This window comes from Leptospira sanjuanensis, from assembly GCF_022267375.1.
GTDB lineage: Bacteria > Spirochaetota > Leptospiria > Leptospirales > Leptospiraceae > Leptospira > Leptospira sanjuanensis.
Window position 1 is genome coordinate 1,505,262 of record NZ_JAIZBH010000001.1, and the last position, 230,686, is coordinate 1,735,947.

General features: G+C 43.6%; 198 protein-coding genes and 12 pseudogenes (2 of these 210 only partly in view). 153 read left to right on the plus strand and 57 right to left on the minus strand.

Going from position 1 to position 230,686, the window contains the following annotated elements:
• Positions 1–724, minus strand: the 5' portion of a protein-coding gene (locus LFX17_RS06715) for a Kelch repeat-containing protein (RefSeq protein WP_238745789.1). It extends 641 nt beyond the left edge of the window; the window shows 724 of its 1,365 coding nt (coding positions 1–724); its start codon is at positions 722–724; its stop codon lies off the left edge, out of view.
• A complete protein-coding gene (locus LFX17_RS06720; protein ID WP_406600663.1) occupies positions 721–1,602 on the minus strand; it encodes an LA_3334 family protein in 882 nt (293 codons plus the stop codon). The genes LFX17_RS06715 and LFX17_RS06720 overlap by 4 nt, the downstream gene beginning before the upstream one ends.
• Before the next feature lie 321 nt (positions 1,603–1,923).
• Between LFX17_RS06720 and LFX17_RS06725 the strand changes: the two genes are divergently transcribed.
• Both LFX17_RS06725 and LFX17_RS06730 read left to right on the plus strand, forming a co-directional pair.
• Positions 1,924–9,003, plus strand: coding sequence for an RHS repeat-associated core domain-containing protein (locus LFX17_RS06725; protein ID WP_238745793.1), 7,080 nt, complete (start codon positions 1,924–1,926; stop codon positions 9,001–9,003).
• Positions 9,004–10,035: 1,032 nt separating this feature from the next.
• Positions 10,036–11,790: pseudogene (locus tag LFX17_RS06730) on the plus strand (RHS repeat-associated core domain-containing protein); the annotation flags it as partial.
• Between the two features lie 3 nt (positions 11,791–11,793).
• On the opposite strand, the gene tnpC (LFX17_RS06735) reads toward LFX17_RS06730, so the two are convergent.
• From tnpC (LFX17_RS06735) to tnpA (LFX17_RS06745), 3 genes are read right to left on the minus strand one after another with little or no spacing between them, the layout of a single operon-like run.
• Positions 11,794–13,371, minus strand: a complete 1,578-nt coding sequence (gene tnpC, locus LFX17_RS06735) for an IS66 family transposase (protein ID WP_118966396.1) — start codon at positions 13,369–13,371, stop codon at positions 11,794–11,796.
• Positions 13,372–13,414: 43 nt separating this feature from the next.
• The gene (tnpB, locus tag LFX17_RS06740; protein ID WP_118966397.1) at positions 13,415–13,762 is read right to left on the minus strand and encodes an IS66 family insertion sequence element accessory protein TnpB; all 348 of its coding nucleotides are present in this window, start codon (positions 13,760–13,762) and stop codon (positions 13,415–13,417) included.
• Positions 13,753–14,040: an IS66 family insertion sequence element accessory protein TnpA gene (gene tnpA, locus LFX17_RS06745; RefSeq protein WP_118966454.1), complete on the minus strand. Its 288-nt coding sequence runs from the start codon at positions 14,038–14,040 to the stop codon at positions 13,753–13,755. The genes tnpB (LFX17_RS06740) and tnpA (LFX17_RS06745) overlap by 10 nt, the downstream gene beginning before the upstream one ends.
• A gap of 60 nt (positions 14,041–14,100) precedes the next feature.
• Between tnpA (LFX17_RS06745) and LFX17_RS20810 the strand changes: the two are divergent.
• From LFX17_RS20810 to omp85 (LFX17_RS06815), 14 genes and pseudogenes are all read left to right on the plus strand, one after another.
• Positions 14,101–15,660, plus strand: a pseudogene (locus LFX17_RS20810) (RHS repeat-associated core domain-containing protein); the annotation flags it as partial.
• 739 nt (positions 15,661–16,399) lie between these two features.
• The gene (locus LFX17_RS20855) at positions 16,400–18,742 is read left to right on the plus strand and encodes an RHS repeat-associated core domain-containing protein (protein WP_319941235.1); all 2,343 of its coding nucleotides are present in this window, start codon (positions 16,400–16,402) and stop codon (positions 18,740–18,742) included.
• A gap of 25 nt (positions 18,743–18,767) precedes the next feature.
• Positions 18,768–19,988: a Kelch repeat-containing protein gene (locus tag LFX17_RS06760; protein ID WP_238745795.1), complete on the plus strand. Its 1,221-nt coding sequence runs from the start codon at positions 18,768–18,770 to the stop codon at positions 19,986–19,988.
• A gap of 146 nt (positions 19,989–20,134) precedes the next feature.
• Positions 20,135–22,399 (plus strand): annotated as a pseudogene (locus tag LFX17_RS20980) (RHS repeat-associated core domain-containing protein); the annotation flags it as partial.
• A 73-nt stretch (positions 22,400–22,472) separates the two neighbouring features.
• Positions 22,473–23,672 carry a Kelch repeat-containing protein gene (locus LFX17_RS06770; RefSeq protein WP_238745797.1) on the plus strand — a complete coding sequence of 400 codons (1,200 nt, stop codon included), beginning with the start codon at positions 22,473–22,475 and terminating at the stop codon, positions 23,670–23,672.
• Positions 23,673–24,088: 416 nt separating this feature from the next.
• Entirely contained in the window at positions 24,089–24,424 is a 336-nt protein-coding gene (locus tag LFX17_RS06775; RefSeq protein ID WP_238745799.1) for a hypothetical protein, read from the plus strand.
• 669 nt (positions 24,425–25,093) lie between these two features.
• Positions 25,094–26,053: pseudogene (locus LFX17_RS06780) on the plus strand (RHS repeat-associated core domain-containing protein); the annotation flags it as partial.
• 59 nt (positions 26,054–26,112) lie between these two features.
• On the plus strand, positions 26,113–26,400 hold the full coding sequence (gene tnpA, locus LFX17_RS06785) for an IS66 family insertion sequence element accessory protein TnpA (RefSeq protein ID WP_118966454.1): 288 nt from the start codon (positions 26,113–26,115) through the stop codon (positions 26,398–26,400).
• Positions 26,391–26,738 (plus strand): IS66 family insertion sequence element accessory protein TnpB, encoded by a 348-nt coding sequence (gene tnpB / locus LFX17_RS06790; RefSeq protein ID WP_118966397.1) that lies wholly within the window; start codon positions 26,391–26,393, stop codon positions 26,736–26,738. The genes tnpA (LFX17_RS06785) and tnpB (LFX17_RS06790) overlap by 10 nt, the downstream gene beginning before the upstream one ends.
• A gap of 43 nt (positions 26,739–26,781) precedes the next feature.
• A complete protein-coding gene (gene tnpC, locus LFX17_RS06795; RefSeq protein ID WP_118966396.1) occupies positions 26,782–28,359 on the plus strand; it encodes an IS66 family transposase in 1,578 nt (525 codons plus the stop codon).
• Between the two features lie 382 nt (positions 28,360–28,741).
• Positions 28,742–29,083 (plus strand): annotated as a pseudogene (locus LFX17_RS06800) (hypothetical protein); the annotation flags it as partial.
• A 203-nt stretch (positions 29,084–29,286) separates the two neighbouring features.
• Complete coding sequence (omp85, locus tag LFX17_RS06805) at positions 29,287–30,834, plus strand: Omp85 family outer membrane protein (protein ID WP_238729563.1); 1,548 nt, start codon at positions 29,287–29,289, stop codon at positions 30,832–30,834.
• A 7-nt stretch (positions 30,835–30,841) separates the two neighbouring features.
• Positions 30,842–31,525: a surface adhesin Lsa25 gene (lsa25, locus tag LFX17_RS06810; protein ID WP_238745801.1), complete on the plus strand. Its 684-nt coding sequence runs from the start codon at positions 30,842–30,844 to the stop codon at positions 31,523–31,525.
• 165 nt (positions 31,526–31,690) lie between these two features.
• Positions 31,691–33,295 (plus strand): Omp85 family outer membrane protein, encoded by a 1,605-nt coding sequence (gene omp85, locus LFX17_RS06815; RefSeq protein WP_406600665.1) that lies wholly within the window; start codon positions 31,691–31,693, stop codon positions 33,293–33,295.
• 237 nt (positions 33,296–33,532) lie between these two features.
• Here the strand turns inward: omp85 (LFX17_RS06815) and nadB are convergent, their stop codons facing one another.
• On the minus strand, positions 33,533–35,131 hold the full coding sequence (gene nadB / locus LFX17_RS06820) for an L-aspartate oxidase (protein WP_238745803.1): 1,599 nt from the start codon (positions 35,129–35,131) through the stop codon (positions 33,533–33,535).
• 1 nt (position 35,132) lies between these two features.
• Positions 35,133–36,950 (minus strand): S41 family peptidase, encoded by a 1,818-nt coding sequence (locus LFX17_RS06825; protein ID WP_455032234.1) that lies wholly within the window; start codon positions 36,948–36,950, stop codon positions 35,133–35,135.
• Here LFX17_RS06825 and LFX17_RS06830 point away from each other — a divergent pair.
• The gene (locus LFX17_RS06830; RefSeq protein WP_238729566.1) at positions 36,898–37,929 is read left to right on the plus strand and encodes a hypothetical protein; all 1,032 of its coding nucleotides are present in this window, start codon (positions 36,898–36,900) and stop codon (positions 37,927–37,929) included. The two genes, LFX17_RS06825 and LFX17_RS06830, sit on opposite strands and share 53 nt — an antisense overlap.
• On the opposite strand, the gene LFX17_RS06835 is transcribed toward LFX17_RS06830, so the two are convergent.
• A complete protein-coding gene (locus LFX17_RS06835; protein WP_238745805.1) occupies positions 37,901–38,653 on the minus strand; it encodes a pyridoxine 5'-phosphate synthase in 753 nt (250 codons plus the stop codon). The two genes, LFX17_RS06830 and LFX17_RS06835, sit on opposite strands and share 29 nt — an antisense overlap.
• A gap of 201 nt (positions 38,654–38,854) precedes the next feature.
• Between LFX17_RS06835 and LFX17_RS06840 the strand changes: the two genes are divergently transcribed.
• The 8 genes from LFX17_RS06840 (at position 38,855) to LFX17_RS06875 (ending at position 45,776) form a co-directional block, all read left to right on the plus strand.
• Positions 38,855–39,322 carry a TIGR02300 family protein gene (locus tag LFX17_RS06840; protein WP_238745811.1) on the plus strand — a complete coding sequence of 156 codons (468 nt, stop codon included), beginning with the start codon at positions 38,855–38,857 and terminating at the stop codon, positions 39,320–39,322.
• A gap of 8 nt (positions 39,323–39,330) precedes the next feature.
• Positions 39,331–40,224 carry a tRNA (adenosine(37)-N6)-dimethylallyltransferase MiaA gene (gene miaA, locus LFX17_RS06845; protein WP_238745813.1) on the plus strand — a complete coding sequence of 298 codons (894 nt, stop codon included), beginning with the start codon at positions 39,331–39,333 and terminating at the stop codon, positions 40,222–40,224.
• Between the two features lie 15 nt (positions 40,225–40,239).
• Entirely contained in the window at positions 40,240–40,488 is a 249-nt protein-coding gene (gene hfq / locus LFX17_RS06850) for an RNA chaperone Hfq (protein WP_118957412.1), read from the plus strand.
• The gene (locus LFX17_RS06855; protein WP_238729570.1) at positions 40,488–41,369 is read left to right on the plus strand and encodes a hypothetical protein; all 882 of its coding nucleotides are present in this window, start codon (positions 40,488–40,490) and stop codon (positions 41,367–41,369) included. The genes hfq and LFX17_RS06855 overlap by 1 nt, the downstream gene beginning before the upstream one ends.
• A complete protein-coding gene (locus LFX17_RS06860; RefSeq protein WP_238729571.1) occupies positions 41,366–42,427 on the plus strand; it encodes a mannose-1-phosphate guanylyltransferase in 1,062 nt (353 codons plus the stop codon). The genes LFX17_RS06855 and LFX17_RS06860 overlap by 4 nt, the downstream gene beginning before the upstream one ends.
• Positions 42,428–42,656: 229 nt before the next feature.
• Entirely contained in the window at positions 42,657–43,394 is a 738-nt protein-coding gene (locus tag LFX17_RS06865) for a hypothetical protein (RefSeq protein WP_238745815.1), read from the plus strand.
• Between the two features lie 8 nt (positions 43,395–43,402).
• Positions 43,403–43,867, plus strand: coding sequence for a chemotaxis protein CheW (locus LFX17_RS06870; RefSeq protein WP_238745817.1), 465 nt, complete (start codon positions 43,403–43,405; stop codon positions 43,865–43,867).
• Entirely contained in the window at positions 43,857–45,776 is a 1,920-nt protein-coding gene (locus tag LFX17_RS06875) for a hypothetical protein (protein WP_238745819.1), read from the plus strand. The genes LFX17_RS06870 and LFX17_RS06875 overlap by 11 nt, the downstream gene beginning before the upstream one ends.
• Positions 45,777–45,915: 139 nt before the next feature.
• On the opposite strand, the gene LFX17_RS06880 is transcribed toward LFX17_RS06875, so the two are convergent.
• The 3 genes from LFX17_RS06880 to LFX17_RS06890 form a co-directional block, all read right to left on the minus strand.
• On the minus strand, positions 45,916–46,524 hold the full coding sequence (locus LFX17_RS06880) for an LIC_12238 family plasminogen-binding lipoprotein (RefSeq protein WP_238745821.1): 609 nt from the start codon (positions 46,522–46,524) through the stop codon (positions 45,916–45,918).
• On the minus strand, positions 46,521–46,733 hold the full coding sequence (locus LFX17_RS06885) for a hypothetical protein (RefSeq protein ID WP_238729576.1): 213 nt from the start codon (positions 46,731–46,733) through the stop codon (positions 46,521–46,523). The genes LFX17_RS06880 and LFX17_RS06885 overlap by 4 nt, the downstream gene beginning before the upstream one ends.
• 149 nt (positions 46,734–46,882) lie before the next feature.
• Complete coding sequence (locus tag LFX17_RS06890) at positions 46,883–47,323, minus strand: CBS domain-containing protein (protein WP_238729577.1); 441 nt, start codon at positions 47,321–47,323, stop codon at positions 46,883–46,885.
• Between the two features lie 282 nt (positions 47,324–47,605).
• Here LFX17_RS06890 and LFX17_RS06895 point away from each other — a divergent pair, with 282 nt between their 5' ends.
• The 3 genes from LFX17_RS06895 to LFX17_RS06905 all read left to right on the plus strand — a co-directional run bounded on the left by LFX17_RS06895 (position 47,606) and on the right by LFX17_RS06905 (position 51,520).
• The gene (locus LFX17_RS06895) at positions 47,606–49,090 is read left to right on the plus strand and encodes an ATP-binding response regulator (RefSeq protein WP_238729578.1); all 1,485 of its coding nucleotides are present in this window, start codon (positions 47,606–47,608) and stop codon (positions 49,088–49,090) included.
• Positions 49,091–49,245: 155 nt separating this feature from the next.
• Positions 49,246–50,301 (plus strand): class I fructose-bisphosphate aldolase, encoded by a 1,056-nt coding sequence (locus LFX17_RS06900; protein WP_135590632.1) that lies wholly within the window; start codon positions 49,246–49,248, stop codon positions 50,299–50,301.
• A gap of 226 nt (positions 50,302–50,527) precedes the next feature.
• Positions 50,528–51,520 carry a cysteine synthase A gene (locus tag LFX17_RS06905; RefSeq protein WP_238729579.1) on the plus strand — a complete coding sequence of 331 codons (993 nt, stop codon included), beginning with the start codon at positions 50,528–50,530 and terminating at the stop codon, positions 51,518–51,520.
• Between the two features lie 90 nt (positions 51,521–51,610).
• Here LFX17_RS06905 and LFX17_RS06910 read toward each other — a convergent pair whose 3' ends face one another.
• Complete coding sequence (locus tag LFX17_RS06910) at positions 51,611–52,618, minus strand: LA_0442/LA_0875 N-terminal domain-containing protein (RefSeq protein ID WP_238745823.1); 1,008 nt, start codon at positions 52,616–52,618, stop codon at positions 51,611–51,613.
• A 216-nt stretch (positions 52,619–52,834) separates the two neighbouring features.
• Between LFX17_RS06910 and LFX17_RS06915 the strand changes: the two genes are divergently transcribed.
• Entirely contained in the window at positions 52,835–53,113 is a 279-nt protein-coding gene (locus LFX17_RS06915) for an LIC_11321 family protein (protein WP_118957400.1), read from the plus strand.
• Between the two features lie 122 nt (positions 53,114–53,235).
• On the opposite strand, the gene LFX17_RS06920 is transcribed toward LFX17_RS06915, so the two are convergent.
• Positions 53,236–54,501, minus strand: coding sequence for a sensor histidine kinase (locus LFX17_RS06920; RefSeq protein ID WP_238747705.1), 1,266 nt, complete (start codon positions 54,499–54,501; stop codon positions 53,236–53,238).
• 313 nt (positions 54,502–54,814) lie between these two features.
• On the opposite strand from LFX17_RS06920, the gene LFX17_RS06925 reads away from it, so the two are divergent.
• From LFX17_RS06925 to LFX17_RS06940, 4 genes are all read left to right on the plus strand, one after another.
• On the plus strand, positions 54,815–56,836 hold the full coding sequence (locus LFX17_RS06925) for a plastocyanin/azurin family copper-binding protein (RefSeq protein WP_238745829.1): 2,022 nt from the start codon (positions 54,815–54,817) through the stop codon (positions 56,834–56,836).
• A 40-nt stretch (positions 56,837–56,876) separates the two neighbouring features.
• The gene (locus tag LFX17_RS06930; protein WP_238729582.1) at positions 56,877–57,191 is read left to right on the plus strand and encodes a PLDc N-terminal domain-containing protein; all 315 of its coding nucleotides are present in this window, start codon (positions 56,877–56,879) and stop codon (positions 57,189–57,191) included.
• A 31-nt stretch (positions 57,192–57,222) separates the two neighbouring features.
• Entirely contained in the window at positions 57,223–58,212 is a 990-nt protein-coding gene (locus LFX17_RS06935) for a multicopper oxidase domain-containing protein (protein ID WP_238731534.1), read from the plus strand.
• A gap of 104 nt (positions 58,213–58,316) precedes the next feature.
• A complete protein-coding gene (locus LFX17_RS06940; RefSeq protein ID WP_238729583.1) occupies positions 58,317–58,913 on the plus strand; it encodes an SCO family protein in 597 nt (198 codons plus the stop codon).
• 365 nt (positions 58,914–59,278) lie between these two features.
• Here LFX17_RS06940 and LFX17_RS06945 read toward each other — a convergent pair whose 3' ends face one another.
• From LFX17_RS06945 to LFX17_RS06955, 3 genes are all read right to left on the minus strand, one after another.
• Positions 59,279–59,641, minus strand: a complete 363-nt coding sequence (locus tag LFX17_RS06945; RefSeq protein ID WP_238729584.1) for a DMT family protein — start codon at positions 59,639–59,641, stop codon at positions 59,279–59,281.
• Positions 59,642–59,980: 339 nt separating this feature from the next.
• Positions 59,981–60,385, minus strand: a complete 405-nt coding sequence (locus tag LFX17_RS06950; RefSeq protein WP_238729585.1) for an Hsp20/alpha crystallin family protein — start codon at positions 60,383–60,385, stop codon at positions 59,981–59,983.
• Positions 60,386–60,406: 21 nt separating this feature from the next.
• The gene (locus LFX17_RS06955) at positions 60,407–60,820 is read right to left on the minus strand and encodes an Hsp20/alpha crystallin family protein (RefSeq protein WP_238731535.1); all 414 of its coding nucleotides are present in this window, start codon (positions 60,818–60,820) and stop codon (positions 60,407–60,409) included.
• Between the two features lie 477 nt (positions 60,821–61,297).
• Here LFX17_RS06955 and LFX17_RS06960 point away from each other — a divergent pair, with 477 nt between their 5' ends.
• A complete protein-coding gene (locus LFX17_RS06960) occupies positions 61,298–62,080 on the plus strand; it encodes a hypothetical protein (RefSeq protein WP_238745831.1) in 783 nt (260 codons plus the stop codon).
• A gap of 63 nt (positions 62,081–62,143) precedes the next feature.
• On the opposite strand, the gene LFX17_RS06965 is transcribed toward LFX17_RS06960, so the two are convergent.
• On the minus strand, positions 62,144–62,779 hold the full coding sequence (locus tag LFX17_RS06965; protein WP_238729587.1) for a hypothetical protein: 636 nt from the start codon (positions 62,777–62,779) through the stop codon (positions 62,144–62,146).
• 228 nt (positions 62,780–63,007) lie between these two features.
• Here LFX17_RS06965 and LFX17_RS06970 point away from each other — a divergent pair, with 228 nt between their 5' ends.
• From LFX17_RS06970 to LFX17_RS07195, 46 genes and pseudogenes are all read left to right on the plus strand, one after another.
• Positions 63,008–63,169 carry a hypothetical protein gene (locus tag LFX17_RS06970; protein ID WP_238745833.1) on the plus strand — a complete coding sequence of 54 codons (162 nt, stop codon included), beginning with the start codon at positions 63,008–63,010 and terminating at the stop codon, positions 63,167–63,169.
• 377 nt (positions 63,170–63,546) lie between these two features.
• Complete coding sequence (locus tag LFX17_RS06975) at positions 63,547–63,870, plus strand: MarR family EPS-associated transcriptional regulator (RefSeq protein ID WP_238729589.1); 324 nt, start codon at positions 63,547–63,549, stop codon at positions 63,868–63,870.
• Between the two features lie 111 nt (positions 63,871–63,981).
• A complete protein-coding gene (locus tag LFX17_RS06980) occupies positions 63,982–64,917 on the plus strand; it encodes a GDP-L-fucose synthase family protein (protein WP_238729590.1) in 936 nt (311 codons plus the stop codon).
• 5 nt (positions 64,918–64,922) lie between these two features.
• On the plus strand, positions 64,923–65,741 hold the full coding sequence (locus LFX17_RS06985; RefSeq protein WP_238729591.1) for an ABC transporter permease: 819 nt from the start codon (positions 64,923–64,925) through the stop codon (positions 65,739–65,741).
• A gap of 50 nt (positions 65,742–65,791) precedes the next feature.
• Positions 65,792–66,802, plus strand: coding sequence for an NAD-dependent 4,6-dehydratase LegB (locus LFX17_RS06990; protein ID WP_238729592.1), 1,011 nt, complete (start codon positions 65,792–65,794; stop codon positions 66,800–66,802).
• Positions 66,803–67,849, plus strand: coding sequence for a nucleotidyltransferase family protein (locus tag LFX17_RS06995; RefSeq protein WP_238729593.1), 1,047 nt, complete (start codon positions 66,803–66,805; stop codon positions 67,847–67,849).
• 23 nt (positions 67,850–67,872) lie between these two features.
• Complete coding sequence (locus tag LFX17_RS07000) at positions 67,873–69,006, plus strand: radical SAM/SPASM domain-containing protein (RefSeq protein WP_238729594.1); 1,134 nt, start codon at positions 67,873–67,875, stop codon at positions 69,004–69,006.
• Positions 69,007–69,071: 65 nt separating this feature from the next.
• Positions 69,072–69,929 carry an NAD-dependent epimerase/dehydratase family protein gene (locus LFX17_RS07005; RefSeq protein ID WP_238729595.1) on the plus strand — a complete coding sequence of 286 codons (858 nt, stop codon included), beginning with the start codon at positions 69,072–69,074 and terminating at the stop codon, positions 69,927–69,929.
• On the plus strand, positions 69,919–70,626 hold the full coding sequence (locus LFX17_RS07010; protein ID WP_238729596.1) for a WbqC family protein: 708 nt from the start codon (positions 69,919–69,921) through the stop codon (positions 70,624–70,626). The genes LFX17_RS07005 and LFX17_RS07010 overlap by 11 nt, the downstream gene beginning before the upstream one ends.
• Before the next feature lie 7 nt (positions 70,627–70,633).
• Entirely contained in the window at positions 70,634–71,659 is a 1,026-nt protein-coding gene (locus tag LFX17_RS07015) for an N-acetylneuraminate synthase family protein (RefSeq protein ID WP_238729597.1), read from the plus strand.
• A gap of 56 nt (positions 71,660–71,715) precedes the next feature.
• Positions 71,716–72,666 (plus strand): glycosyltransferase, encoded by a 951-nt coding sequence (locus LFX17_RS07020; RefSeq protein WP_238729598.1) that lies wholly within the window; start codon positions 71,716–71,718, stop codon positions 72,664–72,666.
• A 15-nt stretch (positions 72,667–72,681) separates the two neighbouring features.
• Entirely contained in the window at positions 72,682–73,350 is a 669-nt protein-coding gene (locus LFX17_RS07025) for a cytidylyltransferase domain-containing protein (protein ID WP_238729599.1), read from the plus strand.
• A 17-nt stretch (positions 73,351–73,367) separates the two neighbouring features.
• Positions 73,368–74,927, plus strand: a complete 1,560-nt coding sequence (locus tag LFX17_RS07030) for a hypothetical protein (protein ID WP_238729600.1) — start codon at positions 73,368–73,370, stop codon at positions 74,925–74,927.
• Positions 74,928–75,047: 120 nt separating this feature from the next.
• Positions 75,048–76,349, plus strand: a complete 1,302-nt coding sequence (locus LFX17_RS07035; RefSeq protein WP_238729601.1) for a nucleotide sugar dehydrogenase — start codon at positions 75,048–75,050, stop codon at positions 76,347–76,349.
• Between the two features lie 7 nt (positions 76,350–76,356).
• Complete coding sequence (locus LFX17_RS07040) at positions 76,357–77,328, plus strand: glycosyltransferase family 2 protein (RefSeq protein WP_238729602.1); 972 nt, start codon at positions 76,357–76,359, stop codon at positions 77,326–77,328.
• On the plus strand, positions 77,325–77,861 hold the full coding sequence (locus LFX17_RS07045; RefSeq protein ID WP_238729603.1) for an acyltransferase: 537 nt from the start codon (positions 77,325–77,327) through the stop codon (positions 77,859–77,861). The genes LFX17_RS07040 and LFX17_RS07045 overlap by 4 nt, the downstream gene beginning before the upstream one ends.
• 4 nt (positions 77,862–77,865) lie before the next feature.
• Positions 77,866–79,899 (plus strand): hypothetical protein, encoded by a 2,034-nt coding sequence (locus tag LFX17_RS07050; RefSeq protein ID WP_238729605.1) that lies wholly within the window; start codon positions 77,866–77,868, stop codon positions 79,897–79,899.
• 17 nt (positions 79,900–79,916) lie between these two features.
• The gene (locus LFX17_RS07055; RefSeq protein WP_238729607.1) at positions 79,917–81,410 is read left to right on the plus strand and encodes a hypothetical protein; all 1,494 of its coding nucleotides are present in this window, start codon (positions 79,917–79,919) and stop codon (positions 81,408–81,410) included.
• A 24-nt stretch (positions 81,411–81,434) separates the two neighbouring features.
• Positions 81,435–82,499, plus strand: coding sequence for an N-acetylneuraminate synthase (gene neuB / locus LFX17_RS07060; RefSeq protein ID WP_238729608.1), 1,065 nt, complete (start codon positions 81,435–81,437; stop codon positions 82,497–82,499).
• On the plus strand, positions 82,492–83,166 hold the full coding sequence (locus LFX17_RS07065) for a NeuD/PglB/VioB family sugar acetyltransferase (protein ID WP_238729609.1): 675 nt from the start codon (positions 82,492–82,494) through the stop codon (positions 83,164–83,166). Before neuB ends, LFX17_RS07065 begins: the two co-directional genes overlap by 8 nt.
• A complete protein-coding gene (locus LFX17_RS07070) occupies positions 83,163–84,011 on the plus strand; it encodes a sugar phosphate isomerase/epimerase family protein (RefSeq protein ID WP_238729610.1) in 849 nt (282 codons plus the stop codon). The genes LFX17_RS07065 and LFX17_RS07070 overlap by 4 nt, the downstream gene beginning before the upstream one ends.
• Complete coding sequence (locus LFX17_RS07075; RefSeq protein WP_238729613.1) at positions 84,012–85,457, plus strand: aminotransferase class I/II-fold pyridoxal phosphate-dependent enzyme; 1,446 nt, start codon at positions 84,012–84,014, stop codon at positions 85,455–85,457.
• 2 nt (positions 85,458–85,459) lie between these two features.
• On the plus strand, positions 85,460–86,161 hold the full coding sequence (locus LFX17_RS07080) for an acylneuraminate cytidylyltransferase family protein (protein ID WP_238729615.1): 702 nt from the start codon (positions 85,460–85,462) through the stop codon (positions 86,159–86,161).
• Complete coding sequence (gene hisF, locus LFX17_RS07085; RefSeq protein WP_238729616.1) at positions 86,158–87,003, plus strand: imidazole glycerol phosphate synthase subunit HisF; 846 nt, start codon at positions 86,158–86,160, stop codon at positions 87,001–87,003. The genes LFX17_RS07080 and hisF overlap by 4 nt, the downstream gene beginning before the upstream one ends.
• A gap of 7 nt (positions 87,004–87,010) precedes the next feature.
• Complete coding sequence (hisH, locus tag LFX17_RS07090) at positions 87,011–87,697, plus strand: imidazole glycerol phosphate synthase subunit HisH (protein ID WP_238729617.1); 687 nt, start codon at positions 87,011–87,013, stop codon at positions 87,695–87,697.
• Complete coding sequence (locus LFX17_RS07095) at positions 87,698–88,864, plus strand: N-acetyl sugar amidotransferase (RefSeq protein ID WP_238729618.1); 1,167 nt, start codon at positions 87,698–87,700, stop codon at positions 88,862–88,864. It abuts the gene before it with no gap.
• Complete coding sequence (locus LFX17_RS07100; RefSeq protein WP_238729619.1) at positions 88,864–89,823, plus strand: Gfo/Idh/MocA family oxidoreductase; 960 nt, start codon at positions 88,864–88,866, stop codon at positions 89,821–89,823. The genes LFX17_RS07095 and LFX17_RS07100 overlap by 1 nt, the downstream gene beginning before the upstream one ends.
• A 20-nt stretch (positions 89,824–89,843) precedes the next feature.
• On the plus strand, positions 89,844–90,794 hold the full coding sequence (locus LFX17_RS07105; RefSeq protein ID WP_238729621.1) for a Gfo/Idh/MocA family oxidoreductase: 951 nt from the start codon (positions 89,844–89,846) through the stop codon (positions 90,792–90,794).
• Positions 90,795–90,798: 4 nt separating this feature from the next.
• A complete protein-coding gene (locus tag LFX17_RS07110; protein WP_238729622.1) occupies positions 90,799–91,848 on the plus strand; it encodes a hypothetical protein in 1,050 nt (349 codons plus the stop codon).
• A gap of 273 nt (positions 91,849–92,121) precedes the next feature.
• A complete protein-coding gene (locus LFX17_RS07115) occupies positions 92,122–94,029 on the plus strand; it encodes a carbamoyltransferase family protein (RefSeq protein WP_255717766.1) in 1,908 nt (635 codons plus the stop codon).
• Between the two features lie 63 nt (positions 94,030–94,092).
• Positions 94,093–95,565: an oligosaccharide flippase family protein gene (locus tag LFX17_RS07120; protein ID WP_238729626.1), complete on the plus strand. Its 1,473-nt coding sequence runs from the start codon at positions 94,093–94,095 to the stop codon at positions 95,563–95,565.
• A gap of 198 nt (positions 95,566–95,763) precedes the next feature.
• Positions 95,764–96,051 carry an IS66 family insertion sequence element accessory protein TnpA gene (gene tnpA, locus LFX17_RS07125; protein WP_118966454.1) on the plus strand — a complete coding sequence of 96 codons (288 nt, stop codon included), beginning with the start codon at positions 95,764–95,766 and terminating at the stop codon, positions 96,049–96,051.
• On the plus strand, positions 96,042–96,389 hold the full coding sequence (gene tnpB, locus LFX17_RS07130) for an IS66 family insertion sequence element accessory protein TnpB (protein ID WP_118966397.1): 348 nt from the start codon (positions 96,042–96,044) through the stop codon (positions 96,387–96,389). Before tnpA (LFX17_RS07125) ends, tnpB (LFX17_RS07130) begins: the two co-directional genes overlap by 10 nt.
• A 43-nt stretch (positions 96,390–96,432) precedes the next feature.
• Positions 96,433–98,010 (plus strand): IS66 family transposase, encoded by a 1,578-nt coding sequence (gene tnpC, locus LFX17_RS07135; protein WP_118966396.1) that lies wholly within the window; start codon positions 96,433–96,435, stop codon positions 98,008–98,010.
• Positions 98,011–98,020: 10 nt separating this feature from the next.
• Positions 98,021–98,829 (plus strand): IS5 family transposase gene (locus LFX17_RS07140; protein WP_238729627.1). Its coding sequence is split into 2 segments (ribosomal slippage): positions 98,021–98,372 and positions 98,372–98,829, totalling 810 coding nucleotides; the frame shifts between segments, so codons are not numbered across the junction.
• A 64-nt stretch (positions 98,830–98,893) separates the two neighbouring features.
• Positions 98,894–99,520 carry a PIG-L deacetylase family protein gene (locus tag LFX17_RS07145; protein ID WP_238729629.1) on the plus strand — a complete coding sequence of 209 codons (627 nt, stop codon included), beginning with the start codon at positions 98,894–98,896 and terminating at the stop codon, positions 99,518–99,520.
• A 3-nt stretch (positions 99,521–99,523) separates the two neighbouring features.
• Positions 99,524–100,894, plus strand: coding sequence for an ABC transporter ATP-binding protein (locus LFX17_RS07150; protein ID WP_238729631.1), 1,371 nt, complete (start codon positions 99,524–99,526; stop codon positions 100,892–100,894).
• Entirely contained in the window at positions 100,894–101,850 is a 957-nt protein-coding gene (locus tag LFX17_RS07155) for a hypothetical protein (protein ID WP_238729633.1), read from the plus strand. Before LFX17_RS07150 ends, LFX17_RS07155 begins: the two co-directional genes overlap by 1 nt.
• A 22-nt stretch (positions 101,851–101,872) precedes the next feature.
• Positions 101,873–102,754 carry a glycosyltransferase family 2 protein gene (locus LFX17_RS07160; protein ID WP_319937010.1) on the plus strand — a complete coding sequence of 294 codons (882 nt, stop codon included), beginning with the start codon at positions 101,873–101,875 and terminating at the stop codon, positions 102,752–102,754.
• Between the two features lie 175 nt (positions 102,755–102,929).
• A pseudogene (locus LFX17_RS07165) lies at positions 102,930–103,820 on the plus strand (glycosyltransferase); the annotation flags it as partial.
• An 830-nt stretch (positions 103,821–104,650) separates the two neighbouring features.
• The gene (locus LFX17_RS07170) at positions 104,651–105,523 is read left to right on the plus strand and encodes a methyltransferase, TIGR04325 family (RefSeq protein WP_238731536.1); all 873 of its coding nucleotides are present in this window, start codon (positions 104,651–104,653) and stop codon (positions 105,521–105,523) included.
• 11 nt (positions 105,524–105,534) lie between these two features.
• Complete coding sequence (locus LFX17_RS07175) at positions 105,535–106,563, plus strand: glycosyl transferase (protein ID WP_238729636.1); 1,029 nt, start codon at positions 105,535–105,537, stop codon at positions 106,561–106,563.
• A gap of 9 nt (positions 106,564–106,572) precedes the next feature.
• A complete protein-coding gene (locus LFX17_RS07180) occupies positions 106,573–107,523 on the plus strand; it encodes a class I SAM-dependent methyltransferase (RefSeq protein ID WP_238729638.1) in 951 nt (316 codons plus the stop codon).
• A 36-nt stretch (positions 107,524–107,559) separates the two neighbouring features.
• Positions 107,560–107,991, plus strand: coding sequence for a sugar 3,4-ketoisomerase (locus LFX17_RS07185; RefSeq protein WP_238729639.1), 432 nt, complete (start codon positions 107,560–107,562; stop codon positions 107,989–107,991).
• Positions 107,988–109,079 carry a DegT/DnrJ/EryC1/StrS family aminotransferase gene (locus tag LFX17_RS07190; protein WP_238729640.1) on the plus strand — a complete coding sequence of 364 codons (1,092 nt, stop codon included), beginning with the start codon at positions 107,988–107,990 and terminating at the stop codon, positions 109,077–109,079. The genes LFX17_RS07185 and LFX17_RS07190 overlap by 4 nt, the downstream gene beginning before the upstream one ends.
• 72 nt (positions 109,080–109,151) lie before the next feature.
• The gene (locus LFX17_RS07195) at positions 109,152–109,952 is read left to right on the plus strand and encodes a glycosyltransferase family 2 protein (protein ID WP_319941267.1); all 801 of its coding nucleotides are present in this window, start codon (positions 109,152–109,154) and stop codon (positions 109,950–109,952) included.
• Between the two features lie 55 nt (positions 109,953–110,007).
• Here the strand turns inward: LFX17_RS07195 and LFX17_RS07200 are convergent.
• A pseudogene (locus LFX17_RS07200) lies at positions 110,008–110,600 on the minus strand (IS5 family transposase); the annotation flags it as partial.
• A gap of 60 nt (positions 110,601–110,660) precedes the next feature.
• Here LFX17_RS07200 and tnpA (LFX17_RS07205) point away from each other — a divergent pair.
• The 3 genes from tnpA (LFX17_RS07205) to tnpC (LFX17_RS07215) are packed head-to-tail and all read left to right on the plus strand — an operon-like array spanning position 110,661 to position 112,907.
• On the plus strand, positions 110,661–110,948 hold the full coding sequence (gene tnpA / locus LFX17_RS07205; RefSeq protein WP_118966454.1) for an IS66 family insertion sequence element accessory protein TnpA: 288 nt from the start codon (positions 110,661–110,663) through the stop codon (positions 110,946–110,948).
• Positions 110,939–111,286 (plus strand): IS66 family insertion sequence element accessory protein TnpB, encoded by a 348-nt coding sequence (gene tnpB, locus LFX17_RS07210; protein WP_118966397.1) that lies wholly within the window; start codon positions 110,939–110,941, stop codon positions 111,284–111,286. The genes tnpA (LFX17_RS07205) and tnpB (LFX17_RS07210) overlap by 10 nt, the downstream gene beginning before the upstream one ends.
• Before the next feature lie 43 nt (positions 111,287–111,329).
• On the plus strand, positions 111,330–112,907 hold the full coding sequence (gene tnpC, locus LFX17_RS07215) for an IS66 family transposase (protein WP_118966396.1): 1,578 nt from the start codon (positions 111,330–111,332) through the stop codon (positions 112,905–112,907).
• Between the two features lie 9 nt (positions 112,908–112,916).
• Here tnpC (LFX17_RS07215) and LFX17_RS07220 read toward each other — a convergent pair.
• Positions 112,917–113,138: pseudogene (locus LFX17_RS07220) on the minus strand (transposase); the annotation flags it as partial.
• A gap of 191 nt (positions 113,139–113,329) precedes the next feature.
• Between LFX17_RS07220 and LFX17_RS07225 the strand changes: the two are divergent.
• The 10 genes from LFX17_RS07225 to LFX17_RS07270 all read left to right on the plus strand — a co-directional run bounded on the left by LFX17_RS07225 (position 113,330) and on the right by LFX17_RS07270 (position 123,213).
• Entirely contained in the window at positions 113,330–114,196 is an 867-nt protein-coding gene (locus tag LFX17_RS07225; RefSeq protein WP_238729643.1) for a glycosyltransferase, read from the plus strand.
• Between the two features lie 38 nt (positions 114,197–114,234).
• Positions 114,235–115,143 carry a rhamnan synthesis F family protein gene (locus LFX17_RS07230; RefSeq protein ID WP_238729645.1) on the plus strand — a complete coding sequence of 303 codons (909 nt, stop codon included), beginning with the start codon at positions 114,235–114,237 and terminating at the stop codon, positions 115,141–115,143.
• A gap of 137 nt (positions 115,144–115,280) precedes the next feature.
• Positions 115,281–115,841: a dTDP-4-dehydrorhamnose 3,5-epimerase gene (gene rfbC / locus LFX17_RS07235; protein ID WP_238745837.1), complete on the plus strand. Its 561-nt coding sequence runs from the start codon at positions 115,281–115,283 to the stop codon at positions 115,839–115,841.
• Positions 115,842–115,844: 3 nt separating this feature from the next.
• Positions 115,845–116,765, plus strand: a complete 921-nt coding sequence (gene rfbD / locus LFX17_RS07240) for a dTDP-4-dehydrorhamnose reductase (protein ID WP_238745838.1) — start codon at positions 115,845–115,847, stop codon at positions 116,763–116,765.
• The gene (gene rfbB / locus LFX17_RS07245; RefSeq protein ID WP_238729649.1) at positions 116,762–117,811 is read left to right on the plus strand and encodes a dTDP-glucose 4,6-dehydratase; all 1,050 of its coding nucleotides are present in this window, start codon (positions 116,762–116,764) and stop codon (positions 117,809–117,811) included. Before rfbD ends, rfbB begins: the two co-directional genes overlap by 4 nt.
• Positions 117,812–118,696, plus strand: coding sequence for a glucose-1-phosphate thymidylyltransferase RfbA (gene rfbA, locus LFX17_RS07250; RefSeq protein ID WP_238729651.1), 885 nt, complete (start codon positions 117,812–117,814; stop codon positions 118,694–118,696). It abuts the gene before it with no gap.
• A 39-nt stretch (positions 118,697–118,735) separates the two neighbouring features.
• Positions 118,736–119,704, plus strand: coding sequence for a glycosyltransferase family 2 protein (locus LFX17_RS07255; protein ID WP_238745840.1), 969 nt, complete (start codon positions 118,736–118,738; stop codon positions 119,702–119,704).
• A gap of 5 nt (positions 119,705–119,709) precedes the next feature.
• Positions 119,710–120,630, plus strand: coding sequence for a glycosyltransferase family 2 protein (locus tag LFX17_RS07260; RefSeq protein ID WP_238745842.1), 921 nt, complete (start codon positions 119,710–119,712; stop codon positions 120,628–120,630).
• A gap of 111 nt (positions 120,631–120,741) precedes the next feature.
• The gene (locus LFX17_RS07265) at positions 120,742–121,590 is read left to right on the plus strand and encodes a glycosyltransferase (protein ID WP_238745844.1); all 849 of its coding nucleotides are present in this window, start codon (positions 120,742–120,744) and stop codon (positions 121,588–121,590) included.
• Positions 121,591–121,821: 231 nt separating this feature from the next.
• The gene (locus tag LFX17_RS07270; protein ID WP_238745851.1) at positions 121,822–123,213 is read left to right on the plus strand and encodes a DASS family sodium-coupled anion symporter; all 1,392 of its coding nucleotides are present in this window, start codon (positions 121,822–121,824) and stop codon (positions 123,211–123,213) included.
• A 42-nt stretch (positions 123,214–123,255) separates the two neighbouring features.
• Here LFX17_RS07270 and LFX17_RS07275 read toward each other — a convergent pair whose 3' ends face one another.
• Positions 123,256–123,441: a hypothetical protein gene (locus tag LFX17_RS07275; RefSeq protein WP_238745853.1), complete on the minus strand. Its 186-nt coding sequence runs from the start codon at positions 123,439–123,441 to the stop codon at positions 123,256–123,258.
• Positions 123,442–123,608: 167 nt separating this feature from the next.
• Here LFX17_RS07275 and LFX17_RS07280 point away from each other — a divergent pair, with 167 nt between their 5' ends.
• The 18 genes from LFX17_RS07280 to LFX17_RS07365 all read left to right on the plus strand — a co-directional run bounded on the left by LFX17_RS07280 (position 123,609) and on the right by LFX17_RS07365 (position 140,527).
• Complete coding sequence (locus tag LFX17_RS07280; protein WP_238747708.1) at positions 123,609–123,845, plus strand: antitoxin; 237 nt, start codon at positions 123,609–123,611, stop codon at positions 123,843–123,845.
• Between the two features lies 1 nt (position 123,846).
• Complete coding sequence (locus tag LFX17_RS07285; RefSeq protein WP_238745855.1) at positions 123,847–124,281, plus strand: TA system VapC family ribonuclease toxin; 435 nt, start codon at positions 123,847–123,849, stop codon at positions 124,279–124,281.
• A 45-nt stretch (positions 124,282–124,326) separates the two neighbouring features.
• Positions 124,327–124,908, plus strand: a complete 582-nt coding sequence (locus LFX17_RS07290; RefSeq protein WP_238729662.1) for a YdeI/OmpD-associated family protein — start codon at positions 124,327–124,329, stop codon at positions 124,906–124,908.
• Between the two features lie 102 nt (positions 124,909–125,010).
• Complete coding sequence (locus LFX17_RS07295; protein WP_406600666.1) at positions 125,011–126,270, plus strand: CapA family protein; 1,260 nt, start codon at positions 125,011–125,013, stop codon at positions 126,268–126,270.
• A gap of 64 nt (positions 126,271–126,334) precedes the next feature.
• Positions 126,335–126,610: a 30S ribosomal protein S6 gene (rpsF, locus tag LFX17_RS07300; RefSeq protein WP_238729666.1), complete on the plus strand. Its 276-nt coding sequence runs from the start codon at positions 126,335–126,337 to the stop codon at positions 126,608–126,610.
• Positions 126,603–127,046: a single-stranded DNA-binding protein gene (locus tag LFX17_RS07305; protein WP_118957317.1), complete on the plus strand. Its 444-nt coding sequence runs from the start codon at positions 126,603–126,605 to the stop codon at positions 127,044–127,046. The genes rpsF and LFX17_RS07305 overlap by 8 nt, the downstream gene beginning before the upstream one ends.
• Positions 127,047–127,058: 12 nt before the next feature.
• Positions 127,059–127,370, plus strand: a complete 312-nt coding sequence (rpsR, locus tag LFX17_RS07310) for a 30S ribosomal protein S18 (protein ID WP_238729667.1) — start codon at positions 127,059–127,061, stop codon at positions 127,368–127,370.
• A gap of 9 nt (positions 127,371–127,379) precedes the next feature.
• Positions 127,380–127,829 carry a 50S ribosomal protein L9 gene (gene rplI, locus LFX17_RS07315; protein ID WP_238729668.1) on the plus strand — a complete coding sequence of 150 codons (450 nt, stop codon included), beginning with the start codon at positions 127,380–127,382 and terminating at the stop codon, positions 127,827–127,829.
• A 17-nt stretch (positions 127,830–127,846) separates the two neighbouring features.
• Complete coding sequence (gene dnaB, locus LFX17_RS07320; RefSeq protein ID WP_238729670.1) at positions 127,847–129,175, plus strand: replicative DNA helicase; 1,329 nt, start codon at positions 127,847–127,849, stop codon at positions 129,173–129,175.
• A 42-nt stretch (positions 129,176–129,217) separates the two neighbouring features.
• Positions 129,218–131,023 (plus strand): aspartate--tRNA ligase, encoded by a 1,806-nt coding sequence (aspS, locus tag LFX17_RS07325; protein WP_238745859.1) that lies wholly within the window; start codon positions 129,218–129,220, stop codon positions 131,021–131,023.
• 109 nt (positions 131,024–131,132) lie between these two features.
• Positions 131,133–132,014, plus strand: coding sequence for a PhoH family protein (locus LFX17_RS07330; RefSeq protein ID WP_238729674.1), 882 nt, complete (start codon positions 131,133–131,135; stop codon positions 132,012–132,014).
• Positions 132,015–132,018: 4 nt separating this feature from the next.
• Entirely contained in the window at positions 132,019–134,439 is a 2,421-nt protein-coding gene (locus tag LFX17_RS07335) for an HD family phosphohydrolase (RefSeq protein ID WP_238729675.1), read from the plus strand.
• 38 nt (positions 134,440–134,477) lie between these two features.
• Positions 134,478–134,933, plus strand: coding sequence for an rRNA maturation RNase YbeY (gene ybeY / locus LFX17_RS07340; RefSeq protein ID WP_319937437.1), 456 nt, complete (start codon positions 134,478–134,480; stop codon positions 134,931–134,933).
• Positions 134,906–135,688: a DNA repair protein RecO gene (gene recO / locus LFX17_RS07345; RefSeq protein WP_238729677.1), complete on the plus strand. Its 783-nt coding sequence runs from the start codon at positions 134,906–134,908 to the stop codon at positions 135,686–135,688. Before ybeY ends, recO begins: the two co-directional genes overlap by 28 nt.
• Positions 135,672–135,923, plus strand: a complete 252-nt coding sequence (locus LFX17_RS07350) for a hypothetical protein (protein WP_238729679.1) — start codon at positions 135,672–135,674, stop codon at positions 135,921–135,923. The genes recO and LFX17_RS07350 overlap by 17 nt, the downstream gene beginning before the upstream one ends.
• Positions 135,924–136,434: 511 nt before the next feature.
• A complete protein-coding gene (gene argS, locus LFX17_RS07355; protein WP_238729680.1) occupies positions 136,435–138,195 on the plus strand; it encodes an arginine--tRNA ligase in 1,761 nt (586 codons plus the stop codon).
• The gene (locus tag LFX17_RS07360; RefSeq protein WP_238745861.1) at positions 138,195–139,451 is read left to right on the plus strand and encodes a nicotinamide-nucleotide amidohydrolase family protein; all 1,257 of its coding nucleotides are present in this window, start codon (positions 138,195–138,197) and stop codon (positions 139,449–139,451) included. The genes argS and LFX17_RS07360 overlap by 1 nt, the downstream gene beginning before the upstream one ends.
• Positions 139,448–140,527, plus strand: coding sequence for a WD40 repeat domain-containing protein (locus LFX17_RS07365; protein ID WP_238745863.1), 1,080 nt, complete (start codon positions 139,448–139,450; stop codon positions 140,525–140,527). The genes LFX17_RS07360 and LFX17_RS07365 overlap by 4 nt, the downstream gene beginning before the upstream one ends.
• Positions 140,528–140,695: 168 nt before the next feature.
• Here LFX17_RS07365 and LFX17_RS07370 read toward each other — a convergent pair whose 3' ends face one another.
• The 10 genes from LFX17_RS07370 to lepB form a co-directional block, all read right to left on the minus strand.
• The gene (locus LFX17_RS07370; protein ID WP_118957303.1) at positions 140,696–141,688 is read right to left on the minus strand and encodes a response regulator transcription factor; all 993 of its coding nucleotides are present in this window, start codon (positions 141,686–141,688) and stop codon (positions 140,696–140,698) included.
• A complete protein-coding gene (locus LFX17_RS07375; protein WP_238729687.1) occupies positions 141,688–142,821 on the minus strand; it encodes an LIC_12097 family sensor histidine kinase in 1,134 nt (377 codons plus the stop codon). The genes LFX17_RS07370 and LFX17_RS07375 overlap by 1 nt, the downstream gene beginning before the upstream one ends.
• 6 nt (positions 142,822–142,827) lie before the next feature.
• Positions 142,828–143,481, minus strand: a complete 654-nt coding sequence (lenA, locus tag LFX17_RS07380; RefSeq protein WP_238731539.1) for an endostatin-like outer membrane lipoprotein LenA — start codon at positions 143,479–143,481, stop codon at positions 142,828–142,830.
• A gap of 100 nt (positions 143,482–143,581) precedes the next feature.
• The gene (gene secG / locus LFX17_RS07385; protein WP_238729688.1) at positions 143,582–143,929 is read right to left on the minus strand and encodes a preprotein translocase subunit SecG; all 348 of its coding nucleotides are present in this window, start codon (positions 143,927–143,929) and stop codon (positions 143,582–143,584) included.
• A gap of 106 nt (positions 143,930–144,035) precedes the next feature.
• Positions 144,036–144,788, minus strand: coding sequence for a triose-phosphate isomerase (tpiA, locus tag LFX17_RS07390; RefSeq protein ID WP_238745865.1), 753 nt, complete (start codon positions 144,786–144,788; stop codon positions 144,036–144,038).
• A gap of 337 nt (positions 144,789–145,125) precedes the next feature.
• Complete coding sequence (locus tag LFX17_RS07395; RefSeq protein ID WP_238745867.1) at positions 145,126–146,316, minus strand: phosphoglycerate kinase; 1,191 nt, start codon at positions 146,314–146,316, stop codon at positions 145,126–145,128.
• 3 nt (positions 146,317–146,319) lie between these two features.
• On the minus strand, positions 146,320–147,327 hold the full coding sequence (gene gap, locus LFX17_RS07400) for a type I glyceraldehyde-3-phosphate dehydrogenase (RefSeq protein ID WP_238745869.1): 1,008 nt from the start codon (positions 147,325–147,327) through the stop codon (positions 146,320–146,322).
• Between the two features lie 454 nt (positions 147,328–147,781).
• Entirely contained in the window at positions 147,782–148,186 is a 405-nt protein-coding gene (locus LFX17_RS07405; protein WP_238729691.1) for a response regulator, read from the minus strand.
• Positions 148,183–149,637: a PAS domain-containing sensor histidine kinase gene (locus LFX17_RS07410; protein WP_255717864.1), complete on the minus strand. Its 1,455-nt coding sequence runs from the start codon at positions 149,635–149,637 to the stop codon at positions 148,183–148,185. Before LFX17_RS07410 ends, LFX17_RS07405 begins: the two co-directional genes overlap by 4 nt.
• A gap of 128 nt (positions 149,638–149,765) precedes the next feature.
• Positions 149,766–150,326, minus strand: a complete 561-nt coding sequence (lepB, locus tag LFX17_RS07415) for a signal peptidase I (protein ID WP_238745871.1) — start codon at positions 150,324–150,326, stop codon at positions 149,766–149,768.
• A gap of 110 nt (positions 150,327–150,436) precedes the next feature.
• Here lepB and LFX17_RS07420 point away from each other — a divergent pair, with 110 nt between their 5' ends.
• The 3 genes from LFX17_RS07420 to cysK all read left to right on the plus strand — a co-directional run bounded on the left by LFX17_RS07420 (position 150,437) and on the right by cysK (position 153,188).
• Entirely contained in the window at positions 150,437–150,979 is a 543-nt protein-coding gene (locus LFX17_RS07420; RefSeq protein WP_238729693.1) for a gamma carbonic anhydrase family protein, read from the plus strand.
• A gap of 63 nt (positions 150,980–151,042) precedes the next feature.
• The gene (locus tag LFX17_RS07425) at positions 151,043–152,113 is read left to right on the plus strand and encodes a hypothetical protein (protein WP_238745873.1); all 1,071 of its coding nucleotides are present in this window, start codon (positions 151,043–151,045) and stop codon (positions 152,111–152,113) included.
• 145 nt (positions 152,114–152,258) lie between these two features.
• Positions 152,259–153,188, plus strand: a complete 930-nt coding sequence (gene cysK, locus LFX17_RS07430) for a cysteine synthase A (RefSeq protein WP_238729695.1) — start codon at positions 152,259–152,261, stop codon at positions 153,186–153,188.
• A gap of 168 nt (positions 153,189–153,356) precedes the next feature.
• Here cysK and LFX17_RS07435 read toward each other — a convergent pair whose 3' ends face one another.
• Positions 153,357–153,896: a DUF1564 domain-containing protein gene (locus tag LFX17_RS07435; RefSeq protein ID WP_238729696.1), complete on the minus strand. Its 540-nt coding sequence runs from the start codon at positions 153,894–153,896 to the stop codon at positions 153,357–153,359.
• Positions 153,897–154,158: 262 nt separating this feature from the next.
• Between LFX17_RS07435 and LFX17_RS07440 the strand changes: the two genes are divergently transcribed.
• The 3 genes from LFX17_RS07440 to LFX17_RS07450 all read left to right on the plus strand — a co-directional run bounded on the left by LFX17_RS07440 (position 154,159) and on the right by LFX17_RS07450 (position 157,886).
• Complete coding sequence (locus tag LFX17_RS07440) at positions 154,159–155,007, plus strand: oxygenase MpaB family protein (RefSeq protein WP_238729697.1); 849 nt, start codon at positions 154,159–154,161, stop codon at positions 155,005–155,007.
• 13 nt (positions 155,008–155,020) lie between these two features.
• The gene (gene topA / locus LFX17_RS07445) at positions 155,021–156,883 is read left to right on the plus strand and encodes a type I DNA topoisomerase (protein ID WP_238745875.1); all 1,863 of its coding nucleotides are present in this window, start codon (positions 155,021–155,023) and stop codon (positions 156,881–156,883) included.
• A gap of 667 nt (positions 156,884–157,550) precedes the next feature.
• On the plus strand, positions 157,551–157,886 hold the full coding sequence (locus tag LFX17_RS07450; protein ID WP_238729699.1) for an LIC10421/LIC12816 family protein: 336 nt from the start codon (positions 157,551–157,553) through the stop codon (positions 157,884–157,886).
• A gap of 219 nt (positions 157,887–158,105) precedes the next feature.
• Here LFX17_RS07450 and LFX17_RS07455 read toward each other — a convergent pair whose 3' ends face one another.
• From LFX17_RS07455 to LFX17_RS07465, 3 genes are all read right to left on the minus strand, one after another.
• Positions 158,106–158,516, minus strand: coding sequence for an SRPBCC family protein (locus LFX17_RS07455; protein WP_238729700.1), 411 nt, complete (start codon positions 158,514–158,516; stop codon positions 158,106–158,108).
• 184 nt (positions 158,517–158,700) lie between these two features.
• Positions 158,701–159,492 (minus strand): ABC transporter ATP-binding protein, encoded by a 792-nt coding sequence (locus tag LFX17_RS07460; protein WP_238745877.1) that lies wholly within the window; start codon positions 159,490–159,492, stop codon positions 158,701–158,703.
• A 6-nt stretch (positions 159,493–159,498) separates the two neighbouring features.
• Positions 159,499–160,980 (minus strand): HDOD domain-containing protein, encoded by a 1,482-nt coding sequence (locus LFX17_RS07465; protein WP_238729702.1) that lies wholly within the window; start codon positions 160,978–160,980, stop codon positions 159,499–159,501.
• Between the two features lie 123 nt (positions 160,981–161,103).
• Between LFX17_RS07465 and LFX17_RS07470 the strand changes: the two genes are divergently transcribed.
• Entirely contained in the window at positions 161,104–161,313 is a 210-nt protein-coding gene (locus tag LFX17_RS07470) for an LIC12077 family protein (RefSeq protein WP_319937012.1), read from the plus strand.
• Positions 161,314–161,358: 45 nt separating this feature from the next.
• Positions 161,359–161,640: a hypothetical protein gene (locus LFX17_RS07475; protein WP_174714601.1), complete on the plus strand. Its 282-nt coding sequence runs from the start codon at positions 161,359–161,361 to the stop codon at positions 161,638–161,640.
• A gap of 220 nt (positions 161,641–161,860) precedes the next feature.
• Here the strand turns inward: LFX17_RS07475 and LFX17_RS07480 are convergent, their stop codons facing one another.
• From LFX17_RS07480 to LFX17_RS07490, 3 genes are all read right to left on the minus strand, one after another.
• Positions 161,861–162,709 (minus strand): hypothetical protein, encoded by an 849-nt coding sequence (locus LFX17_RS07480; protein WP_238729703.1) that lies wholly within the window; start codon positions 162,707–162,709, stop codon positions 161,861–161,863.
• 88 nt (positions 162,710–162,797) lie between these two features.
• Positions 162,798–163,133, minus strand: coding sequence for an aspartate 1-decarboxylase (panD, locus tag LFX17_RS07485; protein WP_319937438.1), 336 nt, complete (start codon positions 163,131–163,133; stop codon positions 162,798–162,800).
• 27 nt (positions 163,134–163,160) lie between these two features.
• Positions 163,161–163,694 carry a type II toxin-antitoxin system antitoxin SocA domain-containing protein gene (locus tag LFX17_RS07490; protein WP_218740089.1) on the minus strand — a complete coding sequence of 178 codons (534 nt, stop codon included), beginning with the start codon at positions 163,692–163,694 and terminating at the stop codon, positions 163,161–163,163.
• Between the two features lie 18 nt (positions 163,695–163,712).
• Here LFX17_RS07490 and lipB point away from each other — a divergent pair, with 18 nt between their 5' ends.
• From lipB to LFX17_RS07520, 6 genes are read left to right on the plus strand one after another with little or no spacing between them, the layout of a single operon-like run.
• Entirely contained in the window at positions 163,713–164,366 is a 654-nt protein-coding gene (gene lipB, locus LFX17_RS07495; RefSeq protein ID WP_135780988.1) for a lipoyl(octanoyl) transferase LipB, read from the plus strand.
• 50 nt (positions 164,367–164,416) lie between these two features.
• Positions 164,417–165,586, plus strand: coding sequence for an LIC_12071 family protein (locus LFX17_RS07500; RefSeq protein ID WP_238745879.1), 1,170 nt, complete (start codon positions 164,417–164,419; stop codon positions 165,584–165,586).
• Positions 165,587–165,595: 9 nt separating this feature from the next.
• Complete coding sequence (locus tag LFX17_RS07505; RefSeq protein WP_238745880.1) at positions 165,596–166,468, plus strand: STAS domain-containing protein; 873 nt, start codon at positions 165,596–165,598, stop codon at positions 166,466–166,468.
• Positions 166,469–166,471: 3 nt separating this feature from the next.
• Positions 166,472–168,067 carry a murein biosynthesis integral membrane protein MurJ gene (gene murJ / locus LFX17_RS07510; RefSeq protein ID WP_238745882.1) on the plus strand — a complete coding sequence of 532 codons (1,596 nt, stop codon included), beginning with the start codon at positions 166,472–166,474 and terminating at the stop codon, positions 168,065–168,067.
• 5 nt (positions 168,068–168,072) lie between these two features.
• Positions 168,073–168,294 (plus strand): DUF167 domain-containing protein, encoded by a 222-nt coding sequence (locus LFX17_RS07515; RefSeq protein ID WP_238729710.1) that lies wholly within the window; start codon positions 168,073–168,075, stop codon positions 168,292–168,294.
• Between the two features lie 19 nt (positions 168,295–168,313).
• A complete protein-coding gene (locus tag LFX17_RS07520) occupies positions 168,314–173,956 on the plus strand; it encodes an LA_1737 family protein (protein WP_238745884.1) in 5,643 nt (1,880 codons plus the stop codon).
• A gap of 80 nt (positions 173,957–174,036) precedes the next feature.
• On the opposite strand, the gene amt is transcribed toward LFX17_RS07520, so the two are convergent.
• The 4 genes from amt to LFX17_RS07540 all read right to left on the minus strand — a co-directional run bounded on the left by amt (position 174,037) and on the right by LFX17_RS07540 (position 180,814).
• Positions 174,037–176,169: an ammonium transporter gene (gene amt / locus LFX17_RS07525; RefSeq protein ID WP_238745886.1), complete on the minus strand. Its 2,133-nt coding sequence runs from the start codon at positions 176,167–176,169 to the stop codon at positions 174,037–174,039.
• 184 nt (positions 176,170–176,353) lie between these two features.
• The gene (locus LFX17_RS07530; protein WP_238729713.1) at positions 176,354–177,019 is read right to left on the minus strand and encodes a LuxR C-terminal-related transcriptional regulator; all 666 of its coding nucleotides are present in this window, start codon (positions 177,017–177,019) and stop codon (positions 176,354–176,356) included.
• Between the two features lie 16 nt (positions 177,020–177,035).
• On the minus strand, positions 177,036–180,200 hold the full coding sequence (locus LFX17_RS07535) for an ATP-binding protein (RefSeq protein ID WP_238745888.1): 3,165 nt from the start codon (positions 180,198–180,200) through the stop codon (positions 177,036–177,038).
• Positions 180,201–180,367: 167 nt separating this feature from the next.
• Positions 180,368–180,814 (minus strand): MarR family winged helix-turn-helix transcriptional regulator, encoded by a 447-nt coding sequence (locus LFX17_RS07540; RefSeq protein WP_238745890.1) that lies wholly within the window; start codon positions 180,812–180,814, stop codon positions 180,368–180,370.
• Between the two features lie 124 nt (positions 180,815–180,938).
• Between LFX17_RS07540 and LFX17_RS07545 the strand changes: the two genes are divergently transcribed.
• The 3 genes from LFX17_RS07545 (at position 180,939) to LFX17_RS07555 (ending at position 182,849) form a co-directional block, all read left to right on the plus strand.
• Positions 180,939–181,310 (plus strand): SnoaL-like domain-containing protein, encoded by a 372-nt coding sequence (locus tag LFX17_RS07545; RefSeq protein ID WP_238729716.1) that lies wholly within the window; start codon positions 180,939–180,941, stop codon positions 181,308–181,310.
• 148 nt (positions 181,311–181,458) lie between these two features.
• Entirely contained in the window at positions 181,459–182,340 is an 882-nt protein-coding gene (locus LFX17_RS07550; RefSeq protein ID WP_238729717.1) for a helix-turn-helix domain-containing protein, read from the plus strand.
• Between the two features lie 65 nt (positions 182,341–182,405).
• Positions 182,406–182,849, plus strand: coding sequence for a DoxX family protein (locus LFX17_RS07555; protein WP_238729718.1), 444 nt, complete (start codon positions 182,406–182,408; stop codon positions 182,847–182,849).
• A 44-nt stretch (positions 182,850–182,893) separates the two neighbouring features.
• Here the strand turns inward: LFX17_RS07555 and LFX17_RS07560 are convergent.
• Positions 182,894–183,070: pseudogene (locus LFX17_RS07560) on the minus strand (helix-turn-helix domain-containing protein); the annotation flags it as partial.
• 13 nt (positions 183,071–183,083) lie between these two features.
• On the opposite strand from LFX17_RS07560, the pseudogene LFX17_RS07565 reads away from it, so the two are divergent.
• Positions 183,084–183,407 (plus strand): annotated as a pseudogene (locus LFX17_RS07565) (hypothetical protein); the annotation flags it as partial.
• A 130-nt stretch (positions 183,408–183,537) separates the two neighbouring features.
• On the opposite strand, the gene LFX17_RS07570 reads toward LFX17_RS07565, so the two are convergent.
• Both LFX17_RS07570 and LFX17_RS07575 read right to left on the minus strand, forming a co-directional pair.
• The gene (locus tag LFX17_RS07570; protein WP_238729721.1) at positions 183,538–184,590 is read right to left on the minus strand and encodes a patatin-like phospholipase family protein; all 1,053 of its coding nucleotides are present in this window, start codon (positions 184,588–184,590) and stop codon (positions 183,538–183,540) included.
• Positions 184,587–185,357: a lysophospholipid acyltransferase family protein gene (locus LFX17_RS07575; protein WP_238745892.1), complete on the minus strand. Its 771-nt coding sequence runs from the start codon at positions 185,355–185,357 to the stop codon at positions 184,587–184,589. Before LFX17_RS07575 ends, LFX17_RS07570 begins: the two co-directional genes overlap by 4 nt.
• Positions 185,358–185,969: 612 nt before the next feature.
• Between LFX17_RS07575 and LFX17_RS07580 the strand changes: the two genes are divergently transcribed.
• Together LFX17_RS07580 and LFX17_RS07585 are read left to right on the plus strand one after the other, a co-directional pair.
• Entirely contained in the window at positions 185,970–190,973 is a 5,004-nt protein-coding gene (locus LFX17_RS07580; protein ID WP_238745894.1) for a hybrid sensor histidine kinase/response regulator, read from the plus strand.
• Positions 190,974–190,976: 3 nt separating this feature from the next.
• The gene (locus tag LFX17_RS07585) at positions 190,977–192,143 is read left to right on the plus strand and encodes a histidine kinase dimerization/phosphoacceptor domain -containing protein (RefSeq protein ID WP_238745896.1); all 1,167 of its coding nucleotides are present in this window, start codon (positions 190,977–190,979) and stop codon (positions 192,141–192,143) included.
• Between the two features lie 187 nt (positions 192,144–192,330).
• Here LFX17_RS07585 and LFX17_RS07590 read toward each other — a convergent pair whose 3' ends face one another.
• Positions 192,331–193,605, minus strand: a complete 1,275-nt coding sequence (locus LFX17_RS07590) for an MFS transporter (protein WP_238745898.1) — start codon at positions 193,603–193,605, stop codon at positions 192,331–192,333.
• A gap of 383 nt (positions 193,606–193,988) precedes the next feature.
• On the opposite strand from LFX17_RS07590, the gene soxR reads away from it, so the two are divergent.
• A complete protein-coding gene (soxR, locus tag LFX17_RS07595; RefSeq protein ID WP_238729726.1) occupies positions 193,989–194,441 on the plus strand; it encodes a redox-sensitive transcriptional activator SoxR in 453 nt (150 codons plus the stop codon).
• Positions 194,442–194,479: 38 nt separating this feature from the next.
• Here soxR and LFX17_RS07600 read toward each other — a convergent pair whose 3' ends face one another.
• Positions 194,480–194,683, minus strand: a complete 204-nt coding sequence (locus LFX17_RS07600) for a hypothetical protein (RefSeq protein ID WP_238745900.1) — start codon at positions 194,681–194,683, stop codon at positions 194,480–194,482.
• Between the two features lie 304 nt (positions 194,684–194,987).
• Here LFX17_RS07600 and LFX17_RS07605 point away from each other — a divergent pair, with 304 nt between their 5' ends.
• A complete protein-coding gene (locus LFX17_RS07605) occupies positions 194,988–195,998 on the plus strand; it encodes a hypothetical protein (RefSeq protein WP_238745906.1) in 1,011 nt (336 codons plus the stop codon).
• A 40-nt stretch (positions 195,999–196,038) separates the two neighbouring features.
• Here the strand turns inward: LFX17_RS07605 and LFX17_RS07610 are convergent, their stop codons facing one another.
• The gene (locus LFX17_RS07610; protein WP_238729729.1) at positions 196,039–196,950 is read right to left on the minus strand and encodes an SDR family oxidoreductase; all 912 of its coding nucleotides are present in this window, start codon (positions 196,948–196,950) and stop codon (positions 196,039–196,041) included.
• 185 nt (positions 196,951–197,135) lie between these two features.
• On the opposite strand from LFX17_RS07610, the gene LFX17_RS07615 reads away from it, so the two are divergent.
• Entirely contained in the window at positions 197,136–198,176 is a 1,041-nt protein-coding gene (locus LFX17_RS07615; protein WP_238745908.1) for an SH3 domain-containing protein, read from the plus strand.
• Between the two features lie 46 nt (positions 198,177–198,222).
• Here the strand turns inward: LFX17_RS07615 and LFX17_RS07620 are convergent, their stop codons facing one another.
• Entirely contained in the window at positions 198,223–199,950 is a 1,728-nt protein-coding gene (locus LFX17_RS07620) for an FG-GAP-like repeat-containing protein (protein WP_238745910.1), read from the minus strand.
• Positions 199,951–200,529: 579 nt separating this feature from the next.
• Here LFX17_RS07620 and LFX17_RS07625 point away from each other — a divergent pair.
• Both LFX17_RS07625 and LFX17_RS07630 read left to right on the plus strand, forming a co-directional pair.
• Complete coding sequence (locus tag LFX17_RS07625; protein WP_238745912.1) at positions 200,530–202,152, plus strand: FG-GAP repeat protein; 1,623 nt, start codon at positions 200,530–200,532, stop codon at positions 202,150–202,152.
• Positions 202,136–203,920 (plus strand): FG-GAP repeat protein, encoded by a 1,785-nt coding sequence (locus LFX17_RS07630; protein ID WP_238745914.1) that lies wholly within the window; start codon positions 202,136–202,138, stop codon positions 203,918–203,920. The genes LFX17_RS07625 and LFX17_RS07630 overlap by 17 nt, the downstream gene beginning before the upstream one ends.
• Before the next feature lie 42 nt (positions 203,921–203,962).
• On the opposite strand, the gene LFX17_RS07635 is transcribed toward LFX17_RS07630, so the two are convergent.
• Positions 203,963–204,721 (minus strand): DUF1554 domain-containing protein, encoded by a 759-nt coding sequence (locus LFX17_RS07635; protein ID WP_238745916.1) that lies wholly within the window; start codon positions 204,719–204,721, stop codon positions 203,963–203,965.
• A gap of 412 nt (positions 204,722–205,133) precedes the next feature.
• On the opposite strand from LFX17_RS07635, the gene LFX17_RS07640 reads away from it, so the two are divergent.
• Genes LFX17_RS07640 through LFX17_RS07655 form a run of 4 tightly spaced genes read left to right on the plus strand, consistent with a single transcriptional unit; the run spans position 205,134 to position 209,809 of the window.
• Complete coding sequence (locus tag LFX17_RS07640; RefSeq protein WP_238745918.1) at positions 205,134–205,820, plus strand: c-type cytochrome; 687 nt, start codon at positions 205,134–205,136, stop codon at positions 205,818–205,820.
• 30 nt (positions 205,821–205,850) lie between these two features.
• Positions 205,851–207,218, plus strand: coding sequence for a cbb3-type cytochrome c oxidase subunit I (locus LFX17_RS07645; protein WP_238729736.1), 1,368 nt, complete (start codon positions 205,851–205,853; stop codon positions 207,216–207,218).
• Entirely contained in the window at positions 207,215–208,036 is an 822-nt protein-coding gene (locus tag LFX17_RS07650; protein ID WP_238745920.1) for a CbbQ/NirQ/NorQ/GpvN family protein, read from the plus strand. Before LFX17_RS07645 ends, LFX17_RS07650 begins: the two co-directional genes overlap by 4 nt.
• Positions 208,037–208,042: 6 nt before the next feature.
• The gene (locus LFX17_RS07655; protein WP_238745922.1) at positions 208,043–209,809 is read left to right on the plus strand and encodes a nitric oxide reductase activation protein NorD; all 1,767 of its coding nucleotides are present in this window, start codon (positions 208,043–208,045) and stop codon (positions 209,807–209,809) included.
• Between the two features lie 157 nt (positions 209,810–209,966).
• Here LFX17_RS07655 and LFX17_RS07660 read toward each other — a convergent pair whose 3' ends face one another.
• Genes LFX17_RS07660 through LFX17_RS07675 form a run of 4 tightly spaced genes read right to left on the minus strand, consistent with a single transcriptional unit; the run spans position 209,967 to position 212,687 of the window.
• Positions 209,967–210,773, minus strand: a complete 807-nt coding sequence (locus LFX17_RS07660; protein WP_238745924.1) for a sulfite exporter TauE/SafE family protein — start codon at positions 210,771–210,773, stop codon at positions 209,967–209,969.
• 8 nt (positions 210,774–210,781) lie between these two features.
• Positions 210,782–211,219 carry a DUF6691 family protein gene (locus LFX17_RS07665; RefSeq protein WP_238729740.1) on the minus strand — a complete coding sequence of 146 codons (438 nt, stop codon included), beginning with the start codon at positions 211,217–211,219 and terminating at the stop codon, positions 210,782–210,784.
• Entirely contained in the window at positions 211,216–211,641 is a 426-nt protein-coding gene (locus LFX17_RS07670; RefSeq protein WP_238729741.1) for a YeeE/YedE family protein, read from the minus strand. The genes LFX17_RS07665 and LFX17_RS07670 overlap by 4 nt, the downstream gene beginning before the upstream one ends.
• A gap of 5 nt (positions 211,642–211,646) precedes the next feature.
• The gene (locus LFX17_RS07675) at positions 211,647–212,687 is read right to left on the minus strand and encodes an MBL fold metallo-hydrolase (protein ID WP_238729742.1); all 1,041 of its coding nucleotides are present in this window, start codon (positions 212,685–212,687) and stop codon (positions 211,647–211,649) included.
• Positions 212,688–212,924: 237 nt separating this feature from the next.
• On the opposite strand from LFX17_RS07675, the gene LFX17_RS07680 reads away from it, so the two are divergent.
• Positions 212,925–214,142, plus strand: coding sequence for an adenylate/guanylate cyclase domain-containing protein (locus tag LFX17_RS07680; protein WP_238745926.1), 1,218 nt, complete (start codon positions 212,925–212,927; stop codon positions 214,140–214,142).
• Between the two features lie 39 nt (positions 214,143–214,181).
• Here the strand turns inward: LFX17_RS07680 and LFX17_RS07685 are convergent, their stop codons facing one another.
• Positions 214,182–214,997, minus strand: coding sequence for a helix-turn-helix domain-containing protein (locus LFX17_RS07685; protein WP_238729744.1), 816 nt, complete (start codon positions 214,995–214,997; stop codon positions 214,182–214,184).
• A gap of 96 nt (positions 214,998–215,093) precedes the next feature.
• Between LFX17_RS07685 and LFX17_RS07690 the strand changes: the two genes are divergently transcribed.
• From LFX17_RS07690 to LFX17_RS07710, 5 genes and pseudogenes are all read left to right on the plus strand, one after another.
• Positions 215,094–215,468: a hypothetical protein gene (locus LFX17_RS07690; RefSeq protein ID WP_238729745.1), complete on the plus strand. Its 375-nt coding sequence runs from the start codon at positions 215,094–215,096 to the stop codon at positions 215,466–215,468.
• Between the two features lie 129 nt (positions 215,469–215,597).
• The gene (locus LFX17_RS07695; protein WP_238729746.1) at positions 215,598–216,356 is read left to right on the plus strand and encodes a class I SAM-dependent methyltransferase; all 759 of its coding nucleotides are present in this window, start codon (positions 215,598–215,600) and stop codon (positions 216,354–216,356) included.
• A 118-nt stretch (positions 216,357–216,474) separates the two neighbouring features.
• Complete coding sequence (locus tag LFX17_RS07700) at positions 216,475–218,241, plus strand: PP2C family protein-serine/threonine phosphatase (protein WP_238745928.1); 1,767 nt, start codon at positions 216,475–216,477, stop codon at positions 218,239–218,241.
• Between the two features lie 147 nt (positions 218,242–218,388).
• Positions 218,389–218,910 carry an Imm26 family immunity protein gene (locus LFX17_RS07705; RefSeq protein ID WP_238745930.1) on the plus strand — a complete coding sequence of 174 codons (522 nt, stop codon included), beginning with the start codon at positions 218,389–218,391 and terminating at the stop codon, positions 218,908–218,910.
• 61 nt (positions 218,911–218,971) lie between these two features.
• Positions 218,972–219,235, plus strand: a pseudogene (locus LFX17_RS07710) (MarR family transcriptional regulator); the annotation flags it as partial.
• Here the strand turns inward: LFX17_RS07710 and LFX17_RS07715 are convergent.
• Together LFX17_RS07715 and perRA are read right to left on the minus strand one after the other, a co-directional pair.
• Positions 219,227–220,090 (minus strand): flagellar hook-basal body protein, encoded by an 864-nt coding sequence (locus tag LFX17_RS07715; protein ID WP_238745935.1) that lies wholly within the window; start codon positions 220,088–220,090, stop codon positions 219,227–219,229. The pseudogene LFX17_RS07710 and the gene LFX17_RS07715 overlap by 9 nt on opposite strands.
• A 401-nt stretch (positions 220,091–220,491) precedes the next feature.
• Positions 220,492–220,926 (minus strand): peroxide-responsive transcriptional repressor PerRA, encoded by a 435-nt coding sequence (gene perRA, locus LFX17_RS07720; protein ID WP_238729750.1) that lies wholly within the window; start codon positions 220,924–220,926, stop codon positions 220,492–220,494.
• A 160-nt stretch (positions 220,927–221,086) separates the two neighbouring features.
• Between perRA and LFX17_RS07725 the strand changes: the two are divergent.
• From LFX17_RS07725 to LFX17_RS07750, 6 genes and pseudogenes are all read left to right on the plus strand, one after another.
• Positions 221,087–221,652 (plus strand): annotated as a pseudogene (locus LFX17_RS07725) (ankyrin repeat domain-containing protein).
• Positions 221,649–223,097, plus strand: a complete 1,449-nt coding sequence (locus LFX17_RS07730) for a catalase (RefSeq protein WP_238745937.1) — start codon at positions 221,649–221,651, stop codon at positions 223,095–223,097. Before LFX17_RS07725 ends, LFX17_RS07730 begins: the two are co-directional and overlap by 4 nt.
• Positions 223,098–223,322: 225 nt before the next feature.
• Complete coding sequence (locus LFX17_RS07735; protein WP_238745939.1) at positions 223,323–224,087, plus strand: SDR family NAD(P)-dependent oxidoreductase; 765 nt, start codon at positions 223,323–223,325, stop codon at positions 224,085–224,087.
• A gap of 50 nt (positions 224,088–224,137) precedes the next feature.
• Positions 224,138–224,650: a winged helix-turn-helix transcriptional regulator gene (locus LFX17_RS07740; RefSeq protein WP_238745946.1), complete on the plus strand. Its 513-nt coding sequence runs from the start codon at positions 224,138–224,140 to the stop codon at positions 224,648–224,650.
• A 436-nt stretch (positions 224,651–225,086) separates the two neighbouring features.
• The gene (locus LFX17_RS07745) at positions 225,087–227,303 is read left to right on the plus strand and encodes a PAS domain-containing sensor histidine kinase (protein ID WP_238745948.1); all 2,217 of its coding nucleotides are present in this window, start codon (positions 225,087–225,089) and stop codon (positions 227,301–227,303) included.
• Between the two features lie 69 nt (positions 227,304–227,372).
• On the plus strand, positions 227,373–227,933 hold the full coding sequence (locus LFX17_RS07750; protein WP_238729756.1) for an NADPH-dependent FMN reductase: 561 nt from the start codon (positions 227,373–227,375) through the stop codon (positions 227,931–227,933).
• A 16-nt stretch (positions 227,934–227,949) separates the two neighbouring features.
• Here LFX17_RS07750 and LFX17_RS07755 read toward each other — a convergent pair whose 3' ends face one another.
• Positions 227,950–228,888, minus strand: a complete 939-nt coding sequence (locus LFX17_RS07755) for an alpha/beta hydrolase (protein ID WP_238745950.1) — start codon at positions 228,886–228,888, stop codon at positions 227,950–227,952.
• Between the two features lie 615 nt (positions 228,889–229,503).
• Here LFX17_RS07755 and LFX17_RS07760 point away from each other — a divergent pair.
• On the plus strand, positions 229,504–230,686 hold the 5' portion of the coding sequence (locus LFX17_RS07760) for an adenylate/guanylate cyclase domain-containing protein (RefSeq protein WP_238729758.1). 296 nt of this gene lie beyond the right edge of the window; only the first 1,183 of its 1,479 coding nucleotides appear in the window; its start codon is at positions 229,504–229,506; the stop codon falls past the right edge of the window.

A 230,686-nucleotide genomic window follows, 5' to 3' on the forward strand; every position in this document is an offset into this window, starting at 1 on the left:
TTCCGGTCGTCATGTCAGTCGTAGTTGTTCCAGCGATGATAAAAATTTCTTCTCCGACGCTTGCAATGACTCCGCCTTGGTTGGCGGTGGGAAGATCGGAAAGTGTAGTCCACTTGTCCGAATACGGGTCGTAAGCTTCTACTTTTTTAGAGGCAACGTAAACACCGGCTTGTCTTTCAAGCCCGCCGATGACATAAATTTTTTCATTGTGAGAGACAACGTTTGCGAACGCTCTCGGAGTAGGGACCGAAGTTGCCGTCGGAAACCAAGTTGAAGTTACGGGATCATAAAAATCGATTTGAGAGACCGGAGCTGCATCGGCACCGATTCCGCCCACGATCCAAAGTCCGCGAGTTCGATTCGGAAAATCGCTGACCCAGGTTTTGAACGCAAGTGGAACTCCTTGCAAATTCTCTACGTCCGAAGAACAAAATACATAGGCCAAATAATCCGTGTTTGATTCTAAGTTGGAAAGAGTCATAGAATGAATTTTGGAGTTTTCTAAACTTGTGGCCGCCGATTCAATTCCGGCTTTTCCGTAAATGATCGAACCCGGTAAAGACGCGGAACATTCCCAAGAAATCGTAGCGGATCGAGGTCCGAGTTGAGTGACGCCGACTAATGTTACTTTTGCGTTTTCTTGATCGTGAATCTTGGAAAGAGGGGAGTTTTGGCAATACAGAGTAAACACTAGAACAACTGAAATAGAAAGAATTCGGATCATAACAACAACCCCCAAGAAATACGAAGACCGGATCGACAAAGTGAATCAGTAGATTCAAACGTGCATTGAGACCGAACACCGACCCGCAGCCTGGAACCGTTCCCGAATTCCCAGGCCCAACCGAATTCTCCTAAAAATTCGGGATCGATTCCGCTTTGAGATTTGGAATTGTGCGCCCATTGAACACCGGTAACACCGCCACCTGCTAAGAAGTAGGGCGAAGAGGATCCCCATTGTTTGCCGATATAGCCCGATTGATTCCAAAGTGTAATGGAGCCTTGGGCGGAAGGCGCGTACGAATATTCGGAAAGAAATCCGAAAAACCAAAGCGGATGGTTCAAGTAACCTTTTTCGATAAAAAGTCCGAATCCGCCGGTGCCTGGATTTGTACTGCTCCATTGCCCGTGATTTGCTTGAAAGAGAACGCTTCCTCCTACAAAAAGTCGGTTTTCGCCCGATCGACCCGACAGATACTTTTCCGGTAAATCGGGAGTTTCGGTTTCATTTTCCAATGAACCGGAGCTTAAGTTTTGAATTTTGGATTTTTCCACTTCTACAAAACCGAGATCGGTTCGAAAGATCAAACGATCCTTTTTGCGTTCTACTATGATTCCGCGTATCGAACTTCCATCCGTTAATCGGAATTCGGAATAACTGTAAGAAATTTCCGGGCCTTTCTTTTGGTAGTCGATTCTTTGGATCTCGGACTTTGGAATTCGGTATTGTCGCCCCTTCCAGCGGAGTGTCACGACATCCGCGCTTTCGTTAATTTCTTCGATTAAGTAGGCTTCTCCGTTTTTTAGGAGTAGTTCCGAGGCGAACCGAGGGGCGGTTAAAGACAAAACACATGCAAAAAAGAGAATATAGATTTTCTTCACTGAAATTTTCCAGAAATAACTCATTCCAGGAATGGAAAGTGTGTCTTTTTTGTAAATTGAATAAAGAAATTGTTTTAATCGAATGGTCGTTCGTTGAATATCAAGTTATAACTTTAAGATTTAGTTGCGGGTTTTACCTAAATACTGTTTTAAGATTTATTATAATTCAAAAATTGTTTAAGATTTTTAAAATCGAAAAAATAATACCAAATCCGTGAGAGTTTTGTAGTAGTGACAAAATAGTCGCAAAACTATGCAGCTTTAGGGACATATACTCTTTAGAAACAGGTGCGATTGTGAAATAGATGATCGGGGCTATTGATGAAATTTCGTATTGTTAGAACTCTTATTTTCGGTATTTCAATTTTGTTTATTTTGAACTTTTCGTTTGTCGGGGGAGTTCGAAATTTTTTCAGCGCGGTCGCTTCAGCCTTTACCACAGGAATTCCGCAAAAGCTACCAGTCATTCAGGCGAACGAAGACGGCTCCGCTTCTACGTCAGTCTCCATCGAGCTTCCGCCCGGTACCAAAGGCGTGATTCCGGATCTTTCCCTCTCTTACAACTCGAACGGCGGCAACGGTATCGTCGGAATGGGTTGGAGTCTGAACGGAATTCATACGATTTCCAGAAATCCTTCCTACGGAATCCAATACAACGGAACCGATCAATTTGTTTCCTCGCTTGCCGGTGAACTCGTGGACGTTAGCGGAAACCGATCCGAATTTCATTCCAGAAAAGAATCCTGGATTCGTTTTGTTCCGCAAGGATCGTGCGGGGATGGGCCATGTTCTTGGGTTGCGACGGATAAAGACGGCAAACGATATAGTTTCGGCGGCACAGCGGATTCGAGAATTTCGGCGATCGGAAGAGGGGCGGGCTCTTTACGAGAATGGGCGTTGAATAGAGAAGAAGATTCTTTCGGAAACGGATACAACGTCACTTACACCCCGGCTGATTCCACAAGCGGAGATTATTATCCGCAAAGAATTTCCTACAATAACAGAACGATCGATTTTACTTTTGAAAATAGAAACGATAAATATCCGAATTATTCGCAAGGTTCGATCGTTAGAACGCAAAAGAGGCTCGATTCGATCGAGGTTTCGATTGCGGGAAGTTCGTTTCGGAAGTATGATTTTGATTACGGATACGGTCCCGTTACGCATCGCTCCCTTCTGCAAACCATTAAAAGATCCGGTAGCAACGCCTTTGGTTCGGAAAGCTACGACGATCTTAGTTTTACATATTCAGATCATGCGGGCCAGTTTTCGGTTTCCGGAGTGGATTCGGTCAACCGATCCAATCTTTTTCCCATGTCGGTTTATATTCCGGATGCAATCATGGACATTGCAAACGTTTATTTCAATCAAGAACTTCCGTATCACCCGACTGCAAAGGACATCAACGTGGACTTGGATATGCAGTATGTCGTTCGTATGCCGGTTCCCGATCGCAACGCTTGTAATCTTGGGTTAGCGGCTTGTCTTTGCGCCGCGTATCTTCCTTGTACGGGAGGAAATCCGGACGTATTTGCTTATGTTGCAGGAGCGTGCGTTTCTTTCGGTGGATGGGGAGGGATCAATGGTTGTTTAAATGGGAATGATGCCGCGTTAGTCGCCTGGATTCCCATGGACATCAATGGAGACGGGATCGGTGATTTCGTTTCTTTAAACGGAGTTGAGAGTTCCGGTTCGGTTCATTTGTCCGCCAACATTCTTCGAGCGGGTTCGCCTTCTTCCGGAAACATTAACAGTGCAAATCTTCCGATTTATTATAACACGTATTTTCAGACGGCGGATTTAAACGGAGACGGTCGTACGGATTTCGGGTATGAATCGGGCGGTAAACTTTGGGCTGTGTATTCAACCGGAAGCGGTTTTTCTTCTCCCGTTGTATTCGGAAATGTGAATATAGACGGTGCTGTTCGAAATATGACTCAATTCAGTCCGTACGAATACAAGTTCGAATACTCGGCGAAGAATCCGACTCCGATCGCAAACGACAAATCTCTGAGAGATTTTTTTGCGGACGTCAACGGCGACGAACTCGTCGACTTTGTTCACTACAACGGAGGAGCCTTTTCGATTTATATCAATCGTAAAACCTACTTCGATAACGCGATCAACATCGCAGGGGACGCCGATTTCTTTTTGAATTTTATGCTGGATTTCAACGGGGACGGAAAAGCCGATCACGTTCAATTGGTGCAAAATTACGATAACTCCGCTCTTATCGGACTGAAAGCTCAAAGAGACGCGCTTTCAAGTCAAATGGATACCATTCAACAGGAATATTATCGAGCGCAGGCTGTTGTTGATTTGATCGCGACCGGTAACAACGGGGCAATCAATCCTATTGAGTTTCAATTTTTAATCGATTTTTACAATAACAACTGCGGTTTAGGTTGTCTTTTTACAATTTGGGCTCTTCAAGGTTCGAATAATGGCGCAAGTCTTACACCTTCCGATGCGGCAGTGTATTCCAACGATTTGCAAACGATTACAAGCAGTCGTATCAATCCTTTAGCTCAGCAAAGTCAGGTGATCGCTTCTCAAATCGGTGCGATTGCGGCGTCGGGTCAAGGCGGCGCGTTTTATACTTTAAAGGTAAGATCGTTCCATCTTTCAAACGGAACTTCTTCGGTTCGGGTTTATTCTCTCGGCGGTTCGATCGATCCGAATAAGAGCACCGTGGCCGACGTAAACGGAGACGGGAATTTAGATTTCGTTACGTTTACCGGGACGCAGATTGCGGTTTCTCTTTTTCGGGGAGGTGATTTTGCAAGTCCCGTTTATAGCGGACTCAACTCGGGTGATTCTTCAAAGCTCGTTCAGTTTAATTTCGGCGACGTAAACGGCGACGGTTTGCCGGATTTGGTTTTGATGAATAAGGAGAATTCGCGGTATGAAACGTATCTTTCGCTTGGAGACGGATCGTTTGCAAGAAACAACTCGTATTCGTTTGGAGGATTCTCCCTAAACGAATATACGGAAGCAAACGGCACGGAGCGGTCCGACACGTATCAGATCTGGCTGAACGATTTGAACAACGACGGTATTTCCGATCTTACGGTCGGTTTTGTAAACGTGGATAAGACGTATGGAGCGGTTTCGTTTCGTTACAATGCGGCCAGAAGTTCGGGCGAAGATATGATTCTTTCCACTTCGAACAACTCAGGCGGTCAGAGATCCTTGGTTCAATATCAACTCAAGGATGCTCATGCGGGCGCGGTGAGCGTGGGTTCGGGGGATTATCCGAATATCCCGAGTGTCGGACCGGGCTTTCTTGCGGTCTCGACTACGCAAGAATTGGGAGCGGGGATCGTAAAGAATTCGAGTTATCAATATACAAACCAAAGATACTTTTTAGGTTCGAGATCTGTTTCCAGAGGTTTGGGTTTTGCCTCCGTAAAAGAAACGGATCTTGGAACAAACTTTTATTCGATCACCGATTATTTTCAAAACGATTACCGTTTAGCGGGATTTCCTCAATCGGAAAGAAGTTACAATGCGTTAGGAAATCTCATGAGTTCGACCACGAATTCTTCCTTTAGTTTTCCGAATCCGTTCGGAACGGAGATTGCCGTTCCGGGTAACGTCGTGTCGAACGATTATAACAACGGTGTTTTGACGACTTCGGTTTTAAAAACGTTTGCATATGACTCGTTCGGGTTTAATACGAGCACTACCGAAGATTTCGGTTCGAACACGATTACGAATACGACTCAAGTTTTGCACGATACGGCGGCCTGGAGAATCGGAAGGGTTGTTAGGACGAAGAAGATCGTAGACGGAACGCTTGTCAGCGATACTTTGCGAACCTATTCCGGAGACAACGTCGTTACGCAGACTCAATTTGCGTCCAGCGGATTTTCGTTGGCTTCTAACTTTGCGTATGACTCTTTCGGTAATGTGATTTCGATTACGGAATCGTCCGGTGCAGTGAGCACGATTACGTATGATTCTACCTTAAATTTTTATCCCGTCACGAAAACGAATGCGCTTGGACATGTTTCGACGAATGTTTTCGATACGGAACTTGGGGTTGAGATTTCGTCCACCGATCCGAACGGTGCGACTCATTCTAAAACGTATGATGCGTATGGTCGAATTTTGAGCGTAACGTATCCCGGCGAATCGAGTGCGAACGAAACGTATGTGTATAACAATACCGGACTCTATGACCTAACAACACTGAGCAACAACGAATCTGTGACTAAGAATACGATCGATACAACGAGCGGCAATACGAGCACGACTACGAAATATATGGACCCGCTTGGGAATACGATTCGGACCGAAAGTAACACTGCGGTGAGCGGAATTCTTTCGATTGAAGAAAGTTTTTACGATTACAACAAAGGGCAACTGATTAAAAAGTCGAACGAGTATTATTCAAACATTGCTCCTCAATATACGTTGTATCAATACAACGATCCGGACGGAGAATTGTCGACGATTACGGAGCCTCATTCTTTGGGAACGATTCAGACAAACATTACTCGCTCGGGACTTACCGAAACGAAGAACACGATTTATCCCGACGGGCAGACGAAGTCAGAATCGATTACGAAGAATGCACTGGGTCAGGTGACAAACAGAACGGTTCAGGGTAGGTCGATCCAATACACCTATTCACCATTTGGCGGGTATGCAAGTATAACGGATCCGAGCGGACTTGTTACAAGTTTCGGTTACAACTCGGTTGGACAAAGAACTTCGACTCAAGATCCGAATTCGGGAACTATTTCCTATTCATACGATGCGAATGGGAGACTTTCGAGACAAACGGATGCGAGAGGGAAGTCGGTCAACTTTTCGTATGACCTGATGGGCCGAAACACTGCACAAACTACAAACGGCCCGGAGGTTCCCATTCAATTCGTATATGACGATTCTTCGGTTCCGTTTTCTTTGGGCAGGCTTACAAAGGTTACGGATGAGTCAGGTCAGACTGAATTCCGATACAATCAAAAAGGAAATCAAATTCAAAAGACAAAACGTGTGGATGACATCGTAGCGATCTTTAAAACGGATTACGATTCCTTAAACCGCCCGATCACGGAAACGTTACCTGATGGAACGAAACTTCACAACAACTACTCGACGAACGGAACGTTGTCGAATATCACGATGGATTCTGCAGATGGGACGAGCGTGGGACATACGGTCGTGAGCTATCAAGGGCCGTATTTAAACGCGAACGGAGTTCCATCCGTGCGGCGTGTAAGCGGGAACGGCGTAACGATGGAAATCGGATTCGAACCGTTGGAAAAATTACCGGTAAGTATTCTTTCAACAAAACCGGATGGAAGCGTGATCGCAAATTCTGAACTTACGTATGACGCAAAGAACAACCTGACAAAAATCGACGACAGACTTAACCCAAGTAGAACACAAAACTTTACATTGGACAATTTGAATCGAGTGACGCAAGCGACTGGGAAATACGGAACACAGAATTACAACTTTGCAACAAACGGAAACTTAACGCAAAAAGGCGCATATACCTTGAGCTACGGGGATGGAACGCACGCAAATGCGGTGACGACTGCCAACAGCCCGAGCACGGGAACTCTGAATTACGGATACGATGCAAGCGGGAACATGATTTCGAGGAACGGGGATACACTCCGTTACAACAGCTATGGCAAGTTGATTGAAATTACACCGTATGGAACGAGTAGTTCGATCTTGAATACATACGACTATACCGGAAGTAGAATCAAGTCAGAATCTCAGATTTCCCTTGTGACGACATATACGTTGGGATCGAACTACGAGATCGTAAGAAATCCCGGCCAACCGGAAAGGCATACATTGTATGTGAGGGGATTGCAAGGAGACTTGGTCGCTCAGTGGACGAGGGATGATGCAACGTTGCAGTTGGCTCAAATGGAAGGAACTCCGGAGCCAAGCAGTTCTTCGATTGGACAGTTTGTCGGGAGAATTGTAGGAACTGCTACGGAACCGTTTTGCAAGGGCGTAGCGATTGACTGTGCAGACTATTACAAAAACCGAATTAAGGACCGAGTAAGTTCCGTATTCGGCTACTCGGAGTTATTCCAAGAAGGAGTTCCCACAAAAGTTTACAACGCCTTCTACTTTTTGCTTCTTTTAACCGTTCTTTATCTTTCCTACCCTTATTTCTTGAAGGGGAACGAACTACTCCAAAGACTTTCCTGGCAAGGTGTTGGAACTCCAGCGGCGCTCGTAGCACTGTTTGTCGTAACATCGATTCCGGGTTGTGGAGTTTTACCTGGTTCCGGAGGCAAAGAAGGCGATCCTCCTTGGGTGTTGGCAATGGGAGCGAATGTAAATCCGGGAACACCGAGCATTCAAAACCCAAATGCAGGAACGACAGGGGGAGGCAATATCGGCGGAACACCTGTGAACGGAATGTATTTCTATCACCCGGATCATCTTGGTTCGATCAACATGATTACGGACGGATACGGAAACCCTGCGAGCGGACCTGAACCTGGAGTGAGTTACGTATCTTACGAGCCTTACGGTTCTATCAACCGAAACGATTCTTACGGACCTGATATATTCCGTTACAAATACACCGGTCAGATCGAAGACAAAGAAACCGGGCTTTACTATTACAAGTCGAGATACTACGAACCTATATTAGGAAGGTTTTTGCAAGCCGACTCGATTGTAGCTCCTGAATCAACGAGTGGAATGAATCGTTATATGTATGTTGACGGGAATCCTGTGAACTACCGAGATCCGAGTGGGCATCTCAGCGGTTCGGGTTTGATGCACATGGTGAATCGAATTATCGGTCATGCGATGGGGAAGGATTTTAATTCTAAGGGGATGGACAAGCGTTTGAGTGCGAGAGGAATCTCGACTGGTGGGAATCGGTTTTTTCACAATGCGACTTTTGTTAAAAAAGGCAGGTATTATTGGGATGTTGGAAATACCATTTTTAGCCAGCGCAAGATTGGTTCATGGTGGCGGAACTTTATGGGTAACGATGTACAAAATACGGCCAACTATCAAAGTGGTCAACTAATCGCTTCCTGGTCTAAGTCAAAGGCTTGCGCTGATTCTTTGGGTGCCGATGCTTGCGCTGTATTATTTGTTGCTAATTTAATGGTAATGAAATCCTATTCAGCAAAGCATGATAGATTGTCCGAACCCTTGCGAGGTATGATCGATTCGAATTTTAATCCCGGACAGAGAATTTCTTCCTTTTTCACAAAGGGTGGAAACGTTAATTGTAAATCCTCTAAAACATTAAGCGAGGGATATTATACTGGAGAATACTATTATAATCACGGCGGCATCGCTGGAACGGATGGTTCGATTAGAAGATCTAGTAAAGAAGTTGATATTATTTCTTCGATATTTCTAGTATATTCTTTTTGCCAGGCGACTTCAGGAGAATAATTTATATGTTAAAAATAAAAATTCTTACATTGATTGATTATCTTGTAAGAATAATTTTGTTCTTTGTTCTTTGTTCTTGCGGAAGAGTCGGTATAGATTCTTCTTGTAAAGAGCAGAAGGATCTTTTGTTTGAAGGTGTATGCCTTCCAGTTCTATTTGCAGCGCCCGAAGCTGGCTCCGATTACAATAAAAGTCATTTAGATGCTTGCCTCCTATTACAATTATCGAAATCGACATGTAAAGATTAGAGCAATATACCTGATCTTGATGGCAGGTTTTGTATCGTTCGTTTTAAATTGTGAGACTACAGACGAATTATCAAAATCGGAGCGGTATTCTGATACAGTTAATAAAAAAAGCCCTTCAAGAAGAGAAATAGAAAAAATTAAAGAATGTAATATAAAATTAGATAAATGTCTGAAGTCTTGTGATTCTGAGTATCCTGATTTAAGCACCGTTCGTCCTAATAGAGGAAAATGTCGAGACTCATGTGTTGCAAGTGTTGAACACTTGGACGGATGTATTATTCATTATCAAACTTTTCGATCAGACCGATATCGCGGCTGGATTCGTCCTTAGTGCAAAGTTATCTATATCTACTTAGTAAAAAAACTTGTGTTAAATGAAATATTCACTAAGTGACCTCCGAATGTGAGTAGATGTGATGAATTTCCCGAAGAACTTTTCGTTTGATTTTGCAGACAAACAGAGAATCTTTTTAAAAATTCTTGAAAAGCGTTTGCAATGTATTCAAAATATTGAATACTTAGACAAAAGGACCGAATTCTCCGAGAATATTCGAGGAATGATTTCGACTGCACCGGCGGTGCGGAGCGAAGTTTGTTAGATCTTTTACAACGATTTTCGAAGGAAGGGGACCGTCCTTCGAAAAGAAAAAAGTCTGTTTTCAGCGTTAGGGATCGAGCGTGGTCAAGTTATTGAAGTTTCGTAAATATGATGAGAAAGAAAAAACACAATAACTTGACCGAAGCGGAGAGCCCGGGTTGCGAAGCAACAACGCCCGGTTTTGGCTACGATGCGTATGGTCGAATTTTGAGCGTAACGTATCCCGGCGAATCGAGTGCGAACGAAACGTATGTGTATAACAATACCGGACTCTATGACCTAACAACACTGAGCAACAACGAATCTGTGACTAAGAATACGATCGATACAACGAGCGGCAATACGAGCACGACTACGAAATATATGGACCCGCTTGGGAATACGATTCGGACCGAAAGTAACACTGCGGTGAGCGGAATTCTTTCGATTGAAGAAAGTTTTTACGATTACAACAAAGGGCAACTGATTAAAAAGTCGAACGAGTATTATTCAAACATTGCTCCTCAATATACGTTGTATCAATACAACGATCCGGACGGAGAATTGTCGACGATTACGGAGCCTCATTCTTTGGGAACGATTCAGACAAACATTACTCGCTCGGGACTTACCGAAACGAAGAACACGATTTATCCCGACGGGCAGACGAAGTCAGAATCGATTACGAAGAATGCACTGGGTCAGGTGACAAACAGAACGGTTCAGGGTAGGTCGATCCAATACACCTATTCACCATTTGGCGGGTATGCAAGTATAACGGATCCGAGCGGACTTGTTACAAGTTTCGGTTACAACTCGGTTGGACAAAGAACTTCGACTCAAGATCCGAATTCGGGAACTATTTCCTATTCATACGATGCGAATGGGAGACTTTCGAGACAAACGGATGCGAGAGGGAAGTCGGTCAACTTTTCGTATGACCTGATGGGCCGAAACACTGCACAAACTACAAACGGCCCGGAGGTTCCCGTTCAATTCGTATATGACGATTCTTCGGTTCCGTTTTCTTTGGGCAGGCTTACAAAGGTTACGGATGAGTCAGGTCAGACTGAATTCCGATACAATCAAAAAGGAAATCAAATTCAAAAGACAAAACGTGTGGATGACATCGTAGCGATCTTTAAAACGGATTACGATTCCTTAAACCGCCCGATCACGGAAACGTTACCTGATGGAACGAAACTTCACAACAACTACTCGACGAACGGAACGTTGTCGAATATCACGATGGATTCTGCAGATGGGACGAGCGTGGGACATACGGTCGTGAGCTATCAAGGGCCTTATCTAAACGCAAGCGGGGTTCCATCTGTGCGGCGCGTATCCGGCAACGGAGTGACGATGGAAATCGGATTCGAACCGGTGGAAAAATTACCGGTAAGTATTCTTTCAACGAAACCGGACGGAAGCGTGATTGCGAATACGGAACTGACGTATGATGCAAAAAACAACCTAACGAAAATCGATGACAGACTTAATCCAAGCAGAACTCAGAACTTTACATTAGACAATTTGAATCGAGTGACGCAAGCGACGGGGAAATACGGAACACAGAACTACAACTTTGCCACGAACGGGAACTTAATTCAAAAAGGTGCATACGCTCTAAGCTACGGCGACAGTTCACACGCGAACGCGGTGACAACCGCAAACAGCCCAAGCACCGGACCTATGAACTACGGATACGATGCGAGTGGAAACATGACCTCTCGTAATGGGGACACGTTACGTTACAACAGCTTTGGCAAGTTGATCGAAATTACACCGTATGGAACGAGTAGTTCGATCTTGAATACATACGACTATGCCGGAAGTAGAATCAAGTCAGAATCTCAGATTTCCCTTGTGACGACATATACGTTGTCACCCGGTTACGAGATCGTAAGAAATCCCGGCCAACCGGAAAGGCATACATTGTATGTGAGGGGATTGCAGGGTAACCGCCTAACGAACCACAAGCCCACCGTTTTTTGGCAGATCCTCGCAAGAAAGACTTCTCGGTATCGTTTCCCAAGACTTAAAAAGATCTCGTAAATAAGCGTAAGGATCGATACCTGAGATCTTTGCATTTTGAATTAACGAATAGAATCCCGCGCTCGCAGTTGCCCCTTGTGGACAACCGGAGAAGAGCCAGTTTTTTCTACCGATCACAAAAGGACGAATGTCGTTCTCAACGAGATTCGTATCTAATTGCAATTCCGGATGATCCAAAAAGAGAAGCAGTTTTTCCCACTGGCCAGAAAGATAAGAGAGCGCTTTTCCCATAGAAGATTTGGGAGCAACTTCGACGATCCGTTTGTTCATCCAAGAACGAATCTCATCAACGATAGGCTTAGATTCGGATTGCCTGAGTTTCAGATGTTCTTCAGAACTTAAACTTTCTACCTTAGCTTTTGACTCGATTGTATAAAGCTTACCGATTTTCTTTACGATCCATTCTGCTTGCACATTCTTAGAATCGATTTTTAGAATTTCGAAAAATCTCCTCCTCGCATGATTCCAACATCCCGCGTGAAGAATCTTAGATTTAACTTTCAACAAAGAATCGTAAGATTCAAAACCGTCCGTTTGGATGATTCCTTCAAATCCCTGGATCCATTCTTCTAAAAACTTAGCGCTCCGACTCGGCTCATAATGATAGAGAACAACGGGCTTTTCTCTGATGAACCCTCGGATCACCCACATATACGATTTGGATGTATTCAACTTTCCTTCTTCGTTTAACACTTGAAGAATCGTCTCATCGATCTGCAAATACTTCGATTTGAAAAGTTCCCTTCTCACATCCTCGATCATCGGAGAAAGTTTTTCAAAAACTTGAATTGCGGTATTGGAAAGGGTGCTCCTTGAAATATCCACTCCCGATCTCTGGAGAATCCCGGCTTGTCTGTAAAACGGAAGAGCATCCGCAAACTTTTGAGTAAGCGTGTGAGCTAAGAATCCGGAAGAAAGCATACTCTTCTCAGCGATCTGATGGGGAACCGGCGCGATTCTTACGACAGGTAGAGTTTCATCAGAAGTTCCTTCACAATGCTTACACGCATACTTAGGGCGAATATGAACTTCGACTTGTATTTTAGCCGGGATAATATCTAACTTCTCGGACTTGTCTTCTCCGATACGAGTAAGCTCGTGACCACAAGAACAGGTTTTATCAATTTCAGGAATATCATGTAGGATTTCGATTCTTGGAAAGTAGTCCGGGAAAGGTTTTCTTCCCGTCTTCTTTCTTGTATGGCTTTTAACAGGACTAAAAAGACTTTCTTCTTCGGGTTCAGGAGAATCTTCTTGCAAGGAGCTTTCTATTTCGTTAAAAAGAAATCCTTGATCTTTTTCGATCTGACTCCATTTCTCAGTCTTTCTCCCGAAAAGCTGGATCTTCAATCTCTCGATCTGATCCAAATGTTCGGATTCTTTCTGTTTTTGGAGTCGTAATTCTTCCTGATATTTATTATTCTCTAATATAATGATTCTTTTTAGTTCTTCTACATCATCAGGAAGAGAGTTTAGATCCAAAGACATTCGGATTCAGTCTTAATACTTTCTTTTCTTGAGTCAAACATTTTCAACTGACATTCTTGTATTTTAGTTTCTTGTGCTCTTTGAAAAAATCGATCCCATTCAATAGCCAATGAAACCTTTCAACGGGTATTTTATGCACTTCCTCCTCTGAGTTCGGCCACGGGAATTTACTCTCTTCCAGTCTCTTCTGCCAAAGGCAAAACCCGCTCTTATCCCAGTAGAGCATCTTCAGTTTATCTTTCTTGCGATTGCAGAAGAGAAAGACGCTCGCCGAATACGGATCTTTTTTCATCTTTCCTTCTACGATTACAGAGAGCGTATTGATCGATTTCCTTAAATCCGTCGCCCCAGGTCGAAGATACACTTTTCTGTTTCCGGGATTTAACTCCATCGTCCTAAACTAAACTGAACGTTTACTTGGAGCGATGCCTTCCCCGACGTATCTATCTTTAGGGTCAAAAATTCGGCTTCTACCAATGACTGAGAATTTGTCGAGGAAGGAGGAATTTCTACAAAGTCGTTCTTCTCTGAATGCTTAGAACGTCTCTCCCAATGATATCGAAACGTCGTGTATTTGAGGTGTCTTTCTTTACAATACTGAGGCTGGGAAAGTCCACTCTTTGAAAAGTCATCAAACTCTTTGGGCCAATCTATTTTCGTTTTTTTCATCAAAGACAGTTTACAACATTTATACGATTAGAAAAAGGTGCGGTTGTTTAGGCGCTTACATTGCAGGGAGACTTAGTCGCACAGTGGACGCGAGAAGATGCAACGTTGCAGTTGGCTCAAACGGAAGGAACTCCGGAGTCAAGTAAAAACTCAATTGCATTGTTTGTCGGAAGAATTGTAGGAACTGCTACGGAACCGTTTTGTAAGGACGTAGCGATTGACTGTGCAGACTATTACAAAAACCGAATTAAGGACCGAGTAAGTTCCGTATTCGGCTACTCGGAGTTATTCCAAGAAGGAGTTCCCACAAAAGTTTACAACGCCTTCTACTTTTTGCTTCTTTTAACCGTTCTTTATCTTTCCTACCCTTATTTCTTGAAGGGGAACGAACTACTCCAAAGACTTTCCTGGCAAGGTGTTGGAACTCCAGCGGCGCTCGTAGCAGTGTTTGTCGTAACATCGATTCCGGGTTGTGGAGTTTTACCTGGTTCCGGAGGCAAAGAAGGCGATCCTCCTTGGGTGTTGGCAATGGGAGCGAATGTAAATCCGGGAACACCGAGCATTCAAAACCCAAATGCAGGAACGACAGGGGGAGGCAATGTCGGCGGAACACCAGTGAACGGAATGTATTTCTATCACCCGGATCATCTTGGTTCAATCAACATGATAACGGACGGATACGGAAACCCTGCGAGCGGACCTGAACCCGGAGTGAGTTACGTATCTTACGAGCCTTACGGTTCTATCAACCGAACCGACTCTTACGGACCCGATATATTCCGTTACAAATACACCGGTCAGATTGAAGACAAAGAAACCGGGCTTTACTATTACAAGTCGAGATACTACGAACCTATATTAGGAAGATTTTTACAAGCGGACTCGATTGTTGTTCCTGAATCAACGAGTGGAATGAATCGTTATATGTATGTTGACGGAAACCCTGTGAACTACCGTGATCCGAGTGGGCATCTCAGCGGTTCGGGTTTGATGCACATGGTGAATCGAATTATCGGTCATGCGATGGGGAAGGATTTTAATTCTAAGGGGATGGACAAGCGTTTGAGTGCGAGAGGAATCTCGACTGGCGGGAATCGGTTTTTTCACAATGCGACTTTTGTTAAAAAAGGCAGGTATTATTGGGATGTTGGAAATACCATTTTTAGCCAGCGAAGAATAGGTAGATGGTGGAATGAATATTCTGGCAAATCGCATGTTCAAAACACTGCAAACCATGCGGTGCATTTTTCCATATCCATATATACGAGTTCGAAACAATGTAAAGATCAGCTTGGTGCTGAGGCTTGTCGTAATCTAGAAATATTGAATCAAATGGTATATCAAAAGTTTGAAAGACATTTTACAGATTGGGAAAATCCTTTTAAGAATGGGATTACACTAAGCTTAGGTGATATTTCTAAGCCATTTGAAAATAATGGAGTTAGTTGTAAGTCTTCTAAATCCTTGGGAGAAGGATTCTTTCTGGGAGCGGCTTCTGCTGGAGAAGAAGGGCGTCCTAACGGTGATGGCACTTTAAACCGAGGAGAAAAAGAAGCCGAATTTTTCAAAACAATACTCATTGTGCTTGGCTCCTGTGTTGCTTCACAAAACTCAGATTAGGATAAAGAAGAAAATGAAAAAATATTTTATTATCATTATGTTGCTACTTTTCTGCAAGGGGGAGGATGTTGGTTTTAAAAAAGATTGCAAACCAGTAATTGACTCGACATTAACGTCCCTTTGCCTTCCGATTATCAATAACAATCAATCCAATTCTGTGGACCCAGAGTTTTATCTGAACGTTTGCTTATTAAGATTATATGAGGCAAGTAACTGCGAATAATAAAAATGAAATGGGATTAAGGTATCTTAATGTACCAAGTACGTTATGGACAATGATTTTATTTTGTCTGATTGGATGCGGTTCGCCACAGGATTTAAAACAAGAGTTGAAAATCCATAATGAAATACGAAATACCTTGCCTAAGGAGCAGATCGAAAATTACAAAAAATGCAATTTGGAATTTGAAAAATGCCTAAAAAAGTGTGATAAGGAGTATTCTGAATTGTTTGATGCCAGGGATTCAAGGAATGCCGCTTGTAAGAATTCATGTGTTGGTAAATATGAATTCAAAGAAGGATGTCTAATTATATTTCAGTCAAGAACTCGTAGGATTTACCGATCTAATGCTTCGCCAGTTGGCTACTGAAAAATTATAAATTTGAATTATCTGTTGATATGGAGTGTTCGTCAATTTGAATCAAGGATCTCCATTGATATTTATAAGGTTGTTTATAGTGACGCCGATCGCCGCGTTAGGGATCGAGCGTGGTCAAGTTATTGGATTTCTAAGAAGTGATGAAAAAGAATAAACACAATAACTTGACCGAAGCGGAGAGCCCGGGCCGCGTAGCGGCAACGCCCGTAATCACGGAAACGTTACCTGATGGAACGAAACTTCACAACAACTACTCGACGAACGGAACGTTGTCGAATATCACGATGGACTCGGCTGATGGGACGAGCGTGGGACATACGGTCGTGAGCTATCAAGGGCCGTATTTAAACGCGAACGGAGTTCCGTCCGTGCGGCGTGTATCCGGCAATGGTGTGACGATGGAAATCGGATTCGAACCGGTGGAAAAATTACCGGTAAGTATTCTTTCAACGAAACCGGACGGAAGCGTGATTGCGAATACGGAACTGACGTATGATGCAAAAAACAACCTAACGAAAATCGATGACAAACTGAATCCAAGCAGAACTCAGAACTTTACATTGGACAATTTGAATCGAGTCACACAGGCGACTGGAAAATACGGAACACAGAATTACAACTTTGCAGCAAACGGAAACTTAATACAAAAAGGCGCATATACCTTGAGCTACGGGGATGGAACGCACGCAAATGCGGTAACGACTGCAAACAGCCCGAGCACGGGAACGATGAGCTACGGATACGATGCAAGCGGGAACATGACTTCGAGGAACGGGGATACACTCCGTTACAACAGCTATGGCAAGTTGATTGAAATTACACCGTATGGAACGAGTAGTTCGATCTTGAATACATACGACTATGCCGGAAGTAGAATCAAGTCAGAATCTCAGATTTCCCTTGTGACGACATATACGTTGTCACCCGGTTACGAGATCGTAAGAAATCCCGGCCAACCGGAAAGGCATACATTGTATGTGAGGGGATTGCAAGGAGACTTGGTCGCTCAGTGGACGAGGGATGATGCAACGCTGCAGTTGGCCCGAACGGAAGGAACTCCGGAGTCAAGCAGTTCTTCGATTGGACAGTTTGTCGGGAGAATTGTAGGAACTGCTACGGAACCGTTTTGTAAGGACGTAGCGATTGACTGTGCAGACTATTACAAAAACCGAATCAAGGACCGCTTGTCTTCCGTATTCGGCTACTCGGAGTTATTCCAAGAAGGAGTTCCCACAAAAGTTTACAACGCGTTTTACTTTTTGCTTCTCTTAACCGTTCTTTATCTTTCCTACCCTTATTTCTTGAAGGGGAACGAACTACTCCAAAGACTTTCCTGGCAAGGTGTTGGAACTCCAGCGGCGCTCGTAGCACTGTTTGTCGTAACATCGATTCCGGGTTGTGGAGTTTTACCGGGTTCCGGAGGCAAAGAAGGTGATCCTCCTTGGGTGTTGGCAATGGGAGCGAATGTAAATCCGGGAACACCGAGCATTCAAAACCCAAATGCAGGAACGACAGGGGGAGGCAATATCGGTGGAACACCGGTGAACGGAATGTATTTCTATCACCCGGATCATCTTGGTTCAATCAACATGATAACGGACGGATACGGAAACCCTGCGAGCGGACCTGAACCTGGAGTGAGTTACGTATCTTACGAGCCTTACGGTTCTATCAACCGAACCGACTCTTACGGACCTGATATATTCCGTTACAAATACACCGGTCAGATCGAAGACAAAGAAACCGGGCTTTACTATTACAAGTCGAGATACTACGAACCTATATTAGGAAGATTTTTACAAGCGGACTCGATTGTTGTTCCTGAATCAACGAGTGGAATGAATCGTTATATGTATGTTGACGGAAATCCTGTGAACTACCGTGATCCGAGTGGGCATCTCACTGGGCCCGGTATAATGCACATGGTGAATCGAATTATCGGTCATGCGATTGGGAAGGATTTTAATTCTAAGGGGATGGACAAGCGATTGAGTGCGAGAGGAATCTCGACTGGCGGGAATCGGTTTTTTCACAATGCGACTTTTGTTAAAAAAGGCAGGTATTATTGGGATGTTGGAAATACAATTTTTAGTCAGCGAAAAATAGGTACGTGGTGGAACACTGCTATGGGGAATAAAGATTATGTAAATTCTGCCAATCATCAATTCAACTTTGTATTTGGACTTTACGCAAATAGCGCAGAATGCAAAAAGTCTTTTGGAGAAACTACTTGTTTGTTCATGTATGCCTTTTCAGTTGGATTGGATGAATATAATAAAAGAAAGCATGATGCAAGAGGTAATATGTTTAATAAGAATCGCCCTACTAAAATTAAGCAAAGGTCAGAAGGCGCAGTGATTTATTTATGGTACACAAATAGATATTCTGGTGGTTATTGTGGAGCGACTGAAAGTGGCGATATTCAAGATGCTGAAGACGTGACGACTGCTGAGCAGTGTAATACAACAGGCACAAGTAAATAATAATAAATTATTTTAGGAGATCAGAATGAGATATAATTATTTTATAAAAACTTACATAGCTATTTATTTGATAATTTTTACATTTATACAAATTCAATGTAAGCCATCAAATGAGCCGTTTCTATCAAATGAGCAAATTGCAATAATTGGACTTCTTAGAAGTGCAGGTTTTCAAGGTAGGTTTAATCATGCATCAGTGAAACTTGCCGATGGCAAACGCGTTCTTTTTTGCGGTGGTACGAATGGTATGGGTTTTATTTACAAATCTTGTTATATTTTCAGTGAAGATACAGGTAAAATTCTCAAAATATCTGATTTGAATATAGAAAGGACCACTTTTACTATGCATTTGCTTAATTCTGGAAAGGTGCTTGTTGCAGGCGGAGTTGGGAGCAATGATAGTTTTATTGTAACTTCTGAAATTTTTGACCCAATGACTGAAAGTTTTTCAGTTGGACCTAAGCTGAATTCAGGGCGAATTTATTTTGCCTCAACAAAGTTGAATAATGGAAAAATATTATTTAGCGGTGGCGTTGGTTTAAATGGTCAAATTTTGAAAACTTTAGAGATCTATGATCCAGCTTTGAATTTATTTTCAAATAGTGCTAATCAAATGACAACTGAGAGATTTTATCATACTGCAACAACATTAGTATCAGGCAATGTTTTAATTGCTGGCGGAAGTAATAAGACTTCAAGGCTATCGTCGGCTGAAATATATGATCCTGTTGGCGATTCGTTAACCGTAACGGGGAACTTGAATCATCCTAGGTCACGACATTCTGCAGCATTGCTTGGAAATGGTAATGTCTTAATAACAGCAGGTAGGGGTGGACAGGATTCAGATTCGAATGTTTACTATGAAGAGTTTGGAGAAGTTTACGCTGGAGCCACGTTTTCTTTAACAGCAGGCAAAATGAATTTTCCACGTCGTTCTCAGGCGATCAGAACTTTATTGAATGGGGATATATTAATTTGCGGTGGCTATGTGTTGCGCGCTGATTCTTCGATATCTGATACGACTAATTCATGCGAGAAATATAATGTAGTTAGCAATACTTATTCAAGTTTGTTGAATCTATCTGTGCCGAGAGCTAATCCAGTTATAGAGGTTTTAAATAACGGTAAAATTTTTATATTTGGCGGTATTCTAATGGATGGTTTTTTTGCGAACGATGTTACGACCGATAATACGGGTGAAATTATTGATTTGCAATCCAATACTACAGCTCGAATAACATTATGAAACAATGAAATATTTTAGTGTAAGTTTCCCGCGTTAGGGATCGATGCGTGGTCAAGTTATTGGATTTCTGAGAAGTGATGAAAAAGAATAAACACAATAACTTGACCGAAGCGGAGAGCCCGGGCCGCGTAGCGGCAACGCCCGTAATCACGGAAACGCTACCTGATGGAACGAAACTTCACAACAACTACTCGACAAACGGAACGTTGTCGAATGTCACGATGGATTCTGCAGATGGGACGAGCGTGGGACATACTGTCGTGAGCTATCAAGGGCCGTATTTAAACGCGAACGGAGTTCCATCCGTGCGGCGTGTAAGCGGGAACGGTGTGACGATGGAAATAGGATTTGAACCTTTGGAAAAATTACCGGTAAGCATATTGTCCACAAAACCGGATGGAAGCGTGATCGCAAATTCTGAACTTACGTATGATGCAAAAAACAACCTAACGAAAATCGATGACAAACTGAATCCAAGCAGAACACAAAACTTTACATTAGACAATTTGAATCGAGTGACACAAGCGACGGGGAAATACGGAACACAGAACTACAATTTTTCTGCAAGTGGAAACTTAACGCAAAAAGGCGCATATACTTTAGGATATGGGGATGGAACGCACGCGAATGCGGTGACGACTGCAAACAGCCCGAGCACGGGAACGATGAATTACGGATACGATGCAAGCGGGAACATGACTTCGAGGAACGGGGATACGTTACGTTACAACAGCTATGGCAAGTTGATTGAAATTACACCGTATGGAACGAGTAGTTCGATCTTGAATACATACGACTATGCCGGAAGTAGAATCAAGTCAGAATCTCAGATTTCCCTTGTGACGACATATACGTTGGGACCAAACTACGAGATCGTAAGAAATCCCGGCCAACCGGAAAGGCATACATTGTATGTGAGAGGTTTGCAGGGGGACTTAGTCGCTCAGTGGACGCGAGAAGATGCAACGTTGCAGTTGGCCCAATCTGAAGGAACTCCGGAGTCAAGTAAAAACTCAATTGCATTGTTTGTCGGAAGAATTACAGGGAGTGACGATGGCTCGAAAGGATCGAAAGTTTCCATTTTTGTGGGAACTCTTACAAATTCGTTTTGCAAGGACGTAGCGATTGACTGTGTAGACTATTACGAAAACCGAATCAAGGACCGAGTAAGTTCCGTCTTCGGTTACTCGGAACTTTTCCAAGAGGGAGTTCCCACAAAAGTTTACAACGCCTTCTACTTTTTGCTTCTCTTAACCGTTCTTTATCTTTCTTACCCTTATTTCTTGAAGGGCAACGAACTACTCCAAAGACTTTCCTGGCAGGGTGTTGGAACTCCAGCGGCGCTCGTAGCACTGTTTGTCGTAACATCGATTCCGGGTTGTGGAGTTTTACCTGGTTCCGGAGGCAAAGAAGGCGATCCTCCTTGGGTGTTGGCAATGGGAGCGAATGTAAATCCGGGAACACCGAGCATTCAAAACCCAAATGCAGGAACGACAGGGGGAGGCAATATCGGCGGAACACCTGTGAACGGAATGTATTTCTATCACCCGGATCATCTTGGTTCGATCAACATGATTACGGACGGATACGGAAACCCTGCGAGCGGACCTGAACCTGGAGTGAGTTACGTATCTTACGAGCCATACGGTTCTATCAACCGAACCGATTCTTACGGACCTGATATATTCCGTTACAAATACACCGGTCAGATCGAAGACAAAGAAACCGGGCTTTACTATTACAAGTCGAGATACTACGAACCAATATTAGGAAGGTTTTTACAAGCGGACTCGCTTGTTGTTCCTGAATCAATGAGTGGAATGAATCGTTATATGTATGTTGACGGAAATCCTGTGAACTACCGTGATCCGAGTGGGCATCTCAGCGGTTCGGGTTTGATGCACATGGTGAATCGAATTATCGGTCATGCGATGGGGAAGGATTTTCATAATGGCAATAGCCCGAGTATGAAAAGCATTGGAAAAGATTTACATCGTAGTAATTTAGGAAAAAAAATAAATACGAAAGATATAACGAAAGGATTAAAAAAATCCTTTAAGGGCTTTATTAAATGGACGCAAAGAGCTACCCGCGATAGGAATAACGGACAAGCTCTTAAAAGTAGAGAAAAACAAAGAAGTAGAAAAAGCCATGTCGCAGAATGGATTTATTTTTGGAATTTGGGTTTTGCAAAAGGCGGAGGAAATGCGAATACTGGTGGAAATAATGGTCCAAAGAATGATAACCCAACTTGCCAAATGGTTCAAGGGGTTCTCCAGTGCGGAGAATGTATAATTTATCCTTATCCAGCTTGTCCATTGCCAGCCCCAGATGAACCAGCGCCTCCATCTCCTCCTGAAGGAGGAGGTTCGGGTTTGATTAAAGATGATGAAAGTAAGAACGAGCCATAAGCATAAATGGCTTTATTTCTTAAATGAAATTCAATATTGAAGAAAATTAGTTTAATTAAAAATGTGGTAATCTATGAAATACTTATTTGTTAAATTTCTTATTGTCGTTTTTCTTTTTTCGCAATGCAATCCATCCGACAACGATAATACTAAAGAATTAGGTATAATTGCTCTTTTATTGATTATTACACAAAAATATGGAAGATACGGTCATGAATCTATTCCGATCGGAAATAACATTCTGATAATGGGCGGCCAAAATGGATTCAAAACGTATAATGATATTCATCAATTTGATCCAACCCAAAAAATAATCTTTCAAGTAAATAGCTTGAAGTTTGCGCGCTCTAATTTTAAGGCGATTCGTCTGTTGGATGGAAGAGTCTTTATTGCAGGAGGGAATACTAACCCTTTAAGTTCAGCTTCAAACGCATTACCCCCGCTTAATCAAACAGAAATTTATGATCCCTCATCGAACTCAGTAATTAGCGGGCCAAACTTAAATCAAGGCCGTTCAGATTTTAGTATGGATTTATTGAACGACGGAAGAGTTCTTATTGCCGGTGGAAGGGCGGACTCGATTTTAAAAAGTGCAGAATTATTTGACCCAAATAGTTTTACTATTACGCCAATTGGTAATTTAACTTTCAATCGTTGCCTTCATACTTCTACAAAGTTAAACAATGGTAAAATTTTAATCATTGGTGGACTGGATAATGGTCAGGCAACTATTGCTACTTCCGAATTGTTTGATCCGAACACATTAACGTTTGCGGCATCGGGGAACCTTAGCGTTTCACGAACCCAACATACGACAAATCTTTTGGCAAACGGGAACGTACTGGTAACAGGAGGCTATAAAGTAACAGCACCACCTTTTGCATCGAATACTAAAGTGGTAGAATTGTATGATTCAGGATTAAATACATTTGCTTCTATAGGCAATTTAAGTGATTTTAAAGTAGGACATACTGCAACAGTTACAGCTTCCAATAGAATTTTATTATGTGGGGGACATCAAATACTTAACGGCACACCTATTCTTTCATCATGTGAATTATATGATACGGGAACGATGGCAGTAATTGGATCTGGACAAATGCAATCTAAAAGATCTATACATACTGCCAATTTGGTTTCGGGATCGAAAGTTTTTATAGCATCTGGCTTTGATCGTGTAGACTTTTCTTCGGGAATCCCAACGGCAAATAAGACATCCGAAGTATTTGATGTGAATCAATTTTCTTCAACATCAGTTTTTGGCGAGCTTTAAGGCAATGCCCTTCTTAATTATTTTTTACTTACATATGAGTTGTCTAATATATCTGCAAAACCAAACACGATCCCATTTGATATAATTGTAACCAGTTGCTTACCTTATGTAACAAAAGAATTGAGTTGTCCTGATGAAGATAATACATTACCATTGAGTTCTAATAAATGATGCTCTTGGAAATATGAATAAATTTACAATTGTTCTGATTGCAGTGATTACTGTCGGGTGCGGTAGGGACCAAAGGCAGAAGCAAGATGTTCTCGTTCGAAGTGATTTGTCGGATAATAAAACCTCAAGTGAGCATGCGATCTTTCTAAAACAATGTGGAATAAAATTGGACGCTTGTTTTAAGAAATGCAATCAGGAGAATCCGTATAGTTATTTCGAAAAAGCGACAAGAGAGAAATGCAAAGATGAATGTGCGAATCGGCTTGAAAATAAAGAAGGTTGTTACTTATATTTTCGATCTTCAAGAGACCATGAGTTCAGGGCTTATTCAACAAGGTAATTATAGTTTTAATTACGAAATGATATTTAAAATCTTATCAATTATACTACTTATTTTTTATACCAAGTGCAATGTTACAAATGACATTTATGAGAAATCTGATGGTAGAGGTGATGATTATGCCAAACGAAAATGTTTTATTGAATGTGTTGAACGTAGGGTGGCGGTTAATCCGTTGCCAAAGCCCACGGACTATTATGATGCTTGCTGGCCTGTTTATGTTTTGGGATGCTCAAATTGATAATGAGATATAGTATATTCATAATAATCTACTTATATACCGTACAAACGTTTGCGTTTGAAGTAAATTTAAGTAGACAATTATTGATTGTCCAAGCTTCTGAAATTGAAAACAGGGAGAAAATAAAAAAATGTAATAAGGAGTTAGATAAATGCCAAGCGGAATGCTTGCGTATTTATCCTCTTAGAAGAGATTTTAGGCAGGGGAAGTGTCGTGATTATTGTATTCTTGATTATAAAGATAAATGTGATGTACCTGTTTATATAAAATCAACGCGAATTTAATGTGAGTAGATGTGATGAATTTCCCCAAGAACTTTTCGTTTGATTTCGCAGGCAAATAAAGGATTTTTAAAAATTCTTGAAAAGCGTTTGCAATGTATTCAAAATATTGAATACTAAGACAAAAGGACCGAATTCTCCGAGAATATTCGAGGAATGATTTCGACTGCACCAGCGGTGCGGTGCGGTGCGAAGTTTGTTAGATCTTTTACAACGATTTTCGAAGGAAGGGGACCGTCCTTCGAAAAGAAAAAAGTCTGTTTTCAGCGTTAGGGATCGAGCGTGGTCAAGTTATTGAAGTTTCGTAAATATGATGAGAAAGAAAAAACACAATAACTTGACCGAAGCGGAGAGCCCGGGTTGCGAAGCAACAACGCCCGGTTTTGGCTACGATGCGTATGGTCGAATTTTGAGCGTAACGTATCCCGGCGAATCGAGTGCGAACGAAACGTATGTGTATAACAATACCGGACTCTATGACCTAACAACACTGAGCAACAACGAATCTGTGACTAAGAATACGATCGATACAACGAGCGGAAACACAAGCACGACTACGAAATATATCGATCCGCTCGGAAATACGATCCGAACCGAAAGTAACACCGCAGTGAGCGGGATTCTTTCGATTGAAGAAAGTTTTTACGATTACAACAAAGGGCAACTGATTAAAAAGTCGAACGAGTATTATTCAAACATTGCTCCTCAATATACGTTGTATCAATACAACGATCCGGACGGAGAATTGTCGACCATTACGGAGCCGCATCCGTTAGGAACGATTCAGACAAACGTTACGCGTTCGGGATTGACCGAAACGAAGAATACGATCTATCCCGACGGGCAGACGAAGTCAGAATCGATTACGAAGAATGCACTGGGTCAGGTGACGAGCAAGACGGTGCAGGGAAGAACGATCCAATACGCCTATTCCCCGTTTGGCGGATATGCGAGTATTACCGACCCGAGCGGACTTGTTACAAGTTTCGGTTACAACTCGGTTGGACAAAGAACTTCGACTCAAGATCCGAATTCGGGAACTATTTCCTATTCATACGATGCGAATGGGAGACTTTCGAGACAAACGGATGCGAGAGGGAAGTCGGTCAACTTTTCGTATGACCTGATGGGCCGAAACACTGCACAAACTACAAACGGCCCGGAGGTTCCCGTTCAATTCGTATATGACGATTCTTCGGTTCCGTTTTCTTTGGGCAGGCTTACAAAGGTTACGGATGAGTCAGGTCAGACTGAATTCCGATACAATCAAAAAGGAAATCAAATTCAAAAGACAAAACGTGTGGATGACATCGTTGCGATCTTTAAAACGGATTACGATTCCTTAAACGTAAGCGCCTAAACAACCGCACCTTTTTCTAATCGTATAAATGTTGTAAACTGTCTTTGATGAAAAAAACGAAAATAGATTGGCCCAAAGAGTTTGATGACTTTTCAAAGAGTGGACTTTCCCAGCCTCAGTATTGTAAAGAAAGACACCTCAAATACACGACGTTTCGATATCATTGGGAGAGACGTTCTAAGCATTCAGAGAAGAACGACTTTGTAGAAATTCCTCCTTCCTCGACAAATTCTCAGTCATTGGTAGAAGCCGAATTTTTGACCCTAAAGATAGATACGTCGGGGAAGGCATCGCTCCAAGTAAACGTTCAGTTTAGTTTAGGACGATGGAGTTAAATCCCGGAAACAGAAAAGTGTATCTTCGACCTGGGGCGACGGATTTAAGGAAATCGATCAATACGCTCTCTGTAATCGTAGAAGGAAAGATGAAAAAAGATCCGTATTCGGCGAGCGTCTTTCTCTTCTGCAATCGCAAGAAAGATAAACTGAAGATGCTCTACTGGGATAAGAGCGGGTTTTGCCTTTGGCAGAAGAGACTGGAAGAGAGTAAATTCCCGTGGCCGAACTCAGAGGAGGAAGTGCATAAAATACCCGTTGAAAGGTTTCATTGGCTATTGAATGGGATCGATTTTTTCAAAGAGCACAAGAAACTAAAATACAAGAATGTCAGTTGAAAATGTTTGACTCAAGAAAAGAAAGTATTAAGACTGAATCCGAATGTCTTTGGATCTAAACTCTCTTCCTGATGATGTAGAAGAACTAAAAAGAATCATTATATTAGAGAATAATAAATATCAGGAAGAATTACGACTCCAAAAACAGAAAGAATCCGAACATTTGGATCAGATCGAGAGATTGAAGATCCAGCTTTTCGGGAGAAAGACTGAGAAATGGAGTCAGATCGAAAAAGATCAAGGATTTCTTTTTAACGAAATAGAAAGCTCCTTGCAAGAAGATTCTCCTGAACCCGAAGAAGAAAGTCTTTTTAGTCCTGTTAAAAGCCATACAAGAAAGAAGACGGGAAGAAAACCTTTCCCGGACTACTTTCCAAGAATCGAAATCCTACATGATATTCCTGAAATTGATAAAACCTGTTCTTGTGGTCACGAGCTTACTCGTATCGGAGAAGACAAGTCCGAGAAGTTAGATATTATCCCGGCTAAAATACAAGTCGAAGTTCATATTCGCCCTAAGTATGCGTGTAAGCATTGTGAAGGAACTTCTGATGAAACTCTACCTGTCGTAAGAATCGCGCCGGTTCCCCATCAGATCGCTGAGAAGAGTATGCTTTCTTCCGGATTCTTAGCTCACACGCTTACTCAAAAGTTTGCGGATGCTCTTCCGTTTTACAGACAAGCCGGGATTCTCCAGAGATCGGGAGTGGATATTTCAAGGAGCACCCTTTCCAATACCGCAATTCAAGTTTTTGAAAAACTTTCTCCGATGATCGAGGATGTGAGAAGGGAACTTTTCAAATCGAAGTATTTGCAGATCGATGAGACGATTCTTCAAGTGTTAAACGAAGAAGGAAAGTTGAATACATCCAAATCGTATATGTGGGTGATCCGAGGGTTCATCAGAGAAAAGCCCGTTGTTCTCTATCATTATGAGCCGAGTCGGAGCGCTAAGTTTTTAGAAGAATGGATCCAGGGATTTGAAGGAATCATCCAAACGGACGGTTTTGAATCTTACGATTCTTTGTTGAAAGTTAAATCTAAGATTCTTCACGCGGGATGTTGGAATCATGCGAGGAGGAGATTTTTCGAAATTCTAAAAATCGATTCTAAGAATGTGCAAGCAGAATGGATCGTAAAGAAAATCGGTAAGCTTTATACAATCGAGTCAAAAGCTAAGGTAGAAAGTTTAAGTTCTGAAGAACATCTGAAACTCAGGCAATCCGAATCTAAGCCTATCGTTGATGAGATTCGTTCTTGGATGAACAAACGGATCGTCGAAGTTGCTCCCAAATCTTCTATGGGAAAAGCGCTCTCTTATCTTTCTGGCCAGTGGGAAAAACTGCTTCTCTTTTTGGATCATCCGGAATTGCAATTAGATACGAATCTCGTTGAGAACGACATTCGTCCTTTTGTGATCGGTAGAAAAAACTGGCTCTTCTCCGGTTGTCCACAAGGGGCAACTGCGAGCGCGGGATTCTATTCGTTAATTCAAAATGCAAAGATCTCAGGTATCGATCCTTACGCTTATTTACGAGATCTTTTTAAGTCTTGGGAAACGATACCGAGAAGTCTTTCTTGCGAGGATCTGCCAAAAAACGGTGGGCTTGTGGTTCGTTAGGCGGTTACAAATGAATTATACTGATAATGCAAATAAAGAAAAAATTAAAAATTGCAACATTCGTTTGGGTCGCTGTTTGGCAAAATGCGATAGTCGATATCCAGAATATTCAAAAGCAATAGACCCCCTCCATGCGGAATGTCGAGATGATTGTGTAATTCGATTAAAAAATGAAGAGGGTTGCATGATCTTTTATCAGTCAAGCCGTCGAGTAATCCATAAGCCTGGGTGGTAAGCTTAGTTAAGAAGAACAGGGTCAGTTTCCCGCGTTAGGGATCGATGCGTGGTCAAGTTATTGGATTTCTGAGAAGCGATGAGAACTAATAAACACAATAACTTGACCGAAGCGGAGAGCCCGGGCCGCGTAGCGGCAACGCCCGTAATCACGGAAACGTTACCTGATGGAACGAAACTTCACAACAACTACTCGACGAACGGAACGTTGTCGAATATCACGATGGATTCTGCAGATGGGACGAGCGTTGGACATACGGTCGTGAGCTATCAAGGACCGTATTTAAACGCGAACGGAGTTCCATCCGTGCGGCGTGTAAGCGGGAACGGCGTAACGATGGAAATTGGATTTGAACCGGTGGAAAAATTACCGGTAAGCATATTGTCCACAAAGCCGGATGGAAGCGTGATCGCAAATGCGGAACTGACGTATGACGCAAAGAACAACGTAACAAAAATCGACTGTCAGTCGAATACCATCACTACGCAGCAAATTCATTCAAGCCAATTCGATTTCATCCGCCCGTCATAATCGATGTTTCCTCTTTTCCAAGGTATTATATCAATTGTTATGAATAACCGGAATTCGACCCTAGTTTTCCTAACGTATTTCCCAATTCTTGGAAAAATCCTATTGACAGTATGCCGCCGAACCGTTTCCGTTTTGTTCTGAAATATAGAAATAGGAAATCCATGAAGAAATTTCTGAAACTCGTAAGTATTGCAACCTGTCTGTTCGCTCTGACCTTAACGGCTGGGTCGGTGTATGCGCAAGACAAAGAGGATTGTTCCAAGCTCGCGTTTGTCGATTATAGCAATCGAAAGCCAAGAACGGATCTGCCATTTGAAATCTCGGAAATGAGACGTTTGAGACCCGAAGACATCTGTAAAAAGAAGGAAGGTTGGTTCCCGACGGGGCTTCCTCTTTTGAACTCCGACCCGAACGTGGGTGTGGGTTACGGGGTCCGTGTCTTCTTGATCAACAACGGAAAAAAGTCCGATCCGTTTTTTGAATATACTCCTTATCGCTTTCGGATGTTCGCGCAGTATTTTAACACCACAAAAAACAGACAGTATCAAGATATCAGCTTCGACGCTCCATATATCTTCGATTCGAAGTGGAGATTGCGCGGGGATTTGATCTATGATACGAATCCGAACACGTTGTATTACGGGATCGGCGAAAAGTCTCTCGAAACACTTTCATATCAGGAAAGAAACCAACCCGGCGGAGAAGTCGTACGGAACGCTACCTATCACGATCGGGAAAAGAATATTTATTTCACAAGACCGGGCGGTCCGGGAGATCCTGTCGAGTTTCAGGGAGCCAATTATTCGGGACTTCCTACCAATGACGCGTTTCGCGTAACGGATCGGATGTACAATCGATACGACATTCGTTCTCCGCAGGCAAACATCAGCGGAGAGCATATCTTCTTCGGAGGCCTCGTTCGTATGGTTGCGGGACTTCGCGTTTCGCAAAACATTGTTAAGACGTTTGACGGTCAGTTCGTAAAAAGTACGGATCCTTTGACGGAAGGATCTCCTTTCAGTAATTCCGGTATGGCACCGGCGGGAAAAACCAAAGTGACCGAAGACGCGGAAGCGGGAAGAATCATCGGCGCCAACGGTGGAAATGTAAACTCGGTCCGTTTCGGTATGGTATTGGATACGCGGGATTTGGAACCGGATCCGAACCGTGGGGTTTTCTTGGAAGCGACGTACGAGAAGGTCGCAAAGTCCTTGGGTTCCGATTTTCAATATTCGAAATATTTCACTCAGATGAAGGTATTCTACAGCCCGTTTCCGAAAACGTTTGATAAACTCGTACTTGCGGGTCGCGGAGCTTTCGGGATGACGGACGGGGATGCGCCCTTTTTCGAATACAGAAACCTTTGGTCGACCGAGGGTGGGATCACCGGTCTCGGAGGCCTCCGAACCTTGCGCGGTTACAAACAGGATCGTTTTGCCGGTAGAGCGATGGGATGGGGAAACATCGAACTTCGTTGGAAGTTCTTCGATTTCACCGTTGCGGGACAACACTTTGCGTTGAACCTGGTTCCGTTTATGGATTTCGGTCGGGTTTGGGACGACGAACACAACGTGGGACTCAAAGATTATAAATATTCCCGTGGTATGGGATTTCGAATCGCTTGGAATCAAAGTACGATCCTGATGTTGGATTACGCGGTTTCCAAGGAAGACAAACAGATATTTATGAACTTTAACCACATTTTCTGAGGAAATCATGAAAAAATATAAGAATATTCTAATGCTCAGTATTGCGCTTTCTTTCTTTGCGAATTGCGAGGAAAAACCGGACGATACGACTCTGGGCTTTATCAACGAGGACGCGAAAGTTCTTCTTGCGGGAATGGTTTTTTTCAGTCCATATACCGCCGACCCCGCGTCCGGAACGATCACGAACAATACGACCGGACTTATGTGGAAGATCTGTACGCAAGGACAAGTTCTCCGCGTAGGGCAGAACGGATCGTATGACTGCGAAGGAATCAACAACACTTCGACCGTGATCGGAAGATACGGCGCGGCTTTGTTTCAGTATTGTTCCTTGAATCTGAACGATTGCAATACGATCACGTTGCCTCCTGTTCTCGTCGGACAAACCCCCGGATTTACCGGAACCAGCGAAGCTTACACTTCCTGCAATGCGGATCGTACGGCGGGCCGTTCGGATTGGAGACTTCCCACCTATCCGGAGTTAAAGGCTCTCACCGCATCGGGAAGTTTGAACGCGCTTCTCTTGAAGTTTCCGAACACCGTGGAAGATTATTACTGGAGTTCGTGGGCAAAGGAAGGAGCCGTAGATACTGCGCGTGCGGTCAACTTCGGAGCTACTCATTTCGGAGACGATACCGCGTTTGCGAAAACGAGCAGATACTTCGTTCGTTGTGTGAGAAATCTTCCTTAAGGAAAGAATTTCCTCATGTCGTTTAACAACGACGACCGACTCGCCTTTTGACAGAGCGCAAAGGGCGAGTTTTTTGTTTCTATTGAAATGTGAGCATTTTATCATATTCAGTTTGACAGCGTCGACGGGTCGGTTAGAAATTCACAATCTTTCCGTGCAAAACTTATGAAACATTCGAAGAAGAACACAAAGACGAATTCTTATCTTTCTAAGATTCTTTCCAAAGAGGAGGGTTTCTTTCGCAACCGATTTCTTTCCAAGACCTTCCCGTTCTTGCTTTGTCTGGGATGCGCTTTGATTTCCTTCTTTGAAGTTTCCGCTCAGGAGAATTTTTCGGGCTGCGATAAGCCGGAAGAAAGAAAGGATCTTCCGTTTAAAATCGACCGAGTTAAACAGATGTGTAAAAAAGATCTGGATAACAAAAAGGAAGGCTGGTATCCGACGGGACTTCCTTTGATCAATTCCGATCCGAATGAAGGGATCGGTTACGGGGTTCGGGCTTACGCGTACAACAACGGAAAAAAGTCCGATCCATTTTTCGAATATACTCCGTATCGTCTTCGTTTTTTCGCGCAATATTTTAATACGACTAAGAACGCACAGTATCATCAGCTCAGTTTGGACATGCCGTATGTCGCGAACACGCAGTGGAGATTGCGCGCGGACGCGCTTCTCACGATCACTCCGACCACCTTGTATTTCGGAGTGGGGGAATCCACGTTAAAGCCGCTTACCTATCAGGAACGGAATCAACCTGGCGCTCCGCAGGTCACGAACGCGCAATACGGTTCTCAGGAATCCACGTTTATGTATCAAAGACCGGGAGGTCCCGGCGATCCAGTCGAACTCGGCGGAAGGACGTATTCCGGTATTCCTGCGGGTCCCGCGTTCAACGTGACCGATCGTATGTACAACCGGTATACGATCCAGACTCCCCAGTTGAATTTCAGCACGGAGCGCTCCTTCTTTCACGGAACGGTTCGCCTCGTGGCAGGATTTCGTCTTTCGAATAACATCGTGCAGGCGAACGACGGTAAGTTCGTAAAATCCATCGATCCGATTTTTGACGGGACTCCTCTCAGTAATTCGGGTGAAGTTCCCAACGCAAAGACGAGATTGACCGAAGACGCGGAATCCGGAAAGATCCTCGGTTATCACGGCGGCTTTGTGAATACCGCTAAGGTAGGTTTGGTTTACGATACGCGCGATTTTGAACCCGATCCGAACTCGGGTGTTTTCCTGGAAGCGACGTATGAAAAGGCGACGAAAACGATCGGCTCCAATTTTGATTTTCAGAAATATTTCGGACACGCGAAATTCTTTTATAGCCCGTTTCCGAAAACCTTCGAGAAACTCGTCCTCGCATCTCGTTTCGGTTTCGGCATTTCGGACGGAGATGTTCCGTTTTTTGAATATAGAAATCTTTGGGGAACCGAAAGCACCGTGTCCGGTCTCGGCGGTTTAAGAACTCTCCGCGGTTACAAACAGGATCGTTTCGTAGGACGCGCCATGGGCTTCGGAACCGTGGAAGTGCGCTGGAAGTTCTACGATTTTTCCGTCGGCGGGGAATACTTCGCGTTGAACCTTGTTCCTTTTTGGGATTTCGGCCGCGTTTGGAACGACGAACACAAGGCCGGTTTACTGGACTACAAATACTCCCATGGATTGGGTTTGAGGATCGCCTGGAACCAAGCGACGATCATCATGATCGACTACGCGGTTTCAAGGGAAGATAAACAGCTTTTCGTAAACTTCAGTCACGTATTCTAAGATTCGAATATTTGATCGTTTTAGACTGTTGCGCGGTTTGATTCGCATTTGATTTGTCGGTCCAAACTTCGTCGTTGATTTGAAAGCTGGAGTTCCCACACCGAGTAACTACGATCTCCTTTTGATTTCGGAATCATGTATGAGTTCCCACAAGTTCTTCGGATTTTAAAATTCTTCTCTAAACCTCGATCCGCGCTGGAGTTCCCACAAATTGCGCTTTCACGAAAGAATTCTCCCTCAGAGCGAAATCTTGTCGTTTCTCATTTCCGTATCGATTCTGGAAGGATTTCTGTTTTCGGGATAATCCGTGGAAAAGTGAAGTCCTCTACTTTCCTTTCTGGATAACGCCGAACGGATGATGAGTTCGGCCACGATCACGAGGTTTCTAAGTTCGATCAACGGATTCGTGATGATCGTTCGGTTGTAGTAATCCTTGACTTCGTCGTAGATCAGATCCATTCTCCGTTTCGCTCTTTCCAATCGAAGATTGGAACGGACGATTCCGACATAGTTGCTCATCGTGCTTTTGATCTCGCTTAAATCATGAGAGATCAAAACCCATTCTTCGGTATTGACCATTCCTTCCTTGTTCCAAGAAGGAATTTCATCGTGAGCCTTTGTGAACTCCGGTTTTTCCTTTGAGATCCGTTTCGCGATCCGATTGGAAAACACCAAACATTCCAAAAGGCTGTTGGACGCGAGACGGTTTCCTCCGTGAACTCCGGTGCAAGCCGTTTCTCCGGCCGTGGAAAGATTGGGGATCGTCGTTCTTCCGTCCAAATCCGAGGCGACTCCTCCGCAAAGAAAGTGCGCGACTGGAACGACGGGGATTCGATCGGTCGTGATGTCGATTCCGAGTTCCTTGCATTTCTCATAGATGGACGGAAAGGAATCTTTGATTTGATCGGAAGGAAGATGTGTGATGTCGAGATAGACGTGCGTTTCTCCTCGTTTTTTCATCTCCGAGTCGATGGCCCTTGCCACCACGTCGCGCGGCGCCAGATCGGCCATCGCATGATATCGTTTCATAAACGGTTCCCCGTCTTTGTTCATGAGGATCGCACCCTTGCCTCGGACCGCTTCGGAGATCAAAAAGGAATCTCCGTCCTCGTGATAGAGGGCGGTCGGGTGGAACTGATAGAATTCCATATTTTTGATGAGGGCTCCGGCTCTGTATGCGGAGGCTACTCCGTCTCCCGTCGCGATCTTAGGATTGGTCGTATGGGAATAAACCTGACCGGCTCCGCCGGTCGCAAGGATCGTTTCTTTCGCGAGAATCGGGAACACTTCTCCGGAATGATTGGAAAGAACATAAGCCCCGTAGCACACGAGTCCTTTCTGTTTCAGATGGTGGGGAGTGATCAGGTCCACCAAAGTATGATATTCTAATATTTGAATATTCGGATTTTGTTTGACGACTCCAAGAAGGGTCTTTTCGATTTCCCTTCCGGTTCTGTCGTGCGCGTGGACGATCCGGTTTTTTCCGTGTCCTCCTTCCCGGGACAAATCGAACTTTCCCGAAGGTTCCAGGTTGAACGGAACGCCGTAGTTCAGGAGCTCTTTGACTAAAGGAGGGCCTTCTTCCACGAGGATTTGAACGGCCGCCGGATCGCAGAGCCAAGCTCCGGCTTCGAGAGTGTCTTTTATGTGGTCTGAAAGTTTATCGCCTTCCGCAAAGACGGAAGCGATTCCGCCCTGCGCGTAGTTCGTGTTGGATTCGTAGTCCGATTTTTTTGTGACGATGAGAACGGAGCCGTAGGGAGCGAGTTTCAAGGCCGCAAAGAGGCCCGTGATTCCGCTCCCTAAGACTAAAAAGTCCGTTTTGATGCGGGGCATGTTATTTCTTTTTTTGCGTGTTGATCAGTGCTTCGATATAATCCAAGGAACGAATCAGTTGATAGTCCGGTTTGATCGGATCGTTCTTATGCGCCGCGATGAACTCGGCGGATTTTCCGTTCTTTTGAACCCAAGCCTCGAGTTTTTTCACGTCAAAGGAACTTTTTTCCTCCGCTTCCGCGGGAAGTTCGGAAAGGTGATTCCACATGTTTTCCTCGCGGAATCGGAACGGAAAACTTCCGTCTTCTTCGGAGGAAATATCGATGTCCGGTTTTACGCCCACTACCTGAATCGTGTTTCCGGACGGAGAATAATAACGCGCCTGTGTGAGTTTGATCAGGTAGTCGTTTCCGAGAGGCATCAGTTTTTGAACCGTCGCTTTTCCGAAGGTTCTTTCGCCGAGAATCAAACCTCTGCCGTGGTGTTTGATCGCGCTCGCTACGATCTCGGAAGCGGAAGCGGACTTCGCGTTGATCAGAACGGCTAACGGTAAATTGGTGATGTCCTTATTCTTCGCATAAGCGTCTTCGGGACTACGGTTCGGGCTTTTTGTGGAAACGATCAAACCCTTTTCGATGAACATATCCGCGATGTCGATCGCAAGATCCAGATAACCGCCCGCGTTGCTTCGAAGATCCAAGATCACCGCCTTGAGTTTGGTTCCCTTGGCCTGCGCTTCTTTTTCGAGTTCTTTGTACTTATCCACGAGTTCCCGGTCTACGGAAGGACCGTCTTCCGATTTTACGAAACCGGTGAGTTTGATGTAACCGATATGTTCGTGACCTTCGATGAGTTTACTGCTCAGGTTTTTGATTTCGATCGTATCTCGTACGACTTCGATGTGCAGAGTTCCCGGAACTCCCTTTCTTTGAATCGTAAGCGCGACCTTGGAACCTTTTTTTCCTTTGATCTTTTCTACGACCTTATCCAAAAGAATTCCTTTGATCGATTTTCCGTCGACCGCGAGGATCACGTCGCCCGAACGGATTCCTGCGTTGACCGCGGGTCTTCCTTCGAGAGGATTTTCCACGACGACTTCTCTGTTTCCTCCGCCGGATAGGATCGCTCCGATTCCTTCGAAACTTCCGTCTTGAATTTTCGCCATCGATTCTTCCCATGCGGATCGTAGGAATACGTTGCTATGAGGATCGAGAGAGGAAAGATAACCGTTTGCCGCAGCGAGCATCACGTCGTTCATCGTAAACGGTTCTTTCGTTTTTTCTTCCGATTCACCGAACGGGTCCTTCAACGGAGAATCCTTGTATTTGTCGAGATTGGTTTCGATGAACGCGAGAATTCTATCAAAATCTTTTTTACTAAAACCGGTTTGTTCCCACTTGGAGGAAAGAACGTTTTTGCGGATCTTTTCGCGCTCTACGATTTTTTTGACTTCGTCGTCGCTGACTTTCGCCTTGTTCGCATCCTCTTTCAGTTTGCGGTCGCGGATCTTTTCGACTTCTGCGTAGTCCGGATCGAAAAGAACGAAGGAATCATCCGTGGAAATTTTGAATGTTTTGCCCGGAAAAATTTCGTCTTTCTCTTCGTATTTCTCTCTTTCCTTGAAATAACTTTCGGGATAGAGATAGATGGAATGAGGAAGGGCCAAGAGAGCGTAGATGGCGGCTTCCCGATACGCGCGGTTTTTATCGATGTTTTTGTCGATGTAATACCGGGAAACGGTACTCACCACGTTATCGAAATCCTTGAGGGTAAAGTCCGCCTTGACCGGGGACTTGCCGGATGTAGGCTCGCAGTACAGGATAAAAATGGTCAAAAGAGTGGAAAGTAACAACGAAAGAGCGGCAGATCCTTTTTTCAAACTCGTGTCCCTCGGATTTCAGGAAATTTTCGGTTCATTCTCTATTCAAATCTCAAAGTGTCAATCCCTTTGGGGCGGAAGTTTCGTCTTCGTCCTGTTGATTTTCGGATTCTCGTGTTCAACGGTTTCCATGCCCGGCTCGGGAAGATTCGCGCTCGAAATGATTCAAGAGCAGGCGATCTTGGAATTTTACGGAACTCCGGAAGAAAAAGAATCCGCGATCAAGCTTCTTCGCTCCAGTTGTCGTTCTCTTCATCCCGAACGAGCCTTGTCTTGTTACAATCTTTCCGTTCTCTTGAGTTCGTCCAAAAATTATCCCGAAGCGTTGGACTATGCGCTTCGAGCAAGAAAGGCCGATCCGACCGACACGCTCTATCGGGATCAGGTTTTCCAAGTCGCTTATTATTTGGAGTTGGAACAGGGAGAAGTCCTAGCGGCCGACGAAGTGGAAAAAAGATATTTTCGAGCGATCAAGAATTGCAAGGAGGGAAAAAAGAACGAAACCCTCGCGGATCTGATCGTTCTCGCGGCGTTGAAGGAAATCGGAAGAGAATCCTTAAAAAAAGGAATATTCTCCGAATGCGTGGGAGAAGCGGAGGCTCTCGTGGGAGTCAAACCGAACGAAGTCAATTATACGAAAGAATATTATAAATTTCTGGAGAATTCTCATCCGTATAAGGAAGTCTGGGACGTGAGCGGTGCGGTGCGCAAACAAACCTTGGAAAAGATGCAGGTTCCGAATCAAGATGCAACCAAATATTGGAAGGAATTCCGTCAATCGGTCCGATCCAAAAACAAAACTCTTGCCGCAGAACAACTAAAGAAGTTCAAAGAAAGTCTGGAGGTCGTCTCCGGAAAAAACCAACGGGCAAAGAATCTCGCGATTCATCTGAAAAAAGCGGCTTATTATCTGATCCAAGGAGATCCGAACTTCGAAGGATTTCGTCATCTCACGAAAGAGCTTGAAGATAATCCTTAACGCTCCGATCGATTCCGATTTCAAGCGCTCTTGAAATCAATCGATGACCGATCGAAACCTCCAAAAGACCCGGAAGTTTCGAAAAGAGAACGAGATTCCGATGATCCAAATCGTGACCGGCGTTGATTTCCATCCTTTGACGGAGAATTTCTTCGGCGGCGGGGACGTACCGGCTTTCGAAGGATTTTTTTCCGTCCGCAGGGGAACGATCGAATTCTTCGGCAAACGGTCCCGTATAAAATTCCACTCGATCGGCTCCGGAAAGGTGAGCGAGTTTCAGGTTTTCCAAATCGGTTTCTACGAAAAGCGACGTCCGGATTCCTTCTTTCTTTAGAATTTTAGAATATTCTTGAACTATTTCCAGATCCTTTCCGAAATCGAATCCGTGATCGGATGTGATTTCCCCGGGAGTCACCGGAACCAAGGTCGCTTGATCGGGTCTTGTCTGTAACACTAAATCCAAATAACGGGAGGAGGGTTCTCCTTCGATATTGTATTCGATTTTCGTTTTGTTTTTTAGGTTATAGGAATCGATGAATTCTTTCAAAGCGAATACGTCGTCCTTGCGGATATGACGTTCGTCTTCTCTCGGATGAACCGTGATTCCTTGAGCGCCCGCGTTTAAGACGAGCTCCGCGAAATACAAGAGATTCGGAATGTTTCCTCCTCTTGAATTTCTGAGGGTAGCGATTTTATTGATGTTTACGCTCAATTTAGTTTTCAAAGAGTTTCTCCCGAACGGTTCTTAATCTAAAAAGAAGAACGGGAGTTTTTCCGGGAATCGAAAAAAAATAGGAAAATCAAGGATTCTTTCCTTGCAATTTTTCCGAATATCGGTTAGGGTTTGCGCCCGAGTTTCAAGACGAACATTAAATATTATTTCTGCTTGAAGGCGGATAACTCTCGCAGAGCATGGTCAATTCCGATGGCAACTGGTAAAAAAACTGCATCCAAAAAAACTGCCTCGGCCGCGGCTAAGAAAAAGGCGACGGCTAAAAAAGTTGCGCCTAAGAAGGCGAACGCCTCGGCAAAAAAGAAAGTAGAAATCATCAAAAAGGCTCTTTCGAGTCCGGCTTCCAAAGCCGCAGGAACGAAAAAGACTTCTTCTTCCAAAGGAGTGGCCCTCAATCCACTCGGAAAAAAATGGACCTGTCATACTTGCTCCACGAAATTTTACGATCTCAATAAAGAAGAAAAGATTTGTCCGAAATGCGGAGCAGATCAGAACAAACGTCCCGTTACCCGCACTCGCACGGTTCGTCCGAGAGTCGTCGAGGAAGAGGAAGTAATCGAAGAAGACAATCTGATCGACGACGAAGAAATGGAATTCACCGAAGAACCTCTGGAAGAGGCTTTGGATGAAGACGACGATGCGGAAGAAACGGAAGAGTAATCTCTTCCTTGGCCAAGCCGATTCTCATTCTTACCGCTCCGACCGGAGCGGGTAAAACCTCGCTCATCACCGAACTCGATCCGACACGGTTCGAAATTCTTTCCTTCGATTCCAGACAAATCTACAAAGAAATGCCGATCGGAACCGCGGCCCCGACGGCCCAACAACAAGCCAAGATCCGCCATCATCTCGTGGAAGTTCTTTCCCCGGCGGAAACCGTGGACGCCGGTCTTTACAATCGTTTGGCGGAAGAAGCGCTTCGCGCCGTTTTGGATGTGGGGAAGATTCCGGTCTTTACCGCGGGCACGGGATTTTATCTCAAAGCGTTTTTGTTCGGAATGTTTCCTGTCCCCGATATCGATGAAGATGTTCGGGAAAAAGTTCTTTCCATGAGCATGGAGGAAAAGCGGATTCTTTTGGAAAAATTGGATCCTGATTCTCTGATTAAAATCTTTCCGGGAGACGATTATCGATTGGGCCGAGCCTTGGAAGTCAATCTGATGGGTGAGCGTTGGTCATCTTTACAAATCGACCTTTCGACTTCCGCGATTCATAAGTTCGATCTGGAGGTCGCCTTGGGTGTGTTTCTGGATTTGGATCGGAAAGAACTTTACGAACGGATCAATCAAAGAGCCAAACAGATGATCGAAGCGGGGATGGCCGAAGAGGCTTGGACAATCCGAGAAAGATACGGCGAAACCTGTCCCGGTCTCAAGTCCTTAGGCTATAATTTTGCACTTGAAAATAAAAAAGGAAACTCCAATCTAGAGACATTCCTCGCGGATTTAAGTCAATCTCACAGGAATTACGCCAAAAGACAGGTCACTTGGTTTCGTAAGGAAACCTACGTTCAACCGATGGGCAGGTCCGAAGCGCTGGAACGTATCAAACACATAAAGTAACGGAAACAAAAAAAGATGTCTGCTAAAAACAATATACAGGACCAACTCTTAAACACTGCCCGTAAGGATAAATTGGATCTTACGATTTATCTTTTGAACGGGGTTCCCTTGAAAGGCAAGGTGGTAAGTTTCGATAATTTTACGATCGTACTCGAGCAGGAAAACAAACAGAGTCTCGTGTACAAACACGCGATCTCTACGATCATTCCTTCTAAGATCATCAAACTTTACACCGAGGAAACCAAAGACGCAGCGCAAGGATAATGCGATTTTGGTCTAAGTTATTCTGGATCCTCATATTCGGATCCGCAGCGACTCTTCTTATCTTTTGTATTTTTCCGCTCAAAGAGGGAGAGTCTCTTCTCGTCGTGGACGGCTCTGAAGAAATTCTGGAATATACTTCCGGACCGGGCTACGTATTCGAATGGAAGAAACTTCTTCCCTGGCAATATCAAGTTCTCCGTTTTCCGGTACATGCCCGAACTGCGAGCGTGACCAGCGACGTGGATTTGTCCTCCGGGATGTTTCCGGAAAGTTCCTCGGAAGGAAAGGTCCGATTCAAACTCGAGATCCGTTATTCCCTGGATCCGGGCAAAACTCCCCAGTTTCTGGAAGCCGCCGGAATCCAAGAGGAAAAGATACGTTCGTACATTCAAAAAATCGTATATTCGATTCTTCGCAAAAAAACCGAGGAATTTCTGGTCAATCCGAACACGCTCAAAACCAATCTGGACAATTATCTGAGAACCTCGTTTGCCGCGGATCTGCTTGCGGACGAAGCCGCGCTCAAAACGGCCAGTCCGAGAATTTTGGATTTGCAGGTGCCGGAGCCGGCTCTCATTACGGGAGTTTACAGAAATCAGAATTTGATTCTTCAGAAAAAACTGGAACTCGTAAGCGCGCTCGGAAAAGCGGAGGCGCTCAAGATCGAAGACGACGCGAAAACGTCCGCGCTTCTGAAACGTTTGGAAAGAACCAAAGACTTCGTGCACAAAAATCCGGACATGAAAGAATTCATCTTGTATGAAAGTTTATCCGACCACGTGGAAGTGATTCTTCTTCCGTCGGAAATGATCTTGGGAGAGATCCCATCGTCGAAAAAGAAAAAGAACGGAAACGTAAAAAGACCCAAAGAGGTAGAATGAAACAGGACAAACCGGTAGTATTGATTATGGCGGGCGGAAAGGGCGAACGTTTCTGGCCTCGTTCCCGCGTATCCACACCGAAACAACTTCAGAAAGTATATTCCAATAAAACGCTTCTGAGAGAAACCTTGGAACGCGCTCTTACGATCACTTCGATCGACCGCATTTATATCGGAACCAACGCGAGTCTGAAAAAATCGATTCTCGCTCAGGAAAAAAATTTCCCCGAAAAGAACTTTATCATCGAACCGGAAGGAAAAAACACCGCGCCTATCATCGCGCTTGCGTCCCTGTATTTCCGCGAAAAGTACGGAGATCCGATTCAAGTCGTGTTGTCCGCGGACGCTTGGATCAATCCAGTAAAGGAATTCACAAAGACGATTTCCAAAGCGCTCGAACAAGCGGAGAATCATCTTGTGCTTTTGGGAATCAAACCGAATCGTCCCGAGGTAGGTTACGGTTACATCGAAACGGGAAAATCGACTGACGGATGTTTTGCGGTTAAATCGTTTTATGAAAAGCCGGATGCGAAAACCGCTCTCAAATACATCAAAAAGAAGAACTTCTACTGGAATCCAGGAATTTTTCTTTGGAAAACTTCCACAATATTAGAAGAATTTAAAGCGTATTCTCCCAAAATTCTCGGACCACTCGAAGAGCGATTCCCGTTTAAAAAAGCGGGTGAACTTCCCGCGGCTTTCAAAATCATTCCTTCCGATCCGGTCGATATCGCGATCATGGAAAAAAGTTCCCGTATTAGAATGGTGGAAGCGAGTTTCGGTTGGGACGACGTGGGTTCTTGGACTTCTCTGGAAAGGGTGATGGCGGGCGATGGAAACGGAAACAGGCACATGGGAAAGACGATTCTCTTTCACAAGTCGTCCGGAAACATCACGCAGACTCGGAAAGAATTCACTGCGATCCTCGGTGTGAACGATTTGATCGTAGTGGAAGAGGAAGACGTTCTGTTTATCAGCACGAAAACGGGAGTAGGCGACATCAAAAATCTGGTCGCGGAACTCCGTAAAAATAAAACTTTACAAAAGTACACGGAATAGTTTTCTGACAGGAAGGAAATCTAAGGAGTTCTGAATGCCTTCAGGTAAGAAAAGAAAGCGCAGAAAGATCGCTACTCATAAAAGAAAGAAAAAGAGAAGAGCGAACAGACATAAGAAGAAAAAGTAATCCGTAGATCCTCCTTCCTTTCTCCGGGCGTTCGTCCCGGATTCAAGCTAGAGACATCATTGGACTGTTAAGCCCATTTCCGATTCGACCGATACAATCGGTATGGGCTCATTTCAGGATTATTCCGTTTTTCGCAGGTGGTGGAAAAAAGAAACGCCTCCTGCGAGAGGTTACACGAAATCATATTCCGCCACTACGCCGACCGGCGATATCCTTCAGGCGGATCTCAACTTCCATGAAAAAAAAGTCCGTTTGACTCTCGAAGTTGCGGGAGAGAACGGAAAGATTTATATCGCTACCGTGAAAGACGGTGAAGTCATTCAGGAAAAAGATCTTTCTTCCGGAAGAATGGTTCCTATCTACGCGAAGCTCGCTCCGTTTCAGGAAGTATTCTCCTGTTTGCCGGACGCCGATCTATTAAACACACTCGGCGGATTGTACGGAATTTCCAAACAACCGCTCGGTCACGTAGAGGAAAGAGCTCCTAGACCTTGGGAAACTTCCAACCGTTACGATCATATTTTCGGAATCAACCGGGAACGTTCTTGGTGGCAAAGAATCTTTTCCAGAAATCGGGAATACAAAGAACCTTGGATCGTTCGGGTCAAACGAAGATTTTGGAGCGAATTGCAAGACCTCGCTTTAGGCGCTTGTTCCGCGATCGGAATTTATTACGCGTATGTCGATTTCTATCTGCTGGGATTTTCACTTGCCGTTTTCGGTTTGCTTTTTGGCGGTTTAGACTGGATGCTGAGAAAAAGAAATCCGCTCTTCGTAAAAGTACTGCTCTTTATGAGTCTGGGATCTTACTTTTACTACGTCGGATATACCCGTTATTGAGGTAAATCATGTCATCCGAAATCGACCACCAATACATTCTGTTCAGTTTGGGAGACGAGGAATACGCGATCCCCATTTCCCTCGTAGACGAGATTATCAAGATCAATAATTTAATCCGAATTCCCAAAGCGAAGACATACTTTGCGGGAATCATGGACATTCGCGGAAAGGTCGTGAAGATGGTGGATCTCGCCGTGAAACTCACCGTTCCGAGAGAAGGAGAGGTCGTATACGACCGAGCAATCGTCGTCAAGGTCGGTGGTCAATCGGTGGGAATCATCGTGGATAAGGTGGCTAACGTGGTATTGTTTCCTCCCGAATCCATCAATCCTCCTCCGCCTTCCGTAAAAGGAATTTCAGGAAGATACATCACGGGAATCGGAAAGAAGGACGATCGTTTTATCATCATCATCGACGTGGAAAAGATTTTGGGAGCGGAAGACTTGGCCGAATTGGGAAGCAATGTCGGATGAAAAAAAAATCATTCCTATTCTAAAATCAACGCTTCTTCTTTTGATATGCCTCGCGTTTGTCGGGGCATTTTCTGTTTCTGCGGACGAGCAGGATCGAAGATACGATTCCTCTAATTTATACGATCCTCCTTCGGTCAAAATAACGGAACAGGATTTAACCGCTCTCAAACAGAATCTTCAGGATCCTTCCAAGGACGCGGTTTCCGAAATTCAAAAGCTGCTCGATCGGTATTATTCCCAATTCATCGATTCTCGAAGAATCGAAGAGGAGAAACGTCTCGGAAAAATTTTCGACGAAAAGACGAACCGAAATACGATCCGTCTTTTGATCTTAGGGATGTTCGCAAAACTCACTCCTTCCGGAATGATGCGGGATTCTCCGATTTTGTTCGAACTGCATCTTCTTCTTTCCAAAGAATACGATAAGAGGAAACAAAACGCAAAGGCGATCGAATCCGCGTTGGCGGCGATCCGATACCGAGACTTCTCTCATACCGAAGAGGAATTTTTGGATGAAAGAAGACTCGTTGAAATTTACGATCCTGCGGAAAAACAAGCCGCGCTTTCTCATCGCAAATCCAAGGAGAATTGGGAGAAGTCCAAAAAGGATCTTAAAGACTCGAAGGATTTTTATCATCTGTTCGAAGCGAATCTGATTCGGGGGAGAGAAACGAAAATCACCGAACGGTCGCAAAACGGACAGACGAACGAACGGACTTTGACGCCGAACGAACTTCCCGCATTTAAGGAAAGAATCTCACAAAACGAAAACGATCTCAAAGCTAAGGAAAAGGAATACAACGATTCCAAATCGGGTTCGTACGAGAACTTCCGAAAGAAGAAATCCAAAGAAGATGCCGATGTCGTTTATTATTTGGCGAACTTAGTCAAACAAGCGGAGAATGAGAACAAGGAACGGTTGAAAGTCGTGAACAATCTTTCGGTGGCGGGAACCGGAATCTTCGTTCTCTTCGATTACAAACGAAACACGGACTTTTACGCGACGGCGGCTCTTTGGGAGCTCGCGACCAAACTCGATCCGACGATGAAGGAACCTGTTCTCGATCTTGCGAAGGAATTAAAATCCTCCGGTAAAAAAGCGAAGGCAATCGACTTCTTCAAAAAGTATCTCGACCTTGCGCGTGCCGAACGAATGGAAGAATCCAAACTAGCGGAAACGTATTTTTCGATCGCTTCCCTTTATACGGAACTCAAACAGAACGTTTTGGCTTCTTCGTTTTATGAACTTTATTATAAAGCCGAGACCGATCCCAAAAAGAAAGTTCCGTTCACATACGAACTCGGTTCCTTTTTCGAGAATCGAACAGGCGATCTCGAACGCGCCGCGTTGTATTACGGAATTTGGCTCGGAAATCATCCGAATCCTGAAAACCCGGATCTTCCTTTCATCGACGTTTGCGAACTTCGTCGTCAGGAATTTTTGGCTCAATTCGGTTCCTCCAAACTGCAAGCGTATCGCCGCAAACCCAAGGAAGAAAAATTTTTGTTAAACGAAGCGATCCGTTCGTATGAGAAACTCCGCGAGATTCATCAAAAAGAGGAGAATCAAAATTCTATCCTGAAAAGGGAAACGCTCGCGATCAAACGGAATCTTTTGGAAAGAACGGACGATTCTACGATGGCGGAATATCGGATCAAGAACATGGACTTTCAGGCTTCGACCGCCCGTCTCGGAGTCGTTCGAACCAAATTGAATTCTACGCCAGTGACTTTGGCTATGAAAAGGCTTTCGATTCTTTTGGAAGAGGAAAAGGATTTTCTCTCGGCGAGAAAACTCTACGAGGACATCGTGAGGATCGGAAATCCGATCGAGGTCAACCTTTCCCTAAAAAACATCGATCGAATCAATAAGATTCTGGAGGACGGGATCAAACGCGAACCGTTGTAATCTAAGAATATTCTAATTTACTAAAGGTCGCTCGTGACACTATAGAGCGTTCGCAAGTAAAAAAGTCGATTGTTCCGGCAAACGATTCGGCTTAAAAGCGTTGATCGACGATTCGGTTCATATTGAGAACGCTCCGTTTTCACTTCATCGCCTTTTCGATATCGTCGTCGGTGGGCGAGGTCGGCTCTTCGGAATAAGGAGCGGCCTGCGAGGATCGCACCAAAAATTCCACCTCGTCGATCACATCCCCTTCATACGCAACCTTGAGCAAATACTTACCGGGTGTGAGTCCTTGAAACGAACCCTCTATCGTTCTGGAAATCGGATTGGGTCGTTTGCGTAGAACGTCCATCTCGTTGTATCCGAGTTGGAAGCGGCTCAAACTCACGTAGGTTTCCGCGGTTTCGGGTACGGATCTGGAAAATCGGTAAATGTAACGGATCGTTTTGTCGTCCGGAAAAATCAGATTCTCCCTTGTGATCGTATATTCTCCGACGGTCATGATCTTCTTTTCGAGTACGTTGAACTTATCCTCGTCGAGCAAGGCCCAACCGAAATCTCCCGTCGGTTTAAAACAGGCGGTCGCAGTAACGAATAACAGCGAAAAGGTGAGAATGCGGAACGACGCCGGGGAGGCTTTTCGCTTTAATAGAACGCGTTGTGTTGGCACGGATGCGGCGTCTAACCGATTCGTGAAAAGGAATGCGAGCCAAAAAGCGGCGTTTTGGGAAGAGGAAAGAAATTTCATTTTTCTCCCAAGGAGTTGGAATCGATTACGCGGCCTTGTCCGGAGACGTCTTTTTCCTTCGGCGGTTGCTGCCCGTAATTCGGTGGAACGTTCGTATAAAACGTTTTCCACTGAGGACCGGTGGATCTGCGCTCTGCCGGGTTCGTGAAAAAACGGGAGAGAAATCGATACACCAAATAGGTCATCAGAATAAAAAGAATCAATTTCATAAAGCTACTTATTCTAATCTGACCCTGGTTTTGTTTCCGGCAATCGGAAAAAAACGAAAAATTTCAGGTTGTGGGAACTCCATCAATCGCACAGTAACACTGCTCGATTTTGTGGGAACTCCATCGTCCCGCAGTAAAACGGTTTTTTTTTAGATAAATCCGTTCTCGTTATACATGTATTGTTTGAGGTTTTTATTCTCTTCTTCCGTTTTTTCGATCTTTGCTTTTACGGCGTCTCCGATGGAGATGATTCCGATCAAAAGTCCGTCTTCCAAAATGGGCATGTGACGGATTCTTTTTTTGAGCATGATGGAAAGGAGTTCATCCACGTCGTCTTCGGGGCTCATCGTGGTGAGGGAAGTGGACATGACTTCCGAAACCGATTTCTTAAAAAAGTCCAGACCCAATTCCGCGGAAAGATGCAAAACGTCCCTTTCGGTGAAAATTCCTTTCAGCTTTCCATCGGTTAAGATCATCACCGATCCTATATCGTATTTGGTCATAAACTTGACCGCGTCCATCACCGAAGTTTCCGGTTCCACCGAAAGAAGTTTTCGGCCTTTTTTTGCCAGGATCTGTTTTACGTACATTACCTTCTCCGTATCGGTCGATACAATCGTTTTGCATTCCTCAATGGGTGTGATTTGCAATCTATCTCAAGTTCTTACAACGTCCAGAAAATTTGTTACCTTTGTATCTCTAGAAAAGTTACGGGTTTTCGGCCTCGGGTTCAAGAATTTTTCCGTCGAAACGCTTAATATCTTTTGAATAAAAGCTTCGTTCCGGGTAGAATTCTTTCGTTGAAATTGAAAAAAGGTTTTCAATTCACGTATACTCCTACATTTTTTTCGCCATAGGTCGCGCAGCGCAGAATGAATCTCAACGATAAGAATTCCGGTCCTTCGATCCTCATCGTGGACGACGAATGGCTGATTGCGTTCAACCTTCAAGTTTCTCTTCAAAAGCTGGGCTATCTGATCGCGGGCACCGCAAGAACCGCGGACGAGGCTTTGGAACTCGCGGAACGAACGAAACCCGATTTGATTCTGATGGATATCCGGATCGAAGGCGAACTGGACGGGATTCAAGCCGCGGAACGAATCCAGAAACGAATGGACGTTCCGGTCATTTTTATGACCGCGTTTGCGGACGAAGAAACGTTCAACCGAGCGGTCGACAAGGCCTCCCTATTCGGGTATATCTCCAAACCCTTCCAGCCCCAGGCTCTCAAAAACTCCATCGAAATCGCGCTCAAACAACAGCAAAGGTTCGGAAAGGCAAGGGAAGAAGGAAAAGAATTCCGGGACGTAATCCAAAACATCGGAGAAGGGGCGATCTCTCTCGACCGGGAAGGAAAAATCTTATTTATGAATCGGACCGCGGAGGCTCTGACCGGCTGGTCTCTTGCGGATGTGCAGGGCGAAAGCGGCGATAAGGTCTTGAGTCTTTCGACCGACGACGGAGAAAATCTCCGCACAAAAATCGGAGGAATCAAACCCGATCACGTAAAATACATTCCTTCTCTTTTAACGCGGAAGAACGGAAGTCGGATTCAAGTCGCGTTTCGAGTTTCACCGGTTCGGGACGAGGAAGGAGACATTGCGGGTTCCATCATTACTCTTTCGGAACTTTCCTCTCTTTCCGTTTCCGAGAAAGAGATTTCCGAAATGGAAAAAGTCATTCAATCCGAACGGAGACTCGATTCGATCCAGAAACTCGCGGCGGGCCTCGCGCACGAAATCAACAATCCTCTGATGGGAATCATCAACTACGGACATATCATCCGAAATCACAAAGGCGGGGACGCGGACACGAAGAATTACGCGAGGCTCGTCATCGAACAAGGGGAAAGAATCGCGGCGATCATCCGCAATCTCTTGTTATTCTCCCGAAAAGACCCGGAACAACCGGTGCAAACGAACGTAAAACAACTCGTGGGTTCCGTGGAAGGAATGATCTCCGAGATGCTCAAGTCTCAAGAGATCCAATTGGAAAAACAAATACCGGAGGACTTGGAAGTTTTGCTCCGACCGAATCAGATCCGAGAAGTCCTTTACAACATTCTGTATTACTATTCCGAAAATCAAAAAAAGGCTCTGATCCATCTCAAAGCCGCCGTGGACAACGGAGACGGCGAACCTTCCACGTTAAAGGTTTTGGTTTCGGGAAAACTCGGCGTGGATCTCAACTTCAGCGAAGAAAGCCGCTTTGAACCGTTCGAAAACTTTCGTTCCAACGACGCTCGGATCGGAATGGGACTTTCGGTTTGTTACGGGATTCTTCAGGCGAACCGAGGACAACTTCTTCTCAAAAAATCCGATGCCGGTTGGGATTTTATCATTCAAGTTCCGGTTTAAGGAAGAATTTCGATTCTCCCCCGAAACGAAATCGCACGGAGCGGGGACTCAATTTAACCGTTGGCGTTCGCATTTTGCGACTGAAAATCGATGGAAAAACCAAGTGCAGTGAAAAAACCTGTATTCAACATTCAAATCGAGCAAGGAACTTAGGAATGATTGATAAAATCAAAGCCGCACTGGGTGCAGAAGCGGACTCACTTTTAAACCATACTTGTAAAACGATTCCCAAGGAATCATTGAGCCTCCCCGGCGCCAACTATGTTGACGATATTCTTTCCAAAAGCGATCGAAACAACTCCGTTCTCAGAAACTATCAGGCGATCCTGAACACGGGAAGACTTGCCGGTACCGGTTATACTTCCATTCTTCCCGTGGATCAAGGAATCGAACACAGTGCGGGAGCTTCCTTCGCGAAAAACCCTGCGTATTTCGATCCTGCGAACATCGTAAAACTCGCGATCGAAGGCGGTTGCAACGCGGTCGCTTCCACACTCGGGGTTTTGGGACTCGTTTCCAGACAATACGCGCACAAGATTCCTTTTATCGTAAAGATCAACCACAACGAACTTCTTTCTTATCCGAACAAGTTCGACCAGATCCTTTTTGCAAACGTGGAACAAGCGTTCGATATGGGAGCGGTTGCGGTCGGAGCGACCATCTATTTCGGTTCGGAAGAATCCTCCCGTCAGATTCAGGAAATTTCGGAAGCGTTCCACAGAGCGCACGAACTCGGACTTGTAACGATCCTTTGGGCTTACTTAAGAAACGACGGATTCAAACCCGACAAAATCGACTATCACCTTGCGACAGACCTTACCGGACAAGCGAACCACTTAGGCGCTACGATCCAAGCGGACATCGTAAAACAAAAACTTCCCGAAGTTTTTGCGGGCGGGTTTAAGGATTTGAAATTCGGTAAAAAAGACGATAGAATGTACACCACTCTTTCCGCCGATAACCCGATCGACATGGCTCGTTATCAAGTGGCGAACTGCTACATGGGCAAAGTGGGTCTGATCAACTCCGGAGGAGCTTCCGGTGAGAACGACCTCGGCGACGCGGTAAAAGCTGCGGTCGTAAACAAAAGAGCGGGCGGTATGGGACTGATTTCCGGAAGAAAGGCGTTCCAAAAACCGATGAAGGACGGAGTCGCTCTTTTGAACGCGATTCAGGACGTTTATCTCTCCAAGGACGTGACGATCGCCTAATCGCCTCGTCAAAAACGTGTTCGATTTTACGTTAAAGCGAAATTAGAACATTCAAATAGAAGAATATTCTTTCGGACCGGCTCCGATCGTTTCGAAAGAAAAGAACGAATACTCCGCGCCTGCCGCGGAGTATTTTGTTTCATACGAATCACGTGAAACGTTTTTTGTGAAAGCGTTTTTGGATCGATCGAAAGATTAGGGCATTCTACGAAAAAAAGAAGGCGCTATGAACGTTAAGCAAGATTTTTCGAGCGCAGTGGGAAATACACCGCTCATTCTACTCAAAAGTTTCAGCGAAGAAACCGGTTGTAAGATCTACGGAAAAGCTGAGTTCTTAAATCCCGGCGGTTCCGTCAAGGATCGGGCCGCTCTGTATATCGTCGAAGACGCGGAACGAAAGGGGATTTTAAAACCCGGTGGAACCGTCGTGGAAGGAACCGCGGGAAACACCGGAATCGGACTCGCGCATATCTGCAATTCCAAGGGATATAAAACCCTCATCATCATCCCCGATACGCAGTCCCAGGAAAAGATCGATCTGCTGCGAACTCTCGGTGCGGAAGTAAGAACCGTTCCGGCCGTTCCATACAAGGATCCGAACAACTACGTCAAGGTTTCGGGTAGACTTGCGGAAGAAATGGAAAACGCGATCTGGGCCAATCAGTTCGACAACCTCGCCAACCGCGAAGCGCATTACAAAACCACCGGTCCCGAAATCTGGGAACAGACCGAAGGAAAGATCGATGCGTGGATCACCTCGCTCGGAACCGGAGGAACCTACGCCGGAGTTTCCCTCTTTTTAAAAGAAAAGAATTCCAAAATCAAAACGATCGTAGCCGATCCGTACGGTTCGGGAATTTATAATTTCGTAAAGAAGGGAGAGGTTCTTGCGGAAGGCAGTTCGTTTACCGAGGGAATCGGAAACGGAAGAATCACCGAGAACATGAAAGGCGCTCCGATGGACGACGCGATCCGCGTGACAGACGAAGAATGTCTCGGGGTCGTTTATCAATTACTGCACAAGGACGGATTGTTTCTCGGCGGTTCCACGGGAATCAACGTGGGCGCCGCCGTGAAACTCGCCAAAGAACTCGGACCGGGAAAAACGATCGTAACGGTGTTATGCGATTCCGGTGCGAGATACCAGTCCAGAATCTTCAACGAAGAATGGCTGGCCTCGAAAGGATTTTCCGTTCCCGAATCGGCAAAACGATTCTAAATTCGGAAGTCGATTTCAAAAATGAAAACCGATCCGGTCCGATTGTGCGAACGACCGGTTTTGAGTTTAAATAGATTCAGTTTTTCTAAATTAGAAAAACACGGAATACAACAGTTGGCCGCCGACATCGAGGCTTTTGGAACCTCCGGCGATTTCCTTGTAAACCATAGGATTGCCGCGGACCCCGAAACCTTCGGTGACGGGGTCTCCCGTAGGGCTTTGAATCACGTTGTTTTGCGCCCAAGTTTTTCCCGTAAAATACGCGTGCGTCAATTGAATCAGATACACTCCGACCGCGACCCCGATCGCCGCATGTTTCGCGTTTTTGTATTGCGATTCGTCCGATCGAATTCCGTTCAGGGAATTTACGTTTTTGAAGAGAGTGATCTGATTGTATTGATCCATAAAACCGGTCGGTAAACCGGAAGTAGGGATCAAGTTGGTCGTAAGCTGAGTTTCGAGAATCTTTTCGATCTTTTTGTTATACGCACTGGCTCTGTCTTTTTCCGCCGCGTCGAGACCGATGTAAGAAATCAAAGAAACGAAGAATAACGTGGAGTATGTGGAACTCCAGCCTTCCTGTCTCATAAAACTGTGACCCCAACCCGGAAGGATCGCGGATTTCCAAACGGGTTCCCAGGGATTTCGTTTCGCGGAAATATAACGTTCCCAGTCGCCGTCCCGTTCTTCCAGATATTTTTCCATCATAGCGAGACGTTTTTGAACGATCTTATAGCTGTTCTCCTTGATCATCTGTTCCAAGTAGAAAGTGTCGAGTTGTTCTTCCTTATCGCTTTTCTTTCCTTCCTTATTCAGTTTCTTTTTTTCCGTTTCGATGATCTTTGCGATTTCCTGTTCGTCCTTGATCTCTTTGAAAATGATCTTGAGAATTTTAGTTTTTGCTAATTTTTCCCGTTTCCCATCCTTGATGATCGTGACGGTTTCGGGATCCTGATCGATCACGGTCGCGTACGTCCGTTCGCCCGTTTTCAAAAGAATCGTTTCCGCAAACAACAAGCTCGGAAGAAAGAATAGAACGAATCCGATCCGAAACGGAACGAAAAGAGGTCTGAAAAAAAACTGATGTAAAAACTTCATAAGAATACGATTTCCTGTGGATCAAGAATAATGATTCAGTATTAGTAAAGAAATTATAAATGCAATTTAATTTAATCCGTTCTTCGATTTTATTTGATTAAAAAAGTAGGATGGAAAAAGGATAGATGGAAAGGAAACAAAACGTTTCGTCTTATAGACAATAAAAAAGAAAACGCCTTTTTATCAGATACGCGGAACGTAAAGGGTCGTATTGTTATGAAGAGAAGATTCGAACAAAAAATAGGGATCGTGTTGATCGGGATTTTATTTCTTTGCGGAACTTTGATTTCCAAAGAATCGGATAAAAAAGAATCCGAACGAGGTTTGGAAACTTCTTCCAAGCCCGCCGCGCAAGGCTGTTGTCGTATTAAAATGGCCGGGGGCGGTTACGATTACTTTATGAGCACCGAAGAAGAATGCGCCGGTCACAAACAGTTTCATTCGTTTATGAAGGAACGAACCCTTTGTTTTGAATCCTTTCCGGATCGGGATTGAAAGAATCCTCCGTTTGACGGATCTTTTTGAGTCCGGCGCGAATGCGAGCGAGCGCATAACGTGGAAATAAAAGAGCGCATAACGCGGCCGTTTTACAAAGGGCGATCCTTTTCGGCGTCCTATTAAGGAAAAAAGCGGATTCTCACACGGAATCCGTTTTCTTTTTCGACTTCCATTTCACCCCGAAGTTGCATACAAAGAGCTTCGATCAAATTCATTCCTAAAGAACTTCCTTCCTGAGGGTCCTTGTCCGCAGAATCCTTGCCGACTCCGTTATCCGCCACTTCCAACGTCAGATAGCCCGAAGCCGATTTCTGAAAGAGAATGGTGATCAATCCTTTTCGTTTATCGGGAAAAGCGTGTTTGAAAGAATTGGAAAGCAGTTCGTTTACGATCAAGCCGCAGGGAACCGCCTTGTCCATAGGAAGAAAGATTTCTTCGATATTACAGTCGGATTGAATTCTCCCGTCGCTTGGACCGTAAGAAACGAAAAGATGGCTCACCAATGAATTCAGATAATCTTTTGCGTGAATGACTTTATATGTGCTTTTGTGGAACAGATAATCCTGAACCATCGCCATGGATTGAATTCGATTCATCGCCGAAGCGATCGTTTTTTTTGCAGATTCTGATTTTGTCTTTTCCTGTTCCAAGGTCATCATCGCGAGAATGAGTTGGATATTGTTCTTAACCCGGTGTTGGATTTCCCGAAAGAGAGTTTCCTTGTCGTTTAACGATTCCGTAAGCTGCGATTCCGTTTCGGTCCGGATCGAGATTTCGTTCTGCAGTCTTTTGTTCGTTTTTCTCTGGAGAAGGATGAGTTGTTTTTGTTTGCGGATTCCTTCCGCGAGTCCCCGTAAAATCGCGATGATGGAAAAGGTGAGAATTCCGCATAAGAAGGTGAAATTTGCGCCGACTACGAGGATTTGAAACGGGGTTTCGTTTCCGATCCAAATTCTATAATGGGCAAGAAGCGCTCCGGAAAATACGCAGACCGACGCGAGCGCCCAACCCCACAACGCGATGGTAGGACTTAAAAAGATTCCGCAAAAAACCGGAATCAAAAAGAACCAAAGAATTCCCGCTCCTCCGAGTCCGATCTTGGTATAAAGAAGACAACCGAGGATAAAGATTAAACCCAAAAGAAAGTAGGACTTCGGTTTATACAATTTGCTCGGAAGAAGCAAAAGAAACCATATTAGAAGAAGCGCAAGCGTATCGACGATGACGACTTCTCCGAGCCCCTGCACCCAAGCCAGATAAACGCTCGGAACGTAGATCAAAAATCCGAAACAGGACGAAAGAAGCAATAGAACGTGGATGATGTTTTTTTTCCAAGCATTCGGATGGGTGGAATTCGGGGAAGGAAGCTTGAATAATTCTTTGATAGGGGGAAGAAGGCTCATAGTCGTCCGATTGTATAACAGAGTAGGCCCGTTTCTTTCTTAGAAAGATAACAGATGTTCGAACTCGATTCCGGAAAAATCTCTCTCATAGAATTTTTGTCTTGAGTTTTTTTTAAATATGTGAGCAAATGCTCATTATTCTGAACCAGAGAGATTCGAAGCCATTTATAGATCGAGAAGGTCATTTTTTCCCTTGCAACCGTTCTCGATTGATAACAAATGAGCATCCTATTTCCAACAAACCTCAGATTCAGTATACAATAAAATTCCGGAAAACCCGGGGGTTCAATCAAAAATGAAAAAACCAGGTTTCGAAATCAAAAAACTTCCCCATCTTATGGCTTTGTTAATGGCCGGAGTCGCGTTGGGAATTCTCGTTTCCGCTTGCTCCGGGGAAAAGAAGGAGGAGATCGAGGGTTTCGCTCACGTATTGATGATCGATAACTCCTTTTCTCCTCCGATGCAGAAAATTCCTGTCGGTGGAATCGTCGAGTTCGTCAACTCGGGAAACAATCCGCATAACGCAATTGCCGTCGATAAGAGTTGGTCCACCGAAAAGACCTTCGGAAACATCGTGATGCCTCGGGGTTCCAAAACGAAAGTCACTTTTCCGAAAGAAGGCGTATTCCCGTATTTTTGTTCTTTTCATGCGACCCCCGACGGCAAAAGCGGTATGGTCGGAGACGTCGTCGTCGGAGACGTTCCTTACAACCCTGCGGCCAAAGCGGGCAAGTCTTGGAAGAACGTTGCGCAATTTTCAGGAACCACCCGCAAGGTTCCTTCTCAGTATCCTACGATTCAGAACGCGGTGGACGCCGCAAGTCCGGGAGATTTGATTCTGGTCAGCGAAGGCGTTTATTACGAAGAAGTCACCGTTACGACTCCTTCGATTACGATTCGAGGAGTGGATCGGAATAAGGTCATTATCGACGGTCAGTTTCAAAGAGGAAACGGGATCATGGTCGTTGCGGCGGACGGAGTCGCGATCGAAAACATGACGGCAAGAAACGCTTCCTTAAACGGTTTTTATTGGACCGGCGTGAAAGGATATCGAGGTTCTTACCTGACCGCTCACAATAACGGCGACTACGGTATTTACGCGTTCGACTCGATGAACGGAGTCATCGAACACGCCTATGCTTCCGGTTCACCGGACTCGGGCGTTTATATCGGTCAGTGTTATCCTTGTAAGGCGATTCTTTACGACGTGGTTTCGGAACACAATGCGCTCGGTTATTCCGGAACCAACTCCGGCGGAGAACTCTATCTCATCAGTTCGGTATGGAAGAATAATATCGTGGGTCTCGCTCCGAACACTCTTGATCGGGAGCTTCTTCCTCCCGAAAGAGAAACGACCATCATCGGAAATCTGGTTTACAACAACAATAACCCGAAAGCTCCGATCGCGGCTTTGGAATATCCTTCCTTTGGAAACGGAATCCTGATCGCGGGCGGCCTTTCAAATATCATTCGTAAGAACGTAGTTGTCGATCACGAAAACAACGGGATCGTAATTCTTCCCAACTTGGACGAAAAGTTTTGGATTTCGCATAACAACGTGGTGCAAGATAACATCGTCTACAACTCGGGTAGAGCGGATATCGCTCTCGTAGGTCCGATGAGCACGGGAAACTGTTTTTCGGGAAATCAATACAGAACGGAACTTCCCGCCTTCCTTGAAAAATGGAACGGTTGCGGTTCGTTCTTGAGACTTCCGATGGGCGGAGATCTTTCGATGATGCTCGGAGCGCTCGGCTTGATGGTGCAGGCTTCCGGCGGAAAATTTCCTTCCGGTAACTACAAAGAACAACCGATTCCGGGTCCTCAAGTCAATATGCCGAACGGAGCTTCCGCACCCGTAAAACCGGCGTTGACCGCGTTTGAAGACTTCAACTTGGATTTGAATAAGATCTCCCTTCCGAAAGAAGCGGAAGAAGTGTTGAAAACGGTTCCGAGAAAACCCGCGCCGACCACCGGGGCAATCACTCTCGTAAAACCGGTCAGTCTCTTTCCGTTCTTCTATCACTGGTTGGGATTTCTGCTTCCGTTCGCGATTTATATCTGCTGGACTTCCATGTCTCTGTTCGATCTGAAAGACAGAACGGACTTGGATCGGAACAAAAAAATGTCCTGGATTGCGGCGATCACTTTCGTTCCGATTTTAAGCGCGGCGATTTATCTTCTCGGCAGCGGAAGCAAATATCCGACTTGGTTCAAGCGAACCTTGGTTTGGGGAGGAATCGCGGCATTCTTCCTTTTGGCGGCTTACACCGGACTTTCTTTGATGAACGGCGTGGGAACCAAAACAATCAGTTAAAAAGTTTAGAATATTCAGAAATTATCATAGGAGAAAAAACATGGAACAAACTGTCATCGGCGGCCCCGGATTCTTCGCTTTACTTTTCAACTTTTACGGATATTACTTTCCGTTTATCCTCTACACTCTTCTTGCGCCTTTGGCGCTTCTGGATCTCGTAAAAAGAGAGGACGTGGACGCGAAATCCGGTTCGATCTGGACCGGTGCGATTCTTCTGGTTCCGATCGTAGGAGCCGGAGCGTATTTGGTTGCGGGAGGATCCAAGGTTCCCGCTTGGTTGAAAAATTCCCTCGTTTACGGGGGAGTGGGGTTTTTGGCGCTGATCATTCTCATCACATCGGTAGCCAAATTCTAAAAAAGTGAACCGCAAACAGTTTCTCAAATGGATGGGAATCGGCGGGGCCGGTTTGGCCGCTGGCGCCGGACTCAGCTCGATCGGAGACGAGGACGGAAACGGAGGACTTCTTTGTAAGGTCCGTCCCGGAATCGTGGGTGTGAATAAGGAATCTACGATCCCGGGTAATCCGGGCAATAACTCGTATGGGAGCATGGTACATCCTCCCTTTCATACCGATCCCGCTTTTTTAAATCGGATGGAACTGAAGAATCACGAAGTTTCTTCCGGTCCGATTTTGAAACAACATTTGAGCATCGTAGAAATGCCTTTGACGGTCGCGCACAACACGGTCGTCAAGGCCTGGACTTTCAACGGAATCGTTCCGGGGCCGGTAGTTCGGGCTAAGCTCGGACAAAAAATGGAGATCACGCTTCGAAACGATTCCGAACATCCTCATTCGATTCATTTTCACGGAAGTCATGATCCGAACGAAGACGGTTGGGAACCGATCGTTACCGGCGGCGAAAAAATATATAAACTAACTGCGGGTCCGATCGGATTTCATCCGTATCATTGTCACGTTCCTCCGCTTGCGAGTCACATGGCAAAGGGTTTGTACGGAGGTTTGATCGTGGATCCTCCGGGCGGGCGTCCTCCCGCGCACGAATTTATGCTGATTCTTTCCGGTTGGGATCTTGCGGACAAGGGGAGAAACGATATCTTCTCTTGGAACGGAATGTCCGGTTTTTACGATCGATATCCGATCAAAGTTCCGGTGGGTCAAAAGGTGCGGTTGTATATCGCGAACATGTGCGAATACGAACCCGTCGCTTCGTTTCACCTGCACGCGCAAACGTTCGACGTATTTCGGACCGGTACGAGACTGGTCCCGGACGATCATACGGACGTCGTTACGCTCGGACAAACCGAACGGGTCATCGTGGAATTTACCCTTCCAAAACGGGGGAGATATATGTTTCATCCGCATCAGACGAAGATGGCCGAGAACGGCGCCATGGGTTGGATCGTCGCGGTCTAATACGATGACGTCTAACGTGTGTACGGCCGTTTAGAGAAAGATTTCGAAAGTGCGAATTCTATTTTTAAGTCTTCCCGTTCCCGGAATCGTTTAGGAGAAATTTTTTGAAGGAAAGAATTCTTTTTATCGGAGTTTTAATTTTCGGAATCGGACTGGGTTTTTTCGGTTGGAAACTTTGGAAGTCGAAAACCGCAGCGAACCAAGAACCCGTTTTAGTGGAAGAATGGTCTACGTCCGTTTTAAAGAATACCGCGAATTCCGAAGTTCCTCTGCGCGAAATTCCCGGTAAATTGAAACTCGTGTATTTCGGTTTTTCGCATTGTCCGGACATGTGTCCACGTGCGATTCTGGATATGTCCGCCGCGGTCAAAGAACTCGGGGAAGAAGGGAAGAATCTCACGCCCGTCTTTATCAGCGTTGACCCGGAAAGGGATTCCCCCGAACTACTTGCAAAATACGTAAAACAGTTTCCCGGTGAAAGATTGGTCGCATTAACCGGAGAAAAGTCCAAGCTCGACGTTTTGCAGAACGCGTTCGGTGCGATTTCGAAAAAAGTGAGCAATCCGCAAGTTACGGGCGGCTACACGGTCGATCACACCGTCTTTTTGTACGTTCTTGACGATCAGAGCAGAATTCTCGCGACGTTTCCGGGAGGAACCGACGGAAAAACTCTCGCCAAAGACATTAAGAAATTCTTATAGACAAGGGCGGAGACCGGATTCTTCAAAGCCGTCGGTTTGCGGAAGAGAGCGCGGACGGAGACGCGCACATCTCGTCGATCCGCTTGTTCGACTTTCGATCTGCTCCTTTTTACAAGCGTTTTTCAATCTTCCGATGGTTTGTCGGTAGAATTGGTCGGTGTCCTTAAGGATCGTTTCGTCGTTCAATCGGTGTGGGAACTCCTTCGAAAAGAAACAAAAGTAAATCGATGAGACTGCGTGCAGGAATGTGGGAACTCCTTCGTTTCCAAGAAGAATTCTCGGTTTACGGTTTTGTCGTTTGCATTTTTGGGCCGATTTTCCAACTTCGTTGGAAGCCTTCGATGAATGGCTCCGCGCATCTCCGGCTATCTCGCTTCCTGCGGGTCGCTCGATATATCGTAAAACGCGAACCCAACCGCCGCTAAAATCAAGAGAAAACTCACCGCGTGATTCCACTTGATTCTTTCCTTTAAGATCAGAGAAGCGAACACGATGAAAACGCTGATCGTAATGATTTCCTGCAGAATCTTCAATTGAAACGCGTTGTAACCTTCTTCGGCGTAGCCGATTCGATTGGCGGGAACCATGAGCATGTATTCGAAAAGGGCGATTCCCCAGCTTAAGACGATCGTCAGGGGTAGACTCCAACCGTGAAAGAATTTCAAATGCCCGTACCAGGCAAAGGTCATAAATACGTTCGAGCAAAGAAGAAGGAGAAAGGTTTTCATGATATGTGCTTCCTAACGCGCTTTTTTGAAATTCCGGGTAGAAAGTTGTGCGTTACGGACAACTTTCCAAGCCTTTTCTTTTTTTCAATCCGGGAAATACGTTTCGAAAGGGAAGCGTCGCCTCGGCGACGTATCTCGATCGAACGATCTAAGTGAATGAAAGTTTGGCTGATTCTTTCCAAAAACCAAATTGTGCTATGTAAATTCAGATCTTCTTGTCGGAAGATTGCAAAAAAAGACCCCGGAGAATTCCGAGGTTGAATATAGGGTTTTAGACTTCAGGTAGTATAACGAAACGCCGGAGGGCCGTTTCAGGCCCAGCGTCGGCTCAATGTGAAATTATTCGGAACGAACCTCGATCTTTTTGGTATGAGGTTTTCTTCTCGGAAGAGTCAGGTTCAACACACCGTTTTTATATACGGCGGAGATCTGGTCTTCTTCCACGGACTCGGTCACCGTAAATGATCTTCTGTATTCGCCCGTGCGGAACTCGGAATATCTCAGTTCACCGGGAACGTTTCTTTCGGACGTTCTTCCGGAAATCGTAAGCTGATCCTTTTCAAGCTGCACTTGAACGTCCTTTTCTTCCACTCCGGGAAGATCGGCGATCAGATAGATGTTCGTTTCGTCGGAGTAAACATCCACTCTCGGAGTAAGGATTCTCACTCGTTCTTTTTTTGTTTCCTGAGAAGTTTGATTCTCCTCAGCCGTATGATTTTCTTTGTGCAGAACTGCGTTTGTCATAGTCGGTTCTCCTTTGTTTACTTACTTGGTCTGGATTTGAATCTTACGCGGTTTTACGCTTTCCCGAATCGGAAGGCTAAGAATCAAAACTCCGTTTTTAAATTCGGCGGTTGCTTTTTCCGAATCCACTTCGGCCGGAAGTTCCAATGCTCTTCGGAATTTTCCATGAAACCGTTCCACTCGGTTTGTGTTCGCAGACGAATGGGAATTTACCGGAGCTTCTCCGCTGAGATCCAATCTGTTTCCGCTGACGGTGATCTGTAGACTTTCCGGATCGATGCCGGGAATCAGGGCGGTAATGGTAACTTCGTCCGGTCCTTTATGAATGTTTAAGGCCGGATAGGCGCTTCCACCTCCCGCGGGAAACTGATCCCAAAAGCCGGAAAACTGATTTTGCAGTTTGTGAAGGTCTTCAAAGATTCTAAATTCATTCATCATTCTTCTTTCCTCTTTAGCAATCTGAGTATTAGAGTGCCAAACGATTAAAAAAGTTCCAGCATTTTTTTGAAAAATTAGCACTCTTTTTTTGCGAGTGCCAGGGTGGATTTAGGAACGAAATTGCGGAGAATTCGGTCGATCATCGGGGTTTCTTAGAGGGGTTTTGTCGAAGTCTGTGTGTTTCTCTATTTGAGAATTGTAGGATCTCATACACACCGAAGCTGTATTTCCTAAGAACGAGGGAACTTCTGAGATTCGAATTCGTTTGAATTGCGAAAAATGTGGGAACTCCTGCAAGCGATGCTTGGATCTCCGAAAAATGTGGGAACTCCTGCAAATCGAATTGTTGCTTGAGGAATCGGTTTCCCAAGGATTTTCGCACGTGCGGCACAACATTTAGGCGACCGTCGCCTAAACGCAAAATCGCGGCTAAATCCTTGAACCGAGAATACTCCACCTCAGGAACCGGAACCGATGAAAAAAACGAATCCAACTTATCACGATCTCAAGCCAAAACGAATGGATTGGGTTTTGACGGCGATTTCGCTCGCGTTCGTTGCAATGGGAATTTTCGTTCTTCCTAAGAATTTAAACGTTGGGATCGTCACGATCGCGTTCTTCGGAGTTTGTGCGGGAACCTTTCTGACGACGATACTTCGAAAATTAAAAGAAAGCAAGTTTCAAAGTATTTCCGTCGATGCGATCGGAGGAGTCGATATCAAGCCGTCCCGCTTGCGTGCTTGGTTGATGGCTTTATTGTTGATGTTGCTCGGAACGATCCTCGCTGTTTTCGGAGACAATTACCCTTTTTTAATGAGAATTCTTGCATATATCATTGCCGGCTTCGGAGTTTTATTGGCAATTACGATAACAATTGGAAAAGTTCCGGTAGGTTTTCTTCGATTCGATTCCGACGGCTTTCGAATCGGAAGGAGCAAATGGTCGGTCGTTCTTCCTTGGGACGAAATCGCCGACGTACGCGCGGGTGAATTCAATAACAACGCCGCGGTCTTTCTTTTGCTGCGCTCCTTCGATCGAATCAGAACGGAGCCGGAAGAATTCTATGATAAAGCGATCCAAGAAATCCTCACCAATGAAGGATGGATCGGATCTCATTTTATGATCTTAACCTCGAATTACGGAATGTCCTCGCCGTTGCTTGTGGAAGCGATCGAACGCTACAAGAATCAGCCTGGGGCTCGGCAAGAATTGAATCGACTGCGGATTGAAACGGACTTTGGATCGGCATCACCTTGAAGCCGCGTGTTTGTCGAAGGGCGACTTCAAGGTGTCTTGAACGAAAGGAAGAATCGAAACGAATTATCTCTTTTTCGATTTTTTCTTGGCGGTTTTCTTTTTAGCCACCTTCTTCTTTGCGGTCTTCTTGGGAGCTTTTTTCTTCGCTACTTTCTTTTTGGCCGCTTTCTTAGCCGTCTTTTTCTTTTTAGGAGCGGACTTCTTCTTTGCCGCTTTCTTTTTTGCGACCTTTTTCTTGGCGGCCTTCTTCTTCGCTGCTTTTTTTACCGCGGCTTTCTTCGCGGCAACTCGTTCCACAACGGCCTTGTCGCCTTCGTTGGAACGGAAGAATGTCTTTTCGAAATCGCGATTCTTAAAAGAAACCAAAGCGCGGCCGATCAGTTCGTCGATATCGGAAGTTTCCATTCCTTCGTTCGCTGATTCGATGTAGTCGTAGGAAAGATGCGCGAGTCCGCAACGAAGATAACTTGTCAGCTTATCTTGAGAAGCTCCTTGGCGAGCGAGTCCGTGCAGCCAATCTCTGAGAATCTTTTCTCCGAGTTCGAAGTTGGCTTCGGGTTGTGCGGACTTTCCGGTTTTACGAAACTCTTCGTTGAGCCTTTGGTGAACGAGGGAATAATCATCTTCGAAAGCTCGATCGAGGATGCCGTCTTCGATGAGCCTTGCGTCCAATTTTTGGACAATAGAGGAATCGGCCATAGTGTTAGAATCTCCTGAAATTACGGGGCAGAAATTGGATATAGTTTGTTCGAAGAATCCTTTCTGCAAGAAAAAACTGAATCGATGTTTAAAATGATCTCCTAACTTAAGAATCCATTCTTCGGTGATTCGATCTTCGAATGATTCAGAGGTTTCTTATATAGAAAGGAACGAAAGCGGAACACTTTGTAAGATTTACGAGCATCGTTTCGATGCAAAGAATTGAATATGAGAATCGGACTTGGATGGGGAGCGTTCGGATTTGCGGAGTTCGTCTTTAAAGGGTTTCTTTGTAATGGAGTCGTTCCGGTTCGATCGATCGATCGATCGATCGGATTCGAAATTCATTCCATAAAGTCGGGAAAGGGAGTTTCGATTTCAACTTTCTAGGAAAACAATTCTCGCTGAGTCGGATCCCCTTGTGAATCGATCGTTTTTTTCGTGTTTTGCGGTTCCTTTTTTTATCCGTTTCCTTGGTCATGCGAACGAGGGAAAGTATTGTGTTCTTTACGATTTTGTTTTTAGTCAGAACGTTTCCTCGCTTCTTCCTTCCTAAAAGATAACCCGAGAAAGTTTCTTGGAATTTGGGAATTTTCCCAAGTCGCTGTCTGTTCAAGGGTTGAACAAATTTTCTTGACAGGCCGTGTTTGCAGCCTTTTTATGAGTTAAGATTTTCCAATTTTGGGACTGACCCGGCGAAGCTATGCCTGGAAACACGGTCTCAACCGCATTTTCCCCGTATTTTTCCCACTTTTGAGTGTTTCGTTATGGATGACGCGTTAAGACACAAACTTCTGAGAATCTTGGAAGAAAATCCTGAAGTCAATCAGAGGGAAATCTCCGAGATTTTGGGGATCAGCTTAGGGAAAGTGAACTATTGTCTCAAAGCTTTGATGGATAAGGGTTGGGTCAAGGCGAAGAACTTTAAGAACAGCAAGAACAAACTCGCATACGCCTATTTTTTAACTCCGATGGGAATCGAAGAAAAGGCACGTATCACGGTTCGTTATCTGAAAGTTAAAATGCAGGAATACGAACAGATCCGGAAAGAGATCGAAGAGTTGAAGAAGGAAGTAGGGGAAGAATTATAAGTTTTTATTAAAAAGCTATTAATATGATTCTTTAGGTTATTAATACGGATTAAAAATATCAGAGATCTAACTTACTAGATTGGAATCTCAGCAATTATAGGAGCATAACGTATGGAGCAGGATTCAAAAGTATATATAGCAGGGTATTTTGGTATGGTGGGTTCTGCGATTGGCAGAGCTTTAAAGAACCGAGGTTTTAAAAATATTCTTGGTCACAGTTCCGAAGAGCTCAATTTATTGCGTCAATCCGATGTGGAAAATTTTTTCAAAAATGAAAGACCAGATTACGTTTTTGTTGCTGCCGCAAAAGTAGGCGGGATCTATGCGAATAATACTTATTCGGCCGATTTCATTTACAATAATCTACAAATTCAGAATAATCTCATTCATTCTGCTTATGTATATCGCGCAAAAAAATTACTATTTTTAGGATCGTCTTGTATTTATCCCAAATTCGCCGAACAACCAATACAAGAAAATTCTTTACTTACCGCACCACTTGAACCTACGAATGAAGCTTACGCGATCGCGAAAATTGCCGGCGTAAAGATGTGCGAGTTTTATAATAAACAGTATAATACACAGTTCATCTCTGCTATGCCGACCAATTTATATGGAATCGGGGACAATTATAATGCGATGAATGCTCACGTACTTCCAGCTCTTATTAGACGATTTCATGAAGCGAAAATGGCGAAATTGCCCGAGGTAGTTATGTGGGGAACCGGAGAACCGCGAAGGGAGTTTTTATTTGTAGATGATCTTGCGAACGCATGTATTTTTCTTATGGATAATTATTTATCGGATGAAGTAATTAATGTCGGAAGCGGTCAAGAGGTCTCCATTGCGGAATTGTCAAAAATCGTAAAGGAGGTAGTCGGGTATCAAGGTGAGATTATACAGGATTTGACGAAACCTGATGGAACTCCGAGAAAATTATTGGACTCTTCAAAGTTAAAGAATCTTGGATGGCAGGCGAGTACTTCCTTAAAAGAAGGTATTAAAATTGCTTATCAGGATTTTTTAAATGGGACTGTAAGGATGTGATTTGGATGCAAAATCAAGGCACAAACATTTTGACTCTTTTTCGTTCTGTAGTCAGGCATTGGGAATTAATATTACAATTAACTAAAAGAAACGTTATTGGAAAATATAGAGGTTCAATCCTAGGATTATTTTGGTCTTTTTTTAATCCCTTGATTATGCTCGGAGTTTACACGTTCGCATTTGGGGTTGTTTTTCAGGCTAAATGGGGAATCGAAAATGAAACCAAATTGGATTTCGCCCTGGTTCTTTTTGCTAGTTTGATTGTGTTCAATCTTTTTGGAGAAATCGTGAAAGAATCGCCAAGCCTGATCGTTTCAAATGCGAGCTATGTAAAGAAAGTAATATTTCCTCTTGAGATTCTACCGATTGTCAGTCTTCTAAGTTCGATATTTCATGCCTTTATAAGTTTTGGCGTTTTGTTTATCTTTTACGGTCTTTATCACTTTTATATTCATTGGACTTTTGTCTTTCTTCCTATCGTGTTGTTTCCTTTAATCTTGATGTCATTGGCAGTTTCTTATTTCCTTGCATCTATCGGGGTCTTTATTAGAGATCTGGGCTATATAATCGGGCACATTATTACGGTAATTTTATTTGTTAGTCCCGTCTTTTATAGCATAGAAAGAATTCCTCCTCTTTTTCAAAAATTTATGATTTTTAATCCTCTCGCATATTTGCTGGAGGATGCAAGAAGCGTATTCTTATTTGGTCAATTTCCAAATTGGCAAAACACTATAATTGCTTCGATTTTCGGTTTCGTTTTACTTTGTACGGGGTTTTGGTTTTTCCAAAAAACGAGAAAGACCTTTGCGGATTTCGTTTGAAAGTTAAAAGAAAGTAGGTAGAATTTTTACTCATTAAACTTAACAATCCTATGTCTAAAAAATATTCAAAAATACTTATAACGGGTGCTGACGGTTTTATCGGCTCGCATCTGACAGAAGCGTTGGTCCGTGAGGGGCATTCGGTTAAGGCTTTCGTATATTATAATTCTTTTAATTCTTGGGGTTGGTTAGATGACTCTCCGAAGGAAATTCAAAAGGAGCTGGAGGTTTTTTCAGGCGATATCCGAGACCCGAACGGTGTGCGGAATGCAGTGAAAAATTGCGATGCAGTTTTGCATCTCGCAGCTTTGATTGCAATTCCTTATTCGTACCATTCTCCAGATACTTATATCGATACGAATATCAAAGGAACTTTAAATGTTTTACAGGCGGCAAAAGATTTTTCAGTTCAAAAAGTTATTCATACTTCGACAAGCGAAGTGTATGGAACCGCTAAGTTCGTACCAATTTCGGAAGAGCACCCCCTGCAAGGGCAATCTCCGTATTCAGCTTCGAAGATTGGTGCAGATCAGATTGCTTTTTCGTTTTATTCTTCTTTTGGAACTCCAGTAAGCATTATTAGACCTTTCAACACGTACGGACCACGGCAATCCGCGCGTGCGGTAATTCCAACGATTATCACTCAGATCCTCTCTGGAAAACGAAAGATTCAGATGGGATCGATTCATCCTACACGGGATTTTAATTTTGTCCGTGATACCGTTGCCGGATTTTTATCCATTTTAAATTCGGATAAAGTCGTCGGAGAGACAATCAACATAGGAAGTAACTTTGAAATTTCGATTGAGGAAACCGTTTCCTTGATTGCCAAATTGATGGGACAGGATATTGAGATTTCGACGGATGAAGTCCGTAAAAGACCCGATAAAAGCGAGGTTGAAAGGTTGTGGGCTGACAATTCTAAAGCGCATAAGTTAACAAATTGGTCTCCCAAGTTTTCGGGAATTCAAGGTTTATCTAAAGGATTGATGGAAACCATAGAATGGTTTTCTAATCCGAATAATCTGAGAAAATATAAATCGGATATTTATAATATTTGAATGAGCTTAAATGACATTTTTATCACTCCAGATACACCTCTCCGTAGAGCGATAGAAGTTCTCAATGAGCAGCATAAAAGGATCGTTCTGATTACCGATTCTTTTAGTAAATTACTAGGGGTTCTTACTGATTCGGATATTCGCAGGATTATTATCGGATCGGGAAGTCTTGATGTACCCGTGTCGACCGTTATGATTACTAAACCACTGACGGTTACGTCTGATATTCCGGATAATACCATTCTTCATTTAATGAAACAAAAGCAAATCCATCAAATTCCTGTGTTAGATGATACAGGCAGGGTATTGGATCTTAAGCTAATTGATGATCTTTTGTTTTCGGGAATTCAGGCAGAAGCATTTATTTTTGCGGGGGGATTGGGTACTCGTCTATACCCGATCACTCAGGAAATACCTAAGCCTTTGGTGAAAGTCGGTGGTAAAGAGATTTTATTTACGATTATGGACGGACTAATCGATACGGGTTTTCAACGTATAACTCTTGCGCTTAACCATAAAGCTGATATGATCAGAAATGCAATCGCTTCAAATAAGCACTATGACGGGATCGTACGATTTGTGCAGGAAGAGAATTCGTTAGGTACAGCGGGAGCTCTGTCGCTCCTCGATAGTTCCGAATTAAAACTTCCGTTGTTAGCTATGAATGGGGACATTTTAAGTCGTGTAAATTACGCTTCTTTGCTGAATTTTCATGAAGCGGAGAAAAACATTGTGACGATGACAGTTAGAACGGAAAATATACAGATCCCCTTTGGTGTTGTTGAATTAGAAGGTAATCGAATTACGGGAATTTCCGAAAAACCTGAATACAAATATTTTATTAATGCTGGAATCTATATTCTTTCCCCGGAAGCCGTTCGTATGGTTCCACCCAATACAAAGATTGATATGCCGCAGTTGATTACGCACTTGATCAATCAAAATGTTCAAGTAGGAAGTTTTCCTATTCACGAATATTGGATCGATATCGGTAGACATTCAGAATTAAAGAAAGCCGATCAAGATTATGGTAATTATTTTTCATAAATCTTATCCATAAGGAAAAATGCATGAAACCCTTTGAACAGAGGAATAAGATTGTCCATGAGATTCAGGATGAAAAGAAAATTATTTCATATATTCCGATCAATAAAGGTCAGTTTACTTTAGAAACCGTCGAACGAGAGACGATGTTTGAAAAAAATCGAGCTTCCGATGATCCGGAAGGATATAAAGAATATAGACGTCAATGGTTTGAAAATCCGAAACAGCATAAACAAAATGATTATCCTCTTCACGTTGATATAGAGCTAGCTTCGATTTGCAACTTGAAATGTCCGATGTGTTACACGGTTACAAAAGAGTTCAAGGAGAAGGTAAACACGAAATTGATGAGTTGGGAATTGTATACCAAAATCATCGATGAAATAGGTCCCGCGGGAGTTTATTCGATTCGTTTGAGTTTGCGTGGGGAGTCTTTTCTACATAAACGAATCATTGATTGCGTGAAATATGCAAAAGATAAAGGAATCAAGGAAATTTCCACTCTTACGAATGGGGTAAAACTTGATGAGGCTATGTTCGCAAAGATTATGGAGGCCGGGATTGATTGGATTACAATTTCCTTTGATGGGATAGGGGAAACTTATGAAAGAATCCGTAAACCCGCAAAATTCGATCGTGCAGTTGAGAAAATAAAGAATTATCAACAAATAAAAAAAGAAGCAGGTAGAGTGAAGCCCGTCATCAAAGTTCAAAGCGTTTTGCCGGCAATTCGAGATCGTTTTGAGGAATACTATGATATTTTTTCACCTATTACCGATATGGTAAGTTCTAATCCTTTGATCGATTACCTTCAAAACGATGGCAAAGACCTAATTGAATATGTACCCAATTTTAGTTGTTCTCAATTGTACCAACGATTAGTTATCGGCGCCGATGGCCTTGCCATGATGTGTTCAAACGACGAGGAGAATGATTACGTTGTCGGAGATGCTAACAAAGAATCTATTCATGAAATATGGCACGGTGAAAAATTGAATATCGCAAGAGATTTGCATAGGAAACATTTAGGGGTAGAAGCCTACGGTATCTGCAGGAAGTGCTATCTGCCAAGGCAAACTGAGCCCGAAGAATTAAATCTTCACGGTCGCAAGGTCTTAGCTGAAAATTATACAAATCGTAAACAGCTCATCGGTGAGTAATTCGTTTGCTCCAAAGAAAAATAGGGCTTCTATTGTCTATAGATTCGATTGCTGAATAATACAGAATGAAAATTCTTTTAACCGGCTCTTCAGGCTTTATTGGAAGAAATCTTCATAATGTCTTGCTTCAAAGTGAAGAAGATATAAAGATTATCCCGGTTGCGAGAAGTGTTGGCATCGATCTCGAAAAAGTCGATATAAATGAGTTACCGGAGTCAGATTTGGTAATTCATTTAGCAGGAAAAGTCGGTGTTCTCGGTTCGTGGGATAATCCTGATGTATTTTTTCGGAGCAATTACATATCGACTTTGAATACAATCGGATATTGTCGAAAACATTCAGCTTCTTTAATATATGTAAGTAGCTACATGTACGGAAATCCTCGATATCTTCCGATAGATGAAAAACATCCTTTGAGCGTTAATAATCCCTATGCAGCTAGTAAGCTCATCTCGGAAGAATTGTTAATCAAATATGCTGATTTATTCGGTTTAAATCTAACGATTTTGCGCCCTTTTAATCTATACGGGCCTTTTATGCCGACCGAAAATTTAATCCAATTTGTCTTTGAACAGCTGCGTAGGACCAACTGTGTTATCGTGAGGGATTTGGAGCCCAAAAGAGATTATTTGCACGTAGAGGATTTTTGCAAAGCGATCGATAAAGTCGTAAGACGTATACCCACAGGAATTGAAGTTTATAATGTTGGATCAGGCACAAGTGTAAGTGTATTGGAAATTATTAAGCTTTTTGGTTTAGCAATGAACAAAGAAATTGAAATTAAAAGTCTCTCCGAAAAGAGAGTAAATGAAATACAAGATTGTTATGCTGATATTCGTAAAATTAGCGATGATTTTGGGTGGATGCCCTCGGTAAATCTTTTACAAGGAATTCGAAGTCTGGTTAATTCAGTTGAAAGTTAGTATTCATCAACCTGAGTTTTTTCCTTGGATTCCCTTTTTTGATAAAGTGGATTTTTCGGATGTCTTCGTAATTTTGGACAACGTTCAATTTGAAAAAGGGTATTTTCAAAATCGTTGTAAGATCCGCGACGGAAAAGGCGGATTTCAGTTTCTATCTCTACCTCTTGAAAATAGCTCTCACGACTTATTTATTAATCAAAAACTAATTGATCGCGAAAATCGTTTGATTAAAAAGAATCTTAAAACTATCGCCTTATTATACTCGAAGTCTCATTTTTTTTCAGAATATTTCTTTGATATATGCAAAATTTTTGAAGATAGTAGTATGCAAGTTTTAGCGAGTTTGAATGTCGCTATCATCACATATATTATTCAAAAGTTAGGCATCGATACAAAGATTGTTTTTGCTTCAGATGTTGTTCGTAATGAAGGTCAAGGGGGAGGGAAACTTGTTTTTGATATCTGTAAAGAGTTAGGCGCCACTTCATATTTATCCGGAAAATTTGGAAAAGAATATCTGGATGAAACCCTTTTTCAAAAAAATGCGATTCATCTAATTTACCAAGATTATGAATGTACATCCTATAATCAAAGCGGAGAAGACGAGTTTTTGCCTTATCTGAGTATACTTGATTTACTTTTTAATATGGGAAAATCCTCTTTGCAGACGATTCGCACCGGACGTAAATACGATTAAATTCAAAATGAGTAAGAATATGTTCAATCTATTTAATCATTCTCCTGTGATTATCGCAGAAATTGGTGGTAATTTTAAGAATTTCGAAGAGGCGAAACTCCTTATTGATTCTGCAATGAATGCGGGTGCGGATTGCGTAAAGTTACAACATTTCCGCGCTGAAACGTTGGCAACTAAAAAGGCAATGTTCGATATGGAGAATACCGGCAAGATATCTCAGTTTGATTATTTTAAAGAACATGAACTTTCTGAAGAGCTAACTACAAGAATTTTTCAATATTGTAAAGAAAAGAATATTTTAATATTCTCTACTCCGTCGCACCCGACGGATGTAGATTTTCTGGAAAAATACGATGTTTTGGTTCATAAAATTGGATCCGATGATGCTACGAACATTCCGTTGCTGAAGCACGTTGCGAGAACTCAAAAGATTGTTTTGCTTTCGACTGGGATGTGCACTATGACCGAAGTTCAAAGATCGGTCGATTCGATTTTGGAAGAGGGTAACGATAAGATCGTACTTTTTCATTGCACTACGAATTATCCAACACATCCGGAATCCGTAAATCTGAATGCAATGATTTCCATGCAGAAGCAGTTTGGAAATATTCCAGTAGGATATTCTGATCATACGCTTGGTATAGATACTTGCTATGTTGCCACTATTCTCGGTGCTAAAGTATTGGAATTCCATTTTACATATGATAAAAATGCGGAAGGTCCCGATCATATGCTTTCGAAGGAACCGAACGAAGTCTTTGAATTAGTAAGAAAGATACGCCAGTTGCCGATTCTCTTAGGAGATGGAATTAAACGTCCTGCTAAGTCCGAGATGAATACACGTCGAAATAATCGTAAAAGTTTGGTGTTAACTTCGGATATCAAAAAGGGTGAAAAAATTTCACCCTTGAATATGGATATTAAACGTCCAGGTTACGGCATTTCTTGCGAATATTATTTTGATGTTATAGGTAAAACAGCGAGTAAGGACTTGGAAGCGGATAACGTTTTGATCTGGGAAGACATTTATTGAAAATTCTGATAAGGGTTGACGGTTCGCACCAAATTGGTCTCGGACATATCGTACGCATGTCGGTTCTTGCAGAGTACCTCACGAAGATAGGCAATTTCATCGGATTTTTTACAAAAAAGGACGAAGTATCAATTCAAATTCTCAATCGGACCGGATGTAAGGTTTATTCTTTCGAAGAAGCGGTAAATCCTCCTTGGGAAGATATTGTCTCTGAGTTTTCGCCAGATATTATTGTACAGGATAGGTTGGCTACTACAAAGGAAGAGATCGAACAAATTCGATACGTTACTAAGGCCAAGCTTATCAATATCGATGATGTTGGAGCGGGGCTAGAAAGTGCAGATACCGTAATCAATCCAATGGTTTTTCTTTGGAATCAATATGAATCACGAAAAGTGAGAATTCCTATTTACGAGGGAAGCGACTACATGATTCTCTCGCCGTCGATTTTGGAACATGCTTCTTCTTTTGTATTTCATAAAAAAGTAAATAATTTATTGTTAAGCTTTGGCGGAACAGATACACATTTTATTACTGAGCGTATATTAACCATCGTAAACGAAATTCCGGAAAAATTAAATGTGACTGTAAATTTGGGACCAGGTAGTAGAAAGACCGAATTTTTAGAACGACAACTTTCTTCTTCGTTTCATAACGTTCGTTTTTTGCATCCTTCATTAGATTTGTTAAAAGAATTTATTAATACCGATCTCGTGATTTGTGCCGGAGGTGTTATGTTATACGAATTGGCAGCTTTAGGTGTTCCTTCGCTTTCTGTTGCGGCTGAAATTCATGAAATTATGAATATAAAATATTTTGAAATGAAAGGAACGACTGTCTCACTGGGTTACGAAAAAAATATGGATCCAGGATTAGTGAAGAAAAAAATAGAACGGATCATTGCTAATTCCGAGTCTCGGCTTTCGTTGTCCCGTTCCGGCAAAGCTCTCCTCGATGGTAGAGGGATTGAGCGTGTCGTGAAAATATTAACTGATATTAAAATATAAACTTAATCGTAAGTTATGAAAATTGGGATCATATTGCAAGCGCGGATGGGTTCTTCGCGTCTTCCGGGAAAGGTTTTAATGCCGCTCGGTGGCAAAGCAATGATTCTCAGAATCGCTGATTCGTTAAAGCAAATTCGGAACGCGAATTCTATGATTGTGGCTATACCGGATTCTCAGGAAGACGATGTTTTGAATCAAACGCTATTAGATTCTAATCATATCGTATATAGGGGTAGTCAATATGACGTTCTAGATCGATATTATCAATGTTCGATTAAGCATAAATTCGATGCTATCCTACGTGCAACGGGAGATAATCCTTTTGTCGATGTTACCGAAGGAGAGCTATTGATTGATTTTTTTATTAAGAATAGATACGACTATGCCTGTGCGTTTCCGGCCTTTGGTTCTCGTTTGCCCGTCGGAGTGGGATTAGAAATCTTCACAAAACAAGCGTTAGAGCGCTCTTGGAAAGAAGGACTTCTTCCTCATCATCGGGAACATGTGAATGAGTATATTCAAGAGAACCGCCATTTATTTAATTTTGGAGTCTATGAAGGGAAAAATGAAAAAGATTTGTCCTGGTTTAGTCTAACAGTCGACACTTATAAGGATTATTCTTTGGCGCAATATATCTATGACAGGTTTTTATATCAATCTGAAATATCCCATTCTGACCAATAAGAAATTCAAAAATAATAATGAAAAAAATTACTATATTTATCTTTGTTTTGGGGCTATTTTTTCTTTCCCCGATTGGAAATAAGTTTCCGGATGGAAAAACGGATGAAGGACTGAGTATTACCTTTTTTTATAGGTATGTATTGAACGATTTTTTAACTTTTCCCGATGAATATGAGTATCTAGCAACGGCTACCTCTCTCGTTTACGGAAAATTTTTGAATTATTCTGATGAGGATTTTAGTAGAACTAGAGGCGATATTCCAATTGGTTCAATCGGACCGGGAATACTCGCTTCTCCGATGGTTTTGTTTGGAGCTATTTTAGATAAAATTGCGGGTAATAAGGTATATAAACTTCGTAACACGGATACACTCCGAGGATCTTGGACAGTTTTCTTTTTCGCAATAGCGACGGTTCTTTATTTTTGGCTCACTTGCTATCTTGCGTTAAAGATTGGAAGGATATTTTTAAACAAAAGTGATGCCGTGATAGCAGTCTTTTGTTTTTTTCTTGCACAAGGTTGCATTCATTATGTTTTCGTGCATCCTATCTTATCGCATATATACGAGATATTTTTACAAACGTTTCTTACCTATCTTTTCGTAAGAGATTATAAAACGGAATTCTTCGATTTGACCCCTCGAATTTTAGTGCTACTTATATCTTTAATACTCTTTACGATGTTGGTTCGTTATAATAACTTGAATTTTGCAGCCGCTTGGACGTTGGCTTTCCTTTGGAAAAGCTATACATATAATAAAAAAATATTCACAGTTCCTCACTTTATTCTGGCATTTGCTCCTATCTGTCTCTATGTTTTAATTCGATATTACACTTTTTTTATTAATCATATTCAGAATCCATTCTATATCTTAAGCTATTACGGGAATATGAATATCATCGTTAAATCGGAAAGTTTCCATTTTTTGCTACATAGATTATATTCCGTCATCTTTAGCTTAGGGAATGGCTTGATATTTACCGCTTTTCTTTTAATCGCTTCTTGGCTGACGGTGCCTTTGTTTTTGAAGAAAAAAAACCTTAATGGATTGATATTGATATTTCTGGCAAGTTTGTTTAATTTTTGGATCTTGATTAAATGGGGATACGGTGGTCCGATTCAAAGATATTATGTTTTTTCCGTTACGCCAATTTTATTTGTCGGTTTTTGTTTTTATGTAAATTCTTTGAAGTTAAATGTGAAATCTCGAGTTTTAACTATTGGGATATCGGTAAGTCTTGTTTCGATTCTGATTCAGTTTTTTTCAGAAAGAATGTTTCGATATAGTGAATATGACGATTTGGGGATGCAAGCCTGGGGAAATGAAAATTTTATTGTAAATCTTTTTTTGCTGAGAGCCGGTAGTTTTGAACTTTACACAGAAACCTTAAAGTCCGGTTTTTTGAAGTGGGTGCTTTTAGCAATAGATCGCAATACAAAAATGGTACGGGTTGATATTTACCTTATGCTTCAGTTTTTGATCCTATATCTTTCTCCGATGTTAATTTATTCTGTGTTTTATCGAATATTCAAATTTCTCTCACGCCATCAACGTTTCCGGGAATTTTTTCGATAATGGAAGCTTTGCATATTGGCGGGTACGATTTTCGATCGATGAAGATTGTTTCACACATTGTTTTATTCATTGTCCTTTAATTTTTAATTACGTACAGGAAGCTTTGATAGAGAATTTTTTATGAGTGAATTACTTGAAAAAATAAATAATAAAAGTGCAAAAGTCGGAATCATTGGTCTCGGCTACGTGGGTTTACCTTTGGCTTTGCGTTTCGTAGAGGAAGGTTTTGCTACTTCCGGTTTAGATATTGATTTACAAAAGATAGAATCGTTGAAAGAGGGAAAAAGTTATATTAAACATATTCCTTCACATAAAATCAAGAACTCAATAAGCTCTGGATTAAAGGTTAGCGAGAGATTTTCTGATGTTGCGGAGTTAGATGTGCTTGTTATTTGTGTTCCTACCCCCTTGAACAAGTTTCGAGAGCCAGACTTAAGCTATATTACGAATACACTCAATACAATTCTTCCTTATTTGAAAAAGGGACAAGCTATCTCTCTGGAAAGTACCACATACCCAGGGACTACAGAAGAGATATTGAAACCTTTACTAATTGCAAATGGATTTGAAATCGGTAAGGATTTTTATCTAATTTATTCTCCTGAAAGAGAAGACCCAGGTAATAAAAAATTCGATACGAAGACTATACCGAAAATTTGTAGCGGAGAGACTTCGGCTTGTCTTGAGATTGCTATAGCACTTTATCAGAAGATTGTAGTCCAGATCGTTCCTGTAAGCAGTACAAAGGTTGCCGAGATGACAAAACTTTTAGAAAATATTCACAGAGCTGTGAATATCGGTTTAGTCAATGAAATGAAAATCGTCGCCGATCGAATGGGAATCGACGTTTATGAAGTGATAAATGCCGCTGCGACGAAGCCATTCGGCTTTGTACCTTATTTTCCGGGACCTGGTTTAGGCGGACATTGTATTCCGATCGATCCTTTTTATTTAACATGGAAAGCAAGAGAATACGGTGTGCATACTCGTTTTATTGAACTAGCCGGAGAAGTAAATAGTTCTATGCCGGATTATGTAGTCGATAAAGTCTCATATGCGCTGAATCAAGGGAAAAAACCCATTCACGGAAGTAAGATTTTGGTAATTGGGGTTTCTTATAAAAAGAATGTCGATGATATAAGAGAGTCGCCCGGAGTTTATATTATGGAAAAACTTAGAGAGAGAGGCGGTATTATAGATTATTCAGATCCTTATATTCCGGTTTTCCCAAATATTGTGGAACATAAATTCAATTTAAAAAGTGTCGATCTGAACCCCGAATCGGTAAAGCTGTATGATTGTATCTTAATCGCTACTGATCACGATTCTATTGACTATAAGATGATTTTGGAAAACGCGTTAATGATTGTTGATTCGCGTGGTCGTTATCAACAGCAACAAACAAACGTTGTTAGAGCATAGATTCTTAATGTATAAAAAGCATAGTATCGCTGTTATAATTCCAGCTTACAACGAAGAAATCACTATTGCTAGGGTAATTGAAACATTACCTAATTTCGTAGATTTTGTGATTGTAGTTGACGATGGTTCTACTGATCAAACGGCTGAAAAAGCAAGGACAGCCGGAGCAATTGTTGTAAGTCATAAAATGAATAAAGGATTGGGAGTAACCTTCAAAACAGGAATCGTTAAGGCATTAGAAATCGGAGCTGATATCGTTGTAAATATTGATGCAGATGGGCAATTTGATTCATCCGATGTTTTGAAGTTAGTTAAGCCCGTCGTCGAAGGCAAAGCAGGATTCGCGACCGCATCAAGATTTAAAGATCCTGAGTTTTATCCTCAAATGTCCAAAATAAAATTTTATGGAAATCACTTGATGTCCCTGTTGATCAGTATCATTGTTGGCAAAAAATTCATGGATGTGTCCTGCGGATTTCGAGCTTATTCGAGGGATACGTTATTGCGATTGAATCTATTTGGAAAATTTACATATACTCAAGAAACTTTCATTGATTTGGTATTTAAGGATATTACGATATTAGAAGTTCCAGTCAGGGTGCGCGGAACTCGAGAATTCGGAAAGTCTAAGATGGCTTCGAATCTTATTAAATACGCCTATAATACTTCAAAAATTATTTTTCGAGTGGTACGTGATTATAGAGCTTTAAAAGTTTTCGGAAGCCTATCTATTATAGCTTTTGCAATCGGTCTTATCGCCGGAATTTTTTTTGCCGCACATTATCTAATTGTAGGTACATTTTATCCTCACAAATGGGCGGGTTTTGTATCGGGCTTTTTTATTCTTTTTTCCATTTTTCTTTTTCTTCTGGGATTTATTATGGATATGCTTAGTCGGATCAAAGTAAATCAGGAAGCCATGCTTTATTACCTGAAAAATCTAAACTATCCGCAAAAATCAAATTCACGAAATAAATGAGCGTCTTTCAAAAATTTTTTGGCAATATTCCAATTAGTACCGAATCACAAGGTATAAAAATTTTCGGAGCTTTTTTTAAAAGACTCTTGCATTGTATCGCGCGATATTTTCCCTTACTTCCGTCCTTTCGGGTGATATTGCATCGGTGGAGAGGAGTCAAAATCGGTAAGAATGTTTTTATCGGAGTTGAAGTTTTTATAGATGATGCAATTCCTTCTGCCGTGGAAATTGAAGACGACGTGGTTATTATTGCCCAAAATACGATTCTTGGGCACGCTTATTATCCCTTTCACTTTTCAAGTATTTTAAAATCTAAAGATACGCTTGAAAGCGGAAAGACAATTATTAAGAAAGGTGCTTATATAGGAATTCGAAGTACAATACTTGCGGGCGTAACTTTAGGTGAATATTCCATTGTAGGGGCAGGTTCATTGGTTACCAAGGATGTCCCAGCTTACACCATGGTGGTCGGCGTCCCGGCTAAGGTAGTTGCCAAATTTAAGAAATCGGATTTAGTTTTCAAAGAGTTATAATAGTATGTGCGGAATATTTGGTATAATTGGAAATCAGAAATCAAATCTAAGTTATAAGGATTTGCGTTCGATCGTTGATCATCTATTTATTTTATCTGAAGCGAGAGGTAAGGAATCATCGGGGATTGCGATTCAGAACTGGAATACAAATCGGATCAGTGTATTTAAAAAATCTATTGCAGCTACGCAACTTATTAAATCCGGTACTTATCGAAAATTTTTTACAGAGTCGGTCGAAAGTTGTTTTTATGATGCTGATGGAAAAAAGGCGCAAACCTTAAACTCTCCTTTGGCAATGATCGCGCACGCACGTTTAGTTACTAACGGGACTCATGATGATAATGATAATAATCAGCCAGTGATAAAAAGCGGGGGGGTTATAGTCCATAATGGAATTATTGTCAATGTGGATGAATTGTGGAATCAAAACCCTCAGTATAAAAGGTCCTATGAGGTAGACACTGAGATCTTAGCGGAAATGCTGATGTCGAATGTAGATAACGCGAATTCTACGGATTCTTTCATACAAGAAATTTTTAAAAAGATAGAGGGATCCGCTTCGTTTGCGCTCTTAGCCGACAGTGCAAAAAAATTACTCATTGCTTCCAATACCGGTTCCCTTTATATTTTAACGAACGAGAAAAAGCATTTTTTTATGTTCGCATCTGAGAGGTATATCTTAGAGACCTTAGTAAAAAAAATGGATTTAGAAGTTCATTTCGGATCGTGTCGAATTCAATGGATAGAACCGAATGCGGGAAAAATAATCGATATTGAATCCTTAAATGTATTGGATATTAGTCCTAATAAAACGAATGGATTTAAAACGGATTTTTTCGAAAAGAAGGCAATTTATAAAATCCAAAACGCTTCAGAATCGATGCCCACGAAACCTACTCTTGGTTCCTTCAAAAATGGGAGGTTTGAAAGATTATTAGAATATAATATCGAGTCAGTAAAAAAGTTGAAAAGATGCAATAGATGTCTTTTACCAGAAACTTTTCCTTTTTTGTTATTCGATTCATCCGGAGTCTGTAGTTATTGTAATAGCTACGTTAAACAAAAATATTTAGGTATGGTGCCACTACGGGAAGAAGCCGATAAGATACGAGATATTTCTGGTAGGCCGGATTGTTTGGTAATGTTTAGCGGAGGAAGGGATTCCAGTTACGGTCTTCATTTCATTAAAGAAGAATTAAAATTAAATCCTATCGCATATACATATGATTGGGGAATGGTAACTGACTTAGCTCGGCGCAATCAAGCGAGGATTTGCGGTAAATTAGGGGTCGAACATATCCTCGTCTCCGCTGATATCAATTATAAGCGGAAAAATATTCAGAAAAATGTAGCCGCTTGGTTGAAGAAACCGAGTTTAGGAACGATTCCTTTGTTTATGGCGGGTGATAAACAGTTTTTTTATTACGCAAATTACCTAAGTAAAATCAATAATTTAAAAATCATTCTTCTCTGCGAAAACATGCTTGAAACAACGAGTTTTAAAAGCGGTTTTGCTGGAATTCGACCGAATTTCGGTAAGGACCATAATTATTATATTAGTTTTCCTCAAAAAATGAAAATGTTATTCTATTATGCTAAGGAATTTGCCCTAAACCCAGCGTATATTAATTCCTCGTTGCGAGATTCAATCGGAGCATTTATTTCTTATTATTTTATACCTCATAACTATTTTAATATTTATAATTATTTTCCTTGGAAGGAAGAAGAGGTCGAATCTATATTATTAAATCATTATAATTGGGAAACTTCTGCGGATACAGTTAGTACTTGGCGCATTGGGGATGGTACTGCTGCGTTTTATAATTATATTTATTTCACCGTGGCTGGGTTTTCTGAATTCGATACTTTTCGGAGTAATCAGATTCGGGAAGGATTAATCTCAAGAGAAGAAGCGCTCAAAAAAATATACGAAGAGAATAAACCTAGATATGAGTCTTTGCAATGGTATTTGAATACGATCGACGTGGATTTTGGATCGGCGATTCGGAAAATTAACTTGATTCCAAAATTGTATTGATGCAACCCAAGGATTATATGAAATTTATTGTTTTATTGGAGAAAAAATTTCCGGTAGAACAATGGGAAATGAGCGGTTTTTATATTTGGCCAGTAATCCGCTTAGGCTTCTTGACGTATCTTGATGATATTTCGAAAGCTTATCATAATACTAATTTGTTAAGAAATCTTCTTTGGGTAATGAAGGATTTTTTTCTATATTTCTTTTCCGTTTTAATGGATATGCGAAAAAATTCTTCAATTAAAGAAAGAACGGATATTGTTTTTCTAACAAGTTCCACGACTCGTATTAAAACGCCTGACGGTCATTTTTATGATCGATTGATGGATCCTTATTTGGAGACTTTGACAAGAAAAAATTTGCCTATTCATACTTTTGAAATTGGTTATCGCGGTGACTATAGAATTCCGCGTAAGTACTCTTCTGAATTCCTAAGTCCGTTCTTTAATATATTAGCATTTGCTTCTATGTTTTTCGGAAGGAAAAAAATAGAAGATAAAATTAAAACATTTCCTAAGTTTGAAGAATTTGTTCGATTTATCGAAGAGCAAAATTTGGATATAAATAGAGATTCAATTTTGCAATTAATGAAAAGGGTAAATCTTATAAGAAGTTGGGCGACTCATTTCAAAAAAAAGCTCGTTAAGATTCAACCTAAACTTGGATTTTTAATGGCGTGTTACGGACCGATGGGAATGGCTTATATTCTTGCCTGCCATGAATGTAACGTCTTGACGGTTGATATTCAGCATGGGGTTGCAGGGGATTTTCATCCAGGTTATGGCCGGTGGACGAAATTTCCAAAATCGCAAAAATATGAATTGTTGCCCGATTATTTTTGGAGTTGGGATCAGGAAGATGCAGATTCCATTAAAAAATGGAATAAATTCACCGAACATAAGTCTATTCTTGGGGGAAATTTTTTCCTTGAGATTTTTAAAGCGAATTCAAGCGATATTGTTTATCAATATGAAAAGTTATTTTTGAAAATTGTCTCGGCTCAGAAAAAGAATATTTTAGTCACTTTACAACCTCATTCCGGTTTAACGCCTGTAACACGTGCTTTAATGAAAGAATCCGCAGAAGATTGGTTTTGGTGGATTCGCTTGCATCCTGATATGAAAAATTTACATGCAGAAATATCGAAGGACGTGAGTAGTATTATAAAAAATGGAAATTGGGATGTGGAGAACGCTTCAACGTTGCCGTTATATACAATTTTGCGTTTTGCGGATATACATATTACCGATTCTTCGGCCGTCGTAAAGGAGGCCGCCAAATTCGATGTTCCTTCAATCATCGAGAACAAATGGGGAAAGGATCATTTTAGAACAGAAATTAAATTAGGAATTGCAAAACAATTATCTGATATAAGTAAGATACAAAGTATTTTCAATAATACTTTGTATAAGGGCAAAAGACTGAAGATAGATAAAAACAAATTTCTATCAAGAGCAGAAAAGGCTCTGGATAAGCTTTTACAAAAGGCTAATCTTTCTTTACTAATTTAAAATTTTAAAGATATAAAAGAATTTATGAATATTGACTATTTAGATTTAACAAGATACAATTCCTTGTCGAGACAAAGAAGCTATATTATTGCTGAAATCGGAGTCAATCATAACGGCGATTTAAAACTTGCCAAGGATTTAATATTAAAAGCTAAAGAGGGTGGTGCGGATGCCGTAAAATTTCAAACTTTTGTAGCAGAAAATCTCGCATCCCATGGAACACCTAAGGTAGCTTATCAAAAACGTCTAACCGAAGAACGTGAATCTCATATTGAGATGCTAAAGAAGTTAGAATTGAAGAAAGAATATTATCCCGAATTAATGTCTCTTTGTGATCAATTTGGGATCGATTTTCTTTCTACTCCGTACGATGTAGAGAGTGCTGTTTTTCTAAAGTCATTGGGTATTCGAGTGTTTAAGACAGCTTCAGCAGACATTGTCGATATGAATCTTCACAAATATTTAGCGTCAACGAGAGATATTGTTATTATTTCGACAGGAATGGCCTCACTTGGAGAGATTGAAGAGGTGTTGGATATTTATCGAAAAGCGGGCAATGAAAGATTGATTTTATTGCATTGTGTTGCTAATTATCCGTGTTCGGATTCAAGTTTGAATCTGAGAGTATTAGATACTTTAAAGACAGCATTTGGCTACATAGTTGGATTCTCCGATCACAGTGAGGGAATTGTTGCGTCTATTCTTTCCCTTGGATTTGGCGCACGGGTTTTTGAAAAACATTTTACAATAGATAAAAATTTGCCTGGTCCGGATCATAAAGCATCGATGGATCCTGGCGAATTAAAAGAATATGTTAATTCGATTCGAAGAGCGGAAAGAATGCTGGGAAGTTTTGAAAAGATATGCCAGGAAGAAGAAAGGGAAATGGCTTCGGTTTCTAGAAAAAGTATAGTAGTGAATCATAATATTGCCAAAGGAGATATTTTTGCCGAAGAGAATCTTACCTTGAAAAGACCTGGTTCTGGAATAAAGCCGAATCAGATTTTTAACATTTTGGGTAAAAAGGCTTCTCGAGATCTCGAGAGAGATCATATCTTGCGCCTGGCGGATATTGAATTTGATGTCTAAGCCTTGTCTTGTAATCGGGGCCGGCGGACATTCCCGAGTAGTCATTGAAATCTTAAGAGAAGAGCAAAATAAACTATATTCGATTGAAGGAATTCTCGACCCTTCATTTAATTTATTAGTATCTGAAAAAATTTTGGATATCCCGGTTATCGGCTCTGATTCTCAAATGCGTGAATTTTTTGACAAGGGGATAGAGACAGCTTTTATTGCGATTGGAAATAACCTTAAAAGAAAAGAACTTTATATTGCGCTAAAAACAATCGGATTTCAGATGCCTAATCTATATTCGTCATTTGGCGTTATAATAAATAAAACCTCAAAAATTGGTGAAGCTAATCTATTTTGTCCGCAATCTTTTATCGGGCCCTTAGTTTCAATCGGGAATAATAATATTTTTAATACTAAATCGACTGTCGAACACGAAACTATAATAGGAAGTCATAATCATTTTGCTCCTGGTTCGATTCTTTGCGGTCGTTCGAAAATTGGTTCGAACACATTTTTAGGTGCTGGATCCATCACGATTGATTCCATTTCTATAGGGGATAATATCGTAATCGGTGCTGGAGGGGTAGTGGTCGCTGATTTAACTGGACCAATCGGTGGAGATACTCAGATTCAGCAGGATGTTTTCGTCGGAGTTCCGGTTAAAAAAGTTCGAAGATGATTTACATATCGACAGGTGGGTTTTATCATCAAAATGCTTTCGAAATCTCGAAGTTACTGATTGAAAACGGTTTCTTGAATATCGAATTATCGGGCGGACAATTCGATACAGATTTAATTCCAAATCTTCTTTCTTTAAAAGAACAAGCTAACTTTCAGGTCCATAATTATTTTCCGCCTTATAAGATTCCTTTTGTATTTAATTTGGCAAGTCTGGATCCAGACATTTCTGCAAAAAGCTTTCAACACGTAAAAGAGTGTATAACTCTTTCAAGAGATTTTAATAGGAAGGTTTATAGTTTTCATGCGGGTTATCTTCTTGATCCCGATCCAAGGGAGCTAGGGAAAAGAATAAAAGCGCGTAAAGTAAATAGCCGTGCGGATGCGACGGATGTTTTTTTGAGCAAAATTCATGAACTTTCTAAATTTGCCAGCGATATGGGTATTCGACTATTGATAGAAAATAACGTTCTTTCAAAAAATAACTTCGAGGAATTCAAGTTGAATCCGTTGCTAATGGTGGATCCTAATGAAACCAAAAAAATATTAGACTCTTGTCCTAAAAATGTAGGTTTGTTGGTGGATGTTGCTCATTTGAAGGTTTCTGCTGAAAGTCTTTCCTTCGATCCGGAAGATATGTTTCGAGAATGCGATCGTTATATTGAAGCATATCATTTGAGTGATAATGATGGAAAGTCAGATTCGAACGATTTGATTCACGAAGATTCTTGGTTTTGGCCTTTTCTGAAAAAGAATTTAAACTATTATTCGTTAGAAATTTATAATAAACCTTTGAAAAAGCTTAGAGAATGCGAAGCGTTAACCCTACGGAAGTTAAAGTATTAAATGGATGATTTAATTTGTAATAACACAGACTCGATTTATCACGTTTTTAGACAAATTGATAAGAACGGAAAAGGATTTGCCTTTATTATCGATTCGATCAATCGGAAATATAAAGGCATCGTTACTGACGGTGACTTGCGCAGATCGATTTTAGATAAATTGCCCATCGAATTGTCTGTTGAAGAAATTATAAAAAATAAAAATAAATCCGTCGTTGCCCGAATTGGTGATTCTACGGAAAAACTTTTGTCATATATCTCTGAAAATATAAAATACGTTCCGATACTCGATGATAAAGATTTTCTCGTTGATTACTTTGAATATAAAGCTGAGTTTCATATTCCAATTGCTTCTACCGAATTAACTGGGAAGGAGTTATCCTATGTAAACGATTGTATTTTGAGTAACTGGATTTCGTCGCAAGGGAAATATGTGCAGAATTTCGAGTCGGCTTTTGCAGGATATATCGGCTCTAAATACGGTGTGTCAGTAATGAACGGAACTGCGGCTCTTCACTTAGCGTTACTTGCGTTGGGAGTCGGCGAAGGGGATGAAGTACTTGTTCCGGATTTGACTTTCGCGGCGACTATAAATTCGGTTCTATACACCGGTGCAACTCCGGTCATCGTGGATATAAATAAACATTCATGGTGCATAGACGTAGATGAAGTTCTCGAATCAATTACCGAAAAAACTAAGGCAATTTTACTTGTTCACATTTATGGACAACCCTGCGATATGTCGGCATTCTTAGAAATTGCAAAGAAAAAAAAAATATATATTATAGAAGATTGTGCGGAAGCACACGGCGCGACTTATGAAGGGCGTAAGATCGGCTCTTTCGGTGAGATTAGTTGCTTCTCTTTTTACGGTAATAAAATTGTTTCAACAGGCGAGGGCGGGATGTGTCTTACTGATAACGAAGAGCTATTCAATAAGATGCGGGTTATTCGTGATCATGGAATGGATCCTAAAAAGAAATACTGGCATTCCGTAATAGGTTATAATTATAGAATGACGAATATTCAGGCAGCAATTGGCTTAGCTCAATTGGAGCGGATCGAGGAATTGCAGGAGAAAAGGCATCAGATCAATCAGTGGTATGCTCAAAATCTTGAAAATGTAAAAGCATTTCAAAGACAAGAAGATTTAAATGATCGAAAAAAAGTAGTGTGGCTTGTAAGTTATCTTGTTTCTGATCCTAAAATTTCCAGAGATTTGGTGATCACAAAAGCTAAAGAATACAACATTGATTTACGGCCATTCTTTTACCCTCTGAGTCAAATGCCTATTTATTCTCGATTCGCTAGAAAAAGAAACGAAGTTTCTGAAAGAATATCCGCTATCGGGCTAAATCTACCTACAATCTTAAGTTTGAATTATGAGGAATATAAAAGAATTGGTGAGATACTTACCAACATTATCGAAGAATTAGGAAAGATTTAAGTTTGTTAGCGAATCAAAAAGTTTTGGCAATTGTACCGGCGCGGGCCGGAAGTAAACGTATTCCGAATAAGAATACTGTTGAAATTGAAAAAAAACCGTTGATTGTCTGGAGTTTGGAAGCTGCTAAGAAATCCCGATATATAGATAAAATTGTGATAAGTACAGACGATCCTAAAATCATTTCGATCGCAAAAGAGATCGGAATCGAGATACCTTTTATTCGACCTAAGGAATTATCGGAAGATTCGACGCCAACGATCGATGTATTAAAACATGTAATACAATTTATGCGCGAGCGTGGTGAAGTTTTTGATCTAATCATATTGCTGCAACCTACTTCTCCACTAAGAACGCATGAAGATATTGATGCTGCCTTGGAAGAAATGTTATCAAAGAGCGCAAATTCGATCATTTCAGTAAACGAAATGGATCATCCCGTTGAGTGGATTAATACTCTTCCAAGCGATTTATCTATGGTTAACTTTTTAAAAAATAAAGAAAAAAGAAGTCAGGAATATTTAAAACAATATAGATTAAATGGGGCAATTTATATCTCGAAGACATTGCCTCTATTAGAGCAAAACACCTTTTTTCAAAGTGAAAAAACTTATGCATTCATAATGGAACCGGACAAATCGATCGACATTGACACTCCTTATGATTTGAAAATAGCATCCTTACTTTTGAAGGAACTTCATTCATGACCGTTCGTATTATCCCTAGACTTGATATAAAAGGTAAAAATTTAGTTAAAGGAATTCATCTAGAAGGACTTCGAGTATTGGGATCACCAGATGCGTTTGCTCGATATTATTATGAGTCGGGTGCCGATGAGCTTTTATATATGGATGTAGTAGCCAGTTTATATGGTACGAATAATCTATCCGCTCTAATTGAACGGACAGCGAGGGAAATTTTTATACCTTTGACCGTAGGTGGTGGGCTGAGGAATGTGGAAGACGTAAATTCCGTACTCCGCGCTGGTGCGGATAAGGTGTGCCTAAATACTGCTGCAATTAAGAACCCTCAAATAATTCGAGATCTATCCGAAAAATTTGGTTCTTCCACCATCGTAATTGCAATCGAAGCTATTCGACAACCGGATGGGCGTTATTTTGCTTTTATAGATAACGGAAGGGAATACACCGGTTTGGAAATTATAGAGTGGGCTACTCGGATTGAGGAATTAGGAGCGGGGGAAATTCTAATTACTTCAGTGGATATGGAAGGCACGGGTAAAGGTTTCAATATCGATTTGATATCTCAGGTCACGAATGCTGTTAATATTCCTGTGATTGCGCATGGTGGGTGTGGTCAAAAGTTACACGCAAAAGAAGTCTTTGATAAAACCGGAGCGGATGCTATAGCAGTAGCGTCTATGTTTCATTACGATAGTCTTGATAACCATCGACTTTTATTCGAACCTGAGCTTGAGGGAAACATCGATTTTTTGAAAAGCGGAAATTCTTTCAAATTGATTGATGAAATCAATATCAGTGAGTTGAAGGATTATTTGGTTAGCCAAAAAGTGAATTGTCGAAATTGAATTTATTATGAGCACTAATATTGCAGAAAAAAATCCAAAAATTTCCATTATAGATTATGGACTCGGAAATCTTTTCAGTGTACAGCAAGCTTGTGAACACGTAGGTTTACGGACACATATCACGCATGATAAGAAATTCATCTTGAGCTCGGATGCCGTTATATTGCCCGGGGTTGGCGCTTTTGGAGACGCAATGAAAAATTTAACTTCCCTAGGGCTCGTAGATTCGATTCGGGAATTTGCGGAATCCGGTAAACCCTTGTTGGGAATTTGTTTAGGAATGCAGTTGCTCTTTTCAAAAAGCTGGGAATTTGGTTTCCATGAAGGATTAAAAATTATTTCCGGTGAAGTAGTAAGAATCCCTAACGAAACGAATGGAAAAGGAAAATTAAGAATTCCGCATATTTCTTGGTCGAAAATTTTCGATAATAAGCCTGTCAGTAATTGGATACACACTCCGTTACATGAAGTTGCTCTGAATTCCTTTATGTATTTTGTGCATTCTTTTTATGTAAAACCAGACTGTTCTGAGAATATTCTATGTTTAACGGATTATGAAGGATTCGAATTTTGTTCTGGCGTAAAAAAAGGAAATGTGTATGCGTTTCAATTTCATCCGGAAAAAAGCGGGAAAATTGGGCTAAAAATTTACGAAAATTTTAAAAATCTAATACATCAATGTGCGAGTGAATAAATGAGAGCTGTTGAACCTAAAAATGTAAAGACAAGATATAATTTACCGGAAGAAATCAGATTTTGTAAAAAATGTACGATCTCAAATCAGCGTCCTCGAATCACGTTTGATGAAAACGGAGTATGCTCTGCTTGTAATTACGCTGTTTACAAACAGACGAAGGTGGATTGGGCGTTACGGGAGAAGGAATTAAAGGAGTTATTGGAAAAGCATCGTAGGGATGACGGTAATTATGATGTTTTGGTTCCATCGAGCGGCGGAAAAGACAGTGCGTTTATCGCTCATGAATTAAAATATAAATATGGAATGAATCCTTTGACCGTAACTTGGTCACCTCATTTATATACCGAAATCGGCTGGAAAAATTTTCAAAACATGATTCATATCGGAGGATTGGATAATATATTATCAACTCCTAATGGAGCGATCCATCGAAGACTCACAAAGTTGTCATTCGAGGTGTTAGGGGACCCGTTTCAACCTTTTATCTTCGGTCAGTATAACTATCCGCTTCAGATTGCGGCTATCCATAAAATTCCTTTGGTTATGTACGGAGAAAACGGAGAGGTGGAATATGGAGGGGATATGAAAAACGCCTATACGCCAACTCGGGATTATCGAGGTGACCAAAAGAAACATTACTTTTCCAATCTTCCTCCCGAAGAAATGACAGAATATGGCATTTCTAAAAATGACCTTTTCCCTTATTTATCTCCTCCTTTGGAGGATCTGGATAAGATTAACACGGAAATTCATTTTTACGGTTATTACAAAAAATGGGTTCCGCAAGAGAATTACTATTATTGTGTCGAGAATACCGGTTTTACTGCAAACCCGGTAAGGAACGAAGGTACGTATTCTAAGTACGCATCGTTAGATGACCAACTCGATGGTTTTCATTATTATTTAATGTTTATCAAATTCGGAATTGGTCGTGCAACTTCTGATTCTGCACATGAGATACGAGATGGACATTTAACCCGAGAGGAAGGGGTACAGTTAGTGCGGAAATTTGACGGAGAGTTCCCAAAAAAATATTTTGATATCTTTCTAAAATACTGTGATATTACCGAAGAGTATTTTAATGAAGTGATCGATAGCTGGAGAGGTGAGCACATTTGGAGTAAAGAGAATGGCGTCTGGAAACTGAATAAGCAGGTCGAATAGTGGACATTTTAACTATTGGATTTGGATCGATCGGTTCACGGCATATTCAATCTTTAGTAGATTCGGTTTCAGAATTGAATCGGATTTATATATTAGAGTTATCGGACGAAAGCTACGAACAAAGTATAAAACGGATTTCCTTAAACCTGGCAAAGGTCATAAGAATTCGGGACCTATCCGAATTAGGGGAAAAAACTGTAGAATTGTGCATTATCGCCACAACGGCTGATGTACGTTATGATGTGATGATGGAGCTTTTAAATACCAAAGTATCAGTTAAGTATATGCTCCTTGAAAAAGTTGTCTTTCAATCGCTTGATCAATTTGAAAGAGCAATTATGAAAATGAAAGCTAAAAATATTGCGACATTCGTAAACTTTGTCTACCGTTATTATCCTAATATGATTCTTTTAAAAGAAAAATTAAAGGAAAAGTCAAAGCGATTGAGTATGCAAGTAATCGCCGGCGACATTGGTTTAGGATGCAACGCAATTCATTACATGGATCTTTTTGAATATTTAACCAATTCGAAGATATCCGAGTATTCCTCTCTTTTGAATGAATCCCCAAAACCTCATAAGCGAGGTTCAAGATTTCGAGAATACACGGGTGTTCTGAATTATAAGAATTCGATAGGCGATAATCTTTTTCTCTACTTTGATTCAAGTAACGATTTTGCTCCTACAGTAAAAATAGATATTGAAACAAGTCTGTATTTATTTTCCGAAGGCGAGAGGAGTGAATATCAGTATAAAGTCGGACAGATTCCTGAAAAAAGAAAATATCATATGACTCCGACAAGTCAACTGACCGCTTCGATTTTTCGAGATATGCAACTCTCAAAATGCAATCTTCCGTTGCTTGAAGAAACATACAGAACTCATAGGTTTTTATTTTTACCTATATTTGATCTATTGCAAGTAAGAAATACAAACGAGCATCTATGTCCAGTTACATGATATCAAAATATCGGAATGATTTGAATGAATTTCAAGATGAAATAATATTAATTGGTACCGGCTATATGGCTCGCGAATATGCAAAGGTACTTAAGGCTCAAAATAGAAAGTTTTACGTAGTCGGTAGAAGTGTAAAGTCCTGCGATTCATTTACTAAAGAAACAGGGGTAATTGCGTTTTCCGGTGAAATTGCGAATTTTGATTTCTCGGGAAAAAAAATTTCAAAGGCTGTTATCGCTGTAAATGAAGATCAATTATTTAACGTTACCAGAACTTGCATTGATATTGGAATAAAAAGTATTCTTTTAGAAAAACCTGGATCTTTGTATTTGAGCAATCTCATTGAACTCAGTGAACACGCAGAAAGTGCGAAGACGGATATTTATATCGCTTATAATCGAAGATTTTATGCGTCCACTTTGAAGGCTATAGATATTATTCAAACATCCGGTGGAGTATTATCTTTTAATTTTGAATTTACGGAATGGAAAAATAAGGTAGAAAATTTTGGTTTTTCGAAAGAGATATTGGCTAGTTGGTTTATAGTAAATTCTTCGCATTTGGTTGATCTAAGTTTTTTTCTTTGTGGAGATCCAGAAATTTTTAATTCATATAAAGTATCACACATTGATTGGCATCCTGCCGGTTCGATTTTTTCGGGAGCAGGTAGGACAAAAAATAATGCTTTATTTACTTATTCAGCCAATTGGCAATCCGCCGGATCTTGGGCTTTGGAAATCAATACTCAAAAGGAGAGACTAATTTTTAAGCCTGTAGAAAAGCTAAAATTTCAGAAAATCGATAGTAGGGAAGTAGAAGAATATCAACTTGAAGACGAGCTTGATTTGTTATATAAGCCTGGATTATTCAGACAAACATATTTCTTTTTAATTAACAAAAAAAAAGATTTTTGTATGCTGAAAGATCAAATTGAAAGATTTGGAATATATAATAAAATACTAAATCCGTAATTTTATGATTAAAATTTTTAGCATCTCCTTTTTGTATAAGTTGAAGAAGTCATTTGAGAAGATTCGAAATTATTTCTATCGATTCATTATAAAATATAAGCTGCCGATCAAAATTCATCCGATTTATATTTATTATCCGCATCATTTCGATTATTCAGGCATGCTTGAGTTTCGTCCGTTTGTGATGATGATGCATGAAGCGAATTTTAGGTCCAAAGCGATAAATACAGATGAGTTTGGCCTTCGTGAGCAATATTTTAAAAAAACCGGAGAATTTCTAAAAATTCGGCAACTCAAGAGAGATTTAGATCATTGCAATCTTATAACTGGCGGAAGCACCGTTTTCGGAACAAATGCTTCATCGGATAAGGAAACAATTGCATACCATCTATCAACGGACGTACCTTTTATAAATTTCGGTATTCGAGGAGGAACGAGTCAACAGGAAGTGATTGAATTCTTACTTCTAAAGAAGTTTTTGCCGACTTTAAAGAATATAGTACTTTTATCAGGTATTAATAACTTCTCACTGGCGTCGATCAATGCGCCAATTCAATTTCCCGAATTTGGATCAACGTTTTATCAGGATATTTTTTTCGGTAAAGATTTTATCGTATCGAAAAATCGTAAGATTCCTAAGCAAAATTTCAAAAGAAAACTTGAGATACTAACTTCTATTTTATTGAATGATTTGGATACTTGGAAAGGTTTGCAAACATCCGGAAATTCTAAAGTACATTACGTATTGCAGCCTGTGGTTGGCTGGACGCAAAAAAAATTGACCCATCTTGAAAAGTTATGCATTGACGCTGACATAAAGATTTTCGGTAAACTACATGAAATATACTGGGATCAGGAATTGTATGTTGAATATTCACAGACAATTCGAAATGCCTGCGAATTATATGGGATTGAGTTTCATGATTCTAACGAATGGTTGAACGATCCTCGCTTTGAAAACGAAACTGTTTTTACGGATATTTGTCATTTGACGGACCATGGAAATTTAATTTTAGCAGAATTACTGTCTAAGAAATTAAAGTGGGTAAATTGAAATGGGAATCATTGTTAGAGCGTTTAGTAAAATCTATATTTTTTGTCTTTATCATTTTAAAGATATCTATGAGTTGAATTCGAATGAAGATCGAGACCTAAGTGTAAGTGATTCAAATTACCCGTTCTATTAAAGGACTAAGTGTTATAATAATGAAAATTTTTTATTGGATTATTTCCTTATTTGCAAAAAAAAAATCTAAAGAATTAGAGACAAATTGGAACAAAGAAGAAAAATTCTCTAGTCCATATTCAGCTTATTAAATTAGAATTTATGTATATACTCGGCATTTCAGCATATTATCACGATTCGGCAGTCTGTTTGATTGAAGATGGTAAAATCGTTTTTGCAGCTCAAGAGGAACGGTATACGCGGAAAAAGCACGACCCAAATTTTCCGATTAATGCCTTAAAGAAAGCGTTGGAATTTTGCTCGATAAGCGTAGACGAAATTTCATACGTAGGTTTTTACGAAAAACCTCATTTGAAATTTCATCGGCTTCTTCAAAATTTTGCAGATTTTTATCCACAAGGAAATCAGACTTTTTCAAAAGCTATTTCTACTTGGATAGACTTTAAACTGTGGATCCCGGAGATTATAAGAAAAGAGATAATCGCACTATCCCCATCCAGAGCAAAAGATATGCTTTGGGATGGGAAAGTAATTTTTTCTGAGCATCATAAATCTCATGCGGCTTCCGCCTTTTACCCTTCTCCGTTTAAAGAGGCTGCCATTCTCGTAGCGGATGGGGTCGGCGAATTTGCTACTACTAGTATGTGGTTGGGAAAAGAAGATGTTCGATCCGTTCCGACAATTTCCTTTTTGAAGGATATGCATTTTCCGCATTCATTAGGTATGTTATATTCTGCTTTTACCTATTATTTAGGTTTCAAAGTGAATTCTGGGGAATATAAAGTAATGGGATTAGCTCCTTATGGAGAGCCAAAATACGCGAAACAAATTATCGATCGATTTGTAAATTTAAAATCGGATGGTTCTTTTGAGTTGAATATGGATTATTTTTCATTTCCGTACGATGACGTTATGATTCGTGAAGGTTTTGATGAGGTAATGGGTTTTCCGCGAAGAAAGGCTGAAGACCGATTAGAACCATTTCATTTTGATATTGCTGCTTCATTACAATCAGTTTTAGAAAATATTTTATTAGGTATAGTCAAACATATTCATAAAGAAACTAAGATGGAGAACTTATGTATGGCCGGTGGAGTCGCATTGAACTGCGTCGCCAATGGAAAAATTTTCTATAATTCTGGTTTCAACGATATTTGGATCCAGCCTGCCGCTGGAGATGCAGGCGGTGCCGTTGGCGTTGCTTATTATATATGGCATGAAGTATTAAAAGAACGTAAAGCAGTCCGAAAAAACCAATGTGACGATTTGATGTCGGGCTGCTATTTGGGTGAATATTATCATCCCGACGAAGTTAAAAGTGAATTGATAAAAAGACAAATTCCTTTTCAGGAGATTAAAAGAGAGGAGTTTTCAAATGTAGTATCCGATCTCCTTACTGAAGGAAACGTTATCGGATGGTTCCAGGGTAGAATGGAATTTGGTCCTCGAGCTTTAGGAGGGCGCTCTATCATCGCGGATCCGCGTTCAAGGGATATGCAAAAAAAACTGAATTTAAAGATTAAATTTCGCGAGTCCTTCCGACCTTTCGCTCCTTCAATTTTATGGGATAGGGTACAAGATTGGTTTGAGCTACTCGGAAAACCTGATTCAAAGCTGGTTAATGATCAGAAGGGATATGCTTCTCATTATATGTTAATGGTGGCTAGTGTTAATCAAGATCGATCGATTGAAATGTCCGAAAAGGAAAAAGCATTAAATGGTATTGACAAACTAAATGTAGTACGTTCAGAGATTCCTTCCTGTACGCATGTCGATTACTCTGCCAGAATTCAAACCGTTAGGAAAGAGTATAATTCCGCATTTTTCGAATTGATCGATTCTTTTTTTTATAAGACTGGAGTTCCAATTCTTGTCAATACCTCATTTAATGTTCGAGGTGAGCCAATTGTTTGTAGACCGATGGATGCGATCAATTGCTTCTTGGGTACTCATATGGATTACCTCGCGATTGAAAATATTATCGTCTCCAAAAAGGATATCCCTTCATCCATGTTACTTGATTACAAAGATAAGTTTGATTTGGATTAGTTCGAAGCGAAAGAACAATCGTAGTTAGAGTTTGAGCCTAAATTTAATCGTAATTTTATTTAAGTGCCTTTATTTAAAATTAAAAATATAGTCGACCGAATACGTTCTCTTGAATTCGGTTTTTCTGAGATACTGCTTCATTATCGAAATTATCTCTTCGGTGCCGGCTCGATTGCAATTATCAAGTTTATATCTATACCAGTATATACAACTTATCTTACACCGGATCAATTTGGTTATTTCTCTCTTTTAGAAAGCTATAGTCAGCTTTTAATTATAACGATGACATTGAATTTGCACGCTAGTATAGGTAGGTTTTCATATGATGAACGTGCCGATTATAAGATCTTTTATGGATCCGTGATCGTTGGCTGCTCGGTAATTCTTTTTATCTGTTCAACATCGTTCTTATATTTTGAAAAAGAAATTGGAAAATATTTAAAGTTACCGGTCGGATTGATACGTTTTATTCCTTTGATTGTTTTTTTTGGGGTAGTTCAATCCTTTTTTGTTCAAACATTACAGCCTCAAAAAAAAAGCGGAATAATATCGATTGCTTTACTTATTTTACATCTATTGACTTTTATATTTTCCTTCTTTTTGTTGGTATTGGTTCAGTGGGATAATGCGCCATATTATGCTCTTGCTTTTGGTCAAGTTTTTGCGTTTTTCATTGCATCAATTTTTTTTATTTATTCTATCCGCGAATCGATCGTTTTTCGTTTCAGAATTCAGCTATTTCGAGAAGCAGTCTTTTATTCGTTTCCGCTTCTTTTTTACACTCTGAGCGGTACAGTTATTAATCAGATTGATCGCGTTATGATAAATCATTATCAAGGCCCCTTTGAAACGGGTTTGTATAGCGCTGCTTCGGATCTTGGGATGTTTATGGGTACTTTTCAGGCTTTAATAAATAGCGCTTGGTACCCTTTTTACTTTGAGTATATGAAGAATGCAGATTATATTTCACATGACCGAGATGTTCGATTTAATTTTGCGATCATTGCTTTTTCTGCTACTGCATTTATTTTCTTTTCGAAGGAATTCTTTTCATTGCTTACTCATTCTAATTATCATGTTGCTCATACAGTAATACCGATTGTGATATTGTCTTATGTTTTTCATTTTCTATTTTATGTATATGGTGGAAGAAATATCGACTATTTAAAAAAGACAATATATTTATCAGTAATTGTTTTTATCGCGGCGCTGATCAATATTATATTGAATTTTTTATGGATTCCAAGTTTTGGTTATGTTGCCGCTGCTTATTCAACATTGATTTCATATATATTGATGATGGTGATGGCTTATATAGTGAATCGGTTTTTGCTTAAATTGCATTCCCCTTCTTTCGCTTTTTTCGGTACGGCACTATTAGTTTTAGCTTTTGATATTTTCATTTATAATTTTCTCTTTCTGGAAGCGATTGAATATGATAATTTACTGCCTAGATTCTTTCTGTTGATTTTATCCGGACTTCTTTATTTTAAAGATACTGTCGTCTCTTTATGTCGCCGTTTTAATTTTTCTTGAATGTTTCAGAAGAGTCGATCTAAAAAAATGATTCGATGTCTTTCGATTTGTCCCGTTTCTCTGATAACTAAAATACTTAGAGCTTGTCCCAAAACTTTCTTGTACATAAATCTCTAAATGTAATATATAGAGAATGAAAGTAAGCGCCTAAACAACCGCACCTTTTTCTAATCGTATAAATGTTGTAAACTGTCTTTGATGAAAAAAACGAAAATAGATTGGCCCAAAGAGTTTGATGACTTTTCAAAGAGTGGACTTTCCCAGCCTCAGTATTGTAAAGAAAGACACCTCAAATACACGACGTTTCGATATCATTGGGAGAGACGTTCTAAGCATTCAGAGAAGAACGACTTTGTAGAAATTCCTCCTTCCTCGACAAATTCTCAGTCATTGGTAGAAGCCGAATTTTTGACCCTAAAGATAGATACGTCGGGGAAGGCATCGCTCCAAGTAAACGTTCAGTTTAGTTTAGGACGATGGAGTTAAATCCCGGAAACAGAAAAGTGTATCTTCGACCTGGGGCGACGGATTTAAGGAAATCGATCAATACGCTCTCTGTAATCGTAGAAGGAAAGATGAAAAAAGATCCGTATTCGGCGAGCGTCTTTCTCTTCTGCAATCGCAAGAAAGATAAACTGAAGATGCTCTACTGGGATAAGAGCGGGTTTTGCCTTTGGCAGAAGAGACTGGAAGAGAGTAAATTCCCGTGGCCGAACTCAGAGGAGGAAGTGCATAAAATACCCGTTGAAAGGTTTCATTGGCTATTGAATGGGATCGATTTTTTCAAAGAGCACAAGAAACTAAAATACAAGAATGTCAGTTGAAAATGTTTGACTCAAGAAAAGAAAGTATTAAGACTGAATCCGAATGTCTTTGGATCTAAACTCTCTTCCTGATGATGTAGAAGAACTAAAAAGAATCATTATATTAGAGAATAATAAATATCAGGAAGAATTACGACTCCAAAAACAGAAAGAATCCGAACATTTGGATCAGATCGAGAGATTGAAGATCCAGCTTTTCGGGAGAAAGACTGAGAAATGGAGTCAGATCGAAAAAGATCAAGGATTTCTTTTTAACGAAATAGAAAGCTCCTTGCAAGAAGATTCTCCTGAACCCGAAGAAGAAAGTCTTTTTAGTCCTGTTAAAAGCCATACAAGAAAGAAGACGGGAAGAAAACCTTTCCCGGACTACTTTCCAAGAATCGAAATCCTACATGATATTCCTGAAATTGATAAAACCTGTTCTTGTGGTCACGAGCTTACTCGTATCGGAGAAGACAAGTCCGAGAAGTTAGATATTATCCCGGCTAAAATACAAGTCGAAGTTCATATTCGCCCTAAGTATGCGTGTAAGCATTGTGAAGGAACTTCTGATGAAACTCTACCTGTCGTAAGAATCGCGCCGGTTCCCCATCAGATCGCTGAGAAGAGTATGCTTTCTTCCGGATTCTTAGCTCACACGCTTACTCAAAAGTTTGCGGATGCTCTTCCGTTTTACAGACAAGCCGGGATTCTCCAGAGATCGGGAGTGGATATTTCAAGGAGCACCCTTTCCAATACCGCAATTCAAGTTTTTGAAAAACTTTCTCCGATGATCGAGGATGTGAGAAGGGAACTTTTCAAATCGAAGTATTTGCAGATCGATGAGACGATTCTTCAAGTGTTAAACGAAGAAGGAAAGTTGAATACATCCAAATCGTATATGTGGGTGATCCGAGGGTTCATCAGAGAAAAGCCCGTTGTTCTCTATCATTATGAGCCGAGTCGGAGCGCTAAGTTTTTAGAAGAATGGATCCAGGGATTTGAAGGAATCATCCAAACGGACGGTTTTGAATCTTACGATTCTTTGTTGAAAGTTAAATCTAAGATTCTTCACGCGGGATGTTGGAATCATGCGAGGAGGAGATTTTTCGAAATTCTAAAAATCGATTCTAAGAATGTGCAAGCAGAATGGATCGTAAAGAAAATCGGTAAGCTTTATACAATCGAGTCAAAAGCTAAGGTAGAAAGTTTAAGTTCTGAAGAACATCTGAAACTCAGGCAATCCGAATCTAAGCCTATCGTTGATGAGATTCGTTCTTGGATGAACAAACGGATCGTCGAAGTTGCTCCCAAATCTTCTATGGGAAAAGCGCTCTCTTATCTTTCTGGCCAGTGGGAAAAACTGCTTCTCTTTTTGGATCATCCGGAATTGCAATTAGATACGAATCTCGTTGAGAACGACATTCGTCCTTTTGTGATCGGTAGAAAAAACTGGCTCTTCTCCGGTTGTCCACAAGGGGCAACTGCGAGCGCGGGATTCTATTCGTTAATTCAAAATGCAAAGATCTCAGGTATCGATCCTTACGCTTATTTACGAGATCTTTTTAAGTCTTGGGAAACGATACCGAGAAGTCTTTCTTGCGAGGATCTGCCAAAAAACGGTGGGCTTGTGGTTCGTTAGGCGGTTACGAATGAAATCGCAATTAGGACATTTAGATATTCCGGAGCCGATCTGGCTCAAATTAAAGCAGTTACTTCCTAAGGATAGAAGAATCATTTCTAATGGCGGACGACCTCGCTTAGATGATAGGACGGTGCTTGCCGCAATATTTTATCGAGTTAAAACAGGAGTTCCTTGGCGATATATGCCTCCGATGTTCGGCAGCAAATCGACTCTTCATCGAAGATTTCAAGAATGGGTAGAAGCAGGTATTTTTGATAAAATTCATAAAGAAGCTTTAAAGCTCTATGATCATTCTATAAAGATCCGAACGAAAAGAATGGCGGCGGATGGAAGTCAAGCGAGGGCTCCAAAAGGGGGCTTTTCACCGGACCAAATCCGACGGACCGTGGTAAAAGAGGCGTTAAAAGACATATACTCGTTGATCGATTAGGGGCACCAATTTCTTTTGTGATCTCTCAATCCGGGACCCACGATTCAAAACTTCTCGCTTCGACGTTAGATAACTTTCGATTTTTTAGAAATAAAAAACGTTTGAAACCCGAGATATTGTCCCTCGACAAAGCCTATATTGGACAAGCGATTAAGAACAATCTAAAAAAAAGAAGAATTCGATATAGAATTCCAAATAAAAAGAATACAAAGATTCCTGAATATATTCGACCCTTAAAAAAGTTTCGGTGGGTCGTTGAGAGAACTTTTGCTTGGATTAATTCTTTTCGAGCCGCTAAAACATGTTGGGAATTTAAAGAAAATAATTACATGGCAATTTTCAAAATCACTTTTACTCTGATTCTCTTAAGAATGGTTTTGAAGTAGTTTTGGAACAAGCTCTTAATATCGATCGATTCTTTAAATTATTTGTGAGTATGATTCAATAAAAATGAAAATTTTGGCGATTGGAGCCCATTTTGATGATGTGGAACTTGGATGCGGAGGAGCATTGTTAAAATGGAAAAGTGAGGGACACCACGTTGCAATTTACGTTGCAACTAAATCCGGTTATGAGAGTGAATCCGGAAATGTAATTAGAAGTAATTCGGACGCTCTTCGAGAAGGAAAAGAAAGTGCATTAAAAATTGGGGCCGAACTTTTCGAAGGTAATTTTCCGACCTTTCATATCGAGGCAAACGAAGGATTACATAAAAGTTTATTGAACGTTTTGGATCATTGTTCTCCCGATCTTTTACTCGTTCATTGGAATGGCGATGTGCATCATGATCATAGAGTTCTTGCGGATGCAACACTTCATGTTTCAAAACGGGTCCGAAAAATTATTTTTTATCGAAGCAACTGGTATCAATCGGCACAAAATTTTACTGCAAATTACTTTGTGGATATAACTGCTTATCTTGATCAGAAAGTTGAGCTGATCAAGATTCATCAATCCGAATTCAAAAGAACCTTTGGGAAGTGGGAACGTTATATTAAATCGCAAGCCGAATACTACGGTTTTATTGCCGGATGCAGTTATGCAGAAGGCTTTCATGTTTTACGATGGTTGGAGTAAGTAATGACAGACATAGCAATTTCAGTTCAAGATCTTTCTAAACGTTTTGAAATATATGAGACCCCATTATCTAGAATCAAACAATTGATCAGAGCACCATTGGGGAAAATATCTTCGACGTTTGAAAAGCAATACTACAAAGAATTTTGGGCGTTAAAAGATATCTCGTTTGAAATACCGAAAGGGGAATCCTTTGGGATTATCGGAAGAAACGGTGCAGGCAAGAGTACGTTGTTATCCATCATTGCAGGTACGATGGCGCCAACAACAGGTAGCATTGATGTTAAAGGTAAAGTTGCCGCCCTTCTTGAGTTGGGAAGCGGTTTTAATCCTGCATTTACCGGAATTGAAAATGTATATCTTAACGGTAGTATATTAGGGTTCTCTAAAAAAGAAATTGATGAAAAATTAGATGAGATTCTTGCATTTGCAGATATTGGTCCTTTCGTTAACCAGCTCGTAAAAACTTATTCGAGTGGAATGACTATGCGACTTGCTTTCGCCGTCCAGGCCTGCCTGGAACCTGAAGTTCTAATTGTAGATGAGGCTTTGGGAGTAGGGGACGTTTTTTTTCAGGTGAAGTGCCATTCTAGAATGGAAAAATTACAAGAAAATGGAACTTCTATTTTATTCGTAACTCATTCTATGGGAGTAATCGAGAAATATTGTAAGAATGCTCTTCTGTTAAATGAAGGTCGCGTTATGTTTAAAGGAGAATCTTCAGAAGCTATCGGGATGTATTATAATTTAGACAGTATTATGAAGGTTGGCGATGACTCCGGTCTGGAGTCCAGATCTGTTTTAAGGGAAAAAATGCCGCATCCCGAAGATTGGCCCGATGAAAATCAATTTCCATCAATAGATAATTTACAGGTGCGGTTAGGTTCTGAATCCATGGCGCATTGCACTAAATTCGGAATTTTTGATTATAGGAAATTAGCCTCGAAAGCTTTTACTTGGAAAGATAATCTTTATCTTTATGCAGAGTTTGCTATTACCGAAGACATAGAGATTCCTTATATAGGAGTCTCCTTTTTAGATGCCAGAAACATTATGATCTACGGAAAAACTTCTTTTATGCATGAAGGTAATGATCTTCTTGTTTCAAAATCAGGCTCTACAGTCAGGGTTCGGATGGAGATCCCATTGGATCTTCCTGCAGGTGATTATGTTTGTACAATTGGAATAAATTCGATGAACGAGAATACTTATAAGTATTTGGATAAGATAAATTTCCAAGATTTAACGAGTAACACAAAATCGATCGTCACTTATAATGCGACTTCTTTTAACGTGTCTTTTCCGGCCAAAAGGATTCAACCTTTTTTCGGATTCTGTAATTTGAGTTCGAAAATGTATCTTGAACAATTATAATGTTTTCGAAAGACGAACTTATTCGCTTTATATTTTATTGGTTTATTCCACCTGGCTTAAAGCCAGTTCTCGTTAAAGCTTATAAAAGCGTAATCTTTGTGAACTTTGAGATTGATCTTACGCCTGCTTCCATGGGTTATCCTGATCCTGTAGAGGAAGCAAAAAGAGAAAAAATCAGATTGAATTTCTATCTTAAAGAGAATGCGATTTATCAGAATAGACATTTGGGAAAAAAACTATTCATACTATGCAATGGTCCATCGATTAAAGCTGAGGATTTATCTGTTTTGAAAGGAGAAATTTGCATGGGTGTAAGTAATTTTTACAAACATGCTGAATATGGCCAGATTAAACCTTTGTATCATGTGACCCCGAATGTTTTTTATGAAAATCTCCGACTTGCAAATCCTGATCCAGTTCAATCTTTAAAAGACTGGTTTTCTGAAATGGAGAAATGCACTTGTGAAGCTGAATTGTTTTTTGGATCAAGACAAATGAGCTTTATAGAAGAACATTCATTCTTTCAAAATAGAGCCGTTCATTTTCTCGAACTTGAATCTCAAGAGCGTATACCTAATGAAAATAATGTCGATATAACACAGGCGATTCCTCCGGTTCAATCCGTTCCTATAGTATGTTTAATTTTGGGGATTTACATGGGATTTAAGGAAATTTATTTGTTAGGAGTGGATCATACAGAGCTTATTGCAGATTCATACGAATATTTTTTCGATCGAAAGACGATGGCCTTTAAAGATCCTTCTGTTACGAAGGATAATAAATTAAATGATAAGAAAATAAATATTCTAGAATCATACACTTTCTTATGGAGACAATATCTTGGAATTCTTGAAGTTGCAGAAAAGCGTGGTATTAGTATTATTAATTTAAACAAACATAGTTTTTTGGATGTGTTCCCTAAAGGTTCGTTATCTGAAGCCTTAATCTATAATTAAAATATCGTTAATCTATTTATTCGTGCTCTATATACTATTACCATTTTATAATCGAAAAAAAGTGACCGAAAGGTTAATTTTATGCCTTAAAAGACAAACATATAAGAATTTTAAAATATTATTGATTGATGATGGGTCCAAAGATGGGACTTCTGAAATGGCCACTAGTCACTTTCCGGAGTCGGCAATAATCAAAGGGAGCGGAGACTGGTGGTGGGGAGGGTCTCTTCAACAAGGTTATAACTGGTTGAAGAGACATGAGATTGAAACTGACGATGATATTTTGATTGTGAATGACGATGTTGAATTTGCTGATGACTTTCTTGAAATAGGGATCGAATTATTAAAAAAAAATAAAGATAGTCTGTTTCTTGCAAAATCATATTCAAGAATCGATAATAGCTTACAGGATTCTGGCGTTCGTGTCGATTGGAGTAATCTTTCTTTTAAAATGGCAAATTCGCAGAAAGAGATTAATGTTCTCTCTACGCGGGGACTTTTTTTGAAGGTAAGAACTTTTTTTAAAATTGGCGGGTTTTATCCTAGATTAATTCCGCATTATCAGTCGGATTATGAATTTACGCATAGAGCTTATTTGAAAGGTTTTACACTTAGAACTTCCGATAGTCTTTTTCTTTTGGAGGATCCGAATGAAACTGGAATTCGGACCGCTGAAGTTCGGGATATTAAAGATTTTATAAAAGTGTATTTTAATAAGAAGTCAAATTATTACCTTTTGTCTTGGGTTTCCTTTGTTATTCTCCGATGTCCTTGGCGGTGGAAAGTCCGAAACGTTATCAGAATACTCCTTTGGCCGTTTCCAGGATTATTGAGATATTTTGTTCAAATTCGATCCGTTCTTCATTTTCTTGCCGCCTTCGTTCGTAAATTTAAAAGACACTGATAACAATTTATAGTATAAATTCCCTCATTTCGATTCCAAATGCCATTGTAGTTTTTGTAAATGAAAAATATCACTCTAAAATCATTAAACGTTTTTTGAGTAATTTTGACATTTACTCAAAAGCTCGGTTTTCACTTATTGGTATTTCTTTGAATAGTTTGCATTAAGAGGTATTATGAGTTTAGCACCCATAGCGTTGTTCGTATATAATCGACCCGAGCATACTCACTCTACTTTTAATGCACTTATAAAAAATAAATATGCAGCGGAGTCAGAGCTTTTCATCTTTTCTGATGGAGCAAAATCAGAAAAACATATTGATAAAGTAAGGGAAGTTAGACAGCTAATTAAGAGCTTTGTTGGATTTAAAAAAATTAGAATCATAGAAAGCGACAGAAATCGAGGATTAGCAGAATCTATTATCATGGGAGTGACTGATTTAATTTCAAAATACGGAAAAATAATCGTATTAGAAGATGATATGGTTACTTCACCATTCTTCTTGAGTTATTTAAATGAAGCACTAGATAAATACGAAAACAATGATCATGTCGTTTCGATTCACGCGTATCGTCTCCCGATTAATGAAACGACTCCTGAAACTTATTTTTTAAGAGGGGCGGATTGTTGGGGGTGGGCTACGTGGAAAAGAGGTTGGGATATATTCGAAACTTCGGGGCAAAAACTTCTGAACAGTCTCAATTATAGAAGATTAAATTACGATTTCGATTTAGAGGGATCTTATCCCTATACTCAATTACTAAAGGATCAAATTGTTGGCAAGAATGATTCCTGGGCAATTCGTTGGCATGCGGCAGCCTTTTTAGCCGATAAACTAACTCTATACCCCGCTAGATCACTTGTTTTTAATATAGGTTTAGACACTTCCGGAACACATTGTGAGGCTACTGACGAGTTTAATGTTGAATTAAGTCAAATACCGATTCAACTGGAAGACATTGAAATTCTGGAAAGTATAAAAGTCAGAAATTCGTTTAGAGAACATTTTAGGAATTTATACTGGTCTAGGCGTAGGCGTTTATTAGAAGTCGTCCGGCGTCTCGTGTATGTTTTAAGAAATCAGGGAATAATCTTATTCTTAAATAGGATTATTAGAAAATTTATAAATCGATCAGAACATTTTAGCGAAAGTTTTTTCAGTTGGCATTTAGCAAATCTGCACGCTGATATTGTCGCTGATAAATTGGGTGTAAAGAATCGTTTGGAGTATATTCATGAAATTTTGGAAAAAGAAAGATTTGAAGTCTTAAAGTATTCTGAAATTGCGAATGAATTCTTTATGCTATTGCAAAAAGTAGAGAAAGCAGAAATTATCGAGGTTGGAAATTCCGATAAGAGTTTAAAGGACTTCATCGCTCCGGATTCTGAGACGTCTCGAGATATAAAAAATTGGCTAACGATTCCTCTTGCTGATTTTTATGAACAAGATTGGTTAAATTTTAAAAATGGAATTTACAAGTATTGTTCCGAATCAGCAAAAGATAATAAAGAAGTAAAGACTTTAAGAATATTGGTAATACATGATTCGATTTTTTATACTGCTGAACCATTTCTTATTTTTGAGGCTTTTTCAAAGTGTGATTTTTCTCATATCTTTTTTATGGGATTCTATGAATCTCAAATGAAAGAAAATGTTCTTACAGTTAGACAAAATTTTAATACTAATTTAATTGCTCCTATTTGGGCTTTAAAAAGTTTGGAAGTGTTTCAAGATATTATGAAACTTACAAAAAGAAAATATGAACTTCGCTTTCAAGGAACTTTAGGACAATTTAATGGATCTGCCGAAGTTGTAAGAAATTCTTATTGGTTCCAATCACAATGATATTTCGTAAGTTTTTTTATTCTTTTATCGATGCAGATCGTGGTTTCAGGATGATTTTTTCTTATCTTAAAAGATTTCTTATTAAAATTTTACCGCCAGCTACTTTTGATTTACTTAATTTGCTAAAAAATCTTTTCCAAAATATTGGAATGAACAGGAGGAAAAGTTCTTTTTTAAACTATGGTTTTAATGGGATTTTCAATAATTGGGAGGAAGCAGCAAGTTTATGCGGTTCGTATGACTCGAATGAGATTTTAGAAAAATGTAAACAAGCTCTTCTTAAAGTAAAGAATGGAGAAGCAGTTTACGAGAGGGATTCTGTAATTTTTGATAAGGTTCAATATTCTTGGCCTTTGGTTGCGGCCTTGATGTATATTGCTGCTAAATTTAAAGGAAAAATTGATGTTTTAGATTTTGGTGGATCGTTAGGTAGCAGCTATTATCAGAATCTTCTTTTTTTGGAAAGTTTAGAAACCTTTTCTTGGAACATTGTTGAGCAAAAAGAATTTGTTAGAGAGGGAAAGCTAAATTTCCAGAATCAACACTTACGTTTTTATAATGATATTGATTCTTGCGTTAGGGATAAAAAAATAGACGTTTTTCTCGCTTCAAGTTCTTTTCCATATATTCGTGAGCCGTTCGAACTCATAAAAAAAATAATAAATTACGACTTTCCTTATATTGTTATTGATAGAACTTATTTCATCAATCTTTCTAAATCCATCGTTTCCGCACAAAAAGTTCCGCCCGAAATCTACGATGCTTCGTATCCTGCCTGGTTCTTCAATTTTAACGAATTTCACGAGGCATTTAAGGAAAAGTATAAATTGTTGGTAGAGTTTGATAGTTATTTGCAGATATCCAATCTGTTGGAAGGGATGAGGACAAAAGAAATGGGCATGATCTTTGAGTTAAGGAAATAAATAGGCATATTATGAAATATCTTTGTACTCTATTTGATTATAATTATTTGCCACTGGGTTTTTCACTTTACAGTTCTATCCAGAAGCATTTTGGCGATTTTCATCTTTGGATTCTTTCATTAGATAATAAATCATATGATTTTTTAAAGAAACAATCTTTGGAAAACGTTACATTGATTTCGTTGGATGAAGTCGAATCGGATGATGTTCTTGTTGCAAAGGGGAATCGGACCTGGCAGGAATATTGTTGGACCTTAAGTCCAGTACTCCCCTCTTATATTTTGAATAAGAATCCCGATATTGATCATATTACTTATTTAGATTCCGATATTTTCTTTTATTCCGATCCAGAACCAATTTACAATGAGATAGGAAATGCTTCTATCATGATCATTCCTCATCGATTCCCAGAACGTTTAAGACACCTAGAGGTAAACGGTATCTATAACGTCCAGATGGTTTATTTTAAAAGAGATAAAATAGGGGAAAAATGCTTAAATCGCTGGAGAGAACAGTGTATTGAATGGTGCTATTATAAATTAGAAAACAATCGTTTAGGAGACCAGAAGTATTTGGATGTCTGGCCCCAAAATTATGATAATGTATGCGTCCTTAAAAACGAACAGTCGGGAGTTGCACTTTGGAATATTGAGAAATATAACGTTTCTGTAAAAGATGACCAGATATATATAGATGGGCTTCCTTTGATATTTTATCACTTTCACATGTTTAAATTCTATTCGAGCAATATCTATTCATCCGGAAGTGTTAATTATAATTTAAACTTTTCAGCTATAAGGCCAATCTACGAGATTTATACGAATCAGTTAGTATTGATAGTTTCTAATTTAAATGTTACATTAAAAAAACTTAACATTTCAGATATTATTACGATGATTGAACGAAAAAATTTTCATTCTGTATCAATCTTTACTCAACTGTATTGGCAATCTTCCCTTTGGGTTTTCGTGATTTTTAAGAGAATAGCAACTTATGCACGAAATATAGTGAAAAGAATATATTCTAAAATATTTAATTAATTGGATTTTATGATCTCAAAATGTCCCATTTGTGATTCCGATAATAAAAAGCCGGTTTATGAACTCTTTGATGATAGATACGGCTTTCGAGGTTTTTTTAAATTATATATTTGCTCTGATTGCAAACATAAATTTTTAGAAAATAATTTTTCTAATGCTGATCTAACTAAATTATATTCAGATTATTATCCTAGACGAACCTTTGATGTGAACTCCTATCGACCTTTAGAAGAGGTGAAAGGTTTTCGTGGTTGGCTAAGCGGTGATTTTCGATCCTTTTCAGCAGTTCCAAAATGTGTAAGAGTTTTAGATATTGGATGCGGTTTCTGCGAGTCGCTTGGCTATCATCAGTCTCGAGGTTGTGAAGTTTACGGTGTGGAGGCTGATAAAAATGCAACTAAGGTTGCAGATAGATTTGGATTTAATGTTCATATTGGAACTTTTGATGAAACAGCATATCCATCCGAATTCTTTGATTACGTGACCATGGATCAAGTAATTGAACATGTTATTGATCCAGTCCATACGTTAAAAGAAATTCATCGTATCCTAAAGAAGGGCGGTCGATTTATTGCCACAACTCCAAATTCAAATGGATTTGGAACATTTTTTTTTGGTCGCAAATGGATCAATTGGCACACTCCGTATCATTTACATCATTTTTCCAAAAAGTCAATTTATAGTCTCGCTAGTAGAAGCGGATTTCGAGTCGAAAGTCTTAGAACTTTAACGAGTTCCGAGTGGTTTTTTTATCAATGGATTCATTCTTCTTTTTTTCCTAAGGAAGGTGAGGTTTCTTCGTTTTGGAGTCCTAACTCTAAAGGTTTATCTGCTTCACAGCAGAAACGTCTAATATCGTTACAAAGATTGAAAAAGTTAAAGTTAAATAGCCTGATTACTCGTATTTTCGATTCAATTGGGTTCGGTGACAATTGGCTTATTTATTTTGCAAAAGAATGAAATTTACTATTTAATGTGCAGCTGAGGCAATTGAAGATGGATGAAATTCAAGTAAAAAATTCCGGTTATATTAGTCTTAAAAAAATTCATGATGATCGAGATGGGAATCTCATAATCATGGAGGCGTTGCGGGATGTTCCGTTTGAAATAAAGAGAATATATTATATTAATAATTTAGAAAACTCGGTGAGTATTCGAGGATTGCATGCGCATAAAGAAATTGAGCAAGTTATATTTTGCATCAATGGCAGTTTTACCTTGGGTTTGGACGACGGAAATATGCGCCAGAAGATTTTAATGAACAACGATAATGTGGGTGTTCTTTTAGGAAAGATGCTTTGGCATACAATGGAAGCTTTTTCATCGGGTTGCGTTTTGATGGTGGTCGCTTCAGATTATTATCGTGAGGACGATTATGTAAGAAGCTATTCAGAATTTATTCAATTGGTTAATGGAAATCAAATATGATTGATTACGAAAATTTATATTTTTCAAACCTCGCTTACTTAGAAGAGTGTAAGAAAAAAATTTCGGATGTATTAGAAAGTGGTTGGTTTATTTTAGGGAACGAAGTTAAAAATTTCGAACGCGATTTTGCAGAATACAACGGGAATAAATATTGTATAGGGGTGGGAAACGGATTAGATGCCCTGATTCTTGCTTTAAAGGCTTTAAATTTAGGAAAGGATTCGGAAATATTAGTACCCTCTAATACGTACATCGCTTCAATTTTAGCAATTTTGCATGCTGGTTTGAAACCAGTATTAGTTGAGCCAGATCTGAAAACGTATAACATTGATCCGCGAAGAATTCAAGAAAAAATAGGATTAAAAACAAAAGGAATTCTGATAGTTCATTTGTATGGGAAATCGTGCGATATGGACCCAATTTTACAAATTAAGGCCAAGAATAACCTTTTTATGATCGAAGATTGTGCGCAATCACATGGTGCTACCTATAATGAAAAAAAAACGGGAACATTCGGTGAAATTAGTGGTTTCAGCTTCTATCCGACTAAAAATTTGGGGGCCTTTGGAGATGCAGGTGCTGTAGTTACTGATAGTATTGATTATGATCATACTATTAGAAAATCGAGAAATTATGGTTCTTCCATAAAGTATCATAACGATTTAATCGGCTATAACTCTAGACTAGACGAGCTTCAGGCTGCAATTTTGAATGTTAAAATTAAATACCTTGATGCGAGTAACCAACACAAAAGGAGCCTAGCAAAAATTTATTTAGACAATTTGAAGGAAGATTATATTAAACCAATAGTGTCGGACAAGACGTATGATGTTTATCATATTTTCAATGTTCGTCATGAAAGAAGGGATGAATTAAGGGAATATCTATTAAAAAAAGGGATCAAAACTGAAATTCATTACCCGATTCCTCCTCATAAGCAGCTTGCGATGAAGAATATATTAAATTTTTCGGAAGAGTCTTTCCCAATTTCTGAAGAAATTCACCGAACTACTTTAAGTCTTCCGATCTCAACATTTCATACAGCGGATCAAGTGAATCAAATTGTAGAAACGATGAATTCCTTTTAAAAGCTACTTTTCATCGAGTCATGGCCGCTAAACGAAATAAGGTAATTTCATTAACAATGTCTGTCAGGTTGCATTTTGAAGCAAATAGATCTCTCGATAATTACAATAAATTATAATAATCTCTCAGGCCTCACTAAAACTATGGAAAGCGTATTGTCTCAAAAGGCTAGAAATTTTGAACATATTGTTGTCGATGGTCTTTCAACGGATGGAAGTAAGAATTATTTGGAATCTTTTAAAAAGCCCCCATTCATATTTATTTCGGAGAAGGATGACGGAATTTATTTTGCACAGAATAAAGGAATCGAAAAAGCCCGAGGTAAATACGTTCTTTTTTTAAATTCGGGAGATACACTTGCGAGTGCAAATACCATAGATGAAATTTTCTCTTACCGATTCGAAAGTGACCTGATCTATGGAAATATGTTTATAGAATCTTCTAGCAATATTCAGAGATTAGGCAAACAACCGAAAAAGCTGACGCTGACTCATTTGATGTTAGATACAATTTGGCATCCCTCTTGTTTGATACGAAGGGATTTATTTAAAAGATTTGGACTTTATGATACGAATTTTAAGATTGTCGCGGACTACGAATTCTGGCTCAGGATTTTCTCTTCGAATCAGATTACTACTACGTATATTCCGATTCCATTTTCTAAGTTTGACTTGAAAGGACTTAGTTCTGATCCTGAGAACCAATCTTTTATAAGTTATGAGCGAAGAATTAGCCAAGCTATGTATTATAATCGGTTTGATTTATTTTTTTATCGCGATATTCCTTTGATCTCAAGATTTATGTTCCGCCTCATCAAGGCACTTCTAAGAAAAACATTGAATCCAATTTTTATAAGAAAGGTTAGAGAACGGTAATGCCATATCGTTTTTATTTTAATCTCAAAAAACATATTAAGAGCTTGTCCCAAAACTACTTCAAAACCATTCTTAAGAGAATCAGAGTAAAAGTGATTTTGAGAATTGCCATGTAATTATTTTCTTTAAATTCCCAACATGTTTTAGCGGCTCGAAAAGAATTAATCCAAGCAAAAGTTCTCTCAACGACCCACCGAAACTTTTTTAAGGGTCGAATATATTCAGGAATCTTTGTATTCTTTTTATTTGGAATTCTATATCGAATTCTTCTTTTTTTTAGATTGTTCTTAATCGCTTGTCCAATATAGGCTTTGTCGAGGGACAATATCTCGGGTTTCAAACGTTTTTTATTTCTAAAAAATCGAAAGTTATCTAACGTCGAAGCGAGAAGTTTTGAATTGTGGGTCCCGGATTGAGAGATCACAAAAGAAATTGGTGCCCCTAATCGATCAACGAGTGTATGTCTTTTAACGCCTCTTTTACCACGGTCCGTCGGATTTGGTCCGGTGAAAAGCCCCCTTTTGGAGCCCTCGCTTGACTTCCATCCGCCGCCATTCTTTTCGTTCGGATCTTTATAGAATGATCATAGAGCTTTAAAGCTTCTTTATGAATTTTATCAAAAATACCTGCTTCTACCCATTCTTGAAATGTAAGCGCCTAAACAACCGCACCTTTTTCTAATCGTATAAATGTTGTAAACTGTCTTTGATGAAAAAAACGAAAATAGATTGGCCCAAAGAGTTTGATGACTTTTCAAAGAGTGGACTTTCCCAGCCTCAGTATTGTAAAGAAAGACACCTCAAATACACGACGTTTCGATATCATTGGGAGAGACGTTCTAAGCATTCAGAGAAGAACGACTTTGTAGAAATTCCTCCTTCCTCGACAAATTCTCAGTCATTGGTAGAAGCCGAATTTTTGACCCTAAAGATAGATACGTCGGGGAAGGCATCGCTCCAAGTAAACGTTCAGTTTAGTTTAGGACGATGGAGTTAAATCCCGGAAACAGAAAAGTGTATCTTCGACCTGGGGCGACGGATTTAAGGAAATCGATCAATACGCTCTCTGTAATCGTAGAAGGAAAGATGAAAAAAGATCCGTATTCGGCGAGCGTCTTTCTCTTCTGCAATCGCAAGAAAGATAAACTGAAGATGCTCTACTGGGATAAGAGCGGGTTTTGCCTTTGGCAGAAGAGACTGGAAGAGAGTAAATTCCCGTGGCCGAACTCAGAGGAGGAAGTGCATAAAATACCCGTTGAAAGGTTTCATTGGCTATTGAATGGGATCGATTTTTTCAAAGAGCACAAGAAACTAAAATACAAGAATGTCAGTTGAAAATGTTTGACTCAAGAAAAGAAAGTATTAAGACTGAATCCGAATGTCTTTGGATCTAAACTCTCTTCCTGATGATGTAGAAGAACTAAAAAGAATCATTATATTAGAGAATAATAAATATCAGGAAGAATTACGACTCCAAAAACAGAAAGAATCCGAACATTTGGATCAGATCGAGAGATTGAAGATCCAGCTTTTCGGGAGAAAGACTGAGAAATGGAGTCAGATCGAAAAAGATCAAGGATTTCTTTTTAACGAAATAGAAAGCTCCTTGCAAGAAGATTCTCCTGAACCCGAAGAAGAAAGTCTTTTTAGTCCTGTTAAAAGCCATACAAGAAAGAAGACGGGAAGAAAACCTTTCCCGGACTACTTTCCAAGAATCGAAATCCTACATGATATTCCTGAAATTGATAAAACCTGTTCTTGTGGTCACGAGCTTACTCGTATCGGAGAAGACAAGTCCGAGAAGTTAGATATTATCCCGGCTAAAATACAAGTCGAAGTTCATATTCGCCCTAAGTATGCGTGTAAGCATTGTGAAGGAACTTCTGATGAAACTCTACCTGTCGTAAGAATCGCGCCGGTTCCCCATCAGATCGCTGAGAAGAGTATGCTTTCTTCCGGATTCTTAGCTCACACGCTTACTCAAAAGTTTGCGGATGCTCTTCCGTTTTACAGACAAGCCGGGATTCTCCAGAGATCGGGAGTGGATATTTCAAGGAGCACCCTTTCCAATACCGCAATTCAAGTTTTTGAAAAACTTTCTCCGATGATCGAGGATGTGAGAAGGGAACTTTTCAAATCGAAGTATTTGCAGATCGATGAGACGATTCTTCAAGTGTTAAACGAAGAAGGAAAGTTGAATACATCCAAATCGTATATGTGGGTGATCCGAGGGTTCATCAGAGAAAAGCCCGTTGTTCTCTATCATTATGAGCCGAGTCGGAGCGCTAAGTTTTTAGAAGAATGGATCCAGGGATTTGAAGGAATCATCCAAACGGACGGTTTTGAATCTTACGATTCTTTGTTGAAAGTTAAATCTAAGATTCTTCACGCGGGATGTTGGAATCATGCGAGGAGGAGATTTTTCGAAATTCTAAAAATCGATTCTAAGAATGTGCAAGCAGAATGGATCGTAAAGAAAATCGGTAAGCTTTATACAATCGAGTCAAAAGCTAAGGTAGAAAGTTTAAGTTCTGAAGAACATCTGAAACTCAGGCAATCCGAATCTAAGCCTATCGTTGATGAGATTCGTTCTTGGATGAACAAACGGATCGTCGAAGTTGCTCCCAAATCTTCTATGGGAAAAGCGCTCTCTTATCTTTCTGGCCAGTGGGAAAAACTGCTTCTCTTTTTGGATCATCCGGAATTGCAATTAGATACGAATCTCGTTGAGAACGACATTCGTCCTTTTGTGATCGGTAGAAAAAACTGGCTCTTCTCCGGTTGTCCACAAGGGGCAACTGCGAGCGCGGGATTCTATTCGTTAATTCAAAATGCAAAGATCTCAGGTATCGATCCTTACGCTTATTTACGAGATCTTTTTAAGTCTTGGGAAACGATACCGAGAAGTCTTTCTTGCGAGGATCTGCCAAAAAACGGTGGGCTTGTGGTTCGTTAGGCGGTTACCTTGAAATCTTCGATGAAGAGTCGATTTGCTGCCGAACATCGGAGGCATATATCGCCAAGGAACTCCTGTTTTAACTCGATAAAATATTGCGGCAAGCACCGTCCTATCATCTAAGCGAGGTCGTCCGCCATTAGAAATGATTCTTCTATCCTTAGGAAGTAACTGCTTTAATTTGAGCCAGATCGGCTCCGGAATATCTAAATGTCCTAATTGCGATTTCATTCTCTATATATTACATTTAGAGATTTATGTACAAGAAAGTTTTGGGACAAGCTCTTATCTAATGTGCTCAGGAGAAAGCTTGGATTAGGGTGATCAAATAGAAGGCATCTGATTAGATGATTGCGTTTAAAAACAGATTTAATTTTAATAATTAAAAGAATATCATATATTTATTAGATGTATAAATAATAATGTCGCCAATCTCCTCGCCTCAATTCTCTATCGTAGTTCCGTGTTATAACTATGGTCAGTTTATTGAGGAAACCATTGATTCAATTAGAAAGCAAACTTATACAGATTGGGAAATCATTATTGTCGACGATGGATCGGATGATGAGTATACTTTGCATACATTAAGAAAGCTTTCCGAAGAACAAGAAAATTTAACTTTACTTCGTCTTCCTATTAATTCAGGTCCTTCGAAAGCGCGGAATTTTGGGATTGAAAATGCAAAAGGGAAATATATTCTTCCGTTGGATTCAGATGATAAAATAAATCCTTCATATTTATTCGAAGCAATTTCTGTATTTAATAAGAACCCCAGGATAGGAATTGTTTATTGCGAAGCCGAATTTTTTGGTAACTTAAGGGGAAGATGGAATTTGCCAGAATATCGATTCCCTGATATACTGTTAGAAAATTGTATATTTGTATCTGCTATTTTTAAAAAGTCGGATTGGAAGCAGGTCGGCGGGTTTAGCTCGAACACTATGAAAAATGAATGGGAGGATTTTGACTTTTGGTTAAAGTTAATAGAAAGAGGAGTGCAGGTTTATAAAATTCCCAAGGTTTTATTTTGTTATCGTGTCGGGCACACTTCCAGATCTAGTCGTTCAATACAAAGTTTTTTGCCGCTTTATATGCAACTCTTTGAAAATCATAAAAACCTTTATGTCAATAATATAGAACTTTTATTTCGAAGGCATTTGGAAGCTAAGGAACTCGAAGAGACTTTTCTTGTTTTTACTAAGATTCCTTTACTTTTCGCAATCATAAAAGCATTGTCTCGGTTTTTGAAGGCTGTATCAGTTTTTAAGCGAAGACTTTTTAACTTTTAATATTTGTATCCGACGATAGCATGTTCAATTTCTTAAACTTGAAAAAGAAAATCAAAACCACGCTCGTTGGAGATGCTGTGAATTGGGAATTTAGAACGGAGGTGAATTTCACTTACGAAGAGATTTCGAGAATTTCGGGCCCAAAACTTTGTTTAATGGCTCACTATAATTCCGAATGTAGGATTCATGATTATGTAATATTTTATATTAAGTCTCTCAAGGAATTAGGATTTGAGATCATTCTTTGCTCTACATCAATGATTTCAAATCAATCGAAAGAAAAAATCTCTACTCTTGTTTCGGGTATCCTAATCCAAGAAAACTATGGTTGGGATTTTGGTCTTTGGAAATCTGCTTTAATGAGACTTAAAAATGAAATCTTAGATCGATTAAATATCAAATCCCTTATCCTAACGAACGATAGTGTTTATGGACCTATTCGAAGTTTAGATGAAATTTTCAGAGATATGGAGAACGAAAACGTTGATCTTTGGGGAATGAGTGAGAGCTTGGAAATTCAAAAGCATATCCAAAGTTATTTTTTAAATTTTGGTGAAAGAATCATTCAATCTGATTTTTTTTGGAATTTTTGGACTAATATGAAATATTTTTCTGATAAAAGGTTGGTTATCTCAAACTATGAGTTGAAAATCGAAAGATTATTTTTTGAGCGAGGATTTCGTTGTAAGGCATTTTTTTCAGAGGAAAAGTTAAGAAGAGCCGTTGATTCGAATCATAAATATCGAAATAAAAAGATCGAAGAAATTAATCCAACATTGGCCCTTGGGGAAGAGATACTTTATAATTATAATTTTCCTTTTATTAAAGGAGAGCTATTGAGGAAGAAAATGCTTTCCAAAAAAGCAGTGATTAATTTAGAAAATTATATTTCAAATCTTAGTTATCCAACTTCATTAATTCGAGAGCATCTGAATTCAAAACGATAAAATATGTATTTAAATTGTTCCGTTTAATGAGCATAAATATTCTTGGAAAGCTTGCTAATATCGAAACCTTTATTTTATTAGTATTTCTATCTAAATGTCTGATGGATAAAAGTTCGATTTTTGAATTGATTTAAGTTATGCAATTTAAAAGATTTCCTATCGAAGGACCCGTTCTTATCGAACCGAAAGTATTCGGCGACGAACGGGGATTCTTTTTTGAATCCTTCAAAGATTCGGCTTTCAAACAAGAGAATATTCCCACCGATTTTTTTCAGGACAATCATTCCCGATCCGCACGCGGTGTCTTAAGAGGAATGCACATGCAGATTCCTCCTTACGAACAAGGAAAACTGGTTCGAGTGGTACGGGGAAGGGTGATCGATGTTGTCGTCGATATTCGAATCGGTTCTCCCACCTTTGCACAGTGGGTTTCGGTCGAACTTTCCGAAGAGAATAAGAATATCTTCTGGGTTCCGCCCGGCTTCGCCCACGGTTTTCTTACATTAGAAGACGAGACGGATTTTTTGTATAAGGTGACGCAGGAATACAATCCTAAGAACGAGGTCGGAATTCGATGGAACGATCCGGCGCTTGATATTCCTTGGAAAACTTGGTTGCCTGATTCCGATTTTATCGTGTCGCAAAGAGATCAGGAAACTCCGCTCCTGGCCGATTTTAAGAGTCCATTCGTATATTAGAATATGATTTATTATACCGGTAAAAACGGTCAGCTTGGCCGGGAATTATCCAGCCGTTTGAACGCAATCGGATTGGAATCGATCGGTTTCGGAAGAGAGGATTGGGATCTGACAAATCCGGATGTTGTCGAAACCGTTCTGGGGAAAAATCCGAAAGTATTGATTCACTGCGGCGCATATACCGCTGTCGATAAGGCCGAGTCCGATCGCGAAACCGCCTACAAGGTCAACTCCGAGTCCGTAAAAAAAATCGCCGAGGAATGTTCGAAAAGAAACATTCGACTGATCTACGTCTCCACCGATTTCGTTTTCGATGCGGGTTCCGATACGATCGAAGACGTGATTCGATTTTGGAAACCGGATTCCCCTTTATCGCCGAAGGGTGTTTACGGTCTTTCGAAAGCGGAAGGGGAGAATTGGATACGAAAGACATTCGGAAACTCCGCAGGCGCGAACATAGTTCGCACAAGCTGGGTTTATTCTTCCCATGGAAATAACTTTCCAAAAACGATCCTTCGTCTTTTGGCCGACGAGAATCGACCGGAATTGAAAGTGATCGAAGATCAGCTAGGTCGTCCCACTTGGGCCGGAAGACTTGCCGATTTTCTAATATTCTTAGTTCAAGGAATTCTAAAGGGAGAATCCTATCCGCAGACGTTGCATTTTTCAAATTCGGGAATCGCGAGCTGGTTCGATTTCGCCGTTGCCGTTCGGGACGAAGCGCATTCTTTTTCGTTAATCCAAAGTGCCAAGCCGATTCTTCCGATTCCGACGGAAAGTTACCCGACGCCCGCGCCGAGACCGCGTTATTCTATTTTAGATTTGGAAGAAACCAGAAAGATATTCGGACCGATTCCTCATTGGAGAGAAGACTTAAAGCTCTGTCTTGAAGAGATCGTTTCGATGTCCGGAAAAAAAGTATGAAGAAAATTTTAGTAACCGGAGGGGCCGGATTTATCGGTTCCAATTTCGTTCATCTTCTTTTGGAAGATACTCGCGAATATCAAGTGATCGTTTTAGATAAGCTGACTTATGCGGGAAATTTGAAAAGTCTGGATCGTTGGAAAAACGATTCCCGATTTATTTTTGTCAAAGCTGATATCGCCGATAAGGATCAAGTTGCGGACGTTTTTCAAAAACACGAGTTCGACTTTATCGCACATTTTGCGGCGGAAAGTCACGTCGACCGATCGATTACGGGACCGGAAGAATTCGTTCGGACGAACGTTCTCGGGACGTTTTATCTTTTGGATGCCGCACGTTTGCAATGGAAGAATTCTTTTGACGGAAAAAAATTCCTTCACGTTTCGACGGACGAGGTGTTTGGAACGTTAGGCGATACCGGATTCTTTACGGAAGAAACTCCGTATGCTCCGAATTCTCCGTATTCGGCGTCCAAGGCAGGTTCGGATCATCTGGTGCGTTCCTACTTTCATACCTATCATATGCCGGTCGTAACGACCAACTGTTCCAATAACTACGGACCGTATCATTTTCCTGAAAAGCTGATTCCGTTGATGATCCTGAATTGTCTTCACGGAAAACCTCTTCCCGTCTACGGAGACGGAAAGAATATTCGAGATTGGTTATATGTTAAGGATCACTGCGAGGCGATCCGCGTCGCTCTATTTCAAGGAAAGCCGGGCGAAACATACAACATAGGCACTCGAAACGAAAAAAGAAACATCGATATCGTAAATTCGATCTGTTCGATTATGGACGAACTTCATCCAGCCGGAGCGCCGCATTCCAAGTTGATCCAATACGTCAAGGACAGACCGGGACACGACTTCCGCTATGCGATCGATCCTTCTAAGATTGAAAAAGAACTCGGATGGAAGCCTAAATTCAGTTTCGAATCCGCTCTTCGGGAAACGATTCAGTGGTATTTGGAAAACGAATCTTGGTGGAAGGAAATCCTTTCCGGTCAATACAAAGAATATTATGAAAGTCAGTATGAGAAACGTTAGATGAAATCAAGAAAAGGAATTATTCTCGCGGGAGGTTCGGGCACCAGGCTTTATCCGGTGACCCATGTGATCTCCAAACAACTTCTTCCGGTTTACGATAAACCGATGATCTATTATCCGCTAACTACGCTTATGTTAGCGGGGATACAAGATATTCTCATCATCTCGACGCCCCAAGCGACTCCGATGTATAAGGAGCTTTTGGGAGACGGAAAACAATGGGGAATCAATATCGAATATGCGGTTCAACCGGATCCGGGAGGGCTTGCGCAAGCCTATTTGATCGGCGAGAAGTTCGTAAACGGACATCCTTCCGTCTTGATTTTAGGCGATAATATTTATTTCGGTCACGATCTTTCCGCGCTTTTATCGGGTGCTTACGAAAGAACCTCCGGTTCGACCGTTTTTGCGTATCCGGTTCATGATCCGGAACGATACGGGGTTGTGGAATTCGATTCGAATCGACGAGCGATTTCGATCGAAGAAAAACCCGTTAATCCGAAATCGAATTATGCCGTTACAGGACTTTATTTTTATGACGAAGACGTAGTGAACATCGCTAAATCCATCAAACCTTCTCCAAGGGGAGAATTGGAAATCACCGATGTGAATAAGGTTTATCTGGAACGAGGCACTTTGAACGTGCAGGTGATGGGACGCGGGTACGCGTGGCTTGATACCGGAACGCACGAATCCCTTTTGGAAGCTTCGGTATTTATCGAAACGATCGAAAAAAGACAAGGTCTGAAGGTGGCTTGTCCCGAAGAGATTGCGTTTCGAAAAGGTTTTATCAACGCGGCCGACCTTGAAAAATTGATCGAACCTTTGAAAAAGAACGGATACGGGCAATACCTCTCCAAGGTTCTTCACGAAAAGATCTACTGAAGATAGAATTGCCCCGCCATCGATTTTCGTGATTGTTGAATGCAAAATTATAATATTATAACAATCACATACAATTCCGAAAAGTACATCTCAGCGCTGGATGATTCCATGCAGTTGCCGTCCGGTTGGAATTGGCTCATTTGGGATAACGATTCCAGGGACGGAACAAGGGATTTACTTGAGAAACTTCCGAAAAAGAAACGGAGAATCGTTCATTTCAGCGAGCGAAACCTCGGGTTTGCCGGAGGAAATAACGCCGCGGTCAAGGTCGCTTCCGAAGCCGATTGGATTCTTTTGATCAATCCCGATTCTCGTCTTGCTCCGAACTTCTTTGAGGAATGCGAGAAAACCCTATCTTCCCGAGGAAAAGAATATTCCGTGATTTCATTTTTGATGCTCAAAGAGGACCAAAGAGAAGTCGTCGACGGTGCGGGGGATATCTACCACGTTTCCGGCGCTGCATGGAGAAGGGGTTATAAACAAAAACTCGCGCAGGAATATCTCCAAGAAGCGGAGATATTTTCCGCGTGCGGCGGTGCGATGGCGATTCGTTCCGAACTTTTCGAACGGCTCGGAGGATTCGATGAAGATTTTTTTTGCTACATGGAAGACGTGGATCTAAGCTTTCGCGCACGACTTCTCGGTGAGAAGGTTTTATTTACTCCGAATGTTCGAGTCTTTCATCACGGTTTCGGTTCGACCGAAGAAAGAAGTTCTTTTTCCCTTTATTACGGTTTGCGAAACGCATTGGTCGTTTATTGGAAGAACATGCCTTTGTTGTACGGTTTGCGATTTTTGTTTCATCATCTTCTTTTCTTTTCGACCAGCATACTCTTTCATTCCATTCTTACGAGTCCTAAAATCTTAGCGGTCCCCTTTGCGTTTTTGAAAATGTTGCCGGCGTTGATTCGTAAGCGGAGAATCGTTCGTAAAACGCAGAATGTCCGATTTGATTCGCTCATGAATCTGATGAATCGGGAACTGCTTTCTCCGTTTCGTAAAAAATAAAATCGATGATAGAACGTTTTTCTCCGTTAGCCGTAATCGTTACGTACAATCCCGAATTTTCGAAAACCTTCCGAAACGTCCTGAATTTAAACGAGAATAAAGTTCCCGTTCTGATCGTAGACAATCATTCCCGGAATACGGAAGAGATCCGCCCTCAAATCAAAAAACCAAATCTGTTTTTGGAAAATCCTAAAAATCTCGGATTGGGATTTGCCCTCAATAAAGGAATCGAATATGCAAAGAAGAACGGCTATTCTCACGTTTGGCTGTTCGATCAGGATAGTTTATTGGAATCCGAGGCGATTCGATTTTTTTTGGAGAAGGTGAAGTCGTTCGAGCAAGACGCACCGCTCGCCAAAAAGAAAGTCGCTTCGTTCGGTCCGAATATTTTCGATTCCGTTAAAAATCGAAACATATACGGATTGAAGAAAATTTCGGATGCTTTCTTAGACGCTTCCTTTTTGATTACGTCCGGCAGTTTTTATCCGTTGTATGTCTTCGAGGAAGTCGGACCGATCCAGGAGGATTTTTTTATCGACTATCTCGATTACGAATGGTGTTTTCGTGCGAACTATAAGGGTTATGTTCATAAGATCATCGCCGCCTCGAAGATGAATCATTCGATCGGAAATCGTTCCAAAAACATATTCGGAATTTTTAAAATAGCGATCCATTCTCCCTTTCGTTGGTATTTCTTGTTTCGAAACGGAATTTGGATGTGCAAACTTCCGCATGTACCCTTTCGATTTAAATCGGATATATTGATAAAGTCTTTTCTTCGACTTCTTCTCCTTCCTTTTTTCGGCGGTTCGATTATTAAAACCTTTCGTCATATTCTTCACGGAATCCGAGACGGGTTCGCAGGCGGACAATCTTCGTTTTATAGGAATTTGGTCGGTGCCGACTCGGATTCCGGCTCTCGTTGAAACGTTTCGATTTTATCCGGAAGAATCTCTTGAAACAAGATTTTTTCCAAGTGCAGACGTTCATCGACGGATGTCTGCTTTTTCGAAAATAAATACAAATCAGGTGACAGTTTGAATTTCGGGGTTACAGTTTCGATCGTATTATATAAACCGAATATTTCGATTTTAAGGGAATCTTTGGAATCGCTTTTAGCTTCCGTCGCGTATCAAATTTCTAAGAATGATTCGAAGACGCGATTTCAAATCGATGTCTTGGATAATTCGCCTTCGTTTTCGCAAGAGGTTCAGAGTTTTCTGAACGATTACTCCAAGGCGCGGGAGTTTAAGAAACAAGTCGCATTTCGATATATTCACCTGCCGGAAAATCCGGGTTATGGAGCCGCAAACAACCGGTCCCTATTGGAGTCGAAAACGAAATACCATCTTGTTCTCAACCCGGACATCAAAATGATTCCTCAGACGTTGTATATATGCGCGCGTTATTTGGAAGAACATTCCTCGTGCGACGCTGTTGTTCCTTCCGTTTGGGATTGGGACAGCGACGGTAAGGACGTCGCTACGATGCAGTTTTTAGTGAAATCGTATCCGACCGTTTTCGTTTTGTTTTTGCGATCCTTTGCTCCAAAATTTTTGAAATCGTTTTTTCAAAAGTACTTGGACGCATACGATTTAAAAGAAAGGGATTGGAGCCGAGCACAGGAATCGGTTCCTCTCGTAAGCGGATGTTTTATCTTCGCGAAAACGGAATCGTTGCGGAAGATCGGCGGCTTTGACGAAAGTTTCTTTTTGTATTTCGAGGATTTCGATTTATCGATGCGCTTAAAACGAAAAGACTACTTGCCTAAGGTGAAAATTTTTCACAAGGGCGGTAATTCTTCCAAAAAAGGTTTTTTGCATATTCGACTTTTTGTAACTTCCGCTTTTCGTTTTTTTATGAAATTCGGTTGGAAATTGATTTAAAATTTGTCCCAAACTGAATGTGGTTTGATCCAAGTTTGGAAACGTTTCGTTCAGGAAAGCACGATTCGATTCTCGGTTTTAAGCCCGATATTTTTTCTGTGAATTCGTCTGTCGGAACGAGTAAACATAACTCCTTGTCGAAATGAAAACGGAATTTTTGCCGGAATTTTTTAAAACTTTCAACGAATATTTCGATTTCTGCATATGCTACTTTATCGGAAACTATGTTCGATGCGTAATTTAATCACGACGTTTGTTACTCTCGTTTTTATTGGAATCCTATTTTGGATTCAGGTTCGGTTTGCGATTCCTCTCGGAGTCGCGATTATGATCTGCCTATTTTGTTTGGCTGCCGCGTTTTGGGTTTTAGAACCGATTCCGGGTTATGCGACTTCGATTCTGATTCTTTTTCTTGAGATTGTGTTTTTTGCAAATCCAACCGGAATCGAAGCTTTGAAATTCCAGCGCGGCAAAAATCCGACGGCATCGGTCTTTTTGTCTTCGACCGCGGATTCTTCCATCATACTTTTTTTAGGCGGTTTTGTTTTGGCAAAGGCCTGTGTGAAAACTGGATTCGATCGTTTTCTTGCAAACCGGATCATCCGCAAGTTCGGGACCAAGAGTTATCAAGTTCTATTGGGTTTTATGTTTACCACCGGTTTTATCTCGATGTGGATGAGCAATACCGCGACGACTTCGATGATGATCGCTCTTTCGTTTCCCTTGTTTCAGATTCTCCCCGAAAAGGAACCGTTTCGAAAAGCGCTTCTTTTGGGAATTCCGTTCGCCGCGAATATCGGAGGAGTTGGGACGCCGATCGGCTCTCCGCCGAATATCATCGCAATGGGCATTTTAAAACAACAAGGCATTTCGGTTTCGTTCGGGACGTGGATGCTCTTTGCGCTTCCTCTTGTCGTCGTTTTAATTTTGTTCGCGTGGTTTCTTCTTTTGAAATTGTTTCCTGAAAACGGTTCGTTGGATTTGATCGTTGAGTTTCCCGAACCGGAAGGCGGAACCAAATCTTTCTCGTTTCGGACGACATCCGCGATTTTTTTGGGAACGGTCGCGCTTTGGTTTACGGAAAATCTTCACGGAATTCCCGCGGGGGTGATCGCATTATTGCCTTTGATCCTCTTTCCTACGTTCGGAATTTTGAATGAGAAAGACATCAACTCTTTGGAGTGGTCCGTTCTGCTTTTGATTGCGGGTGGAATCGCGATCGGAATCGGGCTTCAACAAAGCGGGATGAGTCTTTGGTTTTCGGAAATTCTGAAACCTATTACAAAACCGGAATATGCGGTAAGTGTGTTATTTCTTCTTTGTATTTTAGCGCTTTTGCTCAGTACGTTTATGTCGAATACGGCCGCTACGAATCTTTTGGTTCCGTTTGCGTTTCCTTTATCCGCGATCATTTTGCCCGGATCGGAAGCGTATCTTTTGGAGATTTGTCTGGGCATCGCCCTTTCCGCCTCGTTGGCGATGTCGCTTCCCGTAAGCACTCCGCCGAATGCGATCGCGTATGCGGTGGGCGGTTTTGAAATCAAGGATATGATCAAAGCCGGTTTACCGGTCGGAATTTTCGGTTTGATTTTGACGTTGCTCGCCTATTTTATGTTTTTATAATACGATTGGAATTGTTCGGTTTTCCGTTTCTGATTGTCTTTTTTATTGATTTATTTTCCTTCCTTCCTTCCTTCCTTCCTTCCTTCCTTCCTTCCTTCCTTCCTTCCTTCCTTCCTTCCTTCCTTCCTTCCTTCCTTCCTTCCTTCCTTCCTTCCTTCCTTCCTTCCTTCCTTCCTTCCTTCCTGTAATTTCCCTTTTTGAATCTTTTGCTGGATCGGTTTGATTCACCCGCCGATTCATACAACCTGCCTCAATCGACCAACGGTTTGAGAGTCAAAACTCATCCCGAAAAAGAAGCTCCTTAAAAGTCGGCGTAAAAAAAGATAGTATACGGGAAAAATACTTGAAGAAACCCATAAATATGGGACCATAAAGATGTGAAAACGACGTTAGAAATACCGGATTTATTGTATAAAAAAGCGAAAATAAAAGCCGCAGAGCGGGGAGTTTCGATGCGAAACTTGGTCATAGAAGCATTGGAGCATACTCTCAAAATGGAAGAAGACGTTAGACAAAGACGAGGTGAGTCCGGCTTCGAAACCAATGGCCACGGCTGGCCCGTTCTTTCCAAAAAGAAAGGAGTCAAGGTAACGAACGAAATCATCAACACAATCAAGGAGGAAGAAAATTAGAATGGGATACTTGTTGGATGCAAACGTATTGATCGCACTCAGTGATTCCAATCATACCTTTCATGAAAAGGCTTGGCAGTGGTTTGATCGAAAAGCGAAGAACGGATGGTCGACATGTCCGATCACTCAAAACGCGCTCGTTCGTATTCTAAGTCATCCTTCTTATCCAGGGAGTCCGGGTGGAGTAGAGGTCGCTTCGGAAATTTTGCATTCCCTTTTGAAAGTGAAAGGTCATAAGTTTATTCCCGATTCGATTTCGATCGATTCTCCCTCGTTTTATTTGGATATCGTTTCCATCCATTCCAAACAGCTCACGGACGTTTATTTGCTGTCTCTCAGTGTTCATCACAAAGTTAAGTTCGCGACGTTCGATTCTAAGATTCCCTATAAAGCCGTAAATTACGGAAAGGAACATCTGGAAGTAATCGCCGCTTAAACTTTCTTTGATAAACCCGGAAACAAGCGCTCAAGTCTATTTTTTATGAAAGAAATTTTTAACGGTTGTCCGGTTTTATTTTTTAAAAATCGAAAAGAATGGGCGACTTGGTTGAAAGCGAATCATCGATCCGATTGCGCGATTTGGATCAAACTCGCCAAAAAAGAATCCTCGATTCCTTCGATCACTTATGCCGAAGCGCTGCAAGTGGCCCTTTGTTACGGTTGGATCGACGGTCAAAAACAGAAATACGATGCTTCGCATTGGCTTCAACGATTTTCGATTCGAGGTTCCAAAAGTATTTGGTCCAAGATCAATCGAGAGAAAGCGGAGCAGTTGATCGCTTCCAAAAAAATGAAGGCTCCGGGACTTGCAGCCGTCGAAGCGGCCAAGAAAGACGGAAGATGGGATAAGGCTTACGCTTCTCCCAGTAAGATGGAAGTTCCGGACGAATTTCAAAAACTTCTGGATACGAATTCCGCCGCCAAAAAGTTCTTTGAAACTTTGAATTCCGCGAATCGTTACGCGATTCTTTTTCGAATTCACAATGCAAAGAAGGAAGAAACCAAAATTAAACGGATGAAAGAGTTCTTGGAGATGTTAAAAAGAAAGGAAACTCTTCATTAAGCCGCTTTTTCAACGGGAAGGGCTATCGACTCTTAACGGCTTATCCGAAAAATCTCGAAAAAAATCTTTCCAATCTTGGATGAAATGGGGAACTTACCCACAGTGCTTTTTTCTTTTCTTCAGATGCCTTATTCACTTTTATCTAAAATTTATTTCCTAATCAAATCCAGATTCGTTGTTCGTTTTGCAGCGGCCGTTTTTTTTATTCCTCTTCTATTTTTTTCCTGTATCCCCGGGTTTTTAAAGAATTCTTCTTCGGAAACGAACGAATCGAATTCTCCCTCCGCTCTGGAAATCATCCAAGACAAGATCGACGCGGTTCTTCATCCCGAACACAACCGGGATCCGGAACTACTCAAGGTTTTGGCGGGCGGGGACGTTATGTTCAATTGGGGAATTCGCGACACGATTCAAAAACACGGAGAGATTGCGCCCGTGGAAGGTTTGAAATCCTTGTTCGGAGAAGCGGACTTTCGAATGGTCAACCTGGAAACTCCTGTCGTCGCTTCCAAAACGGAAGAATCCAAAAAGGCTTATATTTTTACCGCACACGAAAAGGATCTCGATTCGCTGAAATTTTTGGGGATCGACATGGTGTTTCTCGGAAACAATCACTCCTTCGATCACGGTCCGAACGGGATGGTCGAGACCCTGAGTATATTAAATAAAAATAATATTCTAAATATTGGCGCGGGGAAAAAACTTCCGGACGTATTCGATCCGTTGCACCTTAGTCTGAAAGGTTCGGATCTGAGAATTCATTCCGTTACGGCGATCGCCGAACAATCGCATTACGCGACTCCTACGAAATCGGGCGTTGCTCCGTTTGTTCTTCCCTCCTTGCAAGCGGCTTTTTTCGAACGTCGTCCCGTTCGCCGAGGGAATCCTCCTCCGGTTCGGATCGTTTCCCTGCATTGGGGAGTCGAATATTCTCCCTTTCCGACACCGGATCAGAGGAAAATCGCCCGCGCGTTGATCGATTCCGGCGTTAAGATCGTGATCGGTCATCATCCGCATATTCCGCAAGGAGTGGAATTGTATCGGGGCGGGGTGATTTTGTATTCTCTCGGGAATCTGATTTTCGGAAGTAGGAACTCCTACCTCAATCACAACTTGATTGCAATTCTCCATATTAGAAAGAATGTTTTGGAAACCGTAGAGCTTGTCCCGATCTTCGGGAAGTTCCAGAAAGAGGACCACAAAATCCGTCCGGTTCGAGGCAAAGAAGCGCAGGAGTTCCTACAAGAGATCGCGGTTCTATCGAACGAACTCGGAACCAGGCTTCGAGTCGAGGAAGAAAGGGCCTTTCTGGATCTTCCGACAAATTCCACCTTGACCCCGGGCTCCAAACGCAAAAAATAGGTTAAATTATCGGTTCTTCTGCTCGCCGCGAACCGCAGGCGGGCTATAACCATAGGGGAAACTTTTGAGAAACTACGAACTCACCACCATCACACGTGTGAGCGCGCGGGAAGCTGCAAAGTCCGAGATTCAGGATACTTTGAAGAAATTCTCCGTGAGCGTCACCTCCGACGAAGATTGGGGCCAAAGAAAACTCTGGCATCCGATCAAACACGAAGAGCAGGGCATTTTCCACCACTACAAATGCAGCGCGGATCCAGGCGCCATTGAAAAAGTGGAAAAAGAATTCTTAATCAACCAGAACATCCTTCGTTCTATGGTTGTGCGCCTCAATGGCTAATGATATCAACAGAGTGACTCTGGTCGGCCGCTTAACGCGGGACCCCGAGTTCAAATCGATCAACGGGACTTCTCTCGTAAACTTCTCCTTGGCCAACGGCCGGACCTATGTGTCTAACGGAGAAAAAAGAGAAGAGTCTCACTTCTTCGATTGCGAAGTCTGGGGAAAACCGGCTGATATCATTCAACAATACTGCAAAAAAGGAAAGCAGATTGCCATTGAAGGAAGATTGAAGCAGGACACTTGGGAAACCCCCGAAGGCAAGAAGGCTTCTCGGATCCGGATCGTAGTTGAAAACTTTCAACTTCTCGGTTCCAGAGACGATTCTTCTTCCTCTTCATCGGGCGGCTCCTCTTCCTCCGGAGGAAATTCTTATCCATCCTCTCCGGAATACTACAGCCCTGCACCGGATGGTGACGACGACATACCGTTTTAATGAGGTACACTTATGAGTGAAAACGAAGTAAAAGAAGAACGTTCCGAAAGACCGGAACAAAGCGACGCTTCCGCTGAAATGGAAGGCAAGCCGCAGAGAAAACAGAACAAATACAAGAAGAAGGTTTGCCGTTTTACAGCGGACCCGGAACTTGCGAAACAAATCAATTATAAGAACATCGAGCTTCTGGAAAGATTTATCACTAACCGCGGTAAAATCATTCCAAGAAGAATTACGGGAACCAGCGCTCGTTATCAAAGAGTTCTCGCTCGCGAAATCCGCAAAGCAAGAAGCATCGGTCTTCTTCCTTACAAGGTGAACTGAGGTACGAACATGAGAGTGATCCTACAAAAAGACGTTATCAATCTCGGAGACGCCGGAGATACGAAAGAAGTTGCGGACGGTTACGCAAGAAACTTTTTATTTCCAAAACGACTTGCAGTTCGTGCAAACGAAGGAAACACCAAAGCCGCTCTTCACCAGAAGAAGTTGGGCGAACTCAAACGTGAAAAACGTAAAAAAGCGATGGAAGGAGTTTCCGCGAGTCTGAACGGGAAAGAATACGATATTCTCGTGAAAACCGGCGGCGGAGATAAACTTTTCGGAGCCGTTACTCCGATCGACGTCGCTTCCATTCTGAAAAAGAACGGAGTCGAACTCGATAAAAGAAAAATCGAAATCGCTGAGCCAATCCGCAACCTGGGATCTTACAAGATCAAAATTCGTCTCGCAGACGGAATCCAGCCCGTGATTACGCTCAACGTAAAAAAAGAAGAAGAATAATCCTTCTTTAGGGGACCATGCAGTCCGACTCCTTATACGAACCGGAATCCGAAAGGGCCTTTTTAGGATTCCTGCTTCTTAAAGGGGCGGACAACTTGATCGACGTTCCCGTCGTTCCCGAAGACTTTTATGTGGATCTCCACAGAAGAGTCTATCGGGCGATCGCCGACTTAGTCGACAAACGGATCACGATCGATCCGGTTTCCGTTCTCAACTTCCTCAAAGAAAACTCGCTTCTCAAAGACGAAGAAAAAGAATTCAATTATATTTATTCTCTCTATAGAGATACCGTCGTTACGCAGCCGCTTGCGTACTACGCGACCCGGATTAAACGTTTCTCCGAGCGGAGAATGTATGCGAAGATTCTCCAGGATTCTCTCGAACTCATCCGCAAGGAACCGGGTGACAACGAATCCGTCTTCAACACGGTTGAAAAGAATCTCACAGAAATTTCCAGAAGCATAGACGCCAAAGGTCTGCTTCCCGTTTCGACCGATAAAGTCGCTCTCTCCGATTACATCATGGAGATCATGAAGAATCGGGGGCAGATCACCGGCCTTCGAACCAACTTCACCAAACTCGACGAAGCGACTTCCGGTTTGAAGGAACACGAATTGATGATTCTCGCGGCCCGTCCCGGTAACGGTAAAACCACGTTTGCGCTCAACATAGCGTCTAACGTGGCTTTGGATTACAATCAACCGGTCGTCATCTTCTCTTTGGAGATGAGCCGAATCGAACTTCTTCTGAAGATGGTCTGCGCTCATTCGCAGGTCGAGTCGATGAAGTTGAAAAAATCCGAACTTACCCGTTCGGACGCCCCCAAACTTTTGGATTCGATCGTAAAGGTCACGGCGGCTCCGATTTACATCGACGATTCCGGCGGTTTGACGATCGACGACTTCAAAGGTCGTGTGCGTAAGCTTCTCACTACGGAAAAGATCGGCTTAATCGTCGTCGACTATCTCCAGTTGATGAGCGATCCGAAGAACAAGGAAGGGGGGCGTCAACAAGAGGTCGCTTCCATCTCCCGTTCTCTCAAACAGATGGCAAAGGAAGCGAAATGTCCGATCATCGCGCTTTCTCAGATGTCCCGGGCGGTGGAACAAAGATCCAAGGATCAAAAACCGCAGCTATCCGACCTTCGGGAATCGGGCGCGATCGAGCAGGATGCGGACATCGTGTCCTTTATCTATCGAGAAGAAAAGGTAAAGGGGGAAGAGGAGATCAGCCCGGAGATGCGCGGTAAGGCGGAGATCATCATCGCAAAAAACCGTTCCGGCCCTATCGGTTCTTTTCATCTTGCCTTTAGGCCCGAGCTTAGCAGATTTGATAATATAGATTAATTTAGAGGCCCGTTTGCGGTCTCACATAGGAAACAGAAATCATTGGAACAGTGGATTCAGGAAAGTTATAAGAAGCGCTCGTGGGCGGGAGAATTGAGCGAGTCCCAAGAAGGTCAAAAAGTCGTTCTCTACGGTTGGTCGTTTCGTTTTCGCGATCAAGGCGGAGTGATCTTCATCGATCTCCGCGACAGAACCGGAATCATCCAAGTCGTCGCGCGCAAAGAACTTCTCGGCGATTCTTTTACTCTTGCGGAGAAGGTCCGTTCCGAATACGTTCTCGCAGTAACCGGAACTCTTAAAAAACGCGACGCTGAATCCATTAACCCTAGAATGCAGACCGGAACCATCGAAGTCGTTCTGGACAAATTAGAAATCTTGAATGCTGCAAAAACTCCTCCGTTCTCCTTGGACGAGTTCGACGAAGTTTCCGAAGAACTCAGACTGAAATACCGTTATCTGGATTTCAGAAGAGAAGAATTAAAGAACCGGATGCTCAAACGGCACGAATTTATATTCGCAATCCGTAATTATCTCAACAAACGCAAGTTCGTCGAAATCGAAACTCCGATCCTGAACAAATCCACTCCGGAAGGCGCGAGAGATTTTCTCGTTCCTTCCCGTTTGAATCCGAATCAGTTTTATGCGCTTCCTCAATCTCCTCAGATTTTCAAACAGATTCTGATGGTCGGCGGAATGGAACGTTACTTCCAGATCGTAAAGTGTTTCCGCGACGAGGACTTACGCGCGGACAGACAACCCGAGTTCACTCAGCTCGATATGGAATTCTCCTTTGTAAGCCAAGAGGAAATTCTTTCCGAGATCGAAGGTCTCGTCGCTGAAATCTATAAAGAAGTTTTTAACATTCAGCTTACCGTTCCTTTTCCGAGAATGACTTATAAAACCGCGATGGAAGAATACGGTTCGGATAAACCGGATCTTCGTTTCGGTATGAAACTCGTGGACGTTTCCGAAATCGTAAAAGACTGCGACTTCAACGTATTCTCGGGCGCGGTGAAAAGCGGAGGAACCGTAAAGGTCGTTTGTGTTCCGGGCGGTTCCATCATTTCCAGAAAGGAAATCGAAGACTATACTGCTTGGTTGAACAGAGACTACAAAGCAAAAGGTCTCGCGTATATGAAACACGGAAGCGAAGGTCTCGAATCCACGATCACAAAACGTTTTAAAAAAGAGGAACTCGAAGCGATTTCCAAAGCCTGCGGTTCGAAAGAAGGGGATATGCTCTTCTTCGGTGCCGACGAAAAAGAAATCGTCAATCACTCGTTAGGCGCTCTTCGTCTCAAACTCTCCGAACGTTTTGAAACCCCGAAAGAAGGGGAGAACAATATCACTTGGATCGTTGACTTTCCTATGTTCGAGTGGAACAAAGACCACAAACGCTGGGACGCTCTGCATCACCCGTTCACTTCTCCTTCTGACGAAAGTATTCCATATTTTGAATCTATGGAAAGCCTGCAAAAGAACGCGGGGAATGCGACCGCAAAGGCATACGACCTCGTGATGAACGGAGTCGAGATCGGAGGAGGTTCGATCCGGATTCATTCTCGCGACGTTCAGAACCAAGTGTTCAAGGTTCTCGGAATCGAAGAGGAAGAAGCAAAGGAAAAATTCGGATTCTTGCTCGAAGCTCTGGAATACGGAGCGCCGCCTCACGGCGGTTTGGCGTTCGGAATCGATCGTATGCTGATGCTTCTTACCCACGGAAAATCGATCCGAGACGTGATCGCCTTCCCGAAAACACAAAAGGGTCTTTGTTTGATGAGCGAATGTCCTTCTCCGGTGGAGGAAAAACAGCTCCAAGAACTCAAGATCAAACTCGTAAAGGTATAAACTTATTTCCACGCGCAAAGAACAGTTTAATTTCGAGAACCAGGACTTATATCGCAAGATCTGCGGTATCAACGACGAAGGCGTAAAAATTCTCGAAAAACAACTCGAGATGGACATCATCCCGAGGGGAAACGGGTTTCAACTCGAAGGCGAATCGGCTAAGGTCGACTTCGCGCTGGATTTTTTTAAAAAGCTCGAAGCGAACTATCAGGAAAGACCGGACCGGGATTTTACCGATTCATTCGATTTTGCTTATATTCTAAAAGACGCAGGTAAGGAACTCCGCAAAAAAAAGGTATGGGAAACCGAAACCGATCGTGCCATGCCTTGGAAACCGAGCGAGAAAATTCTCACCACATACCGCGGAAAACATATCTTTCCCAGAACCAGAAATCAGGAAACGTATTTCAGATCCTTTCAAGACAATCTAATCACGTTCGCCCTCGGTCCTGCGGGAACCGGAAAGACGTTTCTTTCGGTCGCGACCGCTTGTAGATTTTTGCAAGCCGGGACCATCGATAAGATCATTCTTACGAGACCCGCGGTGGAAGCGGGGGAAAACCTCGGATTTTTACCGGGCGATCTCAACCAAAAAGTGGACCCGTATCTTCGTCCGGTGTACGACGCTCTCAACGAATGTATCGGAGCCGAAAAAACGCAGGAATACATCGCTCTTACAAAAATCGAAATCGCGCCCGTCGCGTTTATGCGGGGAAGAACTCTTTCGAATGCGTTTATCATTTTGGACGAGGCTCAGAACTGTACTCTGGCGCAGCTCAAGATGATTATGACTCGTTTGGGAAGATCTTCGCGCATGTGTATTTCGGGGGATTCGACTCAGATCGATCTGGAGCACGGCCGCTCGGGACTCGAAAAAGTGGTGACTTTATTCAAAAACACGGATCAAATCGGAATGGTGTTTTTTGGGAAAGAAGATATTACCAGACACCCTCTCGTGGAAGTAATCGTACGCAAGTTCGAGGAGTTGTAATCGTATGCCCAGTCCGGGAGAACAAGTAGAATCCGCAATGGCGTGGATTACGGACACGCTTACCAGAGTCCGTCCGATTCTATTCGTTCGAAGATTTCAAGTCGGCTTAGTGATCATCACTTTGCTCATGGTGACTTGGATGCTTGCGATCCCGTTTTTCGGTCAGGATAAGATGGATCTTTCTCCGGACGGTCTATATTCGGAAGGAAAGACCGCTCCCGAAAAGATCGTATCCGCAAAAGAAATCGTCTACGAAGACGAGGATAAGACCAAGGCCAAAAAACTCGCCGCCTATCAATCCGCTCCTTTCGTTTTCGACCGAGATTACGCGGCTCTTCAAGATCAGATCAACAACGCGATCCAAGAGGATATGGAGAATTTTCGCTCCTTCAAGCCCAGCGCGGAAGGTCGGGCGTATCCCGAGCTTTTGGGCGTCGTTCCCCGTTGGAAAAACCGTTCCAAAGAAGAGATCGAACTCTTATACAAAACTCCCGGCAAGGGAAAACTCAAAGACCTCGTTCAACAATACTCTAATTTAGTATTTTCTTCTTTTTGCATATTGAGGGATTTACCGCCGGATTACGCCGCTTTGAAGATTTCCGGCGCTCGCGTTCGGAATCAGGGAATCAAAGAACAAATCTCGAACTTGGAAGGAGCTTATATCGTTCCAAGATCCTATCTCTATCGCGATCCCGATACGGTGAACGTCCTCAACCGAATGGCGCAGGAAAAACTTTCTAGGATCGATCCGGCGCTTCTTCCGATCGTTCAGAAAATTTCGCTGAGTTATATTTATTCCAATCCGTCCTGTTCGTTTAACAACGAAGAGACGTTGTCCGCAAAACGATTCGCGTCCGACCGGGCCGAGCCGGTTAATTCTCGAATTTTAGCGGGAGAGGTGATCGTAAAATCCGGAGAGGTGATTACGCCGGAAATATTCAAAAAATTGCAGATCGTAAACACGTACGCGACCCGGGCAAACATCGCTTCGATCGCGTCGATTCTTCTGATCCAGACGGTTTTCGTCGTAATCATCTATTTCTTTTTAAAAAAATACAATCCGAAACGGATGAACGACGTTTCGAGTAATGTGATCGTATTTTCCTTAATCTGGTTTTTGGTTTTAAGCTGCACGATCGCATCGAGAATTTTCTTCAACTTCGAGACGAAATACGATACGATCTTTTACTTTGCATTGTTCGTTCCCGTGGGAATGGTCTGTCTCATCATCAGCTTTATCTACGACGAACAACTTTCCATCGCGATCGGATTTTATCTTTCCTTCTTCGTCTTTATGGCTTCGCATTACAATCCGACCTCGTTTATGCTCGGGTTCGTTTCCTGCATCGTTTCGGCGAGCTATGGAAGAAATCTAAAAAAACGGATCGACTTCATCAAGGCGGGATTGTATATCGCGGGAGTTCAGATCATCATCGCTTCGAGCGGTTATCTATTCGATTCGAGAAACTATTGGGTGGCGATTCCGAGCGGTTCTTGGCTTAAGGATTTGATCGAGTCGAACATATTCAAATTGTACGTTCTTTGTCTGATCAACGGGTTTGCCTGTTCGACCGCGGCTCAATTTCTGCTTCCGATCTATGAATATCTTTTTAACGTTCCAACCCGTTTTAAACTGATGGAACTTGCGGACACGGGCCATCCTTTGTTGCAGGATCTTTTGACTAAGGCTCCTTCCACATACACGCATACGTTTATGGTCGCGGCGCTTTCCGAACGTGCTTGTCAAAACCTCGGATTGGATTGGCTCCTTACAAGGGTCGGAGTCTACTTTCACGATATAGGAAAAATCCCGAATGCCGGATTTTTTGTCGAGAATCAGCATTTGATTCCCAAAAAGGAAAACATCGACAAGAACAATCCTGCGCTTGCGGCAAAGATCGTCATCGATCACGTGTTAGACGGAATCGAAATGGCTAAAAAAGCGAGGCTTCCGAGAGAGGTGATCGACTTTATTCCCGAACATCACGGAACGTCGACGATGGCCTTTTTTTATCATAAGGCTTTGTCCGAACTTTCTCCCACACAAAAGAAGAAGTTAAAAAAACAGGACTTTCAATATCCGGGTCCGAAACCTCAGAGAAAAGAAACCGCGATCGTGATGATCGCCGATTCTCTGGAAGCGGCGTCGCGTTCTTTGGAGGAAATCACTCCCGAATCTTTGGACAATCTGATCACGAAGATCATCGGAATCAAACTCGCCGAAAATCAATTGGACGAATGCGGACTTACCCTAGGCGACCTCGAAATCATCAAGGCTTCGTTTAAGGAAGTATTGTTGTCCAGTCTTCATTCCAGACCGAAATATCCTAGCATGGAAGCCACGAAAGCATTAGAAAAAAAGAATGCTCTCAACGCCGCGAACAGCCATAAGAACTCGAAAACCGCAACGGGGAAAGGCAACTGACCGCGGATTCTATTTCCATTTCGAACGACTACGGAGTCATTTCCTGGTGGAACGAAGAGGAATTCCTTGCCAACTGCAAAATTCTTTTTCGAAAGGAACTGACCGATTTTCCCTGCGACTTGAGTCTGCTTTTGATAAGCGACATCGATATGAGGGAAATCAATCTTCTTCGTCGAGGCAAAGATAAGACGACGGACGTCCTTTCGTTTCCGCTCGAATTCGACTCGGCGCCTCTCGGCGCCGTTCTCGCCGAAAGAAAAAACTCCGATCCTCGTATACAGCCTCCGATCGCGTTAGGCGAAATCGTTATCTCCGTCGATACTCTCCGCAGACAAGCCGCGGAAATCGGTCATTCCGAAAAGGATGAATTCTATCGTCTGCTCGTTCACGGTTTTTTACATCTTCTCGGATACGATCACGAACGGGGAGAGGAAGAGGAACGAATCATGAAAGAGAAGGAAGACGAATGTCTGGAAGCGCTTCTGGATCTTTAAAAAAAACGCGCGGGATCGTTTTGGAATCCAGGACGATCCAAGAAGGGGACGCGATCATCCGACTTCTTCCCGAAGAAGGGCAGGTTGAGAATTTTCGCGTCCGCGGAATTCGAAAAAGCAAAACGAGACCGATCGCTTCGGTGGAACCAGGCTCCTTTTCGAGCGTTGATTATTACAACGCAAAGAATCGTGAAGTTCACAACGTGAAGGAGATTTCCCTCTTGAATCGTTTCGATCGAGCCAAGTCCGGTTATATCGGAATGGTTCTCGTTTCTTATCTTGTCGAACTCGCTTCCGCGTTTACACCGGACGGCGCCGAACATCCGGGCGAGTTTCGTCTTCTTTCCGGAGCTTTGGAAGAGCTGGAGGAGAACGGACCTTCCGCGCTCATTCTCCCTTTTTTCAAACTGCGTTTGCTCGTTAGCGGCGGCTTTCTTTCCAAGGAGCTTCTTTGTCATTCTTGCGGGACGGAGTTGAAGGAAATGACTTCGGTCACTCTGCAGACTTCTCCCTTAGAACTCGTCTGCGGGAATTGTCTGCATTCGGATCAGAACGATCTCGGTTTCGTGCAATGGATTCAGACTTTTCTGATGCTCAGGTTTCGGGATCTGAAGGAGAGAAAAATATCCGTTGAAACTCTTCTGGACCTCGACAGAATTTGCAATCGAATGCTTGAACCGATCCTGCATAAAAAACTGAAATCATCTACTACGCTTTACGAGGCGTTGGGGGAGAATCTTGGAAAACTTTCTTAAATCCATCCTCTTTCTGTTCTACTTTTTGATCCTTTTGTTTCTCGTGATTTTGGATATCCGTTGGGATCAAAAAACTCCCGTGCAGATTCCGGTCCGCGCGGAAAGAGAAGAAAGAGGAAAACGATCAATACTTGTTTCCATGATGGACTTCAAAAAAATGGTCTTTGAGGAATTGGAAACCAGCTGGAAAGTTTCGAGGAAGAAGAACGTTTTTTACAGCTCCGAAAAAAAATAAGAACCTGTCCCAAAACCGGGACAGAACCTTGCAGCTGATCTTTCTGGTAAAGTAAAATTATGTTTTGGGACACGCTGTAAGTTTTTTTGAATGGAAAATCGGGAACTGCGAGGCTCTGGCGCTTTTTTTTGAATATTTGGAAGGAAGAATACAGTGACTTGTTTTTTAAGTATTACTCGTCAGGTTCTTATGAAAGAAAATGAATGTAGCGGCTTATTTTTATTCTGATTCAATGAAACGGTAAAATGTTTAGAAAGGAATTAAAGTTTAAGAGAAGAATCGTGTTGGAGTTCCTACATTTTTGCGAAAAATTTTCGGCTTTCAAAAATTCAATTTCTCTGATAGGGAGATTGGAGCCGAGGTTTTCCCGCCACCTCTCCTCCACCACCCAAACGCGGGTGGGGCCGAACTTTTACAAAAAAATTGTCGTACCTCCTACAAATTCTATTCTTGAGATCAGAAAGGGCTCGTTCCACTCGTATCGTTCTCGATAAATCTTCGGTAAATTTTAATGAAAGAAAATGAAACTTTAAAACAAATCGTATTAAAAGCCCTGGAAGAAGGGGTTGGGTCCCTCGTTTCCTCCTTCCCAGACGTAGACAAAGACGCTTTAAAAATCAAGATCGAATATTCCAGAGATGAAAAGTTCGGAGATTACTCGACCTCATTTGCATTAGAAAATTCTAAAATTCTAAAAAAGAATCCGGTGCAGGTTTCGGGAGGCCTCGTCGCGATCCTGCAAAAAAGAACCGATCTATTCGAGACGGTGGATTTTACTCCCCCCGGTTTCGTAAATTTCAGAATCGCTCCGTCGTTCTTGCTCCATTTTATCGAAACGTCCGTATTGTCGGGAAACTTTTTTCCGAAGGTTTTCGATCCTTTGAAAATCAATCTTGAATTCGTTTCGGCAAATCCGACAGGTCCTCTTAATATCGTTTCCGCAAGAGCGGCGGCTAACGGAGATGCGATGGCTTCCTTGTTGAAGGCGATCGGTCACAAGGTCGATAAGGAATTTTACATCAACGATTACGGGAATCAGGTTTTTCTTCTCGGCGTTTCGACTCTGGTTCGGATTCGCGAAATCAAGGGAGAAGCGTCTTCGATTCAGGAAGCCGAGGATCAGACTCCGATCGAAACGATTCTGGAAAAGAACATTCTTCCATCCGAAGGTTACAGGGGAGAGTATATTAAGGATATTGCAAGTTCTCTTTTGCGGGATTCGGAAAAGTCGGCTAAGATAGAAATTCTCCTCAAGGAAAAGAAATACCGCGAACTCGCGGAACTTTGTTCCGGCTGGACCGTCGAAAGTAATCTGATTTGGCAAAGAAAGGATCTGGATGCGTTCGGAGTGGAATTCGATAATTACTTCAGCGAGAAAACGCTTCACGACGCAAACAAGGTTTTGTCCGTGATGAAGGATCTCGAGGCTTCCGGAAAAATTTTCGAAGAGGAAGGTAAGAAGGTTTTTCGATCCACCGAATACGGAGACGACAAGGACCGGGTCGTCGTAAGAGACGACGGCAGGCCGACGTATCTTCTCGCGGACATCGCCTACCATAAAAATAAGATCGAAAGGGGATATGATCGGATCCTCGATATCTGGGGACCGGATCACCACGGTTACATTGCAAGACTAACGGGTGCGGTTCAAACCCTCGGATACAAAAAGGAAAACTTCAAAGTCATCATCGCTCAACAAGTCAATCTTTTGGAATCGGGACAAAAGGTGAAGATGAGCAAACGCGCGGGTTCGTTCCAGACAATGAGCGATCTCATCGGATTTCTCGGTAAAAACGGAAGAGACGTAGGACGTTACTTTTTCGTAATGCGTTCTCTCGACGCTCCACTTGATTTCGATCTCGATCTTGCAAAGGACGAATCGGATAAGAATCCCGTTTTTTATCTGCAATACGCTCACGCGAGAATCTGTTCGATCTTTCGCGAAGTCGGAAACGAAACTTCTAAAGAAGACGCCGCTACATTAGAAATGTCTGATGAACGAAAAAGACTTCTGTTCTGGATCGCCCGGTTTCCGGAGGAAATTTTCGACGCAGCCAACGCGATGGAACCGCATCGGGTTACGAACTATCTGCAGAGCTTCGCGAAAACCTTCACGAGTTTTTATCTAGGCAAGAATAATCGCCTCAAAGAGGCTTCTCCATCCGTGCGTCTTGGGCTTGCAAGAATCTGTCTCGCTGCTAAGAACGTTCTTTCGGAAGGACTGGCTTTGATCGGAGTTTCCGCACCGGAAAGGATGGACAAGGAAAGTTGATGAACGCACCGAAGATCGTCGTATTGTCCACCGGTTCGGAACTGACTTCGGGAAGAAGTCAAGATACGAATTCTTCCTGGATCGCGAACGAACTTTTCGGTTTGGGATTTACGGTTTCCAAGTTCCTGGTTTTACCGGACGATCCGATTGTGTTGCAAGAGGAGATTTCCAAACTCGCAAAAGAATCCGGAAAGGACCGGCCCGTTTTATTGGTAATGACCGGCGGTCTTGGTCCGACCGAGGACGATTACACGTTGGAAGTCGCATGCAAACTCAATGGGGTAGCTCCCGTTGAAAGCACGGTCGCCAAACAACGATTAGAGGCATTTTACAGGCTGCGTGGAAGAAACTTTCAAGAATCGATGCAAACCGCGCTCCGTCAGGTTTCCGTTCCCGATGGTTCCGTCATTTTGAACAATACAGTGGGGATCGCTCCCGGTTTTATCGTCGCGTTAGGCGAAAACGCAAAGCTCTGTTGTATGCCCGGCGTTCCCGGAGAAATGACGGAAATGTTCCGCGACGAACTCGCCCCTTGGATCTCGAAAACTTTCTCCGCACAGGAACTTCATTCCGGATTTCGTTTTATCTGGTGGATGAGCGAATCCCTTTTTCAGAAAGAATTTATTTCAAAAGAAGAAGCCGTAACGAGCGGAAAAGTCGTCTGGGGAGTAGCAGCAAAGCGGGGATATATCCGGGTGAGTTTCCAATCCTCGGACCGCGATCTTGTCGAATCCTTACTTAACAGGATCGATCAAGTGTACGGAGCCAAATCGACTCCGGACGTTTTCGATGAATTGCCGAAAATTTTACTCGAGAAAAAACTTACCGTCGGAACGGCGGAAAGCTGTACGGGCGGACTTATGGCAAAAACTCTCACCGACCGCGCCGGTTCTTCCGCATATTTTTTCGGAGGGATCGTTTCGTATGACAATAGCGTAAAGGCGGGCGTGCTCGGAGTTAGACAAGAAACGTTAGACGCCTTTGGGGCGGTGAGCCGGGAAACCGCGTTGGAAATGGCAGAGGGCGCTTTGAAACGTCTGAACACGGATCTTACGGTCAGCATCACTGGCATCGCCGGACCGGGCGGGGGAACCCCTCAGAAAAAAGTGGGCTTGGTATATTTCGGAGTGGCTCGAAAAAACGGAACGACCGAAGTTCACGAACATTACTTTCCGTTTCCAAGAGCCTCGTTTCGCGAATATGCGGCGTTCACCGGAATTTATCTTTTATACAATCTTCTCAAGGAGAAACCATGAGACTTCTCACCGTAGCGGGATTCAGCGTAGTATTTACGATATTATTCTTTTATGTATTAGGAAATCCTTATCCATTAGCGTCCGGGATCCAGAAGGTTTGGGCGTTTTCCAAACCCGCGCACGCCGGAATGGTCCCCGACGGACGTTTCGCTTGGAACCCGGACGAGGCTTTGAACGGTTATAAGTTCGAGAATTCCTATTATACTATAGCGGCTTCGGATGGAATCGCAACCGACGATTCGAAACGGATCGAATATCCGTTCAATGCGAAAGGTTATCTCGAATACAAAAAGATCGGCGCCGAAGTGAATTTCTATTCTCCTTCGAACGAGATTCTATGGACGAAAGAGTTTCGGAGTTATCCGAGAATTTCTCCCTCCGGCAACATCGTTCTACTGATCGCCGGCGATCATAATCAGGTGATCCTTTCGGATATCAACGGGAACGGAACCGGCGCGGGTAAACTGGACGGGAGATTTTTGACGGACTATTGTTTTGCGAGCGATTCCCAAATCACGGGGGTTCTCTTTTCAGGAGGCGAATTGTTCGTCTTGGACGCGAAAGGCGGGATCAAAATCAAAAAGGATCTCGGTTCGGAAAAAAGTCCCGTGTTTACAAAAAGTCTTTCCGTTTCGCCGGACGGAACGAAGACCGCGATCCATTTGTTGAACGCAAACAAGGACAAAATTCTTTTGTTAAACGAAAAGGGAGAAGAGATAGAATCCTTCGAACTCGACGCGATCTATCCTCACAAACTTTATCTTGCCGTTTCCGACGCGGGCGAAGTTTTGATTTCTGCGCCCGACAAACTCGCGTTCTACGATGCGGACGGTAAAAAACTTCTCGATCAAAAACGAAATTCCGGAAACGGAGTCTATCAAATCGCGTTTCACAACGGGGATTGGTTTATCGCGGAAGTGAATCAGGAAATCGTATTCTTGGACGAAAAAGGAAAAATCCTGAAAAAGGAAAGAATCAAAGGTTCCGATCTTCCCGTGAGAGCCTTTCCTGCCGGCAAAAAAGGATCGGTCGTTTTGGAAACGGGAAAGGAACTTTTTTTATATCGGAATCTTTAAACTTTTCTCGGACTTGATTCGATCGATTCTATATTCAAAAAATTGAATTCTGTCTTTTAAAAACGGAATTTGAATTCGGATCGCTGAGAGCCGCATTTTAAGTATCAAGGTAGCACTTTAAAAAACGCGCAAGTAATCAAGTTCTTGAGCGTCCTTTTCAAACGGGCGTTAGACTTCGTAGATCGATAAAGATTTGTAACTCTTATTGCCTTGTTTGTCGAGCAAGGCGATGATCTCGGTTCTTTTTTCCTTTTCGATGTTGAAGATCAATTGATCGGAAATCTCCCTGCAAATATACAACCCTCTCCCGTGGGAATCCGCAAGCCCCGGAGGAAAACCGGTCGCTTCGTCCACGGTGATATGGCGATCGAGTCTCTTTAAAATCTCCTTCTTATCCAAAGAACCGAAATGATCCCGGATCACGATGATAAACGTGTTTTCGGCGATTCCGTATCCGATTTCAAAAAAGTCCGATTCAGCGAGCTGGATGTTTTCCAACGGAATGACAAGATCGCGAGAGGGAAGTTCATACTGATATTTGTAATTTCCTTTCGAGTCGCGGGGAGCGCGGATCATCGCGTTGGACGTGAGTTCTTCCAGAATCTGATTGATCGCGTTAGGCGCTCCTTTCTCTACGAGAAATTTTGCGATCCGATTGCAGAGAAAGTTTCTTTGTTCGTCCGAATAAATTCTTTTGTAGACGATGCTGTCCGGCGCGGGAACGGAAAAGTCCCTATCCTCGGCTCCCGATTCCTGGATCGTAAATTCGGGTCCGAAATATTTTTCCACGCCGAAGATTTCTTTGGTGAGAAGTTTATGAACCATCACCGAAATCAGTTTGATGTCGAGAAAGGAATACTTGGGAATGATGTTCCAGATCCCGTGTTTATAAGCGAAGTTGATGTAATCGTTGATGTTATAGGCGGTCATCAGAGCGTAAAGAACGTGCGGAAATTCGTGTTGGATCGTTTTGATCAAATCGAGTCCGGTTTTACCGGGCATACGAATGTCCGTGATTACGAGATGGACTTCTTCGCTTCTTAAAATTTTGATCGCTTCGTCGTAATTTTCGGCGTCGAAAATCCGGTATTTGCCGGAGAGTAAGTCTTTGATCGCTTCTCGGATCGAGTGAATGTCTTCAACGATTAGAATATTGTACATCAGGAGGAATACCCGTGGTTTTGTGTGAAGGGCAGGGAAACTCTGAAACGTGTTTTTCTTTCGAAGGATTTTACGGACAATTCTCCGCTGTGTTCGCGAACAATGGAATGGCAGATTGAAAGTCCGAGCCCGGTTCCGATTCCGGTTTTATTCTTCGTAAAGAAAGGGGAGAATATCTTGTCGATGAGATTGTCCGGAATTCCTCCGGCGTTGTCCTCGACGATGATATGCACCATATTTCTGGTCTTACGAACTTCCACGCGGATTTTTCCTTCTCCGTAATCGAAGGCCTGCAGGGAATTCTTAAATAGATTGATAAAAAGACGTTCCATCTTGACGGGATTGAACTGAAACGTCGTTCCCGGTTCGCAGAGAATTTCCCACGTGATGTTTTTGGAAAGAACGGGATACACCCAGACTACGTTCTCTTTCGCTTTTTGAATCGTTTCGTAGATGTCGGCCGCGGTGGTTACGAGGCGGTCCGGTTTCGCGAAACTGATGATGTCGGAAACGATCATCGCCGCGCGGGTGAGGTCTTCCTTCATCATATCCAGACGTTTACGGAAGAAGTCGGGGTCCATCGAAGTCAGGTTGTTCAGAAGGCTTTGCAACGTTAGACTCATCCCTGTCAGAGGATTGTTGAGTTCGTGCGCCACTCCGGAAATAAAGATTCCGAGAGAAGCGAGGTTCCGGATGCGAAGGTTCTCCTCTTCCTTTTCCTTGATGCGCGTGATGTTGCTTACCTTTTCCAGAACGGAGCCGATGATCCCGTCCTTTTCGATCGGATAAAAGTCCAAGTAGAGGGTTTCTTTTTGTTCTTTGACGGAGTGAAAGATTTCGCGGTTCACGTCGGAGCGGGGAACTTCGAAGTATTGATTGAAGTTCTCTTCGTTCGGCCGCATTTCCTTCATCGGACAATACGGACAAACGTCCCCGCGATTGTAGAGAACCTCGTAACATTTCTTCCCTATAATGGAGGAAAAGGACGGTTGACCGGAAAATTCTAACGTGGATCGATTTACTCTCCGGATGCGAAATCCCGGATCGATCAATACCAACGGCTCGGTAATCCCATCCAAGATGGATTGTAATTCACCGGCTCTTTCTAAGAGATTTTCCTGCAACGAGGACATGAAGATTCAATATTGTAGAGAATCTTTAAAAGTTTGCAGTAACTTTTTTTTATTTTTTGCGGATTCTTGACTTTGCATTTCGTTAAGTCTCAAGATCTGAACGAGAAAATCCTCGAGAAGCTTTAAATAAAATTCCTGTTTGAAGTTGGATCGTTCTCGGTTGATTCCTTCGTCCGGAAGAAGCTGAATCGGATAACGGACTTCCTTTCCGTTGCGGTTCGCGTGCACCAGAATGTCGTCCACGTCTTGATCGAGAGGAGTGTCGTCCGTTAGACGAATGTGCGTCGTGTCCGAGCCGTCCGCGTTCTCCGATTTCACTTCGGTGATCACCTTGGAAAGAGTGGTTCCTGTGAACTCGAGCGTAATGGATTTGCTTTCGGCTTTTTCGATTCCGTTCTTTCCTTCTTGGATGGAATGTTTTACGACCTTGATGCCTTTTCGGTTCGGATAATTTCCAAGAAATGTAACGTACGTTCCATTGGGCAGCGATTCCATTCTTTCCAATTTGAGAAGTTCTCTCGCGGCTCCGAGATCTTCATAGACTCTGAGAATTCTTCGGTTTAATAGGGAAGCCGTATCCGTGGGTTTATTTTTGTGAGCTTCGTCTTCTTTGTTTTGAGCGAAGATAGGAGAAGAGAGCGTGATCGTAAAGACCGCGATGCTTAAAAGAAGAATTCGTTGGAACAGACCGATCGTTCTTGTGTTCGAGGAAGAATTTCTAAAACGAAAGAATTCTTCCCCGATACCGTTCCGGTCCGAATTAAGGGTTTGTTTGTCCTGCAGGCGCTGTTGGAGCGGGAGTCGTAGTAGGTGTGGTGGTTTCACTTTTGGTCTCCTCAGGTGGCGCTGTCAAAGCGGGAGCCGTTTCGGGCATCAGCTTATCTTCTTTTTTAGCGAAGAGAAAGGAAAGAAGAAGCGAAAGAATGATAAACAAAATCGCTGTGACTCGGGTCGCCTTAGTAAGAACGTCCGCTGTGGAAGAACCGAAAACGGATTGGCTGGAGCCTCCTCCTAAAAGTCCTCCTCCCTTGCCGGTTTGAATCATCACGAGCAGCACCAGAAAAAGAGAAACAAAAACAAAAAGGGTTAGAATGACTCCGTTTAACATGATCCGTTCCTGAAAAAAATTGAATCCTTTGCCAGATTATGAAGCCGTCGAGAGGTGGCAATGAAAATACGCATCGGCAGCCCCTGAAACCGCGTTTCGGGTCGTTTTAAAACAATCCCGCATAGGAATCGATCTTCTGACTTGCACCGCCCACGAGGCCGCCGTCGATGTCTTTTTCCTTTAACAAATCCTTGATATTGTCCGGCTTTACCGATCCGCCATAGAGGATGGAAAGGGATTCCGCAACTTCGGAAGCTCCCACGAAAAGTCCCGCGACTTCTTTGCGGATGAACGCGTGCACTTCCTGAGCTTGCGCTGGTGTTGCCACCTTTCCGGTTCCGATCGCCCAAACGGGTTCGTAGGCGAGGATCAAATGGGAGAACGAGTTGCTTTCGATTCCTTTGAGTCCTTCGCGGATCTGCGCCCCGATTACCTCGAAGGTTTTACCGGCTTCTCTTTCGGCCAGTGTTTCCCCCACGCAGTAAAGAGCGGTGAATCCGTTCTTTAAAAGAAAGCGGATCTTTTCGTTACAGAAGGAACTGGATTCTCCCAAGAATTGTCTTCTTTCGGAATGTCCGATCATCACGACCTTGACTCCGATTTCACGAAGTTGATCGGGAGAGGTTTCACCCGTAAAAGCGGCGAGTCCCGAATGATATGCGTTTTGTGCTCCGATGATCACTCCGCTTCCTTCGAGAATTTTTGCAACACTCGCGAGATGAAGCGTGGAAGGGAATACCATCGGGATTCTATCTTTAGAGACGGACGGAATTTTTTCTTTGATGGATTGAGCGAGGGAAATCGCCTCCTTTTCGGAGAGATTCATTTTCCAGTTTCCGGCGATCACAGTTTTGCGCATGAGTTCCTCTTGACGGATAATTTCGTTAAAGCTGGGAAGAGTTTGTAGGAAAGGGGAAAGGCTTCAAGGACTTTTTGGCGAAGGGGGAATGGATCTTTGCCTCGATTTTCTAATATAAAGAATGAAAGATCATAAATCCTCCCCGGCTTGGAGAACTATCAGGATATACAATCCACGGAGGATGTATCTCGAATCGGGATCGTTTTTGGTTCATAGAAAGTTTGATTGCGGATAAAAAAATGCGTTCCAAAAATAAAAATCCGGGCAAGCGCCCGGATTGCAAACGTAAGGTCCGATCGGTTGAAACGCCGAGTGACCCGGATGTTTTTTGGAAACGTTATTCTTCGTTCTTTTTCAGAAGCGCTTCGACGCCCGGAAGTTTTCTTCCTTCCATGAATTCGAGAGAAGCTCCTCCGCCTGTCGAGATATGAGTGATCTTGTCCGCGACTCCTGCCTTGTTGATCGCCGCGATGGAATCTCCTCCGCCCACAACCGTCTTAGCCTTGGACTTAGCGATCGCCTTTGCGATTGCCATCGTTCCGTTTGCGAACTTATCCATTTCGAAAACGCCCATCGGTCCGTTCCAGAAAATCGTTCCGGCGTTCTTGATGATCTTTTCGTAGTTGGAAACCGTCTTGGAACCGATGTCCATTCCCATCCAACCTTCTAAAATTCCCATCTTATCCACGGACTTGGTCTTCGCTTTATCGCTGAACTGATCCGCGATCACGTGATCCACAGGAAGTTGAAGATCGACTCCGGCCACTCCGGCTTTTTCGATCAACTGGAAGGCTTGCACTTCGAAATCTTTTTCCACGAGAGAATTTCCCACGGGAATCGCTCTGGATTTCAAAAAGGTGTAAGCCATTCCACCTCCGATAAGAAGGTGATTCACTTTGTCGAAGAGGTTGTTCAAAACCTTGATCTTCGTGGAAACCTTGGAACCTCCGATGATCGCAACGAACGGACGAGCCGGTTTTGCGAGCAAAGCGGAAAGTTCTACGATCTCTTTGTGCATCAAAAGACCGGCGTAGGACGGGAGAAGATGCGCGATTCCTTCGGTGGAAGCGTGCGCTCTATGAGCCGCACCGAACGCGTCGTTGACGTAAACGTCGGCGAGAGCCGCGAGTTTTTTGGAAAAACCCGCTTCGTTCTCTTCCTCTTCTTTATGGAAACGTACGTTTTCGATGACGAGGATTTCTCCGTCTTTGAGTTCCTTGGAAAGTTTTACCGCATCGTCACCGATCACTGTTTTGGAGAAATGAACGTTCGCCTTTACAAGTCCCTTGAAAGCTTCTACGACCGGAGCCATGGAGAATTCCGGATTCACTTGGCCTTTCGGTCTTCCGAGGTGACTCGCGATGATGACTCTCGCTCCTTTTTTGAGGAGAAGTTCGATTGTCGGAAGAGTTTTTTCGATTCTGGTTTTGTCGGTGACTTTTCCGTTCTCGATCGGAACGTTAAAGTCCACTCTCAGGAAAACGCGTTTTCCCGAGAGGTCGACGTTTTCGAGTCTAGGTAAATCCATGAATTAACCTTTCTTCGCCATGTAGCGGATGAGATCGAGAACTCGGTTGGAGTATCCCATCTCGTTGTCATACCAGGAAACGAGTTTGAAGAATCTGGAATTCAGTTCGATACAAGCGTCCATGTCGAAGATGGAAGAAAGAGTCGAGCTTACGAAGTCGTTGGAAACGACCATATCTTCGGTGTAACCGAGGATTCCTTTCATGGAACCTTCGGAAGCTTCCTTCATCTTTGCTGAAATTTCTTTGAGAGAAGTTTCTTTCGTGGTTCTAACGGTTAAGTCGACGACGGAAACGTCCGGAGTAGGAACTCTAAAAGACATACCGGTCAGTTTTCCGTTTACTTCGGGAATACAAAGTCCGACGGCTTTTGCCGCGCCGGTGGAGGCAGGAATGATGTTTTGCATCGCTCCTCTTCCGCCGCGGAAATCCTTTTTAGAAGGTCCGTCCACGGTAGGTTGGGTTGCGGTTGCAGCGTGAATCGTGGTCATCAGACCTTCTTCGATTCCGAAGTTGTCCAGAACGACTTTTGTGATCGGAGCCAAGCAGTTTGTAGTGCAGGAAGCATTGGAAACGATGTGATCGGTTGCCGCGTTGTATTTCTCGTTGTTGACTCCCATTACGAAAGTGGGGATGTCCTTGTCTTTTGCAGGAGCGGAGATTACTACTTTTTTCGCACCGGCTTTCAGGTGTTTTTCGGCTCCGGCTCTATCGGTGAAAAGTCCCGTAGATTCGATTACGTAATCCATTTTCAGATCTTTCCAGGGAAGTTTTTCAGGATCTCTTTCGGAAACGCAGAGAACTTTTTTTCCGTCAACGATGAGTTCTTTGTCGGTGTGTTCTACGGTTCCTTGAAATCTTCCGTGTGTGGAATCGTATTTGAGTAAGTAGGCCAGGTTGTCAGGAGTAACTAAATCATTGATTGCGACAAATTCCAGATTGGGGTCTTTGATTCCTGCACGGAAAACGAGTCTTCCGATTCTTCCAAATCCGTTGATGGCTATTCTGGTCATTTTCTTCCCTTTGTTGTTAAGATTTATCCAAGATCTCTCCGTTTAGAACGAACGTTCCAGAGGAGAATTTTTTAAGATTTGGTTACAGTATTTTCACGGAACATTCTCTTGAAAATCCGTTTTTTCCGGAGAATTCGAGGCGAATTTTAAAAAAGCGGGCGTTTCTCCGCGCGGGGTAAGTCGGGAAGCGAAATCTCATTTTGAAGTATCGCGCGGAGTCGCGTGTCTCCGGGCTCGCGGATTCCCGCTCGTTCTCTTCGAGAACGCTTCGCGCCCTTTGACCCGCTAACGCGGAAGAAAATCTTCCGTGATTCGATCGGATTTTTTCGTTCCAGCGAGAAAAGTGTGGGAACTCCTTCCAATCTACGATGGAACAAAATGATTTCGTAGAACAGCAACGTGTGGGAACTCCCGCAAAAACCCGCAACTCACGAACGCTCTTCCTTCTTCCGAATTAAAAATGATCCTTCAAAATTTCCTGAAGCATGGATTCGGTGAGAGGTTTCGTTTTAAAACCCGAAAGGATTCCGAATCGTTTCGCTTTTTCCCGGTCGTCCGCGTTATCCGATGTCGTAAGCATCATGACGATCATCTTGCCCTGGGAGTCGGGCGGAAGCCTGTTGTATTCTTCCAGGAATTCCCAGCCGTTCATTCCCGGCATATTGATGTCCAAAAAAATCAGATCGGGTCGCAGTTCGGAAGAAGCATCCCGATTTTTTAAAAAAGCGAGCGCGTCTTCCGCCGATTGTTTCGTGACAATCCGGTCCGCGTAGTTTCCTTTTCGGATCACCCGCTCATGAAAGAAATTATCGTCCTTGTTGTCGTCGATGAGAAGAATGCAGTTCAGTCTTTGTGTCATAGATTTAGATTGGGAATCGTAAACGAAAACGTACTTCCCACTCCCGGCGTAGAATCGATCCAAATTTTTCCACCGTGCAATTCTACGATTTTTTTACAATTTGCCAATCCGATTCCGTAGCCTTCGTATTCGTTTTCGAGATGAAGTCTCTGGAAGATGAAAAAAATTCTTTCGAAATGTTTGGAATCGATTCCGATTCCGTTATCCTGAACGGAAAATAACCAGAACTCTCCTTGTCGAACGCAGCGGATATCGACCCGGGCTGGAACATTCTTCCTTCTAAATTTGATCGCGTTGGAAATCAGATTCTGAAAGAGTTGACGGAACTCTACTTCATACACGTTCAACGTGGGAAGATCGTCCAGGATCGAAACGATCGCTCCCGCTTGGCCGATTAAATTTTCCAAATCCGCGGAAACTTCCGAAAGAAGGGATTGGCAATTCGTCGTAACCAGCTTTCGATCTCTTCCGATTCGTGAATACAAAAGAAGCGCTTTGACAAGAGCGCTCATGCGTTTGGTCGCCGAGTCGATCGTTTTCAGATGTTTGGTGCCTTGATCGTCGAGTTGTTTTCCGTAATCCTCTTCCAAAATTTGAATGTAGTTCGAGACGGTGCGCAAAGGTTCCTGCAAATCGTGAGAAGCGAGATAGGCGAATTGTTCCAGTTCCTTATTTTTCGCTTCTAATTCGTTCTTGCGGATGAGCGTGATCTCTTGGATCTTTCGTTCCGTGATGTCGATGATCGAAGCGAGAACCATCGGTCCGTCGTCGGTATCGATCGGATTCAGGCCGATCTCCACTTGGATTTCGTCTCCGTCTTTTTTTAAAGCGAAAAGATCTCTTCCTGCGCCCATGGAACGAACGGAAGGAGATGCAAAGAATTGATTTCTATGATCCGGGTGATTGGCGCGAAAACGCTCGGGCAAAAGAAGTTCTAATTTCTTTCCAATCAATTCTTCGCGGGCGTATCCGAATAATTTTTCCGTTCGATCGTTTACGAGAGAAATGATTCCTTCATGATTCACCAAAACCATCGCGTTCGGAGCGGATTCTACCACCAAACGAAACCGTTCGAGGGCTTTTTTCCGTTCCGTGATATCGATGATGGAAGCGAGAACCAACGTTCCGTCCGCGGTCACGACCGGATTCAAGCCGATTTCGATCGGAAATTCGGTTCCGTTTTTTGTAAGGCCGAATAAATCTCTTCCCGCGCCCATCGGCCTGACTTGTGGAGATTGAAAAAAAGAATTTCGAAAGTGAGGATGATTCTCCCGATACCGTTCCGGGATGAGCTGTTCCACCATTCGACCGATGAGTTCGCTACGGTTGTAGCCGAATAATTTTTCGGTTTGGCCGTTGATATAGACGACTTTGCCGTCCTTATTGACGAGAAGAATCGCGTTAGGAACGGATTCCACCATCAGTTGAAATGTAAGCTCCGAAAGTTTCATGTTTGATTGATTGAACGAAAATACGACGGAGGAAAAAGATAACATAATTTCTTTCCAAAGTCAAATACTAAAATCGATCGGAGATAAATTAAGAATCTCTATATTAGAATATTGATTTTCCCTAATGATTAAAACGCTTTACCTAGAATGCTCTCGATCGGAACGGGGCCGAAGTCCCGGGAATCAGAGCAGGAATCGCGGTTATCGCAAAGAAGAAAATAATCCCTGTCCTTCAGGATGATCGGTTCTCCGTTGTCTCTTCCGGAAAAACTTGCGGGAAACGGTCCGCGTTTGTCTTCGAACCGTAGCGTAAAACCGTTTCCGGAACCGGAAACGTCTTCCGGGTTGTTGTTCCGAAATAAGACCTTGTTTTTCATCTGAACCGTATCGCCCGGTTTACCGGAGATTCTAGAGAAAACCACCTTTCCTTCCTGGGTTGGATGTTTGACCAAAACCAAATCCCCGAGATACAAATTGGAACGATCCACAAAACGGGAGAAATAAATTCTTTTACCGGGAGCGTAAGAGGGGAGCATTTCGTTCGTATCCAGCGTAAACGGGAAAAAAAGAAAAACTCTCAAAATCACCGCAATCGTCAAGCCGATCAAAAGACCGATTCCCGCTTGTTTGAGGAGAGATTTGATCTTTTCCTTTTTTTCTTTTTCCTGGTTGGAGGAACTTCTACTCATGCGTGCATTCTTTTCCCGGGAAGATTGCGGTCAAAAGAAAATCTTTTTTTTAGACTTGTTTTGAAGACTCCGAGCGGACGATTTGGAAGTAGAGCAGAGAGGAAGAATCGATGAATTCAAATTATCAAATTCTGGAATACATGGGAAAAAAACCGCAGATCCACGAATCCGTTTTTTTAGCGCCCGGTTCTCAGGTGGTCGGGGACGTGGTGATTGGAAAGAATTCTTCCATTTGGTTTCAGACTTTGGTTCGGGGCGACGTGAATTACATTCGAATCGGAGAGAACGTGAACATCCAGGATCTTACGGTCATTCACGTTGCGAGAGACGTCTATCCGGTTGAAATCGGAAATAACGTGTCGATCGGTCACCGAGCTACGATACACGGATGTAAACTCAAGGACAATGCGTTCGTGGGAATGTGCGCGACTTTGATGGACGACGTGGAAGTTGGAGAGTTCGCATTTATCGGAGCGGGCGCGCTCGTAACGCCGGGAAAAAAAATTCCGCCCGGAGTCTTGGTGATGGGATCGCCCGGAAAAATCGTTCGGGACATCACGGATAAGGAACGCGAAATCATCACGAGAACCACGGGTAACTACGTGAAATACAAAGAGAATTATCTGCGAGATCCGTTCTACGCGCGCGTCTAAGGTTTGAGGATAGGAATTGAAAGCCGTATTTCAAGATGATGTCGTAGCTCCGACGGATCACCCATGACGACACAAACGCTACCGGGGGTTTACGTTCGAGGAACCGGGGTGATCGGTTGGCCCTTGGCTTCTCTCCTACTGATCTTACAGGGAAAACTCGGAAAATTTCAGGTTTACGTCGAACCCTATCGACTCAAAAAATCCGAAATTCCGGCGATTCTTTCCTTGGTGGAAAAAGGGGCGATCGTAGTAGATACGGGCGACAACGGAGTTAAAGATTTTTTCCCCGAATTCTTTTCCAAAAAGGAAGCTCTGGAGAATTCTTCCGTTCTTTGCGATTGTTCCCCGCCCGGCGTCGCCGATTCGCGCATCGATGAATACAATACATCCGAATATTCTAAAATACGAATGTTTATCGCGCAAGGGAGCGAGCACAAATTCGGACCTCAGTTCTTATATCCCGACGCGAGAACGTTTTTGGAAAAGGAACTTCCGAAATTTCTGCACGTCGCGACTTGCAACACGCATACGCTCGCCGGTTCTCTTCGATTGCTGATCGACGAATCTCCGCGCGAGTTGGAATCTGTATTGGAAGAAGCGGACTTTCTCGTTATCCGCAGGGACGCGGATATGGCAAAAGACGATCCGCACGTGACCGGACCGCTCCTTGTAAAACCGGAAGCGGAATGGGGGACGCATCACAGTCGATTGTTAAACGAACTCTATTCTCAGATCGGACTTAAGCTGCCTCTGACTTCTTCCTCGGTGACGATCAACTCGCCTTACATGCATTTGGTGAGGTTCCGGTTTCGATTGAAAAAAAAACTTCCGAAAGAAATCGTCCTCAAAAGACTTCAAAACGATCCGTATCTTTCCACGACCGATTTGATTTCAACGAACTCGATCTTTTCTTCGGGGAGGGATCGCGGTCTTTACGGGAGAATTTTTTCGCACGCCGTAATTCCTCTCGGATCTTTGGAAATCTTAGAAAAAGAGATCCGAGGTTACGCCGCCACTCCGGGAGATTCCAACGTGCATTTCTCGACGATTTACGCTGTATTCCGCACGCTCGACCTTGAATTCGGACCCGAAGCGGAATCCTTTCTCCAGAGCATCGTTTTACAGGAAATTTAAAGGGCCTTCAAAAAAGCCGTTTGCTTGTAAAAAGAATCCCCTGGAAAGGATTTTTTTTCTTGAGTATATTTGTTATATTGAAAAAAATGTCTAATATAACAACATCTAAACTCAAAGAATCCTTGGATTAGGCAGGAAAACAGAAATGAAAGCTAAGAGTATTTTAGAAACAATCGGTAATACGCCGCATGTTAAAATCAATCGCTTGTTCAACACTAAGAGCGAGGTCTATGCAAAATTAGAAAGATCCAATCCCGGAGGATCCATTAAGGATCGTATTGCCCTTTCGATGATCGAAGACGCCGAAAAGTCCGGCAAACTCACCAAAGACAGCATCATCGTAGAACCGACTTCCGGAAACACTGGAATCGGATTAGCGCTCGTTGCAGCCGTTAAGGGATACAAGCTTCTCTTAGTAATGCCTGAATCAATGAGTATTGAAAGAAGAAGAATTATGGCAGCGTATGGAGCGGAATTCGAACTGACTCCGAGAGAAAAAGGAATGCCCGGTGCGATCGAAAAAGCGAAACAGATCGTTGCAGAAAATCCGAAAGCATGGATGCCGCAACAGTTCGAAAATGACGCGAACATCAAAGTTCACGTGGAAACCACAGCGCAAGAAATCGCGAACGACTTTCCGGAAGGATTGGACTACGTGATTACCGGCGTTGGAACGGGCGGACACATCACCGGTGTTGCTCAAGTTCTGAAGAAGAAATTCCCGAATCTGAAAGTATTCGCTGTTGAACCGGAAGCTTCTCCCGTAATCTCCGGAGGAAAACCGGGACCACACCCGATTCAAGGGATAGGAGCGGGATTCATTCCTAAAAATCTTCACACGGATCTTCTCGACGGAGTAATCCAAGTCAGCAAAGACGAAGCTTTCTTATATGCTCAAAGAGCCGCTAAGGAAGAAGGCCTTTTTATCGGGGTTTCTTCCGGCGCAGCATTGGCGGCAGTCGCGAAAAAATTACCTGAGATTCCGGAAGGATCTAAAGTGTTAACTTTCTCTTATGATACGGGAGAAAGATATCTTTCCATCGAAGGTCTGTTCCCGGTTCCTGCGAACGCATAAGAATCGTAGATTCGTCTTCTTTCTCGGCGGGATCGCGAGGGGAAGACGAATCAAAAATACATTCGAATTTTTTAATCTATATTTTCTCCGCTTAAAACCTCGGGTGATTCCGGGGTTTTTTCTTTTAGAGATACGAACTGTTGCCGTCTTTGTTTATGACGTTTTTTGTTAATCGGGAAACCATTCCGTATAATTTAAGGCGTAGAATTCACCGTTTGGACTGCAGTGGAGTCTCCGTATGATTCGATTGTTGGGTAGATCTAGGTGGAGGATGTAACTGTAATACCCATGGAGGGTGGGAACTCCCTCGTTCATCGTTCTCACGATAGAATCCCCGACCCTCAATTCCTCCAACAACAGAAGATAATGAAAGAGGTAACAGCGGGACACACCGTGGGCCTGCGCTAAGGCTCCGAATAACGTCCAACTTCCCGGATCGATTCGAACGTTGATCCGTTTCATTTTTGATTTAGCCGAACTCCTCTGATACAAAGTCCGATCCGCCTTCTTTCCTAATCGACTTACGGCCGTTAAATATTTTCCGTAAGTAGACAAAAGAATCGGAATCCGTTTTGAAAGAATTTTCAAATTCTTTTCTCCCAAACGAAGAATGGTTTCTTCCGGAATTAACAAAGTCACCGTTTCCGTTCGCCCTTTTTGCAATGTAGAGCGGATCTCTTGATCCGTATTCAGCGACAGAATGCCCATTGTCCTAAGCGGTTCCATGAGGATTAGAAAGGAGCGCTTTTTTCCTCAAAAAAATCGAAAGAAGAATCTAAACGAAACCTTCGGCAAAAGCGAAGAAGTGCCCAAAAGTATCAGATCGAATTCCCGCAACGCGGAAGCCATTTGTAAACAAATGTTCACTTTAATCACTCGAGTGTAAATCAATCCGTGAAAGTTAGATATCAAACCAAAGGCGACGGGAAAAATTCTTGCGTCGAAATTTCGATTCTTCAAATTGCGGAGAATGTGGAACAGATATGCTGTATTAAACCGAATTCAAACCTTGGACCCGACCAAGGACTATCACCGGATCTCCTTTTTATCCGGGAGTTACGACTTTCCCCGCGACATTGAAATCTCACTTGCATTAGCATTCTTTAAAACGTTTGCGATACCTTCGATCGCTCAGATACTCGATCAAACGAAACAATTCGAAAACTTCGGACAAAAACGATACGACGATACGGCGATTTTGCTCGCGGAATTTTTGGAAAACGGAACGGATTCTCCGAACGGAAGGGAAGCGATTCGCCGCATCAATCAAATCCACAAGGAATATTCGATTTCCAATCAGGATTTCTTATATACTCTAAGCACATTCGTATACGAGCCGGTGCGATGGAATCTTCGTTTCGGATGGAGAAGGGGAAGCCAAAAAGAAAAACTCGCGAACTATCATATGTGGAGAAACGTGGGAAAACTCATGAACATTCAAGACCTTCCGAACGATTACGATTTTTTCGAAAGATGGAGCCGAGAATTCGAAGAGAAACATTTCAAACGAACTCCGGAAAGTGAACGGCTCGGTCGGGCGACACTTAACATTCTTGCGGGAAGAATTCCGAACATCCCTGGAATTCGTCCTTTGATCTTCCACGCTCTTTTCAGTTTGATGGAAGCGCCTCTGCGCGACGCGATGGGTTTTCCTAAACCGAATCGAATCGTAGAAATTCTTACGCTGATCGTTTTTAAGACGAGGGCGTTTTTAATCCGAACCGTAATGCCCCCAAGAACCAAACCTTATCTCGTAACAAAACGGAAAAACCCTACCTATCGAAACGGATATTTGATTGAAAACCTGGGACCGCACTAAACCCTAAGGTTCGGTGTCCTTTCTCCTTATCGTAGAATCTCCTTCCAAAGCAAAAACCATCGGCGGTTATTTAGGCAAAGAATTTAGAATTCTTGCGACTCTAGGACATGTCGCCGATCTTCCCAAGTCGGTTCTCGGACTCGATCTGAAAAATCATTTCGAACCGGAATATACGATTCTTCCCGGAAAGAAAAAAATCCTTACCGAAATCGTAAAAGCAGCCAAAGAATCTGAGAAGGTTTTTCTCGCGACCGACCCCGATCGCGAGGGAGAATTCATCAGCGCTTATATTCGAGATCGGTTGAAAAAGAAATCCAATGTCTTTCGGATTCGTTTTACGGAGATAACCCGAAACGCGATTTTGAATTCTTTGCAAAACCCGGATTCGATTCACGAATCTCTCGTGGACGCGCAAAGGACGAGACGAATCGGCGACCGTTTGATCGGTTATTTCGTAAGCCCCGTTCTCTGGAAAGAGATCGGTCCCGGTTTGTCCGCGGGGAGGGTTCAATCGGTCGCATTGAAATGGATCTGCGACCGGGAAGAGGAGATCCGCAATTTTAAACCGGAAGTATATTATAATATTCTACTATATTGCTTCGATCGAAACGGAATCGAAGGGGTTTTTCAAAGAATCGGCGATCGACTCTTTTCGGTAGAAGCGGCAAATCGGATTCTTGAATCGCTTCAAAAAGAAAAAAATCTCCGCATCCAAGAGAAAAAGGAAACCAAAGGTAAGAATTCTCCCCCGCCTCCATTTCAGACGGCAAGTTTGCAACAGGAAGCGTTTCGAAGATTCCAATACTCCTCCAAAAAGACGATGAGCATCGCGCAAAAATTGTATGAAGGAATGGATCTGGGGAACGGAAAACGGGAAGGTTTGATCACGTATATGAGAACGGATTCCACCCGTTTGAATCCGGATTTCGTTGAGCAAGCGCGGGCTTGGATTACATCTGCGTTCGGCGACGTATTTGCCGGAGGCGCCGGTACCGTCATTACTAACGTCTCTCGCAAACCCAAAAAAGCCGCACCTACAAAACGAATACAAGACGCGCACGAAGCGATTCGCATTACGAATCCGTTCTTAACTCCCGAAAAAACCCGAACGTTTTTGAATAAGGAAGAAGCCTCTCTCTACGAACTCGTCTGGAAACGAACCCTCGCTTCCTTGATGCCGCCGGAAGAATTCTTAAAAACCGAATATACGATTGCAGCCGCGGGCGAAACGTTCTCTTTGGAAACGAAGAAAACGTTGTTTCCCGGATTCAAAAGATTAATCGACATGGAAACGAAGCCGATTCCGGTCTGGGATCGCGGAGAATCGGTTTCACTTTCCAAGGCGGAAAGTGAACGAAAACAAACGGAGCCTCCTTCCCGTTATTCCGAAGGTTCGTTGGTGGCAAAGCTGGAAAAGGAAGGGATTGGACGCCCGTCCACGTATGCGACCGTTTCGGAAACTCTTCTAAAACGAAAATACGTCGATCAAGAAAAGAAATTCTTCTATCCGCTTCCTTTGGGGGAGAAGGTAAATTTTTTTCTGCAAGTCGGGTTCGGCGATCTGTTCCGCGAAAAGTTTACCGCGGACCTCGAATCGGAACTGGATAAGATCGAACGATCCGAATCGGATTCCCTTTCCGTATTAAACCGACTTTGGGCCGATTTGCAGACATCCATTCAAAGCAGCAAATCGGCGGCTCCCGGTTTTCGCAAAGAATGGGCGCAAACCCGTCAAAAGAAGATCGAAACCGGTTGGGGCGTATGTCCCCTCTGCAAAGAAGGTTCTCTTCAAAAAAAGAAAACATCGAAAAAGAAGGAATTCTATCAGTGCAGCCGTTTTCCGGACTGTGAATATGTCAGCTACGAGCTTTCTTGAACCGCTCTTAACGTTTGCCGTGTCGAACAAGAGCTGCAGATTTTAATTCTTTGGGTTTATTTCCTTCTCCCTATCCTAAAAAACAATTCATGCAATGGGAGAATTCTTTATTTTTGAAGCGGATTTTGACGGAGCTGCTTAGTTCTTAGGCGAATGGAAGCATAAGAACTTGTTTCGTCTTTCCGCAAACGAAAGGCAATTCGCAAATTCTTTCTTAATTCTCAAACGATTTCTTTCTTTGTGGAACAGTCGGAACGGAACCTTTCTTTTCATTTGATTTTTCATACGGATAACTGTACAATTTTTCGATAGATCGAGTGAAAACGTTTCGAAACGATCTCGCTGTTTAAGCAACAAGTCGCGTTTCAAAGAGACGTGTTTCGACGTTTCGATCGGTTTGCCGATTTTTTAAAACGGCCGCCCGGATATGCTGAATTCCGCAGTGAAAATAGATTCAAAAATTAGAATATTCTAAAAACAAGGTATTGATTTCGGTTTAAAAAATATTTTTTATCCTTTTTAGAAAAATGTATTTATTTTTTATTCGGAAGACGTCGTATTGGTGATAGTGAAGCGAAAACAATTTCGTTTCACGCAAGGGTTCGGGCGATGAGTTTACCGGATCGAAACAAGCAAAAATAGACAAAAATAAATCGAGGTTTCAATCATGAACACTAACAAAATGATTTCTGTAGTTTCCCTTTTGGGCTTTCTGGCTGCAAGTTCCGTTTTCGCCGTATCGGAGGATGTTGAAGATCAGCTCCTGGAAAAAGCAATCGTAGAAAGTGCAGTTACAAAGGAACAAAAAACCGCCGTGGGTAATTATCTGAGAGCCGTAGCTCAACAGAAAGTTCATAGAGCGGAAGAGTTGAGAGAACTTGCAAACAGATCTACCGGCGGTAAATTTCTTGCGAGCAACGCTCAATCTCAAAAATACATCAAACAAGCACAGAGCTTAGAAAGAGAAAACGCAAGATACCAAGCGATTCTCCAAAGCTTTTAATTTCAAGTTCGACCTTTCATGACTTGCGAAAAGGCGTCCCGAGGACGCCTTTTTTGTTTTTAAGACCACCTTCGGGCCTTCGAATTCGATAAGTCTGATCAAAACCTGATTTTTAGCATAGAACAGGAGCATCGCAAGACTAAAAACGGTCCCAGGTTCGATTTTGATTTTTTCTTTATCGAAGCGGTGCCGCACGGTTTCGGCTTATTTAGAGTCCGTTCAATATTTTCTTTCTAAAAGAGCCTTCAGTTCGTTTAGGTCTTTTTTCACCCAAGCCGCATCTTCCTCGAATTTTTCCTGCGTCATGTTCGGCGTTTTAAACAATGTGAATAGGATTTCGGATCCTTCTCCGTTGGGAAGAATTCTAAGCGGGTTTGCGATCCGATCGGTTTCGTTCAAGATTACGGTGTGATCCAAGATTCCGTAAGGATTCTTGGGTGTAAAGATGGCTTTTAAAGTTCCTTGCGGGGCTTCGATGATCCATTCTTCATTCGGACCGGGTCGGATGGATTTGCAAAGTCCGGATGCCCACTCGGGAAAATTTTTAGGTTCGGATAAGAATTCATACGCGGTTTTCCAAGACACTCCGACGGAAATGCTGACATGTTTTGTTTCGAAGGTGGTTTTCATTGATTCTCCCGAAGTTACGTTCTATGATAAACGATTCGTCCGTAATTCCTATGATTAAAAATAAAACGGTTTTGATTCCATCGGGAAAAGTCGTTCGAAAATCGATCCGCAAAAGGCCGGTTCGAAGACGAATTTCGGATCGAACAATGAACGAATCTGAATCGTTTCAGCTCGCGCTTGATATTCAAGTTCGTTTTGCGATGACGGACCAAGTCCCGTTGATACGATTTACTTGCAGGGAAAGATCGTAGAGTTCGTTCAGATTCTTTTCCGTAAAACATTCTTCGATCGGGCCGGTGTGAACGACCTTGCCTTCTTTGAGCAAAACCGCCTTCGAATAAAACTCGGGAATCTCTTCGGGCCGATGGGTGATATAAAGAGAAGTGAACTTTCTTTTGGAATGGTATTCCTTCAAAAATCCTATAAAATCCTCTCGAGCCGTAAGATCCAGGGAAGAGCAGGGTTCGTCTAAAATCAAGAGATCCGGTTCGCTTACAAGGCTCCGTAGAAACAGAGCCTTCTTCTTTTCTCCGGAGGAAAGCGTCCCGTAAAACTGGTCTTTCTTGGAAATTAAATTCGATTCTTCTAATATACGAAGGGCTTTGGATTCTTCCTCGGGAATCGGGTCGCGATAGTATCCGATCGTATGGAAAAGTCCCGTTAATACGACATCCAATAAGGTAAGTTTTCGTTGGAGGGAATTCTCCTGTTGGGAAGCGTCCAAGATTCCGATCCGTTTGCGAAGGTCTTGGATCGCAGTTTCTCCGTAGGTTTCGTGAAACAATCGGATCGTTCCGGAAGTCGCCCAAATCATCCCGTAGATCAGATTGACCAGCGTGCTTTTTCCGGCTCCGTTTCTTCCGAGAAGAACGCAGTGTTCGTTTTCTTCGATCGAAAAACTGACCCGATCCAGGATCGTTTTTCCGGTGGGTTTGTAACTGACTTCCTCTATGGATAATAAGGAATCGATTTTCAAACGGCTTTAGTTCTCCATTCGCGCGATGTCATACAACTTCCTGAGTTTCTCGCAGGTTTCTTCGAACGTCTTTTTATCCGCGAGATCGTATTTTTGAAGTATGGTTTCGTCTATCGTGAAAAACGAGGCCTTCTTGTCGATACAATCCATCATCATATTGGCGAGATAAACCAGTTCGACTAAGTCGTGATAGACGCTTCCCACCGTCATAAACGGTCTGTGATGGAATTCTATCATCTGAACGAGGTCGGGAGGGAAATCCCATTTTTTTGCAAGAAGGGCGCCTAACGTAGGGTGGGAGATTCCGATGGAGATTTCCTCGAGAATCGTGGAACTTCCGAAATCGCGGTCCTTTTGGTAGTTCGTGAGTTTGACGAAAAGTTTTTGATCCAAGGAAAGAAGGATGAATTTCCCTAAGTCGTGCAGTAACGCGCCGGCTGCGGCGATATCGGCAACCCGAGTCATTCCGCCTCTGCCGGCGATATGACGGATGAAAAAACTGCACATATTCGAATGGTTCCAAACTTCTTGCAGTTTCGCATAACGTCCATCCATGATCTTGCGGACGCCCGAAACGTAGAGAAGGTTGCGCACGTTCTTTAAGCCGACTACCTTTACGGCCTGCACGATCGTGTTGACCTTGTTTCTACTCGCAAAACCCGCCGAGTTGGAAAGTTTCAACAAGTCGACGCTGAGAGCGGGATTCTTTTCGATTTCATGCGCGATGATTCCCAGGTCGGAATCGGGATTGTTGCACAAAGAGATGATTCGAGTAAGAGTATTGGGAAGCGGGGGAAGTCCTTCGATTTCGGCGAGGATCCGCTCCTTCAGTTTGGTGGTGATGTCGATCGGAACGATCTGCTGGGGAACTACGAGTGTGGCCCGCGTCAGTTTTCCGTCCGTATCCACTTTGAACTTGTCCGAACCGATCCCTGAGTTTTTCAAGAGAAGTTGAATCAATACGAGTCCGAGCCCGGCGCTTTCCTGAGAATCGGAAATATCCATGAACGCGTCGGAGAGGTCGTTGTATTTCTTGGCGGACTCGATTCTTTTTTTAATCCGATCCAATTCCTGCGGTAAAAGCGCCGCGTCGTTTTCCACGAGAATGGCGAGACTGTTGTTCACCATCTTCGCACGGAGATGGATCTGAAAACTGCTGTTCAAAAGAATCTCCCGCTGATCGTCCCAGTGATGCGTGATCTCCTCTTGAAAGGTCCGCATCCCTTTCGCGTAGTGATCCGCGTTGTGAATGTCAAGGTTCTTCTTTAAAAAGAAAATCCGCTTCGCGTTCGCCTTGTTGGCGTTCATCAGGATTTCCTTCAGAATCGTGGAAATGACTTCCGTTAAAAAAAGTCTGTCGATCTTTCCGAGTATGTTAAGCAATAAATTATAGAGCTGTTGATGGTCTTCTTCGGATACGAATTTGTATTCGATATCGATGTCTTTTCCGTTTAGGAGAGTGTCTGTTAGTTCCGGTATGTTCAGCATCTGGGGGCCTTTTCCGGTACAATTTTTTCTATGTTTCGCAAATAAATCCAGCCTTTCCGAAAAACCTTGTCCGGGGTCTTTGGTATTCTTTCTTTCAGATCCGGAAGGATGTGGGAGGGAGAAATGGTTGTGGCTAAAGAAACCGAAACTGAAATCGAGCGGCAACTGCGGTATTTTCTGGAAGAGAAGTTGGAAGGAATTCTGGATGAGGCCCGGAAGGTAAAAAAAAGGCGTCAGGAGGTCTTACACGGCAAATTGACTTCCAAACCCGATTCGGAAATCCCTCCAACCGGGGATGTTGCAGAAGAGAGACAGTTGAAGCTTTGGGAATAGGTTGGGTCTCAAAGAATGAGAACATAATAAAAAAGATGGACAGTCCTGGAAGCGATTCTTAGGATTGAACCAATGGACAATAGCTTCTTTTCAGAAAGCGAAAACGGCCAGGGTTTCCCCGTAAAACGGGACATTCTCGATATCATGGATTCATATCGATATATGAATTCTTCCTATTTCTTTGATTTTCTTTCCGATGGACGCTGGGACCACGGTACCGGCTGGATTGAAAAGAATATGAGCGGGGCCGATTGGTCTACGCGTTATGTTCCGGAGAGCATCGAACGCTATAAAAAGCAGACAAAACGTTCTCGAAAATCTCTGTAAGAAATTTCACATCTCTCTTTCGTCTAACGTTCTTAAGTTTAAGGACGTTGGGGTGGCTCTTGATTCGCCCCGATTCTACTTTGATTAACAATCGAGCGTTCGTATTCATTCCGAATACAAACAAGGCCGGCAGAACGATGTGAAAATCATTCGGTGATCTACATCCAAGCGATCGATCGGCGGCGTTTGAGTAACGGCCGCCGTTACAGGGAAGCGAATCTTAATTTAAGAGTCGGATGTTTCCCACATCGATGAATCTTCTGTAAACGAGTTTGTTCTTTTCTTTCAGCGGATTGAAGATCAGAACCACAACCTTATTGTACGTCACGTAACCGGGTCTGTACTCGGTGTAGTGGTGGGACATCAAAGTCGTTTTGTATTTCGCGCTGTAGATCGTATAAGTGTGTTTGCTCAAAGAATCGTGGGATTGTTTCTTTTTCTCATCCTCGGTCTGATCCACGAAGTTGCTCAAAAGAACCTGATCTTTTTTCGGACCTTGTTCTCCAAAGATCGTAAACTCAAGAGCGTTTTCGGGATGATTGGTAAGATACGTGATGGTTTCGGTCAACGCGGGAAGAGACATCTTCACCATCTCGCCGCGAGCGATGCGATCGTCGTAATCCTTCTTCGCTTTGTTGTATCTTTCTTCTCCCCAAACCGCTTTGGACTCGAGTTTTTGAGGCATCAGGTTTTGGAAGTTGATGATAAGAGTGCTGTTCTCTACGTCGTATCCTCTCCATTTAGGAAACGGAACCAGATCCCGTTTTTCCGGATTGACCGCGGTCGATTCGTTTACCGCTAAAATATAAATGGAGAATTTTGCCGGATCGAAATCGCGGTTTTCCATTTCCACCATCACGTCCAGAAATTCTCCCTTACCGTTGTCAGAATGTCTGCGGAAGAAAGAGATGTTCTTCACAGCGAGACGTTCATCGTAATAGGATAGGGGATAATAATCTGTTCCTCCGTCCTTTTTGTTCGGATCGGGTTTTTCTGCGTTCTGGCTAAAGGTCGTATGACCTACGAAAAGAAGTAGCAGGCAAACAGAGATTCTTAAAAAAGATTTCATAGTTATTCTGGTCCGATGGAATTCTTACTAATTTATATCGGCCTTTGAAAGCCGGAAATTAGGTTGGGAAAGTCGTTTTTTGTAAAAATTACCGTTTTCGGTTATTTTCGTCAACGTGAACTACTTTCGGAGAGTAGTCGGCGGGAAGTTCTTTTTCTTCCACTTGGGCATAGGTGATGATGATGACTTTGTCGCCTTTCATCCCGAGTCTTGCGGCCGCTCCGTTCAAACAGATTTCTCCGGAACCGCGTTTTCCCTCGATGATGTAGGTTTCGAAACGGGCGCCGTTGTTTACGTTCACTACGGAAACTTTCTCATATACGCGCATTCCTGCCGCGTCTACGAGATCCATATCTACGGTCAGACTGCCTTCGTAGTTTAGATCCGCGTCCGTGACCGTAGCCCGGTGGATTTTACCTTTCATTACGGTTATCTGCATTTTACGGTCCCGCTATTCGCTAAATAGTACCTTAAAAATTTTACCGGAGATATTTAAAAGCGTTTTCCTCTTGAAAAAGTGAATTTTGGTATTGAGCGTATCCTTGTTGAAGGGAATTTCCGCAAAAAGCGGCGAAATGATGTAGTTTTCGTAGAGATTTGGATATACTCGATTCTCATCATAAACCGCATTTTTGAAGTTTTCCAATACCTTACGGATGATTCTCTTTTCCTGTCGATTGAGGTCGACCGCTTCCTCTCCGGGTTCACCCGTCCAGACGATTTGAAATCCGGAGATCCCTTTTTCCGTCAGTCGGGGTTTGATATCTATTAGACCGTTTTTTCTCAAATGAAGCAACGCTCCCTGAAAATCCAAAGCACAGGGAGAATCCTCCAAGTGGATATAGGTCTGGTTCGTGATGAGCTTTGCATTCTTCTGAAAGTAGACCCCGTCCGCAAAGTAGATCAGTTTGGAAAGGGAGAGGCGGTCTCTTCCGTTCGGAGATTTCTGCAGGATAAAAGAGATGACTTCTAAGAGTTTTTCCATATAAAGAATCTTGTGAGAATGATCGAACCGAAAGGGGAATTTCCGTATCTCCGTTATTTGGAACTGCAGGAAAAACTGCGGAAGTCCAGAAAGGAGTGCATTCTATTTTTGGAACACGCTCCCACGATCACCGGCGGAATCAATTATAATCTAGAGAATCTTCTCTTGGGGAAGGAATTTCTGGAATCTCAGGGAATTCAGATCCATTTTATCCAAAGGGGAGGAGATTTTACGGCGCACGAACCCGGTCAGCTGGTCGTTTATGCGCACGTGGATTTGAAACGCAGGGAACTTTCGATCCGTTCTTATCTGGAGAATCTGCTGGCGGCCGTGATCGACGCCGCTCGTGTCACCTGGGATCTGCGGCTGGTCACCGATCCGGATTCTCCCGGATTGTATCTGGAATCGGACCCGCGCAAAAAGATCTGTTCGATCGGAGTGAACTTCAAATCCTTTTTTACGAGTCACGGAATCGCCTTTAACGTCGACAACGACTTCCGTGCGTTTCGCTGCATCAACCCCTGCGGGAGAAATTGGATGGATATGACGAGCGTAGGGATGCTCGGTTTGGACGCAGGTCAAGCTAAGAAGAACGAATTTATTTCCCGCCTTCGGGAAAATCTGAATTCGTTTCTAAATCCTCGAAAAACTCTCGTTTCCGGCGAAAAGTAAGTCCAGAACCGTTTTTATTCTCAAGAGAAAACCTCATTTCTTCCGATTGGTTGGATAGAGGTCTCAGAGTGAAGATTTTCAAAAGTATATTCTATTTTCTTTTACTGCTGATCGTTTGCGAATCGATCGCACTCGGAGCCGTGGCCTGGTCTTTTTTAGAATCCTCTTTGGCCTCCTTTGAACTTTTGAAAATCGGTTCGGACAACCGCGCGCGTGATACGTTAGGCACTCTTGCCAAGGCGGCGGAGAATTCCGGCAGCGACGCGTCCTACGACGACATGAACTTCGTTTTTTCGAGAATGACCAAGGTTTCGGACAAGGACAACGACGGTTATACGATCAAGGAAATCTTTTTGACGAACGAAGCGGGAATCGTTCTCGCTCATTCCAATCCGCAATACCTTCAGGAGACTTTGAAAAAAAGAAAGCCGGAAGCTTTGTATCAGGACGCGTTGTACACGAGGGCGTTTCGTCTTCGCAAATGGCAGATCAGCATTCCGGTTTTATTGGGACAAAAGAAAGAAGCTCTTTCCAAGAGCGTATTCTTTTCCAAGTTCGAAAGTTTTTTTCCGGAAATCAGCGAACCTGAAATTCTACTTTCCGCGGCCGTTTATCATCCCGTAAAACTCGAACGCGTCGCCGCGATTCACATGATCTACGATCGAGGAAACTTCCGCACGTTCGTATTCAAACAAACGGAATTGTTGGAATGGCTTCTGAGAAACTATTCTTTGATCGCTTTGGGAGCCGCGCTGTTTTTGGAATTCATCTATCTATTGCTTACGCTCGGAAATTCCACAAAGGAAACGGTTCCCGATTACGGTTCCAGACCTCTCGTGGAAAAGGTTTCGCATTCAAGCGCGACTAACGTTCCCATTCTTGCAAAACGAACCAGTCCGTTGGATTCGGTCGCGTTTCCGGGATCGCTCGGAAATTCCTCTTCCGGCACGAGCGGCGACTTGTCGAATGCGCCTTCTCCCGTGTTGACCGCTTCGGTTGTGACCGAGCCGGTGGGAACTGCACCTTCTCCCGTCGTACATACCGCCGCTTCCGCGGGACCGATCGAAGCCGCACATTCTTCTGCAAGCGCCGCTCCGCACGGAGTTCCCGCTTCTTCGTCTTCCCTGCAAACGGCCAACGTTTCCCAAAGCGCGGCGCATGGAAACCCGACGGTCGTCGCGTCGAAAGAAGAAATTCTAGACGCGATCTATTTAGGATAAGAAACAAACGTGGAAATCCGATCCAGACTTTCCGGAAATATTCTCAAGCTCAAGCTCCGGGGGCGATTGGACTCCGCGAGCGCGGAGGATTTTTATTCCTATCTTAAATCCAAATGGGAAGAAGGAATCCGCAAGTTCTTATTTTCCTGCGAGGAATTGGAATACATCGAATCCGAAGGGATCAGCGTTCTCGCAAGATTCGAAAATTTTCTGAAAAGTAGGGGAGCTTCTTCCGCCTATTGCGCGTTCAACGAAGAATGCAAAACCCTTCTCAGTTTTTTGGGATTCGGCAAGTCGATCGCGTTCTTTGAAGATCCGGCACGAGCGGAAGAATATCTTTCTCTCATCAAGATTCAGGATCAGAGAAGTTCTCAGGTCGCACCGAGCGCCGTTTCCAAAATCAAAAAGAATTCTCCCGTTCAATTTTATTCTTCCGGATCGCAGAAGGTTTCCGGTTCCGGCGGTTCGCATTCGATTTATATTCCGGAGATTCAAACCGTTCCCGAAACGGAAGGAACTTCTGATTCCGGTTCCGCGGCAGAATCCGCTAAACCGACATTGGCGGGAACATCGAGCCTTGCGAGTCAATCCGAACGATTGCAGGCATTTTTAAACGAAGAAAAAGAAGAAATGACTTCTTCCGAGTCGAGCGCGGGCGCTGAACGAAAAGAAGGTGCCGATGTTTACTCGGCAAAATCCGCGTTGGAGAAGGCAATTCGCACCGAAAAGAATTTTCCGAAGCGGATCATTTATTGCGGCGCTTGTTCTTCCCGAATCCGAGTTTCCAAACCGGGAAGATATCAATGTCCGGCGTGTCAGATTCAGTTTGACCTAAACACCATGGGCGGAGTTCGATACCTAGAAAAACTTCTAGGACCCTGATCGTTGTCTAACGCCGCATCGCGAAGTATCGCACTTTCGTTTTATACCTTTTTATCCAGAATCCTCGGATTGATCCGGGATCATTTTATGGCGGTTTCGTTCGGAACGGGAATGGTCGCCTCCGCGTTTTCGGTCGCGTATCGTTTGCCGAACATGTTTCGGAACCTGCTCGCGGAAGGAACTCTTTCCCAATCCTTTATGCCCTTGTATTCGGAGTCGGGCAAGATCGGAGAAGAAGAAGCGAAGGTGATGAGCGGCGCCGTTCTTTCGTTTTTGTTCTTTATCCTCTCGCTTCTCGTGGGAGTTATGTTTCTTTTTTCCCCTGTCTTTCTTCCGATCCTAGTCGGAGGCACGAAGGAATATTCCGATCTCGTAATCGAACTTACGTATATTCTGTTTTTCTTAATCGTTACGGCGAGCTTGTCATCGATCTTCATGGCGATCTCCAATTCCAAGAACCGTTTCTTTGTTCCGTCCCTTTCTCCGATCATTTTGAATCTCAGTTATCTGTTCGTGTTTTTCTTTTTGTTTCCGTTTGTGGACGATCTGCACGAACGTGTGATCGTTCTTTGTTCCGCGATCGTTACGGGAGGCTTTCTGCAGTTCGCGGTTCAAGCTTGGTATGTTTGGAAAAAGAAGGACATGCCGAAGATCAACTTCAACTGGAAACATCCCGCGATCAAAAAGATCTTTCGGTTGATGCTTCCCGCAGCGCTCGGAGGAGGGTTTTATCAGCTCAGTCTTCTCGTGGATATTTTTTTGGCGAACTGGGTGCAGAATCAAAACCCCGGACTCGGAGCCGTCGTAAGTTTGGATTACTCGCAAAGACTGGTGCAATTGCCGACCGGAATCATCGGAGTCGCGCTGGCGACGACGATTCTTCCCGCGCTTTTGCAATCCTTAAAAAAAGAAGAATGGTCCGCGATCGGTCACGAACTTTCGGGCGCGCTTGAGTTCGCATTATTTTTAACGGTGCCCGCCGCGATCGGAATGGTGTTTCTGGCGGGACCGATTTTGGATTCGATTTATTTCGGAGGGAAATGGGATCATATCGCGACGCACACCGCGACGCTTCCTCTCGTGTTTTATTCTTTGGCGATCCCGTTTTTCAGCATCAATAAAATATTGATTTCTTCGTATTACGCGTTTCAGGATACGAAGACCCCGCTGCGCATTCAGTCGATTTCGTTTACGATCAATATCGTTTTGAATCTTTCCCTGGTTTGGTTTTTAAAACATTCCGCGATCGCGCTTTCTTCGGCGATTTCCGCGATGATTACGTTTCTGCTTTTGGGAACCCTTTTGAAACGGCACAAGGTCCAATTCCCCTGGCCGGAACTCTTGAAAAAAATTTCCAAAATGGCGGTGCCGTTTTTGTTATTGGGGAGCGTTCTATTCTTTCACCAGATATTCTTATATTCTCCGATTCTAAATTACTTGGACTCTCAGGGAATCGGCTACGCACAGGCTTCGAGAATCAATCTGTGCGTCGTGATCCTTCCGGCGATTCTGATTTTTTTCGCCTCGAGTCTCGTTTTTCGAGTGGATGGGATATATCTGTTAGTGGGAAGATTCCGCAGAAAGAACCGCGCCGTTTAGAAGAAATGAAACTCACGATTCACGTTAAACCGAACTCGAAAAAGGTTTTTTTGAGAAAGGAAGGAGACGGATCGATTACGGTGGCGGTTCGAGAACCGGCTCTCGAGGGAAAGGCGAACGCCGCCGTTATCGCGGCATTATCCGAAGAGCTGGGAGTTCCGAAAAAGAAAATTCGGATTCTTTCCGGAGAGAAAGGAAAAAAGAAAACGATTGAAATCGAACCCTAAGAATTGTTTTCCTATCAGAATGCGAAATCAAATCCTTCTGACGATATTTCTTTTACTGCCCGGGATTTTGACGGCGCAGAAGAAATCGCAAACGGAAGATCCTTTCGACGAACTCGTCCGCGAAAAGCAGGAGTTGTTCGGAAGCGAAAAGGAGGAGAAATATCCGGTCCGCGCGCTTTTTTGGGACGTGGAAAAATGGGAAGGACATTCCTCCTGGCATCTGTTCTGGTTTATCCGAAAAACCGATTATCCAAAATTTAAGCAATTTAGAATATTCCCTTTTTATAATTCAATCGAGGCTAAGTCCGGAAAGGCGAGTCTCGAATATCTGTTCCCGTTTGCCGGTTATCGGCGCGTGGAAGCCGAAGGGGTCGAGGAAAAAACGTTTCTATCGCCTTTCTACTATCGGAATACGGTTCAACCCGCAAACGGAGGGGTAGGGTATAAGGAGAACACGAACTTCTTTTGGCTCGGATACAATTCCAATTCTTCGGGTCCGGGGTTTGAAAAGAATTTCTGGATGGTTCCGGGATTTTTCCCGCTGATTACCCGCAACGTCGAGTTGACCAACGGACTTCGGGAAACGCATACGATGATTCTGCCGGCTTTGTATTTCAATACGGAAAGCGCCCAGGAATCCAAGACACACCTTGTTTTGTTTCGCTGGGGCCACGATACGGAAAAAAGATTCTTCAACTTCTTTCCGTTGCTGCATTATACGAATTACAAAACGAGAGAGGATTATTCCTTTACGTTCTTTCCTCTCTTTCATCAATCCAAGTCGAATATCAACTCGAAGAAGTTTGTTTTGTATTCTCCGCTTTGGTTTCAGGAAGAGGAAACGACGAACGATTCGTACGAGAATTTCGTATTTTTACCCGTTCCGCTCTTATACAGATCGAAGACGATTTCTCTCAAGGAAGAATCGTCGACGTTTCTTCTGGCTCCCTTGGCTCTGTATCTCCGAGACGAAGGAGAAAATTATAAAATTCGAAACTTCCTTTTGTTCCAATGGGGAAAAGAAAAGGATTGGAGTTACTTTCGGATTCTGCCTTTGTTCTATTGGTCCGGAACGAAGAATCAAAACGACGGAGCGCTTACGTTTTTCCCGTTCGTTTTTTACAAAGAGAATTCTCACTTAACCGTGTTTCCGATCGCGTTTTACAAAAAGGATTCCTATCTTACACTGTTTCCGTTTTATCATCATTCTTATGAAGGGGACGATTTCAGACAATATTATCTTCCGTTCGTGTATCGCCGGATCGGGAAAGATGAGACTGAAACGTTAATCTTAAACACATATTGGAGTAAAACCAAAGACGAACTGACTTCGTTTAACGTTTTTCCGTTTTGGTTTTATAAAAAGGACGAGTATAAACACTTGGCGCCTTTTTATTTTTCCTGGAAGGACGGGGACGGAGGGGACAACCGCGGCGGTCCTTTTTATTATCGATATCGTTCCGAGGACGTGCATCAGGATTATTACCTGAACACATATTACAAACGGGAAAGAGGCAAGGGGCTGACCGAACTCGTCAGTTTTCCGTTCGTTTTTTACAAAGAGAATTCTCACCTAACCTTGTTTCCGATCTATCATCACGCGAAGGATGGAGACGATTTTACCCAGTATTTTTTATTGCCTCTTCCGATGTATCGGCATATTCGAAAGCTCGAGTCGGAAACGCTTGTGTTGAACGCGTATTGGACCCGGGATGAAAAGGGAGAATATCGTTCTTCTCTCTTTTTTCCGTTCTACTTTCATAAGAAGAATTCCTACTTACATATCCCGCTCGTTTTGTTCTTTCAAACCGAAGACGCAACGTACAAAGAAACCTTCGCTCCCTTGTTTTACAAATACGCAAGCGAGGCTGAAGACGAATTTTTCCTTTTAGGATATCATACTTACAGTTCGAATACTTCCTCGTTGACGAGATTCTATCCTTTTTACTATTCTTCGCGTGAAAAAGACGGATCTTCCTTTTTGGGGTTGGCGGGATTGTTCTATCGTTGGAAGGATTCCGGCGACGAGACGATCGCCCGTACGATTTTACCGCTGCACTACTATCAAAAAAATGAATATAATCTTTGGCTTCCGCTTTATTATCGAATCGGTGGCGACGATAAAAACTACGTTTCCTTCAGTCCTCTTCATTACAGATTGCGCTCTCCGAATGTGGACCGGGATTGGATGTTGTTGTATTATTCTTCCGAAAACAGGGAGGAGAAAACGAGTTCCCGCTTTGTCGCCCCTTTGTATTTCGAATGGAAGAGCAAGGAATCGAGAGGGGACATCCTTCTTCCCGCTTATCTTAAGTATTACGAAAAGAACAAAAATCTGGAATTGTATTTCGGCGGGATTTCGATTTCGCAAACCGGAGGAAAGTTCGACGCGTCTTTGAAGTCGAGCGCAAGCGGAAAGGAATTTTACGTCGACTTGGATTATTCGTTCATCTACAATATCTTCAGCGTTTCGCTCAGAAAGGAAGTTTCCAATCCTCTGACGTTCTTTTCGGATGAAACAAAAAGGGAAGCGGCCCCGATCGCTCCGCAGGTTCAAAAAGGTAAGAAGGACGAAACGACGAAAGAAGTGCGTCTTGCGGTCGTGGGAGAAGAGGAAAAGTCGCCGCTTCCGACGGGATCCAACTTCGCCTCGTATAAAAAGCTGGCGAGAGAAAATTCAAGAAATTATTTCGGGTGGGAAGCGTTGTTCGGAATCGCCAGTTATCAATCGGGAGACGATAAGAAACACTTCCGCATTCTTCCTTTGGGCTGGTTTACTTGGGGAAAAAACAACAACGATCGGATCTTTGCGTTTCCTCTTCCGTTGCCTACGTTTTGGGGAACGGTCGGCGACGAATCCTACCGCGTAATTTTTCCTTTGTATGCGGAGCAGAAGAAGGGAGAAGATTTTATCCGATCCTTAGGAATCGTTCTGTTCGTTATGGAGCAGGAAAAGGATAGAAGGGAGTATTCGGTTCTATGGCCTATGATCCGTTATGCGAAATCGAAAGAGGAAACTTCGTATCGATTCTTTCCTTTTTTCGCGCATAGGGAAGCCGCGGATCGTCTCGAAACGAAGAGTATTTTTTATTATAGATCCAAAGAAAAGACCGGATCGTACGAAGCTTCCTCGTTTCACGGAATTTTGTTTCCGTTGTATCAAGCTTCCGAGGAAATCTTTACGAAGAACGATTCCGTGTCCGGATCGGGATACAGCGCTTTTTTTCCGTTTTATTATCGGAATTACGAGGACCGCGTAACGGGAGGCGTTTCGGTATTTAAGGAAAGAAACCTTTATTCACCGTTGTTTTTGTATTCGTCCAAAGAGGATTCTTTCACGAATTCCAAATCGTCCTCGGTTTTGAGTCCTTTTTATTACTCATCGTATGAAGAAAAAAGAATATTAGAGAAACAATACGTTTCCGATTTGAATCTTGTGCTTCCCTTGCCTTTGGTTTTTTGGGGGCAGGAAGGGGACGAAAAATACAAATTCGTTTTCGGATATTACGGTTCCACGTCTCCGGAGAGAACGTCTTGGAATTTCCTGCTTTTATTCGGTTCTTCCAATACCAAGCGGGAACAAAAAGAGGAGACGTTTTCACACGCGTTCCCTTTCTTCTTTCGAACCACTAAGCTGGATAAGGGAGAATGGAGTTCCACTTCAACCGTGATCCCGATTTTTTATTTTTCGGAAACGACTCCCGTTTCGTCCGAAACTCGATGGGCGCTTTTGTTCAGCCGTAAATCGATTCCGAATCAAGGTTATTCGAAAGTGGCTCTTGCTCCTTTCTTTTACTGGGAAGAAAAAAGAAATCTCTTCGGACAAACCGAAACTTCATTGTATCATCCGCTGCACTTTCAAAGAAAGGCGGTGCAGGGAGACTCGAAGGTTAAGTCCACGTATGAAAAAAATTTCTATCCGTTTCCGCTCCTGTCGACGTATGAAAGCGTAACGGAAGCCGATCCGGTCAAAGGAACCGTGGAAGAAAAAAACGGCTGGGATTGGTTGTTCTTTGCGAATTACGAAACAAGAAATTTTCCGAGTCTGCAAAAGAGAGAATCGGATTTCAAAATTTTGCTCGGAGGAATTTGGGGTTATTCTTCCGCAAAGGATCCGCAGAGAGAATCCCTGTCCTGGAATCTTTCCCTATTCTTTTTCCGCAAAACGGTCCAGGACAAAGGCGTACAAACGTATTCCTCCACTCTCATTCCGATCGTTTATTCGAACGAAACTACGGCCGATTCTTCCGATACTTCCTATTTCCTAATCGCGGGATCGAAAGAGGATCGAAAGACCGGATTCGTACGGAACATGCTGCTTCCGTTTTGGTATGATCGTCGCGAGGTTGTTCGTCCGGGCTACGTGGATTCGTTTTCGTATTATACGTTTCTAATACTGTCCAAATCGGTTCAGGATGTTGGCGGGGGAAATCTTACCGCGGATCGTTTTTATCCGATTTTTCCCTTGCCTTTGCTGCATACGTTCGAGAACCGCGTTCGGGACGACAAGGTTCGCAAGGACGTTTGGGGATTCGATTGGCTCTTTCTCGCCAATTACAAAAACACGAAGTATCTTCATTCCGGTCATGAGTCGACCTCTCTCAAACTTTTATTGGCGATTTTCGGATATGAAACGAACGGAAACCGGGACGAACACGAAACGAGTTCGTATTTCTTTCCTCTCTTTTTTTACAAAAGCGCGGATCATAAGGAATACGAATCCTATCGCTGGTTTGTTCCGATCGTATCGTATAGAAGTTATAACGAAAGTAAAGGTCTGATCCGTTCTCATACCAATTTTCTCGGAATCTTGATGAACTACAAACGGGACGACGAAGCGGGAACGAAAAGTTTCTACTTGTTTCCGTCCTTGTATTTTTCAAACGATTCCAAGCTGAAGGAAAGCACGTTCTTTGTTCTTCCGTTCGTATACAATTCTTCGAATGAGGAAGAATCCAAATTCTTCCTGATGGGTTATTATCAAAGAAAGAATTCTTTATCGAACCGCTATAACTTTTTGTATCTGGTGGATTACGAAACGTATCTCAAGGAACAGAAAAAAGAACTTACGCTCTTTTTGGGCGCTTTCAACGCGGAGTTCGAAAAGGATCGGACCCGTTGGGGTGTGTTCGGAGGAGTTTTACTCGGATACGAATCGAGTCCGCAAGTTATGGATTGGAATTTTCTCTGGATCCGTTATTTGAATTCCCCGCGCGAAAGGGTTCAGAACTTTTTGCCGATCTATCGATACGGTGAAACTCAGGACGGTTATTCCTTATTGGCGCCTCCGATTCTTACCTATCACGAAAAGGACACGAACGGAGCGCTTACGTTAGGCGGTCTTGGTATTCTTTATTATCGAAATCGTTCCGAATATTATAAGGAAGAAACGACCTCCGTCTTGGGCGGTTTGGCTTATTTCTCCGAAAAGAAAGCGGCTCGCGGTTATCAAAATCACGGAGTTTTCGGATTTCCTTTGATCGGAGGTCTGCTCTGGAACTACGAATACGAGGAAGAGACCGGTTTTGAAAAAACTTCCGTTTTGAAGTTCGTTTACAGCCGAACCGCTTACAAAGGAAAGGTGACAAATCGGATTCTTGGAGTAAACTGGGGGCAAGTTTATGACAGTTTATTTGGAAACGGCGGGGATTCGAAAGATTGATCTTTGAGTCGGAAGATTTTGTTAAGCGAAGTGGGTCGAAACAAATCGTTCGCTTTATCGAAAAAATCTAACACGCGTATTTAAGCCCGTTTCCAATTGATCCCGATTACAGAGATGTCGTCTTGTTTGGAAACTCCGGACAAGAATTTTTCTTGTTCGCTTAGAATCGAATCGATTCCTTCCCGAATCGACTGCGTGTTTAAGGAATGAATCAGACTTTCCACTCGCTCCTCGCCGAACTCCTCTTTATGCACGTTCCATTGTTCCACAAGACCGTCCGTAAACAACACGAGTTTCGAATCGGGGGAAATTTTTACGTCCTTGGAAGTGTATTGTGTTTTCGAAACGGCTCCGATGATTCTTCCCGTCTTTTCGAGTTTTTGAATTCCTTCCGGTCCGATCAGATATTGAGGAATATGACCGGCGGACGCATAACGCACGTTACCCGAATTCGTGTCTATGTCCAAAACGATGCATGTGAAGAATTGATTCAAATTTTTGAATGTATGCAGGAACTCGTTGTTGAGGTGATATAGAATTTCCGTAACGCTGTAGATTCCTCGTTTGAGCGATTCGTAGATGGCCTTGATCGCCATCGTAATCAAGGCTGCTTGTATCCCGTGTCCGGTCGCGTCCGCGAGAAAAACGCGGGTCAAACCGGGGCGCAGTTCCATGATGTCGAAAAAGTCGCCTCCCACTTCGCTTAACGGAAGATAGCGGACGATGACCTCGAGTTCGCCTAAGGTTCTATCCTTATGGGAGATGATTCCGGATTGGATTTTTTTCGCCGTGGAAAGGTCGTTTTGGATGAGGTTCAAATTTTCCTCGAGTTCTTTGGCGAGAACTTCCTTTTCCTTGATATTCAATCGGATCTTTCCGAGGACGGAATTGTATCGTTCCGCGATCTGTCCGACTTCGGTGAACGGTTCGATCGAAAGATCCTTGCTCAAATCTCCCGTTCGTTTTTGATATTCCATCTCCAAAAAAAGATCGATGAGTTCGGTCGTAGCTCTGTGTTCCGTATAATTGAGTCCTTTGTGTTCGTTTTGTTCTGAAACGCGAAAGCGGAAAAAACGATTGATCGCGCTCAAAACGACATAGCTCAATCCGAATGCCAAGGCTCCGCAGGAAAGAATTCCGATCGACTGAACGAAAATCTGATGGGAGCGGGACAAGCCCGTTCCTAAAATTTCGGAATTTCCGAAAATTCCCACCGCGAGCGTTCCCCATATACCCGCTGTTAGGTGAACCGGAATCGCACCGACCGCGTCGTCGATTTTCAACCTATCCAAAAGGGATCTGGATTCGAACATAAGAATTCCCGCAACAAATCCGATGATTACGGAATCGATCGAGTTGACCGCGTGACAGGACGCGGTGATCGCAACCAATCCGGCAAGGGCGCCGTTTAAGGGGAGAGTGGCTTCCGCATATTGAAGACGAATCCATCCATAAATCAAAGAGGACGCCATACCGCTGACGGCTGCGAACATAGTGTTGACGATGATCTTAGGAACCGCTCCGGTGAACGCCAATGTGCTTCCACCGTTAAAGCCGATCCAACCGAGCCATAAGATCAACGTGCCGAGCATCGCCAATGGAAGATTGTGTCCCGTGATATTTCGGATCGAGCCGTCTTCCGCATATCTTCCCGAACGATTGCCGAGAATTTTCATCGCCGCAAGTCCGACCCAACCGCCCACGCTGTGAACCGCGGTCGAACCCGCAAAGTCGACAAAGCCCATCTTGCCCAACCAACCGGTAGTCGTTTCCCAATGAGAGAGATCCTTTCCCCAAACCCAATGACCGAATACGGGATAGATGATCGCCGATATGACCGCGGTTACTACGATGTACGCGCCGAACTTCATCCGCTCCGCGACCGCGCCGGAAACGATCGTTGCCGCCGTTCCGCAAAACATAAGTTGGAATAAGAAGAAGACCGCTACGTTCGGATTTTCAGCGGAGAACTCGGGGAAGAATGTGTCGATGCCTAAAAAACCGTCCGCGCTTTTGCCGAACATAAAACCGAAGCCGATCGCGTAAAAGATCAAGGTTGCGATGCCGAAGTCCGTGATGTTTTTGATCGCGACGTTGATCGAATTCTTCGTTCTTGTCAAACCGGACTCGAGACAAAGAAACCCCGCTTGCATAAAGAACACAAGTCCGGAGGAAAGAATGATCCAAAGAATGTCGAAATTCGTTTTAGGCATCTGCGTCTTGTATGATTCAGACGAGAAAAGTTTGCAAGAATCATTTTGCGAATTCGATTTTCTGGTTAAAGAAAGGGAAGAATCGAAAGCGAAAATAACGTTATACTATGCTTATAAACCGGGCATTCTGATTTGAACCGCGTCAGAAAAGCCAGTTTTAAAGCTCGGTCTTTGGACGCGGGTCTTATTCGTTTCCGAGCCCCGATCCGGATATAGGCAACAGTCCGAAGTCGCTCGCTTTTTTCACCAATTCGGCCCTGTTATGAACATTCAATTTTTTGTATATATTCTTAACGTGATGTTGGATCGTGTATTTGCTTACGCCCAAGAATTCCGCCACACGGTTTATCGTTTTTCCGGTAACCATATGATCCAGGATCTGTTTTTCCTTATTCGTAAGTTTGACTCCGTCTCCTACTTTTTTTAATTTAAAGTTGTTTAATACTCGAAACGCGATCGTCGGAGTGATGATGGCTCCGCCGCGTAAAACGGTGTCTATTACCTCGATAATGTCTTTGAGTTCCGATTTGAGGATATAACCGATCGCACCGTAGCGAAGGGAGTTGTAGATCAGCTCGTCCGAGTTCATATTGCTGAGCATGATCTTGCTCGTCGCGGGGTCCCTTTCCGAAAGTTTTGCGGCAAGTTCCACGCCGTTCATGCCGGGAAGCATGATGTCCAAAAAAACGATGTCCAATGACTTTCCTTTTTCATCCTTCCAAAAGGATTCTGCCGAGTCCCAGTGAAGAATTTCCTCCACGTCGGGAACGGATTCCAAAACTTTGAGAATTTGATTTTTGTAATTCTCGTCGTTTTCCACGATTCCGATCTTAATATCTTTCGTTTCCATCGTTTCCTCCATTGCATTAAACCGCTAAAAAACGGCCGGCTTGAATTCTTAATTTTATGGAATATACGTTTTCTAAAAGGGACATTTCCAGCTTTCCTTCTAGTTTCGCAATCCTTTGGATCAGGTTTTCGGTTCCTCTTCCGGATCGTTCGTTGGAGAGTTTATAATCCGATTCCGATCTCATATCCATTCGAATTTCATGATTTTCTAAAGAGAAGGCCCAGCTTGAAATTCCTTTGCCGTATTTGAGGTCGTTGTTCGTAACCTCGTTGATGATTCCGAAAAATTCCATCAGACCCGATTCGTCGCGATGCGATTCGAAAAGACGGAGTAGGTCTTCGTCGGATCGAAAATCGATTTCCCTTCCAGCGTCCGAGTAACGTCTGAGGAGAACGAGGTTGACTCCCGCGATGAAATTTTCGGAGACGAGGTTCAAGTCTTCGATACGGAGCATCTGTTCCCTTAACATTCCGATCGATTGGTTGATCGAGCCGTGTATTTTTTCGATGAGCGTTCGATCGGGTTGTATCTTTCCGCTGAGAAGCTCTTCGGAGAGAAATTTCAGATCGATCAGCTTCGCGCCTAAGTGATCGTGCAGATCGATGTTGATCCTTTGTCTGACCTGATGAATCGCTTCCCGTTTTTCGTTTTCGTGTTCAAGACGTTTTTTACGACCCTGGGCGAGTTCGAGAAGATTGTTGATACGGCTCATCAGTTGTACGAAATCGAAGGGTTTTACGAGATAGTCGTTTGCGCCCGCGTTCAATGCGGAGATCAGGTCGGAATCCCTGTTTTTAGCGGACAACATCAGAATCGGAAGTTCGAAAGAATCGAACGTCTTCCTGATTTCTTTCGCGACTTCCAAACCGGAAAGGCGGGGCATCATCACGTCCAAAATCACCGCGCCGAAATCGGAATCGTGTTTCAAAATTTCCAGGGCGCGGAAACCGCTCTTTACGACGAGACACTCCATGTTTGCGAGGGAAAGATAATTCTGTATCACTTCCAGATTTACGGGTTCGTCGTCCACGGCGAGGATTCGAATCTTAGAATCGGATCCGTTTCTTGCGGAGATGAGACTTTGTACCGGATCCTCCGCGCTCGTAGAGGAAACGAATTTTGTTAAACGACTTTGTTTTTTGGACTCTTTCGAGTGTTCGTTTTCGATCGCGAGCGGGATCGTAAAGTAGAAGCGGGAACCCGCGCCCGAAGTCGATTCGACTTTTATCTCTCCGCCGTGAAGGGAAACGAGGGCTCGGCTGATCGTAAGTCCGAGTCCGGTTCCTCCGGCGCTTCCGGAATCGCCTGCGTTGATTCTTTCAAAAAATTCGAAGATTCTTTCCTGTTGATCGAGAGGGATTCCGATTCCCGTGTCCGTGACGCTGATCTCCGCATAACGGTCGTTAACGATCTTAGCGCTTACGGAGATCCTGCCGGATTCTGTAAACTTGATCGCATTTCCGATTAAATTCTGGAGAATCTGCTGAAGCCGATCCTCGTCCGCCCACAAAGGAGGGAAGTCGTTTTCGATTTCGTTTAACAATTGGATTTTGGAAAGATCCACGTTGACTCGATTGAGTTCCAGAGTGAAGTCCGCCGCCTGTTTGATGTCGACCGGAATTCTTCGTAGATTGAGATCGCTGTGTTTGAGCTTGGAAAAATCCTGTATATCGTTGACCAGATTGGCGAGACGTTGTCCGCTTGCGACGATCATCTTCAACTGACGTTCCACGAAAGGCGTCAATTCTCCCGCCGCTCCACGTTTGAGGGAATCGGCGATTCCTATAATTCCCTGCAAGGGAGTTCTGAGTTCGTGGGAGGTGGTCGCAAGAAACTCATCCTTGAGTTTATCCAAAGAAATCAATCGATCGTTCGACGTTTGGAGATCCGCCGAAAGTTTCTGGGAGAGATAAAAAGAGATCGCGAACTGTTTCGAAATGATGAATGCCTGCGCCACAAAGAAGATGGAAATTCCGTACGAGATGAAATACGAGGTGTTTATCACCATATTCGCATATAATAAATCGTTTACAATGATTATAAACAGAAGAATGCAAATCATCAGTCCGATCCAGGCTCCCACGCGTCGATTGACGATGGCGCGAATCAAAACGTAAACGATGTAGATACATTCCAGAAATACGAACAAACTGAAGATCGGAAGCGTTTTGGAATAAACAGCCAAGTCCGTTGCCACTACGCTCAGGGAAAGAACGGAGAATGCGAATCCGAACGTGTACAAAATCTTCCGATTGAATTCGTTCGGAAACATGGAACGTATAAATAACGCCAGAATGAAACCGCCGATATAAACCGAAAGAAGTTCCAAACGGTATCCTAGATTGAAATCGAACTTCGGAAATAAAGTATAAAGCAAACGTTCTCCCGTTAAAACGATTCGAACGATCGCGACGATTCCTATCAGTGCAAAGAATAAATGAGAAAGTTCCCTTCGCAAAAGGGAAAATAAACTGAGATGATAGAAAACTCCGATCAACAATCCGCCCGTGATAAAAAGATCCAGCCAGATCGTTCTTTCCCGAAGCGTGACGAGCTCGGAATGTTTCCCTAAAATAACCTTGGCCCAAACTCCTCCTTTGGAATGAGCGAAATTGGAAACCTCGATCGCGATCTCGTTCTTTTTCTCCAAACGGAACGGACGGCTGACAGCGGGACGATATAAAGGGCGACTCGATCCCGAAGAGGTTCCCACTTCTCCGCTGGATAAAACCCTTTCACCGTTTACGTACAGATTGTAAGCGGTTGCCGCTTCGAGCATTTTTACGGCCATCGTTTCTTCGGGTTTTTCGAGGAGAAGCGTCATACGATACGTCGCATAGCCGAAGCTCGGAAACTTCTTTCCTTCCATTCCATAATTGTTCCAAGCATCCGGAACGTTCGCATAAAAGGGAATCGCTTGATTCGTGTCGGAACGGGAGGAATTCTTTTTCTCTTCCCGCAATAAGTCGGAATAAAGTCGACCCCAATCGAACAGCCAATCTCCGTCGAGACTTAGATGTCCCTTGGAAGAAAAATCCCATCCCGGCCGAAGATCCAAAACTCCCGCTTGGACGAGAGGAGGTTTTTCCGTATAGAGAAGCGGACCGCAGGTTTGCAGAAACAGAAAGAAGGGAAAAATCCAAACGGATCGATATGTACGGATCTTCCCGGCCTTGAACATAAGGAATGTCTTAAATTAGGAATCGAAATAAGGAAACCATTTTTATCTTCTTCGATAATTCCCGAGGTTTGCCGCGATGGAAACCTACTCGTTCGAGTGGAACGTCGAATCATTGAAAAAGGATTCGGTTTCGATTCTCCGCGTTAGAAAGTCGCTTAACGTTTTTGTTAAGACGAACTCCGATTCAATTTCCTGAATATTCGAAGCAATTCTCCGATTTCTTTGGACGTAAGCTTGGATGCGAAAAGTTCGCGGATTCCTTCTTCGTAGATCGGCCAGGAATCTTTGAGAGCTTGGATTCCGGAGGATGTGATTTCCACGATGAATTCCCGAGCGTCTTCTTCGCTTTTTTCCCGTTTTAAAAAACCCTCGGCTACCAGTTTGTCCACCGAGCGGGTCAAAGCGCTTTTACTGAGGATGATTTCCTGCGCGATGTCGGACATTCTGGATCTTCTTTTGGGTTTCGTATAAACCGAGTAGAGAACGTCGTACCAAGTAAGGGAAATCGCCTTGGTTTTCGCGAGCTCCGATTCGATTTTGGAGGAAGCGGCTGAGTAAAATTTCAATCCGGCGGCCCAGGAATCTATGGTCGGTTTGGAGATTTTTTCCTTCATTTTCGGTGACGGTTTAAATTTTTTAGTTGTAATTACAACTAAAATTTCGTAGATTGTATTAGTTGCAATTGCAACTAAAGTTCTTTCCGAATTTTAACCGGCAAGAATTCAAAAGGAGTAAACAATGAGTACCGAAACCCAAACCATCCAGAAAAACGTGACCAAACTGAACGAAATGATTCTTGCCGGAGAAGTAATCAAAGCCTTCGAAGAATTCTATCATCCGAACGTCGTGATGCAGGAAAACACGCAAAACCCGACCGTAGGTTTTGAAGCCAATCTCGCGAGAGAAAAGGACTTCGTTTCCAAAGTGAAATGGAATCACGCGGCCGTACTGAGTTCGATCATTGACGACGAAAAAAACAGAAGCGTCGTCGAATGGGAAATCGATTACGTTCATAAGGAATGGGGTCATATCAAAACGACGCAAGCAAGCGTACAAACTTGGAAGGATGGAAAGATCATCCACGAGCGTTTTTACTACTCGGTCAACTGAGTCATCAACGGGATGGGAAAATATTTCCCGTCCCGTACTCGGTTTCAAACAGCTCGGTAGAATAGATTCATAACCGTTCCCGGGATTTTTCCCGGATTTTTTTTTATACGATTGCGCTTTTTTTCCGTACGGCTTCTTTGGAAACGAAATGTCTCCGAGAAAAAACAAACCTCCGATGCTCGCTCTTTCCGACGTCGTTGAACGACGGGATCGTTTTTTCTATATCGGGCGTTTGGAGGATCTTCCGCCTAACTTTCAAGAATACGATAGCGCGCATCGTCATTCTTACTTTGCGCTTTTTTTCTTTGAGAAAGGAGAAGGCATTCATACGATCGATTTTCAGGAATTTACGATCGAGCCGAACTCATTGTTCTTTTTAAAACCGGGTCAGGTTCATTCTTGGAAATTTTCAAATCCGGTGAAGGGTTACGCGTTGAAAATCTCTCCCGAATTCTATTCGGAACGGGGAGAAACTCTTTCTTCCTTACGCGAATTTCCTTTTTTCTCCTTTGCACCCGGTTTGTCCAAAATCGGAATCGATGACGTTTCGAGATTGAACTCCGACTTTCAAAGACTTTTGGAAGAGTTCGTATCGGATAACGATCAAAAAATGCTTTTCGCATTAACGCAGGTTGCGCTTTATCAGGCGAAAAAAGAATACGCCCGTGGATTCGACGCCCGAACGGATTCGGGAAAATCCGAAACGGTGGTTTCGTTTCAGAGTCTATTGGAAGAGAATTTTTTGAGGGAACGCAACACTACCTTCTATTCGAGAAAAATCGGAATCGCACCCAACACGCTCAACCGGATCTGTCACGAATCTCTCGGTAAGTCGGTCAAAGCAGTCATCCACGATCGGATTCTTCTCGAAATCAAACGGCTTCTGCTACATTCGAATTTGAATATTACGCAAATATCATACGAACTCGGATTCGAGGATAACGCGTATTTCAGCCGGTATTTTAAATCGAAGTCCGGGATCTCGCCGGAAAAGTTTCGGGAATCGCGGACGAAAAACACAACAAAATAGAAAATCCGTCCATTTACATTTCGGTTTAAATTTTCTATAGTTCTCCTATCTTTAAGGAGATTTGAATGGTCGATAAATTCTTTCATACGGAAGCCAGTTGGATTCTTACCTGTTTGAGAATCACGTTAGGCGTTGTTATGCTTCCTCACGGATTGCAGAAACTTTTCGGATGGTTCGGAGGTTTCGGCTTCGGAGCCACGATGAACTTTTTCTCTTCTCAGGGAATCCCTTCCTTGGTCGCGTTTCTTGTGATCGTCGCCGAATCCTTCGGTGCGCTCGGTTTGATCCTCGGATTTTGTACGAAACTTTCCGCGTTCGGAATCGCGCTGACGATGATCGGAGCCGCATTCTTTGTCAGGGAACACGGATTCTTTATGAACTGGTTCGGCAACCAAGGCGGAGAAGGTTTCGAATACCACATTCTTGCGATCGGAATCGCGATCGCGTTGTTGTTCGAAGGAGGCGGAGCGTTTTCGATAGACGCTTTGATCGCGGAGAAGTTCGAATAAGGTTTCCTTTTCCACACTGGATCCCGGGGAAACTCGGGATCTTTTTATACTGCCGCTTTTCTTCTGGTTTGACTCGGAGTTTTTCCGGTGATCTTTCGAAAGGAATCGTTAAACGAAGACTTGGAATTGAATCCCACAAAATAACAGATGGAAAGAATGTCTTGTTCCCGATTTTCGTTTAAGAGGGAGACCGCCTCAGCAATTCGATAACGGTTGATATACGCTGCACGATCTGTTCAGCCTCCGCTCGGCGGTCCCGACTTCCCGCAGCCGTATCCCCCTCATAACCGGAAAGGGGACGTGTTTCGAGTATTCAAATCTCCGAATACGGACGCGGGTCAAAAACGGAACCGTTTTATCGAAAGGCACAAGTATTTCGTGACGCTTCCGAACGATCCGGATTGGTATTACTGGGATTATCAAAAGATGAGAAGGGAATACGGTCCCGAAGAAATGGGAACCAAACAGCCGATCGGCTTGCCCGCGGCCCCTCATCCCTGGTGTTCGAGAAACGTTTCGGAAGTGGAGGACTTAGTCGAGTATATTCTAACACTCTAATGTTTCAAAGTTTATCGAGGTCCGCGATAACGCGGCCTCGGTGTTCGTTTGGAATCGTCAATCGATCCTTTGAATACTCTCATGGACCGTTCTTGTTGAAAAGCGGTTTTGTCCGGACGGTAGAAAAGAACTATTTGGATTTTTTTCTTTTGGTCGCCGATTTCTTTTTGGGATTTGTTAAACGAATTCGATTTTTAGCGGTTTTGACCGTATTGGAAACGGTTACGACGTTCCTTTTTTTTACGGAACCCGTTCCATTCGATTCGCTCGCTTTCTTGCCGTTCTTGCTTTGGGTAAACAGTTTCAACAAAAGTCTGCCGATTTCTTCTCCCTTATCGATTCCCAGATCCACCGTCTTTTTGAGTTTGGAACCGTTCGTCGTTACGAGGGTTACGGGCAACGGATCATCCGGTGAAATCGTATGAATCCGCACACCTTTGGGAGGTTTCTGCGCGACTTCCCGTGCGAGATTGAAATGATGATGATGCCAGCGATTCATCAACTTCGCCATTCTCCAGTCCTTTGGAAAGGAAAGAAGACTGGTAAGCATACTAAACGGCGGCGAAACCCTTTCCACGGGAGAATTTAAGACAACCGTAATATCTTTGTATCCCGCTTCGATCAGATCCTCCAAGGGAAGAGGATTGAGGACCGCCGCATCGGAATACAAACGTCCGTCGACTCTGTGTTTTCCGCGAGTCGCGATCGGAAGCGATGTGGCCGCTTTCAAAAGATCGAATATATTCGAAGAGGTTGCGCGCACGTATTCGATGGTTCTTGTTTGAAGGTTGCTGACCGCGACTCGAAATTCGGGAAGGCCGAACTTTTCGAAATTCTCCGCAGGCAGAGGATATTTCGAACCGAACAGATCGTCCACGAGATATTCCTGATCGAGAAACGTTTTTCCGCGGAACGGATGAAACGGTGAAATCAACTTTCTTCCGGCAAGTTCGAAATACCAGATCGCGAGAGTCTTGAGACTTTTTTCCGGTTCCGGTTTGGGCATAGTCACGTAATACGCGGCGGAACAAGCTCCGGACGAAACCGCTACCACCAGATCGAAATGTTTGGGTGAGACCAGAGTATGCAAAGAATGTAATGCTCCTCCGGCAAACGCCCCCTTCATGCCGCCGCCCTCCACTAAAAGGGCGCGTTTACTTCCTTTGGCTTCTGGAATTTTCATACGATGGATTCGACCGCCTGTGTGTCCGGTTCTTCAAAACTTTCTAATTTAGCTTTTTTGAATTCGAATGGGTAAGTCATGTTCGTGAGCGAGGCGATTTCGTGCATACGTTCGTGTAGAAATTCTTCCGGGTCCTGATTCGGATTCAGATACTTCAATTCTCCGATTCGAATCGTTAGTTTCGTTCTACGAAAAAATCCCCTCGGTCTGTAGTCCAGTCCTAAACACAAAACGGGGAGGGGAGCTTCCGGTTTTCCGACGATAAAACGAAACGCTCCGGGTCTTCCCTTTCCCATCTTATAAGGGACGGTGGTTTGTTCCGGAAAAATCACGAGCATATTTCCGTTGTACAAAACCTTCTTTGCAAAAAGAAGGTCGCGTTTGCTTTTGCGCGGTTCGAGTCTGTTGAGGGGAATTCCACCGCATTTTAAAAAGAAGTCGAAAAATTTAGGATCGGCCATCGAGTCCTTCATGATCGCCCAGATGTCCCAGCGCGCTTTGTAAAGTCCTTTGGCGAGTCCCACGGGAATGTCGTCGTTGCGCTGGTGTTTTACGAGCACGAGTACGGTCCCTTCTTTGGGAACGTTTTCGATCCCGATCAGCTCGGTCTTATACAAAAGACTTCCGTAGATGTTTCCGAACCAACGGAGAAGTTTCCGAACTCTGTGAGAGCTTCCCGGATGCACTCCCGGTTCCGCGTCGGGTGCGTCGTATTTTCGTTTGGGTTGTTTCGTTTCTTTTTGAGTGCGTTTTCGTTTCGAATTCATACGTTTTATCCGAGTCGAATGCGGGCTCTCGGTTGCAAAAAATGGCGAGATTTTTTCGCAATTTCCGGGCTTTTTCGTTACGTTTTTGTTACGGAAGAAATTAACATTTGTTAATATCGATTCGCCTCCTTGTCCGCGTCTGAACGGCAAGGAGGGAGCCGATTTACGGGGAAGAACGGTCTGAAGTTCACTTTGAGCGTTTGCTCGCATTGCGAAGTTTTCTTACTTTGTTTTTTTCGGATACGTGGACGATTTCTTTAGGGAGCCTGGTTTTCTTTTTCTTCGTTTTCTTTTGTTAAAGAGAGAAATGTTCGGTAAACGAGAGAAACCTTATGGAATTCTTTCGTTCCTCAAATTCGTTTCATAAAAAGTATACAATGCCATTTCGTTTAACAAACGTTTGATTTATTTTTAATCCGTTTGTTCTATATTTAATGAGCGTTCCGATTTAAAAACACGCGCTTTTGCAGTGTAATGAAATAAATTTCATGAAACTCCGTTGATGCGATCGATTTTAATTTGTTTATGGTTGCTTAATATTCAATTTTGTTTCATAATCAAGATTTGTGAAAAAATTCACGATGATCCGACGTTTATATCCGAGGTGTCGATATGGCAAATACAAGGGTGGCGGAATACGTAGAACGGGATGCATTGGATTTAAAGCAGATCTTAAAGGTTCTCTCCGCGCTCAAACGCGGCGATCTTTCTCAGAGAATGCCTTTGGATTCGCCGGGTATCTCGGGCAAAATCGCGGATTTGATAAACGACATCATAGATCAGAACGACCGAATGGTGCAGGAATTCGAGCGCATCAGCAACGAAGTCGGTCAAGAAGGTAAGATCTCCAAAAGAATCAGCGCCGTAACTGCAACCGGTTCCTGGGCCAAGTGTATGGATTCGGTTAACTCTCTTATCGGAAACTTAGTTCAACCGAATACGGAAGTTATGCGTGTGATCGGCGCCGTAGCAGGCGGCGACCTTTCGCAAAACATGTCCCTCGAAATCGAAGGAAGACCTTTAAAGGGAGAATTCCTCCGCACGGCAAAGATCGTAAATACGATGGTGGACCAGTTGAACTCGTTCGCATCGGAGGTGACTCGTGTTGCGAAGGAAGTGGGTACGGAAGGGATTCTCGGCGGTCAAGCGGACGTGCGCGATGTCGCCGGAACTTGGAAGGATTTAACGGATTCCGTGAACTCGATGGCGTCGAACTTAACGGGTCAGGTGCGTAACATCGCGGACGTAACGACCGCGGTCGCAAAGGGCGACTTGTCCAAAAAAATCACAGTGGACGTTAAGGGAGAAATATTAGAACTTAAGAATACGATCAACACGATGGTGGACCAGTTGAACTCGTTCGCATCGGAAGTGACTCGTGTTGCAAAGGAAGTGGGAACGGAAGGAAAGCTCGGCGGTCAAGCGGATGTGCGCGGGGTCGCGGGAACTTGGAAGGACTTAACGGATTCCGTGAACTCGATGGCGTCGAACTTAACGGGTCAGGTGCGAGATATCGCCGAAGTGACAAAAGCCGTGGCGACGGGTGACTTGTCCAAAAAGATCACCGTGGATGTGAAAGGCGAGATCCTTGAGTTGAAGGACACGATCAACACGATGGTGGATCAGTTGAACTCGTTCGCATCGGAAGTGACTCGGGTTGCAAAGGAAGTAGGAACGGAAGGAAAGCTCGGCGGTCAAGCGGATGTGCGCGGTGTCGCGGGAACTTGGAAGGACTTAACGGATTCCGTGAACTCGATGGCGTCGAACTTAACGGGTCAGGTGCGTAACATCGCGGACGTAACGACCGCGGTTGCGCGAGGCGACTTGTCCAAAAAGATCACCGTGGACGTTAAGGGAGAAATATTAGAACTTAAGAATACGATCAACACGATGGTGGACCAGTTGAACTCGTTCGCATCGGAAGTGACTCGGGTGGCGCGAGAAGTGGGAACGGAAGGAAAACTCGGCGGTCAAGCGGACGTGCGCGGTGTCGCCGGAACTTGGAAGGATTTAACGGATTCCGTGAACTCGATGGCGTCGAACTTAACGGGTCAGGTGCGTAACATCGCGGACGTAACGACCGCGGTTGCGCGAGGCGACTTGTCCAAAAAGATCACCGTGGACGTTAAGGGAGAAATATTAGAACTTAAGAATACGATCAATACGATGGTGGACCAGTTGAACTCGTTCGCATCGGAGGTGACTCGTGTTGCAAAGGAAGTGGGAACGGAAGGGATTCTCGGCGGTCAAGCGGATGTGCGCGGTGTCGCGGGAACTTGGAAGGACTTAACGGATTCCGTGAACTTCATGGCAAACAACCTCACGACTCAGGTGCGGGGCATCGCGAAGATCGTGACCTCGGTCGCAAACGGAGACTTGAAAAAGAAACTCTACTTGGAAGCGAAGGGAGAAATCGCCGAGCTTTCGGATACGATCAACGACATGATCGACACCTTAGGACTGTTTGGCGATCAGGTGACAACGGTGGCAAGAGAGGTTGGAATCGAAGGAAAACTCGGCGGACAAGCGAGCGTCCCCGGAGCGGCCGGTCTTTGGAGAGACCTTACGGATAACGTGAACCAGCTCGCGAGTAACTTGACCTCTCAGGTGAGGGCGATCGCGGAAGTCGCAACCGGTGTTACGAAAGGGGATCTTTCCCGAACCGTAATGGTAAAGGCGGCCGGAGAGGTTGCGGCCTTATCGGATAACATCAATGAGATGATCCGCAACTTGAGAGAAACGACCCGAATCAACACCGAGCAAGACTGGCTCAAAACGAACCTCGCCAAGTTCACGCGCTTGCTGCAAGGTCAAAGAAACTTGGTGAACGTCAGCAAACTGATTCTCTCCGAATTGGCACCTCTTGTCTCCGCGCAACACGGGGCTTTTTTTATTACGGAGACAGTCGAGAACGAACCGTCCTTGAAGCTGCTCGTAAGCTACGCCTATCAGGAGCGCAAACACGTATCGAACCGATTCCGTCCGGGCGAGGGTCTCGTAGGCCAGTGTTTTCTTGAAAAGGAAAGAATCATGCTTACGAACGTGCCCACGGATTACATCAAGATCAGTTCGGCGCTCGGAGAAGCGGCTCCTTTGAACATAGTCGTATTACCGGTGTTATTCGAAGGAGAAGTCAGGGCGATCATCGAACTTGCGTCCTTCTCGAACTTCACTCCCATTCACTTGAACTTCGTGGATCAGCTTACGGAAAGTATCGGAATCGTGTTGAACACGATTGCGGCAAGTATGAGAACCGAGGAACTCTTGATTCAATCCCAAACCTTGACGGAAGAACTTCAAGGACGTCAGGAAGAATTGACCAAAACGAACGAACGTCTGGAAGAACAAGCCAAGTCGCTGCAGGATTCAGAAGATCTTCTCAAAAAGCAAAGGGAGGAATTGCAGGAAAAGAACGACGAATTGGAGGAAAAAGCGCGTCTTCTCGCAAAGAACAACGACGAGGTGGAACGCAAAAATCAGGAAGTGGAACAGGCGAGACATTCTCTCGAAGAAAAGGCGAGACAGCTCGCGCTCACTTCCCGGTATAAGTCCGAGTTTTTGGCGAACATGTCCCACGAACTGAGAACTCCTTTGAACAACATGCTGATTCTTTCACGATTGTTATACGACAACGAAAACGAAAGTCTGTCGCCGAAACAGATCGAATACGCGAAAACGATTCACAGTTCCGGATACGATCTGCTTCAATTGATCAACGATATATTAGATCTTTCTAAAATAGAATCTGGTAAGATGACGGTCGATCTGGATGCGATCTCTTTCCGCGAACTCGCGGATTATCTGGAACGATCGTTTCGCGAAACGGCGAGAAACAAGGAACTTAAGTTCCGCGTGGAACTGCACTCGGGGTTGCCGATCCGCATGACGACCGATTTACAGAGACTGCAGCAGATTCTCCGCAACCTTCTTTCGAACGCGTTCAAGTTCACCGAAAAAGGCGGCGTGGATCTGAGGATCGCGCCGGTCGTAACGGGTTGGGACAGAGAACACAAAATTCTTCAGCAGGCGAAAACCGTAATCGAGTTCTCCGTAACCGATACGGGAATCGGAATTCCTGTCGAAAAACAAAGCCTGATCTTTGAAGCGTTTCGCCAAGCCGACGGAAGTACGAGCCGAAAATACGGAGGCACCGGACTCGGACTTTCGATCAGCAAAGAAATCACGAGACTGTTGGGCGGCGAATTGCAATTGATAAGCGAACCGGGAAAAGGAAGCAGATTCGCGTTGTATCTTCCCGCCGAATACATTCCCACCGAGATCAATCTAGAACCGGAGGACATGAACGAACCGAAGTGGGTGCAATCTCCGGTATTGGACGATCGAGGCGGAACCTATATTCCGAACATTATCGGCAAATCGATATTAGGCGATGATCATTCCCAAAAACAAAGGGAGGTCATCGAGGACGATCGGTCCAATCTCTCGGGAGAAGTCGTTCTCATCATCGAAAAAAACGAGGCCCTCGCGAGACGATTGTTGAAAAGCGTTCGAGCCAACGGATTCAAAGGACTCGTTGCGATGGACGGAAAAACGGGTCTTTCGTTTTTGAAAGGTTATTCCGTTCATGCGGTTCTTTTGGACTTTCATCTGGACGATATGAACGGATGGTTCATCCTCAATTGGCTGAAGAAGGAACCGAAGTTCAGACACGTTCCCGTTCTGATCGTATCGGAGGACGATCAATGGAGAAGAAGTTTGAGAATGGGGGCTTTGGGCCATATCGCCAAACCCGTGGACGAAGCAGCTTTACAGAGAGAACTGAATCGTGTTCGCAAGTTCATACAATCGCAGCCGAGACATCTTTTGATCGCCGACTCCGATCGGAAACATAGTAAAAAACTTTTAGAACTGATCGGAAACGGCGATGTAATCGCGAAAGTTGCCGCTTCGAGCCGCGAAGTTTTGGAAAGTCTTAAGGAGGAATCCTTCGAGTGTATGATTTCTTCTCTACAACTGAAGGATTCTAACGTGTTCGATCTTGTCAAAGAGATCAATCAATCCGGTTTCGATCAGATTCCGATCGTGGTCTATTCCGATAACGCGTTTGGAGAAGAGGATCGTATTAAAATTCAAGGATTAAAGAAAACGAATACGATCAAAGAAGCGGAAACCGTTGCCGCACTGGTGGAAGAAACCGCGGTTTTTCTGCATAGATCCCAAGAAAGTATTTCACCCGAGCAAAGAGCGCTTTTAACCGAGGCCTCCCACAACGATCCCATATTGATCGGTCATAAAGTTCTCATCGTGGACGACGATATACGAAACATCTTCGCTCTTACGAGTATTCTCGAACAGCACAAGATGAAGGTCGCGTTTGCGGAGAACGCAAAAGACGGGATCGAACTTTTAAAAAGCGCATCGGATATTGAAATCGTGATCATGGACGTAATGATGCCCGATATGGACGGTTACGAAGCGATGAAAACGATCCGCGCAGATAAACAGTTTGCCTCGCTTCCGATCATTGCGCTCACCGCCAAAGCGATGAAGGGAGATCGAGAAAAATGTATCGAAGCCGGTGCGAGCGATTACATCACGAAACCAGTGGACGTGGATCAGTTTCTTTCCCTTCTAAGAGTTTGGTTATGCAGGTAAAGTATGGAATCGAAAATCAAGATACTGATCGTGGACGATAACCAGGACAACCTATGGGTGATGGAGAAAATTCTGGCCAATCCGGAATTGGATCTGATTAAGGCGAGCTCCGGGGAAGAGGCTCTGAAGGCGATGTTGAATCCGGTCGATTTCGCATTGATTTTTATGGATATCTACATGCCCGGTATGGACGGATTCGAGACCGCGTCTCTTATCCGGCAAAGGGAGAAGTGCGCGAGCATACCGATCATCTTTTTGACGGCTTATGCGACCAATGAGACGTGGTTGTTCAAAGGATATTCGCTCGGTGCCGTGGACTTTCTGATCAAACCGATTGCGCCCGAAATTCTCACGTCCAAAACTTCCGTGTTCGTGGATTTACATCGAAAGAATAAGACTTTGATGCTACAGGAAGAACTTCTCCGGGAAAGCCACGACCAACTCGAACAAAGGGTCGAGCAAAGAACCAGCGAATTGAACCGAGTCAACCGCGAATTGTTAAACGAAATCGCTGAGCGGGAGCGGATGGAGGAGGCTCTGAAGAATTCCCTACAAGAAAAAGAAGTATTGCTGCGGGAAATCCACCATAGGGTAAAGAACAATCTTCAGATCGTGTCGAGCATACTCAGTCTTCAGGGGAACTATATCACGGACGGAAAATCTCTTGCAATGTTCGAAGACGCTCAGTCTAGAATACGTTCGATCGCCTTGATTCACGAGTTGCTTTATCAGAGCAAGGATCTCGCTAAGATGGATTTCAAGGATTATCTGGAAAATCTAGTGAAAAATCTTTTCCGTACGTATCGTGTTGACAAACGAATCGATTATGAAATCGAAGCGGACACGTTGTATCTTTCCTTGGATACCGCGATTCACTGCGGATTGATCGTGACGGAACTCGTAACCAACGCGTTCAAATACGGATTTAAGGATAGAGACAAAGGGAACATCTTGATAAAAATCAAAGGATTTGAGGACGGATTTGTGATCGTGGTTCAGGACGACGGCGTGGGTTTTCCGGAAGGGCTAGATTTCAATCAGACCGATTCACTCGGATTAAAATTAGTGAATATACTTTCTCAGCAGATCGGAGCGAGTCTGGAATTGGAACGAAACAACGGAACGAAATTCACGCTGACTACGGCGGATATGAGTCGTGTAAAAAAGTAAGTTTCGTTTTTCTATTCGGTTCCATTGTATCGATAGGATGTATTCAATAAGATAGATGTACCAAAAAAAATAGGATTGATCGAACCGAAATTAGATTCAAAAAATCTTTAGGAACGTTTTCTTTATCGAAAAGGCCCCGACTCTTTTCTGAGCCGGGTTTCAACTTCGGAATATTGTTAAGGTTTGTTTAGTTTTCGAGAGAGACTTCTTGGTTCGCCGGAATAGGCGCTGCAATCGGACCTTGCTTGGATCCGGATTTGTTTGCAACGAGAAGATTCACTCGATACATGATCGCGATCGTGATCAAAATCGCGGCCGTTACCACGTATCCTAAATGCTGATATCCTAATAGATACCCGGTAGAAGTTTGAACTACGATCAAACCCGCAAAATACGAAGCGACTCCTCCGGAAAGCTGCTGTAAAGAGGAACTGATCGCCATATACGCGCCGCGATCCTGCAGATCGGGAACCGCTGAAGTAAGCGCGTTTGCGGAGATCACGCGGGCCGTAATCGGGATAAACAAACAACAATTTACGGCGATCACAAGAAGAAGGGAAACGTGTTCCAATCTCGTATAATAAAGAACCACACCGATAGCGGCGAAGGAGGCTCCGGCAAACACGGCATATTTGCCGATCGCGTCCGCAAGCCGACCCATCAGCGGACCGGCGGCGATACTTACGATTCCGGTGATCATATAGATGGTAGGAAGATCGGTCAGAGGAATTCCGAGGTTGTGAACTGTGAATGCGCTTCCGAAGGGCATCAACATATATCCTCCGGTCGCTAAGAGCATCGTTGCCAAAAAACCTGGCATATAACTGCGATTAGCCGCCGTTTGGAAAAGATGTTTGATAGCCTTTCTTTGAACGGATATTTGAAGGTGTGCGGTGATCGGTTTCACGTAAATGGAGGCAACAAAACCGACAAGACCGGCCACTCCGGTAATCAGCCAGAAAGGGGATTGCCAGCCCCAAAGATTGGAAATATAAACCCCGAGCGGAAGACCGAATACCTGGCTCGCCGCGAATGCGGTCATCACGAATCCCATGACTCTTCCGCGAACTTCCATAGGAAAAAGATCGGCGATGATCGCAAAGCTGATCGAAGCGATCACTCCTCCGAAAATTCCGGTTACGATTCGCGCCGCGAGAAGATATTGATACGTGGTCGATAAACCGCACAATGCTGTTCCGATAACGAATCCGGTATAAAAGAAAAGAAGGATTTTCTTCCGATCAAACCGGTCCGCAAAACCCGCGGAAAGAATTCCCGAAATCCCCGCGCTGATCGCATAGGCCGAAACGACCAATCCGAATTTCGTCGTCGATATTTTCAAATCCTCCATGACTTGCACTCCCAAAGGGGAAAGGATCATAAAGTCCAGAACTACTGTGAACTGAATGAACGCGAGCAAAGCGATGATGAAGATCTGATATTTGTGAAATGAGAATTTCATAATGTTTCCTTTTTAAAAAACGAAAGGCGATTCTTTTTTTGGAAACGCCCTTCGTATGTTTCGGTCTTTAAACCCGATTCGAATAAAATGTGCGATTCTTTTTTACCTAAGGTCATGAATCTTCTCCCTCGAAATTTAGAATTCGATTCTTCGATTCTATAACTTCAAGTGAACTTGAAGTAAAGACCCGGCGGCAACTTTTTTTAACGATTTTTCGAAAAAAAGAAAGATAACCGACTTGGGGATTCAAGCGGGTCGTATGGATTTAAAGTTAAAGTAAACTTCAACTTTTTGCGCTAAAATCGGGTTTTAATCGGATCAAATTTCGGAAAGGATTGCTTTTTATACGAGGACCGGTCTTTTAAGATTTATCGGACGAAATCATGGATAAGGAAGAACTCTTAAGCATCGGACAAGTCGCGAAAAGGAGCGGAGTCGCGTCTTCTGCCCTACGTTTCTACGAAGAAAGAGGGCTGATTCAATCCAGACGATCCGGCTCGGGACATAGACAATATCCGCGTCATGTTTTACGTCGAATCGCCTTTATCGTATTCGCACAAAGAGTCGGTCTCTCTCTGGAAGAAATTGCGGTGGAAGTCGCCAAACTTCCGGAAGACTATACTCCGAACGGTCAGGATTGGTCCAAACTTTCAAAGACTTGGAGCCTGCGGGTCGATGAAAAAATCGCGGAATTGGAGCGGTTGAAAAGCGGTTTGTCAGTTTGTATCGGTTGCGGGTGTTTATCTCTTGCGCGTTGTAAACTCACGAATCCGGGAGATCGTTTGGGAAGATACGGCTCCGGACCTTTGCGTTGGGTGGGAAAAGGAAAAAAATAATCCTAAAAAGAAGCGGCATCACATTGCTGCTCCTTCGCTTAACAATTCGGCCTTACCTTTTCGATACACTGCAGAAAGTCTGCGATCAAAAGATTGAGTGCGTCCGGATGATTTCCGATTAAAGCCGAACCTAATAAGAGTTTCTCCTCGCAATCCTTTTCGGCTCCGCGGTCGCTTTCTTGCGAACAACCGTATACGGCGATTTCGATTAACAGGAGAATGAGGAAATACTGCTTCTTCATACGACCGCCCACCCAAGATTTTGATCGGATTCGTACTTCCTTGGGAAAGAAGAATGTCCTTCGTCAAACGCCGATCATCCGAAATACCTTCGGCGAAACGATTATCCATATTTGCGAAGAACTGTAAATCGAATTGTTCGATTTCCATTTTCCTATCGGGAATTTTTTTAGACACTGATTTATAAGGTAGTTTTTAATGCAGCCGCCTTGAAATAAAAAATTGATTGAAACCGGCCGTTTTTCGAAGCATCATACGCCGACCATGACCTTTCAAAAAAAATAAATCGTGGAGAGAAATTTCAAAATGAATGCATTGAAGGCGAATCTTTGGGCTCTGGTAACGGGGAGCCTTTTGTTATTTGTGAGTTATTCTTCCGTTAGCGCACAAGGTTTAAACATTCAGAATATTGTAAGCGGCGCGGATTATCCCGTGGAAAACGTGGATTATTTTCTGCAGGACGTCGGAACGGCGACGATCGGTTCCAACCAGAACGGATGTCATTCTCAGGGAGTTAAATTCGACGGAAACTTCTTCTATTCTTCCTGCATGGATACGAATGGAAACAACACCGCTTATCTGTTCGTGCACGATAAGTACGGACGATTGATCCGCAAGTTCAACGCGGGTTCTTCGTACGATCATCCAAGTGGAATCTTTTATTATAACGGATGGGCTTACGTGGGTTTTACGAGCAACGGAATCGATATGCGTTCGCAGTTGTATCGGTTTAACGGCGCGGGAACCGTTCAGAACCTGGGCTTTTTCGATCATTCGGTGGGCTTTGTCGGGCAGTCGATTCCGAGTCCGAACTCATCCACTCTAACCGCAAAAACTAGGTTTTATTCCTACGATCAGTACTACGAAAGACAATGTAACTATACGGACGGGAGTTGCGGAAGTTACAGCGACATCACGACGAGAAACAATATCAACAGCGCGGGAAGGGACGGGGTTCAAGACTGCGACGTATATTATAAAAACGGCGGATGGTATAAGGCTTGTATTTTATTCTCCGCAAACCCGAACGTGATCCGCGTTTGGAAAGGAAACCAAACCAAGCTCGGTCCCGATAACGCTTTGACGACGTATACGATGACCTATCAGCCGGGGCACTCCGGAGGATTCTCCTTTTATACGGACCCGACCGGTAAAAAATGGATCGTAACGACTCCGCCTCCCGAAACGAATCGCAGATACTGCCAAGGATGTTCCCTTGTGGGCGGAAACAACTGCGCTTGCACGGATAAGAGCAATCGTCAAAGAGTGAGATTCTATTCATTCGATCGATTCTTGTGGCCTTCCGGTCCGAACTGAGGGATGACATAATATTCAAATAATTGAATATTGCGTTCGTTTAACGATAACCCGTCGTATCGGCGGGTTTGCCGGGGTCCTGCACTTCGACCATGTATCTCCACGCATCGGGTTTACTTCCGTCCAAATCGGTAAAACCGTAGACTTTGGATAATTCTCCGCTGGATACGGTTTTTCCGTTCCATCGGGAACGGTTCGGATCTTTTGCTAGAGCCGCGACCGCCCGGCCCACGAACGCGGGACTTTCCGAAATCGCAAAGTGCGGCGAGATCTTGGTTGCGTCTTTCCAATTGGATTCCTGTACTCGATACGCGTCCAGCATCGCCTCCGATCGCAACCAACCCGGACTCAATGCGACCGCGGTCGCATTGTATTGTTTTAATTCGTGAGCAAGAGAGAACGCCATTCGATTGACGGCGGCCTTTGCAAGATCATAGAAGAAGGAAACCCTGTAGTTTTGCGAGTTGTAATCGTTCGTTCCATCGGTCATTTCTACCACCAGGCCTCCCGAAGTTTTTATTAAAAGCGGAAGCGCAAAGTGACTCGTGATTGCGTGCGTATCCACTCCGAGACGCATCGTTCTAAGTCCGATTTCCAACGAAGATTCCCAAACGGTTTTGTTCCATTCCATCGTAGTCGCACCCCAAATATCGTTCACGAGAATGTGAAGTCGTCCTTGTTCCTTTTCGATCCGTGCGACAAGGGAGCGAACTTCGTCCGGTACGAGATGATCGACTTGTACCGCGATTCCTTTTCCTCCTGCTTGATCGACCAACGTCGCGGTTTCTTCGATCGTTTCCGGGCGATTCATCTCCGACGGTTTGGACGCGGTCGTTCTCCCCGTAACATACACGGTAGCGCCTTCCGCTCCCAGTTGAACCGCGATTCCTCTTCCGGCTCCTCTGGTTCCTCCCGCGACCAAGGCAACTTTATCGTTTAATGATTTGCTCATATAGGAATCTCCAATTTGTATTTCGGGTCCTTTATTGTACGGGTTTCGGAAAGAATGTCAAACCTTCCCCGTCCCGGTTGTTTGTAATAAAGAGTTGTGTTTAGGCGAAGGCCGCATATATTTACCGATTGTTAAACGCGCTGAAAACTCGCAAAAATTTTCTATAACGAACGAGACGATTCTTCATGAATAAATTTCCATTCTTTTTCATTCTTCTTTGGGTTGCCTGGGACGTTTCAAACGCGGAGTCAAACACCGGTTATGCGAAGGTCGCGGCGGAAGGAGGTTTGTATCTGCGGGAGGAAGCGAATCAAAAGGGCCGCCCTGTGACTCTTTTGCCTCCTGGAATGATCTTGAAGCTTGCGGGAACATCGGATAAAACCGAAGTCATCGGCGGCAAAAAGGGACGTTGGACCGAGGTCGAATTGTTTGGAACGAAAGGCTGGGTGTTTGACGCCTATTTGGAACGGGTTTCCGGAAAGGATTCTCTTGCGGATTATTTAAAATATCTGGAAGATTTAAAACCGGGAGAATTCTCCTCTTTAAAAAATGCGGAAAAGAAATTCCTGACCACCTTTACCGCGGACTCGACGGAAGCGGAGAATGCGTTTCGGATTTATACGAAGTTCGTAAATTTTCAGAGCGGAACCCTCGGCGATCGATTGCAGCAACAGCTGCAGACCGATTACGGAAAGTATGATACCGAATTGGCTCTGAAACTAAAAGCACACGGACTCACAGTCGAATACTGCGAAGGCGACGGAGCACTGGTCGAATACTACGATCATTATTGGAAACTGTTAAAGGACTATAATTTTCCGTTTAAGGAATACGTCCGTCTCATGAAAACGGTCGGTTATGCGTATGTCTGCGATGGGGGAATCGGAATCTCTTGGGAAGAAATGAGAAATCGGATCGCGAAGATGGAAACCTTTCTCAAAGAACAAAAACCCATTCCCGAAAAAATCGAAGTAGAAGCCTTGCTCAAGGACTACATGGATCGTTATGCGAACGGATTGGATAATACTCCGGTGTGCGAGTGCAAAGACGAAATCTGTTCTCTCGCATCGGAACCCCAAAAGAGTTACAGGAATTTTCTCGGTCAAAACAAAACGTCCGCTTATTTTTCCTTTGTCGAAAAACTTTCGGGAATGTATTCCAAAAGTCGAAACCGATGCACCGAGGAAATCCGGAAATATCGAACCATTTTTTTTGAGGGGAAATGATCCGCGAGAAGAATGGTTGATTCAGGAAATGGAATATTCTGCAGTCTTAATGTCCGAATGTCGGACCGAACATAGAACCGGTAGGGCCGGGAAGATTGTAGCCTGAAATCGCGATGTTTGCGCTCGTCGCCAAGGAAACGGTCAAGCCGCCGGAACCCGGACTTCGAAACAGATAGGCTCTTCCGGCCGAGTTCGTATTTCCTTGCGCCCCGGCTACGAGATCCGAATAACCGTCTCCGTTGCAATCCAGGAATGTGGAAGTTCCGAATTGATCGTTGATCGCTTCTCCCGTGATCACTGCGGAGGCCGCAGCGGAAATGGTCCCGCCCGAAAAATGAAACAGATGGAGTCTTCCCGTGTTCGTATTGAATAGGATCGCTCCGGTCGCAAGATCGAGAAAGCCGTCTCCGTTGACGTCGCCTAACGCGACATCTGCGCCCAAACGTTCTCCGGCGATTGCGCCGGTTAACGTTTGATTTGCGGTAGCGGGAGAAGCCGCTGAAATTCCGGTCGTTCCTCCGTGAAAGACGTAGACTCTTCCGAGATTGCCCGAATGGCCGGGGGAGGCGGCGATTAAATCTTCGTATCCATCCGCGTTGATGTCTCCGGTCGTCATGGAAATTCCGAAGGAGTCGCTTGCGGAAACTCCCGTCAAAGTCCAAGTCGGTGCGGAGGTATCGACGGCGGTGATTCCCGCAGAACCGGAGCTATGAAAGATCCAGAGCCGACCGGCGGAAGCGCTGTAAGTATTTCCGTTAACGATCATGTCAGCGAACCCGTCTCCGTTCAAATCTCCCAAACGAACCGCCGATCCGAAGTTCGAGCCCGGGCCTGTGATCGTCGTTGCGGGTGTGCTCGAAACTCCAGCTGCGCCTCCGTAATAAATCAGCGCCCGTCCCGCTCCAAGATATCCGCTCGTTGCGATATCCGTAAATCCGTCTCCGTTCACGTCTCCGAGCGAAAGAGAATAACCGAGCAAGGTAGAAGGGCCGGCGTTGATCGTAAGGTTCGCGTTTGCAAAACTGCTTGCAACGATTCCGTTCCTACCCGTGCTATAGAAAATATACAATTGACCGGTTCCGCTTCCATATTCGAAAGAACCTCCCGCCGCCAGATCCGCATAGCCGTCTCCGTTTAAATCGCCTAACTGAAGCGCATAACCGAAAGAACTCGTCGTGTCTCCCGCAATCGTTACGTTTGCCATCGAAGTGCTGTTGAGTGCGGCCGTTCCCGAGCCGAGATCGTAGAAGAGATAGATTTCTCCGTTTTTGGTCGTGGAGAATAAGGACGCGGTCGCGGCGAGATCGGGGAAACCGTCTCCGTTGACGTCCTTGTTGTTTCCTTTTTTAAACGAGAAGTTTAGAGTTGGAGAAGAATTCCCCGCAAAATCGAAGCTTCGCACTTGAACCGAATGGGAACTTCCGGATCTCCATGGGGAAGGGATTTGATACTGCCACGCATTCGTTCCGACTGCGGGAAGGAACGGACCGCCGTCCAAGCTCACTTCGATTCGCGAAAGAAGAAGATCGTCGTTTGCCGTTCCGACGATAAAACCGGATTCTAAGATCGAGTTATGCGAAGAGGAAAGATTGCTGACTGAGAGCGTGGGCGGGGTCCGATCCGTACAAGCCCCCGAAAGAACACACTTGAGAATTTGAGTTTCCCACCACGCCGTCGAAAAGGAGATTTCCGGATTGTAAACTCCTTCGGTGGCACAATTCGGAGCGGTCGAAGCGAGGAACGCGGATACGAGAATTTCGAAGATTCTTTTCAAGATATTGAATTGTTAAACGAAAATAAATCCGTAAAAATTACCGGGCTTTCTCGTTTTCGGGACGTTATGGGCCTTAGAACGGATTCTACTTGGCGCGGCCCCCGAGAGGGAAAGCGGAATCCGGAAACGAGAGGAAAAATATTTCCGAAACTACTAGCCGAGACATCGTTTCCCAAGTCTTCGCTTAACAATTTCGGGGCATAAAAATCCGAAAAATCCCCTGAACGGGGGATTCGTTTTCGGCGTCGTTTTCACGTTAGGAATCAAGAAGAATCCTTTCTTGGTGAAAAATTCTACCGTTTTTACGGCGCGCGGGCTCGGCAAAAAGAAGAATCCTTTTTTCAACCTAGGTTCGGTCTTCGATTCTTACCGAGTCTATTATGATTCCATAAATTACGATTCGATGATTTTTTTTCGGAATCGTTTATGCCCAATGTTGCATATTCGTCTTTTGCGATTCGATTCATAAGTGCGATTGTATGATTATAAGAAACGGGGACTTGCGTCCGCTTTTCCTATACATTGAGGCGATTCAAACGAAAGAAGTGTTCGCATTTTTAAAGAGAAGGTCGATCGAAATTGAAGCCGGATTCAGAACCAACATTCTTAAACAGAGGATTCCGTTCGTTTCTTCTTTATCTGTTCGTTTTTTCGATTCTTTTCAATTGCGAATATCGCCCGAAAGATGACCAGAATCTGCTTCTTCTTTTGGGAACCGGAACTTCCTCCTCCAATTCTTCCCAAGGCGGAATCGACGATCCGACTTCCAATCCTCCCGCTTCTACGCCGATCGGCGGATGGACGAACGACGCCTATATCAAGCCGCCTAACGTCGGATTAGGCGGTTTATATTTCGGCTACAACCTGGCGATTTCGGGGGATACGATGGTGGTCGGCGCTTACCGGGAAAGCAGCAATCAAACTACGATCACGAACGGTCCGACCGCAAGTATGGATACGAGTTTCATGGACTCCGGGGCGGCGTATGTGTTTCGGAATGTTTCGGGAAATTGGATTCAAGAAGCGTATCTCAAAGCCTCCAACGCGAATACGAACGATCGGTTCGGAATCAGCGTCGCGATTTCGGGAGATACGATCGTCGTCGGTGCGACGTTAGACGGAAGCTCCGGTTCCGCGTATGTTTTTCAAAGAACCGGAACGACTTGGGTTCAGGAAGCGATGTTAAAAGCTTCCAACTTCGATATGGGGGATCAATTCGGCTCCGACGTTGCGATCGACGGGGATGTGATCGTAGTGGGAGCGCAATGGGAAGACAGCAATCAATCGACGATCACGAACGGAACTACTGCGAGTGTGAATAACGGCAGAAACGATTCGGGTGCGGCGTACGTATTTCGTAGAAATACGGGTGTTTGGACGCAGGAAGCGTATTTGAAAGCGTCGAATTCGGATAGCGGCGATTATTTCGGATCCAGCGTTTCCATTTCCGGCGATACGATCGCGATCGGCGCTTATCAAGAATCCAGTCAATCCGTATCGATCAACGGGGGAATCGCAAGCGGGGATAATTCTAAGTTTGCTTCGGGCGCTGTGTACGTCTATCGAAGGTCGGCGGGGATTTGGGCGGAAGAAGCGTTTCTGAAAGCTTCCAACTTGGATACGAGCGATCGATTCGGTTTCAGTGTCGCGATTGTCGGTAATACGATCGTAGTCGGTTCGCCTTTGGAAGACAGCAACGAAAACACGGTCGTGAACGGTTCGACCGCGAGCTCCGATAATTCGAACGGAAGCGCAGGAGCGGCTTACGTGTTTGCAAGAAACGGAACCGTTTGGACGCAGCAAGCGTATGTAAAAACCCCGAACGTCCAAGGCGGGGATCAGTTCGGAACGAGCGTTGCGATCGACGGAGATCGAATCTTAATCGGGGCGATCAACGAAGGGTCGAATCAAACCACGGTTACGAATGGAATCTTAAACGATTGGAATGACCAAGCGCCGCAATCGGGTGCGGCTTATCTGTTTCAAAAAGTTTCGGGTGTTTGGGAAATGGAAGCGTATTTCAAAGCTCCGAATCCGGACGTAGCGGATTTATTCGGGATCAGCGTTGCCATTTCAGGCAACCGAATCGCGATAGGCGCTTCTCAAGAATGCAGCAATCAAACAACGATCAGTTCCGGATCGACCGCAAGCGCGGACAATTCGGCGTATCGGTCGGGAGCGGCGTATGCGTTTCGAAAATAGAATCTTCTCCGCGATTGTAGGCATATTGTTTTTTCTCCAGTGCTTAGGAGGCGGAGAAGCAAAACCGTTCTACGGAAACTTGGCTCTTTTGTTGGACGCACCTCTTTCCGATCTGAAATATCCGATTCCTATGCTGCAATATACGAAATTCGTTCCGATTCCTACGATTCGTCCTTCGGTAACGGGGGTTCCAAGTCGGTATTCGATTTCTCCGTCACTTCCGACGGGAATTGATTTGGACGTTACCACGGGCGCTCTCTCCGGAATTCCCACCGAGTCGCTTCCTGCGACGGAATACACGATCACGGCGAGCAATGCGAAGAATTCCGTCCAAACTACGATTCGATTACAAGCCTCGGTCGGCATCTGGCAAAACGGGGCCTATATCAAGGCGTCTAACGCGGATATTGCGGACTATTTCGGAAACACCGTTGCGATCGACGGCGATACGATTGCGGTAGGAGCGTATCAAGAAAGCAGCGCACAGACTACGATTACGAACGGAACAACCGCCAGTTCGGATAACGGCGCGGATAGTTCGGGTGCCGTTTATGTGTATCGGAGAAACGGAGCGGTTTGGGCACAAGAAGCGTACATCAAAGCGCCGAATGCGGAAGCGTACGATTATTTCGGTTATAGTCTTGCGATCTCGGGAGACACTCTTGTGGTCGGAGCGTATTTGGAAAGCAGCAGCGATACTACGATCACGAATGGAACCACAGCGAGCGCGGATAACAGCGCCGGAGGTTCGGGAGCGGTCTATGTGTTTCGAAGAAGCGGAGCGAACTGGGTGCAGGAGGCTTATCTCAAAGCGCCGAACGCGGAAGCGGGAGATTCCTTCGGATACAGCGTCGCGATTTTCGGAGATACGATCGCGGTCGGCGCTTTTGCGGAAAGCAGCGGCGATACTACGATCACGAACGGAACTACAGCGAGTGCGGACAACAGCGCAGCAAGTTCGGGAGCGGTCTATGTGTATCGTAGAAGCGGAACCGCTTGGGCCCAGGAGGCGTATCTAAAGGCGTCTAACGCGGATGCGGGGGATCTGTTCGGGTACAGCGTTGCGATCCACGGAGATACCATCGCGGTCGGCGCGAACGGAGAAAGCAGCAATCAAATCACGATCACGAACGGAACGACGGCAAGCGCGGACAATAGTAAAAGCGAATCGGGCGCGGTTTATGTTTACAAACGGACGGGAGCCGTTTGGACGCAGGAAGCGTATCTAAAGGCGAATAACGCGTCCGCGGGGAATTGGCTCGGATATAGCGTCGCGATTTCAGGGGATACGATCGTATCGGGCGCAACGGGAGAATCGGAAGGGGCCGCGTACGTATTCGTTCGCGTCGGGACGACTTGGACGCAGCAAAGAATTCTCAAGCCGGTCAATCCGGGTTCCGTCAACGAGTTCGGAAATAGTCTGGCGATTTCGGGAGATACGATCGTGGTCGGTTCGTATTGGGAGGGAAGCAACGCGAATCAGATTACGAACGGAATCACCGCCAGTACGAACAACTCCCTTCAAAGCGCCGGAGCCGCGTATGTCTATCAAAGAACCGGAACGACCTGGGCACAGGAATCCTATCTCAAAGCAAAAAATGTGCAGACCGGTGATTGGTTTGGAATGGGAATCGGAATTTCAGGAGACACAATTCTTGCAGGGGCTCCGCAGGAAGACTCGGGACAAACTACCATTACGCAAGGTACGATTCAGACTTGGAATGAAATGAAACCGAACTCCGGAGCGGTCTACATATTCAATCGTTAAAACGATCAAGCTCGCAACGAGAATCGATTCGTTTAACGATTTTTACCGGCGAACGCAATAAAGACCGTGAGTAGAATTACAACCCGTTGCCGCTGAATAACCTCGATCGATCATATACGTGGAGACGTCTTCCGGATAACCGATGGAACCGTAAGTGGTTCCCGTTGCCGTACTCGTCCAGTTGAAACAACTTCTTCCTGCACCCGGCAGCCAAATCCCGACCGAACCGGGAGTATCGTTTCGAATGCCGGTGAACGTGTAAGTGCTGACGGGCCTGGTTCCATCTACGATGATCGCGTTGCTCGCCGGAAACGCACTAAACATTGCCTGCGAGTCCGTTGTGAAAACGAGTCTACTATCCGCGGGATTTAAGGAACTTTTTTTAACGTTGAAATAACTCGTATTCGGATGCAAAACCCAATTGTGAGTCAGATCTCTTGTACCGGATTCATCCATAAGCATTGCCTTATATTCGCTCGGAGTTCCGAAGGATGCGGGCAGAACGGCTGCTGCGGTTTGACAGAGAGCGTCCGCACCGGAAATACCTCCCATCGACCCATTCGTAAGAATTCCTCCGATGTTGTAGAGTTCAAAGATATAACAAGGACCCAAGGTGGTGCTGCAGTTGGGAACGTCACCCGGTTGTTGCGCGGAAGAATTGAAGAAGCGTGCGGGCTCCACTAAGGCGATTAGCGGATTTTTCATAGCATCGACCGAGATCCGGTCCGCTTGGCTGCAATAGGAAGTAAACGAAAGAATCCAGAACAAAACGGACGTTTTTATAAAATCGTTCTTCATCATTTTCCTTCCGAGCCCGGATGTCTCGCTCTATCTATGAAAACACATTCGAAAAGAATAATTTTCCTGACAAAAGAAGAATCCGGACTCCGAAAGCGGGAAAGGAACGAACGCTATCGTTTCAGGAATGATCGACGATGCGTAAAAGTCGGGAAATGAGTAAAACGTTTTTGAAGAAGATATTCCCACGCAATTCGGTCCCATTTCTGCATTTCTTTGATAAAGATACGCTCTCGTTTTGTAATAAGCGAAAGACCGAACCGGACTGGATCTGTGTGTTACCCAAGTAATCAAATCCCCGAATATTCCTTACAAAAACCCCGTAAATTTGATATAGATCGATGACAAAAAGTGAATATACGTTATCATTCTTTCCTGCAGATTTTTGAATATACTCAGAAAAAAGGAATGAAACATGCTCAGTAAGTTTCAGGCAAAATTATTTTTTCTACTCGGAACCGCTTTGTTTTCCGCCGTATTCTTATTTCTTACGTTCGATTCGATGCGATACGTTTATTCGCACGAATCGAATCGAAACATTTCGCCGAGCGTCATTGCGGGAAAGGAAATCTGGGAGAAGAATAATTGTATGGGATGTCATACGATTTTGGGAGAAGGAGCCTATTACGCTCCCGAACTTACGAAGGTATATGAACGCCGCGGCCCCGAATGGATACGCGTTTTTTTAAAGGATCCCCAAGCGATGTATCCGGGCGAAAGGAAGATGGTCCGATACGACTTCACCGATCAACAGATCGACGAGGTGATCGCGTTTCTCAAATGGAGCGGAGAGTTGGATCTGAAAGGTTTCCCTCCGAAACCGGAGTATAAACAAGAAACCAAAACCGTTAGCGTGCAGTCGGCTAATATACAGCCTCCCGAAAAATTCAAACAGATCTGTACGGCCTGTCATGCGGTCGGCGGTTCCGGAGGAAACGTAGGCCCGGCTTTGGACTCTGTAGGCAATAAATACGAAGTTGGGTATTTGGAAAATTGGCTGAAAGACCCCCAAAAGATCAAACCGGGAACCGCGATGCCGAAACTTCCTCTGACGGATTCGGAAATCAAGGATCTCACGAAGTATTTATCCCAGTTAAAATAGAATCGAAAAGGAATCATAAGTGGAGCGATCATGAAATACAAATCTCAGAAAATAGCCTATTGGTTTTTCGCAACGTGTATGCTGCTTCTCTCGTTGCAGTTAGTTTACGGATTTATAATGTCTTTTGCGAGAATGGGGTTCGACGGTTTGCACGATTGGATTCCGTTCAACGCGGCGAGGGCGACTCATACGAATCTTCTCGTGGTTTGGCTTTTGACGGGATTTATGGGGGCGGCGCATTATATCATTCCGGAAGAATCGGGCAGGGAGCTTTATTCGGAAAAATTGGCGTATGTACAATTGATTTCCCTGATCGTAGTCGGAGTCGTTTCGATCGTTGGATTTCATTTTAACGTATGGGAAGGAAGAAAGTTCCTGGAAATACCGAGACCTCTCGATTATCTCGTCGTGATAAACGTCCTAATGTTTCTATTCAATATAGGAATGACCGTTTGGAAAGGAAGCAAGAACTCGACGACCGGACTCGTTCTGTATTTCGGTTTATTTTCCGCGGCGTTGTTGTATCTGCCGGGAATGATTCAGTTCAATAGTCAGACCGTGGATTCTTACTTTCGCTGGTGGGTCGTTCATCTTTGGGTGGAAGGGGTTTGGGAACTGATCATGGGGGGAATTCTTTCTTTTCTTCTCATTAAGTTGACGGGAGTCGATCGGGAAGTGATCGAAAAATGGCTCTACGTGATTGTCGGATTAACGTTTTTATCCGGAATTTTAGGAACGGGGCATCATTACTACTTTATCGGTGTTCCCGAATATTGGAAATGGGTCGGCGGATTCTTTTCCATGCTCGAACCTCTCGCGTTTTTGGCGATGGCGATGTTCGCGATTTCCATGTATCGAAAGAGCGGAAGAAATCATCCGAACGCGATTTCGATTTATTGGACGATCGGGAGCGCGGTGATGTCCTTCGTAGGCGCGGGCTTTTTAGGATTCGCACACACGCTGCCTCAAGTGAATCTTTATACTCACGGAACCTTGATTACGGCGATGCACGGCCATCTCGCGTTTTGGGGAGCGTATGCGATGATCGTATTGGCGATCGTAACCTATGCGATGCCTCTATTGACCGGAAGAAAACTCTGGAACAATCCTACGGGACTTTACGCCTTCTGGGCGTCTAACATCGGTATGTTGGGAATGACCGGAGCCTTTGCGGTGGCCGGGATCGCTCAGGTTTATCTGGAACGAAAATTCGGAATGGATTTTCTAATCGTACAGAAGGAGATCGAGGTTCACTTTTTCGGATTGACGTTAGCCGCCATCGTGTTCACGTCCGGAATCGTCGCGTTTATCGTAAACTTTATACGATTCGGTCGGCCTACCGACGAAGCTCTGAACGCCGAGAGCGCATCGGGCGACGTCGTAATGAATTTTAGATGAAGAATTCGGCGAACATAGAAGAGGCGGAACGATCTCAAGTCCGGCTCGAACTTCCTTTTTACAAAGAGATCGGGCACGAAGTTGTTGCGTTCGAACACGCGCATCGAAATAAACTTCCGCTTTTGCTGAAGGGGCCGACCGGTTCCGGAAAATCCCGCTTTGTGGAATACATGGCGGCAAAATTGAAACTCCCATTGTTGATCGTTTCTTGTCATGAAGAAACTTCCGCGGTGGATCTTTTGGGACGCTACCTCATTCAAGGAGCGGAAACGGTTTGGCAGGACGGTCCGCTGACGCGAAGCGTTCGAATGGGGGCGATTCTTTATATCGATGAAATCGCGGAAGCGCGACCCGATACGATCGTCGCAATTCATCCTTTAACCGACTATAGGAGGGAAATCTATCTCGATCGGAAAAACGAAAGGATTCAGGCTCCGGAATCTTTTATGCTCGTCGCTTCCTACAATCCGGGTTATCAAAAAGGTTGGAAGGAATTGAAACCTTCCACAAGACAGAGGTTTGTCGCATTACAATTCGATTATCCGAAGTCGGAAGTGGAAGAGTCGATCGTAAGGGGAGAAACGGGAATTTCGTCCGAATTCGCGGGAAAGTTGGTCAGGCTCGGACACAAGATTCGCAATCTTACCGAACTAGGATTGACCGAATCCTGTTCGACGAGGTTGCTTGTGGACGCCGCAAAGATGATCGTAAGCGGACTTCCTCCCCGTTTGTCCTGCGAAGTTGCGATCGTACAACCCTTATCGGACGACCGGGACATCGTAAACGCGTTGAAGGATTTGGTCGCCTTGTCTTTGTGATTTCGCGTGAGCTGGGAGGAGTTTACATTCAAACAATTGTATCGATTCTTTCGGATCGGATCGCAGGATCCCGATACGAATGAGAATTCGGTATCTCTCGCGGAGATCAAGGACAGGCTTTCGATTCTTGCAAAAGCTCTTACGGGAGAGAATATCGAGATTCTCACCGCAGAGAAAGAAGGCGGATATCAGAAACGGAAATTCTTTCTCCCCGCGATTTATACACATGCGCATGATAAGAACGGAAATTTAGAATATTATATTTTTAGAATTTTGTATCTGACTGAACAGAAACGATTGGGCCTAAACTGGGAGGACGGTCTCGATCCGGAAAGGAATCCGTCCATTCAAAAGGCAAAAGAAACCTATCCTTTGGTTTTAAGGAGCATCGCGGATCAATATCCGGATTCGCTTCGGCTCGTAAATTCCGTGATCGAAACCGAAGTCGCGTTTCGGGAAAAGAAAAATCAAACTTTCGAATATAAGGAAAATCTTTCGCTTCTTCACGGAGTGTGGATGTCCGCTCCGAAAGACGTCCTTCCGGAAAAGGATTCCGCAATTCCGAAGGAGCGTCTTAGCGGAAACGATTCGATCGAAACCGAGGAAGAAGGTGTCGTTCGTGAAAAAATAAATCCGATCCAAGTCGACCGGAAATCCCAGAAGGATTACACCTTACAACATCACTTTGAAAAAGTGGATACGATCGAAGAATTCAACGGAAATTGGAGGGACTTCGACGGTTCCGACGAACTCGAGGAACAAAAAGAAGCCCTTCGGGAATTGGATCTCAGAAACACCGTCCGTTCGGACGATCCTACACATTCCATCTTTCGAACCGAATATTCGTTCGGGTCGGCGCTCGGGGAAACCGAAGACGTATTTTCGAATGAGGAATCGGTTTCGTACGACGAATGGGATTTCGGCAAAAAGAAATATAAGAAAGGGTATTGTAGCGTCTTTCCGAAAACGTTTTTGCGGGAAGATCCCGCGTTTTACGCGAACGCGGTTTCGGAACACAGAGCCGTTTTGAACGCACTCCGGTCTCGATTCAACCGTTTCGTTAACGAACGAAATATCGTTAAACGGCAGTTAGACGGGGAAGATATCGACCTGGATTCGATCGTGGAACATTCTACGGACGTTCTCTCCGGCAGAAGTCCTTCCGAAAGAATCTATCTTTCCAAACGAAAAGCGACTCGCGACGTTTCGATTCTGATACTGACGGACACGAGTTTATCCACCGATTCTTTCGTGGAGAATCGGCGAATCCTGGATGTCGAGAAAGTTTCGCTGTTATTATTCGGCCAGCTCTGTTCCGAATACGGAGATCGATTTCAAATGGATTGTTTTTCTTCGAGAACGAGAAATCATTGCGACTATTTTACGATCAAGAGATTCGAGGACGATTGGGAAAAAACGAGAAACAAAATAGGCGCCGTTCAAGCGAGCGGTTATACGAGAATCGGTCCCGCGATTCGGCACGCTTTGACTCGGATCGAACGGGAAAAAAGTTCGAAACGATGGATTCTTCTTTTGTCGGATGGAAAACCGAACGACTACGATCGATACGAAGGCCGTTACGGAATCGAGGATGTAAAACAAGCGATTCGGGAATGTGAAAAACAAAACGTAGGTTTTTATGCTCTTGCGATCGACAAGCAGGCGAAACAGTATCTCCCTTCGATGCTCGGACACGGTTCGTATCGTATTCTTCCCAATCCCGTTTATCTTCCGGATGCGCTTTCCGATTTTTATATGAAGCTGATAAAATAAAGGGAACCGGAAAAATCGCGCGGAAGCGTTTGCGAAAAATCATCGGGTTTGGGAGAGTATTTCGTCTAACGGACCTTCGCTCCTTTCCATTTCCGCAAAGAAGCCGATGACAATTGTCGGTGAAAGTTCGTTTTGGTCCGATCCATTTAAAGAATTCTTATAAACGAAGACCCTGATCCAATAGGATCAAGGATGCGATCGTGAATACGAAATAGCCGAAACCTTTTTTCAAAGACCGTTCCTTCATTCTCGAAGAAAGGAATTGTCCGAAAACCATTCCTCCGATTCCCAATACGCAAATCGTTAAAAGGAAGGGACAAGCTTCCGTTTGTGCCGTCGAAAAACTGATCGCAAATCCGAACAAGGAATTGGCCGCGATGATCGCAAGAGAAGTTCCGATCGCGACGCCGATCGAAAATTTAAGAAGAAGCACCAGGGCGGGAATGATTAAAAAGCCGCCTCCCGCTCCCACGAATCCGGTGATCAAACCAACGATCAATCCTTTGAGTCCGATCGTCATCCAAGGTACGGAAGCCGCATGATTTCGAGACGTTTCTACGGAGGTCGAAACGGAAGTGTGAATCATCCCCCATGCACTGAAGATCATCGCGATCGCAAAGACGATCATTATCAAAAGCGACTTTGAGAGAACGATTCCGAAATACGAATCGAACGAGTTCGGAAGAATGGGAAGCAGGAATCCTCTCGCAATATAGATGCCGATAAAGCTCGGTAATGCGAAAAGAATTCCTATCTTCCCGTCGATATTTCCTTTTTTCGCATTCAGCAAGGCTCCGATCAACGCGGTTACTCCGACGACGAAAAGCGAGTTCGTCGTCGCTTGGTCCGCATCCTGTCCGAAGATATAGAAAAGAATGGGAACCATAAGAATGGACCCTCCCGCTCCGATCAGTCCGATCGAAGTTCCCATAAGAAAGGATGCGATGTAACCGAGTATCAGCATCGACGTTCTTATTCGAGTTTGTTTTTCAGATTCGTTTTTTTATCCAAGAATCGAAACAGATACATTCCCGCTAAGACGCTCAGAAAAACGACGAAGGGGCGCGTTTCGAAACTCGCGAGAGACGTGACCGACACCGTCGGGCAATAACCTCCCAATCCCCAGCCGATTCCAAAAATAAGACTTCCGATGATCAGCGCCGGTGTGATCTCTTGTCGAGTCGGGATATACCAATCTTTCGTAAGCATCGGAGTTTTTCGTTTTCGGATTAATTTATATGTGATGAAATGGATTCCAACCGCTCCCGCCATCGTAAAAAGAAGAGTGGGATTCCATTTTCCGAAAACATTCAAAAAACCGATTATGTTTGCCGGTTGTAAAATTCCGGATATGCCTAAGCCGATGGCAAAGAGCAGACCCACGATAAAGGCTCCGAGATTGTATTTCATACGAGCCATCCGATCGTTCGAAGAAACAATACGGCTCCCATTCCGGCGCCCATAAAAAGAATCGTAGCCACGATCGATCGAAGTGAGAACCTACTTACGCCGCAAACTCCGTGCCCGCTCGTGCAGCCGCCCCCCAACATTGCGCCGAAACCGACGAGGATACCGGCTAACGCGCCGAGCCAGGTTTTCGTTTGCAGTTCTACCGCTAAAAGTTCGGGAGCGGTGAACTTCAACGAAATTCCTCCCAATAAAAGTCCCACGATGAAATACCATCGCCAAGCGGTGTCACCTTGAACCGGAACTAAAACGCCGTATACGATCCCGCTGACTCCCGTTACTCTTCCGTTCCATAAAAGCATCAGAGAAACGGCGATCCCGATCACCGCTCCTCCGATCAATCCCATAACCCATTCTGTGGTCATTTCTCTTACTCCTTCGGCAGCGATCTTTCATTCCAATTCAACATGCCGCCTGCCATGCTAGCCGTGAATTTATAACCCAATCGAATGCTTTCTTCCGTTGCTTGTCTGGACCGTTTTCCGCTGCGACAAACAAACACGATTTCTTCGGAACGGTTTCCGGTTTGTAAATATTTCGTTAGCTCTGAACCGAGCGGCAAGAGTTGAGCCGTATTGATATGGCCTAAGGCTCCGTGAAATTCTCCCGGATAACGCACATCGATAATTTTTATTTTTCCGATGTTCTCGAATACGTCCTCCGTCGAAACGACGGGAATTCCCGATACTACCTGCGGGCTCATCACTTTTACCGATTCCAATTTGCCGCAGGCTAAATTGACGGGTACGGCCAAGTGCATTTTCTTCGGAGTAGCGAGCTGAAGTTGTCTCATGATTCGCGTAAAATCCTCTTTGGAACGGTCGCCTCCGATTCTCGGATTCAATTTTTTTTCCAATCCGATCGTTGAAAAACTTAAACCTTGATAATCGTGACCCGGATACACTTGGGTTTCATCCGGAAGAGAAAAAAGTCTCTGCGTAATGCTGTCATAAAGCTTGGAAGCGGACCCGTCCTGGAAATCGGTTCTTCCCGTTCCGCGGATCAAAAGAGAATCTCCCGTAAAGATCATTCCTTCGAAGAAATAGCTCATGCACGCGTTCGTATGTCCGGGTGTCGCGATCGCGGTGATTTTTTTGTTTCCGAGCAGGAGCTCTTGTCCGTCTTCGAGGGAAATATCAGCGCAATCAAGTCCCGCGTTCGCGCTTATGGCCGTTCTTGCGATCGTGTTTTGACGGATTTCATCGGCTCCGCTGATATGATCCGCATGAATATGCGTTTCTAAAATGTAAACGAGATGAAGATTGAGGTCGCGGATCAGCTTTAGATCCCGTTCCACGGTTTCCCATACCGGATCGATGATTGCGGCTTCTTTCGTTTCCCAATCGGCGATGAGATACGTGTAAGTCGAAGACTGAGTTTCGAAGAGTTGATAAAATAGAATTTCTTTCATGTTAGTAAATTATAATGTTCATATGTATTCCGAATTTGATCGGGCGCAATGTTTGAAATTAGAATAGGCTAGTTCGAGTTTCGGAAAAATGTTCATTGTCTGGTAGCATAGCTCGCATAAAAACAATCGCCTTGTATAATCCTGCAGCCTCGATAAAAAAAGAAGAGTTCTCTCCTTGAAACTTTTTTGCCGGATTGCAGTATTATACAAGCGACCGTTTTTTCGAAGGTTATTCTATTGGAAGATCGTATCGGAAATATCTTTTTGATCGTCTATCGAGGGTATATGTCATCGAATGCACAAACGGCGGAACGCGAGAAACTTCACAAGAACGGATTGATTCTTTTTTCGATAGCCTTCACCGTCGCCGGATTTCTGTGGAGCTTTCTCTATTTCCGGTTGGGATTTCCCCAATCGGCTCTGATTCCTGGATGGTATGCGATTTTAAGTTTACTCAGTTTGTTCTTCGTATTCCTCACGGGTAAATACGTAACGTTTCGATTTCTTCAGTTTCTTTTTATTTTAATTCTTCCCGTGCTGTTGCAGTTGAGTTTAGGCGGATTTGAAAATTCGGGCGGCGTAATCATCTGGGCGATTCTCTGTCCTCTCGGTGCCCTTTCCTTCGCTCCGATTCGGCAAGGTCTCATATGGTTCGGATCGTTTCTGATTGTTTTGGCTTTGAGCGGGTTCGCGGAATTTTATCTGCGGTTGCCGACTCCGAAAGTGGAACCGAATCTTAGAATTTTGTTCTTCGTAATCAATATCGTCGGAGCGGGCACATTAACGTTCTTCAGTTTGTTCTATTTCATTTCTAAAAATAAACAAGAACACGATCGTGCGGAAAATCTTCTGTTGAATATTCTTCCCGCTCCGATCGCGGATCGATTGAAACGGAATCCTTCCACGATCGCGGACGGCTATCAAAGCGTTTCAATCTTGTTTGCGGATATCGAAAATTTTACGGTGATCTCACAACAAGTGTCGCCGGAGGTATTGGTACATTTTCTAAACGAAGTCTTTTCTCACTTTGATACTCTCGCTGAGAAATACAAGATGGAGAAAATCAAAACGATCGGCGACGCGTATATGGTCGTTGCGGGAATTCCGATTTGGGACGAGGCTCATGCGGACGCCGCGATGCAGATGGCGATTGAGATGCAGAAGTTCACGAAGACGATGCGGGATCCGTCCTCCGGAAAAGTTTTGAGAATTCGAATCGGGATTCATTCGGGTCCGGTGATTGCAGGTGTGATCGGTAAAAAGAAATTCGCGTACGACCTTTGGGGAGACGCTGTGAATACCGCGAGTCGCTTGGAATCGCACGGAATCCCGGGTAGAATTCAAATTTCGGAAACTACATACGCATTGTTGAGCGATAAATCCAACATAGAACTCAGCCGATCCGTGGATGTGAAAGGAAAAGGAACGATGACCACGTACCTCAGTTACGAATAAGAATTCTTCGCCAATGTACGCGGTCTTTTTTTACTACGATCACCAAGATTCGGTGTAACTCACCGGAACTTCTATGAACGATTTCAACTGCCTTGTGCTTCTGAAGATTTCGGATGGGGGCAGGCCGAACGTAGAACGGAAGGTTCGCGTAAAATGAGCCGAATCGAAAAATCCCGCGCGGTGAGCCGCGTCGGTATGACTCATTCCGTGTAACAACGAATAGACGGTCAATTTAAGACGGAACCAAGTGCGAAACGAATGAAACGGAATGCCGACTTCCTTTTTAAATTGGTGCTCCAAGTTGGAAACGGACATTCCCGCAATCTCCGCCAAATCTTTTGCTGAATGATCTTCCTGCGGCATCGAAGTGATTAAATCGACGATCTTTTGAATTCTTTCATCGATAACCCGCGATTCGTCGTCGGATAACGGAGGAATTTGATTCAACAGTTCCACGAGCGACTCTTCCGAGTCCGTCGCCAAGATCTGATTGATCTTCTCGAAGAGTTGATTCTCTTCCTGCAGAGTTATAAAGATTCCTTGATTTTCTTTTTCCTGGTTGGAGGCTCTTAAAAATTCATAATTGGGACTGCTTAAGTCCATAAAAAGAAGAACACAAAATCCGCCTGAAAATCGAATGGAATGGTCCACCATCGGCGGAATCAAAACGGAACGAAAATTCATCCAATCCGAATCGTTCAGAGAAAGTTGAAATTCCTCGTCTAAGCCGATACAAACCGTTGCAGCCGCTCTGCGGCGCAGAGTTAAATCCGGAAGATAGCCCGCAAACATACAACGGCTCCCCCAAATGCAAATTCTTTCCTGACGTACGAGCGGTGTTGAATCCAGTTTCATGATAAAGGCCCGTTAGTTTTTTTTCGACCTTGCAGAATTATACAATGAGCTTTCGACGACTGCAAATATAATCCAAGGCATAAAGGAGAACTTTAGATGAATCAATTATTAACCCGTATTACGAGTAAATCAATTTTTGTTTTACTCATCGGAACCTTGCTCGTGTCGCCGACGATTGTCTTTGCGGAAAAGGCATATCTTGAAATCACCTTAAAGGTAGACGCAAACAATCGAGCCGCAGCAGGAGGAGTTTACGAAAAATTCAAAAAACCCTTTCTCAAACAAATCGCAGGCGCAAAATCGAAAGAGCTATTGCTGCGCGATGAAGATGTACAAGTCTTGCACGTCTTTGCGAGCCGAAAACAAGCGGAAGCCTATCTTACTACGGACCTTTTCTCAAAGGACATCGTAACGGCTTTGAAACCCTTGCTTAAGGCTGATCCGGAAATCCGAATCTACTCGGCGCCGTAAGTTCGGAAGTGCCGTCGAATCTACTTAATAGGATTTGCATATATGATACAACAATCTTCAGGATCTAAATTGGAAAATCCGAACAAAACTTTATGGGAAAAGGGCGATTTTACGGAGATTGCCGCATTTATGCGGCAATCCGGTGAGGAGTTAGTCGAATCACTTGCAATACAACGACCTTCACGCGTATTGGATCTTGGTTGCGGAGACGGAACGACTGCGATCCCTCTTGCAAGGACGGGCGCGCAAGTTCTTGGAATCGATATAGCCGAGAATCTAGTTAAAGCAGGAAATCAAAGAGCCGCCGAGGCGGGACTTTCTCTGCTTACGTTTCAAGAAGGAGATGCCTGCAATCTGCAAGGGATTGCGGATCATTCGTTCGATCTAATTCTTTCCGTCTTCGGGGCAATGTTCGCTCCCAGACCCTTTGACGTAGCGAGCGAGATGGTTCGGGTTACCAAACCGGGAGGTCGTATCGTGATGGGGAATTGGATTCCGAACGATTCCACTTCCTTCGTTTCACAACTGCTGACGATCAGCGCTTCCTATCTGCCGTTGCCGCCGGAAGGTTTTGTGAGTCCTATGACTTGGGGTGTCGAAGCGCGCGTTATAGAATATTTCGCAAAGGCCGGAGTTCCTGTCGAAAGAATTTCGATGATCAAAGATACGTACAACTTTCAATCGGCGGATAAAACTCCGGAAGATCTTGTCGAGTTACTCGGTCGATTCTACGGACCTACGATGAATGCGTTTGAAGCCGCGGAAAAAAACGGAAAAGTGAAGGAGCTGAGAAGTCGACTGATCGAGCTTGCGAACGGGCAGAATCAAAGCAAATCGGACGGAGTTTTGATACCGGCCACGTATTTGCGGGTAACTGTTTATCTTTGATGAAGAAAGACCTTTCACTCGGGAGTTTGTAATGGTACGGTCATCTCCAATTCATACGGATTCATCTCAAGAATTAAAGCGACGTTCTCTTGTTATCTTGTTCGGAGTAACGATTCTTATGGTTCCGTTTTGGTCCGTAACGTATTGGATTTATGATCTGCATGCGGCGGCTCTGATCCCCGTTATCTATTCGGGCTGCGGGATTTTGACTCTCCTTTATTACTGGATCAAGGGACCGGAAGGATTTTCGGTTTTTATGATTACCTGTTTCGGATTGTATTTCGTATTGCCGCCGACTTTGCAAACGGTATTGGGAGGATATCAAAACGCAAGCGGTGTCATACTCTGGATGTTTCCGGTCGTAATCGCGACGTTTATCTACCAAGGGGCGCGTCACGCTTTTTATTGGGGATTTGCATTCATGCTTGTCGTGATCGGTTCCGTCTTTTCACCGAGCCTGATCGGAAATCCGTCCGGCCATCGTTTACCCGAAAAAATCGTGGATATCTTTTACGCGCTGAACATCGTCGCCATCGGAGGAATCGTATCGGCCACCGTCTACTATCTGCTTACTACGATCTCTCGGAAATCCAATCAATTGTCCGAAGCGTTAGGAGAAGTTACGAAAGCGAAGGAACTACAGGAGCAGGATTATTTTCTGATCAGCTATTTGAGCAATCCTTTGAGTCAGATCAAGGCGCATCCGGGTCCGGTGCGAGTCGAATCTTTGATCGAGCAGAGAAAGAAGTTTCATTATAAGGATCAGATCCATGAAATCGGAGGCGACATTTGTATTTCCGATCGAATCACTTTGCGTGGAAAGAATTACACAACGTTTCTGAACGGAGACGCGATGGGAAAATCTTTGCAAGGAGCGGCCGGTGCGATCATCATGGGCAGCGTATTTCGCTCTTGTTTAGCGAGAAACAAATCGAAACGAAATCAACTGCATTATCCGGAGCAATGGATCAAATCCTGTTATCTTGATTTTCAAAAAATTTTCGAGTCCTTCGACGGTTCCATGTTTATGTCGATGGTCTTCGGACTCGTGGATGAAGAACGAGGCTTCTTATACTATATCAATGCGGAACATCCGTGGACGGTTCTTTATCGCGGAGGAGAAGCGGTCTATTTGGAAGATGAGTTGAATATCCGCAAGTTGGGAATGCCGATCATCGATCGAGTCATTCAAGACGGGGGAGAACATCACTATCATGATTGCGTCGAAAACGTTTTCACTCTGAAAACTTTTTTGTTGCAGCCCGGAGATACGATCATTATCGGTTCCGACGGTCGCGATGATATTTCCCTCAAAAAAAAGGCGGCCGATAGACTGGAAATGAACTGGGATACGCAGCTCTTTCTCAATGCGGTGCAAGACGGCAGGGGAAATTTGACCGGCATCAAAAATTTTCTGATCGCGCAAGGGGATCTCGTAGACGATTTCAGTTTGATGCGGATTTCCTATGAAGGCGAAAAGAAATCTTCGAACGGATTTCGCAACGGAATAAGGCCGGAATACATAACGAATCGTCGTATGCTTCACCTTGCATTGGAACGGCGGGACTTTGGAGCCGCAGCTAAGATCGCACAGGAGCAGATACAGGCTTATCCAGATCACGATACGTTATTTTTGATAGCTTCGATCTGCAATCGAAAGATCAACAATCTAGAACTTGCGGCCGATCTCGGGGAATGTTATCATTACCGTCGTCCGAATAGCAAAAAGAGTCTGATGAATTTGACGAAGATCTATTATCGAACGGGAGAATTGGATCGAGTGAATTGTCTCTTAGGTCGATTGATCGCCATCGATCCCGAATACGAACCTGCGAAAAAAATAATCGGAGCAATCAAAGCGCGGAGTTCAGCTTCTTTCGCATAAACGAATCGTTCGCTCCGTAAAATGCGTCCAAAACAAAATTTGCTATGACACCCGCTTGGCGACGGTTCACTTATTTTGCGGGGAGAAAAGGCCGGTCTTTTCCGTGCTTACAGTATCAAAACGACCGAAATGAATTTAGAATGAAAAATGAAAAGAATCGTTCAAAAGCCGGGTTTTATTTTTAAATTTCCGTTGGAGAATGGAAATCACGGTTATTGTCAATGTGTTCCGAATCATGAAACGCGTTTTTTTAAAATATCCACGAAAAAAGAACTGAGCATCCATGATATATTAAATTTACCCGTTGCATTTTGTGTGGTAGTTTTCCGTTCTGCTCCCCGTAAAGGCAGATGGGAAAAAGTCGGCGTCGGCGATTGTCCTTCCGAATACTATGAACTGGCTTGGAAAGTTACGGTCGATTTACAGAGCGGTACAATACGAAAGATTCGCGATAGTACCCCATTCGATTGTACGTTTGAGGAAGCAAAAGACCTCGAAGTAATCGCAGTCTGGGCTCATCACAATGTCGTCGATCGATTGCTGACTTTGTTACAAGGTAAAAATATGGGTAGTTTGGAGTATTTGGTGCGGAACCGGAATTATCAATTCTTAACATGGTCCGATCAAGGTCTTGAAATCAAAAGAGAGGCCGCAACGGATGAAATCTGATTCAGTAATTCAATCTTGCAAGTAAAATGGAATCTCTCACGAATCCCGCTCGATTGAGGATGTTAAACCGGAGAACTCAACGTTGTATTTGAATGAGTTTTCCTTTCTCAAGAATGCTCAGGTCTTTGGGTTGGATGTAATTTGTGAGAATGTATATCAGGACTATTTGAGTAAGTGTGATGATGCTCGGAGTGTTAGAAGTGTTGTGGATGATGTTGAGGGTTCTGATCAACGAAGAGGGGTGAGGTGGGGATCTGTTCAGGGGAAAACCGGAGGACCGTCGGGTCCAGCGGTTGGTTTTCTCCTGAAAGGATATTTACCTTAGAACCTCATTGATGAGTTTACCGAGCAAGCTGTCCTGCGTCTGAACCGTCTTTTGATTCGCTTCGTAAGAACGGTTGACTTCGATCATTTCCACCATCTCCGTAACAACGCTCACGTTAGACGCTTCTAGGTAACCTTGTAACACCGAAGGTTCGTCTTTAAGATCAAAAGGAACGGGCTCGCCGGACTCGGGGGTATCGGCATAAAAAGAATCCCCTTCTTTATCCAAGTGGCGCGGATTTTCGACGGTACGGATTTTGATTTTATCCAAAAGAACGGGAGTTTCAAAACGGTTCTTCTCAATGGAAGTTCCGTTTACGGGATCGTTTCCGATTTCGCCGTTGATCCAGACTTCGCCGTTTTCCTTGATTAAAAAATTACCGCGAGCGACCCGGATCGGACCGTTCTCTCCCATCAAGGGAAAGCCTTGCGGGGTTACGAGATAACCGTTCGTGTCCATGATGAAAGCTCCGCTTCGAGAAAGACGTTCGCCTCGGTTCGTCATCACGCTGAAGAATGCCGGGTGTTCGTTGCCGGGTTTATCTTGTAGCATAAGATCGAAAGGATTCTCCGTTTTTTTAACGGCTCCTTGTTCGAAACGAGTATAGACTTCGTTCACTTCTCCGCCTAATCCGAGTTTGCCGACTACCGGTGCAGTGTCGAAGGAACCCATAGGCACCTTGCCGACTCCGTCTTCGTCGAATCGGTGGAGCAGTAGTTCGGGAAATGTCTTAAAAACCGTGGTGTCTCTTTTAAAGGCGGTCTTGTCGACGTTAGCGAGATTGTTTGAAATCACGTCCATTCTCGTTTGCTGGATAATCATCCCGTTCGCGCCCGTATACATTCCTCGTAACATTCACTTTCTCCTCAGTGTTTCTAGAATCGGAGAATTTATGAAATTCCATAAGAAATTTCAGGACATAAGTCGGCAAAGAATGAAGAAACTTTCCGAATTTGGTCTTCAATTTGGATGAAAAAGGGAAGGGAATTCCTCCGATATCCTCATTTTGTATGAGATCCTACATTTGTTCAGGATAGAAACCGTTTATCCAGGGATTTGGGTTGTAGGCGAGAACATACAAATGTGGGAACTCCTTCTTCTGCAAGGCGATCTTTCGTATGAGATCCTACATTTTCCAGAAAGCTCGAAAATCGAATGGCTTGAAATAAACGAACCTAGAGCGACATACGGTCCAAGATCGAACCGGACGTCCAATCAAAGTTCCGACAACGATCGAGGAAAAATACTTGTAATTCTTATTTCTTTTTTCCTTTGAGGGTGATCAACAGATTGCAATCTTCCAAGGAGCTGCCGGTTTTTAATTCGAAGTCACGTTTGAGTTCGGAAAGAATTCTTTCTTCCAGTTTAGAATCCAGATCGATATCGAAAATTTCTCCCGTATCCTCGTCGACCGCGTGATGATGATTGCCGACGTTCGAATCGTATAAAGTGATTCCCGACTTCAACTCGAGAAGATTCACGATTCCCTTTTCCGCAAACAGTTTCAGATTATTGAATATAGTAGCGCGGGAAGCGTTGGGCATGTGTTCGTTTACCAATTGAAACACCTGATCCGCGGTCAAATGTTGCGGCTCGGACAAAAGCAGATTTGCCATCTGTAGTCTTTGAACCGTCACATTGATTCCCGCGTTTTCCAGAATCTTTTTGCTTCTCTCGTACGAATCCTTCATAAGATCAATCTCTCACGGGCCTTGATTTTTGTCACTAATTTAGACTAATTCTAAAAAAAGACTTGAGCTAATTTTAATCTGTTTTAGAATTAGTCTAAATTAAGAATTTATTTAAAAAATGAAAATTTACGATGTATTCTTGAATTTAAGGCAGTTTAACATGAAATCTTCAGTTCAAAACCAATCCGCAGAAAGCTGCGAAAGCCACTTTTCTCCGGAAGCTTTGTCCGAATTTTCCGAGGCTTGGCTTGCTTACCGGAGCAGTAGAAAGGCGCCCCATCCTTGTTTCGATTTCGCGAGGAACGGAAATGTGGTCGGCTTAGCGCGTAACCTGCGCTTCGAATCGCACATCGACGAAGCGGACTCTAAGGGTTACACCTTACTGATGTTAGCCGCTTACAATGGAAGGGAGGAAGCGACCCGATTTTTGATTTCCAAAGGCGCGGACGTGAACGCAACGGACGCGGCCGGAAATTCGATCCTGATGGGAGCCGCCTTCAAGGGTCATATCGAAATCGTTCGGGTTCTTCTGGAAGCGGGACGGATAAGAATTATCGAAATCCGAAAGGTCAAACCGCCTTGCAATTTGCGAATCTGTTCGGTCGTACCGAAGTTGCGGAATTGTTAAGCGAAGTATCGACGAACGGCCGTTTGGTGCGTTTCGGAACCTTTCTTAAATCCTGGATCATCTATCTTTTTCAAACCATACAAGGAGTAAAACAATGAGCCGAAAAACTCTTACCACGGCCGGGGGTCATCCGGTCGCACAAAACCAACATTCCGTTTCCGCGGGTCCGCGAGGTCCGCTTCTGATTCAGGACACGCATCTCATCGAAAAGCTCGCGCATTTCAATCGGGAAAGAATTCCGGAACGAGTCGTTCACGCAAAAGGCGCGGGCGCGTACGGAACATTGACGATCACAAACGATCTTTCGAAATATTCAAGAGCTTCCGTTTTTTCAAAGGCGGGAAAACAAACTCCGTTGTTCCTTCGATTTTCCACCGTGGCGGGCGAGAAGGGTTCGGCGGATACGGAAAGGGATCCGAGAGGGTTTGCGATCAAGTTTTATACCGAAGAAGGAATCTGGGATCTTGTGGGTAACAACACTCCCGTATTCTTTGAAAGAGATCCTCTGAAATTTCCGGACTTCATCCATTCTCAAAAAAGAGATCCGGTCACGGGTTATAAGAATACGTTCCGTATGTGGGACTATTGGGCCAAGGCTCCCGAAGCCCTGCATCAGATGACGATTCTTTTCGGTGACAGAGGAATTCCGGACGGCTATCGTTTCATGAACGGATACGGAAGTCATACATTCGGACTTTGGAATATTACGGGAGAACGTTTTTGGGTGAAGTTTCATTTCAAATCGATGCAGGGAATCAAAAATCTAAGCGGAGAAAGAGCGGCCGCGTTAGCCGGAACCGATCCCGATTACGCGACGAGAGATCTGTTCGAAGCGATCGAACGGAAAAAATTTCCGAAATGGAAGTTCTGCGTTCAGATCATGCCGGAAAAGGAAGCGGAAACGTATAAGTTCAATCCTTTCGATCTGACCAAGGTCTGGTCTCACAAGGATTATCCTTTGATCGAAGTCGGAGTGTTGGAGCTGAACGCGAATCCTAAAAATTACTTCGAAGAAGTGGAACAAGCCGCGTTCTCTCCTTCGAACATGCCTCCCGGAATCGGAGCTTCTCCCGATAAAATGCTGCAGGGAAGATTGTTCGCTTATCCGGATGCACAGAGATATCGTTTGAGGGTTCAATACCAACAACTTCCGGTGAACAGACCGAGAAATTCCGTGAACGCATATCACAGAGACGGAAGCGTTCAATTTCAATCCGACGGAAACTACGACAACTACGAGCCGAACGGATTTGAAGGACCGGTTCAGGATTCTTCGTATGCGGAACCTCCGCTGAAAATTTCCGGCGATGCGGATCGTTATGATTCTCACAAAGAAAACGACGATTATACGCAAGCGGGGGATTTGTATCGGATGATGAAGCCCGAAGAACGGGAACGACTGACTTCCACAATCGCTTCCACGATGAAGGGTTTGCCGAAAGGTTTGATCGTCGCAAACGTAAAACATTTCTATCGCTGCGATCCCGAATACGGAACCAAGTTGGCCGAAAAAACGGGCGTGGGAGTAAACGAGATCCGATAATACGAAAACGGAAAACTCCGTTCGTTTTTTTGAAAACGAATCGAGTTTCAAAAAATGAAAATTCGGAAGGAGAGGAGGCGCCGCCGAAAGCGTTTCTTCTCCTTTTTTTATTTCAGGGGCTCCGTTTTTTTCGAATTTTTAGTTAAAAAGTGGTTGCAATATTAAACCAGAATCGGTCCAAGATAATGTAGTTTTGTTATTAAACCAGAATCGGGAGAAAACATCATGAGATTCAAGGATAAGAAAGTTTTGATTACGGGCGGCAACAGCGGTATCGGATTGGCGACTGCAAAGTTATTCGTTACGGAAGGCGCGAACGTAATCATTACCGGAAGAGATCAAAATACTTTGGACGCGGCGGTTCAAGAATTGGGACCAAAGGCAAGGGCGATCCGTGCGGACGTGGTCGATCACGATCAAAGAGAAGCGCTCTTTCAATCGATTCGGGAAGAATTCGGGGAGTTGGACGTAGTGTTTGCGAACGCGGGAATCATGAAGCCGACGCCCGCAGGTCATACGAACGAAGCGACTTTCGAAGAGGTGCTGAGCGTGAATGTTACGGGAGTTTTTCTTACGATCCAATCCTCGCTTCCTCTTCTCAAACGAGGTTCTTCGATCGTGCTGAACGGTTCCGTCATCAGTACTCTCGGAGCCGCCGGCGTGAGCGCGTACGCTGCGAGCAAGGCGGGTGTGCGCGCTATGGCAAGGTCTCTAGCCGCGGAGTTGAGTCCGAAAGGAATTCGCATTAACACAGTCGTTCCCGGCGCTACGAAAACTCCTATCTGGGGAAGTTCCGAATCCGCGGAGGCAAGGCTTTCCGGTCTGACCGCTTCCATTCCTTTACGAAGAGTGGGCAATGTGGACGAGATCGCAAACGTGGTCGCCTTTCTCGCATCGGACGATTCTTCGTATGTGCAAGGAGCTGAGATCATCGTGGATGGAGGTGCGAGCAGTTTGCCGGCGGGTGCGCCGATTTATCTTGCCAAGTAGGAAGCGATTTACAAGATTCAACGTAGATTCGGATTCGAGGAGGCCTTGTTGTGAAACGCAAAAATCTTGAGGAAGACGATTGCCCGATCGCAAGGTCCCTTTCTTCGATCGGAGAATGGTGGTCTCTTCTCATTCTTCGCGATGCGTTTTTAGGCAAACGCAGATTCGGTGAGTTCGAAAAAAGTCTGGGGCTTGCCAAGAATATTCTGAGTTCGAGACTTCAAAAGCTCGTCGCCGACGGAATTTTAGAAATCGTTCCGGCCGGCGACGGAAGCGCGTATCAGGAATATGCGCTCACGGATAAGGGAAGGGATCTGTTTCCGATTCTTGTATCTCTCAGACAATGGGGGGAAAAATATCTCTTCGATAAAAAGGAACTGAGTCAGATTCTCGTGGACGAACGCAATCGGAAACCGATTCAAAAGATAGAGATCAAATCCCAAGACGGCCGATCGCTCGGCTCGAAGGACGTCAGACTTCTTTTTTTGGAGAAGTCCGTCGATCGACGTTCGAGGTCGTCCGTAAAACGTGCGTCCTCATCCGCCGAAAAATCGAAACGATAAACGTGGAGCGAACCGTTCGTAAAAACATTCAAAAATTGTAACATATCTTCCTGGAATACGGACGATGTTCTCCGGAATTATAAAATGAAGATTTCTTAATACGGGTTTTCTTTTCACGGATTTAAAATCCGTATCCCGGGTCGATCGAATTCTGGAAAGGCGAATCCGATTTTCTTTTTTGTCCCTGACTCATTCTTGCTCGGCTTGGAAATAAATTTCCAAGATTCTTTCGGAACTGTTTGGGTTCGAATCCGTTTTTGTCAAATCGTGTTCTTTCATTCCTTGGATCGGGAGAATTCTTCCTTTATCGGTTCAAAGATTCGTTTCTAAGAACGTGTTCGTTCTTTTGAGCTTGACCGAGGGCGGAGTTTTGTTCAAAATATAGCGCGTTACACATTCCATTCTGATCAAAGGCGGTCGGAATGCCTATCTTATTATGATTCATATTCTTCAAACGATTCTAGAACAGGCGCATGCAGGTTATTGGGAGAAAAACTTTGTCGATGGCACCAGTTACCTAAGTCCTGCTTGGAAAGGAATGCTCGGTTATCGGGAGGAAGAACTCGAAGATTCGATCCGCACATGGCAATCGCATATCGTTCCCGAAGATCTGGGCCCGATCCGAAACGAGTTCGATGATTATTTAAAGACGGAAGTAAGTCATCCTTACGAGGCGGACATCCGTTTTCTTCATAAGAACGGAAGTATCGTTTGGTTTAAATGCACTTGTAAGGTAGTGGAAGTGGATCTGAAGGGAAGGCCGGTCTTGATGATCGGCACCTATTTCGACGTTACTAAATCCAAAAGGATTGAAACCGAACTGCAGCATACCGTGGACCGGCTTGCGCTGGCTACGCGTACGGCGAGAGTCGGTATTTGGGATTTCGATTTGATTGACGGGAAGGTTGAATGGGATGACACGATGTTCGATCTCTATGGAATCAGACCGGAAAACTATCTCGGCGCCGTCGCGGATTGGGAAAGGAGTCTGCATCCGGATGACAAAGAACGCTGTATGCTCGAATTCAAACAGGCCGTATCGGGTGAAAAGGAGTTCGACACTCAGTTTCGGGTCGTTTGGCCGGACGGTTCGGTGCATCATATCAAAGCCATCGCGATCGTTCAACGTCTTGCTTCCGGAAAACCCTTTCGAATGCTCGGAACGAATTGGGACATCACCAAACACAAGAACGCGGAAATCGCATTAAAAGAAAGTTATGAACTCAACAAGGTCTTTATCGAAAAGGCTCCATCCGCGATCGCGATGTTCGATACGAACATGCGTTATATGGCGGCTTCTCAACAATGGTTGACCGATTACCGTCTCGGAGGAATCGAAATCATCGGCCGTTCGCACTACGAAATCTTTCCGGAAATCGGTGACGATTGGAAACGGATTCATCAGGAATGTCTGCAGGGCAAGGTGATGCGAAAGGAAGAGGAATCCTTTGTCCGTTTGGACGGATCGGTTCAGTGGATCATCTGGGAAGTAAGACCCTGGTATGTTTCGCAGAACGTAGTCGGCGGCATTCTCATGTATACCGCCGATATCACCGCTCTCAAAAAGAAGGAATTTGAAAGAAGCAAACTCGAGGAGATTCTTACGCGAACCAACGAGGCGGCGCAGATCGGTTCTTGGGAATTGGATCTGGAAAACAACACTCGGATTTGGAGCAAGGTGACCAAGGCCATCTTCGAAGTTCCGGAAGATTACGTTCCCGGAAACGAGGGTGCGCGTTTTTATAAAAACGAAAAGGAACGCAAACGAGCGGCCGACAAACTGGAGGAATCGATACGGACCGGAAAACCTTTCGATCTCGAAATCGAAATCGTGACGGCAAAGGGAAATCTTGTTTGGACCCGTTCGGTAGGAAAACCCGAATATCTGAACGGTAAATGTATCCGTGTTTCCGGAACGTTCCAAAACATCAACGATCAAAAGCAGAGGGAACTCGCGTTGCAGAGAACCCTAGACATTATGAACGATCAGAACGAGCGATTATTAAATTTCGCTCATATAGTTTCGCACAATCTCCGTTCTCACGCCGGAAATATCACCATGCTTTTGACGATTCTGGAAGAGTCGGAAAGCGAAGAAGAACGGCAGGAAGTCGTTCGATATATCACGAAAGCCTCGGACAGTTTGATGGATACGATTCTGAATTTGAACGAGGTCGTTTCGATTCAAACGAACAAAAATCTTCAGAATACGGAAATCGTTTTGCGGGAATACGTCGATAAGGCCACTCGAACGATCGGCGGAGAAATCCAAAAGTATCAGGTTCAGATCAAAAATCTGGTTTCGGATTCGATTCGAGTTCGATGCAACCCCTCTTATATGGAAAGTATTCTTTTGAACTTCTTAACGAATGCGGTGAAATATAGACATCCGGACCGAGTTCCGGAAATCATTCTCAGCGCGGCTTACGAAAAGAATCGCCTGGTGCTCAGCATCGCCGACAACGGGCTCGGAATCGACATGAATAAAAACGGGGATAAACTTTTCGGGATGTACAAAACCTTTCACAATAACCGCGATGCGAAAGGAATCGGTTTGTTTATCACCAAAAATCAAGTGGAAGCGATGGGCGGACGGATCGAGGTGGAAAGCAAGGTCAACATTGGTACCACGTTTCGAATCATTCTTCTCTAAAAAAGAACTCGAAAAATAGGAAATTTTTTTATTCCAAACCGGCGGACAAAACGCTCTAAGTGTTACGCTATGAAAATCCTTTCTATTTCGGGAAGTCTTCGTTCCCAGGCAACCAGTTCTTCTCTTCTTCGTGCGATCGCCAAAGTCGCACCTTCGGATATGGAGTTTATCACCTATACGCAGTTAGACGATCTTCCGTTTTTTTCCCCGGATCGGGACGGCGAGAATTCTCCCGAAGTTGTGCTGCGTTACAGGGAAGCTCTGAACAACGCTGACGGGGTTTTGATCTGCACCCCGGAATACGCGCACGGAATCCCCGGCGTTTTGAAAAACTCTTTGGATTGGGTCGTCGGTTCGGGAGAATACGTAAATAAACCCGTGATGGCGCTCAGTTCCTCGCCTGCCTATTCCGGCGGGGAAAAAGCGCATGCTTCTCTTCTCACGACTCTAAAAGTGATGAACACACATATTGTCGAAAAGGCTTCGTTTCCGGTTCCCGTGGCGCGCAGAAAGGTAAATGAAAACGACGAACTGATCGGAGAAGATACGATCGAAACGTTTCAAAACGCGCTTGCGGAATTTGCAAAAGCCATCGCAGAATCGAAGGCGTCGGTGACGGATAACGTGTAACCGCAATCGACTGTTGTCATTTCGTTTTTCTTTTTTTGGAGGGTATCTTTTTTTTCGCGCCGACCTTCTTCTTGGAAGAAACGGTTGAGGCGTTCTTTTTCGATATTCCTTTCGAACCGTTTTGTCCGTCCTCTTGAACGGCGCTCTCGGAGTTCGCGAAGGAATCGGAAAGATACGAGTCGATTCTTCGTGCGACTTTTTCCCAACCCTCGTCGAGCATCATGTTGTGACCCATTCCGGGAAATACTTCGAATTCCGCCTGATACGCGTTAGCCGTTCGTTTCACTTCCCACGGTGCGAAAAACCGGTCCTTTTCTCCTCCGAGAACGAGGAGAGGTGTTTTTACCTTTTTCGGTTTCGGGAGGGTGAGAACCAGCATATCCAAAAACGCAAGAAAGGATTCGTCCTGCATCCGAGAAGCATAGCGAAGCGCTTTTTCATCGCTGATCGATTTGGAAAAGAATAGCTTTCTTCCGATGTTGGGATTTTCGACGACGGGGAGAAGGGACAAGGTCATCAAAACCTTCAGGAATTTGATCGGGTATTTGAGTAGAATTTCGAGCGTGATCTTGAAGACCCCGTGCGGAGGAACGCTTGCAAGCAGTACCGCCTTGGGAACATGCGTATTTTCTAATACTTTTTGAACGACCAAACCGCCCATCGAATGTCCGATCAAGATCGGAGGTTCGGGCAGTTGACTTAGAACCTCTTGGACGTCTTGAACATAGTTTCGGATCGAATGCCAGCGAAAAGATCCGCCTCGGTTCGAACTTTTTCCGTGTCCTCTCATATCCAAAGTATAAACGTCGTACCCCGCTTTTTGAAAATAGGGGATAAAATTCTCTTTCCAACACCAAGCCCCGTGCCATGCGCCGTGCGCGAAAAGGATGGGCGGATTTTTGGAGGAAGTCGATTTGGAAGTTTTTAAAGCCGGGTTGTGTTCAAAATGGATCATCGTCGTTTGCAATCTCCGGTTGCAGGTTTCTCGCTTTGGAAGTTTCTCGAATTCCCGTTTTTTTTTCGAGAAGATTTTGCCGCTTACAAAGAGGAGATTCGTTTCGTTTTCGTACGTTTTCGTCTTCAAAGCAATGCGTAGATCCCCGAGGCGGTTTGTATACGAATCAAGGAGCCGAAGAAGGACGGATTCTCCGTTTTCAAAGAAATTATTTCTTTTATAGCTTACATTCAATTTTTATGAAATATCGATCGTTACGGATCGAACCGCCGTTCTCAATCTCTCCGTTTTTTCATTTTTAAGGATCCGGAAATAACTAGTTGACTAATGTCAAAAAATCTGTTAGTCCGTACTGGCGGTGTGCCGCAACAGCTACCGAGACCTGAAAAGGTCGTCGATCTTTAGTTTCAAAGCGTTGCAAATTCAGGGTTTCAGGCTACTGAGACGAATCGAACCTCGATCGCCTTCAGCTCGTTACGAACGATAAGCAGGTTTTGACGATGCAAAACAGAATTGGATCGAAAACGTATCCTTTCGATATTCCGCTTTTGTTCTTTTCTTTTCCACGTTCGTATCGAATCCGTAAGACGATTCTTTGTGAACGGCGGTCGTAGTATGTTGGATCTCCAGAATAAGGTTTCGCGGGCCTCCAAAATTCTGATCGTAGAAGACGAACGGATCGTAGCCAGAGACATTCAGGAGTTTCTTCAAAAAATCGGTTATTCCTCCATCGGAGTGGCGACTAACGGCGAAAAGGCGCTTCAGATGGCGCGTATGATAAAACCCGATCTGGTTCTGATCGATATCGTATTGGGTACGGGTTTCATAGACGGCGTGGAAACCGTCGTTAAGTTGAAGGAAGTTTTGGACGTTCCGGTCATCTATGTCACCGCGCACAGCGACGAGGGAACGCTTCGCAGAGCGCGTGTTACCGAACCCTTCGGTTATATTCTCAAGCCGGTAAACGTTCGAGAACTCGAGATCACGGTGGAGATGTGCTTATACCGTCATAAGATGGAAAGACGGTTTCGGGAAGACGCGAGCTGGTTTACCACCACGTTGAGTTCCATAGGCGACGGAGTGATCGCGACGGATTCCGTTTCTAAAGTTAAGTTCTTAAATCCGGTTGCGGCTTCTCTTTTGGGCATGGAAGAAAGGAGTGTCCGAGGAAGAATCGTCGACGAGGTGATGAATCTCCGAGACGATAAAGGAGCCGTTATCGAAAACCTGATCTCCTACGCCTCGATCAATCATTCTCCTTTCGTATTCGAGCACGCGATTCTTTCGGGTTCCAATGGAAGGAGTATTCCCGTGATCTGTACGATCGCTCCGATCCACGACGTGAACGGTTCTTCCCAAGGATGCGTTTTTACTCTGAGAGATATCAGCGAATTGCACGCCAAATCGGAAGAACTCAGCAAACGTATGGAGGATGTCGAACAAGCGAAACGTCTTTTGGAAAAATATTTTCCGGAAAATTTGGTGGATTATCTCGTCGACGAGCGAAGACAAACGGAACTCGAAGGCAAGAACGTTCAGGCAACGATGTTGTTCTGCGACGTTCGTAATTCCACCGGAATCGCGGAACAACTTCATCCGAACGAGTTCGCGGCTTTTTTAAGCGAACTCTTTACCGGACTTATGGATCTTACATATGCCAACGGAGGCTCCGTCAACAAACTGTTAGGCGACGGACTTTTGATCACGTTCGGTTGTCCGTTTCCGGAAGACGAGGACACGTTGAATTGTGTCCGTCTTGCGCTTCAAGTCCGCGAGTATCTGAGGGCATTTAACGAAA

What these genes read in the sequence shown, in the direction of transcription:
- LFX17_RS06725 (WP_238745793.1), top strand. Translation starts at nt 1,924, where the DNA reads ATGAAATTTCGTATTGTTAGAACTCTTATTTTCGGTATTTCAATTTTG.
- tnpC (WP_118966396.1), bottom strand. Translation starts at nt 13,371, where the DNA reads ATGTCTTTGGATCTAAACTCTCTTCCTGATGATGTAGAAGAACTAAAA.
- tnpB (WP_118966397.1), bottom strand. Translation starts at nt 13,762, where the DNA reads ATGGAGTTAAATCCCGGAAACAGAAAAGTGTATCTTCGACCTGGGGCG.
- tnpA (WP_118966454.1), bottom strand. Translation starts at nt 14,040, where the DNA reads ATGAAAAAAACGAAAATAGATTGGCCCAAAGAGTTTGATGACTTTTCA.
- LFX17_RS20855 (WP_319941235.1), top strand. Translation starts at nt 16,400, where the DNA reads ATGAAAAAGAATAAACACAATAACTTGACCGAAGCGGAGAGCCCGGGC.
- LFX17_RS06760 (WP_238745795.1), top strand. Translation starts at nt 18,768, where the DNA reads ATGAGATATAATTATTTTATAAAAACTTACATAGCTATTTATTTGATA.
- LFX17_RS06770 (WP_238745797.1), top strand. Translation starts at nt 22,473, where the DNA reads ATGAAATACTTATTTGTTAAATTTCTTATTGTCGTTTTTCTTTTTTCG.
- LFX17_RS06775 (WP_238745799.1), top strand. Translation starts at nt 24,089, where the DNA reads ATGAATGTGCGAATCGGCTTGAAAATAAAGAAGGTTGTTACTTATATT.
- tnpA (WP_118966454.1), top strand. Translation starts at nt 26,113, where the DNA reads ATGAAAAAAACGAAAATAGATTGGCCCAAAGAGTTTGATGACTTTTCA.
- tnpB (WP_118966397.1), top strand. Translation starts at nt 26,391, where the DNA reads ATGGAGTTAAATCCCGGAAACAGAAAAGTGTATCTTCGACCTGGGGCG.
- tnpC (WP_118966396.1), top strand. Translation starts at nt 26,782, where the DNA reads ATGTCTTTGGATCTAAACTCTCTTCCTGATGATGTAGAAGAACTAAAA.
- omp85 (WP_238729563.1), top strand. Translation starts at nt 29,287, where the DNA reads ATGAAGAAATTTCTGAAACTCGTAAGTATTGCAACCTGTCTGTTCGCT.
- lsa25 (WP_238745801.1), top strand. Translation starts at nt 30,842, where the DNA reads ATGAAAAAATATAAGAATATTCTAATGCTCAGTATTGCGCTTTCTTTC.
- omp85 (WP_406600665.1), top strand. Translation starts at nt 31,691, where the DNA reads ATGAAACATTCGAAGAAGAACACAAAGACGAATTCTTATCTTTCTAAG.
- nadB (WP_238745803.1), bottom strand. Translation starts at nt 35,131, where the DNA reads ATGCCCCGCATCAAAACGGACTTTTTAGTCTTAGGGAGCGGAATCACG.
- LFX17_RS06830 (WP_238729566.1), top strand. Translation starts at nt 36,898, where the DNA reads ATGGTCAAAAGAGTGGAAAGTAACAACGAAAGAGCGGCAGATCCTTTT.
- LFX17_RS06840 (WP_238745811.1), top strand. Translation starts at nt 38,855, where the DNA reads ATGGCAACTGGTAAAAAAACTGCATCCAAAAAAACTGCCTCGGCCGCG.
- hfq (WP_118957412.1), top strand. Translation starts at nt 40,240, where the DNA reads ATGTCTGCTAAAAACAATATACAGGACCAACTCTTAAACACTGCCCGT.
- LFX17_RS06855 (WP_238729570.1), top strand. Translation starts at nt 40,488, where the DNA reads ATGCGATTTTGGTCTAAGTTATTCTGGATCCTCATATTCGGATCCGCA.
- LFX17_RS06860 (WP_238729571.1), top strand. Translation starts at nt 41,366, where the DNA reads ATGAAACAGGACAAACCGGTAGTATTGATTATGGCGGGCGGAAAGGGC.
- LFX17_RS06865 (WP_238745815.1), top strand. Translation starts at nt 42,657, where the DNA reads ATGGGCTCATTTCAGGATTATTCCGTTTTTCGCAGGTGGTGGAAAAAA.
- LFX17_RS06870 (WP_238745817.1), top strand. Translation starts at nt 43,403, where the DNA reads ATGTCATCCGAAATCGACCACCAATACATTCTGTTCAGTTTGGGAGAC.
- LFX17_RS06875 (WP_238745819.1), top strand. Translation starts at nt 43,857, where the DNA reads ATGTCGGATGAAAAAAAAATCATTCCTATTCTAAAATCAACGCTTCTT.
- LFX17_RS06880 (WP_238745821.1), bottom strand. Translation starts at nt 46,524, where the DNA reads ATGAAATTTCTTTCCTCTTCCCAAAACGCCGCTTTTTGGCTCGCATTC.
- LFX17_RS06885 (WP_238729576.1), bottom strand. Translation starts at nt 46,733, where the DNA reads ATGAAATTGATTCTTTTTATTCTGATGACCTATTTGGTGTATCGATTT.
- LFX17_RS06890 (WP_238729577.1), bottom strand. Translation starts at nt 47,323, where the DNA reads ATGTACGTAAAACAGATCCTGGCAAAAAAAGGCCGAAAACTTCTTTCG.
- LFX17_RS06895 (WP_238729578.1), top strand. Translation starts at nt 47,606, where the DNA reads ATGAATCTCAACGATAAGAATTCCGGTCCTTCGATCCTCATCGTGGAC.
- LFX17_RS06900 (WP_135590632.1), top strand. Translation starts at nt 49,246, where the DNA reads ATGATTGATAAAATCAAAGCCGCACTGGGTGCAGAAGCGGACTCACTT.
- LFX17_RS06905 (WP_238729579.1), top strand. Translation starts at nt 50,528, where the DNA reads ATGAACGTTAAGCAAGATTTTTCGAGCGCAGTGGGAAATACACCGCTC.
- LFX17_RS06910 (WP_238745823.1), bottom strand. Translation starts at nt 52,618, where the DNA reads ATGAAGTTTTTACATCAGTTTTTTTTCAGACCTCTTTTCGTTCCGTTT.
- LFX17_RS06915 (WP_118957400.1), top strand. Translation starts at nt 52,835, where the DNA reads ATGAAGAGAAGATTCGAACAAAAAATAGGGATCGTGTTGATCGGGATT.
- LFX17_RS06925 (WP_238745829.1), top strand. Translation starts at nt 54,815, where the DNA reads ATGAAAAAACCAGGTTTCGAAATCAAAAAACTTCCCCATCTTATGGCT.
- LFX17_RS06930 (WP_238729582.1), top strand. Translation starts at nt 56,877, where the DNA reads ATGGAACAAACTGTCATCGGCGGCCCCGGATTCTTCGCTTTACTTTTC.
- LFX17_RS06935 (WP_238731534.1), top strand. Translation starts at nt 57,223, where the DNA reads ATGGGAATCGGCGGGGCCGGTTTGGCCGCTGGCGCCGGACTCAGCTCG.
- LFX17_RS06945 (WP_238729584.1), bottom strand. Translation starts at nt 59,641, where the DNA reads ATGAAAACCTTTCTCCTTCTTCTTTGCTCGAACGTATTTATGACCTTT.
- LFX17_RS06950 (WP_238729585.1), bottom strand. Translation starts at nt 60,385, where the DNA reads ATGACAAACGCAGTTCTGCACAAAGAAAATCATACGGCTGAGGAGAAT.
- LFX17_RS06955 (WP_238731535.1), bottom strand. Translation starts at nt 60,820, where the DNA reads ATGAATGAATTTAGAATCTTTGAAGACCTTCACAAACTGCAAAATCAG.
- LFX17_RS06960 (WP_238745831.1), top strand. Translation starts at nt 61,298, where the DNA reads ATGAAAAAAACGAATCCAACTTATCACGATCTCAAGCCAAAACGAATG.
- LFX17_RS06965 (WP_238729587.1), bottom strand. Translation starts at nt 62,779, where the DNA reads ATGGCCGATTCCTCTATTGTCCAAAAATTGGACGCAAGGCTCATCGAA.
- LFX17_RS06970 (WP_238745833.1), top strand. Translation starts at nt 63,008, where the DNA reads ATGAGAATCGGACTTGGATGGGGAGCGTTCGGATTTGCGGAGTTCGTC.
- LFX17_RS06975 (WP_238729589.1), top strand. Translation starts at nt 63,547, where the DNA reads ATGGATGACGCGTTAAGACACAAACTTCTGAGAATCTTGGAAGAAAAT.
- LFX17_RS06980 (WP_238729590.1), top strand. Translation starts at nt 63,982, where the DNA reads ATGGAGCAGGATTCAAAAGTATATATAGCAGGGTATTTTGGTATGGTG.
- LFX17_RS06985 (WP_238729591.1), top strand. Translation starts at nt 64,923, where the DNA reads ATGCAAAATCAAGGCACAAACATTTTGACTCTTTTTCGTTCTGTAGTC.
- LFX17_RS06990 (WP_238729592.1), top strand. Translation starts at nt 65,792, where the DNA reads ATGTCTAAAAAATATTCAAAAATACTTATAACGGGTGCTGACGGTTTT.
- LFX17_RS06995 (WP_238729593.1), top strand. Translation starts at nt 66,803, where the DNA reads ATGAGCTTAAATGACATTTTTATCACTCCAGATACACCTCTCCGTAGA.
- LFX17_RS07000 (WP_238729594.1), top strand. Translation starts at nt 67,873, where the DNA reads ATGAAACCCTTTGAACAGAGGAATAAGATTGTCCATGAGATTCAGGAT.
- LFX17_RS07005 (WP_238729595.1), top strand. Translation starts at nt 69,072, where the DNA reads ATGAAAATTCTTTTAACCGGCTCTTCAGGCTTTATTGGAAGAAATCTT.
- LFX17_RS07015 (WP_238729597.1), top strand. Translation starts at nt 70,634, where the DNA reads ATGAGTAAGAATATGTTCAATCTATTTAATCATTCTCCTGTGATTATC.
- LFX17_RS07020 (WP_238729598.1), top strand. Translation starts at nt 71,716, where the DNA reads ATGTCGGTTCTTGCAGAGTACCTCACGAAGATAGGCAATTTCATCGGA.
- LFX17_RS07025 (WP_238729599.1), top strand. Translation starts at nt 72,682, where the DNA reads ATGAAAATTGGGATCATATTGCAAGCGCGGATGGGTTCTTCGCGTCTT.
- LFX17_RS07030 (WP_238729600.1), top strand. Translation starts at nt 73,368, where the DNA reads ATGAAAAAAATTACTATATTTATCTTTGTTTTGGGGCTATTTTTTCTT.
- LFX17_RS07035 (WP_238729601.1), top strand. Translation starts at nt 75,048, where the DNA reads ATGAGTGAATTACTTGAAAAAATAAATAATAAAAGTGCAAAAGTCGGA.
- LFX17_RS07040 (WP_238729602.1), top strand. Translation starts at nt 76,357, where the DNA reads ATGTATAAAAAGCATAGTATCGCTGTTATAATTCCAGCTTACAACGAA.
- LFX17_RS07045 (WP_238729603.1), top strand. Translation starts at nt 77,325, where the DNA reads ATGAGCGTCTTTCAAAAATTTTTTGGCAATATTCCAATTAGTACCGAA.
- LFX17_RS07050 (WP_238729605.1), top strand. Translation starts at nt 77,866, where the DNA reads ATGTGCGGAATATTTGGTATAATTGGAAATCAGAAATCAAATCTAAGT.
- LFX17_RS07055 (WP_238729607.1), top strand. Translation starts at nt 79,917, where the DNA reads ATGAAATTTATTGTTTTATTGGAGAAAAAATTTCCGGTAGAACAATGG.
- neuB (WP_238729608.1), top strand. Translation starts at nt 81,435, where the DNA reads ATGAATATTGACTATTTAGATTTAACAAGATACAATTCCTTGTCGAGA.
- LFX17_RS07065 (WP_238729609.1), top strand. Translation starts at nt 82,492, where the DNA reads ATGTCTAAGCCTTGTCTTGTAATCGGGGCCGGCGGACATTCCCGAGTA.
- LFX17_RS07070 (WP_238729610.1), top strand. Translation starts at nt 83,163, where the DNA reads ATGATTTACATATCGACAGGTGGGTTTTATCATCAAAATGCTTTCGAA.
- LFX17_RS07075 (WP_238729613.1), top strand. Translation starts at nt 84,012, where the DNA reads ATGGATGATTTAATTTGTAATAACACAGACTCGATTTATCACGTTTTT.
- hisF (WP_238729616.1), top strand. Translation starts at nt 86,158, where the DNA reads ATGACCGTTCGTATTATCCCTAGACTTGATATAAAAGGTAAAAATTTA.
- hisH (WP_238729617.1), top strand. Translation starts at nt 87,011, where the DNA reads ATGAGCACTAATATTGCAGAAAAAAATCCAAAAATTTCCATTATAGAT.
- LFX17_RS07095 (WP_238729618.1), top strand. Translation starts at nt 87,698, where the DNA reads ATGAGAGCTGTTGAACCTAAAAATGTAAAGACAAGATATAATTTACCG.
- LFX17_RS07110 (WP_238729622.1), top strand. Translation starts at nt 90,799, where the DNA reads ATGATTAAAATTTTTAGCATCTCCTTTTTGTATAAGTTGAAGAAGTCA.
- LFX17_RS07115 (WP_255717766.1), top strand. Translation starts at nt 92,122, where the DNA reads ATGTATATACTCGGCATTTCAGCATATTATCACGATTCGGCAGTCTGT.
- tnpA (WP_118966454.1), top strand. Translation starts at nt 95,764, where the DNA reads ATGAAAAAAACGAAAATAGATTGGCCCAAAGAGTTTGATGACTTTTCA.
- tnpB (WP_118966397.1), top strand. Translation starts at nt 96,042, where the DNA reads ATGGAGTTAAATCCCGGAAACAGAAAAGTGTATCTTCGACCTGGGGCG.
- tnpC (WP_118966396.1), top strand. Translation starts at nt 96,433, where the DNA reads ATGTCTTTGGATCTAAACTCTCTTCCTGATGATGTAGAAGAACTAAAA.
- LFX17_RS07145 (WP_238729629.1), top strand. Translation starts at nt 98,894, where the DNA reads ATGAAAATTTTGGCGATTGGAGCCCATTTTGATGATGTGGAACTTGGA.
- LFX17_RS07150 (WP_238729631.1), top strand. Translation starts at nt 99,524, where the DNA reads ATGACAGACATAGCAATTTCAGTTCAAGATCTTTCTAAACGTTTTGAA.
- LFX17_RS07155 (WP_238729633.1), top strand. Translation starts at nt 100,894, where the DNA reads ATGTTTTCGAAAGACGAACTTATTCGCTTTATATTTTATTGGTTTATT.
- LFX17_RS07170 (WP_238731536.1), top strand. Translation starts at nt 104,651, where the DNA reads ATGATTTTTTCTTATCTTAAAAGATTTCTTATTAAAATTTTACCGCCA.
- LFX17_RS07175 (WP_238729636.1), top strand. Translation starts at nt 105,535, where the DNA reads ATGAAATATCTTTGTACTCTATTTGATTATAATTATTTGCCACTGGGT.
- LFX17_RS07180 (WP_238729638.1), top strand. Translation starts at nt 106,573, where the DNA reads ATGATCTCAAAATGTCCCATTTGTGATTCCGATAATAAAAAGCCGGTT.
- LFX17_RS07185 (WP_238729639.1), top strand. Translation starts at nt 107,560, where the DNA reads ATGGATGAAATTCAAGTAAAAAATTCCGGTTATATTAGTCTTAAAAAA.
- LFX17_RS07190 (WP_238729640.1), top strand. Translation starts at nt 107,988, where the DNA reads ATGATTGATTACGAAAATTTATATTTTTCAAACCTCGCTTACTTAGAA.
- tnpA (WP_118966454.1), top strand. Translation starts at nt 110,661, where the DNA reads ATGAAAAAAACGAAAATAGATTGGCCCAAAGAGTTTGATGACTTTTCA.
- tnpB (WP_118966397.1), top strand. Translation starts at nt 110,939, where the DNA reads ATGGAGTTAAATCCCGGAAACAGAAAAGTGTATCTTCGACCTGGGGCG.
- tnpC (WP_118966396.1), top strand. Translation starts at nt 111,330, where the DNA reads ATGTCTTTGGATCTAAACTCTCTTCCTGATGATGTAGAAGAACTAAAA.
- LFX17_RS07225 (WP_238729643.1), top strand. Translation starts at nt 113,330, where the DNA reads ATGTCGCCAATCTCCTCGCCTCAATTCTCTATCGTAGTTCCGTGTTAT.
- rfbC (WP_238745837.1), top strand. Translation starts at nt 115,281, where the DNA reads ATGCAATTTAAAAGATTTCCTATCGAAGGACCCGTTCTTATCGAACCG.
- rfbD (WP_238745838.1), top strand. Translation starts at nt 115,845, where the DNA reads ATGATTTATTATACCGGTAAAAACGGTCAGCTTGGCCGGGAATTATCC.
- rfbB (WP_238729649.1), top strand. Translation starts at nt 116,762, where the DNA reads ATGAAGAAAATTTTAGTAACCGGAGGGGCCGGATTTATCGGTTCCAAT.
- rfbA (WP_238729651.1), top strand. Translation starts at nt 117,812, where the DNA reads ATGAAATCAAGAAAAGGAATTATTCTCGCGGGAGGTTCGGGCACCAGG.
- LFX17_RS07255 (WP_238745840.1), top strand. Translation starts at nt 118,736, where the DNA reads ATGCAAAATTATAATATTATAACAATCACATACAATTCCGAAAAGTAC.
- LFX17_RS07260 (WP_238745842.1), top strand. Translation starts at nt 119,710, where the DNA reads ATGATAGAACGTTTTTCTCCGTTAGCCGTAATCGTTACGTACAATCCC.
- LFX17_RS07270 (WP_238745851.1), top strand. Translation starts at nt 121,822, where the DNA reads ATGCGTAATTTAATCACGACGTTTGTTACTCTCGTTTTTATTGGAATC.
- LFX17_RS07285 (WP_238745855.1), top strand. Translation starts at nt 123,847, where the DNA reads ATGGGATACTTGTTGGATGCAAACGTATTGATCGCACTCAGTGATTCC.
- LFX17_RS07290 (WP_238729662.1), top strand. Translation starts at nt 124,327, where the DNA reads ATGAAAGAAATTTTTAACGGTTGTCCGGTTTTATTTTTTAAAAATCGA.
- LFX17_RS07305 (WP_118957317.1), top strand. Translation starts at nt 126,603, where the DNA reads ATGGCTAATGATATCAACAGAGTGACTCTGGTCGGCCGCTTAACGCGG.
- rpsR (WP_238729667.1), top strand. Translation starts at nt 127,059, where the DNA reads ATGAGTGAAAACGAAGTAAAAGAAGAACGTTCCGAAAGACCGGAACAA.
- rplI (WP_238729668.1), top strand. Translation starts at nt 127,380, where the DNA reads ATGAGAGTGATCCTACAAAAAGACGTTATCAATCTCGGAGACGCCGGA.
- dnaB (WP_238729670.1), top strand. Translation starts at nt 127,847, where the DNA reads ATGCAGTCCGACTCCTTATACGAACCGGAATCCGAAAGGGCCTTTTTA.
- LFX17_RS07330 (WP_238729674.1), top strand. Translation starts at nt 131,133, where the DNA reads ATGGACATCATCCCGAGGGGAAACGGGTTTCAACTCGAAGGCGAATCG.
- LFX17_RS07335 (WP_238729675.1), top strand. Translation starts at nt 132,019, where the DNA reads ATGCCCAGTCCGGGAGAACAAGTAGAATCCGCAATGGCGTGGATTACG.
- recO (WP_238729677.1), top strand. Translation starts at nt 134,906, where the DNA reads ATGTCTGGAAGCGCTTCTGGATCTTTAAAAAAAACGCGCGGGATCGTT.
- argS (WP_238729680.1), top strand. Translation starts at nt 136,435, where the DNA reads ATGAAAGAAAATGAAACTTTAAAACAAATCGTATTAAAAGCCCTGGAA.
- LFX17_RS07360 (WP_238745861.1), top strand. Translation starts at nt 138,195, where the DNA reads ATGAACGCACCGAAGATCGTCGTATTGTCCACCGGTTCGGAACTGACT.
- LFX17_RS07365 (WP_238745863.1), top strand. Translation starts at nt 139,448, where the DNA reads ATGAGACTTCTCACCGTAGCGGGATTCAGCGTAGTATTTACGATATTA.
- LFX17_RS07370 (WP_118957303.1), bottom strand. Translation starts at nt 141,688, where the DNA reads ATGTACAATATTCTAATCGTTGAAGACATTCACTCGATCCGAGAAGCG.
- LFX17_RS07375 (WP_238729687.1), bottom strand. Translation starts at nt 142,821, where the DNA reads ATGTCCTCGTTGCAGGAAAATCTCTTAGAAAGAGCCGGTGAATTACAA.
- secG (WP_238729688.1), bottom strand. Translation starts at nt 143,929, where the DNA reads ATGTTAAACGGAGTCATTCTAACCCTTTTTGTTTTTGTTTCTCTTTTT.
- tpiA (WP_238745865.1), bottom strand. Translation starts at nt 144,788, where the DNA reads ATGCGCAAAACTGTGATCGCCGGAAACTGGAAAATGAATCTCTCCGAA.
- LFX17_RS07395 (WP_238745867.1), bottom strand. Translation starts at nt 146,316, where the DNA reads ATGGATTTACCTAGACTCGAAAACGTCGACCTCTCGGGAAAACGCGTT.
- gap (WP_238745869.1), bottom strand. Translation starts at nt 147,327, where the DNA reads ATGACCAGAATAGCCATCAACGGATTTGGAAGAATCGGAAGACTCGTT.
- LFX17_RS07405 (WP_238729691.1), bottom strand. Translation starts at nt 148,186, where the DNA reads ATGACACAAAGACTGAACTGCATTCTTCTCATCGACGACAACAAGGAC.
- LFX17_RS07410 (WP_255717864.1), bottom strand. Translation starts at nt 149,637, where the DNA reads ATGAAACTTTCGGAGCTTACATTTCAACTGATGGTGGAATCCGTTCCT.
- lepB (WP_238745871.1), bottom strand. Translation starts at nt 150,326, where the DNA reads ATGAGTAGAAGTTCCTCCAACCAGGAAAAAGAAAAAAAGGAAAAGATC.
- LFX17_RS07420 (WP_238729693.1), top strand. Translation starts at nt 150,437, where the DNA reads ATGAATTCAAATTATCAAATTCTGGAATACATGGGAAAAAAACCGCAG.
- LFX17_RS07425 (WP_238745873.1), top strand. Translation starts at nt 151,043, where the DNA reads ATGACGACACAAACGCTACCGGGGGTTTACGTTCGAGGAACCGGGGTG.
- cysK (WP_238729695.1), top strand. Translation starts at nt 152,259, where the DNA reads ATGAAAGCTAAGAGTATTTTAGAAACAATCGGTAATACGCCGCATGTT.
- LFX17_RS07435 (WP_238729696.1), bottom strand. Translation starts at nt 153,896, where the DNA reads ATGGGCATTCTGTCGCTGAATACGGATCAAGAGATCCGCTCTACATTG.
- LFX17_RS07440 (WP_238729697.1), top strand. Translation starts at nt 154,159, where the DNA reads ATGTGGAACAGATATGCTGTATTAAACCGAATTCAAACCTTGGACCCG.
- LFX17_RS07450 (WP_238729699.1), top strand. Translation starts at nt 157,551, where the DNA reads ATGAACACTAACAAAATGATTTCTGTAGTTTCCCTTTTGGGCTTTCTG.
- LFX17_RS07455 (WP_238729700.1), bottom strand. Translation starts at nt 158,516, where the DNA reads ATGAAAACCACCTTCGAAACAAAACATGTCAGCATTTCCGTCGGAGTG.
- LFX17_RS07465 (WP_238729702.1), bottom strand. Translation starts at nt 160,980, where the DNA reads ATGCTGAACATACCGGAACTAACAGACACTCTCCTAAACGGAAAAGAC.
- LFX17_RS07470 (WP_319937012.1), top strand. Translation starts at nt 161,104, where the DNA reads ATGGTTGTGGCTAAAGAAACCGAAACTGAAATCGAGCGGCAACTGCGG.
- LFX17_RS07480 (WP_238729703.1), bottom strand. Translation starts at nt 162,709, where the DNA reads ATGAAATCTTTTTTAAGAATCTCTGTTTGCCTGCTACTTCTTTTCGTA.
- panD (WP_319937438.1), bottom strand. Translation starts at nt 163,133, where the DNA reads ATGAAAGGTAAAATCCACCGGGCTACGGTCACGGACGCGGATCTAAAC.
- LFX17_RS07490 (WP_218740089.1), bottom strand. Translation starts at nt 163,694, where the DNA reads ATGGAAAAACTCTTAGAAGTCATCTCTTTTATCCTGCAGAAATCTCCG.
- lipB (WP_135780988.1), top strand. Translation starts at nt 163,713, where the DNA reads ATGATCGAACCGAAAGGGGAATTTCCGTATCTCCGTTATTTGGAACTG.
- LFX17_RS07515 (WP_238729710.1), top strand. Translation starts at nt 168,073, where the DNA reads ATGAAACTCACGATTCACGTTAAACCGAACTCGAAAAAGGTTTTTTTG.
- LFX17_RS07520 (WP_238745884.1), top strand. Translation starts at nt 168,314, where the DNA reads ATGCGAAATCAAATCCTTCTGACGATATTTCTTTTACTGCCCGGGATT.
- amt (WP_238745886.1), bottom strand. Translation starts at nt 176,169, where the DNA reads ATGCCTAAAACGAATTTCGACATTCTTTGGATCATTCTTTCCTCCGGA.
- LFX17_RS07530 (WP_238729713.1), bottom strand. Translation starts at nt 177,019, where the DNA reads ATGGAAACGAAAGATATTAAGATCGGAATCGTGGAAAACGACGAGAAT.
- LFX17_RS07535 (WP_238745888.1), bottom strand. Translation starts at nt 180,200, where the DNA reads ATGTTCAAGGCCGGGAAGATCCGTACATATCGATCCGTTTGGATTTTT.
- LFX17_RS07540 (WP_238745890.1), bottom strand. Translation starts at nt 180,814, where the DNA reads ATGAAGGAAAAAATCTCCAAACCGACCATAGATTCCTGGGCCGCCGGA.
- LFX17_RS07545 (WP_238729716.1), top strand. Translation starts at nt 180,939, where the DNA reads ATGAGTACCGAAACCCAAACCATCCAGAAAAACGTGACCAAACTGAAC.
- LFX17_RS07550 (WP_238729717.1), top strand. Translation starts at nt 181,459, where the DNA reads ATGTCTCCGAGAAAAAACAAACCTCCGATGCTCGCTCTTTCCGACGTC.
- LFX17_RS07555 (WP_238729718.1), top strand. Translation starts at nt 182,406, where the DNA reads ATGGTCGATAAATTCTTTCATACGGAAGCCAGTTGGATTCTTACCTGT.
- LFX17_RS07570 (WP_238729721.1), bottom strand. Translation starts at nt 184,590, where the DNA reads ATGAAAATTCCAGAAGCCAAAGGAAGTAAACGCGCCCTTTTAGTGGAG.
- LFX17_RS07575 (WP_238745892.1), bottom strand. Translation starts at nt 185,357, where the DNA reads ATGAATTCGAAACGAAAACGCACTCAAAAAGAAACGAAACAACCCAAA.
- LFX17_RS07580 (WP_238745894.1), top strand. Translation starts at nt 185,970, where the DNA reads ATGGCAAATACAAGGGTGGCGGAATACGTAGAACGGGATGCATTGGAT.
- LFX17_RS07585 (WP_238745896.1), top strand. Translation starts at nt 190,977, where the DNA reads ATGGAATCGAAAATCAAGATACTGATCGTGGACGATAACCAGGACAAC.
- LFX17_RS07590 (WP_238745898.1), bottom strand. Translation starts at nt 193,605, where the DNA reads ATGAAATTCTCATTTCACAAATATCAGATCTTCATCATCGCTTTGCTC.
- soxR (WP_238729726.1), top strand. Translation starts at nt 193,989, where the DNA reads ATGGATAAGGAAGAACTCTTAAGCATCGGACAAGTCGCGAAAAGGAGC.
- LFX17_RS07600 (WP_238745900.1), bottom strand. Translation starts at nt 194,683, where the DNA reads ATGAAGAAGCAGTATTTCCTCATTCTCCTGTTAATCGAAATCGCCGTA.
- LFX17_RS07605 (WP_238745906.1), top strand. Translation starts at nt 194,988, where the DNA reads ATGAATGCATTGAAGGCGAATCTTTGGGCTCTGGTAACGGGGAGCCTT.
- LFX17_RS07610 (WP_238729729.1), bottom strand. Translation starts at nt 196,950, where the DNA reads ATGAGCAAATCATTAAACGATAAAGTTGCCTTGGTCGCGGGAGGAACC.
- LFX17_RS07615 (WP_238745908.1), top strand. Translation starts at nt 197,136, where the DNA reads ATGAATAAATTTCCATTCTTTTTCATTCTTCTTTGGGTTGCCTGGGAC.
- LFX17_RS07630 (WP_238745914.1), top strand. Translation starts at nt 202,136, where the DNA reads ATGCGTTTCGAAAATAGAATCTTCTCCGCGATTGTAGGCATATTGTTT.
- LFX17_RS07635 (WP_238745916.1), bottom strand. Translation starts at nt 204,721, where the DNA reads ATGATGAAGAACGATTTTATAAAAACGTCCGTTTTGTTCTGGATTCTT.
- LFX17_RS07640 (WP_238745918.1), top strand. Translation starts at nt 205,134, where the DNA reads ATGCTCAGTAAGTTTCAGGCAAAATTATTTTTTCTACTCGGAACCGCT.
- LFX17_RS07645 (WP_238729736.1), top strand. Translation starts at nt 205,851, where the DNA reads ATGAAATACAAATCTCAGAAAATAGCCTATTGGTTTTTCGCAACGTGT.
- LFX17_RS07650 (WP_238745920.1), top strand. Translation starts at nt 207,215, where the DNA reads ATGAAGAATTCGGCGAACATAGAAGAGGCGGAACGATCTCAAGTCCGG.
- LFX17_RS07660 (WP_238745924.1), bottom strand. Translation starts at nt 210,773, where the DNA reads ATGCTGATACTCGGTTACATCGCATCCTTTCTTATGGGAACTTCGATC.
- LFX17_RS07665 (WP_238729740.1), bottom strand. Translation starts at nt 211,219, where the DNA reads ATGAAATACAATCTCGGAGCCTTTATCGTGGGTCTGCTCTTTGCCATC.
- LFX17_RS07670 (WP_238729741.1), bottom strand. Translation starts at nt 211,641, where the DNA reads ATGACCACAGAATGGGTTATGGGATTGATCGGAGGAGCGGTGATCGGG.
- LFX17_RS07675 (WP_238729742.1), bottom strand. Translation starts at nt 212,687, where the DNA reads ATGAAAGAAATTCTATTTTATCAACTCTTCGAAACTCAGTCTTCGACT.
- LFX17_RS07685 (WP_238729744.1), bottom strand. Translation starts at nt 214,997, where the DNA reads ATGAAACTGGATTCAACACCGCTCGTACGTCAGGAAAGAATTTGCATT.
- LFX17_RS07690 (WP_238729745.1), top strand. Translation starts at nt 215,094, where the DNA reads ATGAATCAATTATTAACCCGTATTACGAGTAAATCAATTTTTGTTTTA.
- LFX17_RS07695 (WP_238729746.1), top strand. Translation starts at nt 215,598, where the DNA reads ATGCGGCAATCCGGTGAGGAGTTAGTCGAATCACTTGCAATACAACGA.
- LFX17_RS07700 (WP_238745928.1), top strand. Translation starts at nt 216,475, where the DNA reads ATGGTTCCGTTTTGGTCCGTAACGTATTGGATTTATGATCTGCATGCG.
- LFX17_RS07705 (WP_238745930.1), top strand. Translation starts at nt 218,389, where the DNA reads ATGAAAAGAATCGTTCAAAAGCCGGGTTTTATTTTTAAATTTCCGTTG.
- LFX17_RS07715 (WP_238745935.1), bottom strand. Translation starts at nt 220,090, where the DNA reads ATGTTACGAGGAATGTATACGGGCGCGAACGGGATGATTATCCAGCAA.
- perRA (WP_238729750.1), bottom strand. Translation starts at nt 220,926, where the DNA reads ATGAAGGATTCGTACGAGAGAAGCAAAAAGATTCTGGAAAACGCGGGA.
- LFX17_RS07730 (WP_238745937.1), top strand. Translation starts at nt 221,649, where the DNA reads ATGAGCCGAAAAACTCTTACCACGGCCGGGGGTCATCCGGTCGCACAA.
- LFX17_RS07735 (WP_238745939.1), top strand. Translation starts at nt 223,323, where the DNA reads ATGAGATTCAAGGATAAGAAAGTTTTGATTACGGGCGGCAACAGCGGT.
- LFX17_RS07745 (WP_238745948.1), top strand. Translation starts at nt 225,087, where the DNA reads ATGATTCATATTCTTCAAACGATTCTAGAACAGGCGCATGCAGGTTAT.
- LFX17_RS07750 (WP_238729756.1), top strand. Translation starts at nt 227,373, where the DNA reads ATGAAAATCCTTTCTATTTCGGGAAGTCTTCGTTCCCAGGCAACCAGT.
- LFX17_RS07755 (WP_238745950.1), bottom strand. Translation starts at nt 228,888, where the DNA reads ATGATCCATTTTGAACACAACCCGGCTTTAAAAACTTCCAAATCGACT.